We start from the raw sequence: 230686 nt of genomic DNA on the forward strand, positions 1-230686 counted from the left end.
CGGCGCGGGTCCACTCTGCCATGGCATTTGATCGCTGCCGGGCGGGCGACTGATGGGTCCGCTCTGCGACGGTGCCTGGTCGCTGCCGGGCACCTGCCCCGTGGGCACCGGGCCGCCGTGCCACGGAGCCTGGTCGCCAGACGCTTCCCCCGCTGGTCCGTGTCCGCCTCGCCATGGCGCTTGGTCGCTATTGGGTGCTTGCCCCGTGGGCGCAGGGCGGCCTTGCCACGGTGCGCGATCGCCGACAGGTGCTTGCCCGGTGGATGGTTGCGCGTACCCGGGTCCGTTCTGCCACGGCGCGGCCGGGTCGCCGCTGGGTGCTTGCCCTGTGGGCCCAGGTCCGTTCTGCCAAGGTGGGCCGGCCTGATCGCCGACAGGCCCTTGCCCGGCGGTCGGCTGAGCGTATCCAGTTCCGTTGTGCCACTGACTATTCGGCTGGTCGATGCCCGGCGCTAGCGGTCCCGGTGCGGGCTGTGCGTACTCGGGGGCAGCGCGGTCGCCGCTCTGCCCTTCGGCTACTGCGGATTGCTCCGCTCCGGCGACACTTCCTTGGTCGCCCGGCCCATGCGGAGCTGACTGCTCGCCCGTCGGAACCTGCTGATCGCCGGCAGTGTCGGTCGCCGCTGCGGCCTCATCGCCCGCCTCGGCGGCTGCACCGATCTCCGATGGCAACCGGTGTCGTCCAGCGATGGGCGTTGGTGTGCCCGTTGTTCCGGGGACGGGGTGCGCAGTCCAACCAGGCGTGGCCAACTCACGTCCTCGTTGCGCCGCACCGGATCCGGACTGTCCTGCCGCGCCGGTCGGCCGCTGGGATTCGGCCGCGGTTCCCTGCGGTCCTGAGCCCGGACGTCCGAGCTCCTCGCTCGGTGTCTGCGGTGCCGCCCCTGGTCCCGGGAACTCGGAACCCGCCGAATTGGGGTCGGTGACCCATCCGGGCGCGGCCGACCCGCTATCGCGTTGCGGCCGACCGGATTCCGAATCACCGGTATCGGTAGGCCCTTGGAAATCGGCTTCCTGCGGCGCGAAGGGCGGCTGGTGGAACTCGCCGCCGGGTACTTGTGGTGCGGACGCGGGGCGATGGAACCGGCTCGGCGTTTGAGGTGCTGCTCCCGAGCCGGCTGCCTGCGCGGAGGCCGGATCGTCGTTGGCGGTTTGCGTCGTCTCGCCGTACTGGCCGTAATCGTGCGGTGCACCGGCGCTCGCGGACGATGTTGTGCCCGAAGGCGATCCGCCTGCGGGGTGGCCGGTGCCCGCGGCCGAATCCTGGGCGCGATCGCGCGGTGTGGGTCCGTACTCCGAGGAGGCGGTGCTGGGCACTCGCGGGGAGCTGCCCGACCGCCTGGTCGGATCGACCGTCGCGGAATCGAATATCGGTGTCGCACCAGGGGATTGCGCGCGATCAGCCTCGGCGGACCCCGCTGCGTCGTTGGCGGTCTGCTCTGCACCCAGCGCTCGCGCCGAATCATCCTGATCCGTATGGCTTACCGCGCCCGGTACATCTGTCGCCGCCCCGGCTGTCGAGCCGGAACCACGTGCCACACCAGCTTCCGCAGGCATGCCGGAGGCCGCCGCCGACTGTGCATCGAATTCCCCTGGTGGCGGCGGCAATTCAGGTCGCTGCCCGCTGCGCGCACCCCCTTGCTCATCGGCGGTCTGGTCCTCCGACGGTCGCTGCGGCGCAAGCCAAGACGGCGGACCATCGTCTCCTTGCGAGTCCACCTGACGCGCCTCGTCCAACTGCTGCGCCGAGCCATCGCCCCCGTGCGAGCCGGCCCGGCGCGATTCATCGAGTTCCGGGCCCGAGCTGCCCGTACGAGAGCCCGGCCGCGACTCGTCGAGTCGCGCAGGCGGACTGTCGACTCCGCGCGGGTCGTGCGGCCGAGCTTCATCGTGTCGGGTGGGCGGTCCGTCGGCGTCATGAGAGCCCTGTGGGTGCGGTTCTTCGAGTCGCGAAGGCGGGCCATCGAACCCGCGCGAGTGCGGTTGGGCGAGCTGCGAGGACGGGCCGTCAGTGCCGCGTGTGGGCGGTGCGTCGAGCGGTGCGTCGGTGCCGCGTGCGGACGGTGCGTCGAGCCGTGCGGGCGGTGCGTCGGTGCCGCCCGAGGTCGATGCGGGTGGTGCGCCGACCTGTGGGGGCGGAGTGAGTTGGCCGCTGTCCGAGCGGTTTTCGGGCACCGAAGTCGGCCCGGGATGAACGGGTGCCGAGGCTGCGGGGGGATGGGGGCCCATGCCAGCCGTTTCGGGGGACGGTTGGCCCTGCTCGGTGCGGGGCGTATCGAGCCATGGGGGTGGGGCGTCGAAGTCGCCGGTCGGCGGCATCCCCGGCCGCTCGCTCGTCGGCGGCTGCGGCGGTGCGGCAGGCGAATACGGTTGTGCGGCGGCCTGGTTCGGCGGGGGCGGCAGGTCGGGACGCGACGACTGGTAGCGCACCGTTTCCTCGACAGACGCGGCCGGCTCTGTGGCAATCGGCCGGCCCGCATCCGGCTGTTGGAAAGCAGGCGGTTGGCCCGCACCCGGCTGCTGGGCCGGAGGCGTTCGAGTAGCGCCCGGCTGCTGATATTCGGCAGCGGGATGCTGAGGGCCGGAAGGGTGCACCAGCGGTTGCGACGGTGGCGTCGGCGGCCTGCTGCCGAGCGGTTCGAAACCGGCGGAGGGCTGGCCGGGGTTGCGGGTCGGCAGCGGATTGCTGCCTTGCCAACCGCTTTCCGAGTTCGGCAAACCCTGACCTGGTCCATCCGGGCGCGCATGTGGACCGGAGTCGTGCTGGGGTGGACCCTGTCGGTGCGGGTCCCCTGGCTCGGGGCCGCGCTGGGGGTCGGGGCCACGAAAGGCGTTCGGGCCCTGGAAACCACCCGGTCCGCTGTGCAGTTCGAAACCGGGACCGGACAATTCGCGCCCCGCCGAACCCGGGCGCTGGCCCTGCTCCTCGGGCTGCTCGTCCTTACCTTTGCGTCGGCCGAATCGGCGCTTGTCCCGGCGCGCGGCTTCGGGTCGCTCGGTCTCCGGCGCGCGCTTGGAACGTCCACGCCGCGAGGGCGCTTCATCGATGAGGTCTTCGTGTGGCAGGTTCTGTACGGGTGCTTCGTAGCCGCCGGTGACATCGCTCTCGGAAAGCCACGGGGGCAGCATGGGGAGGCCGTCGTTATTACGGCTCACACGTCCCCCTTGATCTGCTCGACCTTTATTCCTGGGCTGTGGTCAGTTTACGCGACGACTCTGTCTCATCACGGGTGGGGAGTGGGCCGAATGAACGGTTTTCGAACACCCCCGATCGCGGGATCTGTTGGGCCCATGCATCTGTCGGTAAGTAGGCCGAGATGTGGCGCGCTGCATGACCGCGCTCACTCCGCGCGACCGATTGCCGCGCGTCTGCTTTGCGGCCTCCGTCCCGCCTCGATACTGATCTACGGCGGCCTCTATATCCCGGCGAGCAGCGTCTGCTTCAACCGTGTGCACCTGACGGAGTGACGAACGCTCGGCCGCATCCGGTGCGACCTGATCACGACGCCATCCTCCCGTTCATCCGGGGCGGGCAAACGCAGCGGACGTCCGGCCGGAACCCGGCACCGGCGGCCGCCGCTGGTGCCGAGGTCGGCCGCAACAGCAACCGCCACGCTCGCGGCGGCAACAGTCGGTGTCGGCCTCACTTCGTCAGCTGAGCGACCTCATCGGCCCGGCCGCGCTGTGGAGATGGCGAGGAAACTCGACGCCGACCAGCGCAGCCCAGGCGACCGCTCTCGACACCAACAGTGCCTTGCCGCTGCGCGACCGATCACGGCTCCGCGAAGGTCGCCACGCGGCCGCGATTACGCTGATGACGCTCGGGCTCCGCGCATCGAATGCGGAATAGTAGGCGCTCGCGCCCATTGTGACCAGGGCGAATTGGCCTGCCCGCAATTAAACCGGTAAGCTTGGTCGGCGGTGCACCTACGCGCCGACTGTTTGCATGCCGCTGATCGGGACGACCGATGGGTACATGGAAGCAGATACAAGGCAATCAAACCAGGTTTGAGCGTAAACCGGGATCGCGGAGGACATGGCGAAGAAAGACGGGGCCATCGAGGTCGAGGGTCGAGTTGTCGAGCCGCTGCCCAATGCGATGTTCCGGATCGAGCTCGAGAACGGACACAAGGTTCTCGCGCACATCAGCGGAAAGATGCGGCAGCACTACATTCGTATCCTTCCCGAGGACCGTGTGGTCGTCGAGCTTTCCCCCTACGACCTGTCGCGCGGCCGCATCGTTTACCGCTACAAGTGATCGCGCCGGGCAAGAGGCGTGACCATCGAGCCGCAAGGCTCACCACAGAGACTTCCCCAGTCGTCGGCTGGGGAAAAACTGTGTTCACACCCGTGTGAACCGAACAAGATTGGACGGACGTGAAGGTTCAGCCGAGCGTCAAGAAGATCTGCGAGAAGTGCAAGGTGATCCGCCGTCACGGTCGGGTCATGGTGATCTGCGAGAACCTGCGCCACAAGCAGCGCCAGGGCTGATTTTCGCGGCACCAGCCGGGCACCGATCCATGATCGGCTTGGCCAAATAAAGAAGAACTCCCAGCTCCAGCCGCACACTGCGGATATTCGGACCGCGCGGTTCCTCGGAATCGCAAGGTTCGAGGTGTGCGAGCCAACCACCGGTACGGAGGCCGGTGCCCCACCAGACGAGGGGACGGACAGGGAGCAGACCTCCGCAACGATTAAGGAACCTGCCACATGGCACGTCTCATGGGCGTTGATCTCCCGCGCGAAAAGCGCATGGAGATCGCGCTGACCTACATCTACGGCATCGGCCGTACCCGCTCCAAGGAGATCCTCGAGGCGACGGGCGTCAGCCCCGACCTGCGTTCGAAGGACCTCAGCGACGAGCAGGTCACGCAGCTGCGTGACTACATCGAGGGTTCGGCCCTCAAGGTCGAGGGTGACCTGCGCCGCGAGGTGCAGGCCGACATTCGACGCAAGATCGAGATCGGCTGCTACCAGGGTCTGCGCCACCGTCGTGGCCTGCCCGTGCGTGGCCAGCGCACCAAGACCAACGCGCGCACCCGCAAGGGCCCGAAGCGCACCGTCGCAGGCAAGAAGAAGTAGGGGATAGAGGATGCCTCCGAAGAGTCGGGCCTCCGGCCCCAAGAAGACCCAGAAGTCGCGTCGCCGGGAAAAGAAGAACGTCCCGCACGGCCACGCGCACATCAAGAGCACGTTCAACAACACGATCGTGTCGATCACCGACCCGGCCGGCAACGTCATCTCGTGGGCGTCCTCGGGTCACGTCGGCTTCAAGGGTTCGCGCAAGTCGACCCCGTTCGCCGCGCAGCTCGCCGCCGAGAACGCTGCCCGCAAGGCGCAGGAGAACGGCGTCAAGAAGGTCGACGTGTTCGTCAAGGGCCCGGGTTCGGGCCGCGAGACCGCGATCCGTTCGCTGCAGGCCGCAGGCCTGGAAGTCGGCACGATCTCCGATGTCACCCCGCAGCCGCACAACGGCTGCCGTCCGCCCAAGCGGCGTCGCGTCTAGCGGGAAAGGAATAACGAAAAATGGCTCGTTACACAGGCCCCATCACCCGCAAGTCGCGTCGTCTGCGGGTCGACCTCGTCGGAGGCGACCAGGCGTTCGAGCGTCGTCCGTACCCGCCCGGCCAGCACGGCCGCGCGCGGATCAAGGAGAGCGAGTACCTGCTCCAGCTGCAGGAGAAGCAGAAGGCGCGCTTCTCCTACGGCGTCATGGAGAAGCAGTTCCGCCGGTACTACGAAGAGGCCAACCGCCTCAAGGGCAAGACCGGTGACAACCTGCTCCGTCTGCTCGAGTGCCGCTTGGACAACGTCGTGTACCGCGCCGGTCTGGCGCGCACCCGTCGGCAGGCTCGCCAGCTGGTCAGCCACGGTCACTTCCTGGTGAACAACCGGGCCGTGAACGTCCCCAGCTTCCAGGTGACCCAGTACGACATCATCGATGTCAAGGAGAAGTCGCTCGGCACGCTGCCGTTCCAGGTCGCGCGTGAGACCGTCGGCGACCGCCCGGTTCCGGGCTGGCTGCAGGTGATCCCGGGTCGGCTGCGGATCCTGGTGCACCAGGTGCCCGAGCGCGCTCAGATCGATGTGCCGCTGTCGGAACAGCTGATCGTCGAGTACTACTCGAAGTAACAGCTCACCGCTGCTGGTGCGTGGTCGTCGGCAATGCCCGCGACCACGCACAACCCCCAAGACGTGGGCGTCAAATAGTGGGCGCCCGTACAGGAGGATGATCCAAAATGCTGATTTCACAGCGTCCGACGCTGACCGAAGAGGTCGTCGCCGAGAACCGCTCGAAGTTCACCATCGAACCGCTCGAGCCGGGCTTCGGTTACACCCTCGGCAACTCGCTGCGGCGTACCCTGCTGTCCTCGATTCCGGGGGCCGCGGTCACCAGCATCCGTATCGACGGCGTCCTGCACGAGTTCACCACCGTTCCCGGCGTGAAGGAGGATGTCACCGACATCATCCTGAACCTCAAGGGTCTGGTCGTGTCCTCGGAGGAGGACGAGCCGGTCACGATGTACGTGCGCAAGCAGGGCCCGGGTACCGTCACCGCCGGTGACATCGTGCCGCCTGCCGGTGTTGTCGTGCACAACCCGGATATGCACATCGCCACCCTGAACGACAAGGGCAAGCTGGAGATCGAGCTCGTCGTCGAGCGCGGTCGCGGTTACGTCCCGGCGGTGCAGAACAAGGCGTCCGGCGCGGAAATCGGCCGGATCCCGGTGGATTCGATCTACTCGCCGGTGCTCAAGGTGACCTACAAGGTGGAGGCCACCCGAGTCGAGCAGCGCACCGACTTCGACCGTCTGATCCTGGACGTGGAGACCAAGAACTCCATCACCGCCCGGGACGCGCTCGCTTCGGCGGGCAAGACCCTGGTCGAGCTGTTCGGCCTGGCCCGTGAGCTCAATGTCGAAGCCGAAGGCATCGAGATCGGCCCTTCGCCGGCCGAGGCGGATCACATCGCCTCGTTCGGTCTGCCGATCGAGGACCTGGACCTCACCGTCCGGTCCTACAACTGCCTCAAGCGCGAGGGCGTGCACACGGTCGGCGAACTCGTCGCCCGCACCGAATCGGATCTGCTGGACATCCGCAACTTCGGCCAGAAGTCCATCGACGAGGTCAAGGTCAAGCTGCATGCGCTGGGCCTCTCGCTGAAGGACAGCCCGGCCTCGTTCGATCCTTCGTCCGTGGTGGGTTACGACGCGAGCACCGGAACGTGGAGCGACAGCGGCACGTTCAGTGACACCGATGGCGGCGAGCAGGACTACGCCGAAACCGAACAGCTCTAGGCCGCTGGGGTAGGCACCCCGGCTCGGCCTCACACAAGGAGAACAAACAATGCCCAAGCCCAAGAAGGGTGCCCGCTTCGGTGGGTCGGCGTCGCACCAGAAGGCGATCTTCGCCAATCTGGCCACGGCGCTCTTCGAGCACGGTCGTATCACGACCACCGAGGCCAAGGCCAAGGCGCTGCGCCCCTACGCCGAGAAGCTGGTCACCAAGGCGAAGACCGGCACCCTGGCCGACCGTCGCGAGGTGCTCAAGGTCATCCGCAACAAGGATGTCGTCCACGAGCTCTTCGCCTCGATCGGTCCGTCGTTCGAGGGCCGCGAGGGTGGCTACACCCGCATCACCAAGACGCTGCCCCGCAAGGGTGACAACGCGCCGATGGCGGTCATCGAGCTGGTCCGGGAGAAGACCGTGACCAACGAGGCCGACCGCGCCCGTCGCGTTTCCGCGTCCAAGAAGGCCGAGGCGCCCGTCGCCGAGACCGTGGTCGAGGAGCAGGCCGATGAGGCCGTCGAGGCCGAGGCCCCCGCTGCCGACGAGGCCGCTGAGGACAAGAAGGACGCCTGACGTTCTGTTCTCGAACGAGCCCGCCGCCCCCATGTGGGTCGGCGGGCTCGTTCGTATCCGAGACCACCACGCCGACATCGGGTTCGCGTGGTGAGTGGTTCCGGCCGCACCGCCACCCGCGTTCGTATCGACTAGGAGATCGCCTGTGACCGAGGAGGATTCGGTGGATTCGAGGGCGTCGGGTACGTCCGCACCGGTGGATTCGCCCGGAGTCGTGCAGGCACCCGGAGTCGTGGAGGTGTCTGGGGTCGTGCAGGTCCGCGAGGTTGTGCAGGCTCCCGGAGTCGTGCAGGCTCGCGAGGTTGTGCAGGCCCCCGGAGTCGTGCAGGCTCGCGAGGTTGTGCAGGCTCCCGGAGTCGTGCAGGCCCCCGGAGTCGTGCAGGCTCGCGAAGTCGTGGAGGCCGCCGGAGTCGTCGAGGCACCTAGGGACGCGGAGGCACCTGGAGTCGCGCAGGCCGCGGAAGTCGGTGCGCGGCCGGAGTCCGATACAGACTTGGTTCGAGTGCGGCTCGATATCAGTTACGACGGTACGGATTTCATCGGCTGGGCGCGGCAACCGGGTCTGCGCACGGTGCAGGGTGTGCTCGAAGAGTCGCTGAGCAAGGTGTTCCGGGAGCCGATCCAATTGACCGTCGCGGGCCGCACCGATGCCGGTGTGCATGCCGAGGGGCAGGTCGCGCATTTCGATACCGGCACTGGGCCGGATGCGGCCAAGCTTATCCATCGCATGGCACGGTTCCTCCCGAAAGACCTGCGTATCAAGGATATTCGCGTTGTGCCACCCGAATTCGACGCACGCTTCTCGGCGATCCGCCGCCACTACGCCTACCGGTTGACCACCGCTCCCTATGGGGCCGAGCCACTGCAGGCCCGCAGCGTTGTCGCCTGTCGCCGAGACGTCGATCTGGAAGCCATGCGCGAGGCATCCCGAAAGTTGTTGGGCCTGCACAATTTTGCCGCATTCTGCCGCCGCCGCGATGGTGCGACTACTGTCCGCGAACTCCAGCGCTTCGATTGGGAGCGCGACGGTGATCTGCTCACCGCCTATGTCAGCGCCGATGCGTTCTGCTGGTCCATGGTGCGCAGCCTCGTCGGCGCGGTGCTGGCGGTGGGGGAGGGTCGACGCACGCCCGAGTGGGTCGCCGCACTATTGAACGAAACCGAGCGCTCCAGCTCGGTCACCGTGGCGCCCGCGCACGGTCTGAGTCTCGTCGCCGTCGACTATCCGGACGTTGCCGACCTCGCCGCGCGCAATGCCGAAACCCGCGAAATGCGTACGGTCCCGACTGCTGACGAAGGCTGCTGTGGCAGCTGAGGTTGGCGCTTAACGTCTTGACGCTGCACACAGAAGGTCCAACCTGGGCGCGGCGACAACAACCTATGTGAAAGCGGTGCTCCCGCACCGCGTTCGGCGGGCGCAGTGCGGTGCGGGAGCATGACCAGCTATTTGCTGGACGAACCGGCCTCGATCGTACGTGGCTGGCTGGAACCGGAGATTTCGATACGGCGCGGCTTGGCCCGTTCGGCGATCGGAATCGTCACCGAGAGCACGCCGTTGTTATAGGTTGCGCTGATCTTGTCGGCATCGACATTGTCGCCGAGGCTGAGCTGGCGCATATAGGTGCCGGCGAAGCGCTCGGACGCAATCCATTGGACGCCTTCGTCACTCGGCAGGCTGCGCTGCGCGCGGAGGGTGAGTGTGCCGTTGTCGACGCTCACATCCACCGAGCCGGGGTCCACACCGGGCAGGTCGGCGTTGAGTACGTAATGATCGCCCGCCTTGAACAGGTCCATCGGCATGAATCGTGGCGCGCGAGATGTCCCCATGGATTCGCCGAGCAGTTGGCGGGCAACGGTGTCGATATCGTGGAATGGATCGAACCGGAGCACAGCAATCACCTCCATTTCACTAGCGGCGGCGCCTGCCACGGCGGCAGGCGCCGGAAGCTGTGCACCATCCAAGTTAGCACTCTCGACATGAGACTGCTAATGGTTAGCTCGAAACTTCGCGGCCCGTCTCGGATCGGAGTGTGGCCCGGACGGAATAGGGACGGCAGCGGCCTCGTTCATTCGGTGCATGGCTATCGGAGATCTCGGACAGTTCGGTGTATGGCGCTACTACGGGGGGTTCACCCCGCAGGACGCACAGGACTTGGAAGGACTCGGCTACGGCACGCTGTGGCTCGGCGGGTCCCCGCCCGCCGACTTGCCCGTGATCGAGTCGCTGCTGGAGGCAACCGAGTCGATCACCGTCGCCACCAGCATCGTGAATATCTGGACGGCGCCCGCGAAGCAGGTCGCTGAGTCGTTCCACCGGATCGAAGCGCGCTTTCCGAGCCGGTTCCTGCTCGGCTTGGGTGCGGGCCATCCCGAACATCAGGGCGAATACCGCAAGCCCTACGACGCGCTGGTCGAATACTTCGACGAACTGGATGCCGCGGGTGTGCCCAAGGAGCGTCGCGCTCTCGCCGCGCTAGGCCCGCGCGTGCTGGGGCTGGCGGCGGAACGGTCTGCGGGCGCGCTGCCCTACAACGTCACTCCCGAACACACCGCCCGCGCCCGCGCGCTGCTCGGCGAGGGTGTGCTGCTGGCCACCGAACACAAGGTCGTCCTCGACGACGACCCGGTCCGGGCCCGCACCACCGCCCGCCCGCGCGTCGAGTTCTACCTCGACCTGCAGAACTACGTCAGCAATCTCCGCCGCCTCGGCTTCACCGATGACGACCTCGCCAAACCCGGTAGCGACCGCCTCATCGATGCCCTGGTAGCCCACGGCGAAGCGGATTCCGTCGTCGATCGCCTCTCGGCCCATCGGGCCGCAGGTGCCGATCATGTGGTGATCCAGGTCCTCTCCGACGAAGCAGCCACCCTGCGCACTCTGGCACCGCTGCTCGCGAAATAGACCCGGGCTGGCGATCGGCCCGAGATACCGGCCGATCGCCGGTGGGACTGTTGAAGCGGGTCGAACAACTCGACCCGAGCAGACGACGCCGCCCTTCTTCGGGCGTCCTCGGTTCAGCACGGAATGAACATCTGTCCCCCCGATTCGTTCGGAAGGTTCCAGCGGACAACCGACGGCAATCGTCCTAAGACAGCGTTAGAAAGGGCGCTGTCCGCTTCCATCGGCGCTGTGACTGCGCACACACTGGTCTCCGACCGACGCAAGGCCGCGTCGAAGAAGGAGATCTTGTGACTACGACACAGCCTGTCGGCGAGCGCCGGGTGGTCGCGAATGTATTGCGTGGTTCCATCGGAAATCTCGTCGAGTGGTACGACTGGTATGTCTACGCCGCGTTCAGCGTGTACTTCGCGAAGTCATTCTTTCCGAAGGGCGATTCGACGGCGCAATTGCTTTCCACCGCAGCGGTTTTCGCGGTCGGGTTCCTCATGCGGCCGCTCGGTGGGTGGGCGCTCGGTCGCTACGCCGACAAGTTCGGACGTCGTTCGGCGCTGACCCTGTCAGTGACCGTGATGGCGGCGGGTTCGCTGCTGATCGCGCTGACGCCCGGATATCAGACGATCGGAATCGCCGCGCCGATACTGCTTTTGCTGGCCCGCCTGTTGCAGGGTCTTTCGGTAGGTGGCGAATACGCAACCAGCGCAACGTATTTGTCCGAGGTGGCCTCGACAGGTAAGCGCGGATTCTATTCGAGCTTCCAGTACGTCACGCTGGTCGCCGGTCAGTTGGTGGCGCTCGGCGTGCAGATCATCCTGCAGCAGTTCCTGAACAACGCGCAGATGAACAACTGGGGTTGGCGCATTCCGTTCGTGATCGGTGCGGCGGCCGCACTGATCGTGATGTGGCTGCGGCGCAGCATGGACGAGTCGGAGCACTTCGAGGCCGAGGTCGAGGCCGAACGTGATCCGGCGGCGAGCAGCGCCGGTGCGAACCAGCCCGCGCGCGGTTCGCTGCGGATGCTGCTGCAGTACCCGCGGGAATGCCTGCTGGTGATCGGGCTGACGCTCGGCGGCACCGTCGCGTTCTACACCTATACGACGTACATGCAGAAATTCATGATCAATACCTCTGGCATCTCCAAGTCGACGGTCTCGTGGATCAACTTCATCGCGCTGCTGGTCTTCGTGATGCTGCAGCCACTGGCCGGCGCACTGTCCGACCGGGTCGGACGACGCAAGCTGCTGATCTTCTTCGGCGTCGCGGGCACCCTGCTCACCGTGCCGATCATGACCGTGCTCGCGCACACCAAGAATCCGATCGCGGCGTGGGCGCTGATGATGGGCGCGCTGGTCATCATCACCGGCTATACCTCGATCAACGCCATCGTGAAGGCCGAGCTGTTCCCGACCAAGATCCGCGCGCTCGGCGTCGGCCTGCCGTACGCGCTGACCGTCGCGATCTTCGGCGGTACGGCCGAAACCATCGCGCTCTCGCTGAAGCAGGCGAACCACGAATCGCTGTACTTCTGGTATGTCGCCGGGTGCATCGGCATCTCGCTGCTGACCTACTGGTTCATGCGGGAGACCTCGCGCGGATCCGCCATCGACGCCGATGCCGCTGCCACGGACGATATTTCGCTCACCAAGCGGAATACGTCGGCCACCGAGCCGGACCGTGACTTCGCGCCGGCTCGACGCTGACGGCCCGACCGCACACGCCGCTCCGTCGCTGTGGGAGGATCGGCGGGTGCGGCTGGCGGTGGTCGAGGATGATGACGGAGTAGGCGACGCGCTGGTAGAGGCGCTCAACGCCCGCGGTTATCAAGCCGACCGCAAGCGCCGCGGCGCCGATCTGCTCACCGCGCACCGTGGTTACGACGCGGTCATCCTGGATCTCGGACTGCCCGACGGTGACGGTCTGCAAGTGCTGCGCCAGCTGCGCGAGGTGAGTTCCGTGCCGGTGCTGATCCTGACCGCGCGCAGCGACGAACGCTCGATCGTGCGCGGACTGCGCGGCGGTGCCGACGACTATCTGGTGAAGCCGCCGCGGATCGCGGAATTGATGGCCCGGCTGGAGAATGTGGTCCGGCGCGCCGCCGCCGGATCGCAGCCGGAACGTGCCGACGTGGTCACCGGCGATGTGCGGGTCGATCTGGCGGCCCGGGTGGTCGAGGTGGCCGGGCGGCCGATCGCATTGACCCAGAAGGAATTCGAATTGGTCGAGGCATTGGTGGAGCGGCCCGGTGCCGCGGTCAGCCGCCAACAGCTGATGGATCGGATCTGGGGTGACGCGTTCGTCGCGGTATCCCGCTCACTGGATGTGCACATGACCGGACTCCGCGCGAAATTGGACCGACCTGGGCTGATAACGACGATTCGCGGCTACGGTTACCGCTGGGGCCAGTAATCGTGCCGGGCGGACCTAACCAGAACATCTGAAGGTTTTTGTCTGTGTCATGTGGCAGACTGCCGTCTATCCGGAGCACATGACGTCACTGCCCCGGGTCCGGGAGCCCGAAGCGCGAGCCCCGGTGACCAATGTCCGTGGACGGGAGCGCGCTGGCCCGCACGACTGTGTGGGTGAAACCAGCCCGGGTGAAGCGGAAACCGAGGTGCGCAGTCTCGTGGTGCGCACGGAGGACATCCGAGAAGGATGGTGCCTGGAAATGCCGAAAGGGGTTTCCCAGACACGCTGTAACAGGAGCGGAGTCCGGCAGGCATGCGCAGACGACTACTCGTTGCGCTGACGGTATTCGCGGCGATCGCGGTATTCGCCTTTGCGATACCGCTTTCGCTTACGTTCGCGACCAGCCGCACGCAGGAGTTTGTCGCCGCTCGCTCCGGCGATGCCGACCGGTTCGCCAGCCTCGCAGACGTCGCGGTGGCCGAGGGCGACAGCCGGGCACTGGCCGACGAGGCCGGGCGCTACCACGATCTCTACGGGGAAAACGTCCTCGTGGTCGATGCCCGCGGCGCGCGGACGGTGAATGCGGGCGTGGACACGGCCGCAGCGCCCGTCGAGGCCGCGGTTGCCGCCGCCCGCCGCAACCAGCGGCCGCAGCCGGTGTATCGGCTCACCCCGTGGAGCGGGGCGACGGTGCTGATCGCCCGTCCGGTCGGTACCGGAGTGCAGGTCAACGGCGCGGTGGTGATCGAGGCATCCACCGCACGCGCCCGGCGCGATATCGCCCGCGCGTGGGCGGTGATCGCGGTCGGAGCGGTGCTGGCAATGGTGGTGTTCACCATGCTGGCCCTGAGCCTGGCGCGCTGGGTGCTGCGCCCGCTGGCGGCGCTGTCGCAGGCGGTCGCCGAATTGACCGCGACACTGCCGAAGCCGCGCGCCGAGGCCGCCGCGCACGTCTCGATCGCCCGCCACCACGGTGGGCCGCCGGAAATGCGGGCGGTCGCGGAATCTTTCGATGCCATGGCATTGGCGGTGGCCGATTCGGCGGATGCGCAACGTCAGCTCGTTGCGGATACCGCTCATGCCATGCGAAACCCGCTCGCCGCCTTGACAATTCGTCTCGACTCTTTGGAAGCCGCCATTCCGGAAAGTGCGGCGGCGACCTTCCGTAGCGCGGGCGCGGAGGTTGAACGGTTGACCGCGCTGCTCGATGGCCTGCTCAGCTTGGCGGTTGCCGAGACCCCCGCCGCTTTCGAGGCCGCGCGCACTCCACCCAATGCTGAAATCCATTGCGACGCAGTGCAAGTTGCTGCGGACCGGATCGATGCCTGGTACTCCGCCTACGAGAGCGCCGGGCAGGAATTGCGGGCGCAACCGCAGGTTGCCGAGGCCGAAGCAGCGGTCTCCGCCGATGTACTCGCCCAGATTCTCGATGTGCCGCTGAGTAATTCGTGCAGCTATGCCGGGCCGGGCACACAGACCGTCATCGTGGTCGACGCCGAGCCGGGCTGGGTGACGGTGACCGTCCGTGACAATGGCAGCGGCGTCGAACCGGCCGAGATCGACAAGCTGACCACCCGGTTCTTTCGCGGCTCCGGTGCGGCGTCCGGCGGCTCGGGCCTCGGGCTCCCGATTGCGACGGCATTGGCCCAAGCACGCGGCGGCACCTTGTCCGTGCTCCCCGTGCAGCCGCACGGTCTCGCGATCCAGATCCGGCTGCCGCAGGCGGTGCGGTCGTGATGCGGCGGCGAAAGTTCCTGGCGCTCACCGTCTTCGGCGTCGCTTCCGGTGCTGTCGGGTGTGGTTCGGACCTGGAGTTGGTGCGGCTGGCCTCGGGCGAGGTCGGCGGCTTCTATCACGCATTCGCGGAACTGCTCGCCGCGGTTGCCCAGGAGGCGGGCACGGTGCGGATCGAACCGGTGACGACAACCGGCTCGCAGGACAATCTGGGGATGTTGGCGAACGGGCAGGTGGATGCTGCACTGGCGCTGGCGGATTCGGTGCAGAGTGAGCGGGCCCCGTTGGTTGCGCTCGGTCGGGTGTACGAGAACTATCTGCAGTTGGCCGTGCGGTCGGAGGGGCCGATTCAGCAGGTCACCGATTTGCGCGGGACCCGGGTCAACCTGGGGGCCGCGGGATCCGGCGCGGCGGTGACCGGGGAGCGACTGCTGTGGGCCGCGGGCGTGAATCCCGTTTCGGATGTGGATATTTCGCATCGACCGCTGCGAGATGCGGTGGCGGGTGTGGAATCCGGTGAGCTGGACGCGCTGCTATGGGCCGGCGGCGTACCCACCGACGCACTTGATGTGCCGCAGCGGTTGCGGTTGGTAGAACTCGGTGAGTTGGCCGCGCCGATGCGGGAACGCTTCGGACACCTCTACGATTTGGTCGAAATTCCCGCCGACGCCTATGACAGCAGTCGTTCGGTCCGCACGGTCGGCGTCGCGAATCTGCTGCTCGCCGCCCCGACCATGTCCGATGCCGCGGCCGGGGCGATTGTCGATCTGCTGGTTTCCCGCGCGGACCGATTGGTGCCTGCCGAGGCGGCCGGGACCCAGTTCCTGGACACCCGCTCGCTCATCGGAACCGATGCCGTTCCTCTGCATCCGGGTGCGGCGGCGGTGTACCGACGGCGACACGGTTGAGCGTCAGGAGCGTACCAGGCGAGCGATGGCGTCGGTGGCCTCTTTGATCTTGGCGTCGGCCTCGGGGCCACCGGCGACCGCGGCGTCCACCACGCAGTGGCTGATGTGGTCCTCCAGCAGGCCCATCGCAACGGCCTGCAGTGCCTTCGTCATCGCGGAGACCTGGGTGAGGATATCGATGCAGTACTTTTCTTCCTCGACCATGCGCTGCAGGCCGCGGGCCTGGCCCTCGATCCGGCGCAGACGCTTGAGATAGTCGTCCTTGGCGGTGATGTAGCCGTGGCCGGAATGGTCGTGGGTGGTACCCGCCGAGTCACTGCCTGGCTCGGTGTCATTGTGCGACGGGGTGGGTGTCACCGACTGTCTCCTCGCTGCTCGCCGGGTGGACCGGCCTCGTTTAATACCCCCCTAGGGTACAGTGTGGCGAGGGAGTTGTCAGGTAGCCGCGCTCTGCGCCGCCGCCACGGGTGTGCGGGTCCGGTGTTGGGCGCCGCTGCGGGCCGGCGCGATGCCGCCGACCACCAGCACGCCGCCGATCATCTGCACCGACGCGACCGATTCGTCGAGCAACAGCCACGACAACACCACTGCGACCAGCACCTCGCTCAGCAGAATCTCCATTGCACAACCAACTCGAGTCATGATGAACGAAGGTCCAGTTGGCCGGATGTGGACCCGTATGGTCGGGAATCGGGGACGAGCGAGAGAATCGGTGCATGAGTTTGGATGTTCGGCCCGCGCTCGCCGTGATCGGCGGTAGTGGCTTCTACGATTTCTTCGACAACGAGGCGACCACCGTCGAGGTCGAGACGCCCTACGGCAAGCCGAGCGCGCCGATCGCGGTCGGCGAGGTGGAGGGCCGCCCGGTGGCCTTCCTGCCCCGGCACGGCAAACAGCACGAATTCGCACCGCATACGCTGCCCTACCGGGCCAATATGTGGGCGTTGCGTTCGATCGGGGTGCGGCGGATCTTCGCGCCGTGCGCGGTCGGCAGCCTGCGCGCGGACTGGGGGCCGGGCACCGTCGCGGTGCCGGATCAACTGGTCGACCGGACCTCGGGTCGTTCGCAGACCTACTTCGACGGCGGTGGCGTGCACGTCTCCTTCGCCGACCCGTACTGCGACGAACTGCGCTCCGCAGCAACGAAATCCGCGACGGATGCGCTGCCGATGAAATCCTCGGGCACCATGGTCGTGGTACAGGGCCCGCGCTTCTCCACCCGGGCCGAGAGCCACTGGTTCGCCGCGCAGGGCTGGGAGCTGGTGAATATGACCGGGCATCCCGAGGCTGTGCTCGCCCGTGAACTCGAAATGTGCTATGCAGCAGTGGCTTTGGTGACCGACCTGGATGCGGGACTGGAGGAGGGCGAGGGTGTGCACGCGGTCGACGTCTTCGCCGAATTCAAGAAGAACCTCGGACCGTTCAAGGAGCTGATCCGGCGCTCGGTTTCGGCGGTTACCGGAACCGATACCTGCGAACGTTGCCGTGTCCATGCGGGAGTGTCGCTGCCGTTCGAACTACCGTGAGTTCGGGCAGCTAGTCAGGTTGGGCTCGGAACCGAACGTGGGGTGCGGATGCGATGAGAGTGCTGGTCACCGGGGCAGCCGGGTTCATCGGAGCGCGGTTGCGGCGGGCATTGGCCGCAGCCGGGCACGAGGTGGTCGGGGTCGATCTACTCGGTCCGGATGTGGAAGTGCCGGATGGGGTTTCGCGGGTGGACGTGCGCGATGCCGATGCGCTCGAGCCGTTGCTGCGCGGCATCGATACGGTTTGTCATCTCGCCGCCGTCACCTCCGGGCCTGAATCGGCGGTGTTCGCCGCGCACAATGATCTCGGGACGGCGGTGCTGCTCGATGCGATGGGCCGGGCGAAGGTGCGTCATCTGGTGCTCGCGTCATCCATCGTGGTGTACGGCGAGGGGCGCTATCGCGGGATGAACAGCGGGCCGTTCTATCCCGGACTGCGGCGGCGGGCTGATCTGGATCGCGGCATGTTCGACCACTTGGCGCCACGCACCGGGGAGTTGCTCACCTGGGAGCCGGTCACCGAGGACGCGCCGCTGCGTCCGCGCGGCTTCTACGGGGCCAGCAAGTTGGCACAGGAAAACTACGCGCTCGCTTGGGGTTTGGCTGCCGGCGCGGCCGTCACGGCATTGCGCTACCACAACGGATACGGTGCAGGCACGCGCTCCGGCTTCATCGGAAACTTCCTCGCCGCACTCGATCAGGGCCGCCCGCCACTGGTCGACGAGGACGGCGGGCAGGTCAGGGATGTGGTGCACGTCGACGACATCGTGGCCGCAACCGTGGCCGCCGTCGACCGCCGCCCACCCGGCTTCGTCCCCCTCAACATCGCCTCCGGCCACCCCATCACCATGTGGGAAGTCGCCTCGATCATGGCCAAGGCCCGCGGCGGCCCCGCCCCCGTGGTAACCGGCCGCTACCTCCTCGCCGACGCCCGCCACCTCGCCGCCGACCCCGAACGAGCCAGGCGCACACTGGGTTTCACCGCCCGAATCCCACCCACCCAGGGCCTCGCCGAACTCGCCGCCCCCGCAGTCGAGACCACCACACCCCAACGGGAACCCGCTCCACTACACGTGCGAGCCGCGCCGCCGCCGACCGCGCCCGAGCATCAGGTGCACCCGGGGCCACGGCCCGCCGCGCCGATCGCGCGACCCGGCTCCCGCCCGGATGCTCCGGTGCCGAACGTGAATGCGCCCCGGCCGGAGCCGATGATCGAGAGTGCCGGACCGAATATGCAGACGCCTGCATACCAACCCGAGTCGGCGAAACCGGAGGCCGGCGCGGGCTGGCCGATGTGAAGCGGTTGCGCCCAGGCAGAGCGTTGCAAGCGCAAGATCTCTTGGCGGTGGTGGTCTCAGGGTGCGTTCGGCGACCGGCTCGATGCCCTCGACGATTGTCCGCGCCCGCCGGGCGCCGGTCGCGGTGATCGGGCCGGTAAGTCGGAGGTTGTGTCGATCGGGTCTGGGTTCGGCAGGTGATCAAGCGAGGCCGGGGTTCTCGACGATTTCGAGTTGGACCAGGACGAATTCAGGAGAGGCGCAGTTCGGGGTGCCGCCGGGGAGGGGGGAGATTTCCAGGTGGGCGATGATCCAATCGTTGTTTTCGCCGGCCAGGCGGACGGCGCGGAGTTGGTGGTGTGCTGCGCCGGAGCGCATTGCATCGCGGGCTTGGATGATTCGGGCGCGGTCCGCCGGATGCGGGACGGTGCGTTCGTCGGTGCCGGCCCAGCGCATTGTCGGAACGGGTTCGGTGACCCAGCGGATCAAGCGGATCTGGGCGGTGTCCACGATCGCGAGGTAGAGGTTGGGTTGGGCGCGGCGCAGCATATCGAGGGCGGTCGCCTCGAACGATTTGCGTTGCGGCGCAACGCTATCGGTGACGTCTACCGCCAGGCCGCGCCAGCGGTGCCGGTCGGCGGATGTGTCCGCGTTGCGGGTGGCCACCAGTATGGAGCGCGGGCCCGCCTGCGAGTGCACGGTTGCCGTCCCGAGCCACCGTGAATCGGGCTCGGATCGCGTCAGGTTCGCGACGAAATCCAGTGCGCCGTCGAATCGTTCGACCATCTCGAAGATTTCGGCACCGACCCAGCGGGTGCGATGGGGCGCGAAATCCGGCCCGAGGCCCTGCATCAGCGCATCCATGCGGCGCGTGCGCGCATCGACCAGAAACGGCGCAACCCTGGGCGCGGGCGGGGGATCTCCGCGGCCGACCCAGAGATGGATGGCGTGCACCTGCTCATCCGGACCCAATATGGGCACGGCCCGCAGATGCCGCTCCGACCACACTTGCCGCGAAGTCGGCAGCACCTGATCCACGACCGATCCACTCGCACGCGCGGCAGCGACAAGCGGCCGCAACCGACTGGGCACGGCCCGCTGAAACGACTTCCATTCACGCGGCGTAGTACCAATGGCCAACACCGACCAGTTGTCGACACGGCCGAGCGTTTCGATCAATAGCCAGCGCTCGATGATCACTTTCGTCCCCTCCCCATCTCGAACCTACGCCATGATCACCGCTGATAGTCAATGCATATCGTGCACGATTCGAACAAGGTCGGCCGGGATTCCGCAGCACGGTGTTCGACTCCAACCGCCGCGTTGCAGTGGGCATTGCTTTTGGCCGGGTGCGAATCGGGCTGGTCGATTCATCTCGGGGACTACCGACCACCCGACCGGATTCGCTTGCCGTGCATCTGCCTTGGGCGCTACGGACCTCGGCCGGCGATTCGGACGAGTATGCGGCATCGGATGGTGTCGCTGCGTCGGATAGGCGCAAAGCCAGGCGTCCGTGCTGGAGCGAGCATGACCGTCGGCTGGCACGCTGTGTTCGATCGAGCGCGCTGCGTCGGTACGGGAATGCGGTTTGTCGAGCGCGCGACACTCGGCTCTGCCGCCGCGAGGTCATCGGTTCGCGCGGCGCATTCGGTATCCGTCGCCCGGGATCAGCGGACCTGCCTTCGAATAGATACTGTGATCGGTCACGCCTTCGGGGGAGCGAAGGCGTCGGCGTGGGCGTGGGCCCACTGGTCGAAGGTGCGCGGTTCTCGGCCGGTCACATCCTGCACGGTCGGGAAGACCTGGGATTCGTCAAGGGTGCCGTCGACGAAGAAGCTCCAGAATGCGTCGACGTAGTGCTGCGGCATGGAGGCCTCGAGTTCGGCCCGTGTCTCCGCATTCGTCAAGCCCTGGCAGACAAGTGGCCGGTTGAGCACTTCGGCGAGCACCGCGACCTGATCGGCGGGCACGAGCGCTCGCGAACCGGTCAGTTCGAGGATGCGCCCGGCCAGTCCGCCGCCGGTCAGGGCGACCGCCGCGACGGCCGCGATATCGGCGGGATCGATTGCGGCGACCGGTACATCGGGAAACTGGGCGCGGATCACATCACCCTGTTCGAGTTGCGGCAACCAGCGCAGCGCATTCGACATGAATGAGCGCGGGCGCAGAAAGGTCCACGCCAAGCCGGATTCGCGCACGTCCCGCTCGGCCTGCGTCATATATGCGGAGACCGCATTGTTCATATCCTCGAGCGCCGCCGAACCACCCGAAAGCAGCACGATGTGCTGGACGCCCGCCTTCTTCGCGCGGGCGAGCAGGTCGGGGGTGTCGGCGTAGCCCGGCAGCAGGAACATTCCGGTGACCCCGTCCAGGGCTTCGGTCAGGCTTTCAGGCTGGTTCAGATCGCCTGTCACCGCCTCGGCGCCGGCGGGCAGCTGCGCCCGCGCGGGATCGCGGACCAATGCGCGCACGGCGGCGCCGGAATTGCTCAGTGCCGCAACCAGTTCCGCGCCGATATTGCCGGTCGCGCCGGTCACCAGGATCATGCCGTCTCCTCCAGAGTCGTACCGGGTTGCGCCGTCAATCATGCGGAATCGCCGAGCCGCGCGTCGACCGATCCCGCGAACGAATCGAGATCGCCGCGCCAGCCTCGACCGTACCGTCGGCATACCGAGTTAGGCTCGCGCAGTGGATACTCCGCTACGGCTAGAGGTCATCGTGGCCAGCACGCGCCCGGAGCGATTCGCTCCAGTGGTCGCCGACTGGTTCCTGCGCACGGTCCGGGCGACCCCCGAATTCGACACCGGCGTCATCGATCTCATCACCACCCCGCTGCCCACGGACCTCACCTTTACCCCCGAGGTCGAGGCCTATCGCCAGCGCCTGGCCGCCGCCGACGCCTTCGTCGCCATCACATCCGAGTACAACCACGGCTACCCGGCGTCCCTGAAAACCGCCTTCGACAACGCGAAACACGAATGGCGCGCCAAACCCATCGGCTTCGTCTCCTACGGCGGCCTCTCCGGCGGCCTGCGCGCCGTCGAACAACTCCGCCAGGTAGTCGCGGAAATCCACATGGTCTCCATCCGCGAAACCGTCAGCTTCCACCAGGCCAAAAAGCGATTCGACGAATCAGGCAACACCCAAGACGGCGCCGCCATAGACGCCGCCGACCGCCTTATTTGCCAATTAGCTTGGTGGGCAAGAACTCTCCGCACTGCACGCAGCGCCGACCCCTACCCAGGCTGACCACCCCGCGCGGCCGCACACCCCCTGCACCGAGCCCAACGAGGGGAGCTGAATGGTGGTTCGACGCGCCGACGACAACCACCAATTCACTACCCTCGCTAAAACGCCTGGCTCCTCGGCAGTCAGGGCGGACCTGCCTACCCGCAGCTCCGATCCCGCGCAACGAAACAGCGCTACTGCGGACTTCCCGCCATAGCTCGCCGCCCTCGCGGATGTCCGATATACGTCGCCTCACGCGGAATCGACACCAACGTCAGATCGACCTGAGCAGTCCCGGTCCGCAGCACCACATGGTTCCCGATGGCCCCCGGCTGGTGGATCGAGAGGTCCGGCCGAGTCGCGGGCCACCCCATCGGATCTCCGGTGACATAAATCGTCGTGACACCGGCGTGCGGTGCGGGTGCCAGCACACCGTCGACCACTGTCGCGGTGAAACCGGAATCGGATTGATGCGTCTCCACCGCGATCTGCAGCCGCTCCGGATTCCCGATGGTCGTCACCAGGTTCTCCCAGGCATGCGTCCGGTCGGTACGGATCAGGATGCGTTCACCGACTGCCAACGCGCGGAACACCAACTGCTGAGCCAGATACAACTCACCGGCCACATAAACCGTCGAAATACCGGTACCGACAATGCGGACCGCGACACCCTGCCCCTCGTCATCCGAGCCGATGAGCTGACCGCACCCCGACGACGGCAAATGCAGTGCGCTGATCACATCGATCGGGTACTCGGTCACCGGGACGGCGTCGTCGAGATTCGGAATGCCCAGCGGCAGATGCGCGAGCAGACCATCGCGCTGCCGCCCGTTCATCGAGATCAGGCCCTTGAGCTTCGTGCGCTCCGGCAGCTCCCGAGTGGTCAGCCGCCAAGCCGCGCCGATGGTCACCGATTCGGCCGAACTACCGGGACGCAGCCGCACCGCGACGGTCGTACCGCGCGACGGCGCGACCCACAGCTGCGAGAGCAGATCCGAACCGAGCCGCTTCGGGTCGACCGCACTTCCGATATTCACACTGTTGCCGATCTCGGCATACCGCCAGCGGTGGGTCAGCGTGCGCGGATCGAAGCCCTGCGTGACCTGCAGAACCGCCTTGCGAATCTCGGGTGCGGTAAGGATGCGTGCGCTGCAGTCAGCGTCCTCGAGGGTGCGCATAATGCGTTGCGTCGCAATGGTTACCGCGCGTGACGCACCCTCACTGCCGCCACCGCGCCGAGCCGCGGCCTCCGGGCACGCGATCGCGTCGAAACTGATGGCGAGCCACACATTCCGGTGCGCGGTCGCGGGCAGCGGACCCAGCAGCGATTCATAGATCTTGCCCGCGGGCGTACCGGAGCGGCTGCGGTGACCGTGGCTGATGATGTCGATACCGCTGAGCAGAATGTCGTGCTGGTTCAGGCATTTCGCCAGTTCCGGCAGCGGCAGCAGATGCGAGGCGTGCACCGTGGTGCGAGCGATCCGGGTCAGTCCGCCCTTGGGGGCCAGCACCTCGACGACGGCGACAACCCGGCTGCCGTCCCAGTACAGCCCGAGCGAGCGACCGTCCGAGCCGCGGAAGTCGACGGTATCGCCGAGCTCGTAATCGCCGTGGGTGAGGTAGCGCCACCAGGTGGCGATCCAATCCAGGATGGTGCGCTTGGCAATCGGGATCAGCGGCGGCAGTCCGGCGACCACCGCGACGCCCAACGCGGGCCAGGCACCGAGCCCGACCAACAGGGCGAGCAGTCCGGCAACGAGCCCGATCACCTGCGCGATCAACAGATTCCGCAGTGAGATGCGCCCGAGCAACGGGCGTGGTCCCGCGCCGGCTTGTTCGGCCATCGTCGTCCCCCAAGTACCCGGTATCGGCCGTATCGCAGCGGCCGAGCTGAACAATAGTCCTCGGGAACTGTACTGTGTTCCGCGAACGCGAGCATTGTTCGGGGAGGGAAACATGCCTTCAAAACCCACTACACGCTGGCAGGTGAGCGGCTACCGCTTCCTGGTCCGGCGGATGGAACACGCGCTGGTCCGACGGGACGTGCGAATGTTGCACGATCCGATGCGCTCTCAGTCCCGCGCCTACGCGGCGGGATTGATCATGGCGATCGTGGTGCTGGCCGGTTGTGGCGTGCTCGCACTGCTGCGTCCGCAGGACAAGATCGGCAGCAACAAGATCCTGATCGGCAAGGAATCCGGCGCCGTCTACGTGATGATCAACGATGTGGTGCATCCGACGCTGAATCTCGCATCGGCTCGGTTGGCCGCGGGATCGCCGGAAAAGGCCGTCATAGTCAAGGAATCCGAGATCGGCAAGAAGGCGCGCGGCCAGCTGATCGGCATTCCGGGTGCACCCTCCTCGCTGCGCTTCGACAAGGACGGCAAGGGCCGGATCTGGACCGTCTGCGATCAGCTGAAGGTCGACGGCAGCAAGGACCTCACCACCTCGGTGCTCGCTGGAAGTCTCTCGCTCGGCGAGAAGGCCTCGGTGATGGGTAGGGACCGGGCGCTGCTGGTGCAGGGCAAGGACTCGGCGTATCTGGTCTACGAGGGCAAGCGCGCCCGCGTCGACCTCAAGGACCGCGCTGTCACCGACGCATTGAAGATCACCGGCGCGACCGCCCGGCCGATAGGTGAGGGTCTGCTCAATACGATTCCCGAAGTGCTGCCGATCATTCCGCCCAAGATCGATAATCCGGGCGGGTCGGTGAGTTACTCGGTCGGCAACCACCGGATCGGCGAAGTCGTGCATGTGCCCGCGCAGCCCAATACTGAATACGTTGTGCTGCAAGACGGTCTGCAGCAGATCTCATCGGTGACCGCCGAGATCATCCGCGGCCGATACCGCTCGACGTCCAGCAACGACGTCGTCGATCAGACCGACAAGACCTACGCGCCGGTGTCGAACGCACTGCTGGTCGATGCGTATCCGCAGGTCGTACCGTCCATCGTCGACTACAAGGACCAGCCGGTGAGCTGCTTGTCCTGGAAGCCGCTGGCCGCCGCCGCGGACAATAAGGACGGCGGCAATCGCGCCGAACTGACGGTGCTCACCGGTGTGGCCCTGCCGATTCCGGACAACGCCAAACTCGTACCGCTGGCTCAGGCGGACGGCTCCGGCGCCAACGCCGATTCGGTCTACATCCCGCCTGCCACCGGTGCTTTCGTCCAAACCACCGGCATCGAACCCGACAGCCGTCGCAAGGACAGCAAGTTCTACATCGCCGACACCGGTGTCCGCTACGGCGTCAAGGACTCCGACGCCGAAAAGGCGCTCGGCATGGACTCGGATTCGGGCACTAAGGCCGAACCAGCACCGTGGCCGATCGTCGGCCTCCTCGCGGCCGGTCCGAGCCTGTCCCGCGCGGATGCCATGGTCGCCCACGACGGCGTCGCCGCAGACCCGTCACCCTCGAAATCACCTGTCGCCTCGGCGAATTGAGCTAGTCCTCGGACATCGAGGCCGCGCGCAACTCGGCGACTTCGCTTCGTAGCGCGCGGATTTCGTCGACCAGCATCGTGATCTCCACTTCGGTGCGGTCGGCGGTAACCTCGGCGGCCTTCAGCTGGTCCATCACCCAGCTGGTTGTGGTACCGATGGCGAAGCTGATCAGGCCGATGCCGAGCGTCATCAGGATCAGCGCGATCATGCGGCCCTGCACGGTCACTGGATACACATCGCCGTAGCCGACCGTGGTCACCGACACCATGGACCACCACAGGGCGTCGCCGAAGTTGTGGATCTTGCTGTCGGGTGCGCCGTATTCGGCATCGAAGAACGCCAGACTGCACAGCACCAGCGTTAGTGCCGAACTGGTGCCGACGAATATCGCGAGACGGGCACGCGTCACCCGATTGCGGTTGAGCTGATCGAGCACCAACAGCGCCGCCCGCAGCAACCGCACCGGACGGAACGGCGGCAACAGCACGATCAACAGCTCCAGCGGATGTGTGCGCACGAACCGCCAGCGATCGGTGGACAGCCATGTCCGGATGCCGAAGTCCGCGACGAATGCCGCCCAGATAATGATGTCGACCCGCTCGAGCCAGGCATCGAGTCGCGGTGACGCTCCGGTATCCAGCACATGCCAGGCGTAGACACCGATGAAGAGCACAGCGAGCACCAGCATTGGGATGCCGGTCGTGCGTTCCCAGGATTGTCTACGGCTCGGTTGTCCGCCGTCGTGTTGTACTGCGTGCATGGGAACTACCTGTATCGATCGGGTGCGACACCCTATGTACCGCCGTTTGCCACGAAGACGCTACATATCGTCCGACTTGACGCCGAACCGGCGGCGGATCGGAAACGAGGCGAGGTAGCCGAGCACCAAAGCGGTCCCGATGATCCCGGTGCCGATCAGCGCGACATTGCGGGCCCGATTGTCCGGCGGCGGCGCCGGTTTCGGCACCGCGAGCTGGGCGCTCTTGGCCGGGCTCGGCCGCTTGGGCGGCAGTGCCGTGCTGCCCACCTCATCGGTCAGCGCCGCGACCGGATCGACCGCGCCGTAGCCGATATACGGACTCCACCCCTCGGCGGGCGCGTGCGCGGTGGCCTGCATCCGCTTGACCACATCCAACGCACTCATATCTGGAAAGCGGGCCCGTACCAGTGCGACCACACCGGATACCAGCGGCGTCGCGAAGCTCGTACCGCTCATCGCCTGCTGCTGCCCTTGCTGATTCACGGTGCCGGTCGCGGTCCCGGTCCCGCGCGGGTCGAGCGAAACCATATTCTCGCCCGGCGCAGCCACACTCACCCATGGCCCGGGCACCGTGAACTTCGACGGTGCGCCGTTCGAATCGATCGAGCCCACCGAGAGCACATAGTCGTCCCAGCGCGCCGGGCTCACATTGACCTTGACATTGCTCCACGGATCGGCGGCCGGATTGACCGGATCGATGATCTGCTGTTCGGTCTTGCAGGAGCCGTCCTGGTTTCCGGCCGCCACGACCACGACCACGTTCTTCTCCAGCGTCGCGTATCGCACTGCCGCGCCGATGGATCCGTCGACGTCATTGGACGAGCCGCACCACACCTCGGAGATATTGATGACGCCGACGCCGGCATCGGCCGCGCGCCGGATCGCCGAGGCCATGGTGGCCAGATTGCCGTAGCCCTCGGGCAGGTCGTCGGGATTCCGTTCCCTGGACCGGCCTTCCTTCTGATACATCTTGCTGGTTTGACGGATGGTCATGATGCGTGCTTCCGGCGCGACACCGGAGAATCCCTGCCCGTCGATCTTCGAAGCGGCGATCAAGCCCGCGACAAAGGTGCCGTGCCCGTCGCAGTCCTCGGTGCCGTCGCCCGAGTTCGCCACGAAGTCGCCACCGGCGATCAGACCCGGCAACCGGGGATGCCGCGCGACACCGGTATCGATGACCGCGACGGTCTGGCCCTCACCCTTGGAGAACCGCCACGCGCTTTCCAGATCGAGGGAGCGCTGCGCGGTGGGAATCGTCGCGCCCTCACCACCGGACACCGTATTCGAGCAATCGGAATTCGCTGGCCGCTCGGTCTTTTCGGGTGGTGCGGCCGGATCGCCCGCAGGCAGCAGCCCCGGATTCACCGCGGGCGGGTGATCCGCGGAAGCAGCACCGGCCCCTAGCCCCAGCGACGCGCTCAGGCCCAACGCCACGGCTGCCGCCGCGACGCGCATCTGCCTGTTCACAGCCCGCGAACAAGCGAGTAGAGCGAGGCCACCCAGAACACCAGCGGCAGCACGGCGGCCACGAACGCGTACTCGAGCAATTCGACGCCACGGCGCATCGGCGGTGTCGCGGACTGGTTCGGAATGATGATGCCGAGAATCAACGCTGCGACCAGCACCACCATTGCCGCACCGAAGACGGCCAGCGGCTGCTCCATGCCGACGGCGACGCCGACCATCATGATCAGCACGATCGACGCGCCGCCCGCGATCAGCACCACGGCCTGTTCGGCGCCCGCGTAGGTCCGGCTGCGGAACATCAGCACCGCCGCGGTCACCAGCGCCAGCGCGATACCCGGCCAATACGGATCCTCCGCACCGGGGTCGGCGCCCGCCAACGCACCCGCTACCGAGAGCAGTGTGGTCGCCGAGACGAGTCCGGCCAGGTACATCCGGGCCCGCTCCGACTTCACCCGCAGCGCATCCATTGTCGGCAGCGCGCGGTGATCGTCCGGATCGTCCTCGGTCGGGTCGATCGGGGTGCCGGGGGAGGGTACCGGCGGCAGCGGCAGCTTGGCGAGCAGCATCGAAACCCGCGGCGCGAGTGAGAGACCCGCGAGCCCGAGCGCGGCCACGACGGCGCCGATGGCCTTCTCCGGCTGGTCGGTGAGCACGCCGACCAGCGCGGCCGGTACCGCGTATACCGCGAGCGTGGCCGCGCCGATGAACAGCGCGAGTCCGACGCCGGTGACACGCCATGCGAGAACCGCTGTCGCGCCGACCAATACCGAACCGAGCAGCAGATGCGCCCAGCCGTAATCGTCCGGCACGTAAAGCATTCCGGCGGTGAACGCGGCGGGCAGCGCACAGCCGCCGAGCACCAGCGCGGTCGATGTATCGCCGTACATCCTGCTGAGCACCATGCCCGCGACCACCAGCAGAATCGCCACGGTCAACGCGAGCGAACCGCTGATCCAGCCCGGCAGTGCGTCTTTGGACAGCAAAAGACCGAGGCAGCCGACGATCATGGTGAGTGCGGCGAGCACCGAACCGGTGATCCGCGCGATCTTCGGGGTCCAGCTGCGGTAGTGATCGGCGTCGGCGATCGCGACGTTGTACATGATGTCGTCGAACAGCGGCGTCGGCGCGGTATGCGAGGCGCTCTCCAACATGAGCAGCTCGCCGTCGCGCACACCGTGCTCGCCGAGGCTCAGCGAATTGGAGAACGGCGGATGGCCGATTCGGGCCAGCACCCATTCGGCGGGCTCGTAGCGCTCGCCCTCATTGTCGAAATCGTTGGTGCGGCTGTGTTGAGCGACCATATCGACGACACTCGGAATCACCAGCGCGACCGGCACATCGACCGGAATCGCCATATCCACCTGGGTGTGCTTCGCAAGAATCGTGACCCGGGCAAGGTCGGGCGCACGGACGATGCCGCGCGAGGATTCTTCGTCGATGTGGTCAAGTCGCGCGTGCGTCAAGCTTCCCCCAACTCGGTCTCTACCTCGTATTTCCGTGTCCCGTGAGCGAGGGGGCCGAGCTTGCGAACCCACCGTTCGGGCAGCAGAATGCTGGTCGAACTGTACGACATGTCAGCTGTGCCCTCTACACTGAGGCCGAAAAAGTGCAGCTTGCGAAGAGGGGGATCTCGTCCGATGAGTACCGTCCGGTTCCAGCGGCGTGCGCGTCGCGAGATGCCGCGCTCGCCAGGGGGCGAGGTCACGCTGCAGCCGCCGCCCGAAATCCCAAGGGTGACACCGGGCAGCCTGGTATCGAAGCTGATGCCGGTCGTGATGGTCGTCGGCATGGTCGGCATGATGGCGCTGCTGTTCACGCAGGGCGGCAGCATCGCGTCGAATCCGATGAGCATGATGTTCCCGATGATGATGGTCGTCTCCATGGTCGGCATGTTCGCCGGTCAGGGCGGCGGCAAGGGACAGAAGGCGGCCGAGGCGAACGAGGACCGCAAGGACTACCTGCGCTACCTCGATCAGGTCCGAAAGGACGTCGACCAGACCGCCACGCAGCAGCGCGCTTCCGTCGAATGGAGCCATCCGGAGCCGGCCCTGATCTGGATGCTGGCCGGAACTTCCCGCATGTGGGAACGCCGCGCCGGGGACAAGGATTTCTGCCACGCCCGCATCGGCATCGGCGGACAGCGCCTGGCCACCCGTCTGGTCGCGCCGGAGACCGGTCCTGTCGAGGAATTGGAGCCGATCGCGGCGGTTTCGCTGCGTCGCTTCGTGCGCGCGCACTCCACGGTTCCGGATCTGCCGACCGCGATCGCGGTCAAGGGTTTCGCGACCATCGCACTGGACGGCGACCGCGCCGAGGCCCGCGATATGACCCGCGCAATGCTGTTGCAGCTGTGCATGTTCCAGGCGCCCGACCAGGTGCTCATCGCCGTCGTATGCGGCCCGGATACTGCCCGCGAATGGGCGTGGACCAAGTGGCTGCCGCACACCCAGCATCCGGACGCGCAGGACGGCATCGGCACCCAGCGCATGTTCTACGGCTCGATCCGGGAGGCCACCGCGGGCCTGCATCCGTTGCTGGCCAACCGCGTTCGCTACTCCCGTAACCAACCCGCCAACGCCAACCTGGTGCACATCGTCATTGTCGTCGACGGCGGTCTGCTCGAAGCCGAAGAAGACCAACTTCGCGAATCCGGTTACGAGGGCGTGACCATCATCGACTTATGCGGCTACGCACCGCGTTTGGCGGTTTCGCGCGGCATCAAGATGGTGGTCGAGAACGGTGAATGCGTCGGTCGCGGCGCCACCGGCAACCAGGAGCGTTTCGCGCTGATCGACCGGATCAGCCCGCAGCAGGCCCAGCAGGTCGCTCGCCGACTCGCGCCGTACCGCGCCGCAACCCAGCGCAGCAGCGATGTCGAAAACGATGACGCCGACGTGATCTCGACCTGGACCCAGCTGATGAAGCTCGGCGATATCGGCACATTCAACCCCGAGCACGCCTGGCGTCCCCGCTACGGCCGCGAGCGGCTGCGCGTGCCCTTCGGTGTCGGCGCGGACGGCGCGCCCATCGAACTCGATATCAAGGAAGCCGCCGAAAGCGGTATGGGCCCGCACGGATTGTGCATCGGCGCAACCGGTTCCGGTAAGTCGGAATTCCTGCGCACCCTGGTGCTCAGCCTGCTGGCCACGCATTCGCCGGACCAGCTGAACCTGGTGCTCGTCGACTTCAAGGGTGGTGCGACCTTCCTCGGCTTGGACGGCGTACCGCATGTCGCGGCCGTCATCACCAACCTCGAAGAGGAAGCCGACCTCGTCGACCGTATGCGCGACGCCCTGGCCGGTGAGATGAACCGCCGCCAGGAAGTGTTGCGCCAGGCGGGCAACTTCGCCAACGTCTCCGAATACGAGAAGGCGCGCGCCGCCGGTGCCGACCTCGACCCGCTGCCCGCACTGTTCGTTGTCCTCGACGAGTTCTCCGAATTGCTCACCCAGCACCCGGATTTCGCCGAACTGTTCGTGATGATCGGCCGCCTCGGCCGCTCGCTGCACGTGCACCTGCTGCTGGCCTCGCAGCGCCTCGAAGAAGGCAAGCTGAAAGGTCTGGAGAGCCACCTCTCCTACCGCATCGGTTTGAAGACCTTCTCCGCCAACGAATCCCGTCAGGTCCTCGGCGTCCCCGACGCCTACAATCTGCCCGGCATCCCCGGCGGTGGTTACCTCAAGTCCGACTCCGGCGAGATCCAGCGCTTCCAGGCCTCCTACGTCTCCGGCCCTTACGTCGGCGGCGGCTCCCAGCGCGAGGTCACCCAAGCCGGTGTCGCGGGCGGCGAAATCGACATCAAGGCACGCCCTTTCACTGCCACCCATGTCGACTTCCGCGCCATCGACCGGGTCCCGCTGCCGTCCGAGCCGACGCACGATCCCGAACCGCAGTCCGAGGACGGCGAACAGATCTCCAACCTCAATATGCTGGCCTCCCGCATCCGCGGCCACGGCCGCGCGGCCCACGAGATCTGGCTCCCGCCATTGGAAGAGGCCCCCACCCTCGACCAACTCATCCCGCGCAGTGTGCTCACCGGCGAGTACTCCGCCGTCGCCACCCTGCGTGCGCCCATGGGCATCGTCGACCGCCCCTACGACCAGCGTCGTGACCCCTTCGTCGTGGACCTGTCGGGTTCACGAGGCAATGTGGCGGTCGTCGGTGGCCCGCAGTCGGGTAAGTCGACGGCTCTGCGCACCATGATCATGGCCCTGTCCCTCACCCACACGGCCGAACAGGTGCAGTTCTACTGCCTCGACTTCGGTGGCGGCACCATGGCCAGCCTCGAAGGCCTGCCGCACGTGGGTTCGGTGGCCAGCCGTCTCGACGAGGACAAGGTCCGCCGCACCATCGCCGAAATGACCACCATCGTCCGCCAGCGCGAAGCGCGGTTCCGTCAACTCGGTATCGAGTCGATGACCGAATTCCGCCGCCTCCGTGCCATGGACCCGGCGAGCAGCCCCGCCGCAGCCGGTGCGCACGAGGACCCCTTCGGCGATGTCTTCCTGGTCATCGACGGCTTCGGCTCGATTCGGCAGGACTTCGACCCCCTCGAACAGCCCATCATGAATCTCGCGGTCCAGGGCCTGTCCTACGGCGTCCACGTGGTCATCGCCCTCGCCCGCTGGGCCGAGGCCCGCCCCGCTCTGAAAGACCAGATCGGCACCCGCATCGAGCTCCGCCTCGGTGACCCTATGGACTCCGATCTCGGCCGCAAGTTCGCTTCGCTTGTGCCGCAGGGCCGTCCGGGTCGCGGTATGACGCCCGAGTGCCTGCACATGCTGACCGGTCTGCCGCGCATCGACAGCAGCGCGGATCACGACAACCTCGGCCAGGCCGTCGCCGATGCGGTGGCGACCATCGCTCGACTGACCCCGGGCCGCCCCGCGCCCGCGGCCAGGATGCTGCCGGAAATGCTGCCGCGCGAGCAACTGCTGCAGCTCGCGGGCAACTGGCCGTCGCAGGTCAACCCGGAAGTCAAGTGCATGCGAATTCCGCTCGGTATCAACGAATCCGAGCTGGCGCCGGTCTATCTCGACTTCAACGAGAGCCCGCACTTCATCGTCCTCGGTGACACCGAGAGCGGTAAGACGTCGTTGCTCCGGTCGATCATCGACAGCATCGCGGCGTCGAATACCCCGGACCAGGCGCGCTTCATCCTCGGCGACTACCGCCGGACAATGCTGGGACTCGTGCCCGACGGATACCTCGCCGGATACGGTTCCACCGCACCGCAGTTCACCCAGAACATGACCGATCTCGCCGCCTATGTCGCGCAGCGGACGCCGGGACCCGACGTCACGCCACAGCAGTTGCGCGACCGCTCGTGGTGGCGTGGCCCGGAGCTGTACGTCATCGTCGACGACTACGACCTGGTCGCCTCCTCCAGCGGCAACCCGGTGTCGGCACTGGTCGAGCACCTGCCGCATGCGCGTGACCTCGGTTTCCACGTGATCATCGCGCGCCGTTCCGGTGGCGCCAGCCGGGCCATGTACGAGGCGACGGTCGCGCGCATGAAGGATCTCGGTTCGGCCGCTCTGGTCATGAGCTGCAATAAGGACGAGGGCGTGCTCTTCGGCACCACCCGGCCCGGTATCAAACCGCCTGGGCGTGGCACCTACGTCACGCGCAATAGTGAGGGCTTGATTCAGCTGGCCTGGATGCCACCGGCCGAGTGATGTCGAACGTAGATCTGGTGGTGACCGACACCCGCATCTGGGCGCGCGGTCCTGCCACACATTGGGATGTGCCGCCCTCGGTGGTGCTCGGCAGCAACGGCGATCTCGTTGTCGGCGAACCACTTACGCCGCCGACGCAGGTCAGCTCCGCCGTCCAGTACGTCGCGGCGGATCGGATCGCCTTGCTGCCGCGCGTGCCGAGTCTCGCCGAGGCGATGGGGTCGGTCGTCGGCACCGTGATGCGCAACCTCGGTGTCCCGGTTCCGTGTGCGCAGCTCACCGTCGTATGTCCGACCGAGTGGGGTGGTCGTCGGCGAGCGGTATTCGCCGAGGCTGCCCGCCGCTTCGCCGCGGATGTGGTGTTCGAGGACATGGCGATTCGCGCGGTGGTCGCCGATGTCGGCACCGCCCGCAGCCGCCGCACGGTCGTCTTGGAATGCGGCCCGCTCTCGACCACCGCGACCGCCGTGGTGCGCAGCCATCAGGGCATCGGAATCGAATCGTGTGAGCACGAACCGAATCTCGCCGTCGCCGATGTGGAGCCGGAGTCGAGTGGCTTCTACGATCTGTGCGAGCTCATCGATCGCGTGCTCGCGGGTCAGCCAGCCGATTTTGTTCAGGCCGTCGGAGTTTCCGATCCGGCGAAGCTGGACATGATTCGTTCGGCGGTGCAACAGGTCTGCACACAGGCGATCGAAGTGCGTCCGATCGCGGGCGCGGATCTGGTGCGTGGACCACAGCAGGAACCCGAATATCAGACCGAAGTCGCGCCATTGCCGACCACCGAGTGGATGCAGCCGCTGCGTCAGCGGGCCGCGGCCATGCAGCCGCCCGGTCGAAATACCAAGGCCTATGCGATCGCTGGTATTGCCGGAGTGCTGGTGGTCGCCGCAGTGGCTGCCGGTGCCGTATTCGCATTCGGCGGCTCGGACGATACCCGTGCGGTCTCGGCAGCGAGCACATCAGCGGCCGCAGGCACGACTGCGCAGTCGCCGGTCACCCAACCGCCGACGACCTCGAAGTCAACATCGGAAACCGTTGGACGCGTACGCTTTCAGATCCCAGCAGGGTGGCGCCTGACGCAGGCCATCGACCCCACCAAATCGCGAGTCGACCTCGTCCCGTCGGACGGCACCCGCGCCCGCATCACCCTGATCCAGACCTCGGTCGCCCCCGGCACCGGATACGAGCAGGTCGCCGCCAATCTCGAAACTCAGATGAAGCAGCAGCCCAACGGCAAGCTGAGCGATCTGAAGCGCGACGTGGTCTTCGGCGGTAAGTCCGGGCTCGCCTACACCGAACAGCCCGGTGACGGTTCGACGGTTATCTGGCATGTGCTGGTGGAGCACGGTCTTCAGGTCAGCACCGGTTGCCAGTACATCGGTGGCTTCGACTCGATCAAACAACCTTGCGAGCAGTTCGCGGCCTCGGTACAGGTGAGTCCCTGAGTGCTGTTGTCCCAGTGCAGGATCGGCAGCACCCACACGCATAAATAATTCGAGCCCCCGGCAAATGTGCCAGGGGCTCGAATAGTCCGAGTGGAACTCAGAAGATGTTCGACAGCGCGACGTCGGTGCCCTGGAGCTCCGAGTTGCCCTTGTCGATGAGCTGACCGGCGCCCTGCAGGGTGGTGTTCAGCTGAATGGACATCTGGTTCCAGTTGACCTGGAACTGGTGGAACGCGTCGTTCGCCGCACCGCTACCGTAGACTTCGATGTACTGTTCGACCTTCTTGTGGAAGGACTCGAGCTCGGTCTGAATGTCTCCGGCGCGCCTGACGATTGTCCGAGCACCTTCTGCGACGCCATCGAAATTGGCGGAGATGGTCTGGCTCATTGGAGTCTCCTTGGGAGTAAGTCGGGAATGATTAGAGGGCGGGCAGATCCAGGCTGGAAACCTGGGCGTGCACCTTGCTGGAGAACTCGTCGTCCTGATCCTGGAACGAGGTGCCCATCTTGACGAGCTTCTCAGCGGTCTCCGCCAGCTTGTCATTCATCTTGTCGGCCTGGTAGTAGTAGCGCTCCATGAACGCGTTGAACGCGTCACGGGCCGCACCCTGCCAGTTGGCACCATTCGTCACGTTGTCTTCGTCGGTCTTCAGCTGCCTGATGGCTGCCATCAGGCTGTCGTGCTGCTCCTGGAACTCCTGCGCCTTCTGGCGGATGAGTTCGGGGCTCGCTTCAAGTTTCCCTGTAGCCATTGTGGCTCCTCCTGGTTCTACTGATGGTCAAACATTGCAGGTGCCAGCTGACCTGTTCATATGGTTGGACGCTTCATCGGCTCGATCGGTTCCATCCAGTTTTCGGACAACCTGATGGGCTCCTGCGCGTCACGCCGCCTGCGCGTTATCGACTGGTGCACCGTGCATGGAGGCTGCATGAACTCCCCCTGGACATCTCGTACCGCGGTGCCGCCACATCGGTCGCTGCCAGCGTTCCCCTCCTTCCCCCTTCGCTCGCTTTTCCACCTGAACTGGCTAGTGGGCTGGCTGCGAACACCCTACCGAACGGCGCGGCGTCACGTCTACCGCGCAACCGACGAACACCGAGGCAGCGCGCTACTTCGTGACGACTTTGGCGATGGTGGGGACCATCTTTTCGACCAGCACGTTCGTCGACTGGTCGGTCCAGACCTGGAATGCCTGGACGGTCGCCGGATCATCCACGACAACGACTTTGGCCGAGCTGGTCAGTATCGAGCCCGGCAGGCCACGCAGCCCACCGTTGCCCGCCTCGCTGTCGGATCGCAGCACGATGACAACATCGGTGTCGATATCGGTCGAGTAGCTGCTGACCGACAGCTGTCGCGGTGATTTCTCGTCGCCGACAGCCTTGTACTTGGTGCTGTACCGGAAACCGATGTCCTGCAGGAATTTCGACTGAGAGCTGGGATTCAGGGCTACCGAAAGCGTGGCATTGCCATAGTTGAAGGCAGTCACGGTCTTTCCGTCGAATTGCGGATAATCGCTGCGGACCTGGGCCAGTTTGTCGCGGCTGCCCGCGTCGTTGGTTCCGCCCTGCCGGGTGAAGAAGAAGGTGCCTGCCGCGACGGCCGCCACGACCACCAGGGCGATGATGGCGGGCATGAGGAAACGGCGTGTACCCGAGCGGTTTCCGTTGCCATTGCGCTGGGTCGCTATGAGACTCTGATCGGTGTTTTCACGTCCAGGCGGCCCATATCCGGTATTCGCGGCATACGCCGGGATCGGGGTGCGGGGATCGGTGCCGTATCCCGGGATGGGCGTATTGGGATTCGTCGCGTATCCGGGGATCGGCGTGCGCATGTCCGTCGCGTATCCGGCCTCCGGTGCCCGGAACTGGTTGCCGTACAGTGCGGCCTCGGCCGCTTGGGTGAACTCGCGGCAGGTCGCATAGCGCTGTGCCGGGTCCTTGGCCATCACCTTCTCGATCACCGCGTCCAGCGCGGGCGGCAGACCGGGACGGACGGCGCTCAGCTTCGGCGGCGGCTCGTGCAGATGCCCCATCATGACCACAGCAGGCATGGTCGACGGATAAGGATTCTGCCCCGTCAGCATCTTGAAGAATGAGCAGCCGAGACTGTAGATATCGGCACGGGGGTCGAGGCTGGTCCCGACCAACTGCTCAGGCGGCGCATAGGCGACAGTGGCCATGAAATTGCCTGTCGCCGTGAGGTCTTGGCCGTCCTCGGAGGACTTCGCGACGCCGAAGTCGGTCAGCAGCACCCGCTCCTCGTCGCCCTCCTCGGCGGCGGACAGCAAGAAGTTGGCCGGTTTCACATCGCGGTGCAGCAGGCCGCGGCGGTGCGCGTAGTCGAGACCCTTGCCAACCTCGGAGACGATGCGCAGCGCTCGCTGCGGCGTCATTACGGTCGGCCCCTTCTTGGCCTCGTCCGCCGCGTCGATGCCATCGACATACTGCATTGCGATCCACAGCTGACCGGCCTCTTCGCCGCGGTTATAGACGGCGACGATATTCGGATGATCGAGTCCAGCAGCGAGATTCGCCTCACGCTCGAACCGTGCACGAAACTCGTCATCGGTGGAGAGATCGGCGCTGAGGACCTTCAGTGCGTCGCGGCGCGGCAGAATGGGGTTCTGTGCCAGGTAGACGGTGCCCATCCCACCCGCGCCGAGAACCTGAAGTACCCGGTAGCCGCCTACGATTGCGCCGGGCCGCAACGCCATTCGGTCCTCCTCAACGATGTCGAACGCCCGGACATGCGAGCCTTCGGGAGAAATCTAGCAAGTCGTCGGTGGGTATTCGACTCGCATCTCGTCATGTACACACTGGTGGGCACGGTATGTCCGGCCGCTCAACGCGCGCTTGACAATAGCTTGTATCGGGCGGTGGCCCTTTGATACATGTCCTGGATGTTGCTGCCGTGGATGCAGCGCCTGCCCACAGTCTCTTGCTCACGCGATTACCCTCACACGCTGGTCAACAGGGCATATTGCGCCGACACCTTCTGATGGAGATCCTGCAACTGCTTCCCGAAAGCTTGCACGGTGTACCGGTCCACCTGTAGGACACAGATATTCATGGACACGGTCTGCTTGTCGCCGGATCCGGTCATATCCGCATAGCATTCGACGTGCTCGCCGAGTCCGGAAGGCACTCCGACCATCTTTCGGTTCGGTTCCGGGTTCTTGGACGGCTGCCACTGCTGCCAGAGAGTCTCCGCCCCCTTGGCGGTCTTGCTACGAAATACCGCGGCGTCGCCGAACGCGACGAGATCCACCTCGCCCTTCTCCAGCGTCCCCATCGTGGTCGGATTGGAATCCAAGAGACTCAGCATGCCGCGGCCTTCGTACAGGCCGTCCGGCTCACCGCGCAGCGGCACCTCCGGATTGCTCGGAATCGTGCGTCCGAGTAGTCCCGGCGGATCGAGGGGAATGTGCTGGAGTTCTCCAGCGGGTGTCGGGTGGAACTTGTCGAGCAATGGAATCTGCACGTCCAGCGCCTGTTCTACCTGTTTGGTCAGTGCTGGCAGATCCGGTGCGGAGATGTCGTCCTCCACCTTGATGAATACGACGTACCGGTCGTGCACGGTCCAGGAACCGATGGACGAGATATCCGGCCGCCAGTGCGCGGTTGTGTTCGCGTGCTTGGTAATCGGAACGGGTTGGTTATCGCGGTTGTAGGTGAAGTCGTCGTGCTCGAGTGTCGGACCGACCGTCCCCGCGGTCTTCGCGTCCGGGAACATCAACACCGCGATATTCAGAGTTCGCCGCTTGTCTTCCTGCGCGCCGCCGGTGGACCAGGCGTTGATCCAACCCGCGGTCAGATCCTTGGCTACCTCATCGAAGGTGTCATTGATGACGAGCTTGCCCAACGTCTTTCGGTTAAGCACGATATGCGAGCGGAAGTTCCATGCGTCTTCGACATATGAGGGGTCGGCTTCATAGGGAAGGGCCACGTAGTCGGCGAGTCGCTGCGCCTCCCGCGCGCGAGCTTGTTTGTCGCTCTTGGCATTACCGATTGTGCGCGGCTTGGTCTGGTAGTTGCCGACATCGAGCTTGGACACATCGGATTGAACCCGAGTGGGTGTGCCGGTCACTTCGGCGCCGCAGCCGCCGGCGCCCAATAGCAGCACACCGGCGGTGACCAAGACCCAAGCCGTCCCAACCGGCGTCGATTTACCTGCGAGCTTCAACGCCCTCCCCTTCGTTCGCCTAGTCCTCGCGGATCCTACTAGCGCTCAACGGTGTGCGAGCATCTTGTATTGGGCAGCGGTCCGCTGATACAACTCCTGCACACTGTGGCCGGTCACTCGCGCGACGTAACGGTCGTAGGCCAGGAAGCACACCAGTGGATAGCGACCTGAGCTCCACTTCGGATCGGTGTCGTCGAAGCATTGGGTGCCGGGCATGTTGGGCGGACTATCGATCTTCTTGTAGCCCGCGGAGTCCATATCGACGAAGGCGGCGATCAGGCGGGTGGTGCTGTCGGCATCTCGGGTGCGATACACCCGCGCGCTCGAGTATGCGACGAAATCTACTCCGGCATTGTCGAATGCGGCCTTTGCGGGGCCGGGGAGGAGTTCGAAGTGTAGTGCCGCCTGTGCGGGCAAAATTGTCGAACTATCGTAGTTCCGGTCGAACTTCTCTTTGTCCTCGAGTGGTAGTGCGCGACCGAGCATGCCATCCACGTCGATGGGCAGCGATCCGAGCTGGTCCACCGGTGTCGCTGAATAGCTTTTCAGCATGTCGATCTGCTTGGTGAAGTACTTCTTGACGAACTCGGCCAAAGGCGCCGGTTCGGCCGGTTCGCTGACCGGGTCGTCCATATGAACGAAGAGCACCATTGTTTCGTGTGCCAGCCACGCGTCGAGATACTTCTTGCTCACCGCCCATTTCGCACGGGCCTGTGGGAAGTCGGGTATCTGGACCGGATCGCCGGGCAGGTTCACGGCCTGTCGATCGGCCAGGCGACGGACCGCCGTCGCGGCTTCCGAAGCGGTCGGGAATCGGAGCACTTCCATGTGGACTTGCCTGCCGAGTAATGGGCTACTGCGACGCTCGGCACTGGCTTCCCAGCCGGCGACGAAGCCCTTGGTCAGCTCGGTCCATTCCTCGTCGCTGAAGGAATACGGTGCGGACAGTGCTTCGGGAGTCACCCGTCGATCGACGTTCACACGGCGCTGGAAGGAAAACCGGCTGTCTATGTCGATGGGCAACGGGGTGGCATTGCCGATTCGAACCGACTCCAGCGCGGCTCCCGATCGTGCCGTTCGGATGGCCTCGATGTCCCGAGGTGTCGTCGGATAGTTTCCGGAGTCCAGCTTCGAGATATCGATGGCGGGGGCCGTAGCGGCAGTGTCACCGCCACAACCGGTGGTGGCGGCGATCGCGGCGGTGATGATCACGCACAGGCTGTACCGAAGTCGCATGGTCGGCCTCACTTCTCGCTTTTCACCAGCACCGAATACTGCGCGGCCGCTCGTTCATTGAGGGCCACATCGACTCGCGCGGCAGAGATCGCTTTTTTCGACTGGACGACAGCGACGTATCGCCCGTAGACCACTGCACACAGGCTGTCGAACAAGCGGTAAGCGTCGGACTTGTCGAGCTTCACGCAGCGGGCGTCGGGCAGGCCCGGTGGTGAATCGAGCACCTCATCGTCTTTTCCGGGCTTGACAAGAGCCGACTGCAGGCGAAACGCCGCCGAAAGATCGCGCGTTCGATAGACGATCGAGCTACGTCGCGCGACGAGATCGACACCGTTCTCCTCGAGTGCCTTGGCGACTTCGGCAGGATTGCGCTCGAAATGCAGCTCGCCTGCCGGTTGGTAGGAGCCGAAGTCCCAGTCGTAAATGAACGGATCGCTGAAGTCGGGCGCCCGGGGCATGGTGCGTCGCATCAGACTGTCCGGGTCGAATGGGAGATCGAGTACATCGTCCAATGGCGTCGGCTGTGTTTGGTCGAGACGCGCTGTCTGCTTGTTTATGGTCTCACCGATAATGTCGGCGAGTGCACTCTGATTCGGTTGCGGGATACCGGCATTCACCATGACGATGTACGGACCGTGTGCCACGAACGAGACGCCGGTGATGTCATCCGCGGAGGACGTTCTGGCATCCGGCTGTCCCTCGATCGCAATCGGGTGCCGCCCGGGGTCGGAGTTCGTGATCAGGTCGAAGTCTTCGGCCGCCTTTCGGCTGGCAGCCTCGGTAGGGAACCGAAGTACGGAGATGATCAGTTTCTTACGGCTGCGAAGGCTCTCGTTGATCCGCGAGACGTAGACGCCGAGCAATAGCTTGTTGTCGGTTGCGACCGCCCGATACTTTTCCGGGAATGCCTCTGCCTGAACCATCGAATCGGCGTCATTGAACATCTTGACACCGCCGAGAACCGTGATATCGCTGTCGATCTCATACGAATGAACGAGATAGTTGAGCATTCGTCGGGCCTCGACGGTTCGTATATCCGCCACCGTACTGAAGTAAGGCTCGTAGGCGCTCGGCTCTGGGCTGTATGGCCCGGTCTTCAGGGTCGCGATGTCGACAGGCGCCATCCCCGGCCCTGGATGCCCCGTCACTGTTGCCGAACAACTCGCACTCGCCACGCTTACCACGGCAAGCAACGCGACGAAAGCGCCTCTGCGCCTCATACTTCCCCCGTTCCATCTCCCCGCTTGCATACTCCCCGCGGGATCCTACTCGACGCAAGCCGCCAGCATCGGGGGCTGGATTGTCACGGTCGGGGACAGCGGAGGCTACCTGTCGAAGGCCAGCAGTTTGTACTGCGCCGCGAGCTTTTGGTCGAGGTCTTGGCGCTGGTTGGCGGTGATGGTGGCTACATAGCGGTCATACGTTAGGTAGCAGATGAATTCGACGAGGTTGCGGGATTTGGTCGCGTCGTTTTCGAGCTTCTTCGAGCATTTCGCGGTGGGTAGGCCGGGTGGGCTGTCGGTGGGTTCGAAGAGGCCGGTGAGTTGGTCGAGGAAGCTTGCGGTGAGTCTGTTTGCGGCGGCGGGGTCGGCGGTGCGGTAGATCGAGGATTCGCTGTGGGCGATCAGGTCGACCTCGGCGTCGTCGAATGCGCGCTTGGTGATGTCGGGGCGTTCCTCGAGGTGCAGGGCGGCGTGTGGGGTGTAGGCGCCGGTGATGTCGGCGTAACCCTCGGCAGGCTGGTTCGCGAGCGTTCGGGCCACCAAGCCGTCGATATCGGCGGGTTCCTGTGCGACCTTGTCCGATGGTGTCGGGGTGTAGCCCTTCAGCAGTTCGAATTGTTTGTCGAACAGCATCTTGGTGAAGTCGATCAGCGGGGCCGGATCCGGTGGGGTCGCGAGGCTGTTGCCGACGTAGGTGTAGAGCAGGTAGTCGTCTCGCGCGATCCAGGTTTTGACGGCATCGTATTGACTCAGTGTGGATTTGGCGTTCGGATAGCCGGGAATCGACAGGGGCCCTTTTCCGGGGTATTTGTCGTTCTTCTCGTCGGAGAACACGTCCATGGCGGTCTTTGCCTGCGCGTTGTTCGAGAAACGTAGGAGCGTGAGATCGATGTTCAGCCCGAGCGAGCTGTCCTTCCTACGGTGCCCCGAGGTGGTCCAGCCGGCGACAAGGCCGGGCGCTGCCGCGGCGAAGTTGTCGACGGATCCGCCGAGCCAGCCATTTCGCGGCGGATTCTGCGGGGTGAACGGATGCAGATAGAAGGGGCGGTGGTTGTAGATCATGCGACTGTCCAGATCCATCATCAGCGGCACGAATTCCGCCAGCCGGATGGACTCCTGCACCGCACCGGTTTCCGTGGTTCGCTGCTTGTCGATATCGCGCGGCGTCGTCGGATAGTTTCCGGCCTCCAACTTCGACACATCTACCGCGGGGGCGGGGTCGTCGGATCCGCCGCAGGCCGCGGTCGTCGCGAGTGCGGCCGCTATTGCGAGGCAGAGCAGGCCGTTTCGGTATCGAAGGTTCATCGGTGCGCTCACTGGGTCTTGGCCAGGATCGAATATTGTGCGGCGGTCGCCTGGTACAGCGCCGGGTCGAATTTCCCGAGACCTTGCCCTTGCGAACTGAGCACCGCCACGTAGCGGTCGTACACAAGGATGCACAGATATTTGTTGTTGAAGGTCGGTTCCGGCGCGTCCAGTTGCAGGCAGCGCGCGTCGGGCAGACCCGGTGGGTTGCTGATCGCTTCGTCATCGGTGCCCAACTGCGCCAACGCGTTTTGGAGCCGGAACGATGCCGCGAGGTCACGGGTGCGGTAGAGGGTCGACTGGTTCTGTGCGACGAGATCGGTACCGGCTTCCTGCAGCGCCCGCTTCAGATCGGGGCCGTTGCGCTCGAAGTGCAACTGCCCGATGCCGTCGTAGATGCCAACGTATTTGTCCCGCGAGTACTCCCGCGTCCCCTTGGTCGGCGGCAGTGTGCGCCGCATGATCCCGTCGGGGTTGAGCGGCAGGTCGAGGATGTCGTCGACCGGTGTCGGGACCAGGCTGTCCAGCTTGGGGATTTGCAGGTCCAGCATCTTCTTGAATTGGTTCCCAAGGGCTTTCGGGTCCGACTCCGGCATGGTGATCATGCTCAGCAGCACGAACGGACCACGCGCGAGGAAGACATAGCCCTTCTTATCGTTGTCCGATGAGGCTCGAATATCTGGATAGCCGTCGATCGCGACCGGGTGCCGCCCCGGCTTGAACTCATCGGTTGCCCGGTCGAGTTCCCCCGCCGCGGTGCGTGCCGCGGCGTCCGACGGGAAGCGAAGTATCGCAATGGCCAAATTCTTGATGCTGCGCAGACTGTCGTTCGACCGCTGGGTGTACACCCCGGCGATGAAGTTGTTGCGCTGGACGACCGGTAGGTATTGCCCGGGCAGCACGCCTAGCAAACCGTCGTCGAAGTTCGTCGTGGTCGCCTCCACCAGACGGGTATCGACGAGGTGGCCGACATCGCTGTCGACGTCGTAGGGCAGCACCAAATAACCCAGCATGCGCCGGGATTCGATGCGGAAGACATCGTCCTTGTCGAAGCCGTCCAACGTGTAATCCTGCGGCGCGGACGGATAGGGCCCGATGTTGAGGCTCTTCGGATCCACCGCGGACATGCCGGGGCCGGCGTGACCGGGAACTTCCGTGGCACAGCCCGCGACAACGCCGATTACGAGTATCGCCACCGTCGTGGCGATCGCTGCTGTTCGAAGTTTCGATTTCGCGGCGAATCTCACGTCCCACCCGTCCGTTCGCGTTCCTCCGGGCGGATCCTACTTCACCTGAGCCGCGAGCACTGGGATCAGCTTTTCCATGAGCGACCCCGCAGTCCAGTCGCGAATGGCGCGAACCGTTTCGGGCTCGTCGATCGTCCGAGCAGGCGTCACAGGCTCCCTACAGAGCCTCAGACGCGCTGTGTGTCAGAGGCTGTTGGCCAAAAGTGCGTACTGCGCGGTCACCTTTTGCCGCACATCCGGCTCCTTATCGCTGGTGACCACACCGACATACCGCTTGTACGGGACATAGCAGCGGTACTTGTACTGCCGCTCGGGATCGCCTTTGCTGTTGAGCTGCAAGCACTTCGCGCCCGGCACATCCTTGGGTGCGTCGATCGGGTCGAAGGTGTTGCGCACCTCGTCGATCAGCCCGTCGATGAACTTCTGGGCGGCTGGGAAGTCGCGGACGCGGGTGACCGAGCCGTTGTCGACGATGGCGAACCGGTCGACCCCGGCCTCGTCCACCAGTTTCTGGGTCTTGGTCTCGTCCTCGGCCGACTGCACGAAGTAACTCGGCCCGTAGACCGCGAAGTTATCGGCATTCGGGGTGTGCCCACGACGATCCGCGACCACCACGCGCGCGAGCATGCCCTCCGGGTCGATCTTCAGGCTGCTGAATTTGTCCTGCGGCGTGGCCTGGAATTTGTCCAATGCGGGGACCTGGGCGTCGAGTGTCTTCTCGACCCAACTCTGCAGGTCCGAACTGTCCGCGCGGGGTCGCCCGACGAACAGCGAGATGACGAACTCCTTATGCGCCATGAAGGTTCCGACATTGGCAACACCGGGGCGCCAGTGGATATAGGCATCCGGATATTTGCTCGACGTCAGTTTGCGGTTGTCGGGTGAGATGTTGATATCGGCGTCTTCGAGTTCCCGGGCGGCGATCTTCGCGGTGGCCTCGTCCGGGAACCGGAATACCACGTTGGTGATCGCGGTGGTGTCGGCCGACGGCCGCGTCTGACCGGGCGGATCGGGCTTATCGGAACCGCTGGTCGCGTATCCGGTGAGGTACTTGCGGTTCACCAGCACCGGCTTGGACGCGGATGCGACGTGTTCGACGGCATCGTCGATGCTGCTGAGCACCTTGCCTTCGCGCCCGTAGGTGAGCGACGGGTCGATCTTCGAACTGGCGACCACGGCCTCCGACATCCGCATGCCCTCGACCAGCGCCCCGTTCGAGCCCGCGTCCTGGTCGTATTGGTGTCGATCGACCGGATAGGTGCCGACCTCGAGTTTGCGCACGTCTTGCTCGGCCGCCAGCGGCGTACCCTGCACGCCGCTGCAGCCGACCAGCATCCCGGTCACCGCTATACAAGCCACGGCGAGCGCGATGCGCGAAGTCTTAACCACGACAGGCCCCTCGTTCCTCCCGATGTGTATCTGAAGTTACCGGATGGACGTCCGGGACGGGGACCCCTTAGGGCTTGGATTGCAATACCCTTGTCGATGTGGCGACGACCCCGCAATGCGCACCTCTGGAAGGCCGATTCCGTTGAAGGATCGGCAGGTTGAGGTCGTTGTCGGAGGTCACGCCGTCGCCCGGGTCGCGGGTGCGGTGGTGGTCGTCGCACATCGTGGGCATGCGCGCCCGACCCCGGACGCACCCGGTGTTATCGCGCTGGAATCGCTGGCCGAACTCGTGCGGGACGCCGCCGAACAGCATCCGGAGGGGCCGGGTGCAGTGGTCGCGCGGGCGGCAACTCGCTGGCTGATGACGCATGCCGAGCGGATCAGTCCCGGTGCACCGATCGATTTCGGCATCCTGTCCGCGGCCGAGACCGGCGGGGTGGCGATCTTCCTGCACGGTGCCGTCACCGCGGTGCTCGCCGGTGACGGAACGCTCGAGCGCTATCGGGGCAGCGATGCGGCCTTCACGGTGGACCGGGTCGCGACGGTGCCCACCCAAGCGGTCGCGCTCTTCGTGGACGACCCGAATGGCCGTATTCCGGATCTGCCCGCCGAGCGGGGGATCGGCTGGTTGGTCGAGGGGATCGCACAGGGGGGTGGCGCGATCGTCTGGTCGGATGCGGTGCGTGGCCGGCCCGAACCGGCGCGATCCGAGGGCGCGCATCCACCGCCCACCGCGCGCATCGACTCTGGACCGACCCAGCGCCCCGAACCACAGTCGGAGCCCGAACCACATCCGACCGAGACCCGCGCCTCGACCGCGATGCTCGATTCGGTTCAGGAGCAGGAACCGGTCGACCCGCATCACGCGCCGACCCAAATGGGCGGCACCAATCCGGCCCCGCGCCCGGATCCGGATCTGCAGCGCAGGCTGGAGGCCACCGCGAAGACCACCGCCCTCACCGTCAAGGTGATGGGATTCAAGTGCGCGCGTGCGCATCCCAGCGATCCACGCTCGGCGTTCTGCACGGTGTGCGGGATGCCGGTGGATCAGACGCAGCAGCTGATCGAGGTGGTCCGCCCGCCGCTCGGCATGCTGGTCCTCGACGACGGCATGACCTACATGCTGGCCGCGGACGCGGTCCTCGGTCGCGATCCGGAACATTCCGAACAGGCCCGCCGCGGCATGGTGCCATTGAAGGTCGAGGATTCCTCGGGCGGCATGTCCCGCGCGCACGCCGAGGTGCTGCTGGTGAATTGGGATGTGTCCCTGGTGGATCGGGGTTCAACCAACGGCACCCGCACCCGCCTGCCCGGTTACCGCGACTGGATCCGCCTACCACCCCACCAGCCGATGGGCCTGATACCCGGCACCGAAATCATGATCGGCAACCGAGTTTTGCGATTCGAGCCCGCCGCACCCCCGCCGTTCGGCTGAGTATTCGCATCACCCCGCCAGGACGTGACATCCGGATGTAGGTCGGAGTAATCCGTCAGGTCTCCGGAACGTTCGACATGTTTCAGGGAACGGGAGCTCAGGAATAACGCGACGTGCAGGTGTGCTCGCCGTTGAGCACCCCGGCGCGGAACGCGTCGACCCGGGAGAACCCACTCGGTACGGTTTTGCCCTCGATATCGCTGGCCGCTAGTCCGTCGGCCAATAGTCCGGAGACCGCCTCGTCGAGATCGCCTGCGGCCAAGACGATATCGCCCTGAGCCTGGGTTCGCCCCGGCTGCGCGAGCTTGCCCGTGACCACACCCGACAGGCAGGCCGCGCGCAATCCGGTCTTGGCGCCGACGAGCTGCTGGCCGTCGCTCTGCTGCACGGCGAGGGTGTAGCGCGAAATGAAGACGATGTAGCCGTTGTAATCGCCGGTCACCTTGAGCGGCAACGGATCATTGTCATCGGCATCGGAGGTGCCGCGTTGCGCGAGCGCGGGCACATCGGTCGCGATGGTGTTCTTGGCCGGACAATACGAAACCGGCGGTGTGGCAACGCCGTTCTTGCAGTCGATCTTCGCGCCGGAATAGTCGTAGGTCGGCGCGGGCTTCAGCGGCAGGATCGCGGTGAGTGCCTTGCTGAGCTCGATCAGACTGTCCTTGTCGATCGGATTCTCGCCGTGGCCGGGATCGTCCTTGAAGCTCTGCGGCAAATTGCCACGGCGGCGCTCGATCTCGTGCATATCGATGGCCTTGCACGCCTTCGGGCCATCGGTGAAGCCGATCTGCACGGCCGTGACCCGCTCGAATGCCGAACCGTGCACGCTCTCCGGATCATCCGGATTCGAGTCCCGAATGGCGACGGTCGCGGCCAGCACCGAGTTCAGGCCGTCGGAGGTATTGATGGTGAAGTGCTTGGATTTGCCTTCTGCCACATGGCGAATGAACGCACCCGAGAAGCAGTCGGCCTGCTGCTCCTTGACGATCACGGGATCCTTCGTCCCCACGATTTTCGCCAGGGTCTGGATGGCGTGTCCGTATTCATGGGCGAGCACCATGATCACGGCCATCTTGCCGAAGGTGTCCTCGATCGTCGGCAACAGCACCGAGCGGTCCCAGCCGATCGAGTTGTCCAGTCGGCAGTAGGCCGCGTTCACCAGGTGATAGGTGGATTCCCTACAGAATTCGAGCGCCTGGCTGCGCGGCGCCTTCGCGCTCCATGAGATCAGCTTGTCGACCGGCTTGAATTCGCCGTCGAAGTCCTTGCTGTATTCCGCGCGCCAGTATGTCTGGATATCATCGATCGCGTTGAGCGCCAGGGCATCCACCTCGCCGCTGTCGCCGTTCACCGCGGTGAGCGAGCTATCGGGGACGCCGTCGCGCGGTCCGCTCGGACCGTTCGTGGTGGGCAGTCCGGCGACCTTGAACGGATCGTCGTAGACCGAAACCGCTCGACCGTGCACCGAGCGAGTACAGCCCGCCAACATTGCGATTACGCATAGTGCTGCGGCAACGACTGCGGTCGCTCGGAGTTTCGGCAAGGCTCCCCCTAGTCGGCCGGTCGCACGTTCATAACGGTCTCCGGATCGGGGCAAAAGGCGCGTCGGGGGCACCGCCGAAGTCCGGGTGATGGAATAGTATCCGCTGCATGTCTTTACCGGGGGCGCAGACCATCACCGTGCGCCATGATGGAACCGAACGGGTCTTCGATTCGAATCAACAGGTCACGATGGGCCGCGCACCGGAAGTGACGTTGTTCGTGGACAGCCCACTGGTCTCGCGGGTGCATGCGACGCTCGCCTGGCAGGGGAACAGCTGGGTACTCACCGACAATGGCAGCACCAACGGCGTTTTCGTGGATGCGCGGCGATTGAGTCAGCCGGTGCCGATCAATCGGCCCACGCAGGTGCGGCTCGGTGATGCGATCAGCGGTCCGCTGCTGCATCTGCTGCCCGCGACGCCGGCCCGGCCGCAGCGGCCACCGGTCGCGCAACCGCCGTCGTCGCAGCCACAGTCGTCGGTGCCCCAGGGGTATCAGCATCCCCGGCGGACACCGCAGGCACCGCCACCATCCCAGCAGCGTCCGGAACAGCATCTCCCACAGCAGCGTCCGGAACACGCGCCTTCGCAGCCGCAGCCCCAGCAGCGTCCGGAACAGCACCTCCCACAGCAGCCGCCCTCGCAACCCCAGCTCCAGCAGCCACCGCCATCCCAGCCGCAGCAGCCGAACGTCAATATGACCTTCAAGGCCGACACCTCGATGCTGCCGCCGGTCCGCTCCCGCCAGTCCACCGCGGCGATCGCCAGGGCCGACCGTTTGCCGCCGGGCGGACTCAATATCGGTCGTACGTCCGATAATCAGATCGTCGTCAACGATCCGCTGGCCTCGCGCAAGCACGCCCGCCTGGTCGCGGCATCCGAGGGCCTGACCATCGAGGACCTCGGCTCGGCCAACGGCACCTTCGTCAACGGCCGTCGCGAGCAGCGCACGGTGCTGCGCGAGCGCGACATCATCACCATCGGCAATATCGACTTCGTCGTCCAGCAGGGCACGCTGGTGCATCGGCAGAAGCCGGTCGCCGAACAGGGTCTGCACGTGCACGGCGTCGGATTCACCGTCGAGGGCAATAAGCAGCTGCTCGTCGATGTGAATATGCAGGCGGGGCGGGGCACGCTCACCGCACTCATCGGTCCTTCCGGTGCGGGCAAATCGACGCTCTCGAAATTGATCGCGGGCAGCACGCAGCCCTCCGGCGGTGTGGTCACCTTCGAAGGTCGCAATCTGCACGCCGAATACGAGGCGCTGCGTTCCCGCATCGGCATGGTGCCGCAGGACGATGTGCTGCACCGTCAGCTGACCGTGCGCCAAGCCCTCGGCTACGCCGCTGAACTTCGACTGCCGCCGGACAACTCGAAGGCCGACCGCCAGCAGGTGATCGACGGTGTGCTGAAAGAACTTTCGCTCACCGAACATGCCGAGACCAGGGTGGACCGGCTCTCCGGCGGTCAGCGCAAGCGCGCGTCGGTGGCGCTGGAACTGCTCACCGGTCCGTCGCTGCTGATCCTGGACGAACCGACCTCGGGTCTGGATCCGGCGCTGGACCGTCAGGTGATGACGATGCTGCGCGAGCTGGCCGATGCCGGGCGCACCGTCATCGTGGTCACCCACTCGGTGGCCTGCCTGGACATGTGTGATCAGGTGCTGTTGCTCGCACCCGGAGGCAAGACGGCCTTCTGCGGTCATCCGGCCAGCGTCGGCGCGGCCATGGGCACCAGCGACTGGGCGGAGATCTTCGGGCGGGTCGCCGCGAATCCGGATCAGGCATTCGCCGCCTACCGGTCCAGGCTGGCCTTCGCGCCGCCACCGCCACCGCCCGCGCCGCCGCGGCAGGGGTCGGCGGGCAGCCCGCCGCAATCCGGGCGCGCCAAGCAGTTCTCCACCTTGGCGCGACGGCAGGTGCGGTTGATCTTCGCCGACCGCGGTTACCTGGCGTTCCTCGTGATCCTGCCCTTTATCCTCGGTGCGCTGTCGCTGGTGGTGCCGGGCAGCAACGGTTTCCAGAGCGGTCCGCTGGAGCAAGTGCAGAGCGGCAACGAGGTGCTCTTCGTCCCGTCCGGGGGCAGCGAGACCCAGCAGCTGCTCGTCGTCTTGATTCTGGGTGCCTGCTTCATGGGGTCCACGCTGACCGTGCGCGATCTGGTCGGCGAGCGCACCATCTTCTATCGCGAGCGCGCGGTCGGGCTTTTGCCGTCCGCGTATCTGCTCGCCAAGATCGCGGTGTTCAGCATTACCGCGTTCCTGCAGGCGGCGGTGCTGGTCGGCATCACGCTGGTCGGTAAGAAGCCGCCGCTGGAGGGTTCGGTGATTCCGAACGGGCCCGCCGAGCTCTATCTCGATATCGCGTTGACCGCGGTGTGTTGTGTGGTCTTCGGCCTGCTGCTGTCCAGTCTGGCGAAGTCCAACGAGCAGGTCATGCCGATGCTCGTGGTGATGATCATGGTTCAGCTGGTCATGGCGGGCGGCCTGATTCCGGTGACCAACCGGGTGGTGCTCGAGCAGGTCTCGTGGCTGTTTCCGGCACGGTGGGGCTATGCGGCCGGGGCGTCGACGGTGGATATTCGGACACTGTTCGCCAACGCGCAACCCGACGCGCTATGGAAGCACGAGTCGAATATCTGGTATCTCGATATCGGCCTGCTCGTCGCGATAACCGCGGTGTTGGCGCTCATCACCTGGCGCCGGCTGCGGTTGCGGAAGTCGAACGCGTGAGGGGCCGCTCAGGCGGGCTCTCACCGGATGTGGTGAGCATGTCGCTCGCGCAGCAGGCACACTTATGCCTGTGACGGTGCGAGTTGGGGCAGTACATCTCGGGTGGGATGTGGTGTCCGTTGCCGCGGGCGGCGGCGGGACACCGATCCGCCCCGTGCAGGTAGAAGGTACATACACGCCGCCGGCATATCTGCTGGCGGATTCGTCGGGTCGGCTGCATACCGCCGGAGTGGAGCGGCAGCGGCCGGATCTGGGAATGGCGATCGCCGATGTGCGCGACATCCTCGGCCATCCGCAGATCGTGGTGGCCGGTGCGACCTGGCCCGCCGAGTTGGTCTTCCGTGCCCGCATGTACAACCCGCTCGCGGCCATCGGCAAATATCTGCGCGGTAAACCGGATCTGGTCGCGCTGCCGTTCCCGGACGGCTGGCCCGACGCGAAGGTCGACGTGTACGTCGACCTGGTCGAACGGCTGGACGTCACGGTCGAACCGCTGCCGGAAAGTGTTGCGCTGTCCGGCTATGTGCGTGCGCTCGGTCTGGTGCAGTCCCCGGACGATCGCAATCCGCGCGGCATCGGGGCGACCGGGGTGTACTCCGACGGGCGGACCATGCTGGTCGTCGCGGTGCACGGCGACGATGAACAGCCGACCGAATCGGTCGATGTGCCGGTCACCGCGGAGGCCATGCGCGATGCGCGTTCGGCCGACAATGTGGTGATCGAGGTGATGGCCGCGGCCCGCTCGATCGGCGCGGACACCTCGACGGTGCTGCTGTCCGGCAATGTCTGCTTCAACGACGCGCTGCGCTTGGCGTTCCAGAACCATCTCGGGCACCGGTTGCATGTGGCCGATCATCCGATGCACGCGCTGGTGCTCGGTGCCTCGCATCTGCTGGTGACCGATAACGAGAACGGTGAGCCGGAGTCGGCGGGACGGCATGCCGAGCCGGCGTCGCCGCCGCGGGTGTGGCAGGTGGAGTCGGCGCCGTATCAGGCCGAATCGGCACAGCAGCAGGTGCCTTCGGCGCAGCGGGAGGTGGAGGCCGCGCAGGCATTGTCGGCGCAGCGGCAGGCCGGGGCGTCGCAGGGGCGGTCGGATGTGCCATCTCGTTCGGAGCAGGCCGGCCGGCCGGAACAGGGGCCGGTGCGTTCGGAGCAAGGGCCGGTCCGGCCAGAGCACGGGCAGGGCCAGCGCGAGGCCGGACAGTCACATCCGCCAGTCGTTCAGTATGGGCCCGGATATCCGACTGTGCAGCCGTCGACCGAGCCGACGGGGGAGGAGCCGACCACCCGGGTCAGCCGGGAGTCCTTGCCGCCGAACCTCGCCGAGTTGGGGAGCCGATTCACCCGCCCGCCCGGACAGTATCCGGACGAGCAGCGGCCCAGCGTTATCGGTCGGCCTCCCGCACCTCGAGGACCGGTGCCACCGATGGGTCCGCGCGGTCCCTACCAGCCGCAGCAGGACCAACCGCCGCAGTCGGAGTGGCGTCCGCGCGAATCGGACGATGACGCGGACAAACCGCGCAAGGGCAAGCGCTGGGGCAAATTGTTCGGCGCACAGGCGGTGGCCGGTGCCGCCGCACTGGCCGCGATGGCCATGCCGTCCGGTGGTGACCGGGTCGAACTGGCCGCTTCGGTCGCCGGGGCGCCGGTCTCCTGCCCATTGACCCCGTACGTCACCAATGAGCAGCGTGAAGGCATTGCCGCGGCTCGCGGATACGACCCGGGCCTGGTGTCGGAACCGGGCGATTCCGGATTCGATGTCGCGGGTGCGGAGTGCGCGCAGCCGAGCATCGACGTCCCCCGCTACGTGGTCCCGGGCCCGCCCGGCGCCATCGACCACGGCCCGCCGATCGAGATCTGACCGGTTTCATACCACTGGGGCATGGCTGGTATCGTTGCCCGTTGGCGTGTGGAACTACGTCGAGCCCTGGGTCTCCACCGGCCGCCGGGAACCGCTCGATTGCACGCCGTGGCTGGCAACACCGACTACAGACAGGGAACCACTGTGCCTACGTACAGCCCCAAGGCGGGTGACGTGACCCGTAAGTGGTACGTCATCGACGCCACTGACGTAGTGCTCGGCCGTCTCGCCGTCCAGGCAGCGAATCTGCTGCGCGGCAAGACCAAGCCGACCTACGCGCCGAACTTCGATGGTGGCGACTTCGTCATCATCATCAACGCCGACAAGGTTGCCATCTCCGGCAACAAGAAGGCGGACAAGCTGATCCACCACCACAGCGGACACCCGGGCGGCCTCAAGTCGCGCACTGTCGGTCAGGTGTTGGAGTCGCGCCCCGATCGTCTCGTGGAGAAGGCCGTCAAGGGCATGATCCCGAAGAACAAGCTCGGCAACGCCATCGCGGGCAAGCTGAAGGTCTACGCGGGCCCGACGCATCCGCACGCCGCTCAGCAGCCCATTCCGTTCGAGATCAAGCAGGTGGCCCAGTGACCGCTCCTGAGGAATTCAACGAGGACTACGCCGAGGACGCCAACGTCGAGGTCGTCGACGAGGACTTCGGCTACGAGGCCGAGCCCGCCGCCTACGCCCCGATCGTGATCGACCGCCCGGTGCAGACCGTCGGTCGTCGCAAGGAGGCCGTCGTTCGCGTGCGTTTGCTGCCGGGTACCGGCAACTTCGTGCTGAACGGCCGCACCATCGAGGACTACTTCCCGAACAAGGTGCACCAGCAGCTGGTCAAGTCGCCGCTGGTGACCGTCGAGCGGACCGAGTCCTTCGACATCCACGCGCGTCTCGTCGGCGGTGGCCCCTCGGGCCAGGCCGGTGCGCTGCGTCTGGCCATCGCCCGTGCGCTCATCGAGGTCACCCCGGATGACCGTCCCGCCCTGAAGCGGGCCGGCTTCCTGACACGTGACCCGCGTGCCACCGAGCGTAAGAAGTACGGCCTCAAGAAGGCCCGCAAGGCGCCGCAGTACTCGAAGCGCTGATTTTGGCTACGTCGGCCGCCGTCATCCGGCACCCTCGAGGTGTCGGAGACGGTACGGTCGGCGGGGCACCTGTGCGAGAGCAGGCTCCCAGCACGGCTGGGCGCCTGCTCTCGTGCTGTATCTACGATGAGGGGCGAGGGTAGTGGGACGTTTGTTCGGCACCGACGGAGTCCGTGGGCTTGCCAATGAATCGCTGAGTCCGGAACTGGCGCTGCGGGTTTCCGGTGCCGCCGCGCAGATCCTGAGTCGCGGCAAGGAGCGTGCGCTCGCCGTGGTCGGTCGCGATCCACGCGCCAGCGGCGAGATGCTCGAGGCTGCAGTCACCGCCGGTCTGACCGCCACGGGCGTGAATGTGCTTTCGGTAGGCGTACTTCCGACTCCGGCGGTCGCATATCTGACCGGTCTGTACGACGCCTGCCTCGGCGTAATGATCTCGGCCTCGCACAATCCCATGCCGGACAACGGAATCAAGATCTTCGCGGCCGGTGGGCACAAGCTCGACGACGTGATCGAGGACCGGATCGAGGCGTTGATCGCCGAAGACGCGACGCTGCGGCCGATCGGTGCGGGGATCGGTCGTGTGCTGAACGCCTCCGGCGCCCGCGATCACGGGCTGGTGACCCCGAATCAATACAGCGAGGCGGGCACGCACGAGCGGTACGTCGAGCATCTGGTCGAGGCGACCGGACAGGACCTGTCCGGGCTGACTGTCGTCGTCGACTGCGCGCACGGCGCGGCCTCCGAGGTCGGACCCGCGGCCTACCGTGCAGCCGGTGCGACGGTCATCGCGATCAATGCCGAACCGGACGGCCTCAACATCAATGATGGTTGCGGCTCAACGCATCTCGAACAAATTCAGCACGCGGTACGCGAGCACGGTGCCGACCTCGGCATCGCACACGACGGCGATGCCGACCGCACGTTGGCCGTCGATGCCGACGGCGCCGTCGTCGACGGTGACGCGATCCTGGCCATCCTCGCGCTGGCCATGCACGAGACCGGTTCGCTCGTCCAGAACACGCTGGTCGCCACGGTCATGAGCAATCTGGGCCTGCATATCGCGATGCGCGAAGCCGGAATTACCTTGCGCACCACCGCCGTTGGCGACCGGTACGTCCTCGAGGAGTTGCGTCGCGGCGGCTACAACCTCGGTGGCGAACAGTCCGGCCACGTGGTTTTCCCCGACTACGGCACCACCGGCGACGGCATCCTCACCGGACTGAAACTGATGGCTCGTATGGCGCAAACCGGCCGCACGCTGGCCGATTTGGCTTCGGTGCTGCAGACCGTGCCGCAGGTGCTGGTGAACGTCCCGGTTGCCGACAAGGCCACGGTCGCCGCCGCCCCCGAGATCCGCGAGGCGGTAGCGGAAGCCGAACGGGCCCTCGGGGACTCTGGGCGAATCCTGTTGCGCCCCAGCGGAACCGAGCAACTTGTTCGGGTGATGGTCGAGGCGACCGACCCGGTTCAAGCCCAGCAACTGGCCGACGATCTGGCCAAGCGCGTCGCCGCGGTGTAGTCGGGGCCGCGGCACGATCGGCAGCACGTCTGCTCCGCCTGGGCTGCGGAAGGTAAGCCGTACTCATCTCGAGCGCTCCTTCGATCGGCCTCGATGGCCACCTGCGAGCCGGCTGCTTTTAGGTGGCGGGGCCGGTAAGGGTTGCTGCGGCACGGCGAGTTGTCCACAGGGAATCGGTTATCCACAGACTTTCTGTTTGCGCTGGTCGGGTACCGAGGGTGAGGTTTGGTTTCGCCGATAGTTGGCATATGCGACCAGGCCTGGAAGAAGTACGGGACAAGCAATTCGGGGTATTCACCTCATGGCAGGTGCTATGCGAGTACACCCGCGCGGAGATGCGAACCCTACTCGACCGAGGCGAATGGGTCCGAGTCTTCCGCGGCGTCTTCCGCGAGGTCACAACCCCACCGTCGGCCCGACTACGCGTAGAAGCGGCCCGCCTATCCATGGGCGTTCCCTCCCTCACCGCCGCCTATGACACCGCCGCCGAACTCCACGGTTTCGCGGTACAACACAACCATCCCACCCACGTCCTCGGCCCACAGGATTCCCGCATCGGCCGCCTCATCGTCCACCGCGACCACGTAGACCAAGCCGAACTCGACCTCATCCAGGGCACCATCACCACCAACGCCGCCCGAACCGCAATCGACGTAGCACGAACCCTCAGCCGACCGGACGCCTTGGCAACCCTGAACGCTGCTCTGCGCCGGGGCGTTCCACGTTCCGCGTTGACCCTCGAACTCCAACGCCACCACAGACGCCGCGGCCACAGCCAAGCCGCCGAACTCCTGGACCTTGCCCGCGCGCGCCCCCGATCCACCGCCCGCCTCCACTGCCCGAACACAAGTCCCCCCGTTCTCGAGCAATAGGCCAGCTCGATCTCCGAGTTCCGCGTCGTTCCCGCCTGGGCTGGACACCGCGCAGGCCCCCGCCTACGAGTCTCTATACCAATGCCGGCTCAGTCGGCTGATCTCGGAGTTCCTTGGCGTCCGCGTGACGAGCAACGCTGCCGGTGTGCCGCTGGAGGTTCATGTGGAGCCGGAGGCGTTCAAACGATCGACGCCGGAGAAACTCGGTCGGTCCATCACCGATGCCGTGCGGGCTGCGGCCGTGCAAGCCCACGAGCTGTCCCAGCAGCGGTCGCGCCGATCGCGGCGGTGGCCGGTGCGGCGCCCGATCTACCGGATCTTGTTCCCGGCGCGCCCAGTATCAAGAACCTGGTGCAATCGCCGTTGATGCTGCGCCGACACCTGGGCTCGCGCCGATGGACGACGAAGCCGAAGATGAATAGTTCCGCAACCGTTCGTATTGGAGAGCCGGTCGTGAGCAGCTTGCGCATTGACCCGGAAGCGCTGAAAGCCACCAAGGCCGGCTTCACCCGGGTGGCCGACAAGGTTGAGAACCAGGATCAGAGCAACGCGAGCAAGCTGACGGAAATCACCTAGCTTTCGGTGAGTCGGCCATTGTCCATATGCCAGCGTCGAGTCGCCGTGACCGAGTCGAGCATGCGGCGGTCGTGGGTGACCAGAAGCATTGTGCCCTCGAACGATTCGATGGCCTGCTCGAGCTGTTCGATGGCGGGTAGATCCAGGTGGTTGGTCGGCTCGTCCAGGACCAGCAGGTTGACGCCGCGGGCTTGCAGGAGCGCGAGAGCGGCGCGAGTGCGTTCGCCGGGGGAGAGGGTTTCGCAAGGGCGCAGTACGTGTGGGCCACGCAGGCCGAATTTGGCCAGGAGAGTGCGGACATCGGCGTCGGGCCAGTCGGGCATTTCGGTGCTGAAAGTGTCTGCAAGGGCGGCGCTTCCGCGGAAAAGCTCGCGCGCCTGGTCCACCTCGCCGATTTCGACGCCGGAACCGAGTGTGGCGGTTCCGTTGTCCGGCCGGATCTTTCCGAGCAGCAGCGCCAGCAGCGTGGATTTACCCGAACCATTGGCTCCGGTCAGCACGATGCGGTCGGCCCAGTCGAGCTGGGTGGTTATCGGGCCGAGCTCGAAATCCCCTCGGTTGACAGTCGCATTCGACAATGTGGCGACCACCGAGCCGCTGCGCGGGGCCGCCGCGATGGACATGCGCAGTTCCCACTCCTTGCGCGGCTCATCGACCACATCCAGACGCTCGATGCGCCGTTGGGTCTGGCGGGCCTTGGCGGCCTGCTTCTCGGTGGATTCGGCGCGCATCTTGCGGCCCGCCTTGTCGGAGTCGACCTTCTTGGGGTCGCGGGCTTTCCGGCGGGCGTTGCGGACGCCGTGTTCGAGCCAGTTGCGCTGCATCTGGGCGCGGGCTTCGAGCCCGGCCTTGGTGTCGGCGAACTCCTCGTAGGCCTCGCGGGCGTGCTGGCGGGCGATCTCGCGCTCCATCAAGTACGCCTCGTAGCCGCCGTCGAAGATCCCGACCTGCTGTTGCGCCAGATCGAGTTCGACAATGCGATTCACGGTGCGCGCCAAAAACTCTCGGTCGTGACTGATCACCATCAGCGGCACCCGCACGCCGGTCACGAACTGTTCCAGCCGGGCGAGGCCGTCGAGATCCAGATCGTTGGTCGGCTCATCGAGCAGCAGAATGTCGAAGCGGGACAATAGAACCGAGGCGAGTCCGGCTCGCGCCGCCTGACCACCGGACAGTCCGGTCATCGCGGTATCGAGGCCGTTCGGCAGGGTTCCCGCGAGACCGAGATCCGCCGCGACCTCCTCGGCCCGCTGGTCCAGATCGGCGCCGCCGAGCGCGAGCCAGCGCTCCAGGGCCGGCGAATATTCGTCCGCACCGCCGTCGGCCAAACGCTCTGCCGCGGCATCCATGATTCGCTGTGCTTCGGCGACACCTGTTCGGCGGCCGAGGAATTCGAGCACCGTCTCCCCGGGGATCCGCTCGGGCTCCTGCGCCAAGTATCCGACGGTGGCGTCGGGTGGGGACAGCGTGATGCTGCCGGTGGGTGTCGATCGGTTCGCGAGCATGCGCAGCAGCGTCGACTTGCCCGCACCGTTCATGCCGACCAAACCGATCACATCACCCGGCGCGAGGGTGAAATCGAGGTCGTCGAACAGGGTGCGTTCGCCGTGGCCCGCGGAGAGTCCGCGTGCGTGCAGAGTGGTGCTCACCAGCATGAGTCTGCCGTGTCCGTGCCACGCGTCGGCACCGCGGGGTCCGGTCGGTGCTCGGGGTTGCACCCTGAGTCCGCGGCCTGCGGAAATCAGGGTCGGGATAGGTCATGCGACCGATGTAATCCGCGGTTTTCCTGGGCAGAGTTGATGTCGTACCGAACATCACCAGAGAGGGAAAACAATGACCGCCCCCGCGCCTACCCGCCGACTTACCCGCTCCACCCACGACAAGTGGATCGCCGGCGTCTGCGGCGGCATCGCCGAATACTTCGGCTGGAACGCCAACGTCGTCCGATTGCTCTTCGTCCTGTCCTGCTTGCTCCCGGGACCGCAGTTCGTCGTGTATCTGGTGCTGTGGCTGATCATTCCGAAAAAGTGACTGTCCCCAAGAATTAGGGGCAGCAGCTGCGCCCGGGACTCGCGGATGACACTATGGACCGGTACCCACCGATCGACCGCAGTGTCACCCACGCGAGTCCCGACCAGGAGGAGTCATGATCACCTCAGGTGAATTCCCGGGCATGGATCTACCCGGCATCGACGCATCCTCCTCCCTGGACGGTCTCGGCGAAGTCGAACTGCACCACCCCACCCAGGACATCGACGGCGACGGCACCCTCGACACCGTCACCACCACCGGCCCCGAGGCAATGCAGGTGTGGACCGACTGGGACCACGACGGCATCGCCGACCAGGTCACCGTGGTCGAGAAGGACGGTGATTACTCCGCATGGGAGTTCCATCGGCATCCGGACGGGACGTCCGAGTGGGTGCGGACCGATCAGGGGAAGATCGGGCACTAGCCGCTGAACGGCCTCGATTCTCGGCTCGGCCTCGTTCTGGGGGCCGGGCCGCCCTGAATCCGCCCGGTCACATCCAGCGGTGACATCGGACTGAGCCTCAACACTTTCGTCCGCCGACCGAAACCCAATTACACTGTCCGACAACGGCCCCCACAACCCAGGCCCTTCGTGGGTCCACCCGGCCGCAGGCTGCAATGATCCGCGCGCCTCGTGTGCGGATCATTGGAACCTGCGGAACGACTCAGGTGCCGCCCCATGTTCGAGCCTCACCGGCCTTCCTTGTCGCGTTGGCTGCTGGTTGTAGCTGGTAGACCCACCCAGTAGATTTTGCTGACAGAACCAGGCGACGGATCCGATGGAACCGAACGCGGGCCGCGTGCGTCGAAGGAAGTATGGCGGCATCAGTGTTCCGAGCTGTGGTCGGTTGAGTCGGCAGTCCGGAGAAGGAGGGGATTGGAAAATGGGTGATTCGAGCATGCTCGGCGTCAAGACGGGGGAACTCGGGCGATTCGCAAACGACCTCGGGGCTTCGGGTCAAGTGGTGCGAAATCGTGCCAAGGATGTGGCCGACAATTTGTTCGGGCCCGCTGATGCCGGCGAAAACTACCACGACCGCGGAAAGAAGATCCAGGACGGACTGGAGAAGATTTACACATGGTTGGGTAATTGGTCCGAGGCGACGTTGGCAACTTCGGACGCTATCGGGGCGTCGGTTGTCAAGTATTCGAACACTGACGACGAAAATTCTCGCGATATCGCAAAGATCGGCAATGACAAGAAATCGTAGCTATCGCTCGAGCGGTCGAGAAGTAGCCCGAGGGGGTCGTTACTATGGCATTTGAGGTACCTGCGAACGGATCTGTAAAGCAATATCTGGAGATCGGCTCCCGTGGTCTGCTGTATTTCGAATATTTTCAGCCGCGCTATAAACGCGCGTTCGGGGGAAACCTGCCAGCCGATTTTCCCGACTATTCGCAGCTTCATAAACGCTATTATGAACAGAACGGCTTGAACGAAGACAAGCTGCTGAACACCTCGGCGAAATTGCAGGTGGTGCTCCAGGAGTGTGGCACCCAGTTGTCTGCGCAGCGTGGATATGCGCAGACAATGCCGACACTCTGGTCCGGGGAGGCGGGCACTGCCGCACTCAACATGCTGAACAAGCAGATAACTCAAGCGGATGCGAATTGGAAAGCGGCGGGCGATGCGTGGAAGTCCATCGCAGGCTCTTTCGACGGTCTGCGGGCGGCGGCGAAGATCAAGGCCGAGGCTGTCCGATACATCCTCGAGAACGGCGACGGTATTCGTATCGCAGAGAAAACTCCGGAGGATATTGATGACATTATCTCCGGTACGAGTATTGCCGTTAGTAACGGTTGGCAGAGTAATAGCTTGCTGAGCAAGCTGCGCAGGATATTTCCTGATCTTCAGGGCGGATTCGATGCCTGGACGGCCGATAATATCCTCGGCATCCTGCCAGGATCTGAATATCAGCAGCACATCCAATCGCGCTGCAGGCACTGGCTCGATAACGTCTTCAAACCTGATTATGCGGCCAAGATCAAGATCTTCATTGACGCGTGCGACTCGGCTGACCGCGGTGTCAAGCAGGTGTACGACAAGATAATCCAAGAGCTGGACAAGGTCTCAGACGCTCGATACGACCGCCCGGCCGGTGTGCCTACCGAGACGCCGAGCATGCCGGGCACTCCCAGTACGCCGGGCACTCCCGGTACGCCGGGGACACCAGGGACCCCCGGTACGCCGGGGACACCAGGGACCCCCGGTACGCCGGGCACGCCGGGCACAACGAACCCGACCTCGACGGACACCACAACAGCGAGCAGCCTCCTGTCCGGGTTGTCATCGCTGACTTCGGCAGCTTCGCAATTGACTTCGCTCGGTGAGTCTGTCAGTCAAGGACTCACCTCATTGGGCACCTCGATCAAGGACAGCGTCGACAATGCGATCGAGCAGCTGACAAAGACCTCCGAGTCAACGGAAACCGAGGACAAGGACGGCGACGGTAAGCCGGACGGGGAGAAGAACAAGACCGCGGCTGAGTTCGATTTGGGTGGAAAGCATGTGAAGGTCGAGATTGGCGCGGATGGTCAGCCCAAGCTCGTGATGACCGACAGTGACGGCAAATCGCATGAGTACGGCGTGACGCTGGATGACAAGGGCAATCCGGTTATCGCCACTGACGAGTCGAAGGGCGACGACGACAAATCCACGACGTCCGGTGACGAATCTGGTACAGGAAATCCGTCCACCGAAGAGAACAATGGCAGTAGTCCGGGAACTGTTCCGGGAGCCCCGTCGACCGGCAAGCGGGAAGAGGACGGCGAGCATACTCCGCAGCTGGTACCGGACGCGGATCCGCAACCGGAAGAGCCTGCCGACAGCGGTGCCAAACTGGCCGAGGCAGGGCCGCTGTGAAATCGGCCCAATGCGCCAACGTGATTGGTGACTGTCGAGGAGGGGTCTGATCGTGAACTATTCGGACGAGATGGAACAAATCGTCGAGGAGATCCGCCGCCGGTCGACGATGCTGCTGGACGAGTTCGAGGAGATCAGCAAGCGCACCATGGACAAGGACCGTGAACTTGCCGAGCAGTCCGCCGTGGAAATGCGGCAGTTCTGGGAAGACCACGCTGACGAGCTAGCGACGGCAAAGGCCGAGGCCGAAGAGAAGGAGCGGCTCGAGGTCGATGCGCGCGCCGAACGAGAGCGTCTGGAGGCGGAGGCTCGTGAGCAGCGTGAGGCGATCGCGCGGTCGATTGCTGCTCGCAAAGCGCACGATGTGGTCACACCCATCGACGAGGATGACGATCCGGAGTCCGAGTACTACCGCCGCAAGAGCTGGCTGGTGTGAGGGCTCGGCCTACCAGCGGTCTTCTTCGGCTTCGCGGAGGCGTTGGGATGCGTGGTCGATCCACGTGGTGAAGTGGGTGGTCAGGTCGGTGGGGATGGTGGGGCGGACGGATATGTGGGGGCCGCGGAGTTCGGTGTAGCGGCCGTCGTTGGTTATGTCGTGCCATTGGACGGTGGTCAGGGGGTTCGTGAGTTTGTTGGCGGGGCCGGTGTGGAGGAGGGCTGAGCCGCCGCCGTCGGCCGGGCGGTTCAGGAGGCGTTGGTAGCGCTCGCGGGGGGAGTTGCGGGTGACGCTTTCGAGGTGGCTGTTGGGTCGGCCGTAGATGTCGTCGGGGTGGAAGGTAGCGGGTGGGTTGGTGCCTGGGGTGCAGGGCGGGAGGGAACTGGTCAGTTGGGCGGGGAGGTGGTCTATGGGGAACAGCCGGCAGCGGATCGGGCCGTTGGTGTCGCCGAAGGTGGCTTGGGCCAATGACATGGCGTGGTGGTTGGTGCGGGCACCGACGATTCGGTAGACGCGGACGCCGCCGGCCGGGTTCTTGTGTTGGGTTGTGCCGCCGAAGATTTGGATGCGGATCACCGAGGCGGTGAGGGTGTGCAGGGCGAGTTGGATCTCTTCGAGTTCGTCGGGGGGGTAGCGCTCGCGCATGGTGACCCGGTGGATGTCGAAGTCGTCGCGGTAGGTGAAGCGGCTGGTGAAGCGGAGTGGATTGGGGAAGCGGTCGTTCGCGGGGTTGAACCACAGTGCGGCGAAATCGTCTGGCTCCCAAGTCCATTCAGCCATCTGGAGATTCCCATCGATCGTGCGGTGTGCGCCGGACGAGGTGTCCGACCGAAATATGTATTCCTGTTACTGCCAGTAGGTCCGTCGGCGGTGCGGCGAACGAGTCCGGTGGCCTCACCGAGTTGAGCCGAGGAGCGGTTTGCCCCGAGCTGAGTCGATGAGGCTGTGACCCGGCGGTTGCACCGATCCCGCACGGGAAGGTGTCATGCACAGCCGGAGCGGACATCCGCGCGATCAGTTGCGCGTCGGTGGAGGGGTTTCCGGATTTTCGCCGATCACGCCACCTTCAACGGTCCTCGCGATTTCGCCGAGTAGTTCCTCGGTGTTGGCGCCATTGATGAGGTAGTCCGGTATCTGGTGGGTGCTGTCCTCATCGGACTTGCCGCGGCCGGCACCCGCGCCCATACCGCCCATCCCCATTCCGCTGCGTCCGGTCGAGGTGGATGTAGTGGCCGCTGCCGCAGCGGGATTGGTCGTCGTTGTGCCGGGGGTGCCGGAGACGGTGCGGCCGGGGCTCGGCGACGTCGAGGTGGAGCTACCTGGCGAGCCGCCCGAGCCCGTGCTTGTCGAGGTGGAGCTCGGAGTTGTCGTGGTGCTCGGAGTTGTCGTGGTGCTCGGTGTCGTTGTAGCCGGTGTCGTCGATGTCGTGCTGCTCGGGTTGGTCGAGCTTGTGGTGGTGTCAGACGGGTTGGTGTCCGTCGATGAGAGTTCACCGGTGGATTCTTCTGCGGTTTCGGTGTCCTCGGGAGTCCCACTGTTCGGGGTTGTCGGGCCGCCTGAGGTGCCGGAGGTTCCGCCTGGGCCGGACGATCCCGGATCATCGCCTCCGGATTTGATCGGTCCGGAGATATCGAGTGGATTGGTCGGATCGAGTGCGGTGGGCAGTACCGGTACGCGGCCGTCGAATGCGGCGAATGTGTTCACGTAGTTGGTGAGCATGGCGTTGCGGGCACCGGCGGTCGCCTCGTTCTTGGTGTTCTCTTCCTCGTGGGCGCGCGGCGGCCAGACGTTCGTGGTCCAGGAATGGTGGTTGGCTTCCGGAATTCCGTTGGCTACGTTGCGAACTCCGTCGGCTGCGGCTTCCATGTCGTTGGACATCTGAGTGATGAGTGGAGTCAGCTCGTGGGCGCTGGTGACGTAGCGGTTGATCGCGTCTTTGGCCTTATCGGCGGCCGAGCCTTCCCATGCTTCGGCGATCGAGCCCTGGACGGAACGGGCGAAAGTCTCCAGGCCCTGGTCCCATTGGGTGGCCACGTTGGAGTACGTCATGGCCGCACCGTGGGCGTTCTTCGGATCCAGCGGCTCGAACGCTTCCTCGATTTCGGTACGTTCCCAACGGAATACATTCTCCCCGTGCGGAGGGATTCTGGTGGGCTCATTACCTGACATCGAATCGCCCCTTCAATACCACGGCCTCAACCGCGAACTCGGAACCAACCACGAGTTTTCCCCCTGCTGACAATATGTGGCCCTCCCGATCGCCGAATGCCGACGACATCGAACAGGGCCGGACCGGCTCCCTGCCCCCTATTCAGCTGGATCGACCGTACCGAGCGGTTGACCACCGTGCAAGCGCCCCACAACCGAATTCCCACGGGCTGTTTCGGTCCGCAGACGTCGCCGGAAACCAGTCGAACAACCCGGAATGCGAACGGCCCGTTGACAGTCCGCGGTCCTCAGCCTTACCGTCTAATCGGAATCGGATTCCGGTTCATCAATTGAACGATAGGACCTCCATGACCACCCCGACTCACTGGACCCTCCCGCGAATCCTCGTTGGCGCCGTCCTGCTCAACACCCTCATCGGCCCCCTCCTCGCCGACCTCGTCATCCCCGATATCGCCGACCTCCACCTGCACAACCCCGCCTGGCCCCCGCATGCCAAATTCCACGACGCCCAATACATCGGCATGGGCACACTCATCGGCGCGATCGGGCTGGTGGTCCTATGGCAGCGAATGGGGAACCTCCGCGCCCAGTTCTTCCTGGCTGCCGCACTCGGATCGGTCACCTGGCTGGCCATGTTCGGCGCGCTGCTCTTCCCTGGTACCGCGGCCCAGGATCCGGAGCACGCCGCCGACGCCACCAGGGTCATCGGCATGGACCCGCAACTGTTCATCGCCTTGGTAATGCTGATCGCCTTGGCGGTGGCGATCGTCGTCGAGCGCACCTGCGCACCGATCCGGGTCTAACCTACGACCGGCAGACAGGGAGATAGATGACCGACCCGAACACTCGCAAACTCCGCACCGACGCCGCCCGCAATCGCGATCAGGTTCTCGCGACCGCCACGGCGCTGTTTGCCGAACGCGGTGACGAAGTGCAGATGGCCGATGTGGCACGCGCGGCCGGGGTCGGGGTCGGCACCATCTACCGCCATTTCCCGACGCGCCGCGCCCTGATCGAGGCGGCTGCGGAACAGCGTTTCGCCGGGATTCTCGAGCATGTGCGCCGCACCTGCCTGCCGAATCCGGATACGCGGCAGGCGCTGGCCGGTTTCCTCAGCCATGTCGCCGAAGTGCACGAGCAGGGGCGTGCACTGTCCGGGACCATCGAATCGATGCTCGGCGATACCGAACCGCGCGGTACGGTACGCGACGACCTGGCCGAACTCGGCGCGGAACTGCTGGCCAGGGGCCGAGCCGATGGCAATATTCGCGCGGATGCGACCGTCGCCGACCTTTATATGATCGTCGGCGCGGTCGCCACGATCAGCCGCGACGGATTCGGCGACTGGCGGCGGTTCATCGAACTCGCGCTCGACGGCCTCCGGCCATGATCACTTGCGCAACAACTGCGCGAGTTGCATCACCGAGAGCTTCGGCTTCTCCTCTTCGCGCGGTGCTTCCGGATCGACAACCGTGGCGTGCGGGATTACCGCTTCCGGATCGGAAAACGCCGCATATGTCTTATCGCGCAACAGTTTGTGTAGCAGAAACCCGGTGAGCAGCGCCCGCGTCGTCCGCGCGGTCTTGGCCTCGTGCTTGCCTACCCCCAACGCCGCCAGCGCGCGACGCCCTTCGACAATGCCGTTGTGCGACGCCCCGTCGACCGCCCGCAGCACCACCGGCCCGGCCCACGCGGCGGTCAGCGGGATCGCATTCGAGCTGACCGATTCGATATCGGTCGCCCCCGCCAACACCAACGCGGGTGTGTCGATATCCGGTGCGATGGTCTCGGCGGACGGCGCGGTCGGCGCCGGGTAGAGCGCGGCAACCGCGGCGACGCGACGCTGTCCGGCGGCGATCACCGCGGCGCCCGCGCCCATGCCGTGCCCGGCCAGCGCCAGCCGGTCCGGATGCACGCTGATCGCACCGTCGCCGAGCCGGACGCTGGTGCAGATATCGAGCGTGGTGAGCAGATCGGTAGCCAATCCGAGATGTGACGGAATCGGCCCGCGCTCGGTATCCGGGGCCGCGGCCACAAAGCCCCAGGATGCCAGGTGTTCGAGCGTGGCGCGATAGTTGGCGGCGCTGGTCAGCCAGCCGTGGCCGAAGGCGACCGCAGGTAGATTCAGACCGGACTCCGGGGTGAACACCACGCCGGGCTGACCGGCGATGGCGAGGTTGCCGCGCAGTACGCGGTGGGGCCCCCGGCTGGTCAGGGTGCTCAGAAGTGATTTCACAGACGCCGACACGACGTGAACGTTATCCGATAAGTACTCTGGTGAGCCATGTGCGGAATCGTGGGGTACGTCGGGTACCGGGACGCCCTGGGCGTTGTCGTTGACGCTTTGCGCCGCATGGAATATCGAGGATACGACTCGGCGGGCGTCGCGATCCTGGATGGCGTGGGCGTGTTGGCGGTGGAACGCAAGGCGGGCAAACTGGCCAATCTCGAGGCCGAACTCACCGAAATCGGGACCGACCACTTCGCGGGCACCACCGGCATGGGACACACCCGCTGGGCCACCCACGGCGCGCCGACCGACCGCAACGCCCACCCGCACCGCGACACCACCAACAAGGTGGCCGTCGTGCACAACGGCATCATCGAGAACTTCGCCCCGCTACGTCGGGAGCTCGAAGACGCCGGCGTCGAGCTGAGCAGTGATACCGACACCGAGGTCGCCGTGCACCTGGTGGCGCGCGCATACGCCGAAGGCCCGACCGCGGGTGATTTCGCGGCGAGCGCGCTGGCCGTGCTGCGTCGGCTGGAGGGTGCTTTCACGCTGGTCTTCACCCATGCCGACCACCCGGACATCATTGTCGCCGCGCGTCGCTCGACGCCGCTGGTCATCGGTGTCGGCAAGGGCGAGATGTTCATCGCCTCCGACGTCACCGCCTTCATCGAGCACACCCGTGAGGCCGTCGAACTCGGCCAGGACCAGGCCGTCGTGATCACCGCCGACACCTACACGGTCACCGACTTCGCGGGCAATGACGGATCGGCGCGTACTCGCCCGTTCACCATCGACTGGGATCTGGCCGCCGCCGAGAAGGGCGGGCACGACTTCTTCATGCTGAAGGAGATCGAGGAACAGCCCGCCGGTGTCGCCGACACGCTGATCGGCCACTTCACCCACGACGAGGCCGGTGGCCGGATCGTGCTGGACGAGCAGCGCCTCGCCGATCAGGAACTGCGCGACTTCGACAAGGTATTCGTCGTCGCCTGCGGCAGTTCCTATCACGCCGGACTGTTGGCCAAGTACGCGATCGAGCACTGGACCCGGCTGCCCGTCGAGGTCGAGCTGGCCAGCGAATTCCGTTATCGCGACCCGGTTTTGGATCGGTCCACGCTGGTGGTGGCGATCTCGCAGTCGGGTGAGACCGCGGACACCCTCGAGGCGGTGCGGCACGCGAAGGAGCAGAAGGCGCGCGTGCTCGCCATCTGCAATACCAATGGCGCACAGATTCCGCGTGAGTCCGATGCGGTGCTCTACACCAGGACCGGACCGGAGATCGGTGTCGCGTCCACCAAGGCGTTCCTGGCGCAGGTGGCCGCGAACTACCTGGTGGGACTGGCCCTGGCGCAGGCGCGCGGCACCAAGTATCCCGATGAGGTGGCCCGCGAGTTCGCCGAACTCGAGGCGATGCCGCACCTGGTGCAGCAGGTGCTGGAGACCGCGCCGCAGGTGCGCGCGCTCGCCAGGGAACTGGCGCATGTGCCGACCGTGTTGTTCCTCGGCCGTCACGTCGGCTATCCGGTGGCGCTGGAAGGTGCGCTCAAGCTCAAGGAACTCGCGTACATGCACGCCGAGGGATTCGCGGCGGGTGAGCTCAAGCACGGCCCGATCGCGCTGATCGAGGACGGGCTACCGGTGATCGTCGTCATGCCCTCACCCAAGGGGCGCGCGGTACTGCACTCGAAGCTGCTCAGCAATATCCGTGAGATCCAGGCCCGCGGCGCCCGCACCATCGTGATCGCCGAGGAGGGCGACGACACGGTGCGCCCGTTCGCCGACGATCTCATCGAGATCCCGTCGGCGCCAACACTTTTCCAGCCGTTGCTGTCGACTGTTCCGCTGCAGATCTTTGCCGCCGAGGTAGCTCAGGCGCGCGGCTACGACATCGACAAGCCCCGCAACCTGGCGAAGTCCGTCACCGTCGAGTAACACCCAGGCCGGTTCGCTCGGCGACCGCGGCATCCGCTGCCGTTTCTCAGCGGCAACGTACCGGGACCACCGGCGATCCGGCCAGAGAACGGGTGTGTGTGTCGAGAGTTGTGACAGGCAAGCAATGCTGATGTGGTGGCCTGGCCGCTATCGTGGCGAAGAGCGCTGATCGGGCCGGCTATTCGACGGTGACGGTGCCGCGCATCTGGGGGTGCAGGGAGCACAGGTAGCGGTAGGTGCCGGGGGCGAAGAAGGTGTAGCTCCATTGGCCCTTGTCGAAGATCGGGCTGTTGATGCCCATGGCCTTATCGCCGATGCCCTGAACGGTGTGCGGAACGGAGTCCTTGAATTTCCAGGTCACGGTCTCGCCGACCTTGACGGTGACGTCGGCGGGCGAGAACTTCATATCCGTGACGTCGACGGTGACAGCGGCGGGTTTCGAATCGCCGGACTTGGTGGGGGTCGCCTGGCCGGCCTTCCCAGTGGTCGATGCGGCGGTCGAGTTCGTATCGCTGGAGCCGCAGCCTGCCAGCGATAGTGTCGTGGCCAGGACGACCCCGGCTGCGATCCGGGTGGACATCGCGCGGCGCACCATCGGCATGACGGCCAAGCGTAGTCTGCTGACGGTGCGGGCCCGCGCGGCGCCATGGCGTTGTCGCTTCGGCGTATCCCGTACGAGCGGAACCGCAGTGCCCGATCGACGCAGTGGAGGCGAGCGTTCATGTCCAGCCAGCGAGGCTATTTCACCGCCGATGAAGTGCGCGCGGCCGAGGCCGAGCTGTTCACCCGCGTCCCCGAGGGCATGCCCATGCATCGGGCCGCCTATGGATTGGCGACGGTGGTCGCGAACGAGTTGCGTGCGCGCACCGGCGGCATCGCGGGCAGGTCGGTGCTGCTGCTCGTGGGCTCCGGCGATAACGGCGGCGACGTGCTCTGGGCCGGATCAATGCTGCGTCGCCGCGGCGTCGCCGTAACCGCTCTGCTGCTGAATCCGGAACGCGCCCACGCGAAAGGCCTTGCCGCACTGCGAAAGGCAAGCGGTCGGATCCGATCTGCGTCGGACGTGTCGGTTGTCGATGGCGCAACCTCGACCGGCTTGGGCACACCCGATCTGGTTATCGATGGCATCGTCGGCATCTCCGGCCGCGGCCCACTGCGCCCGATGGCTGCGGAAATCGTTGCCGCTCTGAATGTTCCGATTATCGCCGCCGACTTGCCGAGCGGAGTCGATCCGGACACCGGCGCGGTGACCGGCCTCGCTGTCCAAGCCGAGGTTACGGTCGCATTCGGCGCTTACAAGCCGGTACATGCCTTGGCCGCGCCTTACTGCGGCCGAATCGAATTGGTGCCCATCGGTTTACGGCTACCCGAACCGAACCTCACAGCGCTGGAACCTGCGGAGATCGGTGCGCGATGGCCGATTCCGGGACCCGCCGACGACAAATACACCCAGGGTGTCACCGGCATCTGCGCGGGTAGCGCGACCTATCCCGGCGCCGCCGTGCTGTGCACCGGCGCCGCCGTCGCGGCCACCTCCGGTATGGTCCGCTACGCCGGAACCGGCGGGGCCGAGGTCCTCGATCATTTCCCCGAAGTCATTGCCGCCCCGACCATCTCGTCCACCGGCCGAGTGCAGTCCTGGGTATTCGGCCCCGGCGCGGGCACCGACACCGACGCCCACAAACGACTCGCCGAAATCCTCGCCACCGACCTTCCCGTCGTAATCGACGCCGACGGCCTCACCTTGCTCGCCGCCGATCCCGGCCTGGTCCGCGGCCGCACCGCCCCGACCGTATTGACCCCGCACGCAGGCGAATTCGCCCGCCTGACCGGGCGCGAGGTCGGCCAGGACCGGGTAGCCGCCGTCCGCGACCTCGCCGAATCCTGGCAACTCACCGTCCTGCTCAAAGGCCGAGCCACCCTCGTCGCCACGCCGGGTCGCCCGGTACTTGTCAACGAAGCAGGGGGTTCCTGGGCCGCTACCGCCGGTGCGGGTGACGTCCTCTCCGGCATCATCGGCGCCCTCCTCGCCGGGGGCTACGATCCCGCCTGGTCCGCCGCCGCTGCCGCCCGCGTCCACGCCCTCGCCGCCAACCTCGCCGCCCACGAAAACCACCCATCCGCCGCCCCTACTTCCGCATCCCCTCTTCTCGACCACCTGCGTCCGGCAATCCGCATCTTGCGCACGCTTGCCGCGAAGTGACGTGCGCTGCCCCGGCCCGCACTTTTATTGCCGCATCGACGACCCTGTGAGACGCGCTGGTCTCGGCACCGGCGGCGGCCGTCCGGGGCATCAGAGTCCTACCTGCGCTCACCTCCAAGCGCCCCTGCTCGCCCCGCCATCCCGCATCCCACGAGCCCTCGCCGCTGGGCGATGAACCGACGCCCTCGCGCCAGCCAGACACCGAATGGCAGGATCAATAAGCGTGGAGGCGCAAGTGGAGACGGTTATCGATCTGGATGCCATTGCCCACAACGTGCGGATCCTGCGTGAATATGCGGGGGATGCGGCGGTGATGGCGGTGGTCAAGGCCGACGGCTACAACCACGGCGCCGTCGAGGTCGGGCGGGCCGCGCTGGCGGCCGGTGCGGCGGAACTCGGGGTCACCACGGTCGCCGAGGCGGTGCAGTTGCGCACCGCCGGAATTACCGCCCCGATCCTGTGTTGGCTCAATAATTCCGATGCCGACTTCGGCGCTGCGGTCGAGCACGAAATCGAGATCGGCGTCTCCTCACTGGAGCACCTGCGGTCGATCGATGCCGCGGCGCGCGCCATCGGCCGGACTGCGATCGTCTCGCTCAAGGTCGACTCCGGCCTCAACCGCAACGGCATTGCGCCGCTCGAGTACCCGGCGGTGCTCGCGGCCCTGCGCAGGATGGTGGACGAACAGGTGGTGCGGTTCCGCGCGATCTTCTCCCACCTCGCACACGCCGACGAGCCCGAACACCCCTTCCTCGACGTCCAGCGTGACCGCTTCGTCGAGGCCGTAGCCGCCGCCAAGGAACACGGCCTCGAACCGGAACTGGTCCACCTCGCGAACTCGGCCGCCACGCTCACCCGCCCGGATCTGGCCTTCGATATGGTCCGCCCCGGTATCGCGATGTACGGCCTGACTCCGATACCCGAACTCGGCGAGTTCGGTCTGCGGCCCGCGATGACGTTTCAAGCCCGAGTCGCCTTGGTCAAAGAGGTCGCCGCTGGTGAGGGCGTCTCCTACGGCCACCAGTGGATCGCTCCGCACGACACCACCGTCGCCCTCATCCCCGCCGGATACGCCGACGGTGTGTTCCGTCCGTTGAGCAACCGCTTCGCGGTGTGGCTCGGTGGCGCATTGCGCCCCAATGTCGGTCGCATCTGCATGGACCAATTCGTCGTCGATCTGGGCGACAATGCCGCGGGCGTCGTCGAGGGCGATACCGCGATCCTGTTCGGCGCGGACCAACCGCGCGCCCAGGACTGGGCCGATCTGCTCGGCACCATCCACTATGAGATCGTGTGCTCCCCACACGGCCGAGTGGTGCGGCGCCACGTAGGGGGAATTCGATGAGAACAGTCGTCCGCGGCGGACTGGCAACCGCCGGTGTGGTCGGCGCGCTGGCCGGTGCCCACGCCCTGCGTCGCATCGGCGCCCGGGTGCTCTGGCCCGCTCGCGTCGATGAATGCCGCGACGAGAACTTCGACCTGCTCGACGAGGACCGCTCCGGCGCGGTGCTCACCGAAGACGGTGTGCGCCTTGCCACCCGGGAATGCGGCTCGCCCGACGCTCCGGTCACCGTGATCTTCGTGCACGGCTTCTGCAACACCATGGAGTCGTACCACTTCCAGCGCCGTGATCTGGAAAAGCGTTGGGGCACAAGCGCTCGCCTGGTCTTCTTCGATCTGCGCGGCCACGGCCGCTCCGGCACCCCGAGCACCGACAGCTGCACCGTCGCGCAACTCGGGCGCGATCTGGCGGCCGTCATCGAGGCGACCGCCCCGACCGGTCCGGTGGTGCTGGTCGGTCATTCGCTCGGCGGCATGGCGGTGCTCGCCGCGGCGGCACAGTTCCCGGAGTTGTTCGCGGCGAGGGTGGTCGGGGTCGGTCTGCTCTCGACGGCCGCCGCCGAGGTCACCTCGGCGGGTATCGCGCAGTTGCTGCGCAATCCGGCGGTCGACGGCTTCCGCTTGGCCGTGCACACCGCGCCCGCGTTGGTGCAGGCCGGGCGCAGCACCGTCCGGCATGTGATTGCGCCGATACTGCACGTCAGCTCGTTTCACGGACACGTCAGCCCCACACTGTCGCGCTTCACCACGCTCATGATCGACCGCACACCCGTCGAAACGATCGTGAAATTCCTGAAGGCCATCGAACTGCACGACGAATCGGACGCGCTGCCGACCCTCGCGGGCGTGCCGGTGCTGGTGCTCGGCGGCGCGCACGATGTCGTCATTCCGTTCCGCAATTCGCGGGCACTGGCACGCGAATTGCCCGAGAGCGAACTCGTCCGACTCGATGACGCCGCGCATATGGCGCATATGCAGTTCCCGGATCTCGTCAACGCCGCACTCGACCGGCTGCTCGTACGTGCGGGCGTCATCGAGGACACCCAATCAACCGCGGAGGTCGCCGGTGGCTGAACGGCAGCAGCAACGGATTCTGCCCACGGTCGCCGACACCGAGGCCTTCGGTCGCGAACTCGCCGCAGATCTGGGCGCGGGTGATCTGGTGGTACTCGACGGACCGCTCGGCGCGGGCAAAACCGCACTGACGCGCGGCATCGCCGAGGGCCTCGGCGTGCAGGGCCGGGTCAGCTCACCGACCTTCATCATCGCCCGCCAGCACCGGGCCGGACAGCGCGAGGGCGCCGCGCCGGTGCCGCTGGTGCATGTGGACGCCTACCGCCTCGGCGGCGATCTGGACGAACTGGACGCCCTGGATCTCGACACCGATCTGCATCAGGCGGTCGTGGTGGTGGAGTGGGGCAAGGGTGTCGTGGAACACCTCGCCGAGCGGCACCTGTACGTGTTGCTCTCGCGCGAACCGAATTCCGAAGTCCGCACCGCGATCTGGGAATGGGTCGGATAGGTCGCGGAGAGGGCCCTTGACCCGGGTGCCGTAACTACCGACTAGCTCCGCACCGCGCCCAGGTACCACCCGGTATCGTTGGGCCAATCATGCTTGTACTTGCCGTCGACACCGCGACACCCGCCGTAACGGCGGGATTGGTGGAACTGGAGCAGGCCGCACCCGGCACCGTCGCCTCGGCGCGGGTGCACACCGTCGCCGCTCGCGTCCGGGTCGACGCCCGCGCTCACGCCGAGGTGCTCACTCCGCAAATCCTCGAATGCCTCTCGGAGGCAGATCGTTCCAGGGCCGATATCGAGGCTGTCGTGGTCGGCATCGGTCCGGGTCCGTTCACCGGACTGCGCGTCGGCATGGCGACCGCCGCCGCCTTCGGTGACGCGCTCGGCGTCCCGGTCTACGGCGTGTGCAGCCTCGACGCGATCGCCGCCGACGCGGTGCTCGAACCCTCGCTGCTGCCGGGCATCACGCCCGAGAGGGAACTGCTCGTGGTCACCGACGCGCGCCGCCGCGAGGTGTACTGGGCCCGCTACCGTGACGGATATCGCATCGAGGGCCCGGAGGTGAGCAAGCCCGGTGACCTGGATCCCGTGCAGGCCACCATGATCGCCGGTTCCGCCTCGCACGTCGATCTGTTCGACCTGCCCGTGCTCCCGGCCGAAACCCCGTCACCCGCCGGTCTGGTGCGGGTTGCGGCTGCCGAACTGCTGGCGCGCGCCGTCCCGGAACCGTTGATCCCGCTGTACCTGCGCAGACCGGATGCGGTGGAACGGAGCTACCGTACGCTCGACCGGACGGGAGCGTGACGGCCATGGAGCCGAGCAGAACCGTGACTCGCGTCGAGCCCATGGACGTCGCCGATATCGAGCGCTGTGTCGAACTCGAGCAGTTGTTGTTCCCGGAGGACGATCCATGGCAGGCGGTGTCCTTCCACTCGGAGTTGGCCGGGCCGCACAACCGCTATATCGTCGCGCGTGACGAGGCCGGGCGAATGGTCGGCTATGCGGGTATCGCGCTGCTCGGTGATGCCGAACATCCCGAGGCCGAGGTGCACACCATCGGCGTCGATCCCGGCTGCCATCGCGGCGGTGTCGGCACGATGCTGCTGGAGGCGCTGCTCGCCGAGGCGGGCAAGCGCGGCGGGCCGGTCTTTCTCGAGGTGCGCACCGATAATGCCCCCGCCATCGCGCTCTACGCCAAGCACGGCTTCCACATCATCGGCCTGCGCAAGAGCTACTACCACCCCAGCGGCGCCGACGCGTACACCATGCGCAGACCGGAACTAGCAGCGAACCCGGCCTGGGGCCCGCAGCCGGCCGAATCGGCACAACCGAACGAGGTGCTTTCGTGATCGTCATGGGCATCGAAAGTTCCTGCGACGAAACGGGAGTCGGCATTGTGCGCCGACACCCCGACGGCACTTGTGAACTGCTCGCCGACGAGGTCGCCTCCAGCGTCGAACAGCACGCCCGCTTCGGCGGTGTGGTCCCGGAGATCGCCTCGCGCGCACACCTCGAGGCCATCGTGCCCGCGATGCGCCGAGCACTGGCCGCAGCGGGCATCAGCAAGCCCGACGCACTCGCGGTGACTATCGGACCCGGACTAGCCGGTGCGCTGCTGGTCGGCGTCGCGGCCGCGAAAGCCTATGCGGCAGCGTGGGATGTGCCGTTCTACGCACTGAACCATCTCGGCGGACACGTCGCGGTGGACACCCTCGAGCACGGCCCGATGCCGCCGTGCGTCGCGCTGCTGGTCTCCGGCGGACACACGCATCTGCTGCACGTAACCGATCTGGGCGAACCGATCGTCGAACTGGGCAGCACCGTCGACGACGCGGCGGGCGAAGCTTTCGACAAGGTCGCCCGGCTACTCGGCCTCGGCTTCCCGGGCGGACCCGCGCTGGATGCCGCTGCGGCACACGGCGATCCGAAGGCCATCGCCTTCCCCCGCGGTATGACCGGCCCGCGCGACCCCCGCTACGACTTCTCCTTCTCCGGCCTCAAAACCGCCGTCGCCCGCTACGTCGAGGCGGCCCAGCGCAACGGCTTCACCGCCGACGAACTGCCGATCCCGGACATCGCGGCATCGTTCCAGGAGTCGGTCGCCGATGTACTCACCATGAAGGCGGTACGTGCCGCCCAGGACGTCGGCGTAGACACCCTGGTCCTCGGCGGCGGCGCCACCGCGAACTCCCGAATCCGCTCGATGGCCGAAGACCGCTGCGCCGCAGCAGGATTGCGCCTGCGCGTCCCCAAACCCCGCCTGTGTACCGACAACGGCGTAATGATCGCCGCCCTCGGCGCCCACGTAATCGCAGGCGGCGCAACCCCATCCCCCCTGACCGTCGCCACCGACCCCGGCCTCCCAGTCTCCGTCAGCCAAGTCAGCTAACCCCCGACACCAGGGGCGCAATCAAGATCAGGTGGCACTGAGGGCGGTCGTCTCTCGCGTTTTGCCGCCATGGTTTCCACGTGATCATCTGTCCAGTCGTGCGCCCTTGGCTGGTGCTCCTCGGCCGGGACGGTCGAGGAGCGCCTCGCGCGGTCCCGCGGAGCAACCCCACTCAGTCGTGAGGTTTGACCTGGTGCCTGCTCGGGGTCCCTCCCCCTCGGTCCTACGGGGCGCAATGTCAGTCGTCAGGCCTGACCTGGTGCCTGTCCGGTCCCTCGCCCTCGGGCTGGGAGCGCAATCTCAGTCGTCGGGGCCGATCTCGTGTGCCGACAGGCCCGCACTCGATCCTGAATTCGCCCTGGGCGGGAACGGAACCCGGGATTGCGCAGGTGCCTGTGGGGGCTCCAGTTGCGGCGGCGACGACGCCGGACCACGTTCTTGCCCCGACGATCCCGCACCCGGCGAATTCGGATTTCCGAACAGCGGTCCGAGTAACTCGGGGAATGGAATGGGTGGCAGGTTCGGATCCGGGCGCAGCGTCGGTGCGGTCGGTGCGGACGGGGCGGTCCCGACGGGGGACGAGGTGGTTGTGGTGGGCGGTTGGCTGCGGTCCGGAGTGAGCGAGGGGATATTGGCGCCGGAGGGCCGGTTGGTGCTCTCCCGGTTCGGGCCGGTGGTCGAAGTGCCGGCACCGGTCGGCGGCACCACCGTCACCGGCGCCGTGGGAAGTTGGGCACTGCTGGTGGTGCCCGCGGGGGAGATCTCGTCGTCCCCGGTCGGTGCGAAGGTCTTCACCCCGTAGCCGATGACCAGCCCGACCACCACGATCGCACCCGCCAGCGTGCCGACGACCTTGGTGAAGGTGCCGACCGGCGCATCGGCGGCGCCGACCACCGGGAATACCGACGGCTGCATCGAATCCGCCACCAGTGCGGCGCCTTTCGCGATCACCGCCTCCGGATCGTCGATGGTGTGCACCGGAATGTCCAGCGCGCGTTCGAGGGTGGACAGGACGGCCGGAACATTGGCCCCGCCGCCGATCACGATGACGGCCTGCGGGAATGTGGGCGCACGCGCGAAAACCGCGGCGACGAAAACGGCGGTCTCGCGCAGCAGATCCGAGATCAGTTCCTCGAAGTCGGCCCTGGTCAGCTTGAGCGGCTGCCCGGCGACATGATCAATGGTCACGGCGGGCGCGATCGATAGGTGTTCCTTGGCGGCGCGGCCGCGGTTGGTCAGCATGCCCCGGTTGGGGCGGGTGCCGCGCCGGGCGTAGTGCAGATCGACGAGGTGGTGATAGATCAGCTCATCGATGGCGTTGCCGCTGATCGCCGCGGTGCGTTCGGTGCGCAGGATGGTGGAGTCGGCTTGGTCGGCCACGGTGACGCTGAGACCGGTCGCGCCGAGGTCGACGATGGCGACCGTATCGTAGCGGTCCACGAGTCCGGTGTGCCGCAAATACGTAAGTGCCGCAGTACCTTCCGGGACCAACCGCAGATCACGCTGTTTGCCGGTGGCCGACCGGATCACCTGCGCCTGCTCTTTGCTGCGGTAGGCGACCGCGACGCTGGTGGGTGGGCGACCGGCGGCGGAATCGACACCGATCGATTTCGCACCGGCGAAGCGCGCGCCGACCGGATGCGTCGGAAAGGCCACGTCATAGGAGAGCTGCGTGGTCGGAAGCTGGGTGGTCATCAGCTCGATCGAGGACGCGACGAGATCGCCGAGATCGGAGTGGGCCGCGTCCGCGGAAACCACTCGATAGTCGAAACTCTGCGCGCCGTTGGACGCGGTAGCGACCAGCGCCGAGCACACGACCTCGTTACCGGCCGATATGCCGAGGGATGTTCGCATGTCACCTCCCTTCGAGCGGATGGTCATGGTGTCGCCGACCATCTCGAATGGACAGCCGGACAGCTCGCGTGGATGGCGAGCGATCCGGACGCGGGACCGGGCCGACCCGTTGTCCGGATAGGTCGCTGGGACGGCCGTGGATCACGTGTGGTCTTGCCCTCTGGTGAAGCTTCTTGTTTGAAAACGCTGGTGTTGTGAGGCTCTTGCTGACGATGATCTTGCTCTTGCGAGCGGGTATTGCTCTGTGGCACTGGGTGTTTCGTGACGCTTGGTGCTCCCCCCACGGCGCCGGTTCGTGACGAACACGGCGAGCGGAGCACGGCCGTCGTCAATACTGTCACAATCCGTTATCCGAACGTTACAGATTTGCCGAAGTCTTGGGAAGCCCTCAGACATCTGGGCGTGGCGTGGCGCACGCGTGTCGGAAAACGACACGCGTAGACGGGAACCAACGGTTTTGGCACAGTCCAACCTTGAGCGCTGGCACTCTCATGTATAGAGTGCTAGTCGGCACTGTGTGATGTGCGTGCCAGTTCGACTACTGAGCAGGGGTCCCGGCACCCGCGACGACGGGGCTGATGCGCAGGGTCGAGTTCGAGGGACCGTTGGCGACTGCTTGCGGCCCGCTCGATACAAACCGATACCGATGGTCCGGGACAACAGTTCCGGACGACCGTAAATCCCCTGAAAGTGGAGGGCTCAACGTGGCGAGCGTGAACATCAAGCCGCTCGAGGACAAGATCCTCGTCCAGGCCAACGAGGCCGAGACGACGACGGCCTCCGGCCTGGTCATCCCCGACACGGCGAAGGAGAAGCCGCAGGAGGGCACCGTCATCGCCGTCGGCGAAGGACGCGTCACCGACAAGGGTGACCGCATCCCGGTCGACGTCAAGGAAGGCGACGTCGTCATCTACAGCAAGTACGGCGGCACCGAGATCAAGTACCAGGGCGAGGAATACCTCATCCTGTCGGCGCGCGACATCTTGGCCGTCGTCACCAAGTAGCCGATAGGCACATGCGTTCCGCCCCGGTGTCTTTCCCGACCCGGGGCGGAGTGCGTTCGGCCCAGAACACACAGGAGCTGACAAACACATGGCAAAGCAGATCGAGTTCGACGAGAAGGCTCGTCGGGCTCTCGAGCGCGGCGTCGACAAGCTCGCCGACGCGGTTAAGGTCACCCTCGGGCCGCGTGGTCGCCACGTCGTGCTCGCGAAGGCCTTCGGCGGCCCGACCGTGACCAACGACGGTGTCACCATCGCGCGCGAAATCGACCTCGAGGATCCGTTCGAGAACCTCGGCGCGCAGCTGGTCAAGAGCGTCGCGACCAAGACCAACGATGTCGCCGGTGACGGCACCACCACCGCCACCGTGCTGGCCCAGGCGCTGGTGCGCGCGGGTCTGAAGAACGTTGCGGCGGGCGCGAATCCGATCGTGGTGGGTTCGGGCATCGCCAAGGCCGCCGACGCGGTCTCCGAGGCGCTGCTCGCGCTGGCCACCCCGGTCTCCGGTGAGAAGGCCATCGCGCAGGTCGCCACCGTCTCCTCGCGCGACGAAGAGATCGGCGAAATGGTCGGCAAGGCGCTGACCACCGTCGGCAAGGACGGCGTGGTCACCGTCGAGGAGTCCTCGACGCTGCAGACCGAACTCGTCGTCACCGAGGGCGTCCAGTTCGACAAGGGCTACCTCTCGCCCTACTTCGTCACCGATGCCGACAGCCAGCAGGCCGTCCTCGAGGATGCCTACATCCTGCTGAACCGGGAGAAGATCAGCTCGCTGCCCGATCTGCTCCCGCTGCTGGAGAAGATCGCCGAATCCGGCAAGCCGGTGCTGATCATCGCCGAGGACGTCGAGGGCGAGGCGCTGTCCACCCTGGTGGTCAACTCGATCCGCAAGACCCTCAAGGCCGTTGCGGTGAAGGCCCCGTTCTTCGGTGACCGGCGCAAGGCCTTCCTCGACGACCTCGCCGTTGTCACCGCGGGCACCGTGATCAACCCGGATCTGGGCATCTCGCTGCGCGAGGCGGGCATCGAGGTGCTCGGCAAGGCGCGTCGCATCGTCGTCACCAAGGACGACACCACGATCATCGACGGTGCCGGCACCGCCGAGGACATCGCGGGCCGTGGCGCGCAGCTGCGGCGCGAGATCGAGGCCACCGATTCCGATTGGGATCGGGAGAAGCTCGAGGAGCGCCTGGCCAAGCTGGCCGGCGGTGTCGCGGTGATCAAGGTCGGCGCGGCCACCGAGACCGCGCTCAAGGAGCGCAAGTACCGGGTCGAGGACGCGGTGAGCGCGGCCAAGGCTGCCGTCGACGAGGGCATTGTGCCCGGTGGTGGTACCGCCCTGGTGCACGCCGCGGCCAAGCTCGTCGAACTGCGTGACTCGCTCTCCGGCGACGAGGCCATCGGTGTCGAGGTGGTGCGCATCGCTCTGTCGGCGCCGCTGTTCTGGATCGCCACCAATGCGGGCGTGGACGGTTCCGTGGTGGTCAGCAAGGTCGCCGACGGCAAGGAAGGCTTCAATGCCGCCACCCTCACCTACGGTGATCTGCTCACCGACGGTGTCGTGGACCCGGTCAAGGTGACCCGCTCCGCGGTCGTGAACGCGGCGTCGGTGGCCCGGATGATCCTCACCACCGAGAGCGCCGTGGTCGACAAGCCTGCCGAAGCGGAGCACGACCACAGCCACCACGGTCACGCGCACTGAGCGTAGGCCGCACGGCAGAAGGCCCCCGGGACCGCACGTCCCGGGGGCCTTCGTCTTGTGAACAATATGAACGCAATGGCGCGCAACAAGTCGAAAAATATCAATCGCGAGAACTGATTCCGACTCCGGTCGGCGAAATTCTAAGAGGCGACGGGTGGTTGCTCAGCGGCGATGGCGGCGAGCAATCTGGCACGCAGGGCGGCGGGCGGCTGGGCCGCCGTCGCCTCCGCGAGAGTGCCGAGGACTTCCTTCGTCTGCTGGACTTCGGTCATGAATTCCGCGCGTAGTACGGGGTCCTCGCCGTCGAGCACTTCCTGCACCGCATTGTGGTCTTCGTCGTCGATCGATCCGAGCGCGACGGCGTGCGCGAGATCGATCCGGGCTTCGTTCATCTCACGTCACCCCCAAACTTTTCTTCAGTCGTGTCAATCCGTCCCGTATACGGGACTTAACGGTCGGTAACCCTACGCCCAGGAAGTCGGCGACTTCCGCGTAGGTTCGCCCGCCGTAATAGGCGAGCGAGATGGCTTCCCGCTGAGTCTGTGTCAATGTCCCTAGACCCTGCTGGACGGCCTGCTGCTCGAGCCTTCGCTCTACTTCTTCGGTGACCTCATCGAATTCGTTACCGAGAACCCTTATCCCATAGGCGACTTCGCGCAGGGTATGGGCCTGTTCGGCGCGGACCCGGTCGACGGCCCGCCGGTGGGCGAGGGTCATCAACCATGTCACCGCGGATCCTTTGGTCGCGTCGAAACTGGACGCGGTCCGCCAGATCTGGAGATATACCTCCTGGGTGGTCTCCTCTGCGTAGCCGGGGTCGTGCAGGACGCGTAGCACCAGACCGAACACGCGCGCACACGTTCGGTCGTACAGCTCGGCGAATGCCTCCTGGTCGGACCGGCCGCAACGTTCGAGAAGTGCGGCGAGCTCGATACCTTCGGCGGCGCGTGCCGTTACCGCAGATTCCACCCGGTTCGACGCAATGGTGGGTGGGATGGCTTCTCTTCGGAACGAGTCGCCCTCTGCGGCCGGCGGCCGCGTTGTCACAACGCTCCATTCTGTGTCATCGGTCACTACCGTAGCGGGCCGCTATCGGACCCCGTGCGGTGGGGTATCAGCGAACCGCATGCGGATCGGCAACTTCCCTGTAAACCTCGACACGCCAGGCATTTCTGGAGGGGACACGCCGTGACGCGCCGCTGGTTTCGCGAAACGCCGTATGTACAACCGACTTCGGCTTGTGGCCGTCGCCAGGTGTTTGCTAGGCATTCGGCGCGCCGCGCCACATGGATGGGAAGAAGTTGGTTTTAAACGGCCATCCGACGACGGTTGCGTCGAGCGTGCATCTCGCGCTCGGTTTCGGACATACCGCCCCAGATGCCGTAGGGCTCGCTGACTTTGAGTGCGTGGCTGCGGCACTGCATGAGCACCGGGCAGGCCCGGCAGATCTCCTTGGCGCGCATCTCGCGTGCGGTGCGGGCGCGGCCGCGTTCACCGTCCGGATGGAAAAACACCGCGGAGTCCTGGCCTCGGCAGGATCCTCGCATCTGCCAGTCCCAGACGTCAGCGTTCGGTCCGGGGAGGTGGGTCGGCATGGGCATGGTGAACTCCTCGTGGTGCGAGCTCGTCAGCGTTGTCGAGCAGTTGTTCTGCAACAGTTGTGGCCACGGCGCTGGGTCGGCGGCGTGCCATGGGCTCGCCTATTGCGGTCGCTGCAATTTCGCGCGGCGCCGACCGTGGCGATGAGTTACGTTAGGTCCAGCCGCGAAATTCCGTCAATAGTTCGATGCAGCAGTTTTCTAAATCTTAAGCTGCGAAAATTAACCTCGAAGCTGTTTACTTTTTGGACCCGTCCGGTAATACTGTTCGGTTGGCCAGAGGTCGGTATGTCTTCGCATGGCGTCAGTATTCCGCATTCCCGCAGGTGGGAACGGGTCGGCGGTTGCATCCCCGTGTAGTAGCGAGTAGGCGAAGGCGTGGGTCCTATCACACCGTCGACGGCCCGCTACGATGTCCGGTCGATCGGAGATGGCAGAAACGGGGCGCTGAGGTTAATTGCGCGAAACGCATGTGAATTCCGGTCACACACGCTATGCGATTGCCGGAAGTACTTTTACTTGATGGAAACATGGCGACGGCGATGAAATGCTCAATATTAGCCGGAAGTACCTGACGGACGGTTTCTCGTCGCGCGGTCACCAGTGGCGCTCGGGTTAGAGTTCGGCGTGCTCGTGCCTGCTTCCCCTATATATATCGAGTCCGCCATACTTGCCGACGCGGCTTTCGGCGCTTGCCCCGGCCGTGGCGCTACCGAGTTGCCAACCGCCGCGAACCCGCTCGATTCCTGGCATCGGGCGGTGATTCTCGGTGGTCAGGGTCGCTACGCCGCGGCACGTGAAGAGTTGCGGGTATTGCGCGCGGGCACCACCGATCCGGTGCTGCTGTCGCTGGCCGCGAGTACCGAGGGCTCGTTTCTGCGTCAGCTCGGCTGGCATGCCCGTGCCGCCGGATATGACGGTCGCGCGGCCGCGTTGATCCTGCCGACGGGGGATGCGGTCGGTCCGGATCGCGTGGACGCGATCTGTGATGCGCTGACCGGTCTCGCGGCCGACGCGCTCGGCACCGGCCGCCTGGCACTCGCTTCCCGCCTGCTCCGGCGCAGTCATGACGCGATGACCCGGGCGCAGTCGCCGCACGGCTGGCGAACCCTGATCCGGTGGCATTGGGTCTGTGCGGAGACCGCACTCGCTTCCGGCGCCGCCGACACGGCCGCACCCCATGCCGCAACGGCCCTCGCATTGGCCCAGGACGGACCGTCCGTACGACACCGGGTCAAGTCCCGGCTCTTGGTCGCCGCGACCGCCGCGGCAGCCGGTGATGTCGAGCACGCGCGAACGCTCGCCGATGAGGTCGCCGAGCAGTGCCGCGAGCACGGATTGCTCCCATTGCGTTGGGCCAGTTCGATGTTGCGCTCCGGGGTGTCCACGGGGGCTCGCGCGAGCGCGGCCGCGAACGATGCGCAGGGGTGCGCGCAGACCATCGGCCGTCGTGGCGGGCACTTTCGTCCCATGAGTGATTCCCGAGTCTGATCAAGACACCACCGTGTTGCCCGGATCCACGGGTTGTATCGCTATTGTTAGACCCGTTCCGCCCCTTCGGCGGAAGCACTGGTCATCACCGCCGGTGCCACTTGTAACGCCAGGAAATTCTCTGACGATGACGAACACGGGCGAAGAGTTGGACCTCGCCGTCGCTGCCGCTGCGCAGGGCGACAGATCCGCTTTAGCCCAGGTACTCGAATTGGTCCGCCCGTTGGTGGTGCGCTATTGCCGCGCGCGGATCGGCGCCGCGGAGCGTGGACAACTCTCTGCGGACGACGTTGCGCAGGAGGTATGTCTGGCCGTGATGACAGCTCTGCCCCGGTATCAGGACCAGGGCAGGCCCTTCATGGCCTTCGTATACGGAATCGCTTCGCACAAGGTTGCCGACGCTCATCGCAACGCCGCCCGTAACAAGGCGGAGGCAATGGCCGAAGTACCAGATGTCATATCCACCGACCAGGGGCCGGAACAGCGAGCTCTCGAGTCCGAAACGAGTAGGCAGATGAATAGCCTGCTCGCGACGCTTCCGGAGAAGCATCGAGAGATTCTGATCCTGCGTTTGGTCATGGGTTTGTCAGCAGAAGAAACCGCAGTCGCCGTGGGCAGTACGGCGGGTGCGATACGCGTCGCCCAACACCGGGCGCTCGCGAAACTGAAGTCACAAGTGGCGAGGGCAGGTGAAATGTATGGCTAGGGATGGCGAGCGCGGTCGGGGCGACTGGAAGGCGCGACGTGGATCGCGAAATAGCGGTCCCTACGCCGGGAGTGGTGACACCGGTCCGGTGGACATCGCGGCGGTGCGCAGAGACGATGCGCTGATCGATGCCATTGCTAGCAACGGCCCGGTACAGACCGACAGCGCGGAGGAGTTTCAGCTCGCTTCGATGCTGGCGGACTGGCGAGCGGAGCTGATTTCTCCGCCGTTGCCCGCTGAACCGAACCTCGATGAGATCGTTGCCGCGGTCAATCAGGAGATCGGTGCCCGGCAGGTCCGGATCGGTGCGCAGTCCGGTGGGCGACTACGGCTTATTCGTCCGATTCTCGGGACGGCTGCCGCGCTGGCTCTGGTCATCGGTGGTCTTTCGGCGTTCTCCTATGGCGCCGCTCCGGGTGATCCGCTCTGGCGGGTCAAGGAAGTCGTGTTCAGCGAACAGGCACAGTCGACCGTGGTGCAGCGTGCCGACAGCGATCTGGCCAACGCGAAAACGATGCTCGCTCAGGACAATCCGGAGCAGGCAAGGGCCAGGCTGGAGGGCGCCAAGGCGAATGCCGAGCTGATCGACGATCCGGTCAAGCGGGACAAGCGAATCAACGAATTCAACCTCTTGCTCGCGGAGTTGAACAAGCTCGCTCCGGAGATCGGGAAGTCGCTCGCGGCGAGCACGACATCGACGACGACACCCAACCCGGCGGCAACCGATGGCACCAACTCGTCGACCACCAAGCCTTCCGGCGATGCTGGCTCTACCTCCTCGGTGGTGCCGCCGGTCGATACGAAGGTGCCGACGACGGAACCGAACACACCGGGTAAGTCGACACCGCCGACAACCGCGCCGCCGGTGAGTACTCCCGCTCCCGAACAGCCCACCCAGCCCAGTCATCCGACTCAGGCTCCGCCGACCACCGTGGGAACCCAGCCCACGGGGGTCGTGCCGAGCGTGGATTCCGGCCCGCCCGCGCAACCCCCGACTCATCAGCAGCCGCCGCCCTTCGTGGTTCCCACCGGTTTGCCGACTTTGCCGGGGTTGCCCGGATCGGGGCCGACCACTTAATCGGAGCGATACTCCAACAGCGCTTTGGTTCGTGAGAAGCGCTCGATCCAGCAGAAGCGCTGTGGCGGATGCATATCCGCCACATCCGCGTGTGCGTGGGTGCGCGGACATTCGAAATGTTGTGCATGAACCGATCGCCGACCGGCGGTCGGCTTTTGCCTGTAAGCTATTTCACATCGCGCCCGCGCGTCAGCGCGCTGTGTGGGCGCGCGATGTCAGCTGTCGAATCCGTCGAATCCGTCGCCGTGGAATGCCTCGTTCATCGAGGCGTCCGCGTATCCCCGGCAGTAATCCCAGGTGACATACGCTTCCGGCATCGGGTCGTAGGCGGGCTCGTGCGGGCGCACTGTGCCGTCGACCAGCAGCTGAAGCAGGTTGGCGCGCAGCATATCCCAGTCGTGGTAGTGATCTTGTCTGCAGTCTTCGCAGCTGACCACGAGTCCTCGGATGCCACGGTGCGCTAATAGTGCCTCATACACCGCAAGGTCGGCGAGATCCTCCTCGACCGCAAGGCGCTCGTGGGGATCCAGCGGTTCACCAGGCTCGATGGCATCGAGCGCGGCGGACGGGTCGGAGGGGTCTCCGGCGAACGGATCCGGCGGCAAGCCAGGTGGTAGATGGTCACGCACACCCCCACGGTACGCAGAACAGGGTGCTCTTCGCCAGCTATGTGGCGCGCCAGTTTCGGTGGTGGGCTCAGTTCCGTGAGCGAGCGCAGCGAGTGAACCATAGGCACAGGCGCCCACGCGCACGACGGAGCCGAGCGTCAGCGAGGCGCAGTCGTGAGCGTGTTTGCGGGACAGATACCATGGGTGACAGGCCCCGGCCAGTATCCGACAGCGCTGGCGGAGCCGTCACCGTCCATCCCATCAGCTTCCACGACGCCGGGCACCCCGGCGTTCGTTGCTTTCGACGTCCAGGAGGGGTCGATCCGAATGAGTAATCCCGTATCGGGCGAACGAATCGCGGTCCGCCCTCCTACGGGTGGTGACGATCCGAACAAGATCGCCATGCTCGGCCTCACGTTCGACGATGTGCTGTTGCTACCGGCCGCTTCGGATCTCATCCCGAGCTCGGTGGAAACCTCCAGCCAGCTGACCCGCGAGATCCGGTTGCGCACCCCGCTCTGCAGTTCCGCCATGGACACCGTGACCGAGGCGCGGATGGCCATCTCCATGGCGCGCGCGGGCGGCATGGGTGTGTTGCACCGCAATCTGGCCGTCGCCGATCAGGCCGCGCAGGTCGAGACCGTCAAGCGGTCCGAGGCGGGCATGGTCACCGATCCGGTGACCTGTCGCCCGAGCGATACCCTGGCCGAGGTCGACGCGATGTGCGCTCGCTTCCGCATTTCCGGCCTGCCGGTAGTGGATGAGACCGGCGCGCTTGTGGGCATTATCACCAACCGCGATATGCGCTTCGAGGTGGATCAGAACCGGCGGGTCGCCGATGTGATGACCAAGGCGCCGTTGATCACCGCGCAGGAGGGCGTCACCGCCGCGGCCGCGCTCGGTCTGCTGCGTCGCCACAAGATCGAGAAGCTGCCGATCGTCGACGGTAACGGCCGCCTGCGCGGACTGATCACCGTCAAGGACTTCGTCAAGACCGATCAGTACCCGAACGCCACCAAGGACCGTGACGGCCGCCTGCTCGTCGGCGCCGCGATCGGTGTCGGCGAGGACTCCTGGTCGCGCGCCATGACTTTGGCCGACGCCGGGGTGGACGTGCTCATCGTCGATACCGCGCACGGCCATCAGGCCGGTGTGCTGCAGATGGTGACCAAGGTCAAGGCCGAGGTCGGCGATCGCATCCAGATCGTCGGCGGCAATGTGGCCACCAGGGCCGGTGCGGCCGCGCTGGTCGAGGCCGGCGCGGATGCGGTGAAGGTCGGCGTCGGTCCCGGCTCCATCTGCACCACCCGCGTGGTCGCCGGTGTCGGCGCGCCGCAGATCACCGCGATCCTCGAGGCCGTCGCCGCGTGCAAGCCGTACGGCGTTCCGGTGATCGCCGACGGTGGCATCCAGTTCTCCGGTGATATCGCCAAGGCCATCGCGGCGGGTGCGTCCACCGTGATGCTCGGGTCGCTGCTGGCCGGTACCGCCGAGTCGCCGGGTGAGCTGATCCTGGTGGGCGGCAAGCAGTTCAAGAGCTACCGCGGCATGGGTTCGCTGGGCGCCATGCAGGGCCGCGGCCAGGCCAAGTCCTACTCCAAGGACCGCTACTTCCAGGACGACGTGCTCGCCGAGGACAAGCTGGTGCCCGAGGGCATCGAGGGGCGGGTGCCATTCCGCGGACCGGTCAACCAGGTGATCCATCAGCTCGTCGGCGGGCTGCGGGCGGCCATGGGCTACACCGGGTCGCAGTCCATCGCGGATCTGCAGGAGGCGCAGTTCGTGCAGATCACCGCGGCGGGGCTCAAGGAGAGCCACCCGCATGACATCACGATGACCGTCGAGGCGCCCAATTACACTGGTCGCGGCTAGCCTGCTTGACGGGTTGTGTACTGGACGGAATGGTCCGTGCATGATTGACCGTGTTCGCGGTCATCGAGGTGCATAGCCAACGGCCTCGCGAGGCGAAGGGGCAGGATCACGAGTCCTGACCTGCCGCCCCGGACGTAGCCGCCTGTTCGCGATCGACCGCTCACTATGGCACTACGCGATCGACGATCCGATATGCGACGACGAATGTTCGTAGAGCGTCAGATTCGTCTGGCGCCCCACGGTGGCCGTGATCGACGCTCCACAGGCGACCACGACGGAGCGAGTCTTACGAGCGACCCCGTTCGCGGCCCGTCTCGCGTCCGAGCCGTCGAAGCGCATGCGACGAAGTCGCGAGTCTCGACGGCTCGGACGCGAGACACTCGGGGGCCGCGAACACGCAGCGCCGAAGGCGCTGCCAAAGATAGAGCCGCGCCCGCGCGGCCAAAATTAAGGAGAACAAGCGTGCGCGACATGGTCGAGATCGGTATGGGTCGGACCGCCCGGCGTACCTATGAACTGGACGATGTCGATATCGTCCCGTCGCGGCGGACTCGTTCGTCGAAGCAGGTATCGCTGGCGTGGCAGTTGGACGCCTACCGATTCGAGATCCCGTTCCTGGCGCACCCGACCGATGCGCTGGTCTCGCCGGAGTTCGCCATCGAACTCGGCAGGCTCGGCGGACTCGGCGTCATCAACGGCGAGGGGCTGTGGGCCCGGCATGCCGACGTCGCCGCGAAGATCGACCAGCTGCTCGAACTCGTCGCCAAGGGCGGCTACGAGCGTGCCGTCGGGCTGCTGCAGGAACTGCATGCGGCACCGATGCAGCCGGATCTGCTGGCCGCCGCGGTCGCGCAGGTGCGGGCCGCCGGCGTGACGGTCGCGGTGCGGGTGAGCCCGCAGAACGCCCGCGCGCTGACCCCGGCGCTGCTGCAGGCCGGTATCGACCTACTCGTGGTGCACGGCACCATCATCTCCGCTGAACACGTCGGCGACGGTGAGCCGTTGAACCTCAAGACCTTCATCGCCGAACTGGATGTGCCGGTGGTGGCCGGTGGTGTGAGCGATCACAAGACCGCGCTGCACCTGATGCGCACCGGTGCCGCGGGCGTCATCGTCGGCTACGGTTCCTACCCCGGCGCGACGACCACCGGCGAGGTGCTCGGCATCGGGGTGCCGATGGCAACCGCCATCGCCGATGCCGCCGCCGCGCGTCGCGACTACCTGGACGAGACCGGCGGCCGCTATGTGCACGTGATCGCCGACGGTGATATCGCCACCTCGGGTCAGTTGGCCAAGGCCATCGCCTGTGGCGCCGATGCCGCCATGCTCGGGGTACCGCTGGCGCTGGCCGCCGCGGCGCCGGGCCGCGGCTGGTACTGGCCGTCCTCGGCCGCACATCCGTCGGTGCCGCGCGGTTCGCTGCTGCACGTGGAGGATCCGTGGGATCTGGGCGGCGAGCTGTCCGGTGACACCGGCGAAACGGTTCGCCCGAGCCTGGAGCGGGTGCTGTACGGCCCCTCCGACGACCCGTTCGGCTCGCTGAATCTCGTTGGCGGCCTGCGTCGCTCGATGGCCAAAGCAGGCTACTCCGACCTCAAGGAATTCCAGCGCGTCGGCCTCAGCGTCCGCGCCTGACTCACCCGTCGAGCCCGTCGAGCCCGTCGAATGGTGGTCGTTGGGACGCCATTCGACAACCGTCGGCGCTCCCGCGCACTACGGGTCAGCGGACGTTGGTGGGGACGGTGCGGTCGCGGAGGAACTGTTGGATGGCGTGGTTGACGGGGTCGGGGTGGGTCATGGTGACTGCGAGGCGTGCGCCGGCGATCTCGACGAAGGTCGATGCGGTGAGATCGGCGGCCAACTGCTGGGCACGCTCGCGGGCGATGCCGCTGTCGGTGGCGTGAATCACCAAGGCGGGGCAGGTGATTTCGGATAAGCGGTCCGATACCGAATCGCGGCCGAGCAGACAGCCGGCGGCGACCTCGATGCCGTGGCGGTCGCGGACCAGCCAGCGTTTGGTCCAGATCGCCCGGTACCACTCGTCATCGCCGATCAGCCAATACGCGAGCTGTTCGACGGCCTCCTGCCGGGAGCCGTCGTCGTACCACTCGTCCAGGAATTTCTGGGTCGCGGTGGATTGTTCGGGCGTCGGGCCGTGCGCCTCGGTGCTGATGAGGATCAGCGCGGAAACCCGCTCGGGTGCGATGAGCGCGGTGCGCAGCGCGGTGAATCCCCCTTGCGCGGTGCCGCCGAACACGGCGCGTTCGGCGCCGAGATGGTCGAGCACGGTGAGGGCGTCGCGCGCGGCGGTCCAGTAGGTGAACGGCAGCCCCTGGTCCCTGGTGCGGCCGTGTCCGCGCGCATCCCAGGACACGATCCGGAATTCCGGTGCGAGCGCGGCCATCTGGGATGCGAACATCGTTCGGTCCATGAAGAATTCGTGTGCTAGTAAGACCACCGGACCGTCGCCGCCGCTGTCCTCGTAGTGGATGTCGGCGTCTATCGCGCGGGCGAAGGGCACGGCATGAGGATAACCAGCAGTGCGGGCGCGCGCGGGACGATTTCCGCCGCTCACTAAACTGTTCGAGTGGCAGAAACTCAGAGACCGGTCCTCGTCGTCGACTTCGGCGCACAGTACGCCCAGCTGATCGCCCGGCGGGTCCGTGAATCGAGTGTGTATTCGGAGGTGATCCCGCATTCCGCCACGGTGGAGGAGATCGCGGAGAAGCAGCCGCTCGCGGTGATTCTGTCCGGCGGACCGTCCAGCGTGTACGCCGAGGGCGCACCGCAGCTGGACGCGCGGCTGTTCGATCTCGGCATCCCGGTCTTCGGCATCTGCTACGGCTTCCAGGCCATGGCGCAGGCGCTCGGCGGCACCGTCGCGCATACCGGCACCCGCGAATACGGTCGCACCGACCTCAATATCGATGGCGGTCTGCTGCACGGTGGCCTGCCCACCAAACAGCGGGTGTGGATGAGCCACGGCGATGCGGTCACCGACGCGCCCGAGGGCTTCGAGGTCACCGGCACCAGCGCGGGCGCTCCGGTCGCCGCATTCGAGAACCGGGCCCGCAGGCTGGCCGGTGTGCAGTACCACCCGGAGGTGCTGCACTCGCCGCACGGTCAGCAGGTGATCAGCCGCTTCCTGCACGAACTCGCCGGCATCCCCGCCACCTGGACCCCGGCCAATATCGCCGAATCGCTGATCACTTCGGTGCGCGAGCAGATCGGCGACGGCCATGCGATCTGCGGGCTGTCCGGCGGTGTGGACAGCGCGGTCGCCGCAGCGCTGGTGCAGCGCGCGATCGGCGAACGGCTGACCTGTGTGTTCGTCGATCACGGCCTGTTGCGGGCGGGGGAGCGCGAGCAGGTGCAGCAGGACTTCGTCGCCGCGACCGGCGCCAAGCTGGTGACCGTCGACGCGGTGGACAAGTTCCTCGGTGAGCTGAAGGGCGTCACCGATCCGGAGGAGAAGCGCAAGATCATCGGCCGGGAGTTCATCCGGTCGTTCGAGGACGCGGTCTCCGAGGTCGTCGTCGAACAGAGCGGCGGCGCCAAGCCGGAGGTCGAGTTCCTGGTGCAGGGCACGCTCTACCCGGACGTCGTCGAATCCGGTGGCGGCAGCGGCACCGCGAATATCAAGAGCCACCACAATGTCGGCGGTCTGCCCGACGATCTGGAGTTCGACCTCGTCGAACCGCTGCGGTTGCTGTTCAAGGACGAGGTGCGTGCGGTCGGCCGCGAACTCGGGTTGCCCGAGGAAATCGTTGCCCGCCAGCCGTTTCCGGGTCCCGGCCTGGCCATCCGCATTGTCGGCGAGGTCACCGCGGACCGCCTCGAGACGCTGCGACAGGCCGATGCCATCGCACGCGAGGAGTTGACCGCCGCCGGACTCGATCACCAGATCTGGCAGTGCCCGGTGGTGCTGCTCGCGGATGTGCGCAGCGTCGGTGTGCAGGGCGACGGCCGTACCTACGGTCACCCGATCGTGCTGCGTCCGGTCTCCAGTGAGGACGCCATGACCGCCGACTGGACCCGGCTGCCCTATGACGTACTCGAGCGCATTTCCACCCGCATCACCAATGAGGTGGCCGAGGTCAACCGGGTTGTCCTCGATGTGACGAGCAAGCCACCGGGCACCATCGAATGGGAGTGACCCCGCAATCGGGCCTGATTTGCCGGATTTCGGGAGTACCGTCAGCCGGATAGACCAGTTCCCCAGGGGGTTCGGATGGCAGCGAAGAAGCCGCTCTGCACCGTCAACGCGGTCGTCGAGGCACCGTGTGGAGTGGTGGCCGCGCTGCTCACCACGGTGAGCGCAGGCCCGGTCGGTCCGGACAACGCCTTCTTCCTCGTCGACGGGCCCGATCCCGGGATCCGGTTGCGCGGCGGCCCGAATGATTTCCGGGCCGCGATCGCCGGGGATCCCAATGGGATTCGGGTCGAGGTGGATCGGGCGCAGGCGATGTTCGCGGTCGAGGGGCAGCGGTGGTTTCGCGCCGAATGTCGAGTGCTGCCGCATCCGAAGGGTGCTCGGGTGATCCAGCAGATGTTCAACGTCGCGACCAGTGGGCGGTGGATGGTGCCGATGATCGCGCGGGGTGTCGAGGGCAAGCAGCGGGTGAGTATGCAGCGGCTACTCGACCGGATCAGTGAACATTTGGGCTGCCCGGCCTATTTGGAGTAGTGGACTCGGGGTTGGGTGTGGGCGGCGGTGTGCGGCCGAGGACGAGTTGTCCGAGTAATAAGCCGCCGCCGAGATAACTGCGGCTAGGTGTCAGCGGCATGAAACGGCCGATCGGGATTCCCGTATGGTCGGTCGGTTCGTCGTGGGTGTCGAACTGTTCCATGGGCATTGGCGTTCTGCTCCTCCGGAAAGAAAATGGCCCGTCCGCGGGACGGGCCATTCATGTGATCAGCAGGGTCTGCGCGGGGAAATGACCAGCAGGATGCCGACCACGATGGCGGCGATCACGACGACCCAGCCGAGCGAGGCCACGCCGGTGGCGGTCATGGTGGCCGGGCCGATGAAGGCCCAGCTGCTCACGCCGAGAGCGAGCAGTCCGACGATCAGCAGGGAGACGGACGGTCCCCGCTTGGTGACGTTGTTATCGGTGGGGTCAGCCACGGTGCACCTCCGCATTGCCGGTCCGGACATGGACTTTCAGGTCGAGCACCGGTGCGCCGTCGGCATGCGGGCCGGTGATACCGGTGGGGCAGTTGACATCTCCCAGGTTGACGGTGCATTCGGTGCGCACCGCCATACCCTCGGGCAGCAGGATTTTGGCATCGCCGAGCCGGACCGCGACCTCGACGGCCCGGTTTTCGGTCAGCTTCAGCGACCGCAGATCCAATGTGCCTGTTCCCACCGTCAACTCGTACTTCGGGGCCAGATCGGCCATCGTGGTCGGCGCCCAGGTGCGATCACCGACGGTGGCGCTGTCGAATTCGATCGGGCCGAGCATCGAGGCCAGCACCACGAATCCGGCCAGCGGTGCGGTCAGTACGAGCAGGCCGAAGCCGCGACGGAGGAATGCGCCGATCACCAGACCCAATCCGATTACCGCCAGCGCCACCGCGCCGATCCGGCCGGGTGTCATCCACTCGACGCCGGAGGCGGCCAGCGCACCCGCACCCGCGGCGGCCAGGATGGCCAGGCCGAGCACCACCGGGGTGAGCCGGGAGCGGGGGCGCTTCGGCGGGGGCGCGACGATGGTGCGGATCGGGGTGGGTTCGGGGAGATCCCAGGCGAGTGGGGCTACGCCGAGGGGGTCCCAGGAGGGTGGGGTGAGGTCGGCGGGGTGCGCGGGTGTCGCGGCCGTTGTACGGGATGGGGGAGTGCTTGTGCGCGAAGTGGATTCGGTTCGCGATGCGCTACCGCCGCTTTCCGAGTCGATGTCGCTCGCGCCGGACGTTGCGGCAGGTTGTGCGGTGTCGTGACCTGTTGCGCCGGACGTCGTGCTCTCGTCGGACGCCGTGCTCGCGCCGGACGGTCCGCCGGTCGTGTGCGGCGATGCGGAGGCGGGAATTCCCCGCGTTGTTCCGTTGTCGGGCGTTGTGGTCTCGGTGGGTAGTGCCGTGGTTCCCGCGTCGCCCTTGTCGAGCAGGACGGTGTCGGCATCTTCCTTACCCAGCAGGACAGTGTCGGGATCGGCTGGCGTAGCGCCCGCATCGATCGGCGTGCCGCCCTTTTCGATCAGTTCGGTTTCAGCGTCGCCATTTTCGGCATCTGGCAAGAGAACTGTGTTCGGATCTGCCTGCTGCGCCGGGGTATTCGGTGCAGCCTGGGCAGGAGCGTCCGGGACATATGCGTCTGGCAACTTCGTATACGGCGTGTACATGCTGGTCTCCGGCGCGTAGAAGTCGCCGGGCATCGTGTGCGGCGGGAATACCGCCCCGGGATAGCCGGTCGCGGTGAGACCGCCGTCGAAGCCGCCGAGCGAACTCGTGCCGGGCGGCGGCTGCGGGTTTCGCATATGCAGCATCCACCAACCGGCCAACATCAGCGACATGCTGATCATGCCCGAGCCGGCCAGTCCGACGCCGACCGGTCCGATGGTGCTGACCGCGATGGCGAGTGCCACGATCAACACGATGGTCTTGGTCTGCGACTGCGAGCTGTGCCCCTTGCCGAACAGCGACTCGGCCGCGGAGGACTGATCACCCGCCTCGCTGAACAGCAGCCAGGCGAGCAGGTAGAGCACAATGCCCGCCCCGCCGAAGATTGTCGACACCACGAGCGCGACCCGCACGAGCACCGGATCGATCCCGTAGCGCTGCCCGAACCCGGCCGCGACGCCCGCGATCGGACCTTGCCGCGGCAACCGGACGGGCCGCGACTGCCACATCTGGTGAATCTGATCGCCGAAGCTCGTTTTCGTCATGGTTTCCATGGTCGTGCTGACCAGCACTTCGGCGCATCGGGGGGAACCCTGAGAAAATCTCTGATCTCTTTGGACCAAGCGGTCTCTTGTTCAGTCGCAGGGCGGACGGTAGGAGAGTTGGGGCAGGTAGCGCCGCCAGAGTTCGGGAGTCATGAGGGTGGCGGTGGCATGACAGATGCGTTCGATCGCGTGCTGCTCGTCCAGATCCCACAGTCGACGCTCGCCACCGCTACTCGAGGCGGACAGATAGTCGCCTTGTGGATGGAACTGGATGAACCAGACGTTGGGGCCGGGCGGTGCGATGGAACTGGACATGAGGCGGGGATGGCGGCGATCGGTGAAGTCCCACAACCGCACCGATCCGTCGTTTCCGCTGGTGGCCATGGTCTTGCCGTCGGGACTGAACGAGGTAGAGATGATCGCCAGATTGTGTGCGGTGACCCGGTCACCGATCGGTTCGGGCGATGCCGGGTTACTGATGTCCCAGACCTGGAAGGTTTCGTTCGCCACGGTGACGGCGGTGCGGCCGTCGGGGTGCATGCTCACGTCGAGCATCAGCGGCGAGTGCTCCGGCGGGGATGCACCCACCCGGACAGGGCGGTCCGGGTTCGAGATATCCCACAGTGTCAGCCTGGTTCGCAGGGCCATCGCCGGCGAACTCGGTTCGGACAGGGTCGATTCGATGATCGCGAGGGTGGGCCCGGTCGGATTGAATCCGATGGCTTGGACCTGCGCGGGAGCGACGGATGTCGGTGTTCCGAGTAGCACTGGGCGGGAGCGGTCCGCAATGTTCGCGAGTTGGAAGGTATCGACCTTGGGATCCAGAGTCTGCGCCGCCAGGGTCCAGTCGCGGTTGAAGCTCAGGCGCGACCATTGCGACGATGCGGCCTGCCAGTCGCCCGATGTCCGAATGTTCTTCGGGTCGGCGAGGTCGACAAGGAACATCGGCCCCGTCGGACCGTCCCGCGCTATCAGAGACTTTCCATCAGGGCTAAGGGCCCGGATCGATGATCCCGGTTTCGCCCGGAATTCCCCGATCCGGACTGGTTCCCGGGGGTTACCGGTATCCCATATGACGAATGTGCCGTCGCTGGAATCGCTCACCATTCGGGTGCCGGTGGCATCGAATATCGGACTCCGACCCCAATCGGTGTGTCCATTGAGTACCGCAGGAGCCAGGGACCACAGCCGCACGACTCCCTCAGTGCCACCGACGGCCAAAATCTTTCCATCCGAGCTGAATGCCAGCCCCGTCGGTTCACCGGTACATCGGGTGGGAATTCTCGCGTCGTTGAGGCAGCGGGACGGGATCGCCGACAGCTGGGCGCCCAGCGTCGTCGGCTGCGCGGGATCGGCGATATTCCATAGTTTCGCGCCGGTGGCACCACCGGTCGCCAGTGTGTGGCCGTCCGGGCTGAAGGCGAGCAGCGGGACGGGCTGCTGAACCACGTTATCCACCAACGGATTTCCGAGCGGGCGCGGGTGGGCGGGATCGTCGAAGGCCCACAACTGGGTCACGCTGATGTAGGTGTGTCGTACGGTCAAGCGTGGACCGGCCAGGGCGAAGACTCTGTTGTCAGGGCTGAACCGGATTGCTTCGACATCGTGGGGCACCTCGAATGGTGTTCCAGCGCGGGTGATTTCTCCCGCGGCCGGGACGGACCACAATTCGACCGTCGCGATACTGTGGTCCCAGTCGCTGGTCGCGACCGCCAGTAGTCGCCCATTGCCGCTGAACGCGAACGCGGACAGGTCCCGATTGCGTGGCGCGGGGATGAACCGACCCTGGATCGGTTCGGTCGGGTTGCCGACATCCCATAGGGTGATGCCTTTGTCGCGCATGGACCCGACTGCCAGCATCCGTCCGTTCGGGCTGAAGGACACCAGATAACCCGTGTCGCTGGTGGTCGTCGGCGGTGATCCGAAAAGCCGGGGATGCGCCGGATCACGGACATCCCACAGCTGCGGTCGTGCCGAAGTGCCGGTGGTCGCGAGCATGGTGCCATCCGGGTTGAATGCCATGGACATTGCCCCGGAAGGGGATTCGCGTAAAGGCTCGCCCAGCGGGTGGGGATGTCGTGGATCGGCGACGTCCCAGAGGCGGATGGTGTTGTCGTTGCTCGCGGAAGCCAGTACCCGGCCATCGGGTCGGTACGCGATGGTCCTGATTCCCTCGTCGTGTGCGACGAATGGTGTTGCGAGGGCGAGGTTCTGGGTTGCGAGCAGCCTTGCCCGCACCTCGGGATCGCCCGGCCTGAGTTGTCCGGCAACGAGATATAGCTGCGCGGACAGCGATGGATCGATTTGTTGTAGTCGATCTGCCTCTGCCAGTACGGATCCGAAGTTCTTGTCGTTGCGTTGCTGTTTGGTGAGCTCGACCTGCGCGTAGGCGACCGTCCCGAGTACGAGTAGGCCGACGCCGAGCATGGCGAGGACTACGCGGGTCACCGACGACCGTCTGCGGGAGTGCGTTCGCGCTGCTCGGGAATGCTCGAGGAAAGTGCGAATCTGGCCGCCGACCATGGGTGGATCGACATGACCGAGTGCGGTCTCGAGCCGGGTGCCCCGGTAGAGCAGTGAGGGATCCTGTCCGGTCGAATCCCATTCCGCGGCGTCGGCTTCCAACCGCTGCCGGACCAGGTAGCCGACGCGGTCCTCATCGATCCAGGTGTGCAGTCGCGGCCAGGCATCCAGCACGATCTCGTGGGTCAGATACACCGAGTCGGAGTCGAGGGTGATCAGGCGGGTGCGGGCAAGCAGTTCCAGTGCGGCCGTGGCGGATACCGGATCGGTGGTGCGTTGCAGCAGGTTCGGACGGACGGCGACGCGCCGGGTATCGCGCGAATCATTGGCGACGGCAACGAGTCCGAGCAGCACATCCTTCGCGGAGGACTGCTGGGTGTCGGATAGTTCGCTCCATGCCTGTTCGGCGGTGGCGGCGATGGAGCCGATGACACCGCCCGCCTTGCGATATCCGGCGACGGTGAGTTTGCGGCCTTCGCGGTGCTGCCAGGTGGCGGCCATGACGTGCGACAGCAGCGGGAGTGCGCCTGGATCGTAGCTCTGGCGGTTCTCGTGATCGCCGAGTCCGCAGAGTTCGGTGATCACCAGTTCTGCCAGGCCGGACTCCAGTTCGAGCCCGGCGTGGTTGGCCGGCCCGATGAGTGCTCGGTCCAGTTCGTCCAGCCGCATGGGGCCGAGTAGGTAGCTCCGGTGTTCGAGAGCGTGCTGCAGGATCGGGTAGTCGAGGCACTGGGCGTAGAAATCGGCGCGCAGGGCGATGACGACAGTCAGGGCATCGTCGGCCCGAGTTGCGCAGCGGTCCAGGACATTCAGAAAAGCTTCGCGCTCGCGTTCATCCGGGCAGGCGGTGAACAGCTCCTCGAACTGGTCCACGATGAGCAGTCGGCGTTGGTCGGCGCTCCACTGGTCGAGTGTCGTGAATACCTCGTCGGCGGATGGCTTCGCTATCGCGTTGTCCGCGTGAAAAGCCTTGGCCAGCGCGCGGAGCGGCCTCGCCCCGGGTGTCATCGCGGCGGTCGACCAGTTGTCGGCGACGGCGGGTATGAGTCCCGCAGCCAGCAGCGAGGACTTGCCCGCGCCTGATGCGCCGATCAGCACGACGACGCCATCCGCGTCAGCGGCGGCGCCCTGGACCAAATCGACGAGTTCGGCAGTGGATCGGGTTCTGCCGAAGAAGATGTCCCGGTGCTGCTTGCGATACGAGGTGAGTCCTAGGTAGGGACAGCCCGCGTCGTCCTCGTCATTCGGTGTCCAGGTGATAGCCGCCTGCCAGAGCCGTTGCCACTCACGCACTTCCAGCAACTGCTGACTGGTCTGCGACTCGGCCTTCTTGGCCAGGTCGATCAGGGTGAGCACCACCGGAAGCATCGACTCGAAGCGAGCCGGAACATTGCGCCCCGCCTTCCAATCGCTGATCCGTTGCACCGAAGCACTCGCGGCAGCCCGCGTACCCTGCGCGGCCCGCATCCTCGCTTCGGCCGCCGTGGCCACCCGTCGCAGCGTCGGATTGCCTGCGGCCGCATAGAGATCGGCGAATCGTTGCGCGAAAACCGCACGCGGTGATCGGATTTCCCCCCGGGTCCCGGCGGTGGTGTCCCCTGCTACCACGTGCGCCCGATACTTTTGGGCGACACAGACATAGGGACAATTTAGCCGGTTCGAGGTGCATGTATGGGGTCGGGCGGCGGTGCGATCGTCGATCGCACCGCCGCCCTGGTGTTGCCGGATTACAGGAAGATCCGGTCTCCTGTTACCGCGTCGGCGGCGGTGACCTCGGGTGTGTCGGACGTGAGAGTCACATAGGACTGGATGGTGAGCGGGCCGCCGCAGTTCTTGACCACCAGGTGGTAGTCGTGGCTGACCAGATAGCCGGTGCCGCCGCCGGCCAGGGCCTTGGTGCCCACTTCGATCGGTTTGATCTCGCCGGGGCTGATCGACATGTCGAGGCTGATTCCGGCGTAAATCTTCGGTCCTATGCTGGCATCGAAGTTCGGTGACGTCGAGTCGCCGCTACCGCTGACACCGATGCTGAACCCGGCGTCGAAGCCGATCCCGGCCTGGATATCGACCGTGAGATCGAGATCGACCGCACAGGCGACCAGATAGCCCGCCTTCATGGTGCCCGTCGCATTCGCGGGGATGGTGCCATAGAAGGTGTTGTCCAGGAACACCTCTCGGTTGGTCGGCATTCCGTTGAGCGGGGGCACCGGGCGGAACTGTTCGTCCATATGGCCGACGGTGAGCTCGAATCCCCCTGGGCCCGAGTAGTTCTTCTCGTGCGGCGCCATCCCCTGGGCGGCGGCGAATGGCATGCCCGCCAATGCGATTCCGACCGAGGTGGCGGCGGTGAGCAGTACCGACTTGATGTTCATGATTCCTCCCCGAACCTGTGCTCGGCCCCCTGCGGCGCGAGTCCCGGTGTTCAGTGGGACGTTTCCGACCCGGAAGAAACGTATGGCGCGGGGCAGCGCGCTGCGGAGGCGATCGATCGGCTGGAGGTATGAAACGTGCTGGTAGATGCGGTCGTGACCAGTTATCCGGTCCGGCGGAGCGCGAATCGGCTCGGTACGGGTCCCCGGTCCGCTCCGTGCGTCGTGTGACGGCTGAGCAGCGGATAAGAACGAGAGGTCGGCCCGGCTTTCTTGTCCGGACCGGACGCTCGCGCAGCCGTTATGGCCGACGCTCCGGCTGTGGGCGGAGGGTGAGGATCTGTTGGGCGTATCCGATGGGTCCGCGGGTGTCGTGCAGGACCGTGGCGGTGAGGCCCTGGCCGGTTCGGCCGAAGGTGACACTGGTGTCGAGGCCGGTCCATGCTGATGCGGCTCAGCACCAGGGCGGGGCGTTGTTCGCGTGCCCGCACTCGTTCGATCTCGTGGACGACCAGCCCGCCGAGCGGGCTGAAGTGCTGTTCGTCGGTGGCCCAGGCGCCGCCCGCATGGCCGGTCGGGACGAAGCGGTGCGCGCCGACTCGTTCGAAGTAGCTGGACTCGGGTCCGGTCGTATCCATCCTCCGAGCCTGATCGCCGGTCGTCGCGAATCGGCGAAGATCAGGGTGATTCCTGATGGTCGGTGTCGGTAGGCCGTGCCAGTATCGAAGGCATGTACCCGTCCGTGCCCGCGTTCGATGCTGCTCGGGGGGCCGATCCCCGGGGTTTCGGCGCTGCGCCCGGGTTCGCCCCAAGCCCCGGCCGCTTCGGCGCCGCGCCGGCCCTCCCACCGACACCGCCGTATCCGCGGATGGTGCGGCGTTCGGGTGGCCGGATCGTCGGCGGTGTGGCCGGCGGTGTCGCCGATCACCTCGGGCTCGATGTGTTCAAGGTGCGGATGGCGTTCGTAATGCTGTCCGCGCTGGCGGGGGCGGGGATCGTCGCCTACGGGATGCTGTGGATCTTCACTCCGGGCGGCCACGATGCGGTGAAGCCGACCGGTAAGGAGCGCCGTCAGGCGATCGGGTTGGCGCTGCTCGGGCTCGGGCTCGCGGTCGGGGTGTCGTGGTTGTTCAGCGGCACCGCGGCGAAGGTGATCGTGCCGATCGTCGTGGTGGCCGTGGGTGCGGCGCTGGTGTGGCGCGAATACGACACCGACGGCCCGCGCTCGCTGCTCGGGCTGCCCGCGCGCCCCTCGGTGGTGACCTGGTCGCGCATCGTCGCCGGGATCACCATGATCGTGCTCGGACTCGGCGTGGTGGTGCTGGCCAGGATCGATCTGAGCTCGCTCGGCTCCGCGCTGATCGCGGTGGCGGTCACATTGATCGGCGCCGGTCTGCTGACGGTGCCGCTGTGGCTGCGCATGATGCGCGCACTGAACGCTGAGCGCGCGGCACGTATTCGCAATGAGGAACGCGAGGAAATCGCGTCCCACCTGCATGACTCGGTGCTGCAGACGTTGGCGCTCATCCAGCGTCAGGCCGACGACCCACAAGAGGTGGCCCGGCTGGCGCGCAGTCAGGAGCGGGAACTGCGCCGCTGGCTCTTCGAGGATTCCGGGCCCGCGCAGTCGAGTCTTGCCGTGGCGCTGCGCACGATCGCGGGCGAGGTCGAGGATCAGCACGGGGTGAAGGTGACTCCGGTCACCGTCGGCGATGTGACGATGGACGGTGCCGACAGCGGGTCCGGCCTGCCGAAGGAGCATTTCACCGCATTGCTCGGCGCGAGCCGGGAGGCGCTGGTGAATGCCGCCAAACATGCGGGCGTCCCGGAGATCGATCTGTTCGCCGAGGCGGAACCGCATCAGGTGAGCATCTTCGTGCGCGATCGCGGCGCCGGATTCGATATCGCGGCGGTGCCGCAGGATCGGCGGGGTGTCGCGAAATCCATTCGCGCCAGAATCGAGCGGCGCGGCGGTCAAGTGGAGATCCTGTCCACGCCCGGTCGGGGCACCGAGGTGCGGATCATCATGCCGCGCACCGATTCCGGTGATCAGGATCGGGCTGACGAGGTGCCGGTCGGCGACGAACAGCGTGATGGGGTACGACAGACGGTTCGCGATCGTCAATGATCGTGTCGTCGAGCGGCGGCTCCATGCTGATGGTGTTCGGCCGTGAGACGGGCTGCCGTGAGCGGTGCCGCATCGACCGAACACGGGACGCTGTCGAAGGCGTTCGGATCGAGGTGCCGTCCAGCGAGTCCGGTCCGGTTGGCGGACAGCGCATCCGAGGCGCCGCATTCGGCCGCTCCGATGGCGCGGCACGGTTGGTGATTTTGGATGACGACAGATGCGGTGGCAGTTGTGGTACCGATGAAGTGCGGACGGCCTGCGGGCAGTCCGCGCGTCAGGGTGGGTCGACCCACCGAGGATGAGGAGAAGTAGGTGGCCGTGCGGGTCTTTCTCGTCGATGATCACGCCGTATTCCGCTCGGGTGTGCGGGCCGAATTGAGTCGGGAGACCGATATGGAGGTCGTCGGAGAGGCCGGGGGCGTGGCCGAGGCGGTCGCCGGAATCAATGCCGCGCGTCCGGATGTCGTACTGCTCGATGTGCATATGCCCGACGGTGGCGGGGTCGCGGTGCTGGCCGGCATCGATGACGGTCCGGTATGCCTGGCATTGAGCGTTTCCGATGCCGCCGAGGATGTGATCGCGGTGATCCGTGCGGGTGCACGCGGCTATGTGACCAAGACGATTTCGGGATCCGAACTGGCCGATGGCATTCGGCGGGTCGCCGGTGGTGATGCGGTGTTCAGTCCGCGGCTGGCCGGTTTCGTCCTCGACTCGTTCACCGGCAAATCACCGGTGCCGGAGCCGCCGCTGGATCCCGAACTGGATTCGCTCACTCCGCGCGAACTGGAAGTGCTGCGGCTGCTCGCTCGCGGCTATACCTATCGGGAAATCGCGGAGAAGCTCTATATCTCGGTGAAAACCGTCGAGACACACGCCTCCAACGTGCTCCGCAAGACTCAGCAGTCCAACCGCAACGCACTCACCCGCTGGGCGCACCGCCGCCGCATCGACTGAGCCGCAAGCATTCCGGCCGCCGCGTACTTTTCCCTAGCCGCCCACGGTTTCGCCGCGCCGATCCGTGTGCTGCGCTGGTTGGTGTGCCGCGCTGGTTGGTGTGCCGCACCGGTTCGTGCGCCGCACCGGTTCGTGCGCCGCGCCGGTTCGTGAATCGCGCGGCCGCTGAGAAGCTGTGGCGCAGCAGGTTCCGGTCGCAGCGATCACATCATGGCGATGATGATGGCGATGATGAGGATCAGGCCGATCAGCAGGCCGATGGCGATGGCGAGCGGGGCATTGCTCGGTTCCTTCGACTTCGCCTTCGGGCGTTGGGGTGCGGCGGCCGCTGGACCCGACGTGTTGCTGCGGTGCGGGCGCGGCAGCGGAGTCGAGTGTGGGCTGCGCAGGCCCGATGCCGAATTGCGGGCCGCCCATGCCGGAATGGTGCCGTCCTCGGTGCGCACCGGGGCGCCGAGGATATACGGACCGGTGCCGGGACCGAATGCGGCGGTGAGGATTTCGTCCCGCGCCTCGGCCATGGTCGGCCTGCGCTGGGGGGCCGGTTCCATCATGTGCAGCAGCGCGTTGGTGAGCATGCCGCTGCGGCTGGGCGGGATGATCTGGGCCATGGCCGCGCGATAGACCACGGCATCGGTGTCATCGTCCATACCGAACGGCGGTTGCCCCTCGATCGCGGTGTAGAGCGTGGCGCCGAGGGAGAACACATCGCTGGCCGTGGTCGGCTGCGCGCCGCGCGCCACCTCCGGGGGGAGATAGGCGGGGGTGCCGGTGATCATGCCGTCCGGCTCGTCGGAATTATCGGTCGCACCACGCGAGATACCGAAGTCGCTGAGCTTGGCCATGCCGACGACGGGTCCGCGGTCGGCGACGAGAATATTGCCCGGTTTGATATCGCGGTGCACGATGCCCGCGGCGTGCGCGGCCGCCAACGCGTCGGCGACCTGCGCCCCGATCTGCGCCACCTCGATCGGCGGCAGAGCGTTCACCAGCGCCAATGCCTTTGCGACACTGCGTGATGGCAGATGTTCCATCACCAGCCACGGCTCGCCGGCCTCCAGCACCACGTCGTAGACGGCGATGGCGTGCTCATGCGAGAGCTTGGCCGCGACCCGGCCCTCGTGCATGATCTGGTTGCGGATCTCATTGGCCTCCGCCTCCGGGAGTCCGGCGGTGGAGAGCACCTGTTTGATCGCGACATCCCGGTTGAGCAGGCGATCGTGTGCGAGCCAGACCGCGCCCATACCGCCGCCGCCCAGTTTCGACTGCAGACGGTAGCGGCCGGCAACCAGATAATCGGGGCCGACATTGGGACGAGCGCGTTCGGTCACGGTGCGAGGGTAGCGGAAAACGAGGCCAGCTGGCCTGATTCGCGCCGTGCCGGTTATTGCGTCAGCAGGCGATCCGGATGCATTCCGTCCACCATTCCGATAAAGGGCGGGTGAATGCTGTACCCGAGCATGCGCCGGATTTCGGGCGAGACCGCGCGCACCGTATCGCGACTGGTCGAGAGAGTGAAGGCCTCCTGGGTGCGCAACCACGGCTCGCAGTACTGCGCGGTGACGGCCAGTCGCGAGCTCGCCGAGCGGTTCGCGCCGCCGCCGTGCCAGAGGGTTCCGAGGAAGAAGACGCACGATCCGGCGGGCATGACACCGGGCACGCGGACGTCGTCCTCTTGCGGTGTCCGACCGTCCGGCCAGCGGTGACTGCCCGGGATCAGCATCGTCGCGCCGTTCTCGGCGGTGAATTCATCGATCGCCCAGATGGTGGCCGCCGACAACGCCTTTCGTGGTCGCGGCACCGGATAGAAGCCGTCGTCAGGATGCAGGAGTTGGGCATTTTCGCCGGGGGCGATATTTATGGTCTGCAACTGCGACAGCAGATATCCGGGTAGCAGAAGTCGATCCAATAAGGCGAGCATACGGGGATGGTCGACCAGCCGATCGACCATGCGCGTCTTACCGAGCACGCTGTAGAGCCGCTGAGTCCGGTGGCCCTCGAACGTATTTCGCCCATTCGGACCGAGCAGGGGCAGGAGCTCTTCGCGAAGTGCCGCGCACTGCGCCGAGTCGAGCAGGCCCTCGAGAATTACGTAGCCGTCGCGATCGAGGGCGGCGAGATCGGCATCCACCTGCGCGGCGGGGACATCGCGTACTTCGTGGACCGTGCGATGGGTTCGGGACAGGTCGCCTGCGAGGTCCTGGAGTCGTTCGACCTCTGGTTGTGCATTACTCATTGTTCTTCCTTCCCTGAGCCTGTTGCTCCGGCCACGAATTCCCACACTTGATCGGCGACGACGGCACGGTCCGGGCGCGGGCTGCGGGTGAGCGCCACCGCAACGGCCATGTGCACGCCGCCGAGGACGGCCGCGACGAGCAGTTCCGGATCGCGGTCCGCGGGCACCATGCCCTGGCGCTGGCCCTGCGCCATATTTCGGATGCCGACCTCGATCGCCTGCTGCAGCCGTTGCCGTTCCACGCCCGCCGCCTCGGCGTCACCGAATCGTCCGAGCGCGACGGGGGCGAGCGGATCGTCGTAGAGGAACTTCACCCAGGCCACCACGCGCGCGTGTTCGCGTTCGCGCCAATCCTTTCCGGCGAATTCCGCATAGGTGACGGTTTCGCCGAGTCGGTCGTAGAAATCGGTGATGACGGCGGTGAGCAGTCCGCTGCGCGAGCCGAAATATCGGTAGGGCAGTCCAACGCTGACTCCCGCGCGGCGGGCGACGGCGGCCACCTCGAGTTCGCCGGTTTCGCTCAGCTCCGCATGCGCCGCCTCCAGCAGTCGCCTGCGTGCCGTCGCGCCGCGGCCGGACCATTCTTGGTCGCTCATGACTCCGCCTCGCTGGCGCTCGGCTCCGTCATGACCGACATGTCGGCTGTATTGATGTTCGCTCGCTGCGCTCGCTCATGACTCCGATTGTAAGTTGAGTTCAACTCAAAAACAACGGCAGCATTGCGAAGTGATCGCGGTCGATGTGCGTACTTGACGGAAGTCGGGGGTGGGTTTCTACTGAGCGAGTATCGAACGTATATTCGATAGTGATCGATAGCTGGATCGGTGCTGAACCCTTGATCATGAGGGTTCGGGCCGCGCTTCGCCTCGGGTCCATCGTTGGAAGTAGGTGGTTGTGATGGGTTCGGATGAGGATTCAGGGGCGGGGAGACGGCGGGACGGGATGCCGCCGAGGGATAAACCGACACTGGATGAGCTGCGCCGACGGATGGCGGCGATACCCGGGCGCGGGGAAGCAGCGGCCGAGCGGATTCCGCACGCCGCCGAATTGCGCAGAGAAGCGCTCGCGGTGCCGCCCGCCCTTGCGGAGCTATTGCCTGATGGCGGCCTGGTCAAGGGTTCGGTGGTGGCCTATTCGGGTGCGAGTTCGCTGCTGGCCGGGCTGCTCGCCGCGGTGACCGAGGGCGGTGGGCATGCCGCGGTGGTCGGGGTGCCGCGGCTCGGGCTGCTCGCCGCGGTCGAGATGGGTGCGCAATTGCAGCGCCTCGCCGTTGTCGCTGATCCCGGGCCGGACCCGGTGGAGGTGGCCGCGGTGTTGCTCGACGGCCTCGATCTGGTGGTGCTCGGCCTCGCCGGCGCCGCCGTCGCCCCGTCCCGCACCCGCGTCATCGCCGCCCGCGCGCGCAGTAAGGGGGCCACCCTGGTGGTCACCGACGGCCGCTGGCCCAATCCGTCTCTGCGCGTGGATACCCGCATCGCCGGGTACGGCGGCCTCGGTGCGGGCCGCGGCCGTCTCCGCTCGCTCCGCTTGGAGGTCGCGGTCCGTGGCAAGGCGGGTCCACCCTGTCACGGCCGAATCGAACTGCGCCCCAGTGCGAGTCGAGTGGAATGGGTGGCACTGGAAACGGTCGCCGCGGCCGATGAAGCGACCGTCGAGGCCCACGGTGCGGCGTCATGAGTCGGCCCGTCGCGCCATGAGCTCAGCTGCGCGAAGCGGCCTTTCCGTCGATTCGGGGTTTCAACGCGGAAGTGAGGTGACGTTCCGTGCGTGCGGTGCGCTGGCGTGATCCGGGCGTAGTGGCGCTCGCTGCCGTAAGCAACGGTGGGCAGGGGGCAACGGCTGACTGTCGCATTCGTCCCGGGTATGGACTGTGCACCGTCATGATTCGCCTTGGCAATGCGAGGGTGGCAGGGCTGTGGGCGCATCAGTGCACAGGTGGGCACACCGGGATTGGCCGTGCCTCACTCGATGCGCGGGACCGCGCAGCGTCGCCGCTGCGTCGCGCGAAAACCCGTGCTGCCGACCAAGGCACGTCGCTGGTTGGCAGCGAGGTTCGTGCGGCACCGGGCACCCTTTCTTGTGACCGGGCACCACGTACATGGGGTGCCCGGTCGCTACCCGGGGTGCCGGGGTGGTGATCCGGCCGAGTCGGGTGGGTGGGGCGCGGGTGCTGGCGCTGTGGTGTCCGGACTGGTCGGCGGTGACGGCGGCGGCGGTGGCGCGGGTGCCTGCGACGCGGCCGGTGGCGGTGCTGTTCGCCAATAAGGTGGTGGAGTGTTCGGCCATTGCCAGGGCCGAGGGGGTGCGGAGTGGGCTGACCAAGCGGGAGGCGCAGGCGCGGTGTCCGAATGTGTATGTCGCGCAGGTGGATCCGGATCGGGATGCGCGATTGTTCGAGCCTGTGGTGGCGGCCATCGATGCGACGGTGCCTGGAGTGGAGGTGCTGCGTCCTGGGCTGTTGGTGCTCGGTGCGCGGGGTGCGGCACGGTTTTTCGGATCCGAGGAGGCAGCGGCCGAACGGCTCGTCGACGCGGCCGCCGCGGTGGGGGTGGAGGCGCAGATCGGCATTGCCGACGAATTGTCCACGGCGGTGATCGCCGCGCGTTTCGCCGCGATCGTGCCGCCCGGCGACGGTGCGCGATTCCTGGCGCCGCTGCCGGTGCGCGAACTCGCGCTCGAACCGAGCCTGTCTGCACCGGAACGCATCGAGCTGGTGGATCTGCTGCATCGCTTGGGGTTGCGGCGGATCGGTGATTTCGCCGCACTGACCCCGATCGAGGTCACCTCGCGCTTCGGCGCCGATGCCGTGCTGGCGCATCGCTGTGCCAGGGCCGTGCCGGAGCGTCCGCCGTCTGCGCGCCGTCCGCCGAAGGATCTGACGGTGCAGTATCGCTGCGAGCCGCCGATCGATCGGGTCGATGCCGCCGCTTTCGCGGGGCGAATGCTCGCCACCCAGTTGCACGAGGCGCTGTCCAGTGCCTCGATGGCCTGCACCCGGTTATCGGTGCTCGCGGAAACCGAGGCGGGCGAACAACTTTCGCGCATCTGGCGGTGCGCCGAACCACTGACCCCGGAGGGTACCGCGGATCGGGTGCGCTGGCAGCTGGACGGCTGGCTCACCCGCCGCGACCGGCCGACCGCACCGATCACACTGCTGCGCCTGGAACCCGTCGAAGTCGTTGCGGCGAGCGCACTTCAGCTCGGTCTGTGGGGTGGCGTCGGGGAGGAGGACGAGCGAGCCCGCCGCGCCCTGATCCGGGTGCAGGGCCTGCTCGGCGGCGAGGCGGTCCGGGTCGGCGTGCTCAGCGGTGGCCGCGGACCCGCCGAACGCATCACCATGGTCGCGCTCGGTGACGAGCCGATTCCGGCCGCCGACCCGGCCCTGCCGTGGCCCGGCCGCCTGCCCCGTCCCGCACCCGCGGTGATCCTGGTGAACCGTCCGGTGGTGCGTCTGGAGGCCGCCGACGGAACGCCTGTGCAGGTGACAGACCGCGGCCTCTTCACCGCCGACCCGGCTCTGCTGCGTTGGGGCAGCAAGCAGTGGCCCCTTGCGGGCTGGGCCGGTCCGTGGCCGGTGGACGAACACTGGTGGACTCCGGAATCCGCCACCCTCTGCGCGGGAATCGCCGCCCGCATCCAGGTGCAACTTGCCGGTGAACCGGCCGATGTCCGTGTGCTGCTGCTCATCTACAACGATCAGACCTGGCGCGCCGAGGGGCTCTACGACTGACTACGTGCGCGACCACACCAGCGCCAGCGTGAACGGATGTCCGCGCAGCTCCGTCCATTTCGGCTTGGCCGCGATCCATGCGTCATCCACCAGCGCCTCGGCCATCTCGGTGAGCACCCAGCCCGCCGCCGATGCTGCCGACACCTGCTCGCTGATCAAGTGCAGATGCGTGCTGATCGCGACCGGCTCACCGGACGCTGGTGTGTAGTGCGTCGGCATGCCGGTCACCATCATGAACTGCGGGTGGTAGCTGACCGTGACACAGGTGCCGCCGGGTGCGGCCAGCCGCCAGGCTTCGGCGTAGAAGGGCGTCAGCTCGTCCAGGTGCTCGTCGATCAGCGAGGAGATCACCAAATCGTATGCACCACTTGCTAATCCGGTGTCACGCACATCGGCCTGAGTGAGTGTGGTGTGCACCGCGCGCTCGCGTGCCCGCGCCAGCATTCCCGCACTCACGTCGACGCCATCGATATGGCGAATTCCCCGCTCTCGCAACCAAGCTCCGGTCCGCCCGGTCCCGCAGCCGAGATCCGCGGCGCGTCGCACCCCACCCCAGTCCGGTCGCCGTAGCCGATTCAGCAGCGCGAGATCCATCTCGTCCATGACGGTCTGCTCATACGTCGGTGCCCATCCGTCGTACCCGGCGGCGACATCAACGGTGCGATAGTTGCGGCGATCGAAGTCGGCGAAAGAGGGCATGGGCGCAGTATTGCCGCGATCCACCGGCCTTCGCCAGACAATTTCGGACACCGCACCTCCGTGAGATGGCCTCGAATGCCGCGCCGCCGAATTCCGAGCAATGGGATGCCTGGACCATACGACCCTGGTGACCCCAACGGAGCGAGTCTTACGAGTGACCCGTTCGCGGCCCGTCTCGCGTCCGAGTCGTCGAAGTGCATATGCCAGACGTGCGGGCCTCGACCATCCCGCGCGTGCGCATCGGCGCCGAGCGATCCGCCATCAATGACTCCAATGAAGCGAGTCTTACGAGCGACCCCGTTCGCGGCCCATCTCGCGTCCCAGTGGCCGAAGCGCATCCGCCCGCAGGCGCGGAACTCCACAGCCCGGCATGCGTGCATCAGGTGCCGAACGATCCGCCATCGCCGGCCACAACGGAGCGAGTCTTACGAGTGACCCGTTCGCGGCCCGTCTCGCGTCCGAGTCGTCGAAGCGCATGCGACGAAGTCGCGAGTCTCGACGGCTCGGACGCGAGACACCCGGGGGCCGCGAACACGCCGCGCCGAAGGCGCGGCCAAAGATACAGTAACCTCGGAAATCGTGGATCTCGCGGTGACCAGGGCTGTGCTCGACGGCGTGCGGATCGCCTATCGGGATTCCGTGGTGGGTGATGGCGCGCCGGTGGTGCTGGTGCACGGTATGGGCGGGGACGGGCATACCTGGGATCGGTTTGCACACACCTTGGTGCGGGCTGGGCGGCGGGTCATCATTCCCGATCTGCGTGGGCACGGGCGCAGCGCGCATACCGAGTCCTATCTGTTCGCCGAATTCGGCGAAGACGTGCTGAAACTGTGTGACCGGCTCGAACTGGATTCGGTGGATCTGGTCGGACATTCGCTGGGTGGCTATGCGGTTTCCTGTGTCGCGCAGGAACGGCCCGAACTGGTGCGGCGGCTGGTCATCGAGGAGTGCCCGATGCCGCTGCGTTCGGGCGATGAAGAGGTGAAGCTGACCCGTCGCTTCCCGACTATTCCGGAACTCTGGCACGCCACCACCAGTCTGATCCGGCATCCGCGCGCGGTGCTCGCCTTCGATCGCTCGATGACGCGGACCGCGCTCGAACAGTTCCGCAAGCCGAATCCGGAGTGGTGGGATCGGCTCTCCGACATCACCGCGCCGACTCTGGTGCTGCGCGGCGGTCCTGGCGGCATGGTCGATCCGGAGAAGCTGGCGATTCTGCGTGACACCATCCCGAACTGCACGGTGGCCGCCTTTACCTGCGGTCACAGCATCCACCGCGACCGCTACCGTGAATTCGAGGCAACCGCGCTGCCGTTCCTCGCGACGCTCTCACCCGCGGCTATCTAGAGTGAAGCGGTGCCCGCGCAAGACCGTCCGGTTCTGTTCTTCCCCGACGAGCAGTCGTTCCGCGACTGGCTCCTGACCAACCATGCCTCGGCGGACGGAGTCTGGCTGCGCTTCGCCAAAAAGGACTCCGGACGCGTTTCGCTGAACCATGCCGGCGCGCTGCGGCAGGCACTGTGCTTCGGGTGGATCGATGGGCAGGCGCGCGGTGAGGATGCGGAGTTCTGGCAGGTCGGCTTCACCCCGCGGCGTAAGCGCAGCCCGTGGTCTTTGCGCAATATCGGCCTGGTCGCCGAGTTGATCGTGCAGGGGCTGATGCATCCGGCCGGACAGGCCGAGATCGATCGGGCCAAGGCCGACGGCCGCTGGGACCTGGCGTACGGCGCGTCGGTAGTGCCTGCGGATTTCCTCGCGGCACTCGCGCGAAATCCCGAGGCCGAGGCCTTCTTCCAAACCCTCGGCAACCAGCAGCGCGCCGCCGTCGGCTATTTGCTCGCCGATGCCGTCAAGCCCGAGACCAGGGCGCGGCGCATCGAGAAGTTCGTGCAGAAATTCGCCGACGGACAGACGTTGGGCTGATGACCGGATTCGAAGGAATGCTCTGCTCGGCGGCGGCCGCGGTCGATGTGCCCTTGCCAGGCACGGCGACTCGGGTGACGGGCTGGTTGTGTGTCGAGCAGCCGGGCGCTTGGGGCCGGGATGTGATCGGTGATGAGGTGCTCGGCCAGGAGATCACTGCTGAACTCGCCGCCCGCACCTCCGCCGCGAAGGTTCGTCCGACACTGATCCGGCGACCGGGCCGCAACGATTTCACCGGTGTCCGAACGGTTTTGATCGCCAGCTCGCGTCCGCAGCGCTTCTGGTGCGAACGCTTCGAGATCACCGACCTGAAGCAGCTGCTCGACCTGGACCTGAACCTGCTGAACGGTCCACCGCCGGGAATCGGTGCGCCCGTGCGTGATCCGCTGATCCTGGTGTGCGCGCACGGAAAACGCGATCAATGCTGCGCGCTGTTCGGCCGTCCCATCGCCGCGAATCTGGCCACCGACTATCCGGACCGGGTCTGGGAGTGCTCGCACACCGGTGGTCACCGCTTCGCACCCGCCATGGTGTTGCTGCCCTCCGGACTGACCTACGGTCGCATCGATACCGCGGCCGCCATCGCGGCGGTCGAAGCCGTGGGGCGCGGTGCGGTTTCGTTGGACGGACTGCGTGGTCGCAGCGGTCATCATCCCGTCGAGCAGGTCGCGGAAATCGCGGTCCGCGAACAGGTTTCGGCGCGCCTCGATGATCTCACCGTTCGCCTCGAAACCGATTCCACCGCAACCGATTCCGATCTTGCCGTGGTAACTCATCGGGACGGCCGCCGCTGGCGTGTGGCGACTCGCACCGTCGAATTCCCACCGCGCCAAGCCAGTTGCGGTGCCGCCCCGAAACCGGTCACCGCCGTTGTGGCCGATCAGATCCAGCCGTTGACGGCAGGGCAGTAGCGTTCGGACGATCTGACCATCGGTCGAGGGAGGGATACGAGATGACACCACAGTGGAGACCGCCCGGATATCCACCGCCACAGCCGGGTTCCGCCCGTCTGGTGATGTGGAACAACGTCCGGTCCCAAGCCGCACCTACCTCCCCGGCCCCTCGCCTCGTCCTCGGCTGAGAACGACGAGCGGGACAAGGCTGCGGCAGATCCGCCGCAGCCGTGTCCCGTTCCGGCGACCTTTATCGCCCCCTGCGGGATGAAGGTCGCGGGCTTACCAATGGGTGCCCGGCACCCAGCGGGCGGCGCGGCGCATGGCGGTGCCGGTGACTCGGCGGGCCGTCGACTGATGGCGCGGTCCGCGTTGTGGCACAGGGGATTCCGCCGGTTCCTCGGTATCCGCCTGCTCGCCCTTGGCGGCGGGGGAGTCGGGTAGGGCCCGGTAGTAGCGGTGCAGGATGCGGTCGCGCAGCTTCGGGGTGAGCAGTGCGCCGTATTCGGCGAAGGTGCCGAGCGGAACATCGATGCGCTTGGGTCGCTCGCTCAGCGCGCGCACGATGGTCGCGGCCGCCCATTCGGGCGACTCCGATGGCCCCTGGTCGCCGCTCGGGGTGATCATCGGGGTGCGCACCAGCGGCATGTGGATGGTGGTGAAGGTGACACCGTCGGCCATGGTTTCGACCGCCGCGACCTCGGCGAACTTATCCAGCGCCGCCTTGCTCGCGAGGTAGGCGGCGAAGCGCGGCGTGGCCACCTGCACGCCCGCACTGCTGATATTGACGATGTGGCCGAACTTGCGCTCGCGCATCTGCGGCAGCAGCGCCAGCGTCAACCGCACGGCGCCGAAGTAGTTGACCGCCATGGTGCGTTCGAAATCGTGCAGCCGGTCGGTGGAGCGGTGGATGGCGCGACGAATCGAGCGGCCCGCATTGTTCACCAGCATGTCGATGTGGCCGTGCTCGTCCAGGATGGTCTTGACGGCGTGGTCGACGGAGTCGGAATCGGTTACGTCGCACTGATATCCGTAGGCGCTGCCGCCCTCGGCCCGGATCTCCTCGACCACCGCCGTGAGTTCGTCGGCGCGCCGGGCGAGCAGGAAGACGATGGCGCCCTTATCCGCGACGGCCAGCGCGGCGGCCCGGCCGATGCCGGAGGACGCGCCGGTAATGAGCACATGCTGCCCCGTCAGGTCGCGGTTGCGGCGATTGCGCCGGATCTGCCCGCGCAGGTCGGCGTTGTCAGCGGAGGCTCGGGTCATCGCTGCTCCTTTGCAGGTCGAGTTGGCTTGAACTTACTCTGAAGTAAGTTTACCTGCCAAGTGCGCTCTGCTCGATTGGCGACATTCGCGGGCCCGCCGTGGTTACGCAAGCTGCCGCCGCCGGGCCCTTCGCTCACGTCGCCGTGTCACGTCGGGCGTTCGAATCGGGGCCACGCCGAGGTGTTCGAACCGGTCTCGAATCTATCGAACATATGTGCGATACTCTGCGCATGGCGGACGATCGGATGGCGGAAATCTTTGCCGCGGTGCGGCTCTCCGGCAGTGATCCGGAGGCGGCGCGGCGGATGCTGGCGGAACTGTGGGACGAGCTCGGCGACGGTGGAGATCCGTTGCAGCGCTGTGTGATTGCGCATCACCTCGCCGATCTGCAGGGCACGGCCGAAGGTGCGCTGCACTGGGATCAACGCGCGCTGGCCGCGGTGTTCGGCCCGGGTGTTCCGCTCGATGAGGGGCTACGCGGATTCCTGCCCTCGCTGTACCTCAATCTCGCCGACAGTCACCGTCGCGTCGGCGACTTCGATGTGGCCTATATGCAACTGACCATTGCTCGCGGCCACCTTGATGTCCTCGCCAACGACGCCTACGGCGCCGTGATCCGCACCAGTCTGGACAAGGTCGAGGCCGCGCTGGGCGAGAAGTCGACGGATCCGCTCGCGGCGGCCTGATTCGGTGGGTGTCCACACCTCCTTCGTGGTTCGAATGTATGTTCGACTATATGAGGAGGTGATGTGTCATGGGTTGGAGCAACGGCCCGCCGACCTGGGCGGAGTTGGAGCGGGTGCTGTCCGGTCGGCCGGGGCCGACGAATCCGGACGCGATGTATCCGGGCGACGGCGGCGACAGTCCGGCGTGGTCGCGCAAGCGCGGGGATTATCGGCCCGAACCGGCCGAACCGCCCAGTGTTGTTTCGAGCGACCTGCAAGCAGTCGCTAGCGGCGGGCCGGTGGTGCCGTACGCGGAGTTGCACGCGCATTCGGCCTACAGCTTCCTCGACGGTGCGAGTCAACCGGAGGAGTTGGTGGAGGAGGCGGTGCGGCTCGGGCTGGAGGCGATCGCGCTCACCGATCACGACGGCTTCTACGGAACCGTGCGCTTCTTCGAGGCGGCCAGGGAATGGGGTATGCCGACGGTTTACGGGGCCGAATTGTCGCTGGGTACCGCGGAAGACGCACCGCGTCTCGGGAATTCGCTCGGCCATGTCGACGCACCCGATTCGGCGCCGCGCACCGGCTCCCCGGACCCGGCCGGTCCGCATCTGCTGGTGCTTGCCCGCGGTCAAGAGGGCTATCGCCGACTCTCCAGTGAGATCGCGGCCGCCCACATGGCCGCGGGGGAGAAGGGCATCCTCCGCTACGACCTGGACGCGCTCACCGCGGCGGCGGGTGGGCACTGGCACATCCTGACCGGATGCCGCAAAGGCCATGTGCGCCAAGCCCTCGACCGTGACCTGCAGGCGGGAGATACCAGTCTCGAGCGAGCCGAGGCCGCGCTGCGCGACCTGACGGAGCGCTTCGGCGCCGACCGGGTGAGCGTGGAACTCACCCATCACGGCATTCCGGAGGACGACGAGCGCAACGCCCACCTCATCGCCCTGGCCGATCGTCTCGGTCTGCCCGTGGTGGCCACCACCGGAGCGCATTTCGCCGCACCTGCCCAGCGCCGTCGCGCCATGGCGCTCGCGGCGATCCGGGCGCGCCGGAGCCTGGACGATATCGCGGGCTGGTTGGCGCCGACCGGTGGCGCACACCTACGCTCCGGCGCGGAGATGGCGCAGTTGTTCGCCGCCTGTCCGGAGGCGGTGGCGAATGCGGTGACGCTCGCCCGCGAATGCGCCTTCGATCTGAAATTGATCGCGCCGAGCCTGCCGCCATTCGACGTACCCGACGGCCACGACGAGGCGTCCTGGCTGCGTGAACTCACCCTTGCGGGCGCGGCTCGGCGTTACGGTCCGCCGTCGGGAAATCCCGAGGCGTATCAGCAGATCGAGCACGAACTCGCGGTCATCGACAAGATGAAGTTTCCCGGTTACTTCCTGGTGGTGCACGATATCGTCAGCTTCTGCAAGGAAAACGACATCCTCTGCCAGGGCCGGGGTTCGGCCGCCAATTCGGCCGTCTGCTACGCGATCGGCATCACCAATGTCGACCCGGTCGCCGCCGAGTTGCTGTTCGAACGCTTCCTCGCCCCGGAGCGCGATGGGCCGCCCGATATCGACATCGATATCGAATCCGATCGCCGCGAGGAGGCGATCCAACACGTCTACGCCGAATACGGTCGCGAATACGCCGCTCAGGTGGCGAATGTGATCACCTATCGCGGTAAGTCCGCGGTCCGCGATGCCGCACGCGCACTGGGCTTTTCACCTGGACAGCAGGATGCCTGGAGTAAACAGGTGAGTCGCTGGACCGGAGTAGGTGCCGAAACCGGCACCGATATTCCCGCTGAAGTGCTGGAGCTGGCAACCGAAATCGAGGGTCTGCCAAGACATCTCGGCATCCATTCCGGCGGCATGGTGATCTGTGACCGGCCCATCGCCGATGTCTGCCCGGTCGAATGGGCGCGCATGCCCGGCCGCAGCGTACTGCAGTGGGATAAAGACGATTGCGCCGCAATAAATCTGGTGAAGTTCGACCTGCTCGGTCTCGGCATGCTCTCCGCGCTGCACTACATGATCGATATGGTGCGTGAGCACAAGGGCGAAACCGTCGAACTGCACAAGCTGGACCTGAAGGAAACCGCTGTCTACGAGATGCTTTCGCGCGCCGATTCGGTGGGGGTGTTCCAGGTGGAGTCGCGGGCGCAGATGGCCACGCTGCCCCGGCTGAAGCCGCGGGAATTCTACGACTTGGTGGTGGAGGTGGCGCTGATCCGACCCGGTCCGATCCAGGGGGGTTCGGTGCATCCCTACATCCGTCGCCGCAATGGTGCCGAGAAAGTGCGCTATGACCATGACGCGCTGAAGAATTCGCTGAAACGCACCCTCGGCGTGCCACTGTTCCAGGAACAGCTCATGCAGATGGCCATCGACGTCGCGGGTTTCACCGCCGCCGAGGCCGATCAGTTGCGCCGCGCCATGGGTTCCAAACGCTCACCCGAACGCATGGAGCGTCTCAAGGACAGGCTGTATCAGGGCATGCGCGATCTGCACGGCATTACCGGCGAAGTCGCCGACCGCATCTACGAGAAGCTGTACGCCTTCGCGAATTTCGGCTTCCCGGAGAGCCATTCGCAGAGCTTCGCCTCGATCGTCTTCTACTCGGCCTGGTTCAAACTGCACTATCCGGCGGCCTTCTGCGCCGGATTGCTGCGTGCCCAGCCGATGGGGTTCTACTCCCCGCAGTCGCTGGTCGCCGACGCCCGCAGGCACGGCGTCCTGGTGCACGGACCTGATATCAACGCCAGCCGCGCCGAACCCACCGTCGAAAACCATGGTGACGAGGTGCGGCTCGGCCTTGCGACCGTCCGTCACATCGGCACCGACCTCGCCGAACGCATTGTCACTGCCCGATCGTCCGGTCCATACACCTCCTTCCTCGACCTGACCGGTCGCGTGGAACTCACCGTCGCCCAAGCCGAATCCCTCGCCACCGCAGGTGCTTTGGGTTGTCTCGGCATCACCCGACGCGAGGCGCTGTGGGCGGCGGGCGCCGCGGCGGGCGAACGTCCAGACCGACTTCCCGGCACCGGCGCCGCCACCACCGCCCCCGCCCTGCCCGGCATGAGCGAACTCGAACTGGCCGCCGCCGACGTCTGGGCCACCGGTATTTCCCCAGGCAGCTATCCCACCGAATTCCTACGCCCGCAACTGGATGCGCTCGGCGTAATCCCCGCCGCCGGCTTGCTCGACGTACCCGACGGCTCCCGCGTTCTGGTCGGCGGCGCCGTCACGCATCGGCAACGCCCTGCCACCGCCGCCGGTGTCACCTTCCTCAACCTGGAAGACGAAACCGGCATGGTGAACGTCGTCTGCTCGGTGGGGCTGTGGACCCGCTATCGCCGCCTGGCCCAGAGCGCCCCCGCCCTGCTCATCCGCGGCCGGGTCCAGAATGCCGAGGGCGCGGTCAGTGTCGTCGCCGAATATCTGCAGCGCATGGACCTGCGCGTCGACTCGAGATCGCGCGACTTCCGTTGAGGCTCAGAACATTCCGTTCGCATTGGCGGCCTGCTCCGGAACCGGCTGGATGACATCCCAGTGTTCGACCAGCTTTCCGTCGGCGAGGCGGAAGATATCCATGATCGCCAGCCCGCGGTCGCCGGGTTCACGCACGCCGTGCACATGGGCGACCACGTAATCGCCTTCTGCCACAATGCGTTTCACTTCGACGCGGAGTTTCGGGGCGCCTTCCTTCAGGCCGGTGAGGCGGGCGAGTAGTCCGTCGAAGCCATCGGCGATCTCCGGATTGTGCTGGGTGTAGTGCGTGCCGAAGAACTCGGCGGCGGCCTCGAAATTCTTGGCATTGAATGCGGCTTCGTAGAAGGCGAGGACGGTCTGCCTATTCGATTCGAGCTTCGGATCGACGGAAGTGCTGGTCATGAGCATTTCTCTGATCTCTTCGTGCGATCTGCGAGCAGTCGCTGGCGATAACTGAACAACTGTAGCGCTACAACTGTAGCGCTACGTGTGTCCGGCTACAATCCCCTGATGACCTCCGATGCGACGACCCGGCGCGGTCGCAATCCACGCGGCCACGGCGGCCGACTGCGTGCGGAGATCGTCGCCGCCGCGATCCGGCTGCTGGATGAACTCGGCGATGACCAGGCCCTGTCCATGCGCGCGGTCGCGCGCGAAATCGGCAGTGCCGCAACGTCGGTCTACCTGCATTTCACCGATCGGGATGCACTGGTGTTGGCCGCACTGGAGCGCTATCACGGCGATCTGGTGCGCGCGATCGATGACGCCGAGGCCGCCGTCGACGATCCCGTCGACAAATTGCGCGCTCGCATCCGCGTCCTCGGCGACTGGGCCTATCGACATCCGGGCATGTACAAGGTGCTGCACGAGAGCACCCTCAACCAGCGCGTGGCCATGCCGTTCAAGCGAGAACTGACCGAACGCACGGCCGCCGCGATCCGGCGCTGTATGGATGCAGATCTCGTACCCGTCGACGACCCGGTCTCGGTCATGCTCGACTTGCGCGCGGCAATGCACGGCGCGGTGTCGATGCGACTCAACGAACCCGGCCAGACCTGGCCGCCGCTCGCCGATCAGATCGAACGATTTCTCGTGAAACTGGTCGGCGTCCCTTCGACATTCGGGAATGGCCCGCATCGAGCTTCGTGACCGAATTCGCCGCAGCGGCTAACCTGCGTCCATGCGGAAGCTTGCTGTTCTGGTGATCGGCCTGCTGGGTTTGACGTTGCTGGTCGGCTGTGGTGATGACAACGACGACAATGCCGGTCCGGGTCGGTCGAGCATGGCGACCGTCGCGCCGATGGCGCCGCCGCCGAGCCTGCGCGAGGGCTCCCCGGCGAAGGGGGATACCGGCGGGACCACCGTCGAAGCGCGCAAGGAGGTAATCACCGGCAGCGTCGATATCACCGCGGATGATCCGATCAAGGCGGGCGGTCAGGTGACCGATCAGGTGCGCGAGGTCGGCGGCCGGGTCGACAGCCGCACCGAACAGCCGGGCACCGATGACACCGATCCGCAGGCCACGCTCACCGTGCGGGTGCCCGCGGATACGACGGACAAGTTCATCGACGGCCTCGGCGGGGTCGGCCGGGTCACCCGGATGAGCACCAACCGCGACGACGTCACCATGCAGTGGGAGGACCTCGACGCCAGGATCAAGGCGCTGCAGGCCTCGGTCGACCGGTTGCGCGCGCTCATCTCCGGTGCGACCAATACCGCGGATCTCATTGCCGCCGAACAGGCGCTGTCGAGTCGGCAGGGTGAGCTCGACAGCCTCACCGCGCAAAAGCGGCACCTCGACGATCAGGTCGCGCTGTCCACGCTCACCATCGACATCACCACCGAGGACAAGGATTCCGATGCGGGGCCGACCAATTTCTGGGACGGCATCGTCTCCGGCTGGCATTCGCTGGTCGATTGGCTGAAGGACGCGGTGGTGTTCACCGGCAAAGCGATCCCGTGGCTCGGATTCGTCGTGGTGATCTGCGCGGTGGTATGGGGTGTCGTGCGGGTGGTGCGGGGCCGGAAGCATTCGCCGGGATCGGGAGAATCCGAGCAGGGCAAGGCCGCTGCGGTCGGTGCGCCGACCGGGGCAAGCGCGACGGCAGCAGAAGGCGCCGGTGCTGACGCAAGTGCAGGATCGGGTGCAGGGACCGGGGCCGTTGCAGGTGCCGAGACTGGCACGGGTGCTGGAACCGGTGCGGGCGCGGGAACTGGTGCTGGCACTGAGGACTAGTGCGGGCGCGGGAGCTGGTGCAGGCACTGAGGACTAGTGCGGGCGCGGGAACTGGTTCAGGCACTGAGACCGGGAAAGGCGCTGATACAGCGAAAGGCACTGGGACGATAGGAGATACAGGTGCCGACGGTCGTAAGGGCGACGATCAAACCGAACAGCCGTAAGGGCCCGCTCGTCGAAACCCTCGACGACGGCACCCTGCAGCTGTATGTCCGGGCCCCCGCCGTGGAGGGCAAGGCCAACAAGGCCGCCATCGAACTCCTCGCCGACCACTACGGTGTCCCCAAATCCGCCGTCCGCCTCGCCGCAGGCGCAACCTCCCGCTTCAAACGCTTCGAGCTGGACCTCTGAGCCCCGCGCAGGAGGTCTCGAAGTCGAACTGCACCCCCCTCGTACGAGCCGTACACCCGGGTGTACGGCTCACGCAAGCGGACCGAAGGAGGATGTGCCCGTGGCTATTTCGCTGGACCAGGCGCAGTCGGTGATCGCGGCCGCCCGCAAGGCGGCAGCGGAACTGGGCGAGACCGTCTCGCTCGCGGTCGTGGCGCCCGGCGGCACTTTCGTGGCCTTCGCGCGCATGGACGGTGCACCCGAGCACACGGCCGATGTCGCAAAACGCAAGGCGGACATGGCCATTGCGCTCGGCTTCGACACTGTGCACATGACCGCTACGACCCCGCAGGGCCTGCCGCTGGTCGGCGGCCCGCAGCAGTCGGGTGCGCACGCATTGGTACCCAACGGCGGCGGCGTGGTCATCCGGGGCGACGGCACGGTGCTCGGCGCGCTCGGCGTTTCCGGCGCGGCCTCATCGATCACCGATCACAAGATCGGTACCGCCGCCATCGCCGAATCGGGTTGAGCGACACGGTCACACGGCGCCGGGAAATCCGAACTGGCGCCAGGCCTCGTAGACGGTGACGGCGGCGGCATTGGAGAGGTTCATCGAGCGGCGGCCGGGCAGCATCGGGATGCGCAGTCGATCGGTGATGTGCGGATCGTCGAGCACCTCCGTCGGCAGCCCCGTCGGTTCGGTGCCGAACAGCAGCACATCGCCCTCCCGGTACGCCACATCGGTATACCGCGTGCTCGCCTGGGTCGTGAATGCGAACACCCGCTCGGGCCGCACCGCTTCCCACGCCGCCGCGAGGTTCTTGTGCACTGTCACCGAGGCCAGATCGTGGTAATCCAATCCGGCCCGCCGCAACTTCGCCTCCGAAAGGTCGAACCCCAACGGCTCGACCAGATGCAGCTCACACCCGGTCCCCGCGACAAGTCGAATCGCATTGCCGGTATTTCCGGGAATCGCGGGCTCGTGAAACATCAAACGGAACACCCGTGCAGTCAACCAGGTCGCTCCGGCTAGCCCGGAACGACATCGGGCAGGTCCTGCGCGCCGGTCACGAGTTTCAGTTCGTTGACGGATTCTCGGATGAGTTGCGACAGGGTCCGCTCACCGTCGACCCAGCTCTCGAAGGCGATCTTGAACACGGCGATCCCGGCCTCGGCGGCCAGACTCGCGGCCGGATCGGTCACGCCGCGCCCGCGTAGCGCCTCGGCCAGTGCGGCGGCGAGCGTTGCGAGCTTGACCAACTCGCGCTCCCGAAGTTCGGCATTGGCCGCGATAACGGCTTGCCGCTGCCAGGCGAACTCGCGGCGCTGGTCGAAAACAGTATCGGCGACCTCGGTGAGCGCCGTGGCGATCGCCTCGAGCGGCGGCATGGCAGCGGGCGCGTCGTGCACCCCGCGCACGAGGGCCTCTTGGAGCGCGCTCGCCCCCGCGAACAGGACCTCGCGCTTATCGGCGAAATGCCGGAAGAACGTTCGCTCGGTAAGCCCCGCACGCTGGGTGATCTCGGCGACGGTCGTGCTCTCGAACCCGTTCTCGCGGTACAGCTCCAGAGCCGATTTTTCGAGGCGACCGCGCGCATCAGGCTCCCATCGACTCATGTGCAGGATCCTATCTGATGACAGTGACTGTCATCGCGTGTACGTTTGATGACAGTCACTGACATCACTGCCTTCGCGACCATGAAGGCATCGAAAGACTTGGAGTACTTCCGTGCGGATTTTCCTTACCGGAGCATCGGGACATATCGGCTCCGCGGTCATCCCAGAACTTCTCGACGCCGGGCACGACGTCGTCGGCCTGGCTCGTTCGAATGAAGCTGCCGCCGCGGTGGCAGAAGCCGGTGCCGACGTGCACCGCGGAGATCTCGACGATCTCGACAACCTGCGCGCAGTCGCCACCGCGGCCGACGGCGTAATCCACCTGGCCTTCAAACATGAAGCCATGCAGACCGGCGACTACGCCGGAGCGATCGCGGCTGACCTGCGTGCCATCGAGACGATCGGCGATGCGCTTACGGGCACCGGCAAACCCTTCGTGAGCACATCGGGCACGCTCCTGCTCGCATTCGCCGGGCTTACCCGGGTGGGAACCGAAGCTGATGCGCTCGATGCGGGGCCGAGGGTCGACGCCGAGAATGTGGTGGTCGCGCTCGCGGACCGCGGTGTTCGATCGTCTGTCGTTCGGCTCCCGCCGACCGTGCACAGTTCGCTCGACCACTACGGCTTCGTTCCGACCTTGATCGCCACCGCCCGCGATAAGGGCGTAGCCGCCTACGTCGGCGACGGGAACAACCGCTGGCCCGCCGGACACACACTCGATGCCGCGCACCTGTACCGCTTGGCGCTGGAAACCGCTCCCGCGGGGACGCGGTTACATGCCGTCGACGACGAAGGCGTGCCCTTCCGTGAGATCGCCGAAGCGATCGGTCGCCATCTGGATCTACCGGTGATCAGCATTCCGCCGGAGCAGGCGGACGCTCACTTCGGTTACCTCGGTCCTCTTGTCGCGCTGGACAATCCGACCTCGAGCGCGCGGACGCGGGAACTTCTGACCTGGAAGCCGACACACCCCGGCCTCATCGAGGATCTCGACCAGGGCCATTACTTCAATGCTCGTTAGCGGCCCGCTCCGGGATGGCGCACGCCATGCCCTCCGCCATCCCGGTCGGGCGCACACCCAGCCCCTGGTTGTGACGGGCGCGCTGGTTCTCCCAGGCGATGCTGGCCGTCAATTCGGCGAACTGTCCTTTGGACAGGTGCGTCAGCAATTCGGTGCGCAGGTCCGCGAGGTCGATGGCGGGGGTTGCGGTCATGGCCTCGGCGAAGGAGATGACGAGTTTTTCCAGGTCGCTGTAGGCGTCGCTGGTGCGATGGCGCGGCAGGTCGCGCAGTTGTTGTTCGGTGAGTCCGCTGGAGTGCGCCAGCGCCGAGCCGATATCCAGGCAGAATTCGCAATTCACGAGTCCGGCCGTCTTCAGTTCGGCCAGCTCTTTGAGCTTCGGATCCAGTCTGTTGCTGAACAGCAGCGCTGTTTCGTATCCGATCGTGCCGAAAAGGATCTGCGGTCGGCGGGCGAGCCAGCCGAACAGGTCGGATCGGTTCCGTTTCGCCTGCCGAACCGCTTGCAGGTAGTGCCGAATCCGGGTCAGCGCTCGCATTGTCCGTACCCCCTTGTGCCGGATGAATCTCTTCTCTTGAAACTACGCCGCGTAGTAGTTGGAGGCAATGCCTGATCGAGGTGTGCTGTGGTGCGGCGAAATCTGTTGCGGAGCAGTAGCCCTGTCTTGAGGCTCGCCCTGTGAGCGCGCGGCTGCGTCGCACTGGTGTGAGCGGCCGCATGTCGTCTGCAAGAATCGGGGCGTGACCGACGTTGACTCGTCTGCCGCCGAACGGCAGTCCGACCGGACCAGCCTGGGTGCGCAGTTCCTGCGCTGCCACCTGCCCATGCTGGTCGTGACGGCGGTCATTCTGCTCGCGGTCGTCTTCGTGGCCTGGGATCGCTGGCGCCGTGGCGCGCTGTTCTTCGGTGGTGCTGCCCTGCTCGCGGCCACCTTCCGGCTCTGCCTGCCGACGGCCCGGGTCGGACTGCTCGCCGTGCGCAGCAAGCCGTTCGATGTCGCCGCACTGAGCCTGCTCGGCACCGCCATCGTCTTCATCGCCGCCACGATCAATACGCTCGGCGTCGGCTGAGACCGCAGCCGTTTCCCGCGACATCGACGCTGCTAGTTGTGGCAGGTGTCCCGGTCGTTGTAGAGCATGATCTGGGTGACCTTGGCATCGGCGGGCATATTTCGGTAGATGCCGAGGAAGCCGTAGTGCGCCGGTTGATCGGGGACTGCAGCGGAACTCCAGTTATAGCCGATCTCCAGCGAGGGATAAGCAGCACGCACTTCGTCGACGGTGGAGCCGACGGCGATGCCTTCGGGTGTGCGGACCGGAAGTTTGCCGGGCATGATCGCGACTATTTCGCCCTTGTTGGTGAAACCCTGCCAACCGGATCGTGCGGTATAGCGGCCGCAGCCGGGCGGGTCGTTGGTGTCGTCGAAGGCCGCGATTTCACCGGTGGCCTCGGCCTCGCTCCGGCTCATCCCGAGCCGCAGTTTGCCGAAGGCGAGTGGGCCGAGGACGGTCGGCGCCGGTGGCACCGTGGTCGTCGACGCCGCTGCCCGGGTGGTCTCGGTCGGCTCGTCCGAGCACCCCGTGACACCGGTGAACACCGCGCCGAGCAGCGCGAATGTCAGTACGGCACGATGAATACGCATGGTCTTACCCCCGATGTCGTCCATGAACCGGAATGCCCGCCGAGCTGAGACGGTGCGATATCGGCCCAGTCTGCACATCGGCGACTCCCCGAGTCAAGGCAACATCCATCGGCCCACGTACACCTTATGCGTCACCACTTCGGACTCGGTGTCGGCTGAGGCACAACAACTTTCGTTGGCAGCTATCGGTCGCGGTGGCTTCCGTCGAGCGCGGTGAAACAGCGGCTTCCGTGATCTTGCGGAGCCACCATTTCACCAGCGCCGACGTGCGATGTCAGCTCCGGCTCGACGGGTATCGCTCGGTGAATACAGTGTGTTCGCGTGGACGGCGACCCGGATGTGGCGCGGTGGTGTCGCTGTAGCCGATCGCGACCATGACCGCGATGGCAAGGTCGGGGCGGTCCTCGATGCCTATGGCCTTCTTGACCAGGTCCGGATCCCAGCCGTTCATCGGGGCCGACGACAGGCCGAGGCTGGTGGCGGCGAGCATGACATAGGTCGCGGCGATCATCGCATTCTTCACGGCGTTCTCGCGGGTGAGTCCGCGCTGTCGCAGCGAGTGGAATTCGCTGCGCGAGTGGAACATTGCGGTGAAATCCGCATTCCACGCGCCATTGCGTACGGCCAGTTCGGCGATATCGGCATTCTCGGCCTGCCATGCCGCCGTTTCGGCGACGAAGACCAGCATTACCGGTGCCTCCAGCGGTTGCGGCTGGCCGAAGGCGGCGTTCGACAGGTCACGGCGGCCGGACGCGCTGGTCACCATCACGATCGACCGATCCTGCATATTCCACGCGGTAGGTGCCTCGACGGCCAGATCCAGCAGTTCGTCGAGCAGTTCGCGGGGTACCGGATCCGGACGGTAGTGGCGGGTGGTGCGGCGGGCGCGGATCGCGGCGGGAACCGAAAGTGTCTGTGCGTTCATGATTCTTACTATCGGAGAGTGACGAACTATTAGGAAGACAGCACTTAATAGTGCGCTACACTCCGAAAGGTGCGTACGGTGATCGAGGCCAGCGGGCTGCCTGCAGATGTCTACTCGGCGAAGTGCCCCACCCGGCAGGTGCTCGACCATGTCGCTGGTAAATGGACCGTGCTCATCGTGGACGCGCTCGCCGAGGGCACCATGCGCTACACCGATCTGCACCGACGCATCGAGGGCATCTCACAGAAAATGCTCACGCAAACCCTGCGTCAGCTGGAAACCGACGGATTCGTCACGCGCACAGTGCATCCCACCGTGCCGCCGCGCGTCGACTACGACCTCACCGACCTCGGCCACAGCCTGCGTACCCCGATCGCGGCGCTGCGCGACTGGATCGAGGTCAATATCAACCGCATCGAAGCCGCACGTCGCGCCGCCCGCTAGCCGACCTCGGCTATCGCGCGCCGCCCGCGCCCGCCGTACAAGCGCCGCGCCTCGCTCGGCGTAATCGTCTCCAGTCGCGCAGGTGGCTCGCCCTTCAGGTGCTGCTCCAGGATCTGACCCGCCATCGGTGCGATGAACGGCGCGGCAGCGATCAGGCCGAACGAGTTGAATGCGGCGCTGCCCCACACAATGGTCTTGACGGCCGGTCGGACCAGCAGATCGACGATCCCCCAGCGATCGAAGCGGCCGAGCTTGCGCATCCATTTCGGCAGTGTGGCAACCGAAGCCATGGACAGTAGCCGACTGCCGAGGGCATAGCTGATGCCCGCGCCGTTGCGCGGCGAGGTCCACAGCAGGTGGTGCATGCCCTCCTCGGCGCGCTCGGAGGTGCACAGGCTCGGGCGGACCTTCGCGAAGTACACGCGCACCTCCTCGCGGGAGCGCGGCACATCCTCCGGCTTGCAGGTCTGCAGTTCGGCGGCGATCGCGCACTCGCGCCAGTAGCGCGCCTCTTCCTCCGGACTCAGCGGGCCGGGGCCGAAGACCTCGTACGCCTTGAGCACCGAATGCCAGCCGGTGACGTGGATCCACAGCTGGGTTTCCGGACTGTTCGCGCTGTAGCGCTGGCCGCTGATCGGTTCGATGCCGGTCATCGGCGCGTGCACCTGCATCAGATGTTCGGAGGCCTGGATGGCCGTGCGGCCGTCGGCGATCGCGACGAGCAGGAAATAGGCGAAGGTGTGGTCCAACCGGCTGCGCGGGTCGGTGTAGATGCCCTGCGAATCGGCGACGGCCGCGGTCAGGAACGGATCGAAGTGCTCGAGGACCACCGCGCGCTGGAAGCCGATCACGGCGGTCGGCGCGGTCCAGATCTTCCAGCTGGGCGAATCCGGGCCGAAGAACCCGTAGTCGTCCCGGCGAAGAGTGGTCGGATCGAAGGACATCTGTTGCTCCTTTGCCTGCTCGCCCTCCTGGATCGGCGAATACAACGCAACCGTAGCAATTGCCGCCAAGCAATACAACGGTCCCGTAGCATTTGTTCTCGGATGGATTCCATAACCGGAGGACGATGCTGACAGGATGGACGCGAATGGAGGTGAATCGACAGTGACGGAATCGCGCACCGCACCGGACCGGCCGCGACGGCGATACGCGCCACGCCTACCTCCCGAGGAACGCCGCGTCCAACTGCTCGACGCCGCCTACGCGGTGCTGAGCCGGGTGGAGTTGCATCAGCTGAGCATGGAGGCGGTCGCACAGGAGGCGGGCGTCGGGAAACCGGTGCTGTACACCGTGTTCAAGACTCGGGCGGAACTCGTTGCGGCACTTCTGGAACGCGAACGTGAACGCGGTCTCGAGCAGGTCGCCGCGACCCTGCCTACCGATTTGCTCGATGCCGATCCGGTGACTGCGGCCTCGGCCACGGTCGAAGCGTTCGTCGGTGTCGCACTGGAGAATCCGACGCGCTGGCGCCTGATCCTCGCCACTCCCGGCAGCGCCCCCGACGAATACCGTGCGGCACTCGCCGACTCCCGCACCGGCGTCTTCACCCAAGCCGAATCCCTGGTCAGCATGGGCATCGCACTCGATCCGCGTTGGGCGGGAATGGATTCCGCACTACTTACCAATGCGGTGCTGAGCGTCGCCGAAATGCTCGGCAGGCTCGCGGTCAGCGCGCCGGACGAATACCCGCGCGAGCGATTAGAAGGCTTCGTCCACTCCATCGTCCAACTGCTCGTCGGCGCCCCCGCCGCACAGTCAACCGAATGATGGGACGCCGAACCTTCAGCCGTTGCGACCGACTCGCGCCAATCGCATTGTTTCGGTGAGTAATTTGGATACGGCGGCGGCTTCGGTGAGGAAGCCGTCGTGGCCGTCGCGGGAGTGCACGATCTCCAGGCCCTCGCAGCCCGGCAGTCCGTCCGCCAGTTCCTGTTGAGTTCGCAACGGGTACAAGCGATCCGAGTCGACGCCGCCGACCACACACGGTACCGGGGTGGCGGCGAGGGCGGCCGCGATGCCGCCGCGCCCGCGGCCGATATCGTGTCGGTTCATCGCCTCGGTCAGCAGGACGTAGGTGGCGGGATCGAAACGGCCGCAAAGCTTTTCGGCCTGGTGGTCCAGATAGCTCTGTACCGCATAGCGGCCGCCGTTGCGCGGATCCTCGTCGCCCTGCGCATTGTTCTCGAAGCGGTGATCGAGTTCGCCCTCGGTACGGTAGGTCAGGTGCGCGATGCGGCGGGCGATGCCCATGCCGGTCAGCGGGGCGCGATCGGTGTCGTGGTAGTCGCCGCCCTGCCAGTCCGGATCGGCCTTGATGGCGGCGATTTGCGTTGTCTGCGTGCCGATCTGGTCGGCGGTGGCGCGTGCGCCGACCGCAAGTACCAGTGCGGATGCGACCCGCTCCGGTGCGCCGACCATCCACTCCAGTACCCGCATGCCGCCCATCGAACCGCCGACGACGGCGGCCAGCCGCTCGATGCCGAGCAGATCGAGCAGCGCCGCTTCCGCGGTCACCTGATCCCGAATCGAGATCTCCGGAAACCTTGCGCCCCAAGGCTTTCGGTCCGGTGCCAGTGTCGAGGGGCCGGTGCTGCCCTTGCAGCCGCCGAGCACATTCGTCGCGATGACGCACCATTCGTCGGTATCCACCGGTGCACCCGGCCCGACCATGCCGTCCCACCAGCCGGGCAGTGGATGGATATCGTCGGGCACCCCGACGACATGCGAATCGCCGGTCAGCGCGTGCTCGACGAGCACCACATTGTCCAATGCGGGGGAGAGTTCACCCCAGCGCTGCACGGCCAGATGAACGTCCGGGATGATCGTGCCGGTCTCCAGCCGCACATCCCCGATGGCAATGATGCCGAGCCTCCCGTCCGGCGGTGGCAGCGCCACCGTGGACGAACGCGCGGTACTGGGGTCGGTCACCGTCACGACTCCGCCTCGCTAGCGCTCGGCTCCGTCGCGACCGAGGGTGCTGTGTTGATGGTTCGCTCGCTCACGTCGCCGCCGCCGGGGGGATCACGAGGGAACGCACATCCCCGATGTTAGCTACCCGGCTGAACCGGGCCGCGGTCCGGTAGACCGGGAATGCGGCCGCAGACGCGATGGGGTCACTCATGTCGTGCTCCAAAGGGTTGTTCGCCGGCAGGTCTTATCGAGGTGCGGGTAACGGACAACAACTCATCGGAAATACCTCCTGAAGTGCGCGCTTGCTCTCGGCCATCGAGAGCCCGGTCATCACCCGGAGCACCCCACCGCTGCTGGAGGGTTGCCGTCCAGCAAGCCGGGGCTTCGCGCTGGCACTCATGACCTGACGGACATGGTAACCGGCGGGCGGTCGGCGACTGAAATCCGTTACCGGGTTTCCGCCGGTTCGGTCGCAGGCTGCCCGGTGCACACGCGCATGAACTCGTCGAACGACGTGGTGAATCCGGTGCGGGCCTCCGCGGCGGCCGCAGCGGTGTCCTCCTCGTCGAAGATCGAGTTCTGGCACTCCATGCTGAGGTGGCCGATCAACTGCCAGGCGCCGACGACCAGCTGCACCGGCAGCGCATCAGGTTGGGTGCCGAGTCGCTCGGCGATCACGTCGGCGATCGCGGCGTTCTTATCGTCGGCCAGTTCCATGCTCTGCGCACTGACCGTCGGACTGCTGCGCAGAATCCGCTGCATCTGCTGGAAGCGCCGGAACGACAGCGGTCCCTCGACATTCACCGCGGCCTGGTCGACGACCAACAGGAAGGCCTCGCGCAGCGATTGCAGCTCATTACCGGTGACCGGGAGGCCACGCAGGCACTCGGCGATCGCGAGTCCGAAGTCCTTGACCGGCCCGAGGACGATGGCCTCTTTGCTGTCGAAATACCGGTTGATCGTGCGCGGGGACACATCCGCGCGGTCCGCGATCTGTTCGACCGTCGTCGCGTCGAATCCCTGTGCGTCGCACAGGTCGAGCGCCACCTCGATGATGCGCAGCCGGGTCTGCTGCTTCTTGCGCTCGCGCAACCCCGGACTGCCGGGCGCACTGGGCCCTGGGTTCGCTGGGGCGCGCACAGCGTCCTCGGCTGTGGCGCTCGCGCCGATCGGCGTCGATGACTCGAGCATGGCCTCATGTTAGCGCAATCGGGCCGGTTTGTGTCCTTAACAGCCAAATGTCGTAGTACGACATTTTTCTCTTGACGACAAATGTCTGTCAATGACAGGATGGCTGCACGAACTTCGGACTAGGAGACCAAGGTGAGCGAGACTGCGACAGCGGTGGAAGTTCTGGAGAAGCAAACGAGTTCGGCACGCTGGTGGGCCCTGGGGGTGATCGCATTGGCCCAGCTCATGGTGGTTCTCGACGCCACCATCGTGACCATCTCGCTGCCGTTCGCTCAGCAGGATCTCGACATCAGCGACGGCAATCGGCAGTGGATGCTGACCGCCTACACGCTGATCTTCGGCGGTCTGCTGCTGCTCGGCGGACGGCTGGCCGACTACCTCGGGCGGCGTCGGATCTTCATCGTCGGTCTGGTCGGCTTCGCCGGGGCGTCCGCGGTGGCGGGTCTGGCGCAGAACGGCGCGGAGCTGTTCGCCGGACGGGCATTGCAGGGCGCGTTCGCGGCGCTGCTCGCGCCCGCGGCACTGTCACTGCTCTCGGTGACCTTCACCGAGGCCAAGGAGCGCGCGACCGCATTCGGCGTCTTCGCCGGTATTTCCGCGGGTGGCGCCGCGCTCGGCTTGATCGCCGGTGGCGCGCTGACCGAATACGCCTCCTGGCGCTGGTGCCTGCTGGTGAACACTCCGATCGCACTGATCGCGCTGCTCGGCGCGCTGGCCTTCGTGGCGAAGGATGTGCCGACACCGCGCACCGGCGGCTATGACGTGCCCGGCGCGGTCACCGTGACGCTCGGTCTGATCGCCATCGTGTACGGATTCAGCCGCGCCGCCGAGGATGGCTGGCTGGCCGGCAGCACCCTCGGGCTGCTCGTCATCGGCGTCGCCCTGCTGATCGCCTTCGTCGCCATCGAGCGTCGCTCGTCGAATCCGCTACTGCCGCTGCATATTCCGGGTGAGATCAACCGCGGTGGCGCCTTCCTGGCCGCGCTGCTGATCCCGATCGCGATGTTCGCGATGTTCCTGTTCCTGAGCTACTACTTCCAGATCACCCTCGGCTACTCGTCGCTGAAGGCCGGTTTCGCCTTCCTGCCGTTCCCGGCGGGCATCGCGATCTCCGCCGGTGTCACCAGCGCGCTGCTGCCGAAGCTCGGCCCGCGGCCGCTGATGGTGGCCGGGGCCGTGCTCGGTGTGCTCGGTCTGGTGTGGCTGGCGCAGCTGAGCTACGGCGACAGCTACGCGGCCGGCGTGCTGCCCGCGCAGGTGCTGATCGCGCTCGGTATGGGCCCGCTGTTCGTCGGGATGCAGACCGTCGCGCTGCATCAGGTCGAGGAGGAGGACTCGGGTGTGGCCAGTGCGCTGTTGAATGCGGCACAGCAGGTCGGCGGCGCGGTGGGCACCGCACTGCTCACCACCATCTCGGTGCAGACGGCCAAGACCTTCGCGCAGAACAATCCGACGGTGGACAACCTGATGGCCCGCGCTTCGATCCACAGCTACGACGTGGCGTTCTATGTCGGCGCCGGATTCTTCCTCGCGGCGATCCCGGTGATCGCGTTGATGATTCGGGACAAGCCGGAAAATCTGATCGAGGGATCCGAGGAAGACGCTCGGATTCCGGTCGCGGTCTGATCCTGAAATAGCGATGTCCGGGTATCCGTTGGGATGCCCGGACATCGCTATTTCGGCAGGGTGGCGGCACCGCCGACCTACTTGTCGGTAACAATTTCGGGCGACTTCACATGGGGGGCTGCCCGCGCGGTGAGAACAATGGCAGCAGTACGCTTGTCTTGTTTGCACCACATGTCTCGCCGACAACGCGGGACATATACGTTGTCTGTTGGAACAGCTGGGGTCCGCTCACAAGCGTGTTCGCCTGGCCGTGCAATAAGGGCACCATCCTAGGAGGACACGAAGATCCATGTCCAAGATCAAGGTTGAAGGCACCGTCGTCGAACTCGACGGCGACGAGATGACCCGGATCATCTGGCAGTTCATCAAGGACAAGCTGATCCACCCGTATCTCGATGTGAACCTCGAGTATTACGACCTCGGCATCGAGTATCGGGACAAGACAGACGACCAGGTCACGATCGACGCCGCGAACGCGATCAAGGAGCACGGTGTCGGCGTCAAGTGCGCCACGATCACTCCGGATGAGGCCCGGGTCGAGGAATTCGGCCTGAAGAAGATGTGGCGCTCGCCCAACGGCACCATCCGCAACATCCTCGGCGGAACCATCTTCCGCGCGCCGATCATCATCTCGAATGTGCCGCGTCTGGTCCCCGGCTGGACCAAGCCGATCATCATCGGCCGTCACGCGTTCGGCGACCAGTACCGCGCCACCGACTTCAAGGTATTCCAGGGCGGCACCGTCACCCTCACCTTCACCCCCGACGACGGCAGTGAGCCGATCGTGCACGAGGTCGTGAAGATGCCCGAGGACGGCGGCGTCGTGATGGGTATGTACAACTTCAGGAAGTCCATCGAGGACTTCGCGCGGGCCTCGTTCAACTACGGGCTGCAGCAGAACTACCCGGTCTACATGTCGACCAAGAACACCATCCTGAAGGCCTACGACGGCATGTTCAAGGACACCTTCCAGGAGGTGTTCGACGCCGAGTTCAAGACCCAGTTCGACGCGGCGGGCCTCACCTATGAGCACCGCCTGATCGACGATATGGTCGCCTCCTCCATGAAATGGGAGGGCGGCTACGTCTGGGCCTGCAAGAACTACGACGGCGACGTGCAGTCCGACACCGTGGCCCAGGGCTTCGGCTCGCTCGGCCTGATGACCTCGGTGCTGCTCACCCCGGACGGCCGGACCTGTGAGGCCGAAGCCGCGCACGGCACCGTCACCCGGCACTACCGCCAGCACCAGCAGGGCAAGCCGACTTCGACCAACCCGATCGCGTCGATCTTCGCCTGGACTCGCGGCCTCGAGCACCGCGGCAAGCTGGACAACACCCCCGAGGTGATCGGCTTCGCGCAGACACTCGAGGATGTCGTCATCAAGACCGTCGAGGGCGGCCAGATGACCAAGGATCTGGCGCTGCTCGTCGGCGGCGATCAGGGCTACCTGAGCACCGAGGAGTTCCTCGGTGCGCTCGACGCCAACCTGGCCCGCGCCCTGCGCTGACAGGTTGACCGAATACCCGGCGCTGGGTAGGAAAGCCAGCGCCGGGCGCGACATACGGGCACCCGCACCACACCGGTGGTACGGGTGCCCGCACTGTTTCGCGACTCGTGTGTCCGTCGTCGGCGTTGCGTAGGTCCGGGCCACCCACGCGAAGTGGCCGGATCGCGATAGCTGGTGCCCGAATCGACGCGCGTTTGCCCGGGCGGTGCCCGGAATGGGCGGTATGCGGGTGGCACAGTCGATTTCCTGACGCTGACGTGGGGGAACTCACGCTTGCCCGGGAAGCAGAAGGTATCGCCGGGCGGTTACATGAATACGTGACCAGTACCGTTGCCACGCAGACCCCAGCACCCGCCGAGGCCGAGCGGACGGACTGGCATATTCCGGCGATGCTGGCGCTGGCCCTCGGTGGATTCGGAATCGGCACAACCGAATTCGTCACGATGGGTTTGCTGCCCGATATCGCGAGCGCCATGAACGTATCCGAGCCGACGGCAGGGCACGCGGTATCGGCCTATGCGCTCGGCGTCGTCGTCGGAGCTCCGCTGATCGCCGCACTTGCCGCGCGGGTGCCGCGCAAACGACTGCTGGTCGCCCTGATGGTGGCGTTCACCATTGGAAATGTGGCGACGGTTATCGCGCCCACATTCGAAACTCTGGTCATCGCGCGGTTCGTTTCGGGTCTGCCGCACGGCGCGTACTTCGGTGTCGCCTCGCTGGCCGCCGCCACCCTGGCGCCGGCGGGACAGCGCGCCAAGGCAATTGCCGCGGTTATGCTGGGATTGAGCGCCGCCAACGTTGTCGGCGTTCCCGGCGCGACCTGGCTCGGGCAGCATCTCGGCTGGCGCGATGCCTTCGTGGTGGTCGCGGTGATCGGTGTCGCCACCGTCGCGGCCCTGATCCGATTCGTTCCGGAACTGCACGGTATCCGGATCACCAACCCGATGACCGAACTCGGCGCACTGCGTCGCCCGCAGGTGCTGCTGACCCTGCTGGTCGGCGCGATCGGCTTCGGCGGCATGTTCGCCGTCTACACCTACATCACCACCACGCTGACCGATGTGGCCGGTCTGCGGCTCGGCCTGGTGCCGTTCGTGCTCATGCTCTTCGGGCTCGGGATGGTCGCGGGCAATATCGTCGGCGGCATTCTGGCCGATCGCGGCGTCGACCGGGCGATCTACGTCTCGACAATCGCCATGGTGGTCATCCTGGCGGGATTCGTTGCCGCCGCGCACAATCCGTACACGGCGGCGATCGGCGCCTTCTTCATCGGCGCATCGGGTGCGGCGCTCGCGCCCGGTCTGCAGACCCGGCTGATGGATGTCGCCGCCGACGCCCAGACCCTCGCCGCGGCGCTCAATCACGCGGCCCTCAATATCGCCAATGCGGCGGGCGCGTGGTTGGGTGGCCTCGTCATCGCGGCGGGTCTCGGCTACACCGCGCCCGCGACCGTCGGGGCGGGGCTGGCCGTGCTCGGCGTTCTGCTGTTCATGGTGACCGTCTGGACCGGTCGTCGCTCAGCGGTTTAGGCGCTGGGTTCCAGCGCGACGACTGGAATCACCCGGTCCGTCTTGGTTTCGTATTCGGCGAAGCCCGGCATGACTTCCACCATCGCCGCATAGAGCCGATCGCGTTCCGGGCCTCCGGTGATCGGGGTGGCCGTCGCCTCGATGGTCTCGGTGCCGATCTCCAGCGTGACCTTCGGATTCGCCCGCAGATTGTGATACCAGTCCGGGTTATCGGGTGCGCCCGCCTTGGACGCGATGATCACCAAACGGTCGCCGTCGCGGATATAGGCCGCCGGATTCGTGCGCGGCAGTCCGGATTTTGCGCCGGTTGTGGTGAGCAGTAGCAGATCCTTACCCTCGAACGGGCCGCCGACCTTGCCCGCATTCGCACGGAACTCCGCGATGATGTTCTGGTTCCAATCGTTGGCCATCTGCGCTCCTCGGATCGAGAGATCGGGTCGAGGTAATCGTCGCCGATGGGCGGTCCGCTTAGATCACCTTTTTGAAGAATCCGCGCAGGTCGGCAAGTAACAGGTCGGGGGTTTCGTGTGCGGCCCAGTGCCCGCCGCGGTCGTATTCGTGCCATTGCACGAGGTTGCGATGGTCGCGTTCGGCGAATTTGCGTGGCGGTTTGAAGTCGAAACCGAAGGAGGCCAGCCCGATCGGCACGCTGGTGGGCTTCGTCGCCTCGGTCGAGCGATGGTGCTCGAAGTAGAACCGGGCCGCGGGCGCCGAGCTATTGGTGAACCAGTAGATCGCCACATTGGTGAGCAATTCGTCGGTGCTCATCGCGTTCACCAGCGCTTGACCGCTCCAAGCGAGTTGACCGACCGGTGAATCCGACAATGCGTGGCCGAGGGTCTGCGGTTGCGCTTGCTGGGTGGCGTTGTGGATGGCGTGCGCGCGGAATTTCTGCCCGAAGTACAACAGGATCAGCTCGTATTCGCTGAGTCCGTCCAGCTCGCCCGGCTCGCGCCTGGGAAAGGAATAGAGCTGGGTCACATGTACGCCTACGACTCGATCCGGGGCGAACCGGCCCAGCTCAGGTGCGACGATGGCACCGCAGTCGTTGCCGTGCACGCCGTAGCGGTCGTAGCCGAGGCGGTTCATCAACTCGTCGAATGCTGCTGCCATGCGGGTCGGGCGCCAACCGGCGGTGTGGGTCGGTCCCGAGAACGCGAAGCCGGGATAGGACGGGATCACCACATGGAAGGCGTCGCTCGGATCGCCGCCATGCGCACGCGGATCGGTCAATTCGCCTACCAGGCCGAGGAATTCGGTGAATGAACTCGGCCAACCGTGGGCGAGTAGTAGCGGCATCGCGTCGGGCTCCGGGGAAGTGACGTGCACGAAATGGATGGTTTGCCCGTCGATTTCGGTCGTGTACTGCGGAAATGCGTTGAGCCGCCGCTCTTGTGCGCGCCAGTCGAAACTGTCGCGCCAGTATTCGTGCAGCGGGCGGACGAATGACAGCGGAACGCCGTACTCCCAGCCGGGCCGCACCGGCACGCCCGGGTACACCCGGCCTGCGATCTCCCGGGCGGGTAGTTCCGCGACGTATCGGGTGTGCGCCAGGCGGTATGCCAGGTCGTCCAGGTCGGCCTGCGGGATCGCGATTCGGAAGGGCTTGATCTCGGACACCGCCTCAGCCTGCGAGAGTCGGGCGGTCGGAACAACGCCGAATCCGACTGTCATTCGATTACTTTCGCTTATCGGTCGCCGCGTGCAATAGCCGGTCGACCAGCGTTTCGACGTAATCGTCGGTGAGTGGGCCGGTGCCGAACAGGGTGCGGGTGTAGAGCGGGGCCAGGATGATGTCGACCACCTCCAGCACCTCGGGTACCTGTTCGCCGCGAGCTTTGGCTCGATCCAGCATGGCCTGGACCTGGTTCGCGCGTTCGCTGAGGAAGCGGTCGCGCGTCTGTTCGCCCGCCGTGCCGGTGTCGAGCAGCGCGAGAATCGTGCGCAGCAGCGCCAATCCGTCGGGTCCGCTGACATCGCGCGCCGCCTTGGCGGCGTACGCGCGCAGATCGCCCTCGAGCGAACCGGTATTCGGTATCGCCGACTCGGTGCCGAGCCGATCGACGGTCACCTCCATGGCCAGTGCCTCGAGATTGCCCCAGCGCCGGTAGATGCTGGTATCGGCGACGCCGGCGCGGGTCGCGACATCGGCGACCGTGAAGTTGCCGTAGCCGCGTTCGGCGACCAGTTCGGTGACCGCCTTGTGTACCGCCGCGCGCACGCGGGCACTGCGACCTCCGGGACGGCGGGCGCGGGCTTGTTCATCCACGCCTCCATCTTAAAGCAGTCAAGACTTGCGTTTGTGTGCGGGCAGCCGCTATCGTGTTCTTAACGCCACAAATAACTGCGTTTAGGAGCAGGCAATGGAACCGATCGCACCGCGGCGGTGTCCTCGCGTCGCGCCGCCTTCGATCAGCGGGATCGCCGTCGACGGCATCTACGACTGGCTCGACGACACATTCGGCCAGGCGTGACCTACCCCTCACTGCTCGAGACTTTCAGGAGATCGACATGATCAACCGCATCGACCGCGCCATCGATATGACCGGTGGCATCGTCAAAGGCATTGCCGCACAACAGATGAACGTACCCACGCCGTGTCGGGAATGGGATCTGCGCGAACTGCTCAATCACTTGGTGGGCGGCATGAATATCTTTGCCGCTCAACTACAGGGCCTGACCCCGGTTCGCGAACACCACGACGACTGGCTCGACACCGACCCGCAGGGCGCCTACGCCGAGGCGGCCGTGCTCGACCGCGCGGCCTGGCATCGCCCCGACGCACTCGAGCAGAAGGTGCGTCTCGGCTTCGGCGAGGTGCCCGGCCCGATGGCGGCGGTGATCCACCTGACCGAACTCGTCGTGCATGGTGTCGATCTGGCGGTCGCCACCGGACAGGACGACTTGGTCGACGAGCAGCTGTGTGCGGAGATGCTGGCGATCATGCATGAGATGGGCATCGAAAACTTCCGCGTACCAGGGATGTTCGGTCCGGAGGTCGCGGCGCCCGCCGCCGCGCCCGCACACCGTCGGCTGCTCGCCTACGTCGGCCGAGCGTGATCCACTGGCCCGTCGCGTCGCTGCGACGGGCTTTCGCCTCAGTCCTGCTCCAGCGGCCCCAACTCGCGAACAACGCTCGCCAGCGCGCGAATCTGCTGGGTTTCGCCGCCGCTGCGCCAGATCAGTGCCCACCGGACAATGTGCGAATCGCTGATCGGCACGTAGCGAATGCCGGGTCGGTTGTAGTAGCGGGCGACGTGGCTCATGCCCATGGTGAAGGCGCTGCGGGTGCTGGCGACCGTCAGGATGTCTTCCACCGTCGAGACGGTGCAAACGCGTTCGATGGGACGGCCCCTGGGTGTATAGAAGGGGCTGATGGCGTCCTCCCAGTAGTCGGGCATCGGCTTGCTCGGAGCCAGCACCCCGCGATCGCCGAAAACCTCCAGGGATAAATGCTTTTCGTCCGCAAGCTCGTGGTCGTCGCCCATCATCGCCACCATGGGTTCGGTGGAGATGATCGGCCCGACAGTCAGATCGGGTTCCTCGACCGGTAACCATGCGATGACCACGTCGGCCTCGCCACGTCGCAACGGGTCGAATTGTTCGATGAACTCGATATTGCGGATCTGTAGTTCCCACTGCGGGTGCCGAGTACGGAAAAGCTCCCAAAATGGCCGGTAGTCATACGAATTGAAGCCGATCATGGCGATGCGAAGTATCCGGGCCGCCCCTTGTGCGGTCGAGCGCGCGTTCTCGATGGCCTGCGTCAGCTCGTGGTATGCCGGGCGCAAGTCGCTGAGCAACTGCTTGCCCAGCGCGGTGAGCTGGATATTGCGCGGGTTGCTGCGGTCGATGAGACGTCCACCGATACGACGTTCCTGATTCTTGATCGACTGGCTGATCCGAGCTTGGGAAAGATACATCCGTTCCGCGGTCCGCCCGAAGTGCAACTCCTCGGCCAGCGCCAGAAAGATTTCGATATCTCTCAGTTCCATCGTGGTGCTCCTGATTGGTTACGCCAGGCAATCAGAACATTTTTCGACAGGACGCGCTGCTGAGGCCGGCGTTCGAAGTCCGGCGATGAACATACAGATCTGTATGTAAGTGTAGAATCGCCGGAATGACCAGGTCCGAAGCGCCCAAGCGCCGCACGCAGGAGCAGCGCAGTAGTGAGATGCGCACGCGATTGCTCGATGCCACCATCGACTGCCTGGTCGAATACGGGTATGCGGGGACGACGACGCCGCGGGTCGCCGAGTTGGCCGGGGTCACCCGCGGGGCTCAGGTGCACCATTTCGGGTCCAAGACCGATCTGGTGGTCGCGGCGATCAGCCATCTGGCGCAGTTGCGTGCGGAGACCGCGATGCGGGAGATGCCCAGGGTCCAGGGCGGCGGCGATCCGGTCGGGGCGGCCTTGGACTTCCTGTGGGAGCTACATCAGGGGCCGCTGTTCATCGCCACCGCCGAGCTGTGGGTGGCGGGCCGGACCGATCCGGTACTCGCCTCGGCCATGGAGAAGGTCGAGCCGTTCGTCAACAACGCCGTACTGATGGCGGTCGCCCGATTCGTCCCGGATGAGATGCGGCGCAAGGAGGCCCGCGATTTCGTCTACACCGCGATGGATGCGCTGCGCGGAATTTTGGTCTCCAACTTCATCGATCCGGATTCGGAACGGGCACATCGGCGTTGGCGGCGGGCGTCGGTGCATCTGCGGGAGATCGCAAGCGCCGCATTGGCCGCGCGTCCGATGCTGGGTACCGCCGAATAGCTAACGGCCACCGAGCTTTTCGACCCGGCAGCCTGCCAACATCTCAGTGTTGGCGGCAGTTGATCATCTTCTTGCAGGTTCCGGCGTCCGCATGTCCGGCGCGCTGCTGGCTGCGGCGTCTGCCCGTCACCTATGGCGTAGATCGCCGAGCGCGTCAACTTTCTGCGCTTCATGCCCCGGCACGCCGGAAGGCTTGCCGTTGCCCTTGGCGGATGGCGCGATGCGCGCCACCCGCGGCATGGCGGCCCCGATTGTCCTGAGCTGGGAGTTCTTGTATTTCACGGTCTGGATTTCCTTGTACCCTTGCAGGCTTACATACAGCTCTGTATGTTTGTTTCTGTTCGATCCGGGCGGTATCGATCACTGCGGGCTGTCGTCTACGGCGTGGCGCATGGTCACCCCGGGTCAGGTACTACGTGAGGAGTTCGATGGCGAACAAGGTCTACGTCGTTGGCGTCGGCATGACGAAGTTCGAAAAGCCGGGCCGCCGTACGAACGAGGACGGCAGCGCGTGGGACTACCCGGATATGGCGCGGGAATCGGGTACCAAGGCGCTCGCCGATGCCGGGATCGACTATCGCGAAGTCGAGCAGGCTTACGTCGGTTATGTCTACGGCGAATCCACCTCCGGACAGCGCGCGGTCTACGAACTGGGGATGACCGGCATTCCGGTGGTCAACGTCAACAACAACTGCTCGACCGGATCCACGGCGCTTTATCTTGCAGCACAGGCGATTCGGGGCGGTCTGGCCGATTGCACGCTGGCATTGGGTTTCGAGAAGATGCAGCCGGGCTCGCTCGGTTCCACCTGGGACGATCGCGAACAGCCGATGGCCAAGCACGTCATGGCGCTCGCGGAGATCTCCGAGGTGCTTTTCCCGGTGGCGCCGTGGATGTTCGGCGCGGCCGGGCGCGAGCATATGAAGCAGTACGGCACCACCGCGGAGCACTTCGCGAAGATCGGCTACAAGAATCACAAGCATTCGGTGAACAACCCGTATTCGCAGTTCCAGGACGCGTATTCGCTCGATGACATCCTGGCCTCGCGGATGATCTACGACCCGCTCACCAAGCTGCAATGTTCGCCGACCTCGGACGGTTCGGGTGCGGTCGTGCTGGCCAGCGAGGAATTCGTGAATTCGCACGACCTCGCGGCGCAGGCGGTGGAGATCGTCGGCCAGGCGATGACCACCGACTTCGCCTCCACCTTCGACAACACCGCCAAGAACCTCATCGGCTACGACATGAATGTCCAAGCCGCGCAACAGGTGTACCAGCAGGCCGGCCTCGGTCCGGAGGGCTTTCAGGTCATCGAGCTGCACGACTGCTTCTCCGCCAACGAACTGCTGCTATACGAGGCCCTCGGGCTCTGCGGCGAGGGCGAGGCCGGAAAGCTCATCGACGACAACCAGACCACCTACGGCGGCAAGTGGGTCGTGAACCCCTCCGGCGGACTGATCTCCAAGGGGCACCCCTTGGGTGCAACAGGTTTGGCGCAATGCTCCGAACTCACCTGGCAGCTGCGCGGTACCGCCGACAAGCGTCAGGTCGACAACGTTACCGCCGCACTGCAGCACAACATCGGGCTCGGCGGCGCTGCCGTGGTGACCGCCTACCAGCGTGCCGATCGCTGAGCGTCGATCCGATCCAGCGCTGACATTCCAACTGCCACAAGAACACTCGACGAGGAGTCAAACCATGGGCCACATCGAAGCCACCAAGGACGTCAACGCCACCCCCGAGGCCCTGTGGGCCGTTGTCTCCGACCCGCAGACCTGGGACAAATGGTTCACCATCCACGAGCGCTTCATCGAGGAGCCGCCGGCCGTGCTGACCCCCGGCGCGAAGCTGGTCGCGAAGATCGTGATGCTCGGCATGGCCAACAAGCTGGAGTGGTCGGTCGTGGCCGTCGAACAGCCGAACAAGCTGACCCTCGGCGGCACCGGAATGGCCGGTGTGAAGACCGAATTCACCTTCGATATCCAGCCCAACGACGGCGGCGGCTCCACCGTATCGGTGTCCGGTGACTTCGAGGGCGCGCTGATCAAGGGCGCGTTGGGCAAGGCGGTCGAGAAGGACGGCCTCGAGCAACTCGACAAGTCGCTGGAGCAGCTCGACACGCTCGCCGTCGCGGCGGCCTGATTCCGCCACCGAAGGAGAGTGCGATGACAGCGGAGACCACTGCGGCCCGCCTGGTGGAGTTCGACGACGCCGGTCTGGAAATCTGGTGTGACGAAGAGCGTTTCGAGGTCACCGGGGAGCGGCTCGCCGAGTACGCCGCGGCCACCAACGACCCGATCGAGGCCCATCTGACGGGCGAGGTCGCCTCGCCGGTCTTCGGCATCGTCCCGGTCTTCGAGGCCATGATGATGCCGGTGATCGACGTGGTGCCGATGGATATCTTCGGGCGGGTCGTGCATGGGGAGCAGGACTTCCATTTCCACCGCGCGATCCAGCCGGGGGACAAGCTGGTCTCGCGGGCCAAGGCCGTCGGCTACACCAGCCGCTCCAATGGCACCACCATCACCATCCTCATCGAATGCCGCATCGAGGAAGGTGATTTGGTCAACGAGCAGTATCTGACCGCTTTCTTCCGCAATATCGACGCGGGCAAGTCGGAGGGTCTGGCAGCCCCGGCACACAAGTTCGACGAGAACCTGCGGACGCAGGATCCGGTCGCGGTCGTGCCGCAGCATGTCGATCTCGATCAGACCTACCGCTATTCGCCCGCTTCCGGTGACCCGGTGCCGCTGCATCTGGACGAGCAGGTCGCCAAGGACGCGGGTCTGCCCGGCGTCATCGCGCACGGTCTGTGCACCATGGCCTTCGCCTCGTGGGCCGTGCTGACCGAGGTCGCGGGCTCGGATGTCAACCGGCTGAAGCGATTTGCCGTTCGATTCGCCAAGATGGTCTTCCCCGGTGACAACCTGGAGACCCGGATCTGGAAGGTCGGCTCGGCCGACGGCGTCACCACCTACGCCTTCGAAACGGTCCGTGGCGAGGACGTCGTACTCAGCGACGGCCTCGCCGAGATCGCCGATTAGCCACCCGTCCCGGCGAGAGCCGCGACATTCATTTCGCCACGGGATACCGGGGCAGAGGACAGGAGCCGACGCACATGGGTGCACTGGAAGGAAAAGTCGCCATTATCACCGGCGCGGGCCGTGGTATCGGCCGCGAGCACGCGCTGCTGTTCGCTCGCGAGGGCGCCAACATCGTCGTCAATGACCTGGGCGGCAGCAATTCCGGCGAGGGTACCGATGTCGGTCCCGCGCAGGAGGTCGCCGATGAGATCGTCGCGGCCGGCGGCAAGGCCGTCGCGAACACCGAGAACATCGCGACCTGGGACGGCGCGAAGAAGCTCGTCGATCAGGCGGTTTCGGAGTTCGGCGGCCTGGATATCGTGATCAACAACGCGGGCATTCTGCGCGACGCCTTCATCGCGGGCATGGACGAGGCACAGTGGGACGCGGTCGTTGCCGTACACCTGAAAGGCCACGCGGCCGTGCTGCGTCACGCCGCGGCGTTCTGGAAGGACCAGAGCAAGGCTGGCAACCAGCCGAATGCGGCGGTCGTCAACACCGCATCGGCATCGGGTGTCACGGTGCCGAATGCCGGTCAGGGCAACTACGGCGCCGCCAAGGCGGGGATCGCGGCGCTGACCCTGGTCGCGGCCGACGAACTGGCGCGCTATGGCGTGCGGGTCAATGCCATCGCGCCGATCGCGCGTACCCGCCTCACCCTGGCCACTCCAGGCATGGGCGCGATGATGGCTGCCGAGGCCGAGGCGGCCGAGGAAGAGGGCGGTTTCGACGCCTTCAGTCCCGCCAATATCTCCCCGTTGGTCGCATACTTGGCTTCCGATAAGTGTGCGATCACCGGCAAGGTGTTCGCGGTACAGGGCGGTGCCATTTCCGAACTCGCCGGTTGGCACGATGTGAAGACGATCGAGGCCGAGGGTCCCTGGCTCATCGACGACATCGCCGCTCGGCTTCCCTGAGCTGACCAACCCCGTCGGCTTCGCCGACCGCCACCCCCCTGGTTAGGAGAACGATGATGTTCGAATGGTCCGAAACCGATGTGATGATCCGCGACGCCGTGCGGACCTTCATCGACAAGGAGATACGTCCGCACCTCGACGCGCTCGACAGCGGTGAGATGACGCCGTACCCGATCATCCGGAAGCTGTTCAGCGAGTTCGGGATCGACGCTATGGGCGGTGAGGCGATCGAGAAGTTGCTCGCCAAGCAGAAGGCTCGTGCGGCGGCCATCGCGGCCGGGGAGCCGAAGCCGGAGAAGAAGGAAAAGGCTTCCGGCGGTGGCCCGTTCAGCGGCCAGGAGTCGCTGATGGCCGTGTTGATCGCCGAATTGTCGGGCGTCTGTATGGGTTTGGTGACCGCGATGGGCGTGTCCATCGGCCTCGGTGCGACCACCATCATGTCGCGGGGCACCCTGGCCCAGAAGGAGCGCTGGCTCGCCGACATCGTGACCATGAAAAAGGTTGCGGCATGGGCGATTACCGAGCCGGACTCGGGTTCGGACGCGTTCGGCGGCATGAAGACCTACGTCAGGCGCGACGGCGAGGACTACATCCTCAACGGGCAGAAGACCTTCATCACGAATGGTCCGTTCGCCGATGTGATGATCGTCTACGCCAAGCTCGACGAGGGCGACGGCGGCGACAAGCGCGAGCGCAAGGTGCTCACCTTCGTCCTGGACAAGGGTATGGAAGGTCTCACCCAGGGCAAGCCGTTCAAGAAGATGGGCCTGCACGCCTCGCCGACCGGCGAACTGTTCTTCGACAACGTCCGACTCGGCAAAGACCGGTTGCTCGGCGAGACCGAGGAGCACAAGGGTGGCGACGGCCGCGAAAGCGCCCGTTCGAGTTTCACCGCCGAACGCATCGGTGTCGGTTTCATGGCGCTCGGCATCATCAACGAATGTCACCGGCTCTGCCTGGACTACGCCAAGAGTCGCAAGCTCTGGGGCCAGGAGATCGGCCGCTTCCAGCTGGTCCAGCTCAAGCTGGCCAAGATGGAGATCGCCCGGATCAATGTGCAGAACATGGTCTTCAACACCCTCGAGCGCGGCAAGGCGGGCAAGCCGCCGACCCTCGCCGAGGCCTCTGCCATCAAGCTCTACGCCTCCGAGGCCGCCACCGAGGTAGCGATGGACGCGGTCCAGCTCTTCGGCGGCAATGGTTATATGACCGAGTACCGAGTGGAACAACTCGCCCGTGACGCGAAGTCCCTGATGATTTACGCGGGCAGCAATGAAATCCAGGTCACCCACATCGCCAAGGGCCTGCTCGCCCAGTAGCGCGAACTCTGCCGTCGGCACGGCACGTGGCGGCCGTGAACGGCATGTGTTCAGACCGCGCGCAAGTGTGTGCGGCTGGCGTAGATGTGTTCGGCTATCAGGGTCGCGATGCGGTCCGGAGCTTCGAGCATGGGGACGTGCCCGACGCCGTTGACGAGGATTCGGTCGGCGGAGTCGGGCAGTTCCTGCAGGAAGCGGCGGGCGTACACGCGGTTGGGGATGATCCGGTCGTATTCGGCCATCAGCAGGCGCACCGGGGTCGGCAGGTTGGACAGGTCTTCCAGGGCAGGAGCGCGCACGGTGCCCAGGATCAGCGGGAGCATGGCATCGCAGTGCAGTGCGGCGGTGATCATGGCGGCGATGTCGCGCCGCGAGACGGCCGCGGCGTTCTTGCTGAGCAGCAGTAGCGCGAAGCGTTGCGTGATCGGATTGTTGATCGCGAACCCGCCGAGGTGCTTGCCGATTTCGACGATCGGCACCAGCGACAGGAATTTCGCGCCGACACGGAACTGAGTGAGCGAGGGCGATTGCCAACCGCCCGCCGGTGCGATCGCGGTCAGGGTACGGGCCCGGCCGCGTCGGGCCAGTTCGAAGCCGACCCAGGCGCCGAGTGAATTGCCCGCAATATGGCAGGTACGCCAACCGAGTTCGTCGAGTTGATCCTCGATCCGGTCGGCGAGGGCATGGACATCGGTGGACCAGCCCTCGATCGGTTCACCACCCCAGTGGCCCGCGAAAGCGGGGGCGAACACCTCGCAATGCGCGGAAAGCCGCAGCGCAACCTGTTCCCAGCAGTGCGGCGAGAGCATGAACCCGTGCAGCAGCAGAACCGGGTCACCGGACCCGATATGCAGCGCTTTGATCGGGGCGGGGGAGTTGGTGGTGCCTGACTTCATCGTCAATCACCCCTTCCTGGACTGCGATGTCCCGGGGGAGTTCGTCTGACCAGCATTGTACGGTCATCAGGTGCCTTATATCATCTCGTCGATCAACGTGAACGGCGTCCGTGCGGCGACCGGCAAGACGGGCAAGGGGATGCTCGAGTGGCTGGCGGTCACCGAAGCCGACATCATCTGCCTGCAGGAGACTCGGGCAACCGATGAGCAGACCCGTGCCGCGCTCGCGCCCGCACTGGACGCGGGCTGGTATCTGACGCATGCGGAGCCGGGCGCGAAGGGGCGGGCCGGGGTCGGCATTCTGTCCCGTCGCGAACCCCGGGCCGTGCGCATCGGGCTAGGGCGCTGGCAGGACGGAACCTGGCGTCCCAGCGCCGAATTCGCCGGTCCCGGACGCTATGTCGAGGCCGAATTCGATGAATTGACCGTGGCCAGCGTGTATGTGCACACCGGTGAGGCGGATACGCCGATGCAGGACGAAAAGTACCGCTTCCTCGATGAGATCGGCGCTCATATGCGGGCGCAGACCAGTGATTTCGTGATCTGCGGCGACTGGAATGTCGCGCATACCGAACTCGATATCAAGAACTGGAAGGGCAACCTGAAGAACTCCGGGTTCCTGCCGCAGGAGCGGGCCTGGATCGATGGCATGCTCGCCGCCGGATACGTGGACGTGGTGCGCAACCTGCATCCTGGTGTCGCGGGCCCGTACAGCTGGTGGTCCTACCGCGGCCGCGCCTATGACAATGACGCGGGCTGGCGCATCGACTATCACCTGGCCCGCGGCGAGGTGGCCGGTCGGGCGAAGCAGGCCGTGGTCGAACGCGCCGCCACCTACGCCGAGCGCTGGTCCGACCACGCGCCGGTCACGGTGCAATACCGATAAAGTTCGCGACGAAGATGATTCGCGACATGGCAGCGCTGGAGATCGGGATCGCATGAATATTTCCTCGAAGCGAGTTCGCGCCTTCGCCGCGCTCGGTGTGGCCCTACTGGCCTTGGTGATCGCACTGCTCGCCGCGCGCGGCGGCGGGGACAGCAAGCCGACCGCGGCCTCTGTCACCTCCACAACTCGCAGCGCAAGCGTGGCGGTTCCGGCTCGCGGTCCGGATGTGACCACCACATCCACCGTTCGTGCCCCCGGCGTACCGGAGCGCGCCTACGCGACTCTTGTCGAAATCGACGCGGGCCGTTGGCCGGATTCGGCGAACGCGACCGGCACCAAGGGCGGTGAGCGCTGGATGAACCGCGCGGGCACCCTGCCTGCCAAGGATTCGGCGGGCAAAGCCATCACCTACCAGGAATGGGATGTGAACCCGAAGGAGCGCAACCGTTCCCGCGACGCCGAACGCATCGTCACCGGCAGCGACGGTTCCGCCTGGTACACCAGTGACCACTACGAAACCTTCACGAGGATGCGCTGATGACAGTTCCGTTATCGCAGTTCCTTGCCCGCCCCGAGGCCCGGCGGTCCACCGACGCGCCCGCTTCGACGCCGCCCGCCGTAGTGGGTGCCCTACCCGTCGACGCCCCGACACTCAGCGGCGTGCGCTACGACGCACCCGTCGACTACGCGGTGCGTGAACTGCGCGGGCCCAAAATGCGCACCACCGCAGGCGTTTTCGACGAATTCGCGGCCGCGTTCCAATTCCCGTACTACTTCGGCGCGAACAAGGACGCTTTCGACGAATGTCTGCGCGATCTCGATGATTTCGTCGGCCCCGCCGCTGGATACGTTGCCGTGATCCGCGATTCGGCCGAGCTGCTGATCGACGAACTGGAAGAACGCACGTGGTTCACCGAAGCCATGCGCGAGGCCGCCGACTACTGGTCCACAAAGGGCCTGGCGTTCCGGGTCGTGCTCCAAGGCGAACCATCCGACCCGGAGATCGTGCGCCTGAGCCCGTAGCGCCGAGGACGGTCGAATGGTGGCTGTCGGGCTCTCGGGGAGCAACCGTCGTTGCGGTGTGATGCCGGTCTGGCTCAGGTGAGGCGGCGGGCGAGGTCCTCGCCGAGGAGTACGAAGACGTCGGTGGTGTGGTCGATCAGTTCGTCGCGGGTGAGCGGGAGGTCGTGCTGTAGCCAGGCGGTGAGGGTTTGGACCAGGCCGCCGACCAGGTAGGTGGCGCGAAAGTCGATGGTGGGGTCGGGATTCGGGTCGGTGATGCCGTAGAAGTCGATGCCCTCGGCGGCGACGATGCGGGCGAAAACCCGCACCGTCTGATTCGTGCGGGCACGCAGCTCCGGCGTCGCCATGCCCGCGACCAGCGCGACATGCGCCTTGCGCGGATCGTCGGTGAGCAGATGAAGGCCCGCGGAGATCGCGGCATGCGCTTTGGCCCGGGTGTCGGCGGGTGCGGTCTGCAGCGCACCGATGATCGCCCCGGCCAGTTCCTCCGCGATCCGATCTATGAGCGCGGCCAGCACCGCGTCGCGGCTGTCGAAGCTTTCGTAGTAGTAGCGCTCGTTCAGTCCGGCCTGCGCGCATAACCCGGAGACGGTGAGCTTGGTGATGCCCTGGGTGCCGATGATCTCCAGTGCGGCATCGAGCAGCGCCGCGCGTCGCTGGGCGCGGCGCTCGTCGGCGGAGACGCCGCCGTAGGTCCGTTTTGCAGTCCCACCGCTCCCCGCGGACTTGCTACGCGCTGATCCACCGGTCGCTCGACCACTACCTCTCGCGGACTCGTTACCGGATGCTCGCCCGCCCGTCGCCCGGCCATCACTCCTCGCGGACTCGTCACGGGATGCTCGCCCGCCCGTCGCTCGACCACCGCCCTTCGCCGACCCGCTACGCGATGCTGTCACATGGCGATTCTGGCACGGGTGCGGCTGGGGCCGACCGGATCGCGGTCCGATGTGGTAGGTGGTCGCGGCCCGGATCCGGTCCGGACGCAATCTGGTGGTAGCTATTGCCAGATCTAGAGTTCTGGGGGATTCTGTTGCCAGATGCTGTGGAGTCCTGGCCCGCCGAGATGGCCGGTCACCGACTCCCATGGCACGCGCTCAACGAGGAGGCAGCGATGTCCCAGCCCGGCTACTTCGCCGATAATTCGATGGCCCGACGGGTCATGAGCAAGCGCGCGGTGGGTCTCACCTACGGCCAGCGTGCCCTGGTGATCGGCGCGGTCAATCCGCTGCTGTATGTCGGAACCGCCGAGAACACCGAGCATCGGATGACTCCGTACTCGCGACTCGCGTTGACCGGCAAGCTCTTCGAGGCCGTCTTCCTCGGGAGCAAGGACGAGGCGGATCGCGCGCTCGCCTTCACCGCCAAGAAGCACACGAAGGTCGTCGGCGAACTGCCCGAGGACGCGGGCCGGCACCATCCGGCGGGAACCGGCTACTCCGCATTCGACCCGCACCTGATGTACATGACCATGGCCTTCGCCTTCGACTCGGCCGAGGTGATGCACGATCTGCTGGTCCGCCCGCTGACCGGCGGCGAACGCGAGGGCCTGTACCAGGACTACGTCCGCTGGGGTGAACTGTTCGGCATGCCACGCGAGGCCGCGCCCGGCAGCTACCCGCTGTTCCGCAAATCCTTCGACGACTACCTAGCCTCGGACGAGCTGTTCCTCACCGATGAGGCCAGGCTGGTCGGTTCGTATCTGGCCGGTCAGCGCACGCCCTATCCGCAGCGCGGGCCGATGCGCCAGGTCGTCGACGCGTTCTACCTGCTGGTGCAGGGCAGTCTGCCGCCGCGCATCCGCGATATGTACGGGATGCGCTGGGGGCTGCCCGAGCAAATCGCGTTCCGCGCGCTCGCCCAGGGCGTACGCACCGCGCATATCGCCCCACCGCTTGTTCCGCCGGTGCTGCGCGGGACGCTGGCCGGTCCGAGCGCGCCGGTCTACAAGCTGTTGTCCAAGCGGGAACGCGAACTGCACAGCACCGGCCGCCCGAGCATGCCCGGTGTCGACCCACGCAACTGGGCGGCGCGAAATTCCGCGTGACCGCGGCGTGAGCGACGGGCCCGGAGGCGGTAGCGCAGCGTAACCACGGAGGGACCCGCGAACGCCGCTGATCGAACACCGCATGCGAAGATCGGGATATGTCCAGTCCTGCTCAGACGAACCCGGCCGCTGAACGCAAACAGCGGGTGCTGTCCGGGATCCAGCCCACCAGCGCGTCCTTCCATCTCGGCAACTACCTTGGCGCGCTGCAGTACTGGGTGACCATGCAGGACGACTACGACGCGCTCTACTTCATCCCGGATATGCACGCCATCACCGTGTCGCAGGATCCGAAGGAACTGCGCAGGCGCACCAAGGCGGCGGCCGCGCAGTTGCTCGCGCTCGGCATCGACCCCAAGCGCTCCACGCTCTTCGTGCAGAGCCAGGTACCCGAGCATGCCGAGCTGACCTGGGTGCTCAGCTGCATCACCGGATTCGGTGAGGCCAGCCGGATGACCCAGTTCAAGGACAAGTCGGTCAAACAGGGTGCGGAGAACGCCAGCGTCGGACTGTTCACCTATCCGGTGCTGATGGCCGCGGACATCCTGCTCTACCGTGCGCATCAGGTGCCGGTCGGCGAGGATCAGCGCCAGCATCTCGAGCTGACTCGAAATCTGGCTCAGCGCTTCAATACTCGGTTCAAGAAGACGTTCGTGGTGCCGGAGGCGCATATCGTCAAGGGCACCGCGAAGATCTACGACCTGCAGGATCCGACCTCGAAGATGAGCAAGTCGGCCTCCACCGACGCCGGTCTGATCAACCTGCTCGACGATCCGAAGATCACCGCCAAGAAGATTCGCTCCGCGGTCACCGATACCGAGCGCGAAATCCGCTACGACCCGGAAAACAAGGCGGGTGTCAGCAATCTGCTGGTGATCCTGACTTCGCTGAGCGGCACCCCGATTGTCACGCTGGAACGCGACTATGCCGGTAAGGGTTACGGCGATCTGAAGTCCGACGTCGCCGACGCGTTGGTCGAATTTGTCACCCCGCTGCGGGCGAAGGTGGAAGAGTATTTGTCAGATCAGGGTGAACTCGACCGCATCCTCGACGCAGGTGCCGAGCGGGCGCGCGAGATTGCCGGCAACACTCTGGCGCAGGTTTACGACCGGGTGGGGTTTTTGGCTCGCTAGCTGGGGAATACCGCTAGCGACCGCTTGTCGACCATCACCGCGCGGTCTCTGTTGAAGGGGCGTGACAGATGCAGGTGATCGACAACATCAAGGCGGCGCTCGAACGGCGGATCCAGTCGCGGCCGTGGCTGGATCATCTGATCCGCGCGGGCGGAAATTATCAGCGGCAACGCGGCGATTACTACGCGGCCGGGATCACGTATTTCACAGTGCTGTCGCTGTTTCCGCTGTTGATGGTCGCCTTCGCGATCGCGGGCTCCGTACTGTCGGGCGACCCGGAAATGCTCACCGAACTGCGGAACAAGATCATCGAGAACATTCCGGGATCACTCGGCGGCCAGCTCAATGATCTGATCGATCAGGCGGTCCGATCGCGCGGCGCGGTCGGCACGCTCGGTCTGCTCGTCGGTGTCTACACCGGACTCGGCTGGATGGCGAATCTGCGGGCGGCACTGACCGAACAGTGGGAACAGAAGACCCCGGAGGGCAATTGGTTCCTGAGCAAGCTTTCCGACCTCGGTGCATTGATCGGGCTCGGCTTGGCCTTCGTGGCCTCGATCGGTCTGTCCACCCTGGCGTCGAGCACCCTCGGCGCGCGGCTGCTGATCACTTTCCGCCTGTCGGAGTTGCCCGGTGCGCGGCTGATCCTGGTGCTCATTTCGATACTGCTCGGCTTCCTCGCCTCATGGGCAGTGTTCGTCTGGATGATCGCCCGCCTGCCCCGCGAGCCGGTCACCTTGCGCAGTGCCGCACGCGCGGCGGCACTGGCCGCGGTGGTCTTCGAAATCTTCAAATACGTCGCGTCGTTCTACCTGCAGATGGTGCTGCACAGCCCTGCGGGCGCGGTATTCGGATCAATCATCGGCCTGATGGTGTTCAGCTACACCACCTATCGCATCCTCTTATTCGCAACCGCTTGGGCCGCAACGGCATCGGAGAACGAGATCGAAGCCGAAATCCCCCCACCCGCCCCTGCCGTGATCAAGCCTCGCATGGGCGCGCCCGGCCTCTCGATGGGCACGGGAGCTGCTTATTTCGGTGTGGGCGCCCTTGCGGCGTTTGTGCTTTCAGGGTTGCGTCGACGCTGACATGGAGTGGTGTGAGTCGCTGACCCGGATAGATCCCCGGATCACCCCCAACCTCGCAACATCTCCGGCCTCTGCGGATCTCCCTATTTTGGGAACTCTTCGATTTGGATGCTCCAGTAGGTGTCGCTTTCCGTTGCTCCCACTGCCATTCGCTCCACGGCTTTCACCTCGGACTCTGGTGTTGCGCCCCTATAAGCCGCGTACCGTGGGTTGCGGTCACTGTATGCGAACACGACTTTGCCATTATTGACGAATACTTGTATGAGAGAGTCGGACGTAAAAGGGAGACCCGACCAGTCCAATCCCTTCGTCCCGAGACCATCGTTGAGGCTTTCTTCTGTGGCGGACGAAAAGCTGTACATTCGGTCCCACGAACCCACCGGAATCCCGGATTCGGTAATGAGGTCCCCGAGTCGAGCTGTGCCATGAGAGTTCCGAACACGTTCGAATGCTTCCGCCAGCGCTGGACTCTCCTGTTCGACGATGACTTTTTCGTCGGACGACGACAGATCGCAGCCGGCGGGCAGGAGCAGGATTGCCGCCAGCCCGAGTACAGAGAGCAGACGCATACTGGGGGGCAGATTACTCCGCATGAATTCCTAACTGAGCTAGATCATTTGGGTGACAGTCATTTCTCTGCCACAGGGGCGCCCGGCAAGCGTCTGTCCGGCTGGTCGTCGAAGGCTGCCGAGTTCACGGCCTCGCCGATCTTCACCTGGTTGGTCCAGTTCAGATTCATATTCTTGTCGATCAGTACTGTGTCGCCTCGCAAGACAGCTTCTTTGACGACATCGCTCAAGTCGCTGCCAAAGGGGCTGTACCCATTTTTTGTCGGATTGTCGACGGCAATCTTGCGCCCGACCTCGTTGTTGTACAGGTCCATCGCCTCGCGCACCGACCGGTTGTCGTCTCGCATCTCGTGCTTCGAGGTGTATTCCTTGGTCCAATCCTCGCCGAATTCACGGGTCAACAGGGCATTCCAGTAGGCATGGCGGAACGCGTCGGTATGGTTGTCCTGGTTATTCATAACAGGCTTGCCGTCCTTATCGAACACAGGGTTGCCTGCGGCATCCAGCATCTGTACCGGAGGAAAGGCCTTTTCGGCTTCCTCCTGCGCTTTCTCAGAAATCTGTTTGAATTGCCACTGGTCCCAAAGGCTCAAGTTGTTCAGCATTTCCGCCTCCGCAGCGGTGACCTGCTTGGGCTCGATGTCGATCGTTCCTAGGGACCACTTCTTCCACTGCGCAATCTTGTCGGTGTCAGGCCACATCACGTAGCGCTTGTCACCGTCATCGACTTGGTATGAGGTCACGATGGTTTCGAGGTCACTACCCAGCGGCACCGGAACATCAGCGAACACCTTCTCGATCGCTTCCCGGGCAGCCCCCGCGGCATCGCCAGCCTCCCGGAGGCACTTCTTGATCTTGTCCTCGTACTGGTTGGCGACACGCGTCACCACCATCCTGGCGATTATCGGACTGCGGATGTCGTTTTCCTGCGCAATCCATGCGAGGACGTCTTCGGAGAAGCTAACCGTGCCGTCCTCAGCGACGGTGAACCGCGCGTCCTCGGCATCATGAATCACGTTGACCGCAGCGGATTTGGCGAAACTGAGCGAGGCGATGATCTGTGACGTGGATTGCTGAGCGTTGTCGAAGGCCGAAACCACCTTCGACAACGACGATTTAGCTTCGTCACCCTTCCATCGCATCGAGTCTCCGGCGCCTCCGCGCCAGAAACCCGGGGAATCCGCGAGCTGCTGGGAGACGACGGTGCGCTGCTCGGTGATCTTCTGTGCGCCTTGGCCCCATTCCCCAGCTTGGGAGGTCAACGCATCGAAGGTCCAGCTGCGGATTTGAGTCTTCGTCGGCGGTACCCAGCTCATCGCGGACCGGACTCCAGCGATTCGGACAAGTCGGCGATTCGCTGCGCCTGCTCTTGTTGCTGCCTGTTGTACTCCGCGATGCAGATACCCGCCGAGCCGTTGATCTCCTTCAACTGGACGTTGACACCGCGGACGCTGAGCTCGGCCCGTGCACCGGCCTTCATGAAGGCGTGCCCGAGGCCGGAGCCGGGCAGCGCATCCTCGATAGCCCACAGGAAAGTCGTCGCCTTCACGGCAGCAAGTGCGACATGCGCTGTGTTCAACACGGCAACCATGCCCTCGAGCGCAGCCTGATCCACATACAGATCGGACACGCGCGACCCCCTCACCACGAATCTTGTCCCACGAAATGTGTTGCTACGGTAGCACGGTCGTACCAGCCACGATGGGGAGCGCGCAGTGCAGTTGTACCCGAACAACGGTGATATCGACCCGATCACCAATCAGATGGATGCCGTGCAACGCGCCCTGATGACCGACCGGTCCACCGCATCGCGCTACGGGGTTGCGGTTGACGTGCTCGCGGACGGAACGCTTCAAGCAGTTCGAATCGACGAGAGCGTCACACCTTTCGGAGCCGAACTGGGCAATCTGATCACCGAGCTCGTGCACGAGGCCCTGGACCAGGCTCGCGGGAATGTGCGTGAACGTCTCGCCGAACTCAGCGCAGACCCGCGCATGGCAGCGGCGGTCGAGACCCTCGGGCTGGCCGCGGAACGCCCGTACCCGGTCCCATCCGAGCCTACGGCGAGGCACGAACCGTCCGACGACGAGCTCACCGAAGAAGAATTGATCGAGCAGAACCAGCGGCGCAACCAGTCGTACTGGTAGGAGCTCGAGCCGCCTCTGAACGCCTGCGGCGCAGGATGATTCGGATCGGCTGAGTTCGGACAGACGTGTGCGGACGAGATCGGTGACGCGACTGCACAGCATCTTGTGCACTGGTCGGGGGCCGACTACGACCAGGCCGAGGCCATCGCGCACCGTCAGCAGCAGGTCAGAGAATCGGCCTGGGCCGGTGGTAGTCCGCCCAGTTCGAGGCCCTCCCGTCAGCGTCTCCGCAGCCGACGATCAGAGACTGGCGGCGCGGGCCGTGTCTGCGCTGAGCGCCTGCACTTCCTCCACTGATCGAGAGGACGATCAAACGTGCACTGGCACACTCGATTTCGGCTCTCCCCGAGCTGAGCCGCTTGGATCGAATAAACGTTTCGACGCCGTGCTGCGCGAGGTGGCGAAAGGTGCGGATGGAGCCACGCTGATCGAGATATAACCCGTGCGGCCGGTTGGACTGATGGATGGGAGCGGTTGGTGGAGGTGCGTGCGTCCACCGAAGTGGCCGACCTCGACAAGAACGCGAACACTCTAGGCCAGTGTTGGAAGCATCTCCCCACAATCGATTACCGGGAAGGACCGGAGCAGGGCTACTGCGTATTCGTCGACAAAGGCAACCCGGTGCAGGTCGTCTCTTGGAGCGGCGATCGGAAGCCCCTCGAAGTACGAGACCGCGGAGCACTGACCGCCGAATCGGTGCTGGTGCCTCGGTCAGGGTACGACAGACTGGAGCCGGCAACATAGGAGCCCATGTTGGTGAGGTTATTCGGCTGCGCGGTCGAATTCAGTTTCAATGTCTGAGCCTTCGATCATCGGTCTGATGGTGTTCAGCTACACCACCTATCGCATCCTCCTGTTCGTAACCGCCTGGGCCACAATAGCTTTGGAGTACGAGCCCGAAGCCGAAATCCCCCCACCTGACCCCGCCGTAAATCAAGCCCCGCATGAGTACGCCCGGCCTTTCGATGAGTACCAGCGCGGCCTACTTCGGTGCGGGTGCTCTTGCGGCGCTGGTGCTTTCGGGGTCGCGGCGACGCTGAGCGCGGTCGCTGGCAGCGAACGACCGGTCAGTCGTTGATATCGTCGGATTCGTAGTTGATGGCCAGGTCGGATGGGCGGGACGGCCATTCCGGTGTGGTGAGTATCCGTCCCGTCCACGGATCTATTCTGAGCACCGGATACTCCGTTTGACTCGACAGCCCATCACGAGTCCACAGCAGAGAGGATTCGGAGTAAACCGCCGCCGGCGATCTCGCCGGTAGATCAGCGAGAAGCAAGAGCCATCCGTTTCGGAGGGCAATTCTGGCGCCACCGGATTTGAAGAATACTGGCGAGAGTATTTCGGATTCTAGAATTCTTTTTGCCTCCTCCCTCGGCCAATGGGGTAATTCGTGACGGTCGGGTGAGTCCTCCTTGCTGGTTCGCAAGGATAATTCGGCGTCATAGCCGATGACTACTTTGAAGCCTGTGTCGATAATGAGATCGACTTGGCCTGGGTACCATTCGCTAGCGACGATACGGCTTCCCCTCAGCGGTAGGATAATCCATCTATCCTCGTGTTCTATGATTTCTCGCCGCATTCCTTCGCCTCCCGTCAGCGTTCCAGTGCATCATGGATATTTCCGATGCTGTCTTCGGAAGGGCTGCCGTCTGGTTTCTGTACGTGGACCTCACCGGTATCGAGATCGACGATTACGTCAGGGTTTCGATTGTTTCCGTCACCGCGCCAAGCGCCTTGTGCTTTGATCTTATGGATGGCATCCTTCACTTCCTTCGGTGAAACCCCGTACTCGCTGGCGATCTTATTCACCTTCGATGTGTATGAGTTCGTAGTAAACGCGCCACCAGCGGTATTGTGCCCGTTGATGTCGTCCGAGTCCGGATCATCGATGGTCGATGTCATGCCGATGATGGCGGCGAGGCCGGCGATGGCCTTGTCGAGGTCGATGGTGGGTAGTGCGTGGAAGGCGTCGATGGTGCCGACGGCGCCGGCGGCGAGGCTGCTGAGGCCGATGATTCGGACCATTTGGCTGGCGCGGTAAGAGGTTTGGATCGCGTTGATCGTGAGGGCAACGTCGGCGTCGATCGCGGCGGCTGCGGCGACGGCGGAGGAGCCGAGGCTGAACAGGAATGCGACTCCGGCGGTGATGGCGATCAGGCTGATGGACAATTCCAGTGCGTTGATGGCTGTGGTGTTGTCGTTGCCGAGGGCGACCGTCGCGTTCTTGTAGTCGCCGACGGGTCCGGCCATGTTCTGGGCGGCGGTGCTGACGGTGTCGGCGCTGGTTTTCAGGGTGGTGAAGTGGTCTTGGAGTAGTTGCCGATTGGTGAGGTCGTCCATGCCGTCGAACAGGGCCGAGATGGCGGCGATGCGGGCGGCGGCGCCGGTGATGGTGTCGTGGTTGGCGAAGGTGTTCCAGGTGGTGTGGGCTTTGTCGAGTTTGGTGTGGTCGCCGTTGGGGAGTTTGCCGAAGGCGGCGAGGACTTTGGCGATGAGTTTGTCCAGGAACTCTTTGAGGCCGCCGTGGTCGGTGAAGCCGATTCCGTTGTCGCCCACCGAGGACGGGAAGCTGACCTTGTACTCGCCGACCTGGCCTACGTCGGGTCGTGGTGGGGCGGGGTTGCTCTTGTTGGCGGTGCCGTAGTTGTAGCCCATGGCGTACAGCACGGCGCCGTAGTTGGTGAGGGCGTTGGCCAGGCTGGAGCAGGCCTGCATGGTCTGCCGGGCAGCTTTGTCGTAGGTCTCACCCCATTCTTTGCAGCCGGGGGCGTCGCCGGCCATCCCGACGCATTCGCCTTTGACCGCATCGTGGACCGGTTTGTCGGCCTTGCGGAGATCGCCGGCGAGATCGTGGCATTTCTTGGCGGCGTCGTAGTAGATCTGCCAGTCGACGATCATGCCTGCCCCGACTGCAGCATGCGTCGGTTGACGTCGATGGCGCGGGTATAGCGGCCATGCGCTTTCTGTGCGGCATCGCTTATGGCGGCGACGCCTTCGGCGAATTCCCGTGCGGCCGTGACCCATTGGCTGTGGGCGTCGGCGTAAGCGCTGGCTGCGGCGGATTCCCAGCTGCCGCTGTGCAGGGCAGCGACCTTGTGGTCGAGCTCGTCGAGGTGGTCGTGTAGAAACCCGGCGAGGCCATTGAGGCGTGACACGATCCGGTCGAGTTGGTCGAGGTCGACACTGAATTGGGAGCTCATGGCAGATCCAGGCTGGAGATACCGGACGCGTTGCCGGTGTCGGTGTTCTTGTAGTTGGCCGCGGTGACGCCCAGCTTGTCGGCAAGGGAAGTCAAGGCCTGCATGAGTTGTGTTCCGCCGTCGTGGGTTTCGGTCCACCCGGTGGCGAATTCGTCGGCCGCGTCGCCGGTCCAGTCGGATGTGAGTAGGGTCTCGACCTCGCGGGCTGCGGAATCGAGGGCCTGTTTCATGGTGTCGGCGATGTTGTAGACGTACTGGCCGATCGCCTGCACATCATCAGGCACAACAGACAGATTCTGGTTGGAAAGCCCCCCGGTAGCGCTCATCACCCGACCATAACGGCGCTCTGCCTCAAGCGTCCATACGGTTGCGGGCTATGTCGGTTGCTCGGCAGCCGTCTCCCCATGCCGATCGGCACTCGACCAGATCGCCGCCACTGAAAAAGCCGGTGCCCAGGTCCGCTCGTGGCATCGCCAGCTAGTGGTAGGTGGCAGAGTAAAGCAAGGTCGAGACCGTCATTGGGCAAACGCGCTACGGGTTGTCGCGGCGGTGAAGGCTGACCATTCGGCTGAGGTGAGGACCAGTGCGGGGCCGGATGGGTTCTTCGAATCATGAACGCCGACATAGCTGTTCGGGAGAAAGGCGACTTCGACACAGTTCGAATGGGCACCGCTGCGGCTGCTCTTGAACTATGTCGAGTCCGAGAGATTGGCCATAGGGTGCCCCTCCGAGATCAGTGGTCGAACTCTCCGCGAGTCGTCGCGGCGGTGAAGGCCGACCATTCGGCTGGGGTGAACATGAGTGCGGGGCCGGATGGGTTCTTCGAATCGCGAACGCCGACAAGGGTGTTCGGGAGGAAGGCGACTTCGACGCAGTCTGAGCTGCCGCCGCTGTGGCTGCTCTTGAACCAGTCGGCGTTGGTCAGATCGAGGTTCACGCGTACTCCAAATGCGTGAGTGGGACTGTCAGCGGTCGAACTCGCCACGGGTTGTCGCGGCGGTGAAGGCTGACCATTCGGCTGGGGTGAAGACCAGTGCTGGGCCGGAGGGGTTCTTCGAATCGCGAACGCCGACAAGGGTGTTCGGGAGGAAGGCGACTTCGACGCAGTTTTCAGCTGCGCCGCTGTGTCGACTCTTGAACCACTCGGCACCGGCCAAATCGCTGTTCACGCATACTCCTTCGCCATCTGCCTGAGTAGAGCCCGGCTGGCAGGGGCATCCATAGCGCTACGCCGAAGACTCTCGTACGTATGATCGTATCGCTGAACCGTGGTTGATTTTGCGAGATACAAGCCACCCGTGAAATTTTCTGTGTAGACCACGGGCGGATCGACCGGCTGTCCATCTTTATCCGTGCCGAACTCCAGGATGACGAACGGCCCAACCGCGACTCCAACGGGGAACCCAGCGCTGAACGGCAGGATCTGCAAATTCACGTTGGGTCGGGTGGTCATGTCGGCCAGGTGCCTCATCTGGGTCGCCATGACATTCGACCCGCCAACCATTCCCCGGAGCACCGACTCTCGAAGGATTACGTCGAGCGATGCCGGAAGATACTTGCGGGTGATTCTGGTTTGCCTTCGCATTCGCAACCTCACCCTGCGTGCATGCTCGTCGGCGTCGTCGTCAGGAAAGCCCGACCGGATGAGCACGCTCGCATACGCTGGCGTCTGCAGTAACCCTGGTACGAGTTCAGGCTCGTAGGTCTTCAGCCGCTGTGCCGATGCCTCCAGACCGACATAGAAGTCGAAGTTCTTCGGCAGCAGGTCGACGTACTCATACCACCAGCCCAGCTCGTTACCTTGTACCGCAAGCGCTTTCATTGCCGCCGTGTGGTCGGCATCGAACTCGTAGATCGTGCACAGCGCCTCGATATCGATCTCGCGCAGTTCGGCCACCTGCCCCTTCTCCATGCGGTGGAGCGTGCTGCCACTGCGTTGTATCAGCCTGGCCGCCTCGTGGAGCGTCAGCCCGCGTTCCTGCCTCCCATTGCGCAGATACTTCCCCAACTGACGCCGTGCCAGGCTTGGTCCGTCCTCCGACATGCCTGCCTCCCTTCAGGTTTCACTGTTCGGATCAGGAGATCACGCTGCGATCCAGTCGGCGGCAACATAGCGGATTTCCATGCGATCAGGGCATAACCCCAGGACAAGTTGCATCTGGTGGCATATTCGCGGTTCTAGGTCAACACCGGTGCGTCCCGATCCTTGGGAATATGGGACCCGTCATGAACCTCGGTAGGAGCACACGGCTGGAGGAACGCTCGGTCCGAACCCGGCGGTACCGGTCCGAACCCGCAGGATCGAAACCAATCGAGACCGTCTTTGCGTCCCAATGGAACCGATTGACCGTTTCACGCGTCCAGTACAGTAAGCGGACGAAAAGCGAGGGAGTGCCAGCCGATGGAAGTGGGGCAATCGGCCGCAAATGCGCTGTATCAGCAAGCCACTGGGGGAACATTCCGGATGGAGGCCGACGCCGCACGTCGGTGCGCCGAGGTCTACACGAGGTTCGTCGAGACGACGCTCGATCCAGAGATAAATCGATCGATTCGTTTGCAGCGGCTCGATGGCTTCGGTGGGTTCGAGTCGGCCAAGCAGCTTCAAGACGGTTTTTCGCGCAAGGCTGTGCAGATGACGGATGCTCTCAACGGGATGAAAGAGGCTGCATTGAAGATGGCGGCGGCTTACCTGCGTGCTGGTCAGCTAGTAGAGGAAGCCGACGCCGTGTATGCGCGGTCGGTCAGTACCGCTACCTCGGAGGTGCAGTCTTCATGAGGGGAACCCGCAATACTTGGCTGGCGCTATTTGCGATAACGATCGCACCAGTCGCGGTGAGCTGTTCCTCCGGCAGCGACGCCACACAGCACCCGGCCGATTCAGGTCAAACCACGTCGACCACCGCGACACAATCAGCGCGGCCGACATTGACCAACCCCAAGCTTCAACCGCCGTCGCAGGATAACCAGTACACCGCCAGCACGGGACGCCCCAAGGTCGTCTTCGACCCGTGTACATGGATCAGCGATGACACAGCTCGACGAGCTGGATTCGATCCCGCATCCCGGGCACGTGGCGACGACCTCGTGGCCGAGTACAGCTTCCTCACCTGCGACTTTCGCTCAACTTTGCGAAACCTGCAATTGAACTCAGGAAACGCGACTTGGGCGGAAGACCTCGCTAAGGTCGGCTCATACAGCGAGCCGATCGCTGTGAACGGACGCCAAGCCCTGTTGGTCCATGACCCCGCCACGTCCATGAAGCGGAGTTGCCAGGTTGATGTCCAGACCAAGGTGGGTTTCGTGCAGATAGCAGTCGATCTCACCGACCGCGCCCCCCGAGACCTCAACCCCTGCGACAGCATCACCGACATCGCCTCCACCATCGAACCGGAGATCGGCAAGGACAACTGACGATGACCGGCCTCGACATTAACGATGTTCCCTCGGCGCTCGGTGCATTCGATTCGAGCCGCAAGCCGGATACAACCCAACCGAGCACGCTTGCGCGCGGTCAGCAGCAGGGTGCGGAGCAATATGAGACGAAACTTGCTGCCGACGGCCAGGATCCGGCGTACATCACTCGGATGGAGCAGTTCGAGGGCCATACCCACGAGGAGATCTACACCAACGCCCAGCAGATGAGTCCGGGCATCATGCATCACCAGGCCGATACGTGGATCAGCATCGCCACCGCGCTGAGCGGTGGGCTGTTCGGCGCGAATCTCGCGATTCAGAAGGCATTGGCCTCGGGCATCGAGGGTGCCATGGCCGATGCGGCTCTTGCTGCGGCGCAGACGTTCTATCGGCAGGCAAGTGATGTCGAGCAGGTCATCAATGCCTGTGGGCACCGGATAAAGGGCGTGGCGTCAGCCGCCGAAGTGGTGAAGATGACGGTGCCGCCACCGTCCGCGGCGCAGGGGAGCAGGGGTTCGGCGACCTCGCTGGACCCCGCGCAGGTCATTATTTCCGCGGTCGGCGCGGGTCTGGTCGGGGACGGTGACAGCCAGGAGGTCGCCTATCAGCGCGGTATCGAGGCGCTGCATCGCACCGCGATCGACACCATGAACAACAACTACAAACCGTCGTACGGTCCTGCTGGGTCCGGAGTCCCGACATTCGTGCCGGTCACGTCGCCGGGCGGGGGCAACGAGGGTGGTACCGGGCCGGGCGGCGATAACGGGGGCGGCAATGGCGGCACCACTGGATCGGGCACCGGAAACACCGGCGGTAGCAACGGCGAGTCGAACGGATCGGGGACATCGGAGTCCGATCAGGGCACGGTGAACCCGACGGGCCTCGACTCGAATTCCACTACCGGACAACAGACACAGTCCCCGACCTCGGCCGCGAGCACCACCGCGACCTCGCCCGCCGCGACAACCACCACCCAGACGACCTCGGGGCAGCCGGGTAGCCTCGGCACCTCCGGACCGGGCGGCACCGCCGGACCCGGCAGCAGCACCACACCGAGTCCGGGACGCAGCGTCTCCGGCGTTCCGACTACCGGAAACTCCAGCGCAGCAACGGTTTCCACCGCTGCGACCAGTGCAGCCAGCACCGGCCGCAACGGTATGTCGGGCATGTCGTCACCCGGCGCGGGCCGCAAATCGGGGGAGGACGAGTCGAGCCGCAAGGTCCCCGACTACCTGATCGGCCAGTACGAAGAACTGGTCGGCCCGGACGATCCGGCGGTTCCCTCGTCGATCGGGGCCGACGCGCCCTCGGCGCAACCGAGCGGTGAGCGCGGGTGAAGTTCGAGTTCACGCCCGATGAGTTCATGCACATCTGGCGCGAGACGCGGTCGGATCGCTACCCCTTTCCGTTGCGCCTGATCGCCTCGGTGCGCTGGGAAGACGAATTCGACCAGCTCACCCGCGAATTGGACCGCCGCATGCCGCTGCACGCCAACCCGGATCTCTCGGCGGCCTTGCGTGTGGCCGCCGATCCGCGAATCGCATTGACGCTGACCGGAACTCGGCGACGCCCGCTGCGCGCGTTCGGCGCGATCGACGCCGACATCGGCGTCACCCTGGTGCAACGGCCGGGCCTCACCCCCGATTTCGGCGGCAATGTAGTGCTCGAGGTCGGCACCGCCGCGATCGTGCCCGCCGTATTCACAGCGGTGCTCGGCGACGTGCCGCCCGGACGGCATCCGGCCGTGGTCGAAGATGCCCAATGCCTGGTCGACAACCTCGAGTCCTGGACCGGCATCAAAGAAACAGCGTCCGACCGGATCTACCGCCTGCTGCGCGCTCCGCGCTCCGGTTCCGGAACCGTGGAAACCCTTCGCGGCCTACGCGATTCCCACCCCGCCCCACCTGAATACCTGAACTGGTTCGACATCGAAGGCGACGGCCGCTACCACTACCGCCACCAATACAACGAATTCCACATAATCCCCTGCGACCAGTCCGCAATCCGCCGCGAAATCACCCGCCTGGCACAACCCATCCCCTGATCCGCCGCTCCAGCGCGACGGTCGCTTCCGGGTTCGTTTGCCAGATGCTGGTTGCCAAAGAATCTGGGCAGCTCGAGCAAGGCCGTCAATTCGAGACTTTTCGCACGTCCGCGCAGAATCCGAGGCTCGATCTAGGCAGTCTGCCGGGGCCGGTCGACGGGGAACAGCGACGCTGATATCAGGATGGCTTGGCGCGAGGTCTCCGCTCGAGCGAAGCGGTGGCAAATGCCGACGGTGCAATCTGCGGGTCTGCGCGATGTCCGTCTCGGCCGTCCCGGATGGCCGAGACGACCGATGCTTATTGCGTGCCAGGCTCTTTGTCGAGCGAAGGACGATAGCGCGGATCTTGTTCTATCGCTGCCCGGAAGTGGGGGTGAGCTTGGACGAAGGCGAACCTTTCATCATAGATGGGGCGGTACGTCACCCGTTGGGCACTCTTGCCGAACAGGTGGATGACCACCACCAGCCCCAGCGGAATCGAACCCGGGAAGAGTGCGAGTACCAGCGGGATGAGCAGGGGATCGACATGCGCCACACTGACTATCACCACAGCGACGAGATTGGCGACCATCAGCCATAGCAGCGAGCGGGCGGCCCAGCGGTATCGCCCGGAGGTGCGGACGCATCGGTCACAGACGGGCCACTCGCCGACGAGGATCGTCGAAACAGGTGCGACCGGCACCACGCCTCCGGTGAACAAGTTCTTGCCGAGGTCTCGTTCTCTGGCTGTGCGATGAAACCGAGGATGTAGATCCGTGTCGTAGAAGCGGGCCCGCACGTGGTTTCGCGACACCGCCGGAAGACCGTGCCCGGGACACAAATCGGGCAGAGGTTGCGCAATTTCCAGTTCGAGTGGTTCGACGCGTAGCCGCCGGGGTGTTTTCCGCCAGAGCGAAACGGCATTCGGCAAAGGGTCCTGACACCGACGCAGCCGGATCGTCACGTCGTCCTCGTGCGTGTACGGCCGCTGATACACCAGTGGATTCGGTGGTAGTGGGGTCGCCTCGAAGTCGTCACCGCTGTTGGGTCGGTAATAGTCACCGGCCAGGCGAGGTAGCCTCACTCGAGCCATCCGCGTTGGTTGCGGTCCTGAAAGTACAGATCGTCGTCGTCCAGGTCGTCGGGTGTGACGATCCGATCGCGGTTGGGCTTCCGAGTTCCTGGAATCACATGGCTCGCAGGGCGGTTACCGCTACTTCCGACCTCGGAGGCCGACGTCGATGGTGTTCGCTGGGGAGCGCTGGTCGGCGATTGCTCGGGCGACGAACTCGGGGATGGCTCTGCGGGGGGCGAAGTTTCGGGATCCTGGTTCCGGTAGCTTTCGAGGACCGCGTTTCCCAGTTCGGCCTTTCGCTGGATTTCCTCGGGCGATGTCGCCGCGAAATCCTCTAGCGCCTTGGGGATGACCGCGTCGCCGAGACGCGCGAACGACTCGCTGTGCACGAGATCGCGGATGGTGCCCTTCCCTTGCAGGATCTCCTGCATTTGCGCCTTCAGATCCGGGGCGAGGCCCGGGCTGCCGACAATGATGTTCAGAGCCTTCGCAAGGTGACGTGACATGCCGACATCGCCGCCGGCGAGATCCAGCATCGGTTCCTCGCGATTCATCAGTTCACCCCGGGATGGTCGTAGGTTCCGCCGAGACTGGGGATCTGGAATTCCATCGCGGTCCCGATGAACGCCGTGATCGTGCCGAGCGCTGCTTGTGCGGCAGCCAGCAAGGCTCCAAGGTTCTTGATTTGTTTCACAACATTGAGTGTCATCGCGAGGAGGATGGCATTGCAGACGACTTCGAGTGCGGCTGCGGCGGAGGCACCGACGCCGGTCGCTGCTGCAGCAGCTGCGGCGGCTTGCGTCAGAACCCACTGAACCGCACGGTCGCCGAGTTCCAGTATTCCCGCTTGGACGGTCTGCGCGATGCCGAACGAAGCCCACGCGAACGCGGCGGTCGCGTTGGCGATCTGTGTCAGTGGCTCGACCTGCCCGTCGAGGGCCGTCGTCAGTTTGGAGAAGTAATCGGCCGCGCTGGTGGCCGCGTTGCCCTGCCACGATGATTCGACATTTTCATCGCTGCGTCGATCGCGTCACCGTAGGCGGTGTTATATGCGGCCAGATTCTCTACCGCCTTAGCGGACTCGAGCAGCTCTTGCCAATCTCCTCCAAAATACTTCTGTACATCTTCGATCGGGTTCCATCCGGTCAACGAGACGATGACGTTCAAGTAGTAGGTAACGCTGTACGCGTTTCCGAGGACGAAGTCGACCAGAGTTCCTCCGGTCGACAACCAGGCCTCTACCTGCGGTTCGACGAGCTTCGCGGTCGGATCGGATGCGGTAGTAGTGTCGGTCATTTGCTGGCCTTTGTCGGATAGGTCTTGTCGAGCGCTTCGGCCCGTGCCTTGTCGACGGTTCGGTACATGTTCGCGGCGTTCTTCAACTCCGTGGCGGATTCGCTCGTCTTGGAGCCCAGCCGTGTGTAATTCACCGCCAGTTCGTCACAGGCTTCTTGAAGGACGCCGATGAGAGGTTTCAGGGCCAAACCAGCATTGCTTTCCAGGTCGAGATGCTTCTTGGCATACTCGACCGCCTTTGCGCTTCCCACCGCGATTTCCGCCAGCTGGTCTGCCGCCTTATCGATATCGTCTGGGGCGACCTTGAATTCGTAGGTCATTCTTTGACTTTCTGTTGATGTGGCGATAACCGCGCGTGCCGACGCAATCCCGTTCGTTTCCGGCTGGGGCGGCATGTCGGGCGCGCGTCTACTTGGCCGATCGGTGCGAGAACTCGACCTAGCGGTAGGGAGGTGAGTACCCTGGCCGGATTCCGGTGCCAGGGTGCACTTCTCGGGGCAGTGGGGGTAGCGGCCGTCGGCAGTAGAGCGTGGAAGCCGTGGATTTCGGCGCAGAGCCCTACCGCCTCGCGTGCCGACCCACCAACCGCCGAGTCGCCAGTCCACCCTGCCATCGCGGTCACCCCCCTAGTGAATCGCCGTAAGAATACTTCACGTCGAGCATCCGGCCCAGGTTCCGGACGAGGCCTACCACCCGCGGCGCAGCGGGTGAACTGGCGGAGAACTGTCGCGGCACAAGGCCGTTGGCGGCGGAAAGTCGTTCGGCAGGTAGGTGTTCGGTGGATAGGGAGATGGGGGCTGTTGGGTGCCAGCCGGTTCGCAACTGCAGGGGGCCGCGCTCGCTCGCGGCACCGGTGTCAGCGTGGGTGGGGCGGAAAATGGTGTGGCGGCTGGTTGTCGTGCGGGCGGTAGCCCTGCGGCGGAATGTAATTCGGCGAGTAGGTGGGTCCGGAATCCGGTTGCGGCTGGTAGCCGTTGGGTGCGACCGGATTCGGGGGATATTGCGGTGGATACTGTTGGGCACCTGCCGGATGCGGGTTCGACTGCTGGCTTCGAGGCGGGTTCGTCGGTGCGGGACCGTAGACCGGGTACGCGTTCGGCGGTGGCCCATAGCCGGGATAAGTTCGCGGATCAATCTGCGGCTGTACGGATCCGGATCGCAATGCGCGCACCGACGATCCCCATATCGACGATCTTGGCATACCGCTGCCGCAAGGCCTTTGGAACTTCGGTCTATCGGTGGCGGCTCATGCGGCGGGCTCCGAGAAGCAGTGCGAGGACCAGGATGACGCCGCCTATCAGCAATAGCGTGCGGGTGCCCGCGTAGTTGTCGGATTCATCGGCGGGCTGGGCTTCGTGGTCGGTGTCTTTCGGGGGCGGGGAGGCAAGTCCCGCAGTGCCTTTCGTGGATGCCGACTTGGCTTCCGGGAGCTTGCCGACGGTGGAGCTCTTCGGCAGGGCGAAACCATAGTCGAGCAGGCGCGCGGCCTGTTCCCATGGACGTATCGGCAGCACATCGGCTTTCAGCAGCGTCACGACGAGTCTGCGGCCGTCGCGTTGGGCGGCGGCGACGAAGGTCTGTCTGGCGTCGTCGGTGTAACCGGTCTTGCCGCCGAGCGCACCGTCGTAGTCGTAGAGCAGGTGGTTGTCGTTGGCGATGGGGAAACCCGGATGGTCTTTGTCGTCAGGGTTTTTCGGGTCCTTGGGGTAGCCGGGAAAATCGACTTGCTCGGTGTGGATGAATTCGGCGAACAAAGGAATTGTCATGGCCTCGCGGAACAACACCGACAGGTCGTAGGCCGAGCTGCTCATCCCGGGGCCGTCCAGACCGGACGGGCTGGCGGTGCGAGTATCCAAGGCGTACAACGACTTTGCCAGATCGTTCATCTTCTGCACCGCAGCGGCGTCGCCGCCGAGCTGGGTGGCGATGGCATGCGCGGCATCGTTGCCCGACGCCATGATCAGCGCCTGCATGAGCTGTCGGTTGGTGTAGCGGCCGCCGGGGCCGATGCCGACTCGGGTGCCGTCGGCATTCGCATCGTCCTGGGTTCCGGTGACGGTCTTGTTCAGGTCGAGGCTGCGCAGCGCGACGGTCGCGAGCAGTACCTTGATCGTGCTGGCGGGCCGGTAGCGCCCGTGCGGGTCCTTGGCGGCGAGCACCTCACCGGTATCGAGATCTGATACCTGCCAGGCCGTGGCGGAAATGTCCTGCGGCACCGGCGGTGCGCCGCGCGGTATGACGACACCGCATTCACCCAGGCGTGAGCCGCCGACCGGTGGAATCGGCACGGCCAGCGGGGTCGGTGTCGGCTGTCCGGGTTCGGGGACCTCGGATTCGTCGATCGGGTTGGGTGGCTTCGTCTTCTGCGGGCAGCTGTCGGTATTCGGGGTGCTGAACGGCGTCGTCGTGGTGGTCGTCGGCGTCGCGTGCGAAATGGTCGCGGCAGGGCCCCAGGTCACGGCCGTAATGGCCAGTGCAGAACCGAGGCAGAGTGCGACGAGGAGGCGAAGGTCCCGGGTGCTCATCGGCTGCGAGCCTACTGATCGGCCGCGCGGTGGGCCGTCATGAGACACGGATACGCCCGTATTGACAGGAACTACTAAATGAGAGCTACTATCAAATAGTTGTAACTACCATTTTCTGGAGGGGCTATGCAGACAGACTCGACTCGCCGCTGGCTGGCGCTGGGGGCGCTGGCCTTGGCAATGCTGACCATCGGCCTGGATATGACCGTGCTGACCGTCGCGCTGCCCACGCTCGCGGTCGACCTGAACGCGAATACCGGCGCGCTGCAGTGGTTCAGTTCCGCATACACACTGGCGCTCGCGGCCGTGATGCTGCCCGCGGGCGCGCTCGGCGACCGCTACGGCCGCAAAAAGCTGCTGCTCGGCGCGCTGGTGCTGTTCGGAGCGGCCTCGCTGGCCTGCGCCTTCGCCGGCACCGCCGGTCAACTCATCGCGGCCCGCGTGGTACTCGGCATCGCGGCGGCGGTCATGATCCCGCTGTCGATGGCGGTGCTGCCGGTGCTGTTCCCGGATTCGGCGCAGCGGGCCAAGGCCATGAACATCTGGGTCACCTCGACCGCGCTCGGCCTGCCGCTCGGTCCGATCCTCGGCGGCTGGCTGATCGATAACTTCTGGTGGGGTTCGGTATTCCTCATCAATGTCCCGATGGTGGTGCTCGGCGTGCTGGCCATCGCGGTCCTGGTGCCGGAGTCGCGGAACCCGGATCAGCGGCCGATGGATCTGCCGGGCGTCGCGCTGTCGATTCTCGGCATGGTCGGCGTCACTTACGGATTCATTCGGCTCGGTGACAAGGGTTGGGGTAATGGGCTCGGTTGGGGTGCGCTGCTCGGCGGCATCGCGGCCGTCGCGGTATTCATCGCGTGGCAGCGGCGCGCGAGCTTCCCGCTGGTCGATCTGGGCCTGTTCGGCAGCCCTGGCTTCCGCTGGGGTACGGCATTCACCGTGATCATCACGTTCGGCTTGTTCGGCCTGTTCTTCACCGTGCCGCAGTACTTCCAGGCGGTCCTCGGCGCGGATGCGCTCGGCAGCGGCGTGCGCCTGCTGCCGTTGATCGGCGGACTGCTGATCGGATCGCGGCTGGGGGATCGGTTGCAGCCGAAACTGGGACCGGCGCTCATGGTGGGACTCGGCCTGACGGTGCTGGCGGTCGGCATGGGCTTGGGCGGGCTGACCGAAGTGGGGACCTCGTACTGGTTCGTGGCCGTATGGGTCGGGTTGACCGGTGCGGGCATGGGCCTCGGGCTGCCGGCCGGTATGGCGGTCGCGCTGGACAATCTCGAGGTGGCCCGTGCGGGCGTCGGCTCGGCACTGGTGCAGGCGCTGCGTCAGGCGGCGGGCACCATCGCGGTGGCGGTGCTCGGCACCGTCCTGGCTACCGTGTACCGCGGCGATCTCGGCGCATTGAATGTCGATCCGATTCGCGACAGCGTGAATGCCGGTGTGGCAGTTGCGAAATCGACCGGCAATGCGGCCATGCTGGAGCAGGTGCAGTCGGCGTTCGTCGGCGGGATGAGCGTGATGCTGTGGGTGTGTGCGGCGCTCTGCGCGGTAGCGGTGCCGCTCGCACTGCGGGTGCTGCCGGGGCGGTCCACGGCCGCACCGCAACACGATGAGGCGATACCGGACGCGCTGGTGTCGGTCGATGGGCCAGAATCGACACATGTCGGTTGAGCTGCCCGCGGACGGGACTGCCGCGCAGAGCCTGCGCGAGCGGAAGAAGGAACGGACCCGCCGGACGATTCGCGAAGAAGCGTTTCGGCTGTTCCGCGAGCAGGGCTACACCGAGACCACCATCGAGCAGATCGCCGCGGCGGCCGAGGTCTCACCCAGCACCTTCTTCCGCTATTTCCCGACCAAGGAACAGTTGGTGCTCGCCGATGATCTCGATCCACTGATGATCGACGCGATACGGGCCCAACCACACGACATCCCGCCGATGACGGCGTTCCGCAGTGCGGTTGCGGAGGTATTCGCGAATCTGCCCGTGGCCGAGCTGGCATTCGAGCAGGAGCGTCAGGCGCTGCTATATCACGTGCCCGAGCTGCGCGCGGCCATCGGACTGGAACTGCAACGCGGCATCGACCTGATGGCGGGTCTGCTCGCCGAGCAGATGGGTCGGGATGCGGACGATTTCGAGATTCGCGTGACCGCCGGTGCTATCGCGGGGGTCGCGCTCGGAATCGCGAGGTTCAACCCGTTGAATGCCGAGAACCTCAATCGCGCACTGGATTTCCTGGAGGCGGGGTTACCGCTCGGCAAACAATAGCGTTGCCGAGCGGCCGAAAATCCTAGGCGGACTTGGTAACCGGGCACCCGTGTGCCAATGGGCCGAGCAATTTGTTGTTGTCGTAGAAGTGCTCGAGTTCGAGAATGCGCAGGTCGTCGCTGACCCTGGCGATCGTCACGCCGAACATCTCGATCAACGCGCCGGTGGGCTGGTTGCCCTTGTATTCGCCGTCGTAGCGGCCCCAGTGCCGCCAGCGGAAGGTGACCGCGGGCGGTCCGGCCAGCACCTCGAGCACCTCCCAGAAGAAGCCGTTCGGGAAGGCGGTGTGGAAGGTCTCGTGGGAGGACTCGAAGGTCTCCTGCTCGACCTCGTAGTACGGGTTATCGCCGATCAGGATGTTGTAGCTGCCGATCCTCGCGAATTCCTCGGCGTCCTGCCACGGGCCGCCGTTGACCCGGCCCCGGTAGTGCTCGGCCACCAGGGAAACCCAGGTCGCCGGATCCTTCTTGTGTGAGACCTCCATTTCGAAGACCCGCACCAGATCCTCGACGACGGCCTCGAGCGAGCCCGCCGCGTGGTTGGTGGTGCGCTCGCGCGGCACGGTTTCCCTGGTCAGGTGGTAATCCGGCGCGCCGTTGCGCCAATCATCGGCCGGCGTCGCGGCGACCACCGCGTCCCGGCCCTGTAGCCACAGCGGTGTCTCGGGTGTGGAATCCGTTGTATCAACTGTCATCTCGGCTCTCGCCCCTTCGAAGAGATCGGACGCGAGGCAGGCTAACAGCCGGTTGGTCTGTTGTCGCGGCAGGTCTGTGAGGCGGGCGAATTCGCCGAACGCCAATGTCTACCAGCAACTTTCGAGTTTTAAACGATGATGTGTCACATTCTGCTCGTCGTGTGCAGTACGCGGTGCGGCGAATCGTCGTCCATGGTGGCGAAGAAGCCGCCGATCACCTCCTCGATCTCCGAAATCGACTGTGCGCAATACAGAATCGGTTGGTAGTGCGTGATGTCGTAGACAGCGGTGCCCATCGTCGCCACGTCCAGCGGTCGCAGCTCGGCGTGCTGGAACTCGTCGATCTCGCCGTAGGAGGACAGTAATCCGGCTCCGTAGCAACGAATTTCGCCGTTCTCCCGGACAACGCCGAACTCCATGGAGAACCAGAACACATCGGCGAGAAACTTCAGCGCCGTCTCGGTGGTCAGCCGGGCGACGGCCGCGCCGACCGCCTCGTAGATGGCGGCGAAGCGCGGGCTGGCTATCTGATTGGCGTGGCCAATGATCTCGTGGATGGCATCGGGTTCCGGGGTGTACAGCGGGGCCGAATGGTGCCGGATGTATTGGGTCGAGTGGAACGTCCGGTCGGCGAAGGAGCCGAAGAACTCGCGCAGCGGCACCAGGCCCGCGGCGGGCACGTAGCGGAATCCGGTCAGCGGGGTCAGCGCCGCGGAGACCTCGTCGAGCTGGGGAATGTGATCGCTCGGCAAATCGAGCCGGGCCGCGGCCGCGAGCACCTCGGTGGCGGCGTACTTCTGGTGTTTGCGGGCGAGTTCGGCCGACACGATGCGCCACACCTGTTGTTCCTCATCGGTGTAGTCGATATGTGGCAACGGTTTATCCGGTGTGTAATCCAGCGCCAGCGCGGCGATCGCATTGCGGCGGGCGCGGTAATCCGGATCGTGCACGCCGGGGTGCTCGTCGCTCAGGTGCACCATGACATCGCCATCGCCGGATCGGGTCACCGGCGAGTACAGCCGAGCTTCGGTGAACATACGTCGATGCAAGCACCGCTGGGTCTTTGCGACAACAAAAGCCCGCCCAGCTGGTCAAACTGCCTAGCTGGGCGGGATTCTTCACGTTATTACCGGCAGCAGACCGGCTCCTGCGGCGGCGAGCTGATCAGTGGTGGCCGTGCAATTCGTGCACCACCGCATGGCCCTTGCCGCGGCCGATCATCCACTTGTTGACCGGCGTGGTGAGGATGAAGGCCACCACCAGGGAGAAGGCGAGCGTGGCCCAGAACATGACCGTATCCAGGTGTGCGTCCATGGCGCCGGGCACGGCGAGGATGACGGCATTGTCGACGATTTCCATGACCGTGATCGAGACCGTATCGGCGGCCAGCGCGGTGGTAATGGCGGCCGCCAGCGGCAGACCCGCCTTCAGTACACCGCGCATGGTCAGCGCGTAGCCGAAGAAGAAGGCAAGGATGATCGCCAACACCATGGTCGCGGTGTTGTTCCAGCCGAGTGCGGTGCCGATCACCATGCCGAGGATTTCGCCGATCGCGCAGCCGGTGAGGCAGTGCAGGGTGGCTTGGGCGGCCATCCGCCAGGACGTCGGAGTGTGATGCTCGGTGTTTGCGTGCTGAGTATGCCCGGCGGTTGCCTGATGCTCGGAATGTGCTGTATGTCCGGCATGTTCGTGGTGTTCGATGGGCGTTCCGTGCTCGTGCTCCATGTTGGGAACTATACCCCCGTAGGGTAACTAGTCAAATGTGGATTCCGGCATTGTGTCCGATTTGCCAGACATCAGCGGGCCGGATAAAGCAATATGGCGAATGTACGAAGGAGGGCGCATGAAATCCGTGCGGATCGATCTCGACCAGAAACTGCTCGCCGCCGCGGCCGCCATCATGGGCACGTCGACGAGCAGCGCCACCATCAACGAGGCGCTGCGCCGAATCGTTGTGCACGAGCGGCAACTTCACCATCTGCAGCGATTGGCTGCCGGTGTGCTGACCCTTTCGAGCGACGTGCGAGCAGTCGCTGGCGAGCGCCCCCTGCCCGGACCCGAGATCGCGGTTGCCGACGGCTGATCGGGCTCACCGCGTCGGGCAGCGCAGCCCTTCCTGGGGCGGGGTCAGCTCGATCAGGTACTTCAGGACCGGTTCGTCGACGCATTTGACGCCGTCCAGAAACGATCCATGTTGGATGCCCTCATAAGTGACCAACGTGGCGCCCAGCGCGCGGGCGAGATTCGTCGCGCCCTGGTACGGCGTGACCGGATCGCCGGTGGAGGAGACGACCACCAACTTCGGTAGGCCGGTCACCGTCGGGGTATGCGGGCGGCTGGTCGGTGGGACGGGCCAGAAGGTGCAGGCGCCGAACGGAACCCAATCGGCCGCGCGGCCGCTATCGAACGCCGGGGCAGCCGCGCGGACCCGCCGGTCCAGTTCGAGCGCGCTCTTCCGATCGGCGATCCGGGTGTCGTCGAGGCAGCTCACGGCGGTCTTGTAACCGATGTCCACCGACTCGGGCGCGAGATAACTGTCGGCCAGGGTGAGCAGAATATCGCCGTGGCCCTTGGTCAGTTCGGTGAGGCCGCGGGTCAGCACCGGCCAGGCCCGCGAGGTGTACATGGTCGAGATCACCCCGGTCGTGGCATCCGAATAGCCGAGGTCGCGACCGTCGTTCGTGGTGGCGGGGCGGTCGGCCAGCGGCCGCAGCAATGCCGCCATGCGTTCGGACGCCTTGGCCGGATCGGTGCCGATCGGACAGTCCGGCGCTTTGCCGCAGTCGGCGGCATATGCGTCGAAAGCCCGTTGTAGACCGGCATAGACGATCACCGGATCGGCGATATTGGTGGACGGATCGGCCGCGCCGTCCAGGACCATGGCACGAACCCGATCCGGGAACATCTCGGCATAGGCCGAGCCGAGTCGCGTGCCGTAGGAGGCGCCGAAGTAGGTCAGCTTCTCCTCACCGAGCGCCGCCCGGACGATGTCGAGGTCGGCGGCGGACTCGGCGGTTCCGACATGTGACAGCAGTGCCAACCCGGTGCGCTGCACGCATTTCGCGGCCAGATCCATGCTGCCGTGTTCGGCCTTCGACATCCAGAAGGGCACGTATACCCCTGCCAGACCGGCACGTTCGGCCGCCAACTCCTCGGGCGTATCGCAGATGAGCTTCGGCGTAGACGCACCGAGTCCGCGCAGATCGATGCCGACCACATCGAAGCGTTCCGCCAGCGGTGTCTGCGCGAGGTCGGCGGGCAGTGTCAGGCCGATACCGCCGGGTCCGCCCGGGTTGGTGAGGATCGAGGCGACCTTCTGTCCGCGTGCGCGTAATCGCGAGATCGCGAGGCGCGCGGTTTTGCCGTCGGGCTCGGCGTAATCGATGGGAACAGTGACGCGGGCGCATTCGAGTGCGGTGAGGTGCGCGCCGTTCTCGAAACCGTCGCACGAACCCCACACCAGTGTCTGGTGGTAGTACTTGCCGACGCCCGGGGTGTTATCGAGGTGCGGGCTCTGCTCGGGCTGGGCCTGCGCACCGCAGGCGGCTACGAGAAAGAGTGCGGTGAGTCCGATGTGCCGCGCACTCCGCCTGCGCCAGTTGAACATTCGCCCCCCATGGTTGGACCTGCGAACTCAGTCTGCCCGACCCGGTCGCGGTGCGCAGACCATGGTCGCCATCGCATCCGACCTGTCGGTGGGTGCTGGCATGATGCGCAAGATCGCACCGCATTCGAGGGGGATTGATGTCGGTACCCATCGCCAAATTGCCATCCGGTCAACGTCCGCGGGAACGGCTGCTCACGCTCGGCCCGCACGCGCTCAGCGACAGCGAATTGCTCGCCGTGCTGCTGCGCCAGGGGCGCCGGGGCGAAAGCGCACTGGATATGGCCGCCGAAATGATCGCCGAGCACGGCGGCATCGCCGGTTTGGCGGCCGCGCGGCCAGAGGAATTATCGCGGCGCGCGGGCATCGGGGAGGCCAAGGCGGCGGCCATCATCGCCGCCTTCCACCTCGGCACCAGGGCGCGCAACAGTCCGGAAATCGCCCCGCGCCTCGATGGCGCCGCCGACGTCGTCCGGGTGGCGCTGCCGCTGTTCGCGGGCGCGCGCGTCGAACGGCTGCTGGTGCTGGTGTGTGATGCGCAGAATCGATTGCGGCACAAGGTATTCGTCGCCGAGGGGGCGATCGATCAGGTCGCTGTTCCGGTCCGTGAAATCCTGAATACTGTGCTGCGCCACGACGGTCGTGCCTTCGCGGTCGTGCACAATCACCCGTCCGGCGACCCGGTCCCCAGTTTCGACGACCGTCGCGCGACCACCTTGCTCATCGAATCCGCCCGCACCGTCGGCCTGCGCTTCCTGGACCACGTGGTGATCGCGGGGGACGGGTGGGCCAGCGCCGCACCACTGCACCGGTCGACGCAATGATGCTGCGGCGCAATAGGAATGGCATAAGACCGCGTGCATCCTGTGCGAGAACAACTGCGGCCTGCTGATCCGGTACGTGACGCGATCAGCGGGGCAGCGCCGGAAGGCGTTGCAGCAGTGCGGGTGTCGCCTCGTCGACACTTGCCGCGAAATCGTCGTGCCTGGTAACCCACCGCACCACGAACGGGCACACCGGTACGATCCGACGGCCGCTCGCCACCGTGTCCGCCAGCGCGTCGTGGATCAGAATGCTGCCCAATCCCCGTCCACCGAACGCTGGATCGACCTCGGTCGCATAGAACACACGGTGCGTACCGTCATCGAAATACAGCTCCTCGCCGACGGTCGTGCCATCGAGTCGGATCTCGTACGCATTGCGCGCGGGAACGCCGACTACCTCTACTTTCGGTTCGCTCATGCCTGCGCCTCGCTGACGCTCCGGCACGAGCGAAGCTCTGTTTACTGTTCGCTCGCTCATGCCCCCTGGAACGCATCCGTACCGCCGTTTATTGCAGACGACGAAGGCCGCCCGCATCTTTCGATACGGGCGGCCTTCGGGTGCCTCGGGTCAGCGGGCGAACAGCAGTGCGCGCTTGACTTCCTGGATGGCCTTGGTGACCTCGATACCGCGGGGGCAGGCGTCGGTGCAGTTGAAGGTGGTGCGGCAGCGCCAGACACCTTCGACGTCGTTGAGGATGTCGAGGCGTTCGCGGGCGCCTTCGTCGCGGCTGTCGAAGATGAAGCGGTGTGCGTTCACGATCGCGGCCGGGCCGAAGTAGCTGCCGTCGCTCCAGTACACGGGGCAGGAGGTGGTGCAGCAGGCGCACAGGATGCACTTGGTGGTGTCGTCGAACCGGGCGCGGTCGGCCTGGCTCTGGATGCGCTCGCGGGTGGGCTCGTTACCCGAGGTGATCAGGTAGGGCTTCACGGCACGGAACGCGTCGAAGAACGGCTCCATGTTGACCACGAGGTCCTTCTCCACGGGCAGGCCGCGGATCGGCTCGACGGTGATGGTGAGGGTCTTGCCGCTCTTGGGCAGCATGTCCTTCATCAGCACCTTGCAGGCCAGCCGGTTCACGCCATTGATCCGCATGGCATCCGAACCACAGACACCGTGCGCGCAGGAGCGCCGGAAGGTGAGCGTGCCGTCCAGGTAGGACTTGATGTAGATGAGCACGTTCAGGAAGCGGTCGGTCGTCAGGACCGGCACCTGGAAGGTCTCCCAATGCGCGCCCTTGTCGTCCTCCGGGTTGAACCGGGCGACCTTGACGTCGACCATGACCGAGCCCTCGGGAACCGGTGCGGCCTTCTGCGGGGGTGTTTCGAGTACGGAAGTCATCAGTACTTACGCTCCATCGGCTCGTAGCGGGTCTGCACCACCGGCTTGAAGTCGAGACGGATATCGGAGATGAGCTCCGCACCCTCCTTGTAGGCCATCGTGTGCCGCATGAAGTTGACGTCGTCGCGGTCCGGGTAGTCCTCGCGGGCGTGGCCGCCGCGCGATTCCTTGCGGTTGAGCGCGCCAACCACGGTGACCTCCGCCAGCTCCAGCAGGAAGCCCAGCTCGACAGCCTCGAGCAGGTCGCTGTTGTAGCGCTTGCCCTTGTCCTGCACCGTGATTCGGGTGTAGCGGTCCTTGAGCGCGTGGATATCGGTGAGCGCCTGCTTGAGGGTGTCCTCGGTGCGGAACACCGCGGCGTTCATATCCATCGTGTACTGCAATTCGGTGCGGATATCCGCGACGCGCTCGTTGCCGTGATCCGACAGCAGCATGGCCAGCCAGTCCTGCACCATCTGCGCCGGGTTTTCCGGCATCTCGACGAACTCGGTGCGCTGGGCGTACTCCGCGGCGGCGATGCCGGAGCGGCGGCCGAAGACATTGATGTCGAGCAGCGAGTTGGTGCCGAGGCGGTTGGAGCCGTGCACCGAGACGCACGCGCACTCACCGGCGGCGTACAGGCCGGGCACCACATCGGTGTTGTTGCGCAGCACCTCACCGCGGATCCGGGTCGGGATGCCACCCATCACGTAGTGACAGGTCGGCATGACCGGCACCAGTTCCTTCACCGGGTCCACACCCAGGTAGGTGCGCGCGAATTCGGTGATGTCGGGCAGCTTTTCCTCGAGCACGTCCTCGCCGAGGTGGGTCACGTCGATGTAGACGTAGTCCTTGTTCGGTCCGGCGCCGCGGCCCTCGAGCACCTCGAGCACCATCGAGCGGGCGACGATGTCACGCGGCGCGAGGTCCTTGATGGTGGGGGCGTAGCGCTCCATGAAGCGCTCACCGCTGGCGTTGCGCAGGATGCCGCCCTCACCGCGGACGGCCTCCGAGATCAGAATGCCCAGGCCGGCCAGGCCTGTCGGGTGGAACTGGTGGAATTCCATATCCTCCAGCGGCAGACCCTTGCGGAACACGATCGCCATACCGTCACCGGTCAGCGTGTGCGCGTTCGAGGTGGTCTTGTACATCCGGCCGGAACCGCCGGTGGCGAAGATGATCGACTTCGCGTGGAAGACATGCAGTTCGCCGGTGGCCAGCTCATAGGCGACCACACCGGTCGCGACCGGACCACGGTCGGACTCGGACATGACCAGGTCGAGCACATAGAACTCGTTGAAGAACTCCACGTCGTGCTTGACGCAGTTCTGGTACAGCGTCTGCAGGATCATGTGGCCGGTGCGGTCGGCGGCGTAGCACGCGCGGCGGACCGGGGCCTTGCCGTGATCGCGGGTGTGACCACCGAAGCGCCGCTGGTCGATCTTGCCCTCGGGCGTGCGGTTGAACGGCAGACCCATCTTCTCCAGGTCCATCACCGCGTCGATGGCCTCTTTGGCCATGATCTCCGCGGCGTCCTGGTCGACCAGGTAGTCACCACCCTTGACGGTGTCGAAGGTGTGCCATTCCCAGTTGTCTTCTTCGACATTGGCCAGTGCGGCGCACATGCCACCCTGTGCAGCACCGGTGTGGCTGCGGGTCGGGTAGAGCTTCGTCAGAACGGCGGTGCGGGCCCGGGGACCGGCCTCGATCGCCGCGCGCATACCGGCGCCACCGGCACCGACGATTACGACGTCGTAGCGGTGCTCCTGAATCCGGGATTCACTCATGCCTCCACCTCGCTGCGCTCGGCTCCGGCATGTGTGAAACACGCTGTGTCGATGATTCGTTCGCTGCGCTCACTCATCGGAGTTCGCCTGTTCCTAACTGATGTTGGGGTCGAAGGTGAAGATGACGTAGGTGCCCACGCCCACGATCAGGATCATCGAAATGGCCAGCAGGGTGTTCAGCCAGAACCGGGTCGAGTCCTTGCGCGAGTAGTCCGCGATCACTGTGCGCAGGCCGTTGCCTCCGTGCAGCTGGGCCAGCCAGAGCATGCTCAGATCCCAGAACTGCCAGAACGGGCTGGACCAGCGGCCGGCCACGAAGGCGAAGTTCAGGCGCTTCACGCCGCCGTCGAGCAGCAGCATGATCGTCATGTGGCCGAGGACCAGCACGATCAGCAGCAGGCCGGAGAAGCGCATGAACAGCCACGCGTACTTCTCGAAGTTGTTGTTCGAGCGGGCACGCGGCGAGCGGGGGAGGTCCAGGCTCGCAGGCCGGTCGTAAGACTTACCGATAACAGGTGCGCTCATGCCTGCGCCTCGCTGACGCTCGGCTCCGGCATGACCGCACTGGCGGCTGTGTTCATGATTCGTTCGCTTAGCTCACTCATGGGTGCCTGCGCCTCGCTGACGCTCGGCTCCGGCATGACCGCACTGGCGGCTGTGTTCATGATTCGTTCGCTTCGCTCACTCATGGGGATCAGTGCTCCGTGAACAGGTAGAAGAACTGGCGGCCGACGGCCGGAACCACCAGCAGGAACCAGATGGCGAGAATCACCCAGAGCATCGTCTTCTGGTACTTCGGGCCCTTGCCCCAGAAGTCGACCAGGATCACGCGTACGCCATTGAGCGCGTGGAACAGCACGCAGACGACAAGGCCCATCTCCATCAGCGCGACGAGGGGGTTCTTGTAGATCTCGATGGCGTGGTCGTAGGTATCGGGGCTGACCCGAACGAGTGCGGTGTCCAAGACGTGCACGAAGAGGAAGAAGAAGATGGTGACACCGGTGATCCGGTGCAGCGCCCAGGACCACATTCCGGGGTCGCCTCGGTACAGCGTCTTCCGCTTCGGCTGTGCCGGAGCTTCTATCGTGGTCATAGAGTGCGGTGCCTCCAACGTCGTTGATGGACCCGGTTGCAAGTCCGAGGCAGGCGACGTGGATGTAAATGCCCAGGTGGCTGCGCTTTGCTGCTCCAAATAGCTCGCGCGGGGCCCGCCGCCGGGAACCTGAACCGATCTGTTCTGGACTCTAATCCCCTCGCAATCGCGGAACTAATTCGGCAGGCCGTGCGTTGCGCTACAGTCGAGCGAGTTAGGTTTACCTTTCTTGATGTGTAAAGGGTTGCGCTGCTGCCCCTGCGCGGGCAAGTACGGCTGGGTTCCCGAGGGGCTGCCGATATCAGACTGCGACTGAAAAATCTTGTGCGACAAGGCAATTCAAGTTATGTGCAATGTCTATTTGTCGAACTAGCGGTTTCCGGTCGGCGCCGGGGCTCTCAGTTCGATGCGCCGAATTGTGAGCGTCGGCAATGTGGAAAATGTCTCATTCGACGGGCGATAACCTACTCATCGGTAACAGAAAAGTATCGCAGATTCAGGTCCGCTACAGCCGAATCTCGCTACGACGTCCATCGGTGTCGTTCCAGCAACCGAGTCATGAGTTCGCGGTCCGCGGGACGCCCCGCGCCCGTCACGGCGACCAGGACCGTGCGTTCGGCGGTCCCGGCGTTGGGTGAACCCGAAGCCATCTGCGACCAGTGATAGCGCACCTGAGCCTCGATGAAAGCGCGGTCGCTGCCCGCATCGCAGAGCAGCACCGCGCGATTGATCGGAAAGCGGTCGATCACCCGCTGCAGTTCGAACTGTGTTCCGGTGTTGGCCGGGACATATCCCGACAGATCGACCGCCACCAGGTCGACTTTCGCCAACAGCAGGTCGACCGCGCTCTTCCAGAAACTGCCGTGGCACAGCAGTGCGCGAACGGGGTAGCTACCCGCCGGATCGTTCACGCGTTCGGGCATATTAGTGATCCCGGTCAGCCGGTGCTTACCCGGCGGCAGCGGCTCGGATCCGAATCCGGCGAGCGCGGTACGGAAGGTGCGCGGCGAAGCGGCGAACATGGTGCGTATCGCGTTGTCGGCCCGCGCTCGGGCAACCTCCGCCGGGCTGACCGAACCCGAGCTACGCAGAATGTAGACATAGCCGAATTCACGCCACGCGCCGTGCAGGAAATTGCGGACTCTGGCCTGGTTCTCGAACAGTCGCAGATAGGCGATCTTCAGCGGCGGTGATTTGAACACGTTGCGCGCGGCCGACACCACGGTCAGCCGGTAGTCGACCGACTTCGGTTTGACGAACTGCACTCGCAACGGGGGAATCTCGGATGCGCGAACGTAGCGCGGATCGGGACCGAGCTGACTGAGCGCCGCGGCGTATGCCGGGTCACCGGACCACTTTTCGGCGATATACGCCGCGTACCAGCGGCGCCAGCGTGGTAGCGCGAACGCGATGATGACCACCGATATGGCCGCGAGTACCGCGACCATCGGCACCACCGCCTCCGGAGCATCGCGCAGCGTGCCATCGGGGTCCTCGGTCTGCACGCCGAACAGCAGCACCGCAATGATCAGACCGATCGGAATCACGACCCACCGCACCCGCCGCAGCGCCACCTGACGGTGCCCCCGGATCGCTCGCAACTCGTTCAGATGCGCCTCGAGCGGCGGCACCAAAAGCGCGGCGCGGTCGGGATGGCGGTCGACCTTGCGGCGCACCCGATGCGCGCTGTACCAGGCATGCCAGTTGCGCGCCCCTTCCGAGCCGCGTTCCCACAGCCCGAACCCGCACATGGGCGCCAGCAACAGCACGAACTGACGCCATGTCGACAAGGGCACCTGCGGCATACCGCTGTACAGAAAATCCGGTGCCAAGAAGATCAGTCCGATGAGTGCCGCGGCCCACGGCAGCGCAAGTGCGGTGTTGCCGAGCCCGGACCACAGTGCCTTCGATTCCGTCGCGCGCACACGTTGTCGAAGGTCCTCCGCGGTCATGCCGACATCACTTCAGGACGGCGACGACATAGGTGATCACGTAGGTGAGCGCGAATATCACCGGCACCCACTGCTCGAGGTGGGTGAGCGGTCGGTAGAGACGCCGGTTTCGGCCCTGACCGAGGGCGGTCCACTCCGCACGCCAATACGGTGACGCGGGCAATCGCTCCTCCAGCGCGCCGACGACCTGATATTTGGCCGCATTGAGCTGACGGTAGGACCGCAGCAGGTAGTACCAGGCCCCGCACTGCACGACCAGCGCCACTGTCGGGCACACCAGCGTCCACACCGCGCGGCTCGGATGTAGTTGCAGCATCACGCCGATGATCGTGAAGGCGCTGGTGTTGAGGGTGAGGAAGAAGCTGTTGGTCAGGCTGCGGCGGGCGCTGATCCGGTCGGCCATCTCGACATACAGCTTGTACTGTTCGAGCACCGCGTCCTGGTACCGGCCCCCATAGCTTTCTGGCGTGACGTGCGAATTCCACAGGCCGTCACTGATCGGGCTGGACACCGATTCCACCTTCCGAAGGGGCCGACGGGAATTCGATGATATCCGAAATCTGTTGCCGCGCATCGGGATCTGGTCAGGCTCACGATCAGGCGTGGGTCGAGCTGGGCGACATCGGGCAGGGACGGGAGAATTCGACCAGCCGAGTCGCCCGCCATACCGAAACCGCCCCTCGACCACGGAAGGTAGCGAACACGTGGATATCGACTGGAAACTATTACGGACCAGCGCATATGAGGTGATGCAGCGGGCGTACGCGCCGTATTCTCGATTCCCGGTCGGGGCGGCCGGGCTGGTCGACGGCCGAGTGGTCGTCGGGTGCAACGTGGAGAATGTTTCCTATGGACTAGGTCTGTGCGCCGAATGCGTACTGGTCGGGAACCTATTCGCGGGCGGCGGTGGCCGGTTGCTCGCGCTCTCGGTCACCGATTCCCGCGGCGAAGTCCTGATGCCCTGTGGGCGTTGCCGACAGCTGCTCTACGAACACGGCGGGCCCGATCTTCTGGTGGACCACAAGACCGGACCCGTGCCGCTACGAACCCTGTTGCCCGACGCCTTCGGACCCGACGATCTGGACGCAGGGCAGACCTAGATCGTCCTTTCGCCGAACGATGCGTCGATTCCGGCTTCCGTCGGCATCTCCACATCGGTGAGCTGAATCGGCGGTAGTCCCATCCGTTCCGTCATGGTTGCCCTCAGCAGTCTTCTACGATGACGGCGTCGACCTCATCGTCGGTCGGCATGCTGATCGCAGGTGTGTCGACCGGGCGGATCCCGAGGTGTTCGGCGATGAGCTTCACGTTTTGCCCCACGCCGTTTGCATGTGCGGTGACACGTTCGGCCCAGATCTCGGGTCCGGTGACTCGGTCGCGTGAGTCCGAGCTGGGGTTCGCCGTAGCCTTCCTCGATATCGGTGACTTGTGCTTCCAGCTTCGTCATGCGGCGATCGATGTGAGCGGATGTCATGGTGGTCGCCCTCAGCAGTCTTCTTCGAGAACGGCGTCGATTTCGGCTTCGGTTGTGACCGTGATCTGCGAGATTGCATCGGTGGGGACGCCGAGGTGTTCGAGGATGCGACAGAAGCTTCGTTTTTGGACGATTTCGATTGCGGTGACTCGTCGCGTGAGCTCCAACTGGGACTCACGGGAAGCGCTCTTCGACCTCGCGGACGCGGGCCTCGAGATCCATCACACGGCGGTCCAGGTGTGTGCGTCATTGCTCCCCAACATCGACTCGATGATGCGCAGAGGCTGTCGGAGGCCACCGACAAGTTCCAGGGGGCGAGTGTGTCACGTGCCAGACTTGCCGGTGTGACGGCAGTGGACGCGGTTTCGATCATTACGACCAAGCGGGACGGCGGGGAGCTGTCGGATGCGCAGATCGATTGGGTGGTGGATGGATTCACCAAGGGGGCGGTGGCCGACGAGCAGATGGCGGCCTTGGCGATGGCCATCGTGTGGCGGGGGATGACGCGACGGGAGACCGCGCGGTGGACGAATGCCATGATCGCGTCGGGTCGTCGGATGGACTTCACCGATCTGCCGCGGCCGACGGTGGACAAGCATTCGACCGGCGGGGTGGGGGACAAGATCACACTGCCGCTGGCGCCATTGGTCGCGGCGTGTGGGGCCGTCGTGCCGCAGCTTTCCGGGCGCGGGTTGGGGCATACCGGCGGGACGCTGGACAAGCTGGAGGCGATCCCGGGATGGCGGGCCGACGTGCCGGTGGCGCAGATGCGGGAGATCCTGTCGGATCCCGGCATCGGCGCGGTGGTGTGCGCGGCGGGTGCTGATCTCGCCCCCGCCGATAAGCGGCTATACGCGTTGCGCGATGTCACCGGGACCGTCGAATCAATACCACTGATCGCCAGCTCGATCATGAGCAAGAAGATCGCGGAAGGGACCGCCGCGCTCGTACTCGATGTGAAGGTCGGCTCCGGAGCGTTCCTGAAAACTCTGGACGGTGCGCGCGAATTGGCAACGGCCATGGTCGAACTCGGTACCGATGCCGGGGTGCGGACGGTGGCATTGCTGACCGCGATGGACACTCCGCTCGGTCGCACCGCGGGCAATGCACTCGAGGTCGCCGAATCTGTGGAGGTGCTCGCGGGCGGTGGCCCCGCCGACATCGTCGAGTTGACGCTCACCCTTGCCCGCGAGATGGTCGCCCAGGCCGGACTCGATATCGACCCGGCCGACGCCCTCGCCGATGGTCGCGCAATGGACCATTGGCGCGCCATGATTCAGGCCCAGGGCGGCGATCCAGACGCGCCCCTGCCGCGCGCGAAGCACACCGAAATTATTCGGGCCGAACGAGACGGTGTGCTCACCCGCCTCGACGCGATGGCCGTCGGCATCGCCACCTGGCGACTCGGCGCGGGGCGAGCCCGCCAGGGCGACCCCGTCCAATTCGGCGCAGGCATCGAAATGCACGCCAAGCCAGGCGATTCCGTAACCACAGGCGAACCCCTGCTCACCCTGCACACCGACACCCCGGAAGCCTTCTCCGGCGCCCTCGCCGCCCTCGAAAACTCCTTCACCATCGGAACCGCGCCCCCACCGCAACCCCCCTTGATCCTGGACCGGATCGCCCCCTGACACCTCAGCCCGCCACCGCACCCGAGTTCGCCCGGCGCGCGAGTTCGCCCGGCACCTGAGTTCGCCCGGCACCTGAGTTCGCCCGGCGCGCGATCTCACCTGCTCCGCATGGACTCGCGCTGGTCCGCATGAACTCGGCTGCCATGCGCGGACTCGCGCTGTCCGCGCGAATCCATCCGGCCCGCATGAGCTCGCTCGTCGCCCTCCGATCAACTGGCAACCCGCATGCGTGGCGCGAAAACTCTGTGCGCTGGTGTATGCCGTCCACTCATCGAACGACTGCTACACGTCGAGTATGAAGGCGAGTCGATCGCACCGACGTGGTGGGTAAAAGGTTTGCGGCAAGCAGGCAGGAAACCGACCGCTACGTTAATTCTTGGCTGGTTAAACGGGTTTTCCGGTACTCGAGATGTGGCAATCGGCTACTCGAGCAGGGACATTGCGGGTTATGTCTCGGATGGGGGTGGCGGAGAGCGCAATCACAGCCGCATGAACGGGTCCGTGCGGCTAACGTGTGGTCATGACAGGACCGATGCCTTTGACCCTTGCCTCGATCCGCCAAGCTCCCAAGGCGCTGCTGCACGATCATCTCGACGGTGGTCTGCGGCCCGCGACGGTTTTGGAGCTCGCCGCCGATTGCGGTTACGACGACCTACCCGCCGACAATGAGACCGAGCTGGCGGCGTGGTTCCGCGATGCGGCCGACAGCGGCTCGCTCGAGCTCTATCTGGAAACCTTCGCGCACACCGTCGCGGTAATGCAGACCCCCGAGGGCCTGCGCCGCGTGGCTCGGGAATGTGCGGAAGACCTCGCCGCCGACAGCGTGGTCTATGCCGAAGTGCGCTTCGCTCCCGAACAGCATCTCGAGCGCGGCCTGACCCTGGACGAGGTGGTCGAGCACACCCTCGCCGGATTCCGCGAGGGTGCCTCGGCCGCGGCCGAGGCCGGTCGCCCGATCGTGGTGATCTGCCTGCTCACCGCCATGCGGCATGCGGCCCGTTCGCGCGAGATCGCCGAACTCGCGGTGCGGTGGCGCGACCGTGGCGTCGGTGGTTTCGATATCGCGGGCGCGGAAGCGGGCTTCCCGCCCAGCCGTCACCTGGACGCCTTCGAATACATGCGAGCCAATAGCGCGCATTTCACCATTCACGCGGGTGAGGCGTTCGGGCTGCCGTCCATCCACGAGGCGCTGGCGTTCTGCGGCTGCGATCGACTCGGCCACGGTGTGCGGATCACCGACGACATCACCGTTCCCGGCGCGGTCGAGGACGCGCAACTCGGACTGGTCGCGAACTATGTGCGGGATATGCGAATTCCGCTCGAGCTCTGTCCCTCGTCGAATGTGCAGACCGGCGCGGTCCCCTCACTCGACAAGCATCCGTTCGACCTGCTGGCGCGGCTGCGTTTCCGTGTCACAGTCAATACCGACAACCGCCTGATGAGCGACACCAGCATGAGCCAGGAGATGCTCAAGCTGGTCGACACCTTCGGTTACGGCTGGAGCGACCTCGAACGCTTCACCATCAACGCGATGAAGTCCGCGTTCATCCCGTTCCCCGAACGCCTGCGCATCATCGACGACATCATCAAGCCCGGTTACGCCGTCCTGCTCGGCTAGCCCCTACTTCTCCTGTATGAGCCTGGACTCGAAGTTGCGCTCCAGGTCCCGCCAGCTCTGGGCCTCCGCGGTGAACGGCGGGTTCGGGGCCAGGCGGGTCGGGTCCGGGTTCAGCAGGTAGGAGACGTACCAGCCGAGTGGGGTGGACTGCGCAAGCGCCTGCTCCACCGTGTCGTCGTCGGCGTAATCGGCTGCGTCGGTGAACAATTCGACCACCAGATCGAGCTGTTCGATATCGACCGCCTCCGGGCCCTCGCCCAGGTCGTCGGCGAGCCCGGGCAGCACGTAGACGTTCTCGTCGGTCACCTCGACCTCGAGCGAACCGTCGACGGCGGCGGTCTGTACATCGGTGTAGGTGCTCACCCGCGCCAGCTCGTGCTCATGGTCATCGGCCAGGTACCGGGCCAGCGCACGCTCGGAGCCGAATACGGTGATGGATCCGTCCTTGCCGAGGAAGATCGGCTCGTCATCGAGGTAGCAGCGCAGCGTGAAGTAGGTGCCGTCGGAGGTGACGATCTTGACCGGGTCGATGCCGACCTCGTGCCAGAACGACTCGTCTTCCTCGTCCTCCTCCTCGTCTTCTTCCTCGTCCTCGTCGTCCGCATCGAGGTCGACGGATTCGAACTCCTCGTCCTCCTCGCTGTCGGCCGCGTCATCGGCGTCGACGACGTTCTCCTCCGCAGCGAGCAGTTCGGCTTCAGCGACCGCGACCGCCTCGGCATCGACCTCAGGGGTCTGCACGACGGAGTCGATGGCGTCGAGGACATCGTCCCAGCCCTTGGCGATGGCGGCGCCGATCTGATCCCACAGCTCCTCGCCGTCGCGCCCGACGAAGGCGCTCACGCCGCTGGCCAGCGCGCCCACCACCGGATGGGAGCCGAAGAACTTGGTCACTGTCTCCAGTTCGCACACCTCACCGATGTTGCGCACCATGCTGAGCGTGTCGTCGAGCTCGGCGATGGTGTCGACATCGGGATCGTTCGCGACCAGCTCCGGCACCCCGACCAGATCGAAGGTGAAGTTCTCCTCCGGCTCCAGTTCGACCGCCGACAGCCCGGCCACGACCTTCCACGCCGGATGGTCCACGAGATCGTTATCGGAGCTGGTCCGGATGAATGCGGCCAGCTCCGCAACGGTCTCGAAACCGTAGAGGGAGTCCTCGTGTCCGAGGAACGCCTCCCACTCGTCATCACCGTCGCGCCAGCGCGGTGCCCACAGGGTGACGAGATCGCCGTCGGTCAGGCCGAGCTCGATCGGGACGATGTCTCCAGAAGCCATGTGCGGAAGCCTATCGACCTTCCGAGTCAGTGACTATCCGGCCCGCCCCCAACGCTTCCCCGGGCGCCCTCCGGCGCTACCACGAACGACTCGTTCAGTGTCGCAACGACCTTCGATCGCTGCGCGCCGGCGTCCTCGGCGGCCTGGCGACAGGCCCATATGATCAGCTGGCCGACCTCGGCGGGCGGCAGTGAGGTGACCGACTCCGACAGGCTCAGCGCGACCAGGGCACCGTCGCTGTTCACCTCGACGCTGACCGTGCCGTCCTCGGTCCGGAACCGGCCGTGCACCTGCTTGAGGCCGTACAGCGCGGCCTCGAGTGCTTCCAGTTTCGCCGTCGCGTTGGCGACCAACGCGTCCATCTCAGCACTCATGCCTGCGCCTCGCTGGCGCTCGGCTCCGGCATGAGCGCTGGAGCGCCTGTGTTCATGATTCGTTCGCTCCGCTCACTCAAACTGGCCTCATCCAGCTCGTCGGTCCCGTGTCCGCGTCATCGATCCGGTCCAGTTCGTCCACCGCGGCCTGGCGCGTCGGCAGGCCGAGCTTGTCCAGGATGTCGGCGGGCATACCCGCCTCGGCGAGCAGTTCGCGGCGGCGGGCTCGGGCGGCGACGGTGGAGCGCTTGGTCAGTCGCAGGATCTCGTCGGCCAGAGTCTGTGCGCCGTAACGGTATTCGCTGCGCTCGAACTTGATCTCGATCGGCATGCCCTGGTCGGTGGCACGGACCGAGATGCTGCCCGATCGGTTGGTGCTCGACGCCACCGTGACATTGGGTATCGGTGGGGTCTGGGGCTGGGACATTATAGGTTCGCTCCGCTCACTTATGAGGTCGGCCGGTAGAAGCCATAGAAGTTCATACCCATGTTGTCGGTCCGAACCGAGCTGATCTGGACCGGATTACCGGCCTCGACGAACTGCCCGTTGCCGACCACCATCGCGACGTGGCCATCCCACACTGCCAGATCGCCCGGCATCAGATCGCCCGGCGAAACCTGCATATGGCCGTTGCCCTGTTCCTGCGCCAGCCGGGGCAGTTCGACACCGGCCTCGCCGTACGCGTACTTGGTGAGACCACTGCAGTCCAGTCCGGAGCCGGGCGTATTGCCACCCCACACATAGGGTGTGCCGACCGCGCCGATGGCCGCCTTGACCGCCGTCGCCGCCTTCTCGTTCGGGGCTTCTACGACGCTGCCATCGGGCAGGGTGATCTTCACGCCCTTACCGGAGGTCGACGACTGCCCGGTCCCGGTCGTGGTGCTGGTACTCGGTTTGGAACTGGACGCTGTGCTCGCGGTCGTCGTGCTGGCTTTGCTCGCGGTGCTCATCAGGCTGCTGAGCATGCCGCCGGCGCCGCTCGCGACACTGCCCACCGTCGATGACAATTGGGAGGCACCCTGGGTGGCGGTGCCGACCGTGCTGGCGACATTGGACAGCGACGGCGTCGACGGCGCGGGAGTCAGCTCGTTCATCGACGCGGTCTGGGTATCGAGTTCGTTGCGTACACGGCCGACCACATTCAGCCCCTGACCGATGTGGTCGATCGCGGAACCGACGAGCACCGTCAGCCCCTCCGGGGTGGCCAGCGCCGGACCGAGACTGGTGGCCTGGTTCACGAACGACTGGACGATCCCGTTCAGTTCCTTCTGGCCCGTTTCGACCTGGGCTGCAGCCTGATTCACGACGGTAGCCATATCGTTGCCGCGGTCGGAAATGCTGGCGGCCGAGGTCTGCACCCGCAGCGCCTTCGCGGTGACGGCATCGGCCGCCGCACCGTCCCATGCGTTGTTCACCTGGTTGATGCTGTTGCGGCCGACAGCGTGCACCTGGTCGACGGCGGTCGAGGTGGAGGTCAGTGCGTCGGCGGGCCCGCCAGTGGGCAGGACGCCGGTGCCGAAGCTGGAGAGCAGGTCCAGCAGTGGCTGGACCAGGGCGCTGACATCGATCACGGCGTCACCCGTCCAGACCGGTGGCGTTCAGCCCGGCGGCATTGTTCAGGTCGGTTTCCTCGAGGACGACGGCGGAAGAAGCTGCCGCACCGCCCACACTCGCGAGCACCGCCGACAACTGACCGATCGAGGCGACATGCCCGGCATGGGCCGCAGCGTAGGCGGCCATGAAATCGCCGCCGATCAAGCCCATTATGGGGCCGAGGAGAGTGGGATCGGCGGCCGCGGCGCTCACTCCTGCGGCGGCGAGATCACCCGACATAGTCGCGGCCGTCGCGCCGTAGGCGGTGATGCCCTCGGTGTCGGCCGACATCTTTCGCATAGTGCTTCCCCCATCTGTTTGTTCCCAGGCAGAGTACGTCATCCACCTAGTTCGACGCGCTGCCTTACCGATCGGTTCCAGCCATTCGAAAAAAATTCGGGTGGAGGTTTGCCGCCGAACTCGTCTTCGACCTTATCGTTCCAACATGCGCACGCACACCGTGGACCACCCACTCGCCGCCACCCTGCTGACCACGATGCGCGATGCGGGCACGGCCAATCCGGCCTTCCGCGCCGCACTGCGTGATCTCACCGGAATCCTGATCTACGAGGCGCTGCGCGACGCGCCGGTGATCCATTTCCCGATCACCACACCGGTATCCGACACCGAGGGAACGCGATTGGCGCAGCCGCCGCTTTTGGTTCCGGTGCTGCGCGCCGGACTCGGCATGGTCGACGCGGCCGCCGAACTCATTCCGGACGCCAGGGTCGGTTTCGTCGGCATCGCCCGCGACGAAACCACCCATCAGCCGGTGCCGTACATGGAATCACTGCCCGCCGACCTGTCCGAGATGCCGGTCTTCGTACTCGACCCGATGCTGGCCACCGGCGGTTCGATGCGCCACACCCTGCAATTGCTCGCCGCCCGCGGCGCCACCGACATCACTGCGGTCTGTGTGGTAGCGGCTCCCGAAGGCATTGCCGCCCTTGCTGATTCGGGTCTGCCAGTGCGCCTGGTCACCGCGGTCGTCGACACGGGTCTCAACTCCGACGCCTACATCGTCCCCGGCCTCGGCGACGCGGGCGACCGCCAATTCGGCCCCCGCTGAGCCGCTTTCGCGTCGAATATGTCGGTGGCTTCTGACAGGCTGAATGCCATGGGGAGTCAGCAGGAAGTCCGTACAACGATCTATCTCGATGTTGTCGAATTCGTCGAGAACTATCTCTCGCTGGTGTACGGCGACGCCGTCGGATTCACCAATGACGAGGTGCAGTGGTGCCCTGAATGGTGGAAGCATGTCAGCGTGGTGGCTCGTCTGGATGCGCTGTGGCGTTCGTGGGAGCACTATCGACTCGATGGCAACACCGGCCTGAGTGTATGGCTGTTGGACCACGCCGACCCACACATGCGCGAGTTGCTCAGGCGCGACGGTCCGTTCCGGCATTGCTCGGTAGAGAACGGACACGGAAGCACTCGGCCGCTGCCGTTGAAGAGCCCGATGCCTGGCCTGTTCCGAGATCCCCCGGTGGTTCACTCGGCGACCGAGTCCGGATGATGGCCTGGCTCAGAGCTCTCGACAGAAGGCACGCAGTTCGGCGATGCGTTGTCCGGCGGCGGTTTTCGACTCAGCCAGAACCGCACGGTCGGCGACCGGCACGACCACTTCCAAGTAGCACTTGAGTTTCGGTTCGGTGCCGGATGGGCGGACCACGATCCGGGAACTCGCTCCCTCGAAAATCAGTGCGTCAGTACGCATTCGGCCGCGCACCTGGAGCAGATCGGTGTAGTCGACCGGCTCGCCCGCGATTTCGTCGGGCGGGGCGGCGCGCAGGCGGTTCACCAGGTCAGCGGCGGTGGCCGGGTCAGGTAGGCGCAGCGAGACCTGGTCGGTGGCGTGCAGGCCGAATTCGACCGCGTAGTTGTCGAGTTCGTCGGCGAGGGTGCGGCCCGCGGTCTTCAGCCGGGCGACGAGATCGGCGGCCAGCACCGCCGCGGAGATGCCATCCTTGTCGCGGACGGTGGCCGGGTCCGCGCAGTGACCGATGGCCTCCTCATAGGCGTAGACCAGACCATCGCCCGCGCGGGCCAGCCATTTGAAGCCGGTCAGCGTTTCCGCGTACCGCGCGCCGCGGGCGGCGGCGAGCTTCGAGAGCAGTCGCGACGACACGACGGTGGTCGCCACCAATGCATCCGGCGGCGCGGTCCGCAGCACGTAATCGCCGAGCAGCACACCGGTTTCATCGCCGCGCAGCATGCGCCAGCCGCCGTCGCCGTCCGGAATGCCGATGGCGCAGCGATCGGCGTCCGGGTCGAGGGCGATGGCGAGGTCCGCGCCGATCCGGGTCGCGGTGGCGAGCAAAAGGTCGGTGGCACCGGGCTCTTCCGGATTCGGGAAGGCGACAGTGGGGAAGTTGGCATCGGGCGCGAATTGCGCACCAACGACATGCACATGCTTGAATCCCGCCGCGGTGAGGGCGGCCACCGCCGTGTCGCCGCCGACTCCGTGCAGCGGTGTCAACACGATCCGGACATCAGAGCGCTCGCCGGGACCGCCGATCAACTCGGGCAGCCGGGCGACCCGATCGATATAGCGGCGCACCAGGTCATCGGCGGCCGGCGTGACGGGCGTGCGGGCTATCGGCTCGGTGACGGCCTCGATGCAGCGCTCGATCTCGGTGTCGGCCGGTGCGAGCAGCTGCGAACCGCCGTCCAAATACACCTTGTAGCCGTTGTCGGTCGCGGGATTATGCGATGCGGTGATCTGTACTCCCGCAACGGCTCCCAGCTCACGCACCGCGTACGCGACGATCGGGGTGGGCAGCGGGCGCGGCAGCAGCGTCACCGGAAAGCCCGCGGCGGCAAAGATTTCCGCAGTCGCGATGGCGAATTCGGCGGAGCCGTGCCTGGCGTCGCGTCCGACGACCACCGAGCCGCCGCCGAGACAGCGACCGCGCAACCAGTCCACGAGTCCGGCGGTCGCCCGGCTCACCGTGTCCAGGTTCATGCCGTCGGGTCCGCTCTGCAGCGGCCCGCGGAGCCCGGCGGTACCGAAGCGCAGCATCTACAGCCGTTCCAGTACGCCGCGCAGCAATTTGCCGAGACGCGGTGCGGCCGCATGTCCTTCGGCGAGTACCTCGGCATGTGAGAGGTGCGCACCCGTGACGCCCGCGGCGAGGTTGGTGACCAGCGAGATTCCGAGCACTCGGGCTCCGAGCGCACGTGCCGCGATCACCTCGAGCACCGTCGACATGCCGACCAGATCCGCGCCGATGGTGCCCAGCATTCGGATCTCGGCCGGGGTCTCGTACTGCGGTCCGGTCAGGCCCGCGTACACGCCCTCGGTCAGGCTCGGGTCGATTTCCCTTGCCAGCGCACGCAATTCGGGATCCCACGCGTCCACGAGATCGACGAAGGTCGCGCCCGCCAGCGGCGTGCGGCCGGTGAGATTGAGATGGTCGCTGATCAGCACCGGCTCACCGACGCGTAATCCGTCCCGGATACCGCCCGCCGCATTGGTGAGCACCACGGTTTCCACGCCCGCTGCGATCGCCGCGCTCACCGGATGCACGACATCGCTCGGCTGATAGCCCTCGTACAGATGCTGACGCCCCATCAACAGCAGCACGGGCGTGTTGTCGACGGCGACCGAATGCACCATCCCGACATGCCCTTGCGCACTCGGCGTCCCGAATCCGGGCAGCTCCGGCATCGGCACCGACGCCGACGGCGTCCCGATCTCCGCGGCCGCATCCTGCCAGCCCGATCCCAGCACCACCGCAACCCGGTGCCGCTCCACTCCCGTACGTTCGGCAATCGCCCTCGCGGCCTGTTCGGCAAGCATGCCGTCACGGTATCTGATTTGCCGCGCCTTCGGCGCGGCGTGTTCGCGGCCCCCGGGTGTCTCGCGTCCGAGCCGTCGAGACTCGCGACTTCGTCGCATGCGCTTCGACGGCTCGGACGCGAGACGGGCCGCGAACGGGTCGCTCGTAAGACTCGCTCCGTTGTGGTCGCCGGTGTGCGTATGGTTCGGCGCTGGATGTGTACCGGCCCAGGGGTCGTGACTGGTGGCTGCGCCAGATGCTTTCGACGACTCGGATGCGAGACGGGCGGCGAACGGGTCGCTCGTAAGACTTGCTCCGTTGGAGCTGAAACGGCAGCACGGCTTGCTGCCGCGCAACCCGCCGAGTATTAGCTACCCGTGAGTAGGTGTCGGGCGGCATACCCGTTACGCTGCACGCATGCCGTATCTGGAACGTGAAGGGGATGTGTTCGTCGTCTACCTCGGGAGCGAGGGGCAGGCGGACAGCGAGAACCGTTTCCATCCGGATTGGATCGATGCATTCCACGGGCTGTTGGACCAGGTCGAGGCGTCCGAGGGGCCGGCGGCGCTGGTGACCACGGCGAGTGGGAAGTTCTACAGCAACGGGCTCGATACCGATTGGCTGTTCGGCAACCTGGACAAGATGCACGGCTATCTCGACCGCGTGCACAGCATCTACACCCGCCTGCTGACCTTCCCGCTGCCGACGGTCGCAGCCGTCAACGGTCACGCCTTCGGCGCCGGCGCCATGCTCGCGACCGCGCACGATTTCCGGGTGATGCGCGCCGACCGCGGCTTCTGGTGTCTGCCCGAGGTGCATCTCGGCATGCCGTTCACGGTCGGCATGAACGCGCTGCTCACCGAGCGTCTCACCAATCAGGTCTGCGTACAGGCCATGACCGCCGGGCACCGCTTCGCCGCCGACGAGGCCATTACCGCGGGAATTGTCGACGCGAAGGCGGATGCTGACGTGTTGCTGAAGTCCGCGATCGAGCGCGCGGGCGCCCTCGCGGCAAATCGCAAGCCCAATCTGCCGGTGATCAAGCGGTCGCTGCACGCCAAGGCGCTGGCCGGGCTCGCGACCCCCACCACCCCGGAGAATCTGGCGTTCGCCCCGGGATAACCGCAAGCTGATCACAAACCTTGCGCCGCACGGCGGCATCACCCCGTGACGCAGGGTGCGCCCGATCGTCGGCGCAGTGCCAGACTGTGTGCCATGCCACCACCGCGCAGCGGGCACCCCGAATCACGCACGGACCACCACGCGCACCCGGGGGCGGCGGCGGATGCCGCGATCCTGGCCGCCGCGCCCGAACTGATCGCGCTATCGCATTCGATCCACGCCGAACCTGAGCTGGCGTTCGAGGAAACCCGTAGCGTCGCGAAGACCATCGCGCCACTGGCCGAGCGCGGTTTCGCCATCGAGACCGGCGTCGCCGACCTGCCCACCGCATTCCGCGCGACATACGGATCCGGCGAGCTCACGGTGGGAATCTGCGCCGAATACGACGCGTTGCCCGAGATCGGGCACGCCTGCGGGCACAACATCATCGCGGCATCCGCGGTCGGCGCCGGACTCGGCCTCGCCGAGGTGGCCGATGCGCTCGGCATCACCGTCGTCGTCTTCGGCACACCCGCCGAGGAGAGCGGCGGCGGCAAGGTGCTGATGCTCGAGCGCGGTGTCTTCGACGATGTCGCGATGGCGATGATGGTGCATCCCGGTCCCATCGATATCGTCGACGCGCGCTCGCTGGCGCTGGCGGATCTGTCGGTGGTCTTCCACGGCCACGAGGCCCATGCCAGCGCCGCTCCGGAATTGGGCCGGAATGCGGGCGACGCGGTGACCATCGCGCAGGTTGCTCTCGGATTGCTGCGTCAACATCTCCGACCTGGACAGCAACTGCACGGTATAGTCAGCGACGGTGGCGTAGCCCCCAACATCGTTCCCGGACGTGCGGAACTGCTGTATTACCTACGCGCAGTCAACTCCGCATCCCTCGACGATCTGATGCGACGCGCGTCGGCTTGTTTCGAGGCGGGTGCGCTGGCGACCGGCTGCACTCACGAAATCCAGACGGTTGCGCCGACATATACCGAGCTGACGCCCGATTCGGGATTACTGTTTGCCTATCGCGAGCAGATCGTGGACTTGGGCCGGGTGCCGATCGCACCGGAACTCGAGGCGCAGCGACCGCTCGGGAGTACGGATATGGGCAACGTCACCAACGTCATACCGGGCATACATCCGGTCATCGGCATAGATGCCGGTGGGGCGGTGACGCATCAGCCCGGCTTCGCCGCGGCGAGTGTCAACGCCTCGGCCGATCGTGCGGTAACCGACGGTGCGATCGCGCTCGCGCGTACCGCTATCGCCGTAGCTCGCGATCAAGTACATAGGGACAGGTTGTTGCAACGGCTCGTTCAACGACAGGAGGACATTCGGTGAGCATTACCGGCCGTTCCGCGGCGCACGCGACACGCTCCGGGACGGTGGCGCGCGCGACCATGGGGGGCCAGGGGAGCGCCGCACAATCGGATATCGCGGACGTCGGACCGGATGCGGTCGATTCCTGGCTGGCCGAGCACACGGTCGATCTCGTCCAGTGGCGTCGGCACATCCACGCGAACCCGGAGCTCTCCCGCACCGAATTCGCCACCACCGAGTTCGTCTCGGCCTGGCTGACCAAGGCTGGATTGACGCCGCAGAAGATGCCCAACGGCACCGGAGTGCTCTGTGACATCGGCCCGGTAGACGCACCGCGCATCGGACTGCGTGCCGATATGGACGCGCTCCCACTGCAGGAATTCACCGGACTCAGCTTCGCATCGACCGCCCCCGGCGTCTCGCACGCCTGTGGTCACGACGCGCACACCACGATCCTGCTCGGCACCGCGCTCGCGCTAGCCGATCAGGAGCTACCGGTGGGCGTGCGATTCGTCTTCCAGCCCGCCGAAGAGGTGATGCCGGGCGGTGCCATCGACATGGTCGCCGCCGGCGCGATGGAGGGTGTCGACCGGATCTTCGCACTGCATTGCGATCCGCGCCTCGAGGTCGGGCGGGTCGGCATCCGAGTCGGTGCGATCACCTCGGCGGCCGACACCATCGAATTGGTCCTCGATTCGCCGGGCGGGCACACCTCGCGTCCGCATCTGACCAGCGACTTGGTCTACGCCATCGGCACCGTGATCACCGGCCTGCCCGGTCTGCTCAGCCGCCGCATCGACCCGCGCACCAGCACGGTGATGGTCTGGGGCGCGGTCAGCGCGGGCAAGGCGCCCAACGCGATACCGCAGACCGGCATGCTCACCGGCACCGTCCGCACCGGCGATCACGCGACCTGGTCGCTGCTGGAGCCGATGGTGCGCGAGATCGTGGACGGCCTGCTCGCTCCGACCGGAGTGCGCTACCAGTTGAACTACCGCCGCGGCGTACCGCCGGTGGTCAATGACGAGCACTCGACCAGGATGTTCGAGGACGCGATCCGCATGCTCGGCCCGGACGCGCTCGCCGACACCTTGCAGTCCGGTGGCGGTGAGGATTTCTCCTGGTACCAGGAGGAGGTGCCGGGCGCGATGGCCCGCCTCGGCGTTTGGTCCGGGCACGGCGAACAGTTGGATCTGCACCAGCCGACTTTCGATCTCGACGAGCGCGCGCTTGCCGTCGGTGTCCGGGTGCTCAGCAATATCGTGTTGAACGCGAGCTGACGAAGACAAAGAAGCGGCCGACCTCGACAGGGATCGGCCGCTTGTCCGTCTGTTCAGCTACCGAAGAATCCGGGACCGACGTTCTTGCTGTTGCGAGTGCGCAGCGCGTGCACGTATTCCGCTGGCGCGCCGGCCTTTTCGGCCGCGTCGGCCATCACGCCGATATAGCGCGCCGACGGTAGCCCGCCCTCGTACGCATCGAGTACGTACAGCCAGGCCAGGATGGGTTCGGAACCGCTGCCCGCACTCGGCGTCACGCGCAGCCGGATCTTGCGGTGGATGCCGAAGTCGGAACCCTCCCAGCGGTCGAGGCGCTCCTCGTCTTCGGGGGATACGTCGTAGAGCACCACGAATACCCGCGAGCCAGGCTCCTCGGCGAGGGTGGCCAGTGGGCCTTCCCAGCCGATGTCGTCACCGCTGAAGGTGAGGCGCCAGTCTTCCAACCAGCCCGTCCCGTACATGGGGGAGTGCGGACAGCGCTCGAGCATCTGGGACGAATCCATGTTGGACCCGTAGGCGGCGTAGATCGGCACGACGCAAGGGTATCCAATAACCTGCGCGCATCGTCTCTATCCCGGCGAGATGACCGTGTGTTCGCCAGCTAACGTTGTTTACCGGCACCGGAGATCCCGGTCGAACAGCTCCAGCGGAGGTATCCATGACCCGCATAGCGATCATCGGTGGCGGACCGGCCGGTTATGAAGCGGCATTGGTGGCGGCCCAACACGGGGCCACGGTCACCCTGATCGATAGCGACGGCATCGGCGGGGCGTGCGTCCTGTGGGACTGCGTGCCGTCGAAGACTTTTATTGCCTCGACGGGCGTGCGCACCGATCTGCGTCGCGCCCGTGACCTGGGCATTACCCTCGATCCGAGCCAGGCCCAGATCGAATTGGGCGAAGTGAACGCCCGTGTCAAGGCGCTGGCGCTGGCCCAGTCCTCCGATATCCGATCCAAGGTGCAGGCCGCGGGCGTGACGGTGCTGGCCGGACGCGGACAGCTCAGTGATCCGGCCGCCGGCATGGCCGCGCACCGGGTGCGCGCGCTACTGGGCGATGGCACCGAGGAGTCCGTCGAGGCCGAAGTGGTGTTGATCGCCACTGGTGCGAGCCCGCGCGTGTTGCCCGGCGCCGAGCCCGACGGCGAGCGCATCCTGAACTGGCGTCAGCTGTACGACCTGGAGGAACTCCCGGAGACCCTGGTGGTGGTCGGTTCCGGTGTGACCGGCGCCGAATTCGTCTCCGCGTATACCGAAATGGGTGTGCGGGTGAAGTTGGTCTCGAGCCGCGACCGGGTGCTGCCCGGTGAGGATGCGGATGCCGCGCTCGTACTCGAGGACGCACTCGCCGAACGCGGCGTCGAATTGGTCAAGCACGCCCGCGCCGATGCGGTGGAGCGCACTGCCCAGGGGATCGTGGTCAAGCTCTCGGACGGTCGCACCGTCACGGGTACGCATGCGCTGATGACCGTCGGTTCGATACCTAATACCGACGACCTCGGCCTGGAGCGGGTCGGCATCGAACTCGACCGCGGTGGTTACCTGCGGGTGGACCGGGTGTCGCGCACCTCGGCACCCGGTATCTACGCGGCGGGCGACTGCACCGGTCTGCTGCCGCTGGCCTCGGTGGCCGCCATGCAGGGCCGCATTGCGATGTACCACGCGCTGGGCGAGGGCGTCAGCCCGATCCGGCTGAAGACGGTCGCCTCGGCCATTTTCACCCGTCCGGAGATCGCGACCGTCGGCGTGAGCCAGACCGCCATCGATAACGGCGAGGTGCCCGCGCGCACGGTCATGCTGCCGCTGAATACCAACCCGCGCGCCAAGATGTCGGGTCTGCGCAGGGGTTTCGTCAAGATCTTCTGTCGGCCCGCGACCGGTGTGGTCATCGGCGGTGTGGTCGTCGCTCCGATCGCCTCGGAGCTCATCCTGCCGATCGCGCTCGCGGTCCAGAACAATCTGACCGTCAACGATCTCGCCCAGACCTTCTCGGTGTACCCGTCGCTCACCGGCTCGGTGACCGAGGCGGCCCGGCTGCTGATGCGTCACGACGACCTCGATTAACAGGCGGTGGTTTGATTTGCAGCGCCTTCGGCGCTGCGTGTTCGCGGCCCCTTCTGTCTCGCGTCCGAGCCGTCGAGACTCGCGCCTACGGCGCATGCGCTTCGACGACTCGGACGCGAGACGGGCCGCGAACGTCGCTCGTAAGACTCGCTCCGTTGTGGCCGGATTATGCGGTCGATCTCGAGTGCCCCGAGTCTTGCTGTCTTGTCTGGACTTTCACCGCGTTGCCAGTCCGGCGCGCATGTGGTTCACTTCCCGCAGAGATGCGATCGGCGGGCGATCGCGAGGGTTCTGTGTGGGGGGATCGATCCTTTCCAGCGGGAACGGCGAACGGCCGCATGGTCGTTCGCCGCTCCTGTCTCAGGGGCCAAGCGTCTCACCAGGGAAAACTGTGTGTGACCGAGTCGGTCGCACCCGGGAAGGGATTGCGAAAAGTGAAACATCGTAAGCCGAGTCGGACGCAGCGAGCGATGGCGAGCACATCGTTGCCGCTGGCCACTGCGGCGGCCGTGGCCACGCTCTTCGCGGCGCCGGCGGGGGCAGTTCCGGATCAGCCGAGTACACCGACCCCCCCGGCGCCCGCGCCTGCCGATCCGGGCAGCACCGCGCCGGCGGATCAGGGCCAGCCGGAGACCACCAAGCCGGAGCCGGGTAAGCCGGACACCAAGCCGTCGCCGACGCCGAGCCAGCCGGGTGTCACCACGCCGGATCCGAACCAGGTCATGCCGAATCAGCCCAGGGATCCGAAGCTGTCGACGCCGACCCAGCCGGGTGTCACCACCCCGCGCGTCGCGCCGCTGCCGGTTCCGGGACAGACCGGCCCCGCGATCCCCGCCGTGGTGCCGGAGACGGCTCCCGGTGCGGAGGCTCCGAAGCCCGCGCAGCCCGGCACCACCGCGCCGGGTGCGAACACCCCGAGCGGTCCGAACGCCCGGACTCCGCAGCAGCCGGAGACCGACACGCTGGTGCAGCAGCCGCGCTGGGAGGCTCCGCGCTTCCAGCAGGCGCCGGCCGCGCCGGTGGTCGAGATGGACGGGCCGCACCAGGAGATCGGCGCCAATATCGACGGTGGCTCGCTGGCGCCCGGCTACGTGGCCAACACCCACCACTTCAACAATGCCGCGGGCTACGTCGGCACCATCGGGTACCGCACCCCGACCGGTCAGGGCGAGGCCGGTGTGTCGGTCGAATACATCGGCGCCAACACCGTCAAGGTCACCTCCTACACCGGTGGTGAGGGTCTGGCCGACAACAAGACCGAGGTCGTCCTCGACACCACCCAGGCCAACATGGCCAAGGCCGCTGTCGAGCACTGGATTCGGGAACAGCCGGGCGGCGTGGCTGCCCTCGAGGCCGCCGCGCAAGTTAAACTTCCGGTGCCGCCAGGCGAACTGGCTCCGCAGACGGTCAACGTTGCCGGGGTCACCACCCAGTGGGGTGGGTCACTCCAGTACTGACACGAGCTGATTCGACGGGTGGGGCGGTCGTTCTCGACCGCCCCACACGTGTGTCCTGGGGAAAGGATTTGGTGTGGGCTCCGAGGGTGATGGCAGGGACAACGAATCCGACCGGACCGGGTCGGAATTCGGACCCCCGTTGGACGATTTCGGCCCGCCGGTCTCCGAATTCGGGCCGCCGGTCGGCGAATTCGGGCCGCCGACGGGTGAGCAGGCTCGACCGCAGTGGTCGGTGCCCGAGCCCGGCACCGATCATCCCGAGCTGATCTGGCGTCCCGCCGACGAACCGCCGACGGTGCCGCCGCCACCCCCGCAGTACCGCGCGCCGGATACGACCGTGTTCGGCGATGCGCCGCCACCGCCGCCCCGCCAACCGGAGCCGCCGACGCGCCGACCCGAGCCTCCGGTCGAACCGGATCCCAGCGAGGCCACCGTCCGGCACGCGACCCCCGCCGCCGGCCAGCGTGACACCTGGTGGAACAGCCCCACCGAATCCGGCGGGGTACCGAAGCCGCCGTCCGAGCCGTCGGGCCTGTCCTGGGCCGACGATCCGATCGCCAAACGCCTTGCGCCGAAGCTGATCTCCGACACGATCACCGCGACCCCGAACCGGCACAGTTCGCGCGGCCGGTGGATCGCGCTCGGTGTGCTCGCCGCGATCGTGGTGGTCTTGGCGCTGGTGGTGACCTTCGTCGCGGTCAGCCGCGACGACAACGGCAGTCCGAAGGCGGCGCCGCCCGCCCCGCCGAGCACCTCCGCCGCGCTGAGCTGCCCCGCGAGTAAAGACGGCAAGGTGACTCGCGGCAACGGGCAGGGCGACACCTCGTCCGGCCCCGGTGCGATCCTCGGCTTCCAGTACGAGTTCTACGTCGACCGCAATGGTGAGCGCGCGCGCAGATTCGTCGCGCCGGATGCCGAGAATGTGTCGACGGCCGAGGTCATCCAGCAGGCCATCAATGAACAGATTCCGGTCGGCACCACGCATTGCCTGCGGATTGCCGAGTCGGCGGCCGACACGTTCGAGGTGGACCTGACCGAACATCGCCCCGACGGCACGACCAATGTCTACCGGCAGACCATCATCACGGTGGTCCGGGATGGCAAGACCGTGATCTTCGCCATCCGGGAGCGCGCCTGAGCTCTCAGATCATGGGATGAATATTTCACAATTTGGTAGCGGTGTGCGACAGTGGGGTTTCGCGTCCCCTCGGAGGTTTCCATGTCGCCGATCAATCCACCGCTCGCAACCAAACTGGGCGGACTGAAGAGTTCGGCGATTCGTGACCTGCTCGAGCTGACCACGCGCGAAGAGGTGATCAGCCTCGCGGGCGGTTTGCCGGATGCGGAGTTGATGCCCCGGGAGCGGCTCGTCGCAGCGGCCGATGCGGCGCTGAGTGGTTCCGCGGTGTTGCAGTACACCGGGTCGCGCGGGTGGCCTCCGCTGCGCGATGTGCTGCGCCGGCGGGAGTCGGTGAAGCTCGGTCGCGCGGTCGGGCTCGAAGAGGTTTTCGTGACTCATGGTTCGCAGCAGGCGCTTTCGCTGCTCGCCGAGGTGCTGCTGGATCCGGGCGCGCTGGTGGTCGTCGAGGATCCGGCGTATGTCGGTGCGCTGCAAGTGTTCCGGGCGGCCGGTGCGCGGATTGTGGCGGTACCCCTGGATTCCGAGGGAATGCGGCTGGATGTGCTGAAGGAACTGCTGGTGCGTGGAGAGCGTCCCACGGTCGTGCACACGGTGAGCAATTTCCACAATCCGGGTGGCGTCACGATGAGTCCGCCGCGTCGTCGTGAATTGGCCGAACTCGCCGATACCTACGGGTTCTGGGTGATCGAGGACGATCCGTACGGTGAGCTCTGGTTCGACCGGCCCTCTCCCGATCCCGTGGCAACCTACTCCCGCAACGTGATTCGGCTGTCCAGTGCCTCGAAGATCCTCGCGCCCGCGCTGCGGGTCGGCTGGATGGTGGCGCAGGAGCGAATCTGTCGCGCGGTCGAATTGCTGAAACAGGGTGCGGACCTGTGCGGTTCGGCGCTGACCCACCAGATCGCCGCCGACCTGCTCACCGACGAAACCTGGCTGACCGGCCACGTCGAGGCTGTCCGCAGCGCATACGGCGACCGCGCCAAGGCGCTCGTGCACGCCGTGCGCACCCGCTTCGGCGACCGCGTCACCTGCACCGACGCCGCCGGTGGCATGTTCGTGTGGGCCGATTTCACCGACGGCACGGACACCGATCGGCTGCTGCCGCGAGCCCTGGAGCACGGGGTCGCCTTCGTGCCCGGTTCGGCGTTTGCCGTCGACACCGACTACAGCCACTCCATGCGCATGTGCTTCACCACTTCGGACGCGGCGACATTGGCGGAGGCGATCGACCGGCTGGCTCGCGCGGCCGAATAGTCGTCAATCCACCCAGTTGTAGGTGCGCTCCACGGCCTTGTTCCAGGCAGCAAGGTGAGTTTCGCGATCCGTCGCCGACATCGCCGGCTGCCAGGTCTTATCCGCGGCCCAGTTGGCGCGGATGTCATCGGTGCTCTTCCACAGCCCGACGGCGAGCCCGGCGGCATAAGCCGCACCCAGCGCGGTGGTTTCATTGACGACCGGGCGGACCACCGGCACATCGAGGATGTCGGACTGGAACTGCATGAGCAGATCGTTGCCAACCATGCCGCCGTCGACCTTGAGGGTGGTCAGTTCCAGCCGCAGCTGCTGGGATTCGGCATCGGCGCGCATCGCGTCCATGACCTCGCGCGTCTGAAATGCGGTGGACTCCAACACCGCTCGCGCCAGATGCGCTTTGTTGACGAAGCGGGTCAGGCCCGCGATCACGCCGCGGGCATCCGGGCGCCAGCGCGGCGCGAAGAGGCCGGAGAACGCGGGGACGATGTAAGCGCCGCCATTGTCCTCGACGCTGCGCGCCAGCGGTTCGATCTCGTCGGCTGCGGAAATGATGCCGAGATTGTCCCGGAACCATTGCACCAGTGAGCCGGTCACCGCAATGGATCCCTCCAATGCGTAGATCGGCGCCTCGCCGCCGAGCTGGTAACAGACCGTGGTGAGCAGGCCGTGTTTGCTGAATACCGGCGTCGTTCCGGTATTGAGCAGCATGAAATTGCCGGTGCCGTAGGTGTTCTTGGCTTCGCCGGGGGACAGGCAGGCCTGGCCGAAGGTCGCCGCCTGCTGGTCGCCGAGAATGCCCGCGACGGGTATGCCCGCCAATGGACCGGAGCCGATCTCCGCGTAGATCTCCGACGAGCTGCGGATCTCGGGCAGCATCGACCGCGGTACCCCGAATTCCGCGCAGATCCGCGAATCCCATTGCAGCGTACGCAGATCCATCAGCATGGTGCGCGACGCGTTGGTCACATCGGTGATGTGCCGACCGGTGAGCTGCCACAGCACCCAGCTGTCGATGGTGCCGAAACACAGCTCACCTGCTTCGGCCCTGGCTCGTGCGCCCTCGACATTGTCCAGAATCCAGCGCAGTTTCGGACCGGCGAAGTAGGTGGACAGCGGCAGACCGGTGCGGTCCTGGTAGCGCGTCGCGCCGAATTCGCCGCCCAGTTCGGTGACCAGACGGTCGGTGCGGGTGTCCTGCCAGACGATCGCGTGATGAATCGGCTTGCCGCTGGCCCGATCCCACACCACCGTCGTCTCGCGCTGATTGGTGACGCCGACCGCATTGATCTCATCGGCGGCGATACCGGTGCTCCGCAGCACCTCGCCGAGGACGAATTCGGTATTGCGCCAAATGATTTCCGGATCGTGCTCGACCCAGCCCGGCCGCGGAAAGATCTGTTCGTGCTCGCGCTGCGCGATGCCGACGACACGGCCCTGTCGGTCGAAGATAATGCACCGACTCGAGGTCGTGCCCTGATCAATGGCGGCCACATAGCGACGCATTCGTGCAGGCTACTAAAACCGACGTGGCCGGCGGGGAAAACGACGGAGCGCGCCGCGCATCACATCGCGACCAGCAGGTTCTCGGACTAGTGTTGAGGTCGGTTACCGGCGAGTAGCGCTGATTATCGGCTGCGGGCGACACGGCTTCGGCCCCGACACGGGATCGTCGCCGATTCCCTTAGCCTGTACAACAGAAGACCGCCCCCCGACTGAGCAGCTCGATCGTGTGCCCGAAAGACCACAAACGTCGTCTGAACCCCGGCGCCGGGGTCGGCTGGAGGTATCGAGCATGACCAAGCAACCGGAATCGCAGTTCCTCGGACCCGAGCAACGCGCGACGGCATGGGAGCGCTTCGGCAAGGACCACTTCGACGTGGTCGTCGTCGGGGGCGGTGTGGTCGGCTCGGGTATCGCGCTCGACGCGGCCACGCGCGGTCTGAAAGTCGCACTGGTCGAGGCGCGCGATCTCGCTTCCGGCACCTCCAGCCGGTCCTCGAAGATGTTCCACGGCGGACTGCGCTACCTGGAGCAACTGGAACTCGGGCTGGTGCGCGAGGCGCTGCGGGAACGTGAACTCGCACTCGCCAGGCTCTCGCCGCATCTGGTGAAGCCGCTGCGCTTCCTCTACCCGCTGACCCGCCGCGGCTGGGAACGCCCGTATGTGGCCGCCGGACTGGTGCTCTATGACACCATGGGCGGCGCGAAATCCGTTCCCGGCCAACATCATCTATCCCGGCACGGCGCACTGCGGCTGGCGCCGGGTTTGCGCCCCGACTCGCTGATCGGCGGCGTCAGCTACTACGACACGGTCGTCGACGATGCACGCCACACCATGACCGTCGCCCGCACCGCCGCGCACTACGGCGCGGTGATCCGCACCTCCACCCAGGTGGTCGGCTTTCTGCGCGAGGCGGACCGGGTCGTCGGGGTGAAGGTGCGCGACAGCGAGGACGGCCGCACCGGCGAAATCCGTGCCCACGTGGTGATCAATGCGACCGGTGTGTGGACCGATGAGGTCCAGGCCCTTTCGCACAATCGCGGCCGCTTCCACGTGCGTGCGTCCAAGGGAGTGCACATTGTGGTGCCGCGCGACCGCATAGTCAGCGATGCCGCGATCATCCTGCGCACCGCGACCTCGGTGCTGTTCGTCATCCCGTGGGGCGCGCACTGGATCATCGGCACCACCGATACCGATTGGAAGCTGGATCTCGCCCATCCGGCGGCGACCAAGGCCGATATCGATTATCTGTTGGATCGGGTCAACCAGGTGCTGGTCACCCCGCTCACGCCCGCCGATATCGACGGTGTCTACGCGGGTCTGCGGCCTTTGCTTGCGGGAGAAAGTGATTCGACTTCCAAACTGTCGCGCGAGCATGCGGTCGCCCGGGTCGCGCCGGGGTTGGTCGGCATCGCGGGTGGCAAATACACCACCTACCGGGTGATGGCCTATGATGCGGTCGACGAAGCGGCACAGGATATTCCGGCGCGTGTCTCACCGTCCATCACCGATAAGGTTCCGCTGCTCGGCGCCGACGGCTACTTCGCGCTGATCAATCAGACGGTGCAACTCGCCGAGGTCTATGGCGTGCATCCGTACCGGATCAAGCACCTGCTCGATCGCTACGGTTCGCTCATCGACGAGGTCATGGGCATGGCCGACGGCAAACCCGAACTGCTGCAACCAATTATGGACGCACCGTCGTATCTGCAGGTGGAAGCCGTCTACGCGGCCGCCGCGGAAGGCGCGCTGCATCTGGACGATATTCTGGCCCGCCGGACCAGGATCTCCATCGAATACTCGCACCGCGGCGCGAACTGCGCCGAACAGGTGGCCAATCTGGTCGCGCCGATACTCGGTTGGGACGACGACGAAATCGACTGGGAGGTAAGCACTTACCAAGCACGCGTCGAGGCGGAGATCCGCTCCCAGACCCAGCCGGACGACCCATCCGCCGATGCCCTGCGCATCGCGGCCCCCGAACCGCGCGCGGAGATCCTGGAACCGGTCCCGTTGGACAGCTGAGAGCTAGACAGCCGGCGGCGGCAGCATAATCGAGGTGATCGTGCCGCCACCGGCGGCCGGTTCCATTGTCGCTGTGCCACCGTGCAATTCGGCGATCCATGCCACCAGCGCCAGCCCGATCCCGCTGCCGCGCCCACCGCTCACCCCGCGCGCGAACGGACTGCTCGACAACTGCGGAGTCAAACCCGCCCCATGGTCACGCACGCTGATCCGGCCATCGGCCACATGCACCTCCACGGGCGCACCGCGATTGACCGCCCCGTGCGTGATGGCATTCTCGATGAGATTGCGCACCGCAAGGCTCAGCAGATTCGGATCACCGACCACCACACTGGGATTCGCCTGCAGCACAATATTTTCCTGCGGAAATTCCTCGACCACCGATTCGGTGAGCTGATCGAGCAGCAGCTGCACTTTTTCCATGGTGGTGACGCCCGCCTGCATTCGCGCACGCGCCAGCAATCCCGAGACGATCCGCTCCATCCGACTGCCCAATGCTCTGGCATCGACCAACGCCCGCTCGACCTCGTGCGGATTGCGGCGGCGTGGCGCGGTGACCAAACCGAGAGTCGTTAGCGGCGTGCGCAATTCGTGTGCGGCATCCCCGAGAAACCGCTCCTGCTCTTCGAGCAGCACAATGGCCTGCCGCATGCTCCGGCCCGAGAGCAGATGTCCGGCCACCGCGGACAGCACGACCAGCGTGAGCCCGCCGACGACGAGCCCCCAGATCAGCAGCGCCCGATCACGGTCGAACGCACCGGGATTCGTGCCCGCGATGACCACGGCCTTGGTCTCGGACTCCTCCCAGGTGATGGGTGTCGCCGCGATACGGACCAAGCGGCCCGCACCGTCGTATCCGTCGCGGAAGACGGTCTCCCCGGCCAGATCGGCGTCATCGGCGAGTCCCGCGATGCCGTCGTCCTTGGGCAGCCAGGAGCGCAGATGCGCGAAATTCTCCTGCCACCTGCCATTCCCAGGCGCGCTGAGCACCACCACTGCGACTTCGCCGTTGGCCAGGGCGTCGTTCTCGAGCTGGCTCACGTCGATGGTTTCCTCGCCCTCGGGCAGGTTGACGGCGCGGAACAGCCCGCTCACCACCCGATCGAGGGAATCGTCGACCGCGGCCTCGCGCGAGCGGGTATCGATGGTCGCCGCGACGATGCCGAGAATTATCAGACAGGTCGCGGTGATGGCGGTGATCAGTGCGGTGAGCAGCCAGCGGGTGCGGCGCAGGCGGGCCACGGCGGGGCGGGCATCCGCCGTGGAAATCAAGGTGCGAATGAGTCACTTCCGATCATGAAACCGGTGCCGCGCACGGTCTCGATCACCGGCGGTGCGCCGAGTTTGCGCCGCAGCTGCGCTATGACGGCGTCGACGACATTCGATGCGGGTTCGGCCATTTCGTCCCAGCAGCATTCGATGAGTTCCGAACGCGATACGACGCTGCCCGCGCGGGTCGCGAGCAGTTCGAGTACAGCGAATTCCTTCGGAGTCAGCGAGCGCAGAATGCCCGCGCGTTGCACCCGGCGGCGCGGTAGGTCGATATCGATATCGCCGAGCACGATCCGGGCCGGCGCCGGATGTTCGCGCCGCCGCGACAGCGCACGCACCCGTGCGGCGAGTTCCGGCAGTGCGAACGGTTTGACCAGGTAGTCATCGGCGCCGTGCTCGAATCCGGCTATGCGATCGGCCAATGCGTCGCGGGCGGTGAGCATCAGGACCGGCACCCGCTGACCCCGCGCGCGGTGCGCCGCGACCAACTGCAGGCCGTCGCCATCGGGCAGGCCGCGATCCACGACGAGCACGTCGTAGCCGTTGACGGAGATCTTGAAATCGGCATCCGCGAGGTTGGGGGCAAGGTCAACCGCGAAACCGGCCGAGCGCAGTCCCGCGGCGACTTCCATGCCGAGACCTTCGTCGTCCTCGATCACCAGCACTCGCACGAGGTCAGAGAATAAGGTATTTCACACCCGGTGCGCATACTGGTGTCCGAGTGCTCAGTAGGTGTACAGATCCCAGCCGTCGGCGACCTCGCGGCACTCCCACTGCGTGCCACCGGTCTTCGGGGAGTTGCCGTCGGCGGCGCAGGCGTCGTAGGTCGCGTAGTTGCCGATGAAAGGGGTGTGCATCGGGGTGGGCGCGGCCGACGCGGCACCGGCTGCGGCGACGGCACCGAGGGTGAATATTCCGGCGGCAATCGCGGAGCGGATCTTCATGGTTTTCCTCTCTTTCGCGCGGGTTGTTCCCGCGTCGGGACAAGAAAACCAATGCGTCCGTGAGAATTTCGTGATGACGCTGAAACCGCTGTTCAGTGCTCCTTTTTCGGGGTTTCGACATGGGTGGCCCAGGCCAAGATCGACCGGATATAGCGCAGTACCAGCTCATCCGGGTACCGCTGTGGGTCGGCCAGATGCAGCCGGGCCAGTTCCTCCAATGCCGCGAGCATGATTCGCTCGGTCGCGCCATCCGGATCGACGGTGACGCCGGCATGGCGCGACAGATGCCGCGCGCCGATCGCCCGCGCGTAGGCCCGGCCGAGTTCGAGCCGGTCGCGCAGATCCGGCGGTCCGCCGTCGGGTGGGCTGAGGATGATCCGCCAACTGGTCGGCGCGGCATGCAGATAGGCGAGAATGCCGCGGCCGATCCGATCCGCATCGTCATCGGTGTCCGACCAGTCGAGAGTGCCGATACCGGCCAGTGCGATGGCGGATTCGCGATCCACCAGCGCGGTCATCAGCCCGGACAGATCGGTGAACTGCTGATACACCAGTGCCCGTGCGACCTCGCCCTCGCGTGCGACCCGATCGATGCTCACCGCGCCGAAGCCGTCGGCGGCGACGATATCGCGCGCCACATCGAGTAGCTGTGCGCGCCGGTCGGCCGCGGACATGCGGCGCTTGGGCGTGGGACAGGGCTTCGCGGTGGGCTGCTCGGACGTCGAGCGCTCCGTGGTCACGGCAACGACGGTAGCGCAAGCAGTAGCTCCACCGCCTTGGCAGCGCTCTGCACCGCACTCTCCATGGTGGCCGACCAGTCGGTCGCGGTCCAATCGCCCGCTAGCACAAGCGTCGGCACCGAGGTGCGCTGATCCGGGCGCAGGCCGTGCGTGCCGAGCACTTGGGAGAAGGTCGCCTTCGGCATCCGAACCACGTGTCCCTGAACGACTTTCGCGTTTTCAGCGGCCGGGTAGTAGCGGCGCAGCAGGCGCATCTGTTCGTCGATTATCTGCTCGTTGGTCTTGTGGATCTGCTCGTACGCGCCGCTGGTGGTCAGGCAGTACAGCCAGGCCTGGTCGGTGCTCCGCCCGGTCATCCGCTGCCGGTCGAAGACCTCGTCGATGACACCGGTGCCGCCGATCAGCGCCTCGAACTCGGCCTTGGTGCCGAGCGGGCGGTCCAGGTACAGGTTGGTGCTGACGATCGGTGTAACACCCAATTTATCTGCGGCGGCATAGATTTCGGAATGTTCGGGCAGGTCGTCGAGCAGTCCGCCGATGTTCGAATTCGGTACCGCGCAGACAACGGCATCGGCCGGGACGACCGAACCGTCGGCGAGCACCACCCCGGTCACCGCGCCGTTGTCGATATTGATCCGGCGAGCCACCGCGCGGTGCCGGACCTCGACACCGTATTTCTCGAAAACCTTTTGGGCCCCGGTGATGTAGAGCGTATCGAGGTCGGTGGTCGGATAGCCGATGGTGACCGGTTTGCGGTGTTTGATCCCGAGCCGGATGCCGGTGGCCATCAAATCGGCGAGGATCTTGGCCGATTCCTGCTGCACCGGTTCGGCCGCGAGACCGAGAGCGAGCCAGTCCCACAACGCTTCTCGCGCCGGAGCGGGCATACCGACTCGATTGAACCACTGTTCGGTGGTGAGATCTGCGAGATCGGCGGGTTGGTGCAGACACTGCCAGCCCAATCGCACCGTGGCACGGGCAGCGCGCAGCCGATCGAGCAGGCTCGCGTCGGGATGTGCGCCGAACAAGGTGCGCCAAGCGCCGAAGCCCTTGGTCGACATGGACGCGCTGCGCCCGTCCGGCCAGCGCAGCGTCGCGCGATGCGGGAAAGCGACGTATCGCCGGGTGCCGACACTGGTCAGGTAGCGGAATAGGTGGTCGTAACCGCTGGCGATCACATGCTGGCCGTTATCGGGAAGGTCATCGGCCGCTTCGACTTTCATCGCATGCGTCCGGCCGCCGAGTCGGCCGCGGCGTTCCAGCAGGGTGACCTGCTTACCCGCCTCGGCCAACCAGACCGCGGACGCGAGCCCGGCCAGTCCGCCCCCGATGACCACGTACCGCCGCGGATCGTTCGTGTTGCACTCCCTATATTAACTTACGTTCTGCAAGTTAATCGGGAGTGCTTGGGCCGTCAAGGGTTTGGTCAAACGCCGATCTGCTCCATGGCATGGAATTCGATCGAACTGTGCGCGGAGAACACCGTGACCTCGTCGCCGTGGTCGCGCACCAGTTCGCGCAGCCGCCGCTGATTCTCGATGCGGGCGGCGGGAAGTGTCTGCACATTCTTCTCGAACATGGCTGTTCCGAGCGGTTGTCGCGGACGAACCGGGTCGAGGACACCGGGATGGAAGTAGGAGTCGCCTGCGGACAGCAGCCAGCCGTTCCCGGTGTCGACGGCGACGCCCGCGTGGCCACGGGTATGTCCGGAGAGCGGGATGATCAGGATTTCCGGTGGCAGACCGGTCAATTCACGCACCGCGTCGAAGCCGAACCAGCTGTCACCGGTATCCGCGTACGATTCCCAGCGCGGACCGTGCCGGAACTGAGGTTCCTTGTAGCGCAAGCGTTCTTCGCGTGTATGCCCGCCCTGTAGGGCACGCAGTTCCTCGGCGTATACGTGCACCCGCGCGTGTGGGAAGTCGGCGAGGCCGCCCGCATGGTCGAGATCGAGATGGGTGAGGACGATGTCGCGGACGTCCTCGCGTCGGTAACCCAGCGCCTCGATCTGGCGCACCGCGGTCTGTGCGAGATCGAGGACCGGATTGGTGAGCCGGAGGAAGCGGCGGCCAAGCCATTCCTCGGGTCGGTGCACCGCCTGCTCGCCGACGCCGGTCTCCACCAGGACGAGTCCGGAGTCGAGTTCGAGGAGCAGACAGTGGCAGACCATTTCGGCGCGGCGGAAGATGCTGCCGGCGCCGTCGAGGAGTCGGCCGCCGAGTGGGCGCATGGTGCCGCAATCGAGGTGGTGCACGCGCATCAGGAGAGCTCCCGTTCGAAGGTGGTACGCAGGTGGGCGGCGACCGCGCGCAGCGGCGCGACATCGCGTTTGGTCTTGGCAAGCATCAGGGCACCCTCGATCGTGGCGAGGGCGACAGTCGAAAGTTCGGTGGCGCGCTCCTGATCGATTCCCTTGTCCCGCAGGTACTTTTCGATCGACTCCCGCCAGGATTCGAAACCGGTGACGCAGGCCTGCCTGATCGTTTCGCTCTCGCGCCCCGCGTCGAGTGCGATGGTCGCGATGGGGCAGCCGCGCTCGAAATCGGAATCGACGAGCAGTGCGGTGAGGACGTCGAAGACGGTGGCGATATCGCCACCGTCGGCGAGGATGGCGTCCAGCTGGTCGCGCAGTTGCCTGCTCGATTGGGTGAGGGCCTCGGCGGCGAGTTGTTCCTTGCCGCCGGGGAAGTGGAAGTAGAGCGAGCCCTTGGGTGCGCCGCCCGCGCTGACGAGTTGATTCAGGCCGGTGGCGTGATAGCCCTGGGTGTGGAAGAGGTCGGCCGCGGCGTCGATGAAGCGTTGGCGGGAGTCGGTGCGAGGTGCCACGCCCTCACGGTACGTGAACTATGACGACCGGTCTAGTTAGTTCGGGAAACTGGCGAATATTCGAGGTGGATGGTGGTGGATTCGGGGCGCTTGGGTCGTCGGTGGTGGAAAGAGCTTGCAGTAGTAGATAACTGAAGACCGCCGTGGCGGTGAGGGTGAGGAGGGCGGCGAGTAGTCGGCTGGCTATCCCGATCAGACGTCGCGTTGCTGTGTCCAGTGCCATCACTCTTGCCAGCTCCTACCTGCTTATCCATGCCCACGGAAGCTAGTCGTGCAAAAGTGGACGAGTGTTAGCAACTGAATGGCAATCAGTGTGTTATCAGGCGGGTTCTGGCTGGCAGCGTGGGCAGAAGTAGATGCCGCGTTCACGCTGGGTGATGCGGTCGGACTGGGGGTTTCGGGCCGTGCGGCCGGGTTGGGGTTCGGTCTCGCCGAGTAGATGGACGACCATGCGGGTGCCGCAGCGCTGGCACGGGCGTCGGGCGCGGCCGTAGGCAAGTGGCCGCCACGGTGGTTCGGTGGCGGCCTTGGTGAGTACGCGATGCGCCTCGTGCACGAGGGCGAGCAGGTCGGGGACGTCGCCGACCGGTGTGGCCGGGTGGACGCGGCGCAGGAAGCAGATTTCGCTGCGGAAGATATTGCCGATACCGGCCAGGTTGCGCTGGTCGAGTAGGGCGAGGCCGATCGGCTGGGCCGGATGCCGTGCCAGCCGTCGCACCGCCTCGGTCACATCCCAGTTCGCGCCGAGCAGGTCCGGTCCGAGATGGTCGGTGGCGGTGTGCTCGTCCGCGCGCCGCAGCACCTCGACGGTGCCGAGCGAAAAGCCCACCGCCTCGGTGTCATCGGTGCCGAGCACCAGCCGTGCGGTCACCGGCGGTCGCGTCCACCGTTCACCGGCGCAGTAGGTCCGCCATTCGCCCTCCATCTTCAAATGCGTGTGGACGCTGACCTCGTTGGTCCGCACGAACAGATGCTTGCCATAGCTCGCGACCCCCTCGACCTGCTGCCCCACCAGATCGACCGTCGCATAGCGCGGCACCCGGAAATCGCTGCGGATCAGCGTTTTTCCCTCCAGTGCGAGCCGCAGTCTGGCCGCCGTCAGGAATACGGTGTCGCCTTCAGGCATGGCTCGACCATAGGTTGAATCGGGGCGGGGTCACCGTCGGCTCCGCAGTGTGAGCCCGCTCTTCCCCGCGCAATTCCCTGCCTTGCCGGGTGCGAGTGGCTGTTGCTGCGCGGTTCTCGTTTCGCAGGGTGCGAGTGGTTGTCGCTGCGCGGTTCTTGTCTTGCAGGGTGCGAGTGGTCGCCGCGGCGACTGCCGGAGTGGTGTCGCCGTGCGCGGGCTCGTCGTCAGGGCGCGGCTTGCTCCGCAATCGCAGGCCGCGTGGGGTCGTGGAGCATCCGGCCTCGCTTTGCGGCGTGCGAGTGGCCGTTGCCGCGGCTGCCGGGGTGATGTCGCGGTGCGCGGTTCGGGTCACGGCTTGCTCCGGAGGCGCAGGCCGCGTCGGGTCGTGTACCACCCGGCCTCGCTTTGCGGCGTGCGAGTGGCCGTTGCCGCGGCTGCCGGGGTGATGTCGCGGTGCGCGGCTCGGGTCACGGCTTGCTCCGGAGGCGCAGGCCGCGTGGGGTCGCGGAGAATCCGGCCTCGGTGAGGAAACCGGCGAAGGTATTGCCGTGCACGGTTTCTCCGTCGACCCGGTCGATCACCAGTGAGTCGACGTGGCGGTCGCGCACCAGATCGGCCAGGGCGGTGGCTGCGGCCTGCCGGACGTTCGGGTCCTCGGTGAAGGTGAGCAGCGTTTTGCCGCCGCGCTCCAGATACAGCGCGAGTTCGCCGTCGACGAGCACGATGATGGCGCCGGCCTTGCGTCCGGGGCGGTGGCCCGCGCCCTCGGACGGTCCCTTCGGCCAGGGCAGTGCCGCGCCGTAGGGATTTGCGGGATCGCTTGCCGCCAAGGCGAATGCGGTGCTCCGGCGTTGTCCACCGGTACCGGGGCGGGTGCGCTCGGTGTCGAAGGAGCGCAGTCGGTCCACCACATCGGTGGTCGAGAACTGTGCGCCGCCCAGCGAATCGATGAAATAGCCACGGCGGCAACGGCCACGATCCTCGAATTCGGTGAGCACGCGGTACATGAGCGCGAATCCGCCCGGCACGCCCTCGTTCTGCACCGAGCCGCGGGTCAGCACACCGTACCGCTCCAGCAAGGTGTCCGCCGTCGCGTGGGCGCGCAGGGTGTTGTCCGCTACTCGCTCCGGCAGCAGCGACCAGCGGCCCGCGACGGCGGGCGGTCCGGATCTGGTGGGCATATTCGGTCGTGGGAGGTAGGCCCGTCCGCGCGGTGCGCGCCGTGGTGTGCGATGGGCGGTGGAGGTCGGTGCGGTACCCGAGAGCAGGGCGCGAACGGGGGCGAAGGTGTCACCTGAGACCACGCCTGCCCAGACGAGTTCCCACAATGCATTCGCGACTTGGGTGTCGTCGAGGAGTCCGGTGGCGTCGGAGAGTTGCCGGAAGAAGTACGCGCCGCCGCCGTGCAGGACCGGGGGGAGTCGCAGCGGCGACCCGTCCCGGCCCGCTGAGCCGTTGGTGGTCACCGAGGTGCCTGGAGTCGCTGAATTGCCCCGCACCGCTGAAACATCCTGTGCTGCATCATCGTCCAGTGATACGACCTGGCCTGATCCCGCCCCGGGCTCCGTATCGGCATCGATGGGCGTCCACGAGGCGATCGATGCACCCAACGCATTGAGCAGGCGCAGATGCACCTCGGACAGTTCGATCTCGTCGGCAGGCGTCAGCGTGAACGGCGCTTGATCGGCCAGGTGCAGTGCGATCCAGCCGTCCTTGGCGGTGATTGCGCCGTGCCCGGACCAGACGACCTCACCGGTGGCCATCAACTCGTCCAACATGGCGGGTGAGTAGTCGCGCACCCGCGCGGGCAAAACCAGCGACTCCCATGCGGATGCGGGAATCGGCACTCCCGCAAGCTGTTCCACCACCGCCGCGACGCCGTCTACGCCGCGCAATTCACCAGTGCCGATGTGCTGCCAGGACGGCAGGAACCGGCCGAAGGCAGCGGTCGCGACCGGCTCCACCTCATGCCGGGCGGCCGCGAGCGACCGGCGGCGCAATCGGCGCAGCACCTGGCTGTCGCACCACTCCGAGCCGCTGGCCGCAGGTGTGAATTCGCCCTCTACCACGCGCTTTTCCGCGACCAGCCGATGCAGTGCCGTCGCCGCGACCGCGGTGCCGAGTCCGAAACGAGCGGCCACGGCCTCGGTGGTGAACGGTCCGTGCGTGCGGGCATAGCGCCCGACCAGGTCTCCGAGCGGATCGGCGACCGGTTCGATGAATGCGGCGGGGGTGCCGATCGGGAGCGGTACGCCGAGCGCGTCGCGCAGGCGCGCGGCATCCTCCACCGCGACCCACCAGGTCCGTCCAGCGAACGTGACCTCGAGTGCGCGCTTGGATTTCACCAAGCCGGCGAACCATTCCGCCGGATCACCGGTGGGCTCTGCATCGTCGAGTTGAACGCCGACGCACCGCTGCGCGGCTTCCGCAGCAGTAAGCGGTCCGAGTAACCGCAAAAGATCGGCCAGCCCCTCCGCATCCCGCGCCAACCGTTCGGGTGTGAGCCGCTGCAATTCCCGCTCGGTCTGCTCGATAACGGTGGCGTCCAACAGCTCCCGCAGTTCCACCCGCCCGAGCAGTTCGGCGAGCAGACTCGAATCCAGCGACAGTGCGGCGGCCCGACGTTCGGCCAGGGGACTGTCCCCGTCGTACATGAACTGTCCGATGTAATCGAACAGCAGGGAGTTGGCGAACGGTGACGGCGTCGCGGTCTCGACTTCGACCAGTCGTACCTGGCGGCGCGCCACCCGTCCGAGCAGATCCCGCAGCGACGGCAGATCGTAAACGTCACGCAGACATTCGCGCACCGTCTCCAACAGGATCGGAAAGTCCGGAAACTTCCGTGCCACATCGAGCAATTGCGCCGACCGCTGCCGCTGCTGCCATAGCGGCGCGCGCTTACCCGGATCGCGTCGGGGCAGCAGCAGTGCCCGCGCCGCGCACTCCCGGAATCGCGATGCGAACAGCGCCGATCCGCCGACCTGCTCGGTGACGATATCGTCGATCTCATCGGGCTCGAACACGAAAAGCTCAGCACCGGGCGGATCGTCGGTGGTATCGGGCAGTCGCACGACGATGCCGTCATCGGAGGCATTCGGCGCGACGTCCACGCCGAATCGCTCCCGCAGCCGCGCACCGATCGCCAACGCCCACGGCGCATGCACCGGCAGGCCGTACGGCGAATGCAGCACCAGCCGCCAATCGCCGAGCTCGTCGCGGAAGCGCTCGACGATCAGGGTCTTGTCGGTGGGCAATTGTCCGGTGGCAGTGCGTTGTTCATCGAGCAGCGTCACCAGATTCGTGGTGGCATTGTCGTCGAGGCCCGCGCCACGTAGGAGTGCGTCGACTGCCGGATCCGTTGGGGAGCTCTTTTTTCCATCGGTGTTGGAGTCCGCACCCTTCGATGTGTGCGCACCGGCCTTGCGAATGAATTCCCCGAGCGCCGCGCCGAGTTCGGCGGGGCGACCGAGTCCGTCACCATGCCAGAACGGCAATCGCCCCGGCTGCCCGAATGCGGGCGTGACCAGCACCCGGTCGAAGGTGATCTCCTCGATGCGCCAGCTGGTCGCACCGAGCGCGAAAACATCGCCGACCCGCGACTCGTACACCATCTCCTCATCGAGTTCGCCCACCCGCGAGGCCTTTTCACCGACCATATAGACCGCGAAAAGGCCACGATCCGGGATCGCGCCACCCGAGGTCACGGCCAGTCGCTGCGCACCTGGCCGACCGGTGAGCGTGCCCGCGTCGCGGTCCCAGACCAGTCGGGGCCGCAATTCGGCGAACTCGTCCGACGGATAGCGACCGGCGAGCAGATCGAGCACAGATTCATACGCCGACCTGGGCAGCGAGGCGTAATTGCCGGTGCCGCGCACGATTTCGAACCAGGCATCGACATCGATGGGTTCGAGCGCGCAGGCCGCGACGGTCTGCTGGGCCAGGATGTCCAAGGGGTGCGCGGGAACTTGCAACGCTTCGATCTGCCCCGCCGTCATCCGCTGCGAGGCGACCGCGCAGTGGATGACATCGGTGCGATGTTTCGGGAACAGCACCCCGCGCGAGATCTCACCGACCTGGTGCCCGGCCCGACCGACCCGCTGCAGCCCACTCGCCACCGACGGCGGCGCCTCCACCTGCACCACCAAATCGACCGCGCCCATATCGATTCCGAGTTCGAGACTGCTGGTGGCGACAACGCAGCGCAGCCGTCCGCTCTTGAGATCGTCCTCGATCAGCGCCCGCTGCTCCTTGCTCACCGAACCGTGGTGCGCACGGGCCAGCAGCGTATCGGCGCCGTGAATCACTTCGGTGGACGCACCGAGTTGGGCGGGCGGCTTGTGCCCGCCGCGCGCGTCAGGCCCGGAGGAGACAGCTTGCGTAACCACGGAGGGCCCCGCGCGTGGCGTATCAGACACCGTATCGACGGCCTCGTCCAGCCGCACGGCGTAGGCCTCATTGAGCCGCGCGGTCAGCCGCTCGGCCAACCTGCGCGAATTCGCGAAGACGATCGAAGACCGGTGGTCCAGCACCAGATCCACGATCGCCTCGTCCACATGCGGCCAGATCGACCCGGGCTGATCGGAATCGCCCGGTTCGGTCATATCCGCGATCGGCACCCGCACGGACAGATCGAAGGTCTTGGGAGCGGGCGGCGAAACGATCGTGATCGGCGCACTTCCAACAAGGAACCGCCCGACCTCCTCGGGCGGTCGCACCGTTGCCGAGAGCCCGATCCGCTGCGCGGGCCGCTCGGTCAGCAGATCCAGTCGGGCCAGCGACAGCGCCAGATGCGCGCCGCGCTTACCGCCCGCGATGGCGTGCACCTCGTCCACGATCACCGTGCCGACATCGCTCAGCGTCTCCCTGGCCGCGGAGGTGAGCATCAGGAACAGCGATTCGGGCGTGGTGATCAGAATGTCGGGCGGTGTTCGCTGCATCGATCGCCGGTCCGCCGGACTGGTATCGCCGGACCGAACGCCGACGGTGATCGTCGGCGGGTCCAGGCCGAGCCGCTTCGCGGTCTGGGTGACCCCCACCAGCGGCGCGCGCAGATTCCGCTCGACGTCCACCGCCAATGCCTTGAGCGGTGACACATAGAGCACCGAGGTGCCGACCTTGCCCTCGGGCTTCGGCCGGGTCGCGAGTTGATCGATCGCCCACAGAAAGGCCGACAGTGTCTTACCCGAACCGGTCGGCGCGACGACCAAGGTGTGCTCACCTGCGGCAATGGCCTGCCACGCGCCCAGCTGAGCGGCCGTGGGCGCGGGAAATGCGCCGTCGAACCACTCCTGGGTCGCGGTGGAGAACTGGGCCATGGCATCAGTGTGCACCCGGGTACCGACAACCAGCAGCGGCGGCCGGAATACCTCGAGTCCGGCAAATGGCTCGCGGCCCGAGCGAAGGGGTGGCAATCGAAGTACGGCCGCCAGCGTCGCGCCGTACGCTTCCAACCGTGCAAAAGGTGCTCAGACTCGACCTGGTCAGCCATGGCATGACCGAGGCGATGCGAAAGGCACGTTTTCCAGTAGACGAATCGCTGACCGAAGCCGGTCGCCGAGCAATCGCGGCGTGTGGCCGCCTGACCGCGGCGCGCGTGCTCACCGGACCCGAACGCCGGACGGTGGAAACGGCTGCGCTGATGGGACTTCCGGGCGAGGAGGACGCCCGGCTGCGCGATCTGGATGCCGGCGCGTGGCGCGGCGGCGAACTGATGTCGGTGCCGCAGGATGAGCTATATGCCTGGCTGACCGACCCGCAGTTCCGTGGTCACGGTGGCGAATCCGTGACCGATGTGGTCGAGCGGACCAGGTACTGGATGGCCGAAATCGCCTCCGAGGGCATGTCCACCATCGCGGTCACCCACCCGGCGGTGATCCGCGCGGCGCTGTTGGTGACCCTGGACGCGCCGCCGAAATCGTTCTGGCGGATCGACATTCCGCCGGGCAGCGTCACCCGGCTGCACTACCGCGGCGAATGGACGTTGCACTTCACGGCGTGAGATCCGGGCTCATCGCCCTCAGCGGTCCATCGCCCATCGTCACGAGCAGCCGTACCGCATCGGTGATCAGCCGCACCGGAATCGACGGATCGACGGCCCGCTGCATGCCGAGCCCGATGCCCATGCTCAGGATCGCGGTCGCGGCGTCCTCTGCGGGCATCGGCAGCGGGATTCCGATCGTGTCCGAAAGCGTCTGCACCTGCGCCGCGACGGCGCCGCGCATCATGGCGAGGCTGGAGACCAGCGCGGCCTGCAGTTCCGGATCGTCGCGGGCGACCGTGGCGAATTCGAATTCGAGCATGGTCCAGCCGACATCGCCGATGGTGTGCTCGGCCCATTCGTGGAATCGCGCCAGCTGATCGTCGAGCGTCTCGCCCGCCGCGATCAGATCCGCCACCTCGCCGAATTTCGTCGCATGGATCAGCCCGAGCACCTCCAGGCACAGCTCCTTTTTGGTGCGGAAGTTCGAGTAGACCGCGCCCTTCGAGTAGCCAGCCTCCTCGGCGACTCGCTCCAGGCTGGTTTTCGCATAGCCCTCGGTCAGGAAGAGATCGCGTGCGGTCGCGATCAGATCGGCCCTGGTACGGGCCTGACTTTCGGACCGGGTCAGACGTGCCATACCGCAGATTCTACGTACCGTTGGATTTCAGATACCAAAGGTATTTGGATTCTGCTAGTGTTTGAAACCATGGGTAACAAAAACCGGTCGCAACGGCGCGGCCTGGCCATCGGCTGCGGCGGCACGCTCGGGTCCGCCTGGATCGTCGCCGCGCTGGCCGCCACCCGAGAGGTGCTCGACTGGGATCCGCGCGAGGCGGATGTGCTGCTCGGCACGTCGGCGGGTGCCGAGACGGTCACCCTGCTCGGCAGCGGTATCGGCGTGGATGAACTCGTCGCCATGCAGCGCGGCACCTCGACGAATCCGATTCTGTCGGCGCATATGCGTTCCGAACCCGGACGGTTCCCGCCGCTGCCCCGGCCGCGGCTGGGTGAGTTGGCTTTGAGCCTGCGTGCGCCCGCGACCGGACAGCGGTTGCTCACCGCGGGCAGCGGCCTACTGCCGATCGGCGGTGGTGATGCGAGCTGGTTGCAACACCTGGCCGACCGCCTGAACCCGGGCCGCTCCTGGGTATCTCATCCCGCGACCTGGCTGGTCGGCATGGATTATGCGACGGGAGAACGGGTTCCATTCGGCGCGCCCGACGCACCGCCGGCGACTTTGGGTGCGGCGCTGCGTGCGTCGTGGGCGGTACCCGGATGGTTCCCGCCCGTTTCTATTGCCGGACGCCGTTTCATCGATGGCGGTGCGGGCTCGACCGCATCGGTGGATCTGCTTGCCGCACAACAACTCGACGAGGTGCTGGTGCTCGCGCCGATGGCCTCCGTCGAAGAAGAAGTCCCCGCGACCGGTCCCGGTCATTTCCTGGAGCGGCAGCTGCGCAGTCGCATGAGCGCCCAGCTCGCCGCCGAGGTCGGGGTGTTGCGTGCGGCAGGTACGCGCGTCCTCGTGCTCGGCGCCACCGCAGACGATCTCGAGGTAATGGGCCCGAATTTCATGGACGGCCGCCGCCGTCTCGAAACCTTCGAACACAGTCTGCGCAGCACTCGCCGAGCGCTGGAACAAGGAGCCTTCGCATGAATATTCTCGGTCACGGTTATCCGGATATCGACCTGAAGGGCGCGCGGGTGCTGATCACCGGCGCTGGCCGCGGCATCGGACAGTCGACCGCGGAATTGTTCGCGGCCAAGGGCGCTGAAATCGCCATTGCCGATGTCGATACTGTCGCAGCCGAATCCGCCGCCACCGCGATCGGTGCTTGTGCCTATGAGCTCGACGTCCGTGCCCGCGACCAGTGGGACAAGGTCGTCGCCGACTTCGGTGCGGTGGATGTTCTCGTCAACAATGCGGGTGTCATGCCAGCGGGCGCGTTCCTCGACGAGCCCGACGCGGTCGGCCGCACGACCATCGATATCAACGTCTGGGGTCTCATCCACGGCATGCGTGCAGTGGTGCCCGGCATGATCGAGCGCCGCCGCGGCCACGTCGTCAATGTCGCCTCGCTCGCGGGCAAGATCCCGGTCGCGGGCCTCGCCGTCTACAACGCGAGCAAATTCGCCGCCGTAGGCCTATCCGCCGCAACACGTTTGGAGTTCGCGCCGCAGGGGGTCAGCGTCAGCTGCGTCATGCCGTCGGCCGTCCGCACCCGCCTCTCCTCCGGCCTGGCGCTCGGCAAGGGCATGCCCACCGTTGAACCCGAAGACGTCGCCGCCGCCATCCTGCAAACCTGCGAAACCCGAAAGGCCGAGGTAGCCGTCCCGAACTACCTGGGCCCCATCGACATAGCCCTGGCCGCCGCCCCCGAACGCGCGGTCCGCCTCGTTCGCAGACTCCTCGACGGCAATCGCGCCCTGCACCCCGCCGACTCCGAAACCCGCTCGAGGTACGAACAACAGGTCCGCTCGATCACCGAATAGCCGGATTTCATCTGGCGAGACCCTCCATTGGCTGCACCACCTGCGTTCCGCAGCCGAAATCGCCCGCCACACCGCAGGCCTCGGCACCTGGCTTCCCGTATCTGAATTGACCGGTCACCCCGTCTCACGACCGGGCATCCCGCATATGTGGTGACCGGTGCCGAGACGAGGTGCCCGGTGCCGCTGAGGTCAGAGCTGCGGTGGTTCGATGCCGAGGTCGTGGAGACCGTTTCGGTAGAGCTCGACATTGGCCAGTTTGATGTCCTCGTAGCCGCGGACCATGTCGGGGAGTGCGGCGGCTTTGGCTGCGCGGTCGTAGTCGGCTGGGGCGAGGTTGGTGGCCAGGGTGGTCACCATTTCCGTGTAGTGGGCGAGCAAAGTGCGTTCGACGCGGCGGACGTGGGCGTAGCCGAAGGGGTCGAACTTGGTGCCGCGCAGGCGCTTTCCCTCGGCGAGGACACGCAGGGCGAGGTGACTGCGGGGGCCGAGGCCGATCTTCTTCTTGCGGCCCATGGCGCGCAGGATCGGCGGGTGCAGGCGGTAGGTGAGGTTGGCGCCGTCGGGGAGTTGCTCGCTGACCTGGGCGAGGAAGGCGGGGTCGGTCAAGCGGCGGGCCACCTCGTATTCGTCTTTGTAGGCGGTGAACTTGTAGAGACCGCGGGCCACCTGCTCGCTGAACTCGGTGCGATCGGTGACGCGTTGCTCTGCCTCCCAAATGTGCTGCACGGTGCGGATATAGTCGCGCGCGACGCGTACGCCCTGGAAGCCGATCAGCTCGACGGCACGCAGTTCGAGCAGCCGCCTGGTCTCACCTGTCGCGGTCACCCCGTCGAAAAGGTCTGCTGGAATGGCGATCTCGGCGCGCTGGTGTGTCTTTCCCGCGGTGACAGCGGCGAATTCGTCCGGCCGCGCGATCGCCACCCGCCCCCAACGGAATGCCGCGACATTGGCATGCACCGCGACGCCGTTGATCTCGATGGCCTCCTCGATCGCCGACGCGGGTATGCGCAGGCCACCGATCTGGTAGGCGGCACCGACGAGCAGGAAGTTGGCGGCGGCGGTATTGCCGAACAGCACCTCGGCTGCCGCCAGCGCGTCGAACGATCGCACCGAACGGGATACCTGGTCGAGTCGGGAAAGCAGTTCGCGCTCTTCGGGATACGCGACGGACTTGTCGTAGACCATTTCGCCGGTCGGGGTCTTGCTGGTCGACGCGACGGACAAGGTGGTCTGCTTCGAGCCGTAGGCCAGATTCTTGTTGTCGGTGGCGGCGAGCAGGTCGAACGCGACTATGCAGTCGGCCGAACCCGGCGTCAGGCGGTTCGCCGGTTCCAATTCGCCACTCACGAAGCGCAGGTGCGATACGACCGGTCCGGCCTTCTGACTCAGGCCGATCTGATCCAGGCTCGCCACCTCGTACCCGGCGCGCAATGCCGCGGTCGCAAGCACCTGGTTGACCGTCACGATTCCGGTGCCGCCGATACCAGCGAGGAATACGTTCTGGGTCGTCGCCGGTGCGCCGTCCGGCAGGTCGGGCAGTTGCGGCGGCTCGGGGCGTCGAGTTGTCTTGCGCTTCTCGGCTTTCGCAGGAAGCTCGACCGTTACGAAAGAGGGGCAATCGCCGTCCATACAGCTGTAGTCGGTATTGCACGAGGTCTGATCGATGCGGGTCTTGCGGCCGAATTCGGTATCCACCGGCTGCACCGAAAGGCAGTTGCTCTTGACACCGCAATCGCCGCAGCCCTCGCAGACCGCCTCGTTGATGACCACCCGGGTCCGCCGGACCGGCAGGGTGCCCCGCTTGCGCTGACGGCGCGCGTCGGCGGCGCAGTGTTGGTCGTAGATGAGCACGGTCACGCCGGGAATCTCGCGCAGGGTGCGCTGAGCTTCGTCGAGCCGATCCCGGTGCCAGAGCAGGGTTCCGGCGGCGAGGTCGCGCTTGCGGTACTTCTTGGGTTCATCGGCGCAGATGATGATCTGCCGCACGCCCTCGGTGGTGAGTTTGTGGGTCAGCATGGGTACCGCGAGTGCGCCCTCGGCGTCCTGCGCACCGGTCATCGCGACGACATCGTTGTAGAGCAGCTTGTAGGTGATATTCACGCCCGCGGCGATACACGCCTGCACCGCGAGTTGTCCGGAGTGGAAATACGTTCCGTCACCGATGTTCTGGAACAGATGCGGCACCGAGGTGAACGCGGCCTGACCGATCCACTGCGCACCCTCGCCGCCCATCTGGGTCAGCCCGGTCACCTTGCTGTCTTCGCGGCCGGACAGGGTCACCATGGTGTGGCAGCCGATGCCGCCACCGGCGATCGACCCTTCCGGCACGGCGGTGGACCGGTTGTGCGGGCAGCCGCTACAGAAGTAGGCGGCCCGCTTCGCGGGCAGAACCGCGAGCGACAGTGGCTGCGGCAAGGGACGTTTCATCTCCAGCCGACCCTGCAGCGCGCGGCGCAACGGAGCCACGATCCGACCCGAAGTGAGCTCGCCGTCCTGCGCGAACAGCGGCCGGTTCTCCGCATCGCGCTTGCCGATTATCTGCGGCGCATCGGCAGTGCCGTACAGGATTTCGCGGATCTGTATTTCGATGAACGCGGTCTTGTCCTCGACGACAACGATCCGCTCGACCCCATCGGCGAACTGTCGGACCCGCTCGGGTGCAATGGGATACGGCATGCCGATGCGCAGCAGTCGAACCCCGGCGCGATGCAGTGCGTCATCATCGACGCCGAGATCGATCAGAGCCTGGCGCACGGCATCGAATGTGGTTCCGGCGGCGGCGATTCCGATGTGGGCGCGCGCCGGATTCACCTCGATGACGTCGAGTTCATTGAGTGCGCTGTAGGCCTGCACCATCTTCCAGCGCGGCCCGTACAGATCGGCCTCGGCGAACACGCTGTCCGTCGGCGCGGCCATCGGTCGCTGGAGGTAGGTGAACGGCCGCCCCTCCCATTCGATCTCGGGGACGGTGATGTCGATATCGCCGACCGAGCCGTCGACTGTCCACGCGCCGTCGGCGACATCGGCGACGATCTTCAACGCGACCAGGCATCCCGATGCCCGGGAGAGCGCGACACCGTGCAGCCCCATCGTGATGACCTCGCGGGCGTTACGCGGAAAAAGCACCGGAATACCCATTGCGGCCAGCGAACGCTCACTTACCGCAGGCACCGTCGAGGACTTGGAGGCGGGATCATCGCCGACCAGCAACAGGACACCGCCACGGGCATTCGCGCCGTACATATTGGCGTGCCGCAACGCGTCCGTCGCGCGATCGAGACCGGGGCCCTTGCCGTACCAGACTCCGACAACGCCGTCATGCGTCGCCTCGCCCGCGGGCAGATCTGCTTGGCTGCCCCATACCGAGGTCGCCGCGAGTTCCTCGTTCAATCCAGGAACGAACGAAATATCGTGCTCGGCCAATACATTCGGCATTCCGCTGAGCATCTTGTCGACGCCGCCGAGCGGGCTGCCCTGATATCCGGATACGAAGGTGCCGACCCGGCGTCCGGCGCGCAGATCACGAACATGCTGCTCGACCAGCTGTCGAGCAATCGCCTGGACGCCGGTGAGGACAACGGTGCCCGCGCCGACGCGGTAGCGGTCGGCCAGGTCATAGGGGGCTGGGATCAGTTCGCGGTCCGCGAGCTCGGTCATGTAGTCCACCCGTCCGCGAGGCGCCGATCGGGCGCTTCGCTTCGTTGAGCATTTCTTGCCGCCATCCTGTACTTGAAGAGCTGAACGCACAACTGATACACGACACGTTGAGCAGACTGCTCAATTTGAAGCTCGTATGATGGGCACGCGCTATGCAGGATGCGAGGTGAAATGTGACTCCGGCCACGCGAGCCGGAATGAATTGCATCACGCCAACGGAGTCACCCGGCAAGTTCGTCCGTGCCAGGCGAGCTCCCGCACCAGCCGAGTCCGGGGCCGCCAGGTAAAGTTCGCGGCTCGCCAGGTGAGTTCATGCGTGCTGGGGGACTCGTGTGCGCCAAGCGAATTCGCGCACCGAGCGAGGTTCGGCGGGCCGGGTGCATTCGTGCGGGCAGCGCGAGTTCATGCGGAGCAGGTGAGTTCGCGACCCCGGCACCCCTTGTGGTTAGAAGGCAGGGTTTCCGATACTCCCATCACGGTGTGCGGGAGGCTGCGCCGCATCCGCAGGGGCGTCGCCGTGGTGGCAGGGAGTCACACCTGCCGGATTTCAGGTACCTCACGGGTGTGGAAGGCGCGGTGCAGCACCATCTGTGGGGTCGCCGCCGTGGTGGCCGGGAGTTACAACCAGGCGGCTACGCCGCCGTGGTGGGAGCAGGTGCCCGAGCGGTGTTGGCTGTAGCTATAGGTGCCGTCGGTGCAGCGCGCGGTGGCTCCGGGCGGGGCGGCGGGAGCGGACTGGGGCCGGTGGACACATTGGTTGTCCGAGTTGAGGTATGAGTCGTTGCCGCAGGTCTGCTGGGATTGTGCGAGTGGGGCGGCTGCTACGGGCGGTTGGTATGTGGTGGGTGGTGCCGAGCCGATCGGCGCGGGCGGTACGGGTGCAGCCGCAGGTGGTGCCACCGAGGTGGTCGGCGGTGCGGTCGGCGGAGCTGCGGTGGTCGTGGTTGGCTGCGGCGACGTTGTCGCAACCGGTGTCGAGGTGACCTTGGACGTGGTGATCGACGCCGTCGTGGCGCTGAGCCCGGGGCCGCTCGATTGCGGCGCGCAGCCGCTGAGCAGCAGTGTGAGCGCACCCGCGAATGCGAGTCCGGTGCCGACGAAGGTGTTGAAGCGGTTACTCATGTTCCCCTACCGAGAAGCTGCCAGGCCGGACTGAAGAGTTGGGTGCCTGGACTACTCGCTCAATCGGCCTGGCATACATCCCGTTACCGACACTCCCGGCGACTCGCCGCAGAGCGCCCTCGACGAAAAAAGGTCCAGGCCAGTCGGTTTGTAACCGGCCGACCTGGACCATCAGTGGCAGGGGCAGGATTCGAACCTGCGACCTCTGGATTATGAGCCCAGCGAGCTACCTAGCTGCTCCACCCCGCGTCGTACGAGCAACGTTACGTCGATGCCGGTGGTCCGCGCGAGCGATTATTCGCTCTGCCCCACATGCGTGAGCGGCGTGCAAAGCCCGTGCCTTGCGCTATTCGGCGCGGCCACCGTTCTCCGCGACGGCATCGCCGAGGCACGTGTCGGAAGGCAGGACAGGTTGTGGCTCAGCCGAATTGGATGCCCTGGGCAAGTGGCAACCGATCGGAGTAGTTGACGGTGTTGGTCGCCCGCCGCATGTATGCCTGCCACGAGTCCGACCCGGATTCCCGCCCGCCGCCGGTCTGCTTCTCCCCGCCGAAGGCGCCGCCGATCTCCGCGCCGGAGGTGCCGATATTGACGTTGGCGATGCCGCAGTCGGAGCCGTCGGCGGCGAGGAAGCGTTCCGCCTCGCGCTGGTCGGCGGTGAAGACGGCCGAGGAAAGGCCTTGCGGAACACCGTTGTGCAGGTCGATGGCGGCGTCGAAGTCGCGGTAGGTGAGCACGTACAGGATCGGTGCGAAGGTTTCCTCGCGGACCACGGCGGTCTGGGCGGGCATGCGCACGATCGCGGGGCGCACGTAAAAGGCGTCGTCGCCGAAGCCATCGACTCGCTCACCGCCGCAGACCAATTCGCCGCCGTCGGCAAGTGCACGATCGATCGCCGCACGCATCCCTTCGTAGGCACGGCCGTTGACCAGCGGGCCGACGAGCACGCCGTCGTCGAGCGGATTGCCAACGCGCAGTTGTCGATATGCCCCGGCCACGCGATCCAGCAGCGGACCGACGACATCGGCGTGCACGATCAACCGACGCAAGGTCGTACAGCGCTGTCCGGCCGTACCCGCCGCCGCGAATACGATGCCGCGCGCCGCCAGCTCCAGATCCGCTGTGGGCGTGACGATCGCGCCGTTGTTACCGCCCAACTCCAGCAGACATCGCCCGAACCGAGCGGCCACCCGCGGCGCCACCGTACGGCCCATCCGGACCGAACCAGTCGCGCTCACCAGCGCCACCCGCTCGTCCTCGACCAGCCGAGACCCGACCTCCGCGCCACCTTGAATCAGTTGATGCACTTCGGGATCCGCGCCGACATCGGCCGCCGCGCGGCGCAGGAGCGTATGGCAGGCCAGCGCCGTCAGCGGTGTCGTATCCGACGGCTTCCACACCACCGTGTCACCGCAGACCAGCGCCAGGGCGGTATTCCACGCCCACACCGCGACCGGGAAGTTGAATGCCGAGATAACCCCGACCACGCCGAGCGGATGCCAGGTCTCCATCAGCCGATGTCCGGGTCGCTCCGAGGGCATGGTCTTGCCATAGAGCTGGCGCGACAGTCCGATCGCGAATTCGCAGATATCGATCATCTCCTGCACCTCGCCGACGGCCTCCGCGCCGATCTTCCCCGCCTCCAGGGTGACCAATTCGCCGAGTTCGGCCTTGTGCGCGGTGAGCAGTTCGGCCAGTCGTCGCACCACCCCCGCCCGCACCGGCGCGGGTACGGTGCGCCAGCCGCGGAAGGCTGCCGCCGCCCGCCCGATCGCCGCGTCCGCATCGTCGCGGGAATCGGCGGGCAGGGTCATGAGCGTGCCACCGGTGATCGGCGTCCGTGCAGGCAGCTCGCCCGCGACCGGTGTCGGCGCGCCAAGTGTGTGCAGTAGTTCGGCCGCGCGGGCTGCCAGGTCCTTGGTCAGGTGGTCGTCGAGTGTGTCTGTCATCGGTTGCTCCGCTTTAGCTTTGGGTCGGCGAACAATATCGGATGGGTACGGTCCGTTAACGAGCAAAAGTTTTCGCCACGAGTAGCCTCCGCTGGGTTAGCCTTCGCTGATGGCGGATACACCGGCAAGACCCGTACTCGATGACATCGATCGCCTGCTGATTCGTGAACTGATGGCCGATGGTCGCGCCACCCTGTCGAATCTGGCCGAAAAGGCGAGCTTATCGGTGTCTGCTGTGCAATCGCGGGTCCGCAGACTAGAGGCGCGCGGGGTGATCCGTGGCTATACCGCACATGTCGATCCAGAGGCGCTCGGGCAGCTGTTGTCGGCATTCGTCGCCATCACTCCTCTCGACCCCTCGCAACCCGATGACGCGCCTGCCGTGCTGCAACATATCCCGGGGATCGAGGCATGCCACTCGGTCGCCGGTGACGAGAGTTACGTGTTGCTGGTGCGGGTGGCCTCTCCTCGGCACCTCGAGCAGTTGCTACAGGAGATCAGGGCGACCGCCAACGTGCGAACTCGAAGCACCATCATCTTGCAGACATTCTACGACAGGTAGCCTCTGACCGTAATTAATCCGTTATTCCGTAGAACTTTCGTAAAGATTTACGTACCCTACGGGTGTGACCATCGAACTGGAGCGCACCCGCGCGGGGAGTGGCACTGCACCGGTCACCCCCGCCTCCCGGGTACACGAGATCCTGTCGGCGCACATCCTCGCCGACGGATTCGACCTGGTGCTGGATCTACGGAAATCCCGTGGCTGCCTGATCGTCGATGAACGAGACGGCAGCTCCTATCTCGATATGTTCGGCTTCTTCGCCTCGAATGCCCTCGGCATGAATCATCCCGCCTTGGCCGACGACGAAGAGTTCCGCGCCGAACTGAGCGTCGCGGCGCTCAACAAGCCGAGCAACTCCGATATGTACACCGTCGAGATGGCCCGCTTCGTCGACACGTTCTTCCGGGTGCTGGGCGATCCCCGGCTACCGCACCTGTTCTTCATCGACGGCGGCGGACTGGCGGTGGAGAACGCGCTCAAGGTCGCGTTCGACTGGAAGAGCAGGCATAACGAATCCCACGGGCGCGCACCGGAACTCGGCACCAAGGTGCTGCATCTGACCGGAGCGTTCCACGGCCGCACCGGCTACACCATGTCACTGACCAACACCGACCCGGTGAAGACGGCCCGCTTCCCCAAATTCGATTGGCCGCGCATCGATGCGCCGTTCCTGGCCGACGGTGTCGATATCGACGCCGCAGAAGCACACGCACTCGACCAGGCGCGCCGCGCCTTCGCCGAAAACCCGCACGACATAGCGTGTTTCATCGCCGAGCCGATCCAGGGCGAGGGCGGCGACCGTCATCTGCGTCCGGAGTTCCTGCAGGCCGTACAGCTACTCTGTCACGAGAACGACGCGCTGTTCATTCTCGACGAGGTACAAACCGGTGTCGGTATGACCGGAACCACTTGGGCCTACCAACAACTCGGGCTCGAGCCCGATATTGTCGCGTTCGGCAAGAAGACCCAGGTCTGCGGCATCATGGCGGGCGGGCGCGTGGACGAGGTGCCCGACAACGTCTTCGTGGTCAGCTCTCGGCTCAATTCCACCTGGGGCGGCAATCTCACCGATATGGTGCGGGCCCGGCGCATCCTCGAGGTGTTCGAGCGCGATGAGCTGATCGAGCGGTCACGGCCGCTCGGCGCGCATCTGCTGCGGCGTCTGGAACAGCTTGCGGCCGACCATCCTCGGGTTACCGAACCGCGCGGACGCGGGCTGATGTGCGCCATCACACTGGCCTCGGCCGAACTGCGGGACGAGGTGCTGACCACGCTGCGGGAACGCGAGCATGTGCTGATTCTCGGCACCGGCGAACGCGGCATCCGCTTCCGGCCGCCGCTCACCGTTACCGAATCGGAGCTGGACACCGTGGTCGACGCGCTCGATCGGGTACTCGACGACGCCGGATAGTTATCCGACCGCAAACGGAAATTTGACTGTCCGAGTACGTATTTCCGGATGATTCGGGCAATCCGTTGCGCCCTGGCACGGATTGCAGTGGAATCCGGGCGGCAGCGCCTAGGCTTCGCACCCATGTCATCTCGTCTTCACCACCTC

218 protein-coding genes, 1 tRNA gene, 3 pseudogenes and 1 riboswitch are annotated in these 230686 nt (G+C 65.7%); of the genes and pseudogenes, 115 read left to right on the top strand and 107 right to left on the bottom strand.

Translation table 11 applies throughout. The annotated features are described in order from the left end of the window. Positions 1-2011: 2011 nt before the first annotated feature. From OIE68_RS36565 to truA, 10 genes are all read left to right on the top strand, one after another. A complete protein-coding gene (locus OIE68_RS36565; RefSeq protein ID WP_327095486.1) occupies positions 2012-2194 on the top strand; it encodes a hypothetical protein in 183 nt (60 codons plus the stop codon). A gap of 33 nt (positions 2195-2227) precedes the next feature. After that, positions 2228-2425, top strand: coding sequence for a hypothetical protein (locus OIE68_RS36570; RefSeq protein ID WP_327095487.1), 198 nt, complete (start codon positions 2228-2230; stop codon positions 2423-2425). A 1611-nt stretch (positions 2426-4036) separates the two neighbouring features. After that, the gene (gene infA / locus OIE68_RS36575; RefSeq protein ID WP_003418601.1) at positions 4037-4258 is read left to right on the top strand and encodes a translation initiation factor IF-1; all 222 of its coding nucleotides are present in this window, start codon (positions 4037-4039) and stop codon (positions 4256-4258) included. Positions 4259-4377: 119 nt separating this feature from the next. After that, positions 4378-4491 (top strand): 50S ribosomal protein L36, encoded by a 114-nt coding sequence (rpmJ, locus tag OIE68_RS36580; RefSeq protein WP_040686659.1) that lies wholly within the window; start codon positions 4378-4380, stop codon positions 4489-4491. 219 nt (positions 4492-4710) lie between these two features. Further along, complete coding sequence (rpsM, locus tag OIE68_RS36585; RefSeq protein ID WP_040686660.1) at positions 4711-5082, top strand: 30S ribosomal protein S13; 372 nt, start codon at positions 4711-4713, stop codon at positions 5080-5082. A gap of 10 nt (positions 5083-5092) precedes the next feature. Then, positions 5093-5506 carry a 30S ribosomal protein S11 gene (gene rpsK / locus OIE68_RS36590; RefSeq protein WP_040731638.1) on the top strand — a complete coding sequence of 138 codons (414 nt, stop codon included), beginning with the start codon at positions 5093-5095 and terminating at the stop codon, positions 5504-5506. Positions 5507-5526: 20 nt separating this feature from the next. Beyond that, positions 5527-6132: a 30S ribosomal protein S4 gene (rpsD, locus tag OIE68_RS36595; protein ID WP_327095488.1), complete on the top strand. Its 606-nt coding sequence runs from the start codon at positions 5527-5529 to the stop codon at positions 6130-6132. A gap of 107 nt (positions 6133-6239) precedes the next feature. Continuing rightward, entirely contained in the window at positions 6240-7298 is a 1059-nt protein-coding gene (locus OIE68_RS36600) for a DNA-directed RNA polymerase subunit alpha (protein WP_040686662.1), read from the top strand. Between the two features lie 49 nt (positions 7299-7347). Continuing rightward, positions 7348-7863, top strand: a complete 516-nt coding sequence (gene rplQ, locus OIE68_RS36605) for a 50S ribosomal protein L17 (RefSeq protein WP_327095489.1) — start codon at positions 7348-7350, stop codon at positions 7861-7863. Positions 7864-8356: 493 nt separating this feature from the next. Then, positions 8357-9178: a tRNA pseudouridine(38-40) synthase TruA gene (truA, locus tag OIE68_RS36610; RefSeq protein WP_327101953.1), complete on the top strand. Its 822-nt coding sequence runs from the start codon at positions 8357-8359 to the stop codon at positions 9176-9178. A gap of 128 nt (positions 9179-9306) precedes the next feature. On the opposite strand, the gene OIE68_RS36615 is transcribed toward truA, so the two are convergent. Next, positions 9307-9753 (bottom strand): Hsp20/alpha crystallin family protein, encoded by a 447-nt coding sequence (locus OIE68_RS36615; protein ID WP_327095490.1) that lies wholly within the window; start codon positions 9751-9753, stop codon positions 9307-9309. A 187-nt stretch (positions 9754-9940) separates the two neighbouring features. On the opposite strand from OIE68_RS36615, the gene OIE68_RS36620 reads away from it, so the two are divergent. The 5 genes from OIE68_RS36620 (at position 9941) to OIE68_RS36640 (ending at position 15810) form a co-directional block, all read left to right on the top strand. Beyond that, positions 9941-10765 (top strand): LLM class F420-dependent oxidoreductase, encoded by an 825-nt coding sequence (locus OIE68_RS36620; protein WP_327095491.1) that lies wholly within the window; start codon positions 9941-9943, stop codon positions 10763-10765. Positions 10766-11052: 287 nt separating this feature from the next. Continuing rightward, the gene (locus tag OIE68_RS36625) at positions 11053-12462 is read left to right on the top strand and encodes an MFS transporter (RefSeq protein WP_327095492.1); all 1410 of its coding nucleotides are present in this window, start codon (positions 11053-11055) and stop codon (positions 12460-12462) included. 46 nt (positions 12463-12508) lie between these two features. Continuing rightward, on the top strand, positions 12509-13168 hold the full coding sequence (locus OIE68_RS36630) for a response regulator transcription factor (RefSeq protein ID WP_327101954.1): 660 nt from the start codon (positions 12509-12511) through the stop codon (positions 13166-13168). 312 nt (positions 13169-13480) lie between these two features. After that, positions 13481-14905, top strand: a complete 1425-nt coding sequence (locus tag OIE68_RS36635) for a HAMP domain-containing sensor histidine kinase (RefSeq protein WP_327095493.1) — start codon at positions 13481-13483, stop codon at positions 14903-14905. After that, positions 14905-15810, top strand: a complete 906-nt coding sequence (locus tag OIE68_RS36640; protein ID WP_327101955.1) for a TAXI family TRAP transporter solute-binding subunit — start codon at positions 14905-14907, stop codon at positions 15808-15810. Before OIE68_RS36635 ends, OIE68_RS36640 begins: the two co-directional genes overlap by 1 nt. A gap of 3 nt (positions 15811-15813) precedes the next feature. Here the strand turns inward: OIE68_RS36640 and OIE68_RS36645 are convergent, their stop codons facing one another. Further along, the gene (locus OIE68_RS36645) at positions 15814-16167 is read right to left on the bottom strand and encodes a metal-sensitive transcriptional regulator (protein ID WP_327095494.1); all 354 of its coding nucleotides are present in this window, start codon (positions 16165-16167) and stop codon (positions 15814-15816) included. Positions 16168-16245: 78 nt separating this feature from the next. Continuing rightward, positions 16246-16431: a hypothetical protein gene (locus tag OIE68_RS36650; RefSeq protein WP_327095495.1), complete on the bottom strand. Its 186-nt coding sequence runs from the start codon at positions 16429-16431 to the stop codon at positions 16246-16248. A 95-nt stretch (positions 16432-16526) separates the two neighbouring features. Here OIE68_RS36650 and OIE68_RS36655 point away from each other — a divergent pair, with 95 nt between their 5' ends. Both OIE68_RS36655 and OIE68_RS36660 read left to right on the top strand, forming a co-directional pair. Continuing rightward, positions 16527-17336: an S-methyl-5'-thioadenosine phosphorylase gene (locus OIE68_RS36655; protein ID WP_327095496.1), complete on the top strand. Its 810-nt coding sequence runs from the start codon at positions 16527-16529 to the stop codon at positions 17334-17336. 53 nt (positions 17337-17389) lie between these two features. Further along, positions 17390-18358 (top strand): annotated as a pseudogene (locus tag OIE68_RS36660) (NAD-dependent epimerase/dehydratase family protein); the annotation flags it as partial. 456 nt (positions 18359-18814) lie between these two features. Here OIE68_RS36660 and OIE68_RS36665 read toward each other — a convergent pair. Beyond that, positions 18815-19813, bottom strand: coding sequence for a GAF domain-containing protein (locus OIE68_RS36665; protein WP_327095497.1), 999 nt, complete (start codon positions 19811-19813; stop codon positions 18815-18817). Positions 19814-20316: 503 nt separating this feature from the next. Continuing rightward, entirely contained in the window at positions 20317-21159 is an 843-nt protein-coding gene (locus OIE68_RS36670; protein WP_327095498.1) for an NAD(P)H-binding protein, read from the bottom strand. 142 nt (positions 21160-21301) lie between these two features. Between OIE68_RS36670 and OIE68_RS36675 the strand changes: the two genes are divergently transcribed. Then, the gene (locus OIE68_RS36675; RefSeq protein ID WP_327095499.1) at positions 21302-21862 is read left to right on the top strand and encodes an NAD(P)H-dependent oxidoreductase; all 561 of its coding nucleotides are present in this window, start codon (positions 21302-21304) and stop codon (positions 21860-21862) included. A 173-nt stretch (positions 21863-22035) separates the two neighbouring features. Here the strand turns inward: OIE68_RS36675 and eccE are convergent, their stop codons facing one another. Then, on the bottom strand, positions 22036-23685 hold the full coding sequence (gene eccE / locus OIE68_RS36680) for a type VII secretion protein EccE (RefSeq protein ID WP_327095500.1): 1650 nt from the start codon (positions 23683-23685) through the stop codon (positions 22036-22038). A 112-nt stretch (positions 23686-23797) separates the two neighbouring features. On the opposite strand from eccE, the gene eccB reads away from it, so the two are divergent. Continuing rightward, complete coding sequence (gene eccB, locus OIE68_RS36685) at positions 23798-25285, top strand: type VII secretion protein EccB (protein ID WP_327095501.1); 1488 nt, start codon at positions 23798-23800, stop codon at positions 25283-25285. A 1-nt stretch (position 25286) separates the two neighbouring features. Here the strand turns inward: eccB and OIE68_RS36690 are convergent, their stop codons facing one another. The 3 genes from OIE68_RS36690 to eccD are packed head-to-tail and all read right to left on the bottom strand — an operon-like array spanning position 25287 to position 28975. Continuing rightward, positions 25287-26045 (bottom strand): potassium channel family protein, encoded by a 759-nt coding sequence (locus OIE68_RS36690; protein WP_327095502.1) that lies wholly within the window; start codon positions 26043-26045, stop codon positions 25287-25289. Between the two features lie 60 nt (positions 26046-26105). Then, on the bottom strand, positions 26106-27500 hold the full coding sequence (gene mycP / locus OIE68_RS36695; RefSeq protein ID WP_419150838.1) for a type VII secretion-associated serine protease mycosin: 1395 nt from the start codon (positions 27498-27500) through the stop codon (positions 26106-26108). Positions 27501-27508: 8 nt separating this feature from the next. Further along, positions 27509-28975, bottom strand: coding sequence for a type VII secretion integral membrane protein EccD (gene eccD / locus OIE68_RS36700; protein WP_327095504.1), 1467 nt, complete (start codon positions 28973-28975; stop codon positions 27509-27511). Positions 28976-29149: 174 nt separating this feature from the next. Here eccD and eccCa point away from each other — a divergent pair, with 174 nt between their 5' ends. Together eccCa and OIE68_RS36710 are read left to right on the top strand one after the other, a co-directional pair. Beyond that, positions 29150-33190, top strand: coding sequence for a type VII secretion protein EccCa (gene eccCa, locus OIE68_RS36705; RefSeq protein WP_327095505.1), 4041 nt, complete (start codon positions 29150-29152; stop codon positions 33188-33190). Then, on the top strand, positions 33190-34638 hold the full coding sequence (locus OIE68_RS36710) for a type VII secretion-associated protein (protein ID WP_327095506.1): 1449 nt from the start codon (positions 33190-33192) through the stop codon (positions 34636-34638). Before eccCa ends, OIE68_RS36710 begins: the two co-directional genes overlap by 1 nt. A 97-nt stretch (positions 34639-34735) precedes the next feature. Here the strand turns inward: OIE68_RS36710 and OIE68_RS36715 are convergent, their stop codons facing one another. The 9 genes from OIE68_RS36715 to OIE68_RS36755 all read right to left on the bottom strand — a co-directional run bounded on the left by OIE68_RS36715 (position 34736) and on the right by OIE68_RS36755 (position 45224). Next, entirely contained in the window at positions 34736-35026 is a 291-nt protein-coding gene (locus tag OIE68_RS36715) for a WXG100 family type VII secretion target (RefSeq protein ID WP_327095507.1), read from the bottom strand. A 31-nt stretch (positions 35027-35057) separates the two neighbouring features. Continuing rightward, entirely contained in the window at positions 35058-35390 is a 333-nt protein-coding gene (locus OIE68_RS36720; protein ID WP_327095508.1) for a WXG100 family type VII secretion target, read from the bottom strand. A 357-nt stretch (positions 35391-35747) separates the two neighbouring features. Next, positions 35748-37355 carry a serine/threonine-protein kinase gene (locus tag OIE68_RS36725; RefSeq protein ID WP_327095509.1) on the bottom strand — a complete coding sequence of 536 codons (1608 nt, stop codon included), beginning with the start codon at positions 37353-37355 and terminating at the stop codon, positions 35748-35750. Between the two features lie 242 nt (positions 37356-37597). Further along, a complete protein-coding gene (locus OIE68_RS36730; protein ID WP_327095510.1) occupies positions 37598-38824 on the bottom strand; it encodes a DUF7373 family lipoprotein in 1227 nt (408 codons plus the stop codon). A 45-nt stretch (positions 38825-38869) separates the two neighbouring features. Further along, positions 38870-40036, bottom strand: coding sequence for a DUF7373 family lipoprotein (locus OIE68_RS36735; RefSeq protein WP_327095511.1), 1167 nt, complete (start codon positions 40034-40036; stop codon positions 38870-38872). A gap of 32 nt (positions 40037-40068) precedes the next feature. Beyond that, a complete protein-coding gene (locus OIE68_RS36740; RefSeq protein ID WP_327095512.1) occupies positions 40069-41184 on the bottom strand; it encodes a DUF7373 family lipoprotein in 1116 nt (371 codons plus the stop codon). Positions 41185-41385: 201 nt separating this feature from the next. Then, positions 41386-42588 carry a DUF7373 family lipoprotein gene (locus OIE68_RS36745; protein WP_327095513.1) on the bottom strand — a complete coding sequence of 401 codons (1203 nt, stop codon included), beginning with the start codon at positions 42586-42588 and terminating at the stop codon, positions 41386-41388. An 8-nt stretch (positions 42589-42596) separates the two neighbouring features. Beyond that, positions 42597-43784, bottom strand: a complete 1188-nt coding sequence (locus tag OIE68_RS36750; protein WP_327095514.1) for a DUF7373 family lipoprotein — start codon at positions 43782-43784, stop codon at positions 42597-42599. A gap of 234 nt (positions 43785-44018) precedes the next feature. Beyond that, complete coding sequence (locus OIE68_RS36755; RefSeq protein ID WP_327095515.1) at positions 44019-45224, bottom strand: DUF7373 family lipoprotein; 1206 nt, start codon at positions 45222-45224, stop codon at positions 44019-44021. 115 nt (positions 45225-45339) lie between these two features. On the opposite strand from OIE68_RS36755, the gene OIE68_RS36760 reads away from it, so the two are divergent. Next, complete coding sequence (locus OIE68_RS36760; RefSeq protein WP_327095516.1) at positions 45340-46659, top strand: FHA domain-containing protein; 1320 nt, start codon at positions 45340-45342, stop codon at positions 46657-46659. Between the two features lie 97 nt (positions 46660-46756). Here the strand turns inward: OIE68_RS36760 and OIE68_RS36765 are convergent, their stop codons facing one another. After that, positions 46757-48148, bottom strand: a complete 1392-nt coding sequence (locus OIE68_RS36765) for a metallopeptidase (protein ID WP_419150839.1) — start codon at positions 48146-48148, stop codon at positions 46757-46759. Positions 48149-48309: 161 nt separating this feature from the next. On the opposite strand from OIE68_RS36765, the gene OIE68_RS36770 reads away from it, so the two are divergent. The 7 genes from OIE68_RS36770 to OIE68_RS36800 all read left to right on the top strand — a co-directional run bounded on the left by OIE68_RS36770 (position 48310) and on the right by OIE68_RS36800 (position 56847). After that, positions 48310-50931, top strand: a complete 2622-nt coding sequence (locus tag OIE68_RS36770) for an FHA domain-containing protein (protein ID WP_327095518.1) — start codon at positions 48310-48312, stop codon at positions 50929-50931. 70 nt (positions 50932-51001) lie between these two features. Next, complete coding sequence (locus tag OIE68_RS36775; RefSeq protein ID WP_327095519.1) at positions 51002-52795, top strand: hypothetical protein; 1794 nt, start codon at positions 51002-51004, stop codon at positions 52793-52795. Positions 52796-52939: 144 nt separating this feature from the next. Beyond that, positions 52940-53383 carry a 50S ribosomal protein L13 gene (gene rplM / locus OIE68_RS36780; RefSeq protein WP_040686710.1) on the top strand — a complete coding sequence of 148 codons (444 nt, stop codon included), beginning with the start codon at positions 52940-52942 and terminating at the stop codon, positions 53381-53383. Continuing rightward, the gene (gene rpsI, locus OIE68_RS36785) at positions 53380-53880 is read left to right on the top strand and encodes a 30S ribosomal protein S9 (protein ID WP_327095520.1); all 501 of its coding nucleotides are present in this window, start codon (positions 53380-53382) and stop codon (positions 53878-53880) included. The genes rplM and rpsI overlap by 4 nt, the downstream gene beginning before the upstream one ends. Positions 53881-54022: 142 nt before the next feature. Further along, a complete protein-coding gene (glmM, locus tag OIE68_RS36790) occupies positions 54023-55399 on the top strand; it encodes a phosphoglucosamine mutase (protein ID WP_327095521.1) in 1377 nt (458 codons plus the stop codon). 248 nt (positions 55400-55647) lie between these two features. After that, a complete protein-coding gene (locus tag OIE68_RS36795) occupies positions 55648-56271 on the top strand; it encodes a hypothetical protein (RefSeq protein ID WP_327095522.1) in 624 nt (207 codons plus the stop codon). Positions 56272-56559: 288 nt separating this feature from the next. Then, positions 56560-56847, top strand: coding sequence for a hypothetical protein (locus OIE68_RS36800; RefSeq protein ID WP_327095523.1), 288 nt, complete (start codon positions 56560-56562; stop codon positions 56845-56847). On the opposite strand, the gene OIE68_RS36805 is transcribed toward OIE68_RS36800, so the two are convergent. After that, complete coding sequence (locus tag OIE68_RS36805) at positions 56844-58502, bottom strand: ABC-F family ATP-binding cassette domain-containing protein (RefSeq protein WP_419150840.1); 1659 nt, start codon at positions 58500-58502, stop codon at positions 56844-56846. The genes OIE68_RS36800 and OIE68_RS36805 overlap by 4 nt on opposite strands. A 178-nt stretch (positions 58503-58680) precedes the next feature. Between OIE68_RS36805 and OIE68_RS36810 the strand changes: the two genes are divergently transcribed. The 5 genes from OIE68_RS36810 (at position 58681) to OIE68_RS36830 (ending at position 62177) form a co-directional block, all read left to right on the top strand. Next, positions 58681-58878 carry a PspC domain-containing protein gene (locus OIE68_RS36810; protein WP_040686696.1) on the top strand — a complete coding sequence of 66 codons (198 nt, stop codon included), beginning with the start codon at positions 58681-58683 and terminating at the stop codon, positions 58876-58878. 115 nt (positions 58879-58993) lie between these two features. After that, a complete protein-coding gene (locus OIE68_RS36815; RefSeq protein WP_040686697.1) occupies positions 58994-59302 on the top strand; it encodes a DUF6802 family protein in 309 nt (102 codons plus the stop codon). Between the two features lie 460 nt (positions 59303-59762). Beyond that, entirely contained in the window at positions 59763-60089 is a 327-nt protein-coding gene (locus OIE68_RS36820; protein ID WP_327095525.1) for a hypothetical protein, read from the top strand. Between the two features lie 44 nt (positions 60090-60133). After that, complete coding sequence (locus OIE68_RS36825; RefSeq protein WP_327095526.1) at positions 60134-61741, top strand: hypothetical protein; 1608 nt, start codon at positions 60134-60136, stop codon at positions 61739-61741. A gap of 52 nt (positions 61742-61793) precedes the next feature. After that, complete coding sequence (locus OIE68_RS36830; RefSeq protein ID WP_327095527.1) at positions 61794-62177, top strand: hypothetical protein; 384 nt, start codon at positions 61794-61796, stop codon at positions 62175-62177. A gap of 9 nt (positions 62178-62186) precedes the next feature. Here the strand turns inward: OIE68_RS36830 and OIE68_RS36835 are convergent, their stop codons facing one another. Both OIE68_RS36835 and OIE68_RS36840 read right to left on the bottom strand, forming a co-directional pair. Beyond that, entirely contained in the window at positions 62187-62957 is a 771-nt protein-coding gene (locus tag OIE68_RS36835) for an ESX secretion-associated protein EspG (RefSeq protein WP_327095528.1), read from the bottom strand. Positions 62958-63191: 234 nt separating this feature from the next. After that, a complete protein-coding gene (locus OIE68_RS36840; protein WP_327095529.1) occupies positions 63192-64346 on the bottom strand; it encodes a hypothetical protein in 1155 nt (384 codons plus the stop codon). Positions 64347-64693: 347 nt separating this feature from the next. Here OIE68_RS36840 and OIE68_RS36845 point away from each other — a divergent pair, with 347 nt between their 5' ends. After that, entirely contained in the window at positions 64694-65149 is a 456-nt protein-coding gene (locus tag OIE68_RS36845) for a DUF6640 family protein (protein WP_327095530.1), read from the top strand. Positions 65150-65175: 26 nt separating this feature from the next. Continuing rightward, positions 65176-65736: a helix-turn-helix domain-containing protein gene (locus tag OIE68_RS36850; protein WP_327095531.1), complete on the top strand. Its 561-nt coding sequence runs from the start codon at positions 65176-65178 to the stop codon at positions 65734-65736. Here the strand turns inward: OIE68_RS36850 and OIE68_RS36855 are convergent, their stop codons facing one another. Continuing rightward, positions 65737-66594, bottom strand: coding sequence for a dienelactone hydrolase family protein (locus tag OIE68_RS36855; protein WP_327095532.1), 858 nt, complete (start codon positions 66592-66594; stop codon positions 65737-65739). Between the two features lie 36 nt (positions 66595-66630). Here OIE68_RS36855 and glmS point away from each other — a divergent pair, with 36 nt between their 5' ends. Beyond that, entirely contained in the window at positions 66631-68511 is a 1881-nt protein-coding gene (gene glmS, locus OIE68_RS36860) for a glutamine--fructose-6-phosphate transaminase (isomerizing) (protein ID WP_327095533.1), read from the top strand. A gap of 178 nt (positions 68512-68689) precedes the next feature. On the opposite strand, the gene OIE68_RS36865 is transcribed toward glmS, so the two are convergent. Next, on the bottom strand, positions 68690-69112 hold the full coding sequence (locus tag OIE68_RS36865; protein WP_327095534.1) for a cupredoxin family copper-binding protein: 423 nt from the start codon (positions 69110-69112) through the stop codon (positions 68690-68692). 120 nt (positions 69113-69232) lie between these two features. On the opposite strand from OIE68_RS36865, the gene OIE68_RS36870 reads away from it, so the two are divergent. From OIE68_RS36870 to tsaD, 7 genes are all read left to right on the top strand, one after another. Continuing rightward, on the top strand, positions 69233-70714 hold the full coding sequence (locus OIE68_RS36870) for an NAD(P)H-hydrate dehydratase (protein ID WP_327095535.1): 1482 nt from the start codon (positions 69233-69235) through the stop codon (positions 70712-70714). Between the two features lie 205 nt (positions 70715-70919). Then, on the top strand, positions 70920-72059 hold the full coding sequence (alr, locus tag OIE68_RS36875) for an alanine racemase (RefSeq protein ID WP_327095536.1): 1140 nt from the start codon (positions 70920-70922) through the stop codon (positions 72057-72059). Next, the gene (locus OIE68_RS36880) at positions 72056-73129 is read left to right on the top strand and encodes an alpha/beta hydrolase (protein ID WP_327095537.1); all 1074 of its coding nucleotides are present in this window, start codon (positions 72056-72058) and stop codon (positions 73127-73129) included. Before alr ends, OIE68_RS36880 begins: the two co-directional genes overlap by 4 nt. Further along, positions 73122-73577, top strand: a complete 456-nt coding sequence (gene tsaE / locus OIE68_RS36885) for a tRNA (adenosine(37)-N6)-threonylcarbamoyltransferase complex ATPase subunit type 1 TsaE (protein ID WP_327095538.1) — start codon at positions 73122-73124, stop codon at positions 73575-73577. Before OIE68_RS36880 ends, tsaE begins: the two co-directional genes overlap by 8 nt. Positions 73578-73666: 89 nt before the next feature. After that, entirely contained in the window at positions 73667-74380 is a 714-nt protein-coding gene (tsaB, locus tag OIE68_RS36890) for a tRNA (adenosine(37)-N6)-threonylcarbamoyltransferase complex dimerization subunit type 1 TsaB (protein ID WP_327095539.1), read from the top strand. 5 nt (positions 74381-74385) lie between these two features. Continuing rightward, positions 74386-74925 (top strand): ribosomal protein S18-alanine N-acetyltransferase, encoded by a 540-nt coding sequence (rimI, locus tag OIE68_RS36895; protein WP_327095540.1) that lies wholly within the window; start codon positions 74386-74388, stop codon positions 74923-74925. Next, the gene (tsaD, locus tag OIE68_RS36900; protein ID WP_327095541.1) at positions 74922-75965 is read left to right on the top strand and encodes a tRNA (adenosine(37)-N6)-threonylcarbamoyltransferase complex transferase subunit TsaD; all 1044 of its coding nucleotides are present in this window, start codon (positions 74922-74924) and stop codon (positions 75963-75965) included. Before rimI ends, tsaD begins: the two co-directional genes overlap by 4 nt. Before the next feature lie 300 nt (positions 75966-76265). Here tsaD and OIE68_RS36905 read toward each other — a convergent pair whose 3' ends face one another. Further along, positions 76266-77819, bottom strand: coding sequence for an Hsp70 family protein (locus tag OIE68_RS36905; protein WP_327095542.1), 1554 nt, complete (start codon positions 77817-77819; stop codon positions 76266-76268). Between the two features lie 704 nt (positions 77820-78523). On the opposite strand from OIE68_RS36905, the gene groES reads away from it, so the two are divergent. Together groES and groL are read left to right on the top strand one after the other, a co-directional pair. Then, positions 78524-78823, top strand: a complete 300-nt coding sequence (gene groES / locus OIE68_RS36910; protein WP_040686722.1) for a co-chaperone GroES — start codon at positions 78524-78526, stop codon at positions 78821-78823. Positions 78824-78911: 88 nt separating this feature from the next. Continuing rightward, positions 78912-80522, top strand: a complete 1611-nt coding sequence (gene groL / locus OIE68_RS36915) for a chaperonin GroEL (RefSeq protein ID WP_327095543.1) — start codon at positions 78912-78914, stop codon at positions 80520-80522. A 140-nt stretch (positions 80523-80662) separates the two neighbouring features. Here the strand turns inward: groL and OIE68_RS36920 are convergent, their stop codons facing one another. The 3 genes from OIE68_RS36920 to OIE68_RS36930 all read right to left on the bottom strand — a co-directional run bounded on the left by OIE68_RS36920 (position 80663) and on the right by OIE68_RS36930 (position 82123). After that, positions 80663-80914, bottom strand: a complete 252-nt coding sequence (locus OIE68_RS36920; protein WP_040686724.1) for an RskA family anti-sigma factor — start codon at positions 80912-80914, stop codon at positions 80663-80665. A 1-nt stretch (position 80915) separates the two neighbouring features. Then, positions 80916-81491, bottom strand: coding sequence for a sigma-70 family RNA polymerase sigma factor (locus OIE68_RS36925; protein WP_327101956.1), 576 nt, complete (start codon positions 81489-81491; stop codon positions 80916-80918). Positions 81492-81829: 338 nt separating this feature from the next. Continuing rightward, positions 81830-82123 (bottom strand): WhiB family transcriptional regulator, encoded by a 294-nt coding sequence (locus OIE68_RS36930; RefSeq protein ID WP_014981828.1) that lies wholly within the window; start codon positions 82121-82123, stop codon positions 81830-81832. Positions 82124-82837: 714 nt separating this feature from the next. Here OIE68_RS36930 and OIE68_RS36935 point away from each other — a divergent pair. The 3 genes from OIE68_RS36935 to OIE68_RS36945 all read left to right on the top strand — a co-directional run bounded on the left by OIE68_RS36935 (position 82838) and on the right by OIE68_RS36945 (position 85395). After that, positions 82838-83611, top strand: a complete 774-nt coding sequence (locus OIE68_RS36935; RefSeq protein WP_327095544.1) for a hypothetical protein — start codon at positions 82838-82840, stop codon at positions 83609-83611. 127 nt (positions 83612-83738) lie between these two features. After that, on the top strand, positions 83739-84317 hold the full coding sequence (locus tag OIE68_RS36940) for a sigma-70 family RNA polymerase sigma factor (protein WP_040686727.1): 579 nt from the start codon (positions 83739-83741) through the stop codon (positions 84315-84317). Continuing rightward, positions 84310-85395: an anti-sigma-D factor RsdA gene (locus OIE68_RS36945; protein ID WP_327095545.1), complete on the top strand. Its 1086-nt coding sequence runs from the start codon at positions 84310-84312 to the stop codon at positions 85393-85395. Before OIE68_RS36940 ends, OIE68_RS36945 begins: the two co-directional genes overlap by 8 nt. 215 nt (positions 85396-85610) lie before the next feature. Here OIE68_RS36945 and OIE68_RS36950 read toward each other — a convergent pair whose 3' ends face one another. Next, on the bottom strand, positions 85611-86024 hold the full coding sequence (locus tag OIE68_RS36950; protein ID WP_040686729.1) for a DUF5319 domain-containing protein: 414 nt from the start codon (positions 86022-86024) through the stop codon (positions 85611-85613). A 306-nt stretch (positions 86025-86330) separates the two neighbouring features. Here OIE68_RS36950 and guaB point away from each other — a divergent pair, with 306 nt between their 5' ends. Together guaB and OIE68_RS36960 are read left to right on the top strand one after the other, a co-directional pair. Beyond that, positions 86331-87875 (top strand): IMP dehydrogenase, encoded by a 1545-nt coding sequence (gene guaB / locus OIE68_RS36955; RefSeq protein ID WP_327095546.1) that lies wholly within the window; start codon positions 86331-86333, stop codon positions 87873-87875. A gap of 462 nt (positions 87876-88337) precedes the next feature. Then, the gene (locus tag OIE68_RS36960) at positions 88338-89510 is read left to right on the top strand and encodes a GuaB3 family IMP dehydrogenase-related protein (protein WP_327095547.1); all 1173 of its coding nucleotides are present in this window, start codon (positions 88338-88340) and stop codon (positions 89508-89510) included. 85 nt (positions 89511-89595) lie between these two features. Here OIE68_RS36960 and OIE68_RS36965 read toward each other — a convergent pair whose 3' ends face one another. Beyond that, positions 89596-90396 (bottom strand): alpha/beta fold hydrolase, encoded by an 801-nt coding sequence (locus OIE68_RS36965; protein ID WP_327095548.1) that lies wholly within the window; start codon positions 90394-90396, stop codon positions 89596-89598. Between the two features lie 66 nt (positions 90397-90462). Here OIE68_RS36965 and guaA point away from each other — a divergent pair, with 66 nt between their 5' ends. Both guaA and OIE68_RS36975 read left to right on the top strand, forming a co-directional pair. Beyond that, positions 90463-92031: a glutamine-hydrolyzing GMP synthase gene (gene guaA, locus OIE68_RS36970; protein WP_327095549.1), complete on the top strand. Its 1569-nt coding sequence runs from the start codon at positions 90463-90465 to the stop codon at positions 92029-92031. Between the two features lie 75 nt (positions 92032-92106). Then, positions 92107-92562: a hypothetical protein gene (locus OIE68_RS36975; protein WP_327095550.1), complete on the top strand. Its 456-nt coding sequence runs from the start codon at positions 92107-92109 to the stop codon at positions 92560-92562. A 228-nt stretch (positions 92563-92790) separates the two neighbouring features. On the opposite strand, the gene OIE68_RS36980 is transcribed toward OIE68_RS36975, so the two are convergent. The 4 genes from OIE68_RS36980 to OIE68_RS36995 form a co-directional block, all read right to left on the bottom strand. Continuing rightward, positions 92791-93003 carry a hypothetical protein gene (locus OIE68_RS36980; RefSeq protein WP_327095551.1) on the bottom strand — a complete coding sequence of 71 codons (213 nt, stop codon included), beginning with the start codon at positions 93001-93003 and terminating at the stop codon, positions 92791-92793. After that, positions 92996-94759 carry a PspC domain-containing protein gene (locus tag OIE68_RS36985; RefSeq protein ID WP_419150617.1) on the bottom strand — a complete coding sequence of 588 codons (1764 nt, stop codon included), beginning with the start codon at positions 94757-94759 and terminating at the stop codon, positions 92996-92998. Before OIE68_RS36985 ends, OIE68_RS36980 begins: the two co-directional genes overlap by 8 nt. Positions 94760-94849: 90 nt before the next feature. After that, positions 94850-98890 carry an NACHT and WD repeat domain-containing protein gene (locus OIE68_RS36990; protein ID WP_327095552.1) on the bottom strand — a complete coding sequence of 1347 codons (4041 nt, stop codon included), beginning with the start codon at positions 98888-98890 and terminating at the stop codon, positions 94850-94852. A gap of 119 nt (positions 98891-99009) precedes the next feature. After that, positions 99010-99654, bottom strand: a complete 645-nt coding sequence (locus OIE68_RS36995) for an MspA family porin (RefSeq protein ID WP_327095553.1) — start codon at positions 99652-99654, stop codon at positions 99010-99012. A gap of 422 nt (positions 99655-100076) precedes the next feature. On the opposite strand from OIE68_RS36995, the gene OIE68_RS37000 reads away from it, so the two are divergent. From OIE68_RS37000 to OIE68_RS37010, 3 genes are all read left to right on the top strand, one after another. Next, positions 100077-100361, top strand: a complete 285-nt coding sequence (locus tag OIE68_RS37000) for a hypothetical protein (RefSeq protein ID WP_327095554.1) — start codon at positions 100077-100079, stop codon at positions 100359-100361. A 20-nt stretch (positions 100362-100381) separates the two neighbouring features. After that, positions 100382-101779 carry a PspC domain-containing protein gene (locus OIE68_RS37005; protein WP_327095555.1) on the top strand — a complete coding sequence of 466 codons (1398 nt, stop codon included), beginning with the start codon at positions 100382-100384 and terminating at the stop codon, positions 101777-101779. A 318-nt stretch (positions 101780-102097) separates the two neighbouring features. Next, positions 102098-102733, top strand: coding sequence for a response regulator (locus OIE68_RS37010; RefSeq protein WP_040686746.1), 636 nt, complete (start codon positions 102098-102100; stop codon positions 102731-102733). 203 nt (positions 102734-102936) lie between these two features. Here the strand turns inward: OIE68_RS37010 and OIE68_RS37015 are convergent, their stop codons facing one another. The 3 genes from OIE68_RS37015 to OIE68_RS37025 are packed head-to-tail and all read right to left on the bottom strand — an operon-like array spanning position 102937 to position 105565. Continuing rightward, entirely contained in the window at positions 102937-104064 is a 1128-nt protein-coding gene (locus OIE68_RS37015; RefSeq protein ID WP_327095556.1) for a serine/threonine-protein kinase, read from the bottom strand. Between the two features lie 53 nt (positions 104065-104117). Continuing rightward, positions 104118-104969 (bottom strand): phytanoyl-CoA dioxygenase family protein, encoded by an 852-nt coding sequence (locus OIE68_RS37020; RefSeq protein ID WP_327095557.1) that lies wholly within the window; start codon positions 104967-104969, stop codon positions 104118-104120. Continuing rightward, a complete protein-coding gene (locus OIE68_RS37025; RefSeq protein ID WP_327095558.1) occupies positions 104966-105565 on the bottom strand; it encodes a TetR/AcrR family transcriptional regulator in 600 nt (199 codons plus the stop codon). The genes OIE68_RS37020 and OIE68_RS37025 overlap by 4 nt, the downstream gene beginning before the upstream one ends. A gap of 301 nt (positions 105566-105866) precedes the next feature. Here OIE68_RS37025 and OIE68_RS37030 point away from each other — a divergent pair, with 301 nt between their 5' ends. Continuing rightward, positions 105867-106646, top strand: a complete 780-nt coding sequence (locus OIE68_RS37030; protein ID WP_419150618.1) for a hypothetical protein — start codon at positions 105867-105869, stop codon at positions 106644-106646. Positions 106647-107103: 457 nt separating this feature from the next. Beyond that, positions 107104-108699 (top strand): DNA polymerase Y family protein, encoded by a 1596-nt coding sequence (locus tag OIE68_RS37035; protein ID WP_327095559.1) that lies wholly within the window; start codon positions 107104-107106, stop codon positions 108697-108699. Here the strand turns inward: OIE68_RS37035 and OIE68_RS37040 are convergent, their stop codons facing one another. After that, on the bottom strand, positions 108700-109398 hold the full coding sequence (locus tag OIE68_RS37040; protein WP_327095560.1) for a class I SAM-dependent methyltransferase: 699 nt from the start codon (positions 109396-109398) through the stop codon (positions 108700-108702). It abuts the gene before it with no gap. 579 nt (positions 109399-109977) lie between these two features. Here OIE68_RS37040 and OIE68_RS37045 point away from each other — a divergent pair. From OIE68_RS37045 to OIE68_RS37055, 3 genes are read left to right on the top strand one after another with little or no spacing between them, the layout of a single operon-like run. After that, on the top strand, positions 109978-110745 hold the full coding sequence (locus OIE68_RS37045; RefSeq protein WP_419150619.1) for an alpha/beta fold hydrolase: 768 nt from the start codon (positions 109978-109980) through the stop codon (positions 110743-110745). A gap of 9 nt (positions 110746-110754) precedes the next feature. Further along, complete coding sequence (locus tag OIE68_RS37050; RefSeq protein WP_327095561.1) at positions 110755-111321, top strand: YdeI/OmpD-associated family protein; 567 nt, start codon at positions 110755-110757, stop codon at positions 111319-111321. Then, positions 111321-112232: a sucrase ferredoxin gene (locus tag OIE68_RS37055; protein ID WP_327095562.1), complete on the top strand. Its 912-nt coding sequence runs from the start codon at positions 111321-111323 to the stop codon at positions 112230-112232. The genes OIE68_RS37050 and OIE68_RS37055 overlap by 1 nt, the downstream gene beginning before the upstream one ends. A gap of 264 nt (positions 112233-112496) precedes the next feature. Here the strand turns inward: OIE68_RS37055 and OIE68_RS37060 are convergent, their stop codons facing one another. Next, positions 112497-113480, bottom strand: a complete 984-nt coding sequence (locus tag OIE68_RS37060; RefSeq protein WP_327095563.1) for an SDR family NAD(P)-dependent oxidoreductase — start codon at positions 113478-113480, stop codon at positions 112497-112499. Positions 113481-113710: 230 nt separating this feature from the next. On the opposite strand from OIE68_RS37060, the gene OIE68_RS37065 reads away from it, so the two are divergent. Together OIE68_RS37065 and OIE68_RS37070 are read left to right on the top strand one after the other, a co-directional pair. Next, positions 113711-114166, top strand: a complete 456-nt coding sequence (locus OIE68_RS37065; protein WP_327095564.1) for a hypothetical protein — start codon at positions 113711-113713, stop codon at positions 114164-114166. A 68-nt stretch (positions 114167-114234) separates the two neighbouring features. Further along, positions 114235-117633 carry an error-prone DNA polymerase gene (locus OIE68_RS37070; RefSeq protein ID WP_327095565.1) on the top strand — a complete coding sequence of 1133 codons (3399 nt, stop codon included), beginning with the start codon at positions 114235-114237 and terminating at the stop codon, positions 117631-117633. A gap of 3 nt (positions 117634-117636) precedes the next feature. Here OIE68_RS37070 and OIE68_RS37075 read toward each other — a convergent pair whose 3' ends face one another. Further along, on the bottom strand, positions 117637-118035 hold the full coding sequence (locus tag OIE68_RS37075; protein WP_327095566.1) for a nuclear transport factor 2 family protein: 399 nt from the start codon (positions 118033-118035) through the stop codon (positions 117637-117639). A gap of 108 nt (positions 118036-118143) precedes the next feature. Between OIE68_RS37075 and OIE68_RS37080 the strand changes: the two genes are divergently transcribed. The 4 genes from OIE68_RS37080 to OIE68_RS37095 all read left to right on the top strand — a co-directional run bounded on the left by OIE68_RS37080 (position 118144) and on the right by OIE68_RS37095 (position 120728). Next, the gene (locus OIE68_RS37080; RefSeq protein ID WP_327095567.1) at positions 118144-118782 is read left to right on the top strand and encodes a TetR/AcrR family transcriptional regulator; all 639 of its coding nucleotides are present in this window, start codon (positions 118144-118146) and stop codon (positions 118780-118782) included. A 31-nt stretch (positions 118783-118813) separates the two neighbouring features. Further along, the gene (locus tag OIE68_RS37085; RefSeq protein WP_327095568.1) at positions 118814-119869 is read left to right on the top strand and encodes a DUF4349 domain-containing protein; all 1056 of its coding nucleotides are present in this window, start codon (positions 118814-118816) and stop codon (positions 119867-119869) included. 120 nt (positions 119870-119989) lie between these two features. Beyond that, entirely contained in the window at positions 119990-120220 is a 231-nt protein-coding gene (locus OIE68_RS37090) for a DUF167 domain-containing protein (protein WP_040686756.1), read from the top strand. Between the two features lie 100 nt (positions 120221-120320). Further along, the gene (locus OIE68_RS37095) at positions 120321-120728 is read left to right on the top strand and encodes a GlcG/HbpS family heme-binding protein (protein ID WP_327095569.1); all 408 of its coding nucleotides are present in this window, start codon (positions 120321-120323) and stop codon (positions 120726-120728) included. Between the two features lie 9 nt (positions 120729-120737). Here OIE68_RS37095 and OIE68_RS37100 read toward each other — a convergent pair whose 3' ends face one another. Continuing rightward, positions 120738-121202: a tRNA (cytidine(34)-2'-O)-methyltransferase gene (locus OIE68_RS37100; RefSeq protein ID WP_327101960.1), complete on the bottom strand. Its 465-nt coding sequence runs from the start codon at positions 121200-121202 to the stop codon at positions 120738-120740. Positions 121203-121228: 26 nt separating this feature from the next. Beyond that, positions 121229-121816, bottom strand: a complete 588-nt coding sequence (locus OIE68_RS37105) for a helix-turn-helix domain-containing protein (RefSeq protein WP_327095570.1) — start codon at positions 121814-121816, stop codon at positions 121229-121231. Positions 121817-121928: 112 nt separating this feature from the next. Between OIE68_RS37105 and OIE68_RS37110 the strand changes: the two genes are divergently transcribed. Then, on the top strand, positions 121929-122837 hold the full coding sequence (locus OIE68_RS37110) for an SDR family oxidoreductase (RefSeq protein WP_327095571.1): 909 nt from the start codon (positions 121929-121931) through the stop codon (positions 122835-122837). Here the strand turns inward: OIE68_RS37110 and OIE68_RS37115 are convergent. After that, positions 122824-123375, bottom strand: coding sequence for a carboxymuconolactone decarboxylase family protein (locus OIE68_RS37115; protein ID WP_327095572.1), 552 nt, complete (start codon positions 123373-123375; stop codon positions 122824-122826). The genes OIE68_RS37110 and OIE68_RS37115 overlap by 14 nt on opposite strands. Before the next feature lie 286 nt (positions 123376-123661). Between OIE68_RS37115 and OIE68_RS37120 the strand changes: the two genes are divergently transcribed. Continuing rightward, positions 123662-123907 (top strand): DUF3017 domain-containing protein, encoded by a 246-nt coding sequence (locus tag OIE68_RS37120; RefSeq protein ID WP_084508289.1) that lies wholly within the window; start codon positions 123662-123664, stop codon positions 123905-123907. Positions 123908-123939: 32 nt separating this feature from the next. Here the strand turns inward: OIE68_RS37120 and OIE68_RS37125 are convergent, their stop codons facing one another. Continuing rightward, positions 123940-124557: a hypothetical protein gene (locus tag OIE68_RS37125; RefSeq protein WP_327095573.1), complete on the bottom strand. Its 618-nt coding sequence runs from the start codon at positions 124555-124557 to the stop codon at positions 123940-123942. A 196-nt stretch (positions 124558-124753) separates the two neighbouring features. Beyond that, entirely contained in the window at positions 124754-125404 is a 651-nt protein-coding gene (locus tag OIE68_RS37130; RefSeq protein WP_327095574.1) for a nitroreductase family protein, read from the bottom strand. A 69-nt stretch (positions 125405-125473) separates the two neighbouring features. Between OIE68_RS37130 and OIE68_RS37135 the strand changes: the two genes are divergently transcribed. After that, positions 125474-125848 carry a winged helix-turn-helix transcriptional regulator gene (locus tag OIE68_RS37135; protein WP_051181591.1) on the top strand — a complete coding sequence of 125 codons (375 nt, stop codon included), beginning with the start codon at positions 125474-125476 and terminating at the stop codon, positions 125846-125848. Here the strand turns inward: OIE68_RS37135 and OIE68_RS37140 are convergent. Further along, on the bottom strand, positions 125845-126792 hold the full coding sequence (locus OIE68_RS37140; protein ID WP_327095575.1) for an oxygenase MpaB family protein: 948 nt from the start codon (positions 126790-126792) through the stop codon (positions 125845-125847). The genes OIE68_RS37135 and OIE68_RS37140 overlap by 4 nt on opposite strands. A gap of 136 nt (positions 126793-126928) precedes the next feature. Here OIE68_RS37140 and OIE68_RS37145 point away from each other — a divergent pair, with 136 nt between their 5' ends. Further along, positions 126929-127618 (top strand): helix-turn-helix domain-containing protein, encoded by a 690-nt coding sequence (locus OIE68_RS37145; RefSeq protein WP_327095576.1) that lies wholly within the window; start codon positions 126929-126931, stop codon positions 127616-127618. A 15-nt stretch (positions 127619-127633) separates the two neighbouring features. On the opposite strand, the gene metX is transcribed toward OIE68_RS37145, so the two are convergent. The 3 genes from metX to OIE68_RS37160 all read right to left on the bottom strand — a co-directional run bounded on the left by metX (position 127634) and on the right by OIE68_RS37160 (position 129952). After that, entirely contained in the window at positions 127634-128746 is a 1113-nt protein-coding gene (gene metX, locus OIE68_RS37150) for a homoserine O-acetyltransferase MetX (RefSeq protein WP_327101961.1), read from the bottom strand. Positions 128747-128849: 103 nt separating this feature from the next. Then, positions 128850-128972 carry a hypothetical protein gene (locus OIE68_RS37155; protein ID WP_327095577.1) on the bottom strand — a complete coding sequence of 41 codons (123 nt, stop codon included), beginning with the start codon at positions 128970-128972 and terminating at the stop codon, positions 128850-128852. Between the two features lie 82 nt (positions 128973-129054). Beyond that, a riboswitch (SAM riboswitch) is annotated at positions 129055-129165 on the bottom strand. A 43-nt stretch (positions 129166-129208) separates the two neighbouring features. Then, positions 129209-129952: a TetR family transcriptional regulator gene (locus tag OIE68_RS37160; RefSeq protein WP_327095578.1), complete on the bottom strand. Its 744-nt coding sequence runs from the start codon at positions 129950-129952 to the stop codon at positions 129209-129211. Between the two features lie 132 nt (positions 129953-130084). Between OIE68_RS37160 and OIE68_RS37165 the strand changes: the two genes are divergently transcribed. The 3 genes from OIE68_RS37165 to OIE68_RS37175 all read left to right on the top strand — a co-directional run bounded on the left by OIE68_RS37165 (position 130085) and on the right by OIE68_RS37175 (position 134614). Then, complete coding sequence (locus OIE68_RS37165; RefSeq protein WP_327095579.1) at positions 130085-131578, top strand: MFS transporter; 1494 nt, start codon at positions 130085-130087, stop codon at positions 131576-131578. A 289-nt stretch (positions 131579-131867) separates the two neighbouring features. Continuing rightward, positions 131868-133085: an NADP-dependent isocitrate dehydrogenase gene (locus OIE68_RS37170; RefSeq protein ID WP_327095580.1), complete on the top strand. Its 1218-nt coding sequence runs from the start codon at positions 131868-131870 to the stop codon at positions 133083-133085. A 389-nt stretch (positions 133086-133474) separates the two neighbouring features. Continuing rightward, positions 133475-134614, top strand: a complete 1140-nt coding sequence (locus OIE68_RS37175) for an MFS transporter (protein ID WP_327101962.1) — start codon at positions 133475-133477, stop codon at positions 134612-134614. On the opposite strand, the gene OIE68_RS37180 is transcribed toward OIE68_RS37175, so the two are convergent. The 3 genes from OIE68_RS37180 to OIE68_RS37190 are packed head-to-tail and all read right to left on the bottom strand — an operon-like array spanning position 134611 to position 136883. Next, positions 134611-135024, bottom strand: coding sequence for a nitroreductase family deazaflavin-dependent oxidoreductase (locus OIE68_RS37180; RefSeq protein WP_327095581.1), 414 nt, complete (start codon positions 135022-135024; stop codon positions 134611-134613). The two genes, OIE68_RS37175 and OIE68_RS37180, sit on opposite strands and share 4 nt — an antisense overlap. Before the next feature lie 58 nt (positions 135025-135082). Then, a complete protein-coding gene (locus OIE68_RS37185) occupies positions 135083-136288 on the bottom strand; it encodes an epoxide hydrolase family protein (protein WP_327095582.1) in 1206 nt (401 codons plus the stop codon). A 4-nt stretch (positions 136289-136292) separates the two neighbouring features. Further along, entirely contained in the window at positions 136293-136883 is a 591-nt protein-coding gene (locus OIE68_RS37190; RefSeq protein WP_327095583.1) for a TetR/AcrR family transcriptional regulator, read from the bottom strand. A gap of 242 nt (positions 136884-137125) precedes the next feature. On the opposite strand from OIE68_RS37190, the gene OIE68_RS37195 reads away from it, so the two are divergent. Beyond that, positions 137126-137674 carry a TIGR03086 family metal-binding protein gene (locus tag OIE68_RS37195; RefSeq protein WP_327095585.1) on the top strand — a complete coding sequence of 183 codons (549 nt, stop codon included), beginning with the start codon at positions 137126-137128 and terminating at the stop codon, positions 137672-137674. 38 nt (positions 137675-137712) lie between these two features. Here OIE68_RS37195 and OIE68_RS37200 read toward each other — a convergent pair whose 3' ends face one another. Beyond that, complete coding sequence (locus OIE68_RS37200) at positions 137713-138609, bottom strand: LysR family transcriptional regulator (protein ID WP_327095586.1); 897 nt, start codon at positions 138607-138609, stop codon at positions 137713-137715. Between the two features lie 125 nt (positions 138610-138734). Between OIE68_RS37200 and OIE68_RS37205 the strand changes: the two genes are divergently transcribed. After that, positions 138735-139382, top strand: coding sequence for a helix-turn-helix domain-containing protein (locus OIE68_RS37205; RefSeq protein WP_327095587.1), 648 nt, complete (start codon positions 138735-138737; stop codon positions 139380-139382). A 126-nt stretch (positions 139383-139508) separates the two neighbouring features. Here the strand turns inward: OIE68_RS37205 and OIE68_RS37210 are convergent, their stop codons facing one another. Further along, a complete protein-coding gene (locus OIE68_RS37210) occupies positions 139509-139664 on the bottom strand; it encodes a hypothetical protein (RefSeq protein ID WP_327095588.1) in 156 nt (51 codons plus the stop codon). Positions 139665-139810: 146 nt separating this feature from the next. On the opposite strand from OIE68_RS37210, the gene OIE68_RS37215 reads away from it, so the two are divergent. The 5 genes from OIE68_RS37215 (at position 139811) to OIE68_RS37235 (ending at position 144701) form a co-directional block, all read left to right on the top strand. After that, on the top strand, positions 139811-141016 hold the full coding sequence (locus OIE68_RS37215; RefSeq protein WP_327095589.1) for a lipid-transfer protein: 1206 nt from the start codon (positions 139811-139813) through the stop codon (positions 141014-141016). Between the two features lie 64 nt (positions 141017-141080). Then, a complete protein-coding gene (locus tag OIE68_RS37220; protein WP_327095590.1) occupies positions 141081-141524 on the top strand; it encodes an SRPBCC family protein in 444 nt (147 codons plus the stop codon). A 23-nt stretch (positions 141525-141547) separates the two neighbouring features. Beyond that, on the top strand, positions 141548-142426 hold the full coding sequence (locus tag OIE68_RS37225) for a MaoC/PaaZ C-terminal domain-containing protein (protein ID WP_327095591.1): 879 nt from the start codon (positions 141548-141550) through the stop codon (positions 142424-142426). A 74-nt stretch (positions 142427-142500) separates the two neighbouring features. Beyond that, on the top strand, positions 142501-143382 hold the full coding sequence (locus tag OIE68_RS37230) for an SDR family oxidoreductase (protein ID WP_327095592.1): 882 nt from the start codon (positions 142501-142503) through the stop codon (positions 143380-143382). Between the two features lie 56 nt (positions 143383-143438). Continuing rightward, complete coding sequence (locus OIE68_RS37235; protein WP_327101963.1) at positions 143439-144701, top strand: acyl-CoA dehydrogenase family protein; 1263 nt, start codon at positions 143439-143441, stop codon at positions 144699-144701. Between the two features lie 50 nt (positions 144702-144751). Here the strand turns inward: OIE68_RS37235 and OIE68_RS37240 are convergent, their stop codons facing one another. Beyond that, the gene (locus OIE68_RS37240; RefSeq protein WP_327095593.1) at positions 144752-145597 is read right to left on the bottom strand and encodes an alpha/beta hydrolase; all 846 of its coding nucleotides are present in this window, start codon (positions 145595-145597) and stop codon (positions 144752-144754) included. A 70-nt stretch (positions 145598-145667) separates the two neighbouring features. Here OIE68_RS37240 and OIE68_RS37245 point away from each other — a divergent pair, with 70 nt between their 5' ends. From OIE68_RS37245 to OIE68_RS37255, 3 genes are read left to right on the top strand one after another with little or no spacing between them, the layout of a single operon-like run. Then, entirely contained in the window at positions 145668-146483 is an 816-nt protein-coding gene (locus OIE68_RS37245) for an exodeoxyribonuclease III (RefSeq protein ID WP_327095594.1), read from the top strand. A gap of 52 nt (positions 146484-146535) precedes the next feature. After that, positions 146536-147021, top strand: coding sequence for a ribonuclease domain-containing protein (locus OIE68_RS37250; protein ID WP_327095595.1), 486 nt, complete (start codon positions 146536-146538; stop codon positions 147019-147021). Further along, on the top strand, positions 147021-147506 hold the full coding sequence (locus OIE68_RS37255) for a barstar family protein (RefSeq protein WP_327095596.1): 486 nt from the start codon (positions 147021-147023) through the stop codon (positions 147504-147506). The genes OIE68_RS37250 and OIE68_RS37255 overlap by 1 nt, the downstream gene beginning before the upstream one ends. 74 nt (positions 147507-147580) lie before the next feature. On the opposite strand, the gene OIE68_RS37260 is transcribed toward OIE68_RS37255, so the two are convergent. Next, positions 147581-148402 carry a TetR/AcrR family transcriptional regulator gene (locus tag OIE68_RS37260; protein ID WP_327095597.1) on the bottom strand — a complete coding sequence of 274 codons (822 nt, stop codon included), beginning with the start codon at positions 148400-148402 and terminating at the stop codon, positions 147581-147583. A 215-nt stretch (positions 148403-148617) separates the two neighbouring features. Here OIE68_RS37260 and OIE68_RS37265 point away from each other — a divergent pair, with 215 nt between their 5' ends. From OIE68_RS37265 to yhjD, 3 genes are all read left to right on the top strand, one after another. Further along, positions 148618-149550: an oxygenase MpaB family protein gene (locus OIE68_RS37265; protein ID WP_327095598.1), complete on the top strand. Its 933-nt coding sequence runs from the start codon at positions 148618-148620 to the stop codon at positions 149548-149550. 98 nt (positions 149551-149648) lie between these two features. Beyond that, positions 149649-150683 (top strand): tryptophan--tRNA ligase, encoded by a 1035-nt coding sequence (gene trpS, locus OIE68_RS37270; protein WP_327095599.1) that lies wholly within the window; start codon positions 149649-149651, stop codon positions 150681-150683. 68 nt (positions 150684-150751) lie between these two features. Then, positions 150752-151771, top strand: a complete 1020-nt coding sequence (gene yhjD / locus OIE68_RS37275; RefSeq protein WP_327095600.1) for an inner membrane protein YhjD — start codon at positions 150752-150754, stop codon at positions 151769-151771. 83 nt (positions 151772-151854) lie between these two features. Here yhjD and OIE68_RS37280 read toward each other — a convergent pair whose 3' ends face one another. Genes OIE68_RS37280 through OIE68_RS37290 form a run of 3 tightly spaced genes read right to left on the bottom strand, consistent with a single transcriptional unit; the run spans position 151855 to position 153970 of the window. Beyond that, positions 151855-152340: a hypothetical protein gene (locus OIE68_RS37280; protein ID WP_327095601.1), complete on the bottom strand. Its 486-nt coding sequence runs from the start codon at positions 152338-152340 to the stop codon at positions 151855-151857. Between the two features lie 59 nt (positions 152341-152399). Beyond that, complete coding sequence (locus OIE68_RS37285) at positions 152400-153656, bottom strand: WXG100 family type VII secretion target (RefSeq protein WP_327095602.1); 1257 nt, start codon at positions 153654-153656, stop codon at positions 152400-152402. Next, complete coding sequence (locus tag OIE68_RS37290; RefSeq protein ID WP_327095603.1) at positions 153653-153970, bottom strand: hypothetical protein; 318 nt, start codon at positions 153968-153970, stop codon at positions 153653-153655. The genes OIE68_RS37285 and OIE68_RS37290 overlap by 4 nt, the downstream gene beginning before the upstream one ends. Before the next feature lie 85 nt (positions 153971-154055). On the opposite strand from OIE68_RS37290, the gene OIE68_RS37295 reads away from it, so the two are divergent. Beyond that, positions 154056-154487, top strand: a complete 432-nt coding sequence (locus OIE68_RS37295) for a YbaB/EbfC family nucleoid-associated protein (protein ID WP_327095604.1) — start codon at positions 154056-154058, stop codon at positions 154485-154487. 1594 nt (positions 154488-156081) lie between these two features. Here OIE68_RS37295 and OIE68_RS37300 read toward each other — a convergent pair. The 7 genes and pseudogenes from OIE68_RS37300 to OIE68_RS37330 form a co-directional block, all read right to left on the bottom strand. After that, positions 156082-157386 (bottom strand): hypothetical protein, encoded by a 1305-nt coding sequence (locus OIE68_RS37300; RefSeq protein WP_327095605.1) that lies wholly within the window; start codon positions 157384-157386, stop codon positions 156082-156084. Next, the gene (locus OIE68_RS37305; protein ID WP_327095606.1) at positions 157383-157688 is read right to left on the bottom strand and encodes a WXG100 family type VII secretion target; all 306 of its coding nucleotides are present in this window, start codon (positions 157686-157688) and stop codon (positions 157383-157385) included. The genes OIE68_RS37300 and OIE68_RS37305 overlap by 4 nt, the downstream gene beginning before the upstream one ends. Further along, positions 157685-158014 carry a WXG100 family type VII secretion target gene (locus tag OIE68_RS37310; RefSeq protein WP_327095607.1) on the bottom strand — a complete coding sequence of 110 codons (330 nt, stop codon included), beginning with the start codon at positions 158012-158014 and terminating at the stop codon, positions 157685-157687. The genes OIE68_RS37305 and OIE68_RS37310 overlap by 4 nt, the downstream gene beginning before the upstream one ends. A 189-nt stretch (positions 158015-158203) precedes the next feature. Next, positions 158204-158365 (bottom strand): annotated as a pseudogene (locus OIE68_RS37315) (DUF397 domain-containing protein); the annotation flags it as partial. A gap of 56 nt (positions 158366-158421) precedes the next feature. After that, a complete protein-coding gene (locus tag OIE68_RS37320; RefSeq protein ID WP_327095608.1) occupies positions 158422-158625 on the bottom strand; it encodes a DUF397 domain-containing protein in 204 nt (67 codons plus the stop codon). Positions 158626-158653: 28 nt separating this feature from the next. Continuing rightward, positions 158654-158857: a DUF397 domain-containing protein gene (locus OIE68_RS37325; protein WP_327095609.1), complete on the bottom strand. Its 204-nt coding sequence runs from the start codon at positions 158855-158857 to the stop codon at positions 158654-158656. Next, positions 158854-159732, bottom strand: a complete 879-nt coding sequence (locus OIE68_RS37330; protein ID WP_327095610.1) for a helix-turn-helix transcriptional regulator — start codon at positions 159730-159732, stop codon at positions 158854-158856. Before OIE68_RS37330 ends, OIE68_RS37325 begins: the two co-directional genes overlap by 4 nt. A 357-nt stretch (positions 159733-160089) precedes the next feature. Between OIE68_RS37330 and OIE68_RS37335 the strand changes: the two genes are divergently transcribed. The 4 genes from OIE68_RS37335 to OIE68_RS37350 are packed head-to-tail and all read left to right on the top strand — an operon-like array spanning position 160090 to position 163146. Further along, positions 160090-160464, top strand: a complete 375-nt coding sequence (locus tag OIE68_RS37335) for a hypothetical protein (protein WP_327095611.1) — start codon at positions 160090-160092, stop codon at positions 160462-160464. Then, entirely contained in the window at positions 160461-161099 is a 639-nt protein-coding gene (locus OIE68_RS37340; protein WP_327095612.1) for a DUF3558 domain-containing protein, read from the top strand. Before OIE68_RS37335 ends, OIE68_RS37340 begins: the two co-directional genes overlap by 4 nt. A 2-nt stretch (positions 161100-161101) precedes the next feature. Next, on the top strand, positions 161102-162439 hold the full coding sequence (locus tag OIE68_RS37345; RefSeq protein ID WP_327095613.1) for a hypothetical protein: 1338 nt from the start codon (positions 161102-161104) through the stop codon (positions 162437-162439). After that, positions 162436-163146 carry an ESX secretion-associated protein EspG gene (locus OIE68_RS37350; RefSeq protein ID WP_327095614.1) on the top strand — a complete coding sequence of 237 codons (711 nt, stop codon included), beginning with the start codon at positions 162436-162438 and terminating at the stop codon, positions 163144-163146. Before OIE68_RS37345 ends, OIE68_RS37350 begins: the two co-directional genes overlap by 4 nt. A 298-nt stretch (positions 163147-163444) precedes the next feature. Here the strand turns inward: OIE68_RS37350 and OIE68_RS37355 are convergent, their stop codons facing one another. From OIE68_RS37355 to OIE68_RS37380, 6 genes are all read right to left on the bottom strand, one after another. Beyond that, positions 163445-164089, bottom strand: coding sequence for a hypothetical protein (locus tag OIE68_RS37355; RefSeq protein ID WP_327095615.1), 645 nt, complete (start codon positions 164087-164089; stop codon positions 163445-163447). 116 nt (positions 164090-164205) lie between these two features. Further along, positions 164206-164754, bottom strand: coding sequence for a hypothetical protein (locus OIE68_RS37360; protein WP_327095616.1), 549 nt, complete (start codon positions 164752-164754; stop codon positions 164206-164208). After that, positions 164754-164909, bottom strand: coding sequence for a hypothetical protein (locus tag OIE68_RS37365; RefSeq protein ID WP_327095617.1), 156 nt, complete (start codon positions 164907-164909; stop codon positions 164754-164756). Before OIE68_RS37365 ends, OIE68_RS37360 begins: the two co-directional genes overlap by 1 nt. A 236-nt stretch (positions 164910-165145) precedes the next feature. Next, positions 165146-165496 (bottom strand): hypothetical protein, encoded by a 351-nt coding sequence (locus OIE68_RS37370; protein WP_327095618.1) that lies wholly within the window; start codon positions 165494-165496, stop codon positions 165146-165148. Beyond that, positions 165493-165816, bottom strand: a complete 324-nt coding sequence (locus OIE68_RS37375; RefSeq protein ID WP_327095619.1) for a type VII secretion target — start codon at positions 165814-165816, stop codon at positions 165493-165495. Before OIE68_RS37375 ends, OIE68_RS37370 begins: the two co-directional genes overlap by 4 nt. A 912-nt stretch (positions 165817-166728) precedes the next feature. Then, the gene (locus OIE68_RS37380) at positions 166729-168021 is read right to left on the bottom strand and encodes a D-alanyl-D-alanine carboxypeptidase family protein (protein ID WP_327095620.1); all 1293 of its coding nucleotides are present in this window, start codon (positions 168019-168021) and stop codon (positions 166729-166731) included. A gap of 126 nt (positions 168022-168147) precedes the next feature. Between OIE68_RS37380 and OIE68_RS37385 the strand changes: the two genes are divergently transcribed. Further along, a complete protein-coding gene (locus tag OIE68_RS37385) occupies positions 168148-169692 on the top strand; it encodes an MFS transporter (RefSeq protein ID WP_327095621.1) in 1545 nt (514 codons plus the stop codon). Then, the gene (locus OIE68_RS37390) at positions 169682-170287 is read left to right on the top strand and encodes a TetR family transcriptional regulator (RefSeq protein WP_327095622.1); all 606 of its coding nucleotides are present in this window, start codon (positions 169682-169684) and stop codon (positions 170285-170287) included. The genes OIE68_RS37385 and OIE68_RS37390 overlap by 11 nt, the downstream gene beginning before the upstream one ends. Positions 170288-170309: 22 nt before the next feature. On the opposite strand, the gene OIE68_RS37395 is transcribed toward OIE68_RS37390, so the two are convergent. The 3 genes from OIE68_RS37395 to OIE68_RS37405 all read right to left on the bottom strand — a co-directional run bounded on the left by OIE68_RS37395 (position 170310) and on the right by OIE68_RS37405 (position 172706). Then, entirely contained in the window at positions 170310-170981 is a 672-nt protein-coding gene (locus tag OIE68_RS37395) for an ester cyclase (RefSeq protein WP_327095623.1), read from the bottom strand. Positions 170982-171124: 143 nt separating this feature from the next. Beyond that, the gene (locus tag OIE68_RS37400) at positions 171125-172018 is read right to left on the bottom strand and encodes a phenylalanine 4-monooxygenase (protein WP_327095624.1); all 894 of its coding nucleotides are present in this window, start codon (positions 172016-172018) and stop codon (positions 171125-171127) included. Between the two features lie 127 nt (positions 172019-172145). After that, positions 172146-172706, bottom strand: coding sequence for a DUF4396 domain-containing protein (locus OIE68_RS37405; RefSeq protein ID WP_327095625.1), 561 nt, complete (start codon positions 172704-172706; stop codon positions 172146-172148). A 118-nt stretch (positions 172707-172824) separates the two neighbouring features. On the opposite strand from OIE68_RS37405, the gene OIE68_RS37410 reads away from it, so the two are divergent. Next, the gene (locus OIE68_RS37410; RefSeq protein ID WP_327095626.1) at positions 172825-173064 is read left to right on the top strand and encodes a type II toxin-antitoxin system VapB family antitoxin; all 240 of its coding nucleotides are present in this window, start codon (positions 172825-172827) and stop codon (positions 173062-173064) included. Between the two features lie 6 nt (positions 173065-173070). On the opposite strand, the gene OIE68_RS37415 is transcribed toward OIE68_RS37410, so the two are convergent. Beyond that, the gene (locus OIE68_RS37415) at positions 173071-174588 is read right to left on the bottom strand and encodes an alpha/beta hydrolase (RefSeq protein WP_327095627.1); all 1518 of its coding nucleotides are present in this window, start codon (positions 174586-174588) and stop codon (positions 173071-173073) included. Between the two features lie 137 nt (positions 174589-174725). Here OIE68_RS37415 and OIE68_RS37420 point away from each other — a divergent pair, with 137 nt between their 5' ends. Further along, on the top strand, positions 174726-175409 hold the full coding sequence (locus OIE68_RS37420) for a JAB domain-containing protein (RefSeq protein WP_327095628.1): 684 nt from the start codon (positions 174726-174728) through the stop codon (positions 175407-175409). An 85-nt stretch (positions 175410-175494) separates the two neighbouring features. On the opposite strand, the gene OIE68_RS37425 is transcribed toward OIE68_RS37420, so the two are convergent. The 8 genes from OIE68_RS37425 to OIE68_RS37460 all read right to left on the bottom strand — a co-directional run bounded on the left by OIE68_RS37425 (position 175495) and on the right by OIE68_RS37460 (position 182070). Beyond that, positions 175495-175827 carry a GNAT family N-acetyltransferase gene (locus OIE68_RS37425; RefSeq protein ID WP_327095629.1) on the bottom strand — a complete coding sequence of 111 codons (333 nt, stop codon included), beginning with the start codon at positions 175825-175827 and terminating at the stop codon, positions 175495-175497. A gap of 150 nt (positions 175828-175977) precedes the next feature. Next, positions 175978-176748 carry a succinate dehydrogenase iron-sulfur subunit gene (locus OIE68_RS37430; RefSeq protein WP_327095630.1) on the bottom strand — a complete coding sequence of 257 codons (771 nt, stop codon included), beginning with the start codon at positions 176746-176748 and terminating at the stop codon, positions 175978-175980. After that, on the bottom strand, positions 176748-178514 hold the full coding sequence (gene sdhA, locus OIE68_RS37435) for a succinate dehydrogenase flavoprotein subunit (protein WP_327095631.1): 1767 nt from the start codon (positions 178512-178514) through the stop codon (positions 176748-176750). Before sdhA ends, OIE68_RS37430 begins: the two co-directional genes overlap by 1 nt. A gap of 93 nt (positions 178515-178607) precedes the next feature. Next, positions 178608-179039: a succinate dehydrogenase hydrophobic membrane anchor subunit gene (locus OIE68_RS37440; RefSeq protein WP_327095632.1), complete on the bottom strand. Its 432-nt coding sequence runs from the start codon at positions 179037-179039 to the stop codon at positions 178608-178610. Continuing rightward, positions 179036-179203, bottom strand: coding sequence for a hypothetical protein (locus tag OIE68_RS37445; protein WP_327095633.1), 168 nt, complete (start codon positions 179201-179203; stop codon positions 179036-179038). Before OIE68_RS37445 ends, OIE68_RS37440 begins: the two co-directional genes overlap by 4 nt. A 5-nt stretch (positions 179204-179208) precedes the next feature. After that, positions 179209-179607, bottom strand: coding sequence for a succinate dehydrogenase, cytochrome b556 subunit (gene sdhC / locus OIE68_RS37450; protein WP_083897678.1), 399 nt, complete (start codon positions 179605-179607; stop codon positions 179209-179211). Between the two features lie 521 nt (positions 179608-180128). Further along, entirely contained in the window at positions 180129-181559 is a 1431-nt protein-coding gene (locus OIE68_RS37455; protein WP_327095634.1) for a hypothetical protein, read from the bottom strand. Positions 181560-181566: 7 nt separating this feature from the next. After that, the gene (locus tag OIE68_RS37460) at positions 181567-182070 is read right to left on the bottom strand and encodes a RipA family octameric membrane protein (RefSeq protein WP_327095635.1); all 504 of its coding nucleotides are present in this window, start codon (positions 182068-182070) and stop codon (positions 181567-181569) included. Positions 182071-182263: 193 nt separating this feature from the next. Here OIE68_RS37460 and OIE68_RS37465 point away from each other — a divergent pair, with 193 nt between their 5' ends. The 3 genes from OIE68_RS37465 to OIE68_RS37475 all read left to right on the top strand — a co-directional run bounded on the left by OIE68_RS37465 (position 182264) and on the right by OIE68_RS37475 (position 186282). Continuing rightward, a complete protein-coding gene (locus OIE68_RS37465) occupies positions 182264-182659 on the top strand; it encodes a cytidine deaminase (RefSeq protein ID WP_327095636.1) in 396 nt (131 codons plus the stop codon). A 718-nt stretch (positions 182660-183377) separates the two neighbouring features. Continuing rightward, complete coding sequence (locus tag OIE68_RS37470; RefSeq protein ID WP_327095637.1) at positions 183378-184664, top strand: thymidine phosphorylase; 1287 nt, start codon at positions 183378-183380, stop codon at positions 184662-184664. 520 nt (positions 184665-185184) lie between these two features. Then, the gene (locus tag OIE68_RS37475) at positions 185185-186282 is read left to right on the top strand and encodes an adenosine deaminase (protein WP_327095638.1); all 1098 of its coding nucleotides are present in this window, start codon (positions 185185-185187) and stop codon (positions 186280-186282) included. Positions 186283-186285: 3 nt separating this feature from the next. Here OIE68_RS37475 and OIE68_RS37480 read toward each other — a convergent pair whose 3' ends face one another. From OIE68_RS37480 to OIE68_RS37500, 5 genes are all read right to left on the bottom strand, one after another. Beyond that, the gene (locus tag OIE68_RS37480) at positions 186286-187560 is read right to left on the bottom strand and encodes a primosomal protein (RefSeq protein WP_327095639.1); all 1275 of its coding nucleotides are present in this window, start codon (positions 187558-187560) and stop codon (positions 186286-186288) included. A gap of 26 nt (positions 187561-187586) precedes the next feature. Next, the gene (locus tag OIE68_RS37485) at positions 187587-187934 is read right to left on the bottom strand and encodes a YbaB/EbfC family nucleoid-associated protein (protein WP_327095640.1); all 348 of its coding nucleotides are present in this window, start codon (positions 187932-187934) and stop codon (positions 187587-187589) included. A gap of 76 nt (positions 187935-188010) precedes the next feature. Further along, on the bottom strand, positions 188011-188361 hold the full coding sequence (locus tag OIE68_RS37490; protein WP_327095641.1) for a hypothetical protein: 351 nt from the start codon (positions 188359-188361) through the stop codon (positions 188011-188013). Positions 188362-188381: 20 nt separating this feature from the next. Further along, positions 188382-189506, bottom strand: coding sequence for a C40 family peptidase (locus OIE68_RS37495; protein ID WP_327095642.1), 1125 nt, complete (start codon positions 189504-189506; stop codon positions 188382-188384). 4 nt (positions 189507-189510) lie between these two features. Beyond that, complete coding sequence (locus OIE68_RS37500; RefSeq protein WP_327095643.1) at positions 189511-189819, bottom strand: hypothetical protein; 309 nt, start codon at positions 189817-189819, stop codon at positions 189511-189513. A gap of 154 nt (positions 189820-189973) precedes the next feature. Between OIE68_RS37500 and upp the strand changes: the two genes are divergently transcribed. Both upp and OIE68_RS37510 read left to right on the top strand, forming a co-directional pair. Continuing rightward, the gene (gene upp / locus OIE68_RS37505; protein WP_327095644.1) at positions 189974-190597 is read left to right on the top strand and encodes a uracil phosphoribosyltransferase; all 624 of its coding nucleotides are present in this window, start codon (positions 189974-189976) and stop codon (positions 190595-190597) included. Positions 190598-190621: 24 nt separating this feature from the next. After that, complete coding sequence (locus OIE68_RS37510) at positions 190622-191044, top strand: DUF4913 domain-containing protein (protein ID WP_327095645.1); 423 nt, start codon at positions 190622-190624, stop codon at positions 191042-191044. Between the two features lie 9 nt (positions 191045-191053). Here OIE68_RS37510 and OIE68_RS37515 read toward each other — a convergent pair whose 3' ends face one another. Together OIE68_RS37515 and OIE68_RS37520 are read right to left on the bottom strand one after the other, a co-directional pair. Next, positions 191054-192550: a phospho-sugar mutase gene (locus tag OIE68_RS37515; RefSeq protein WP_327095646.1), complete on the bottom strand. Its 1497-nt coding sequence runs from the start codon at positions 192548-192550 to the stop codon at positions 191054-191056. Continuing rightward, positions 192551-193429, bottom strand: coding sequence for a purine-nucleoside phosphorylase (locus tag OIE68_RS37520; protein WP_419150620.1), 879 nt, complete (start codon positions 193427-193429; stop codon positions 192551-192553). Between the two features lie 298 nt (positions 193430-193727). Here OIE68_RS37520 and OIE68_RS37525 point away from each other — a divergent pair, with 298 nt between their 5' ends. From OIE68_RS37525 to OIE68_RS37535, 3 genes are all read left to right on the top strand, one after another. Then, positions 193728-194432, top strand: a complete 705-nt coding sequence (locus OIE68_RS37525; protein WP_327095648.1) for an enoyl-CoA hydratase-related protein — start codon at positions 193728-193730, stop codon at positions 194430-194432. 93 nt (positions 194433-194525) lie between these two features. Beyond that, on the top strand, positions 194526-195755 hold the full coding sequence (locus OIE68_RS37530; RefSeq protein WP_327095649.1) for a M20 family metallopeptidase: 1230 nt from the start codon (positions 194526-194528) through the stop codon (positions 195753-195755). Between the two features lie 59 nt (positions 195756-195814). Next, positions 195815-197014 carry a M20 family metallopeptidase gene (locus OIE68_RS37535; RefSeq protein ID WP_327101964.1) on the top strand — a complete coding sequence of 400 codons (1200 nt, stop codon included), beginning with the start codon at positions 195815-195817 and terminating at the stop codon, positions 197012-197014. A gap of 53 nt (positions 197015-197067) precedes the next feature. Here OIE68_RS37535 and OIE68_RS37540 read toward each other — a convergent pair whose 3' ends face one another. Then, entirely contained in the window at positions 197068-197547 is a 480-nt protein-coding gene (locus OIE68_RS37540; protein WP_040686900.1) for a gamma-glutamylcyclotransferase, read from the bottom strand. Between the two features lie 125 nt (positions 197548-197672). Here OIE68_RS37540 and OIE68_RS37545 point away from each other — a divergent pair, with 125 nt between their 5' ends. From OIE68_RS37545 to OIE68_RS37560, 4 genes are all read left to right on the top strand, one after another. Next, positions 197673-199076 carry an NAD(P)H-quinone dehydrogenase gene (locus tag OIE68_RS37545; RefSeq protein WP_327095650.1) on the top strand — a complete coding sequence of 468 codons (1404 nt, stop codon included), beginning with the start codon at positions 197673-197675 and terminating at the stop codon, positions 199074-199076. A 470-nt stretch (positions 199077-199546) separates the two neighbouring features. Next, complete coding sequence (locus OIE68_RS37550) at positions 199547-200533, top strand: hypothetical protein (protein ID WP_327095651.1); 987 nt, start codon at positions 199547-199549, stop codon at positions 200531-200533. Between the two features lie 73 nt (positions 200534-200606). Beyond that, positions 200607-201671 carry a hypothetical protein gene (locus tag OIE68_RS37555; protein ID WP_327095652.1) on the top strand — a complete coding sequence of 355 codons (1065 nt, stop codon included), beginning with the start codon at positions 200607-200609 and terminating at the stop codon, positions 201669-201671. Positions 201672-201752: 81 nt separating this feature from the next. After that, positions 201753-202928: a PLP-dependent aminotransferase family protein gene (locus OIE68_RS37560; RefSeq protein WP_327095653.1), complete on the top strand. Its 1176-nt coding sequence runs from the start codon at positions 201753-201755 to the stop codon at positions 202926-202928. Between the two features lie 3 nt (positions 202929-202931). Here OIE68_RS37560 and glpK read toward each other — a convergent pair whose 3' ends face one another. Then, entirely contained in the window at positions 202932-204431 is a 1500-nt protein-coding gene (gene glpK, locus OIE68_RS37565; RefSeq protein WP_327095654.1) for a glycerol kinase GlpK, read from the bottom strand. Positions 204432-204720: 289 nt separating this feature from the next. Here glpK and OIE68_RS37570 point away from each other — a divergent pair, with 289 nt between their 5' ends. Further along, positions 204721-206454, top strand: a complete 1734-nt coding sequence (locus OIE68_RS37570) for a glycerol-3-phosphate dehydrogenase/oxidase (protein ID WP_327095655.1) — start codon at positions 204721-204723, stop codon at positions 206452-206454. Positions 206455-206457: 3 nt separating this feature from the next. Here OIE68_RS37570 and OIE68_RS37575 read toward each other — a convergent pair whose 3' ends face one another. The 9 genes and pseudogenes from OIE68_RS37575 to OIE68_RS37615 form a co-directional block, all read right to left on the bottom strand. After that, complete coding sequence (locus OIE68_RS37575; RefSeq protein WP_327095656.1) at positions 206458-207726, bottom strand: HAMP domain-containing sensor histidine kinase; 1269 nt, start codon at positions 207724-207726, stop codon at positions 206458-206460. Continuing rightward, positions 207723-208397, bottom strand: a complete 675-nt coding sequence (locus OIE68_RS37580; protein WP_327095657.1) for a response regulator transcription factor — start codon at positions 208395-208397, stop codon at positions 207723-207725. Before OIE68_RS37580 ends, OIE68_RS37575 begins: the two co-directional genes overlap by 4 nt. 54 nt (positions 208398-208451) lie before the next feature. Then, complete coding sequence (locus tag OIE68_RS37585; protein ID WP_327095658.1) at positions 208452-208670, bottom strand: hypothetical protein; 219 nt, start codon at positions 208668-208670, stop codon at positions 208452-208454. A 92-nt stretch (positions 208671-208762) separates the two neighbouring features. After that, entirely contained in the window at positions 208763-209344 is a 582-nt protein-coding gene (locus tag OIE68_RS37590) for a TetR/AcrR family transcriptional regulator (protein ID WP_327101965.1), read from the bottom strand. Between the two features lie 62 nt (positions 209345-209406). After that, positions 209407-210762, bottom strand: a pseudogene (hpnE, locus tag OIE68_RS37595) (hydroxysqualene dehydroxylase HpnE); the annotation flags it as partial. A gap of 74 nt (positions 210763-210836) precedes the next feature. After that, positions 210837-211670, bottom strand: coding sequence for an MBL fold metallo-hydrolase (locus OIE68_RS37600; protein ID WP_327095659.1), 834 nt, complete (start codon positions 211668-211670; stop codon positions 210837-210839). Beyond that, a complete protein-coding gene (locus OIE68_RS37605) occupies positions 211670-212236 on the bottom strand; it encodes a TetR/AcrR family transcriptional regulator (RefSeq protein ID WP_063038788.1) in 567 nt (188 codons plus the stop codon). The genes OIE68_RS37600 and OIE68_RS37605 overlap by 1 nt, the downstream gene beginning before the upstream one ends. A 319-nt stretch (positions 212237-212555) precedes the next feature. Further along, entirely contained in the window at positions 212556-213362 is an 807-nt protein-coding gene (locus OIE68_RS37610; protein WP_327095660.1) for a DNA-formamidopyrimidine glycosylase family protein, read from the bottom strand. Between the two features lie 467 nt (positions 213363-213829). Then, positions 213830-218677: an ATP-dependent helicase gene (locus OIE68_RS37615; protein ID WP_327095661.1), complete on the bottom strand. Its 4848-nt coding sequence runs from the start codon at positions 218675-218677 to the stop codon at positions 213830-213832. Positions 218678-218814: 137 nt separating this feature from the next. On the opposite strand from OIE68_RS37615, the gene OIE68_RS37620 reads away from it, so the two are divergent. Continuing rightward, positions 218815-219360 (top strand): histidine phosphatase family protein, encoded by a 546-nt coding sequence (locus OIE68_RS37620; RefSeq protein ID WP_040686921.1) that lies wholly within the window; start codon positions 218815-218817, stop codon positions 219358-219360. Here the strand turns inward: OIE68_RS37620 and OIE68_RS37625 are convergent. Continuing rightward, positions 219350-219979, bottom strand: a complete 630-nt coding sequence (locus OIE68_RS37625; RefSeq protein WP_327095662.1) for a TetR/AcrR family transcriptional regulator — start codon at positions 219977-219979, stop codon at positions 219350-219352. The two genes, OIE68_RS37620 and OIE68_RS37625, sit on opposite strands and share 11 nt — an antisense overlap. A gap of 69 nt (positions 219980-220048) precedes the next feature. Here OIE68_RS37625 and OIE68_RS37630 point away from each other — a divergent pair, with 69 nt between their 5' ends. Continuing rightward, positions 220049-220999: a patatin-like phospholipase family protein gene (locus OIE68_RS37630; protein WP_327095663.1), complete on the top strand. Its 951-nt coding sequence runs from the start codon at positions 220049-220051 to the stop codon at positions 220997-220999. After that, positions 220996-221835, top strand: coding sequence for an SDR family oxidoreductase (locus tag OIE68_RS37635; RefSeq protein ID WP_327095664.1), 840 nt, complete (start codon positions 220996-220998; stop codon positions 221833-221835). The genes OIE68_RS37630 and OIE68_RS37635 overlap by 4 nt, the downstream gene beginning before the upstream one ends. A 189-nt stretch (positions 221836-222024) precedes the next feature. Here OIE68_RS37635 and OIE68_RS37640 read toward each other — a convergent pair whose 3' ends face one another. Together OIE68_RS37640 and OIE68_RS37645 are read right to left on the bottom strand one after the other, a co-directional pair. Beyond that, positions 222025-225492 (bottom strand): indolepyruvate ferredoxin oxidoreductase family protein, encoded by a 3468-nt coding sequence (locus OIE68_RS37640; RefSeq protein ID WP_327095665.1) that lies wholly within the window; start codon positions 225490-225492, stop codon positions 222025-222027. A 618-nt stretch (positions 225493-226110) separates the two neighbouring features. Beyond that, entirely contained in the window at positions 226111-226353 is a 243-nt protein-coding gene (locus tag OIE68_RS37645) for a DUF3761 domain-containing protein (protein ID WP_327101966.1), read from the bottom strand. Here OIE68_RS37645 and OIE68_RS37650 point away from each other — a divergent pair. After that, positions 226250-226648, top strand: coding sequence for a hypothetical protein (locus OIE68_RS37650; RefSeq protein ID WP_327102053.1), 399 nt, complete (start codon positions 226250-226252; stop codon positions 226646-226648). The two genes, OIE68_RS37645 and OIE68_RS37650, sit on opposite strands and share 104 nt — an antisense overlap. Before the next feature lie 141 nt (positions 226649-226789). Here the strand turns inward: OIE68_RS37650 and OIE68_RS37655 are convergent. Both OIE68_RS37655 and OIE68_RS37660 read right to left on the bottom strand, forming a co-directional pair. Then, positions 226790-226863, bottom strand: a tRNA-Met gene (locus tag OIE68_RS37655). A 170-nt stretch (positions 226864-227033) separates the two neighbouring features. Beyond that, a complete protein-coding gene (locus tag OIE68_RS37660; RefSeq protein ID WP_327095666.1) occupies positions 227034-228563 on the bottom strand; it encodes an aldehyde dehydrogenase family protein in 1530 nt (509 codons plus the stop codon). 109 nt (positions 228564-228672) lie between these two features. Here OIE68_RS37660 and OIE68_RS37665 point away from each other — a divergent pair, with 109 nt between their 5' ends. After that, the gene (locus OIE68_RS37665) at positions 228673-229125 is read left to right on the top strand and encodes an Lrp/AsnC family transcriptional regulator (protein ID WP_040686931.1); all 453 of its coding nucleotides are present in this window, start codon (positions 228673-228675) and stop codon (positions 229123-229125) included. A 64-nt stretch (positions 229126-229189) separates the two neighbouring features. After that, positions 229190-230539 (top strand): L-lysine 6-transaminase, encoded by a 1350-nt coding sequence (gene lat / locus OIE68_RS37670; RefSeq protein ID WP_327095667.1) that lies wholly within the window; start codon positions 229190-229192, stop codon positions 230537-230539. The last annotated feature ends 147 nt before the right edge of the window (positions 230540-230686 follow it).

Source organism: Nocardia vinacea (genome assembly GCF_035920345.1).
GTDB classification, from domain to species: domain Bacteria; phylum Actinomycetota; class Actinomycetes; order Mycobacteriales; family Mycobacteriaceae; genus Nocardia; species Nocardia vinacea_A.

Excerpts from the sequence above, each read along its gene's own strand:
- OIE68_RS36570 (WP_327095487.1), top strand. The coding sequence starts at position 2,228 with ATGCCAGCCGTTTCGGGGGACGGTTGGCCCTGCTCGGTGCGGGGCGTA.
- infA (WP_003418601.1), top strand. The coding sequence starts at position 4,037 with ATGGCGAAGAAAGACGGGGCCATCGAGGTCGAGGGTCGAGTTGTCGAG.
- rpsM (WP_040686660.1), top strand. The coding sequence starts at position 4,711 with ATGGCACGTCTCATGGGCGTTGATCTCCCGCGCGAAAAGCGCATGGAG.
- rpsK (WP_040731638.1), top strand. The coding sequence starts at position 5,093 with ATGCCTCCGAAGAGTCGGGCCTCCGGCCCCAAGAAGACCCAGAAGTCG.
- rpsD (WP_327095488.1), top strand. The coding sequence starts at position 5,527 with ATGGCTCGTTACACAGGCCCCATCACCCGCAAGTCGCGTCGTCTGCGG.
- OIE68_RS36600 (WP_040686662.1), top strand. The coding sequence starts at position 6,240 with ATGCTGATTTCACAGCGTCCGACGCTGACCGAAGAGGTCGTCGCCGAG.
- rplQ (WP_327095489.1), top strand. The coding sequence starts at position 7,348 with ATGCCCAAGCCCAAGAAGGGTGCCCGCTTCGGTGGGTCGGCGTCGCAC.
- OIE68_RS36620 (WP_327095491.1), top strand. The coding sequence starts at position 9,941 with ATGGCTATCGGAGATCTCGGACAGTTCGGTGTATGGCGCTACTACGGG.
- OIE68_RS36635 (WP_327095493.1), top strand. The coding sequence starts at position 13,481 with ATGCGCAGACGACTACTCGTTGCGCTGACGGTATTCGCGGCGATCGCG.
- OIE68_RS36640 (WP_327101955.1), top strand. The coding sequence starts at position 14,905 with ATGCGGCGGCGAAAGTTCCTGGCGCTCACCGTCTTCGGCGTCGCTTCC.
- OIE68_RS36650 (WP_327095495.1), bottom strand. The coding sequence starts at position 16,431 with ATGGAGATTCTGCTGAGCGAGGTGCTGGTCGCAGTGGTGTTGTCGTGG.
- OIE68_RS36655 (WP_327095496.1), top strand. The coding sequence starts at position 16,527 with ATGAGTTTGGATGTTCGGCCCGCGCTCGCCGTGATCGGCGGTAGTGGC.
- OIE68_RS36670 (WP_327095498.1), bottom strand. The coding sequence starts at position 21,159 with ATGATCCTGGTGACCGGCGCGACCGGCAATATCGGCGCGGAACTGGTT.
- eccE (WP_327095500.1), bottom strand. The coding sequence starts at position 23,685 with ATGGCCGAACAAGCCGGCGCGGGACCACGCCCGTTGCTCGGGCGCATC.
- eccB (WP_327095501.1), top strand. The coding sequence starts at position 23,798 with ATGCCTTCAAAACCCACTACACGCTGGCAGGTGAGCGGCTACCGCTTC.
- OIE68_RS36690 (WP_327095502.1), bottom strand. The coding sequence starts at position 26,045 with ATGCACGCAGTACAACACGACGGCGGACAACCGAGCCGTAGACAATCC.
- mycP (WP_419150838.1), bottom strand. The coding sequence starts at position 27,500 with ATGCGCGTCGCGGCGGCAGCCGTGGCGTTGGGCCTGAGCGCGTCGCTG.
- eccCa (WP_327095505.1), top strand. The coding sequence starts at position 29,150 with ATGAGTACCGTCCGGTTCCAGCGGCGTGCGCGTCGCGAGATGCCGCGC.
- OIE68_RS36710 (WP_327095506.1), top strand. The coding sequence starts at position 33,190 with ATGTCGAACGTAGATCTGGTGGTGACCGACACCCGCATCTGGGCGCGC.
- OIE68_RS36715 (WP_327095507.1), bottom strand. The coding sequence starts at position 35,026 with ATGAGCCAGACCATCTCCGCCAATTTCGATGGCGTCGCAGAAGGTGCT.
- OIE68_RS36720 (WP_327095508.1), bottom strand. The coding sequence starts at position 35,390 with ATGGCTACAGGGAAACTTGAAGCGAGCCCCGAACTCATCCGCCAGAAG.
- OIE68_RS36725 (WP_327095509.1), bottom strand. The coding sequence starts at position 37,355 with ATGGCGTTGCGGCCCGGCGCAATCGTAGGCGGCTACCGGGTACTTCAG.
- OIE68_RS36740 (WP_327095512.1), bottom strand. The coding sequence starts at position 41,184 with ATGGCGCCTGTCGACATCGCGACCCTGAAGACCGGGCCATACAGCCCA.
- OIE68_RS36745 (WP_327095513.1), bottom strand. The coding sequence starts at position 42,588 with ATGAACCTTCGATACCGAAACGGCCTGCTCTGCCTCGCAATAGCGGCC.
- OIE68_RS36760 (WP_327095516.1), top strand. The coding sequence starts at position 45,340 with ATGCGCACCTCTGGAAGGCCGATTCCGTTGAAGGATCGGCAGGTTGAG.
- OIE68_RS36765 (WP_419150839.1), bottom strand. The coding sequence starts at position 48,148 with ATGTTGGCGGGCTGTACTCGCTCGGTGCACGGTCGAGCGGTTTCGGTC.
- OIE68_RS36770 (WP_327095518.1), top strand. The coding sequence starts at position 48,310 with ATGTCTTTACCGGGGGCGCAGACCATCACCGTGCGCCATGATGGAACC.
- OIE68_RS36795 (WP_327095522.1), top strand. The coding sequence starts at position 55,648 with ATGCGACCAGGCCTGGAAGAAGTACGGGACAAGCAATTCGGGGTATTC.
- OIE68_RS36805 (WP_419150840.1), bottom strand. The coding sequence starts at position 58,502 with ATGCTGGTGAGCACCACTCTGCACGCACGCGGACTCTCCGCGGGCCAC.
- OIE68_RS36810 (WP_040686696.1), top strand. The coding sequence starts at position 58,681 with ATGACCGCCCCCGCGCCTACCCGCCGACTTACCCGCTCCACCCACGAC.
- OIE68_RS36815 (WP_040686697.1), top strand. The coding sequence starts at position 58,994 with ATGATCACCTCAGGTGAATTCCCGGGCATGGATCTACCCGGCATCGAC.
- OIE68_RS36820 (WP_327095525.1), top strand. The coding sequence starts at position 59,763 with ATGGGTGATTCGAGCATGCTCGGCGTCAAGACGGGGGAACTCGGGCGA.
- OIE68_RS36825 (WP_327095526.1), top strand. The coding sequence starts at position 60,134 with ATGGCATTTGAGGTACCTGCGAACGGATCTGTAAAGCAATATCTGGAG.
- OIE68_RS36835 (WP_327095528.1), bottom strand. The coding sequence starts at position 62,957 with ATGGCTGAATGGACTTGGGAGCCAGACGATTTCGCCGCACTGTGGTTC.
- OIE68_RS36840 (WP_327095529.1), bottom strand. The coding sequence starts at position 64,346 with ATGTCAGGTAATGAGCCCACCAGAATCCCTCCGCACGGGGAGAATGTA.
- OIE68_RS36845 (WP_327095530.1), top strand. The coding sequence starts at position 64,694 with ATGACCACCCCGACTCACTGGACCCTCCCGCGAATCCTCGTTGGCGCC.
- OIE68_RS36850 (WP_327095531.1), top strand. The coding sequence starts at position 65,176 with ATGACCGACCCGAACACTCGCAAACTCCGCACCGACGCCGCCCGCAAT.
- glmS (WP_327095533.1), top strand. The coding sequence starts at position 66,631 with ATGTGCGGAATCGTGGGGTACGTCGGGTACCGGGACGCCCTGGGCGTT.
- OIE68_RS36865 (WP_327095534.1), bottom strand. The coding sequence starts at position 69,112 with ATGCCGATGGTGCGCCGCGCGATGTCCACCCGGATCGCAGCCGGGGTC.
- OIE68_RS36870 (WP_327095535.1), top strand. The coding sequence starts at position 69,233 with ATGTCCAGCCAGCGAGGCTATTTCACCGCCGATGAAGTGCGCGCGGCC.
- alr (WP_327095536.1), top strand. The coding sequence starts at position 70,920 with ATGGCAGGATCAATAAGCGTGGAGGCGCAAGTGGAGACGGTTATCGAT.
- OIE68_RS36880 (WP_327095537.1), top strand. The coding sequence starts at position 72,056 with ATGAGAACAGTCGTCCGCGGCGGACTGGCAACCGCCGGTGTGGTCGGC.
- tsaB (WP_327095539.1), top strand. The coding sequence starts at position 73,667 with ATGCTTGTACTTGCCGTCGACACCGCGACACCCGCCGTAACGGCGGGA.
- rimI (WP_327095540.1), top strand. The coding sequence starts at position 74,386 with ATGGAGCCGAGCAGAACCGTGACTCGCGTCGAGCCCATGGACGTCGCC.
- OIE68_RS36905 (WP_327095542.1), bottom strand. The coding sequence starts at position 77,819 with ATGCGAACATCCCTCGGCATATCGGCCGGTAACGAGGTCGTGTGCTCG.
- groL (WP_327095543.1), top strand. The coding sequence starts at position 78,912 with ATGGCAAAGCAGATCGAGTTCGACGAGAAGGCTCGTCGGGCTCTCGAG.
- OIE68_RS36920 (WP_040686724.1), bottom strand. The coding sequence starts at position 80,914 with ATGAACGAAGCCCGGATCGATCTCGCGCACGCCGTCGCGCTCGGATCG.
- OIE68_RS36930 (WP_014981828.1), bottom strand. The coding sequence starts at position 82,123 with ATGCCCATGCCGACCCACCTCCCCGGACCGAACGCTGACGTCTGGGAC.
- OIE68_RS36940 (WP_040686727.1), top strand. The coding sequence starts at position 83,739 with ATGACGAACACGGGCGAAGAGTTGGACCTCGCCGTCGCTGCCGCTGCG.
- OIE68_RS36945 (WP_327095545.1), top strand. The coding sequence starts at position 84,310 with ATGGCTAGGGATGGCGAGCGCGGTCGGGGCGACTGGAAGGCGCGACGT.
- guaB (WP_327095546.1), top strand. The coding sequence starts at position 86,331 with ATGAGTAATCCCGTATCGGGCGAACGAATCGCGGTCCGCCCTCCTACG.
- OIE68_RS36975 (WP_327095550.1), top strand. The coding sequence starts at position 92,107 with ATGGCAGCGAAGAAGCCGCTCTGCACCGTCAACGCGGTCGTCGAGGCA.
- OIE68_RS36985 (WP_419150617.1), bottom strand. The coding sequence starts at position 94,759 with ATGACGAAAACGAGCTTCGGCGATCAGATTCACCAGATGTGGCAGTCG.
- OIE68_RS36995 (WP_327095553.1), bottom strand. The coding sequence starts at position 99,654 with ATGAACATCAAGTCGGTACTGCTCACCGCCGCCACCTCGGTCGGAATC.
- OIE68_RS37005 (WP_327095555.1), top strand. The coding sequence starts at position 100,382 with ATGTACCCGTCCGTGCCCGCGTTCGATGCTGCTCGGGGGGCCGATCCC.
- OIE68_RS37020 (WP_327095557.1), bottom strand. The coding sequence starts at position 104,969 with ATGAGTAATGCACAACCAGAGGTCGAACGACTCCAGGACCTCGCAGGC.
- OIE68_RS37025 (WP_327095558.1), bottom strand. The coding sequence starts at position 105,565 with ATGAGCGACCAAGAATGGTCCGGCCGCGGCGCGACGGCACGCAGGCGA.
- OIE68_RS37030 (WP_419150618.1), top strand. The coding sequence starts at position 105,867 with ATGGGTTCGGATGAGGATTCAGGGGCGGGGAGACGGCGGGACGGGATG.
- OIE68_RS37040 (WP_327095560.1), bottom strand. The coding sequence starts at position 109,398 with ATGCCCTCTTTCGCCGACTTCGATCGCCGCAACTATCGCACCGTTGAT.
- OIE68_RS37055 (WP_327095562.1), top strand. The coding sequence starts at position 111,321 with ATGACCGGATTCGAAGGAATGCTCTGCTCGGCGGCGGCCGCGGTCGAT.
- OIE68_RS37060 (WP_327095563.1), bottom strand. The coding sequence starts at position 113,480 with ATGACCCGAGCCTCCGCTGACAACGCCGACCTGCGCGGGCAGATCCGG.
- OIE68_RS37065 (WP_327095564.1), top strand. The coding sequence starts at position 113,711 with ATGGCGGACGATCGGATGGCGGAAATCTTTGCCGCGGTGCGGCTCTCC.
- OIE68_RS37070 (WP_327095565.1), top strand. The coding sequence starts at position 114,235 with ATGGGTTGGAGCAACGGCCCGCCGACCTGGGCGGAGTTGGAGCGGGTG.
- OIE68_RS37075 (WP_327095566.1), bottom strand. The coding sequence starts at position 118,035 with ATGACCAGCACTTCCGTCGATCCGAAGCTCGAATCGAATAGGCAGACC.
- OIE68_RS37080 (WP_327095567.1), top strand. The coding sequence starts at position 118,144 with ATGACCTCCGATGCGACGACCCGGCGCGGTCGCAATCCACGCGGCCAC.
- OIE68_RS37085 (WP_327095568.1), top strand. The coding sequence starts at position 118,814 with ATGCGGAAGCTTGCTGTTCTGGTGATCGGCCTGCTGGGTTTGACGTTG.
- OIE68_RS37105 (WP_327095570.1), bottom strand. The coding sequence starts at position 121,816 with ATGAGTCGATGGGAGCCTGATGCGCGCGGTCGCCTCGAAAAATCGGCT.
- OIE68_RS37115 (WP_327095572.1), bottom strand. The coding sequence starts at position 123,375 with ATGCGAGCGCTGACCCGGATTCGGCACTACCTGCAAGCGGTTCGGCAG.
- OIE68_RS37120 (WP_084508289.1), top strand. The coding sequence starts at position 123,662 with ATGCTGGTCGTGACGGCGGTCATTCTGCTCGCGGTCGTCTTCGTGGCC.
- OIE68_RS37125 (WP_327095573.1), bottom strand. The coding sequence starts at position 124,557 with ATGTGCAGACTGGGCCGATATCGCACCGTCTCAGCTCGGCGGGCATTC.
- OIE68_RS37130 (WP_327095574.1), bottom strand. The coding sequence starts at position 125,404 with ATGAACGCACAGACACTTTCGGTTCCCGCCGCGATCCGCGCCCGCCGC.
- OIE68_RS37140 (WP_327095575.1), bottom strand. The coding sequence starts at position 126,792 with ATGTCCTTCGATCCGACCACTCTTCGCCGGGACGACTACGGGTTCTTC.
- OIE68_RS37145 (WP_327095576.1), top strand. The coding sequence starts at position 126,929 with ATGGACGCGAATGGAGGTGAATCGACAGTGACGGAATCGCGCACCGCA.
- OIE68_RS37155 (WP_327095577.1), bottom strand. The coding sequence starts at position 128,972 with ATGAGTGACCCCATCGCGTCTGCGGCCGCATTCCCGGTCTACCGGACC.
- OIE68_RS37160 (WP_327095578.1), bottom strand. The coding sequence starts at position 129,952 with ATGCTCGAGTCATCGACGCCGATCGGCGCGAGCGCCACAGCCGAGGAC.
- OIE68_RS37170 (WP_327095580.1), top strand. The coding sequence starts at position 131,868 with ATGTCCAAGATCAAGGTTGAAGGCACCGTCGTCGAACTCGACGGCGAC.
- OIE68_RS37175 (WP_327101962.1), top strand. The coding sequence starts at position 133,475 with ATGCTGGCGCTGGCCCTCGGTGGATTCGGAATCGGCACAACCGAATTC.
- OIE68_RS37180 (WP_327095581.1), bottom strand. The coding sequence starts at position 135,024 with ATGGCCAACGATTGGAACCAGAACATCATCGCGGAGTTCCGTGCGAAT.
- OIE68_RS37185 (WP_327095582.1), bottom strand. The coding sequence starts at position 136,288 with ATGACAGTCGGATTCGGCGTTGTTCCGACCGCCCGACTCTCGCAGGCT.
- OIE68_RS37195 (WP_327095585.1), top strand. The coding sequence starts at position 137,126 with ATGATCAACCGCATCGACCGCGCCATCGATATGACCGGTGGCATCGTC.
- OIE68_RS37200 (WP_327095586.1), bottom strand. The coding sequence starts at position 138,609 with ATGGAACTGAGAGATATCGAAATCTTTCTGGCGCTGGCCGAGGAGTTG.
- OIE68_RS37205 (WP_327095587.1), top strand. The coding sequence starts at position 138,735 with ATGACCAGGTCCGAAGCGCCCAAGCGCCGCACGCAGGAGCAGCGCAGT.
- OIE68_RS37215 (WP_327095589.1), top strand. The coding sequence starts at position 139,811 with ATGGCGAACAAGGTCTACGTCGTTGGCGTCGGCATGACGAAGTTCGAA.
- OIE68_RS37220 (WP_327095590.1), top strand. The coding sequence starts at position 141,081 with ATGGGCCACATCGAAGCCACCAAGGACGTCAACGCCACCCCCGAGGCC.
- OIE68_RS37225 (WP_327095591.1), top strand. The coding sequence starts at position 141,548 with ATGACAGCGGAGACCACTGCGGCCCGCCTGGTGGAGTTCGACGACGCC.
- OIE68_RS37230 (WP_327095592.1), top strand. The coding sequence starts at position 142,501 with ATGGGTGCACTGGAAGGAAAAGTCGCCATTATCACCGGCGCGGGCCGT.
- OIE68_RS37235 (WP_327101963.1), top strand. The coding sequence starts at position 143,439 with ATGTTCGAATGGTCCGAAACCGATGTGATGATCCGCGACGCCGTGCGG.
- OIE68_RS37240 (WP_327095593.1), bottom strand. The coding sequence starts at position 145,597 with ATGAAGTCAGGCACCACCAACTCCCCCGCCCCGATCAAAGCGCTGCAT.
- OIE68_RS37250 (WP_327095595.1), top strand. The coding sequence starts at position 146,536 with ATGAATATTTCCTCGAAGCGAGTTCGCGCCTTCGCCGCGCTCGGTGTG.
- OIE68_RS37255 (WP_327095596.1), top strand. The coding sequence starts at position 147,021 with ATGACAGTTCCGTTATCGCAGTTCCTTGCCCGCCCCGAGGCCCGGCGG.
- OIE68_RS37265 (WP_327095598.1), top strand. The coding sequence starts at position 148,618 with ATGTCCCAGCCCGGCTACTTCGCCGATAATTCGATGGCCCGACGGGTC.
- trpS (WP_327095599.1), top strand. The coding sequence starts at position 149,649 with ATGTCCAGTCCTGCTCAGACGAACCCGGCCGCTGAACGCAAACAGCGG.
- yhjD (WP_327095600.1), top strand. The coding sequence starts at position 150,752 with ATGCAGGTGATCGACAACATCAAGGCGGCGCTCGAACGGCGGATCCAG.
- OIE68_RS37280 (WP_327095601.1), bottom strand. The coding sequence starts at position 152,340 with ATGCGTCTGCTCTCTGTACTCGGGCTGGCGGCAATCCTGCTCCTGCCC.
- OIE68_RS37285 (WP_327095602.1), bottom strand. The coding sequence starts at position 153,656 with ATGAGCTGGGTACCGCCGACGAAGACTCAAATCCGCAGCTGGACCTTC.
- OIE68_RS37300 (WP_327095605.1), bottom strand. The coding sequence starts at position 157,386 with ATGATCGTCGACTGGCAGATCTACTACGACGCCGCCAAGAAATGCCAC.
- OIE68_RS37305 (WP_327095606.1), bottom strand. The coding sequence starts at position 157,688 with ATGAGCTCCCAATTCAGTGTCGACCTCGACCAACTCGACCGGATCGTG.
- OIE68_RS37310 (WP_327095607.1), bottom strand. The coding sequence starts at position 158,014 with ATGAGCGCTACCGGGGGGCTTTCCAACCAGAATCTGTCTGTTGTGCCT.
- OIE68_RS37330 (WP_327095610.1), bottom strand. The coding sequence starts at position 159,732 with ATGTCGGAGGACGGACCAAGCCTGGCACGGCGTCAGTTGGGGAAGTAT.
- OIE68_RS37335 (WP_327095611.1), top strand. The coding sequence starts at position 160,090 with ATGGAAGTGGGGCAATCGGCCGCAAATGCGCTGTATCAGCAAGCCACT.
- OIE68_RS37340 (WP_327095612.1), top strand. The coding sequence starts at position 160,461 with ATGAGGGGAACCCGCAATACTTGGCTGGCGCTATTTGCGATAACGATC.
- OIE68_RS37345 (WP_327095613.1), top strand. The coding sequence starts at position 161,102 with ATGACCGGCCTCGACATTAACGATGTTCCCTCGGCGCTCGGTGCATTC.
- OIE68_RS37360 (WP_327095616.1), bottom strand. The coding sequence starts at position 164,754 with ATGAATCGCGAGGAACCGATGCTGGATCTCGCCGGCGGCGATGTCGGC.
- OIE68_RS37365 (WP_327095617.1), bottom strand. The coding sequence starts at position 164,909 with ATGACACTCAATGTTGTGAAACAAATCAAGAACCTTGGAGCCTTGCTG.
- OIE68_RS37370 (WP_327095618.1), bottom strand. The coding sequence starts at position 165,496 with ATGACCGACACTACTACCGCATCCGATCCGACCGCGAAGCTCGTCGAA.
- OIE68_RS37375 (WP_327095619.1), bottom strand. The coding sequence starts at position 165,816 with ATGACCTACGAATTCAAGGTCGCCCCAGACGATATCGATAAGGCGGCA.
- OIE68_RS37380 (WP_327095620.1), bottom strand. The coding sequence starts at position 168,021 with ATGAGCACCCGGGACCTTCGCCTCCTCGTCGCACTCTGCCTCGGTTCT.
- OIE68_RS37385 (WP_327095621.1), top strand. The coding sequence starts at position 168,148 with ATGCAGACAGACTCGACTCGCCGCTGGCTGGCGCTGGGGGCGCTGGCC.
- OIE68_RS37390 (WP_327095622.1), top strand. The coding sequence starts at position 169,682 with ATGTCGGTTGAGCTGCCCGCGGACGGGACTGCCGCGCAGAGCCTGCGC.
- OIE68_RS37395 (WP_327095623.1), bottom strand. The coding sequence starts at position 170,981 with ATGACAGTTGATACAACGGATTCCACACCCGAGACACCGCTGTGGCTA.
- OIE68_RS37400 (WP_327095624.1), bottom strand. The coding sequence starts at position 172,018 with ATGTTCACCGAAGCTCGGCTGTACTCGCCGGTGACCCGATCCGGCGAT.
- OIE68_RS37405 (WP_327095625.1), bottom strand. The coding sequence starts at position 172,706 with ATGGAGCACGAGCACGGAACGCCCATCGAACACCACGAACATGCCGGA.
- OIE68_RS37410 (WP_327095626.1), top strand. The coding sequence starts at position 172,825 with ATGAAATCCGTGCGGATCGATCTCGACCAGAAACTGCTCGCCGCCGCG.
- OIE68_RS37415 (WP_327095627.1), bottom strand. The coding sequence starts at position 174,588 with ATGTTCAACTGGCGCAGGCGGAGTGCGCGGCACATCGGACTCACCGCA.
- OIE68_RS37420 (WP_327095628.1), top strand. The coding sequence starts at position 174,726 with ATGTCGGTACCCATCGCCAAATTGCCATCCGGTCAACGTCCGCGGGAA.
- OIE68_RS37425 (WP_327095629.1), bottom strand. The coding sequence starts at position 175,827 with ATGAGCGAACCGAAAGTAGAGGTAGTCGGCGTTCCCGCGCGCAATGCG.
- OIE68_RS37430 (WP_327095630.1), bottom strand. The coding sequence starts at position 176,748 with ATGACTTCCGTACTCGAAACACCCCCGCAGAAGGCCGCACCGGTTCCC.
- sdhA (WP_327095631.1), bottom strand. The coding sequence starts at position 178,514 with ATGAGTGAATCCCGGATTCAGGAGCACCGCTACGACGTCGTAATCGTC.
- OIE68_RS37440 (WP_327095632.1), bottom strand. The coding sequence starts at position 179,039 with ATGAGCGCACCTGTTATCGGTAAGTCTTACGACCGGCCTGCGAGCCTG.
- OIE68_RS37445 (WP_327095633.1), bottom strand. The coding sequence starts at position 179,203 with ATGAGTGAGCGAAGCGAACGAATCATGAACACAGCCGCCAGTGCGGTC.
- sdhC (WP_083897678.1), bottom strand. The coding sequence starts at position 179,607 with ATGACCACGATAGAAGCTCCGGCACAGCCGAAGCGGAAGACGCTGTAC.
- OIE68_RS37455 (WP_327095634.1), bottom strand. The coding sequence starts at position 181,559 with ATGACCGCGGAGGACCTTCGACAACGTGTGCGCGCGACGGAATCGAAG.
- OIE68_RS37475 (WP_327095638.1), top strand. The coding sequence starts at position 185,185 with ATGACAGGACCGATGCCTTTGACCCTTGCCTCGATCCGCCAAGCTCCC.
- OIE68_RS37480 (WP_327095639.1), bottom strand. The coding sequence starts at position 187,560 with ATGGCTTCTGGAGACATCGTCCCGATCGAGCTCGGCCTGACCGACGGC.
- OIE68_RS37485 (WP_327095640.1), bottom strand. The coding sequence starts at position 187,934 with ATGAGTGCTGAGATGGACGCGTTGGTCGCCAACGCGACGGCGAAACTG.
- OIE68_RS37490 (WP_327095641.1), bottom strand. The coding sequence starts at position 188,361 with ATGTCCCAGCCCCAGACCCCACCGATACCCAATGTCACGGTGGCGTCG.
- OIE68_RS37500 (WP_327095643.1), bottom strand. The coding sequence starts at position 189,819 with ATGTCGGCCGACACCGAGGGCATCACCGCCTACGGCGCGACGGCCGCG.
- upp (WP_327095644.1), top strand. The coding sequence starts at position 189,974 with ATGCGCACGCACACCGTGGACCACCCACTCGCCGCCACCCTGCTGACC.
- OIE68_RS37515 (WP_327095646.1), bottom strand. The coding sequence starts at position 192,550 with ATGCTGCGCTTCGGTACCGCCGGGCTCCGCGGGCCGCTGCAGAGCGGA.
- OIE68_RS37520 (WP_419150620.1), bottom strand. The coding sequence starts at position 193,429 with ATGCGACGAAGTCGCGAGTCTCGACGGCTCGGACGCGAGACACCCGGG.
- OIE68_RS37525 (WP_327095648.1), top strand. The coding sequence starts at position 193,728 with ATGCCGTATCTGGAACGTGAAGGGGATGTGTTCGTCGTCTACCTCGGG.
- OIE68_RS37530 (WP_327095649.1), top strand. The coding sequence starts at position 194,526 with ATGCCACCACCGCGCAGCGGGCACCCCGAATCACGCACGGACCACCAC.
- OIE68_RS37535 (WP_327101964.1), top strand. The coding sequence starts at position 195,815 with ATGGGGGGCCAGGGGAGCGCCGCACAATCGGATATCGCGGACGTCGGA.
- OIE68_RS37545 (WP_327095650.1), top strand. The coding sequence starts at position 197,673 with ATGACCCGCATAGCGATCATCGGTGGCGGACCGGCCGGTTATGAAGCG.
- OIE68_RS37550 (WP_327095651.1), top strand. The coding sequence starts at position 199,547 with ATGGCGAGCACATCGTTGCCGCTGGCCACTGCGGCGGCCGTGGCCACG.
- OIE68_RS37560 (WP_327095653.1), top strand. The coding sequence starts at position 201,753 with ATGTCGCCGATCAATCCACCGCTCGCAACCAAACTGGGCGGACTGAAG.
- glpK (WP_327095654.1), bottom strand. The coding sequence starts at position 204,431 with ATGCGTCGCTATGTGGCCGCCATTGATCAGGGCACGACCTCGAGTCGG.
- OIE68_RS37570 (WP_327095655.1), top strand. The coding sequence starts at position 204,721 with ATGACCAAGCAACCGGAATCGCAGTTCCTCGGACCCGAGCAACGCGCG.
- OIE68_RS37585 (WP_327095658.1), bottom strand. The coding sequence starts at position 208,670 with ATGAAGATCCGCTCCGCGATTGCCGCCGGAATATTCACCCTCGGTGCC.
- OIE68_RS37590 (WP_327101965.1), bottom strand. The coding sequence starts at position 209,344 with ATGTCCGCGGCCGACCGGCGCGCACAGCTACTCGATGTGGCGCGCGAT.
- OIE68_RS37600 (WP_327095659.1), bottom strand. The coding sequence starts at position 211,670 with ATGCGCGTGCACCACCTCGATTGCGGCACCATGCGCCCACTCGGCGGC.
- OIE68_RS37610 (WP_327095660.1), bottom strand. The coding sequence starts at position 213,362 with ATGCCTGAAGGCGACACCGTATTCCTGACGGCGGCCAGACTGCGGCTC.
- OIE68_RS37615 (WP_327095661.1), bottom strand. The coding sequence starts at position 218,677 with ATGGCCCAGTTCTCCACCGCGACCCAGGAGTGGTTCGACGGCGCATTT.
- OIE68_RS37625 (WP_327095662.1), bottom strand. The coding sequence starts at position 219,979 with ATGGCACGTCTGACCCGGTCCGAAAGTCAGGCCCGTACCAGGGCCGAT.
- OIE68_RS37630 (WP_327095663.1), top strand. The coding sequence starts at position 220,049 with ATGGGTAACAAAAACCGGTCGCAACGGCGCGGCCTGGCCATCGGCTGC.
- OIE68_RS37635 (WP_327095664.1), top strand. The coding sequence starts at position 220,996 with ATGAATATTCTCGGTCACGGTTATCCGGATATCGACCTGAAGGGCGCG.
- OIE68_RS37640 (WP_327095665.1), bottom strand. The coding sequence starts at position 225,492 with ATGACCGAGCTCGCGGACCGCGAACTGATCCCAGCCCCCTATGACCTG.
- OIE68_RS37660 (WP_327095666.1), bottom strand. The coding sequence starts at position 228,563 with ATGACAGACACACTCGACGACCACCTGACCAAGGACCTGGCAGCCCGC.
- OIE68_RS37665 (WP_040686931.1), top strand. The coding sequence starts at position 228,673 with ATGGCGGATACACCGGCAAGACCCGTACTCGATGACATCGATCGCCTG.